The sequence below is a fragment of the Enterobacter sp. RHBSTW-00593 genome (assembly GCF_013784105.1).
GTDB classification, from domain to species: domain Bacteria; phylum Pseudomonadota; class Gammaproteobacteria; order Enterobacterales; family Enterobacteriaceae; genus Enterobacter; species Enterobacter ludwigii.
Genome location: NZ_CP056393.1, coordinates 2,469,773 through 2,698,540, shown reverse-complemented (window position 1 = coordinate 2,698,540; position 228,768 = coordinate 2,469,773). Strand labels below are relative to the sequence as shown.

General features: G+C 52.0%; 237 protein-coding genes, 2 tRNA genes, 3 pseudogenes and 1 other annotated feature (1 of these 243 running past the window's edge). Of the genes and pseudogenes, 140 read left to right on the top strand and 102 right to left on the bottom strand.

The window, feature by feature from the left end; translation table 11 throughout:
• Positions 1–420, bottom strand: partial view of a nitrate/nitrite two-component system sensor histidine kinase NarX gene (narX, locus tag HV242_RS12800; protein ID WP_050736923.1) — the 5' portion only. It extends 1,377 nt beyond the left edge of the window; only the first 420 of its 1,797 coding nucleotides appear in the window; its start codon is at positions 418–420; its stop codon lies off the left edge, out of view.
• A 309-nt stretch (positions 421–729) separates the two neighbouring features.
• Between narX and HV242_RS12795 the strand changes: the two genes are divergently transcribed.
• The 16 genes from HV242_RS12795 to HV242_RS12720 all read left to right on the top strand — a co-directional run bounded on the left by HV242_RS12795 (position 730) and on the right by HV242_RS12720 (position 20,038).
• Entirely contained in the window at positions 730–2,127 is a 1,398-nt protein-coding gene (locus HV242_RS12795) for a NarK family nitrate/nitrite MFS transporter (RefSeq protein ID WP_050736922.1), read from the top strand.
• A gap of 381 nt (positions 2,128–2,508) precedes the next feature.
• On the top strand, positions 2,509–6,252 hold the full coding sequence (locus HV242_RS12790) for a nitrate reductase subunit alpha (protein WP_020882362.1): 3,744 nt from the start codon (positions 2,509–2,511) through the stop codon (positions 6,250–6,252).
• On the top strand, positions 6,249–7,784 hold the full coding sequence (gene narH, locus HV242_RS12785; protein WP_020882363.1) for a nitrate reductase subunit beta: 1,536 nt from the start codon (positions 6,249–6,251) through the stop codon (positions 7,782–7,784). The genes HV242_RS12790 and narH overlap by 4 nt, the downstream gene beginning before the upstream one ends.
• Complete coding sequence (narJ, locus tag HV242_RS12780; protein WP_040017698.1) at positions 7,781–8,491, top strand: nitrate reductase molybdenum cofactor assembly chaperone; 711 nt, start codon at positions 7,781–7,783, stop codon at positions 8,489–8,491. The genes narH and narJ overlap by 4 nt, the downstream gene beginning before the upstream one ends.
• A complete protein-coding gene (gene narI / locus HV242_RS12775; protein WP_044867770.1) occupies positions 8,491–9,168 on the top strand; it encodes a respiratory nitrate reductase subunit gamma in 678 nt (225 codons plus the stop codon). The genes narJ and narI overlap by 1 nt, the downstream gene beginning before the upstream one ends.
• Before the next feature lie 110 nt (positions 9,169–9,278).
• Positions 9,279–10,286 (top strand): 3-oxoacyl-[acyl-carrier-protein] synthase III C-terminal domain-containing protein, encoded by a 1,008-nt coding sequence (locus HV242_RS12770; protein ID WP_050736921.1) that lies wholly within the window; start codon positions 9,279–9,281, stop codon positions 10,284–10,286.
• Positions 10,283–11,299 (top strand): NAD-dependent epimerase/dehydratase family protein, encoded by a 1,017-nt coding sequence (locus HV242_RS12765; protein WP_050736920.1) that lies wholly within the window; start codon positions 10,283–10,285, stop codon positions 11,297–11,299. Before HV242_RS12770 ends, HV242_RS12765 begins: the two co-directional genes overlap by 4 nt.
• Positions 11,277–12,083: an MBL fold metallo-hydrolase gene (locus tag HV242_RS12760; protein WP_014170466.1), complete on the top strand. Its 807-nt coding sequence runs from the start codon at positions 11,277–11,279 to the stop codon at positions 12,081–12,083. Before HV242_RS12765 ends, HV242_RS12760 begins: the two co-directional genes overlap by 23 nt.
• An 8-nt stretch (positions 12,084–12,091) precedes the next feature.
• On the top strand, positions 12,092–13,366 hold the full coding sequence (locus HV242_RS12755; RefSeq protein ID WP_050736945.1) for a F390 synthetase-related protein: 1,275 nt from the start codon (positions 12,092–12,094) through the stop codon (positions 13,364–13,366).
• Positions 13,363–13,980, top strand: coding sequence for a phosphatase PAP2 family protein (locus HV242_RS12750; RefSeq protein ID WP_050736919.1), 618 nt, complete (start codon positions 13,363–13,365; stop codon positions 13,978–13,980). Before HV242_RS12755 ends, HV242_RS12750 begins: the two co-directional genes overlap by 4 nt.
• On the top strand, positions 13,973–15,100 hold the full coding sequence (locus HV242_RS12745) for a sterol desaturase family protein (RefSeq protein WP_050736918.1): 1,128 nt from the start codon (positions 13,973–13,975) through the stop codon (positions 15,098–15,100). Before HV242_RS12750 ends, HV242_RS12745 begins: the two co-directional genes overlap by 8 nt.
• Positions 15,087–16,199: a fatty acid desaturase family protein gene (locus HV242_RS12740; RefSeq protein ID WP_181616730.1), complete on the top strand. Its 1,113-nt coding sequence runs from the start codon at positions 15,087–15,089 to the stop codon at positions 16,197–16,199. The genes HV242_RS12745 and HV242_RS12740 overlap by 14 nt, the downstream gene beginning before the upstream one ends.
• Positions 16,190–17,164 (top strand): NAD-dependent epimerase/dehydratase family protein, encoded by a 975-nt coding sequence (locus tag HV242_RS12735; RefSeq protein ID WP_050736916.1) that lies wholly within the window; start codon positions 16,190–16,192, stop codon positions 17,162–17,164. The genes HV242_RS12740 and HV242_RS12735 overlap by 10 nt, the downstream gene beginning before the upstream one ends.
• Complete coding sequence (locus HV242_RS12730; RefSeq protein ID WP_050736915.1) at positions 17,158–18,282, top strand: glycosyltransferase; 1,125 nt, start codon at positions 17,158–17,160, stop codon at positions 18,280–18,282. The genes HV242_RS12735 and HV242_RS12730 overlap by 7 nt, the downstream gene beginning before the upstream one ends.
• Positions 18,279–18,839 carry a hypothetical protein gene (locus HV242_RS12725; RefSeq protein WP_104440056.1) on the top strand — a complete coding sequence of 187 codons (561 nt, stop codon included), beginning with the start codon at positions 18,279–18,281 and terminating at the stop codon, positions 18,837–18,839. Before HV242_RS12730 ends, HV242_RS12725 begins: the two co-directional genes overlap by 4 nt.
• Positions 18,840–18,847: 8 nt before the next feature.
• A complete protein-coding gene (locus HV242_RS12720; RefSeq protein ID WP_050736944.1) occupies positions 18,848–20,038 on the top strand; it encodes a glycosyltransferase in 1,191 nt (396 codons plus the stop codon).
• A 17-nt stretch (positions 20,039–20,055) separates the two neighbouring features.
• Here HV242_RS12720 and HV242_RS12715 read toward each other — a convergent pair whose 3' ends face one another.
• Entirely contained in the window at positions 20,056–20,952 is an 897-nt protein-coding gene (locus tag HV242_RS12715; protein ID WP_063858465.1) for a DMT family transporter, read from the bottom strand.
• A 107-nt stretch (positions 20,953–21,059) separates the two neighbouring features.
• On the opposite strand from HV242_RS12715, the gene HV242_RS12710 reads away from it, so the two are divergent.
• A complete protein-coding gene (locus tag HV242_RS12710; protein ID WP_014170457.1) occupies positions 21,060–21,503 on the top strand; it encodes an Lrp/AsnC family transcriptional regulator in 444 nt (147 codons plus the stop codon).
• 61 nt (positions 21,504–21,564) lie between these two features.
• Here the strand turns inward: HV242_RS12710 and HV242_RS12705 are convergent.
• The 4 genes from HV242_RS12705 to HV242_RS12690 all read right to left on the bottom strand — a co-directional run bounded on the left by HV242_RS12705 (position 21,565) and on the right by HV242_RS12690 (position 23,276).
• Positions 21,565–21,649, bottom strand: a tRNA-Tyr gene (locus HV242_RS12705).
• Positions 21,650–21,684: 35 nt separating this feature from the next.
• Positions 21,685–21,769, bottom strand: a tRNA-Tyr gene (locus HV242_RS12700).
• Positions 21,770–21,926: 157 nt separating this feature from the next.
• Entirely contained in the window at positions 21,927–22,769 is an 843-nt protein-coding gene (purU, locus tag HV242_RS12695) for a formyltetrahydrofolate deformylase (protein WP_014170456.1), read from the bottom strand.
• Between the two features lie 48 nt (positions 22,770–22,817).
• Complete coding sequence (locus HV242_RS12690) at positions 22,818–23,276, bottom strand: YchJ family protein (protein WP_025203926.1); 459 nt, start codon at positions 23,274–23,276, stop codon at positions 22,818–22,820.
• A 114-nt stretch (positions 23,277–23,390) separates the two neighbouring features.
• Between HV242_RS12690 and rssA the strand changes: the two genes are divergently transcribed.
• From rssA to galU, 3 genes are all read left to right on the top strand, one after another.
• Positions 23,391–24,293, top strand: coding sequence for a patatin-like phospholipase RssA (gene rssA, locus HV242_RS12685; RefSeq protein WP_032669742.1), 903 nt, complete (start codon positions 23,391–23,393; stop codon positions 24,291–24,293).
• A gap of 91 nt (positions 24,294–24,384) precedes the next feature.
• Complete coding sequence (gene rssB, locus HV242_RS12680) at positions 24,385–25,398, top strand: two-component system response regulator RssB (protein WP_014170453.1); 1,014 nt, start codon at positions 24,385–24,387, stop codon at positions 25,396–25,398.
• Positions 25,399–25,598: 200 nt separating this feature from the next.
• Positions 25,599–26,507: a UTP--glucose-1-phosphate uridylyltransferase GalU gene (gene galU, locus HV242_RS12675; protein WP_014170452.1), complete on the top strand. Its 909-nt coding sequence runs from the start codon at positions 25,599–25,601 to the stop codon at positions 26,505–26,507.
• A 200-nt stretch (positions 26,508–26,707) separates the two neighbouring features.
• Here the strand turns inward: galU and hns are convergent, their stop codons facing one another.
• Positions 26,708–27,121: a histone-like nucleoid-structuring protein H-NS gene (gene hns, locus HV242_RS12670; protein WP_008502781.1), complete on the bottom strand. Its 414-nt coding sequence runs from the start codon at positions 27,119–27,121 to the stop codon at positions 26,708–26,710.
• Between the two features lie 549 nt (positions 27,122–27,670).
• Here hns and tdk point away from each other — a divergent pair.
• The gene (tdk, locus tag HV242_RS12665; RefSeq protein WP_032669745.1) at positions 27,671–28,285 is read left to right on the top strand and encodes a thymidine kinase; all 615 of its coding nucleotides are present in this window, start codon (positions 27,671–27,673) and stop codon (positions 28,283–28,285) included.
• Positions 28,286–28,350: 65 nt separating this feature from the next.
• Here the strand turns inward: tdk and adhE are convergent, their stop codons facing one another.
• Positions 28,351–31,029 carry a bifunctional acetaldehyde-CoA/alcohol dehydrogenase gene (adhE, locus tag HV242_RS12660; RefSeq protein ID WP_025203929.1) on the bottom strand — a complete coding sequence of 893 codons (2,679 nt, stop codon included), beginning with the start codon at positions 31,027–31,029 and terminating at the stop codon, positions 28,351–28,353.
• Positions 31,030–31,508: 479 nt separating this feature from the next.
• Between adhE and HV242_RS12655 the strand changes: the two genes are divergently transcribed.
• The 7 genes from HV242_RS12655 to HV242_RS12625 all read left to right on the top strand — a co-directional run bounded on the left by HV242_RS12655 (position 31,509) and on the right by HV242_RS12625 (position 39,397).
• Complete coding sequence (locus HV242_RS12655; RefSeq protein WP_014170449.1) at positions 31,509–32,156, top strand: YchE family NAAT transporter; 648 nt, start codon at positions 31,509–31,511, stop codon at positions 32,154–32,156.
• Positions 32,157–32,928: 772 nt separating this feature from the next.
• A complete protein-coding gene (gene oppA / locus HV242_RS12650) occupies positions 32,929–34,560 on the top strand; it encodes an oligopeptide ABC transporter substrate-binding protein OppA (protein WP_020882381.1) in 1,632 nt (543 codons plus the stop codon).
• An 83-nt stretch (positions 34,561–34,643) separates the two neighbouring features.
• Positions 34,644–35,564, top strand: a complete 921-nt coding sequence (gene oppB / locus HV242_RS12645; RefSeq protein WP_014170447.1) for an oligopeptide ABC transporter permease OppB — start codon at positions 34,644–34,646, stop codon at positions 35,562–35,564.
• Between the two features lie 14 nt (positions 35,565–35,578).
• A complete protein-coding gene (oppC, locus tag HV242_RS12640) occupies positions 35,579–36,487 on the top strand; it encodes an oligopeptide ABC transporter permease OppC (protein WP_014170446.1) in 909 nt (302 codons plus the stop codon).
• An 11-nt stretch (positions 36,488–36,498) separates the two neighbouring features.
• Complete coding sequence (gene oppD, locus HV242_RS12635) at positions 36,499–37,512, top strand: ABC transporter ATP-binding protein (RefSeq protein WP_014170445.1); 1,014 nt, start codon at positions 36,499–36,501, stop codon at positions 37,510–37,512.
• Entirely contained in the window at positions 37,509–38,513 is a 1,005-nt protein-coding gene (oppF, locus tag HV242_RS12630) for a murein tripeptide/oligopeptide ABC transporter ATP-binding protein OppF (protein ID WP_014170444.1), read from the top strand. The genes oppD and oppF overlap by 4 nt, the downstream gene beginning before the upstream one ends.
• A 14-nt stretch (positions 38,514–38,527) precedes the next feature.
• Positions 38,528–39,397 (top strand): ion transporter, encoded by an 870-nt coding sequence (locus HV242_RS12625; protein WP_032678336.1) that lies wholly within the window; start codon positions 38,528–38,530, stop codon positions 39,395–39,397.
• Positions 39,398–39,428: 31 nt separating this feature from the next.
• On the opposite strand, the gene HV242_RS12620 is transcribed toward HV242_RS12625, so the two are convergent.
• Positions 39,429–39,758: an HI1450 family dsDNA-mimic protein gene (locus HV242_RS12620; protein WP_006810881.1), complete on the bottom strand. Its 330-nt coding sequence runs from the start codon at positions 39,756–39,758 to the stop codon at positions 39,429–39,431.
• 33 nt (positions 39,759–39,791) lie between these two features.
• The gene (cls, locus tag HV242_RS12615; protein WP_014170441.1) at positions 39,792–41,252 is read right to left on the bottom strand and encodes a cardiolipin synthase; all 1,461 of its coding nucleotides are present in this window, start codon (positions 41,250–41,252) and stop codon (positions 39,792–39,794) included.
• Between the two features lie 144 nt (positions 41,253–41,396).
• Between cls and HV242_RS12610 the strand changes: the two genes are divergently transcribed.
• The 4 genes from HV242_RS12610 (at position 41,397) to leuE (ending at position 42,941) form a co-directional block, all read left to right on the top strand.
• A complete protein-coding gene (locus HV242_RS12610; protein WP_086463573.1) occupies positions 41,397–41,570 on the top strand; it encodes a YciY family protein in 174 nt (57 codons plus the stop codon).
• Positions 41,571–41,686: 116 nt separating this feature from the next.
• On the top strand, positions 41,687–41,815 hold the full coding sequence (locus tag HV242_RS24505) for a KPN_01571 family protein (protein ID WP_014170440.1): 129 nt from the start codon (positions 41,687–41,689) through the stop codon (positions 41,813–41,815).
• 12 nt (positions 41,816–41,827) lie between these two features.
• The gene (locus tag HV242_RS12605; RefSeq protein ID WP_044857496.1) at positions 41,828–42,238 is read left to right on the top strand and encodes an Exc2 family lipoprotein; all 411 of its coding nucleotides are present in this window, start codon (positions 41,828–41,830) and stop codon (positions 42,236–42,238) included.
• Positions 42,239–42,305: 67 nt separating this feature from the next.
• On the top strand, positions 42,306–42,941 hold the full coding sequence (gene leuE / locus HV242_RS12600; protein ID WP_020882385.1) for a leucine efflux protein LeuE: 636 nt from the start codon (positions 42,306–42,308) through the stop codon (positions 42,939–42,941).
• 35 nt (positions 42,942–42,976) lie between these two features.
• On the opposite strand, the gene HV242_RS12595 is transcribed toward leuE, so the two are convergent.
• A complete protein-coding gene (locus HV242_RS12595; RefSeq protein ID WP_014170437.1) occupies positions 42,977–43,273 on the bottom strand; it encodes a YciI family protein in 297 nt (98 codons plus the stop codon).
• 221 nt (positions 43,274–43,494) lie between these two features.
• On the opposite strand from HV242_RS12595, the gene tonB reads away from it, so the two are divergent.
• Positions 43,495–44,217 (top strand): TonB system transport protein TonB, encoded by a 723-nt coding sequence (tonB, locus tag HV242_RS12590; protein WP_025203933.1) that lies wholly within the window; start codon positions 43,495–43,497, stop codon positions 44,215–44,217.
• Positions 44,218–44,254: 37 nt separating this feature from the next.
• Here the strand turns inward: tonB and yciA are convergent, their stop codons facing one another.
• The 4 genes from yciA to HV242_RS12570 all read right to left on the bottom strand — a co-directional run bounded on the left by yciA (position 44,255) and on the right by HV242_RS12570 (position 46,520).
• Positions 44,255–44,650, bottom strand: coding sequence for an acyl-CoA thioester hydrolase YciA (gene yciA, locus HV242_RS12585; protein WP_014170435.1), 396 nt, complete (start codon positions 44,648–44,650; stop codon positions 44,255–44,257).
• A gap of 104 nt (positions 44,651–44,754) precedes the next feature.
• A complete protein-coding gene (locus tag HV242_RS12580; RefSeq protein WP_020882387.1) occupies positions 44,755–45,294 on the bottom strand; it encodes a septation protein A in 540 nt (179 codons plus the stop codon).
• 52 nt (positions 45,295–45,346) lie between these two features.
• Positions 45,347–46,090: a YciC family protein gene (locus HV242_RS12575; RefSeq protein WP_020882388.1), complete on the bottom strand. Its 744-nt coding sequence runs from the start codon at positions 46,088–46,090 to the stop codon at positions 45,347–45,349.
• A 25-nt stretch (positions 46,091–46,115) separates the two neighbouring features.
• Positions 46,116–46,520 carry a YkgJ family cysteine cluster protein gene (locus HV242_RS12570; RefSeq protein WP_032680849.1) on the bottom strand — a complete coding sequence of 135 codons (405 nt, stop codon included), beginning with the start codon at positions 46,518–46,520 and terminating at the stop codon, positions 46,116–46,118.
• A 282-nt stretch (positions 46,521–46,802) separates the two neighbouring features.
• Between HV242_RS12570 and ompW the strand changes: the two genes are divergently transcribed.
• Positions 46,803–47,435 (top strand): outer membrane protein OmpW, encoded by a 633-nt coding sequence (ompW, locus tag HV242_RS12565; protein ID WP_014170432.1) that lies wholly within the window; start codon positions 46,803–46,805, stop codon positions 47,433–47,435.
• 216 nt (positions 47,436–47,651) lie between these two features.
• Here the strand turns inward: ompW and HV242_RS24410 are convergent, their stop codons facing one another.
• Positions 47,652–47,858, bottom strand: a complete 207-nt coding sequence (locus HV242_RS24410) for a hypothetical protein (RefSeq protein ID WP_306461581.1) — start codon at positions 47,856–47,858, stop codon at positions 47,652–47,654.
• 123 nt (positions 47,859–47,981) lie between these two features.
• Between HV242_RS24410 and HV242_RS12555 the strand changes: the two genes are divergently transcribed.
• Positions 47,982–48,320: an energy transducer TonB gene (locus tag HV242_RS12555; RefSeq protein WP_080471939.1), complete on the top strand. Its 339-nt coding sequence runs from the start codon at positions 47,982–47,984 to the stop codon at positions 48,318–48,320.
• A 29-nt stretch (positions 48,321–48,349) separates the two neighbouring features.
• Here the strand turns inward: HV242_RS12555 and uspF are convergent, their stop codons facing one another.
• The 4 genes from uspF to HV242_RS12535 form a co-directional block, all read right to left on the bottom strand.
• Positions 48,350–48,784: a universal stress protein UspF gene (uspF, locus tag HV242_RS12550; protein WP_014170429.1), complete on the bottom strand. Its 435-nt coding sequence runs from the start codon at positions 48,782–48,784 to the stop codon at positions 48,350–48,352.
• Between the two features lie 140 nt (positions 48,785–48,924).
• The gene (gene yedF, locus HV242_RS12545; protein WP_014170428.1) at positions 48,925–49,158 is read right to left on the bottom strand and encodes a sulfurtransferase-like selenium metabolism protein YedF; all 234 of its coding nucleotides are present in this window, start codon (positions 49,156–49,158) and stop codon (positions 48,925–48,927) included.
• Entirely contained in the window at positions 49,155–50,366 is a 1,212-nt protein-coding gene (gene yedE / locus HV242_RS12540; protein WP_032680851.1) for a selenium metabolism membrane protein YedE/FdhT, read from the bottom strand. Before yedE ends, yedF begins: the two co-directional genes overlap by 4 nt.
• 177 nt (positions 50,367–50,543) lie before the next feature.
• Positions 50,544–51,092 (bottom strand): TetR/AcrR family transcriptional regulator, encoded by a 549-nt coding sequence (locus HV242_RS12535; protein WP_032681991.1) that lies wholly within the window; start codon positions 51,090–51,092, stop codon positions 50,544–50,546.
• Positions 51,093–51,332: 240 nt separating this feature from the next.
• Here HV242_RS12535 and HV242_RS12530 point away from each other — a divergent pair, with 240 nt between their 5' ends.
• The 4 genes from HV242_RS12530 (at position 51,333) to HV242_RS12515 (ending at position 54,460) form a co-directional block, all read left to right on the top strand.
• Positions 51,333–52,112, top strand: coding sequence for an SDR family NAD(P)-dependent oxidoreductase (locus HV242_RS12530; protein ID WP_032680852.1), 780 nt, complete (start codon positions 51,333–51,335; stop codon positions 52,110–52,112).
• Positions 52,113–52,210: 98 nt separating this feature from the next.
• A complete protein-coding gene (locus HV242_RS12525) occupies positions 52,211–53,029 on the top strand; it encodes an oxidoreductase (protein WP_032680853.1) in 819 nt (272 codons plus the stop codon).
• A gap of 4 nt (positions 53,030–53,033) precedes the next feature.
• Positions 53,034–53,444 carry a hypothetical protein gene (locus HV242_RS12520; RefSeq protein WP_032680854.1) on the top strand — a complete coding sequence of 137 codons (411 nt, stop codon included), beginning with the start codon at positions 53,034–53,036 and terminating at the stop codon, positions 53,442–53,444.
• Positions 53,441–54,460 carry an NADP-dependent oxidoreductase gene (locus HV242_RS12515; RefSeq protein WP_050736910.1) on the top strand — a complete coding sequence of 340 codons (1,020 nt, stop codon included), beginning with the start codon at positions 53,441–53,443 and terminating at the stop codon, positions 54,458–54,460. Before HV242_RS12520 ends, HV242_RS12515 begins: the two co-directional genes overlap by 4 nt.
• A gap of 87 nt (positions 54,461–54,547) precedes the next feature.
• Here the strand turns inward: HV242_RS12515 and attM are convergent, their stop codons facing one another.
• Positions 54,548–55,339, bottom strand: coding sequence for an AttM family quorum-quenching N-acyl homoserine lactonase (attM, locus tag HV242_RS12510; RefSeq protein WP_050736909.1), 792 nt, complete (start codon positions 55,337–55,339; stop codon positions 54,548–54,550).
• A 161-nt stretch (positions 55,340–55,500) separates the two neighbouring features.
• Between attM and HV242_RS12505 the strand changes: the two genes are divergently transcribed.
• Positions 55,501–56,400, top strand: coding sequence for a LysR family transcriptional regulator (locus HV242_RS12505; protein ID WP_050736908.1), 900 nt, complete (start codon positions 55,501–55,503; stop codon positions 56,398–56,400).
• 161 nt (positions 56,401–56,561) lie between these two features.
• On the opposite strand, the gene HV242_RS12500 is transcribed toward HV242_RS12505, so the two are convergent.
• Positions 56,562–57,464, bottom strand: a complete 903-nt coding sequence (locus HV242_RS12500) for a LysR family transcriptional regulator (RefSeq protein WP_050736907.1) — start codon at positions 57,462–57,464, stop codon at positions 56,562–56,564.
• Positions 57,465–57,562: 98 nt separating this feature from the next.
• Here HV242_RS12500 and HV242_RS12495 point away from each other — a divergent pair, with 98 nt between their 5' ends.
• On the top strand, positions 57,563–58,285 hold the full coding sequence (locus HV242_RS12495) for an SDR family oxidoreductase (RefSeq protein ID WP_032678322.1): 723 nt from the start codon (positions 57,563–57,565) through the stop codon (positions 58,283–58,285).
• Between the two features lie 141 nt (positions 58,286–58,426).
• Here HV242_RS12495 and HV242_RS12490 read toward each other — a convergent pair whose 3' ends face one another.
• From HV242_RS12490 to HV242_RS12480, 3 genes are all read right to left on the bottom strand, one after another.
• A complete protein-coding gene (locus HV242_RS12490; protein ID WP_020882399.1) occupies positions 58,427–59,173 on the bottom strand; it encodes an SDR family oxidoreductase in 747 nt (248 codons plus the stop codon).
• Between the two features lie 102 nt (positions 59,174–59,275).
• A complete protein-coding gene (locus HV242_RS12485) occupies positions 59,276–60,157 on the bottom strand; it encodes a helix-turn-helix domain-containing protein (protein WP_050736906.1) in 882 nt (293 codons plus the stop codon).
• A gap of 18 nt (positions 60,158–60,175) precedes the next feature.
• The gene (locus tag HV242_RS12480) at positions 60,176–60,841 is read right to left on the bottom strand and encodes an NADPH-dependent F420 reductase (protein WP_072126395.1); all 666 of its coding nucleotides are present in this window, start codon (positions 60,839–60,841) and stop codon (positions 60,176–60,178) included.
• A gap of 75 nt (positions 60,842–60,916) precedes the next feature.
• Between HV242_RS12480 and HV242_RS12475 the strand changes: the two genes are divergently transcribed.
• Positions 60,917–61,807 (top strand): LysR family transcriptional regulator, encoded by an 891-nt coding sequence (locus HV242_RS12475; protein ID WP_050736904.1) that lies wholly within the window; start codon positions 60,917–60,919, stop codon positions 61,805–61,807.
• A 46-nt stretch (positions 61,808–61,853) separates the two neighbouring features.
• On the opposite strand, the gene HV242_RS12470 is transcribed toward HV242_RS12475, so the two are convergent.
• Positions 61,854–62,630, bottom strand: coding sequence for a MipA/OmpV family protein (locus HV242_RS12470; protein WP_050736903.1), 777 nt, complete (start codon positions 62,628–62,630; stop codon positions 61,854–61,856).
• 105 nt (positions 62,631–62,735) lie between these two features.
• Between HV242_RS12470 and HV242_RS12465 the strand changes: the two genes are divergently transcribed.
• Positions 62,736–63,422: a response regulator gene (locus HV242_RS12465; RefSeq protein WP_020882404.1), complete on the top strand. Its 687-nt coding sequence runs from the start codon at positions 62,736–62,738 to the stop codon at positions 63,420–63,422.
• Positions 63,419–64,621 carry a sensor histidine kinase gene (locus HV242_RS12460; protein ID WP_020882405.1) on the top strand — a complete coding sequence of 401 codons (1,203 nt, stop codon included), beginning with the start codon at positions 63,419–63,421 and terminating at the stop codon, positions 64,619–64,621. The genes HV242_RS12465 and HV242_RS12460 overlap by 4 nt, the downstream gene beginning before the upstream one ends.
• 247 nt (positions 64,622–64,868) lie before the next feature.
• On the opposite strand, the gene HV242_RS12455 is transcribed toward HV242_RS12460, so the two are convergent.
• Entirely contained in the window at positions 64,869–65,759 is an 891-nt protein-coding gene (locus HV242_RS12455; protein ID WP_050736902.1) for a GNAT family protein, read from the bottom strand.
• A gap of 248 nt (positions 65,760–66,007) precedes the next feature.
• Between HV242_RS12455 and HV242_RS12450 the strand changes: the two genes are divergently transcribed.
• From HV242_RS12450 to HV242_RS12440, 3 genes are all read left to right on the top strand, one after another.
• On the top strand, positions 66,008–66,355 hold the full coding sequence (locus HV242_RS12450) for a MerR family transcriptional regulator (protein ID WP_025203954.1): 348 nt from the start codon (positions 66,008–66,010) through the stop codon (positions 66,353–66,355).
• Between the two features lie 37 nt (positions 66,356–66,392).
• Entirely contained in the window at positions 66,393–67,145 is a 753-nt protein-coding gene (locus tag HV242_RS12445) for an SDR family oxidoreductase (protein WP_050736901.1), read from the top strand.
• A 136-nt stretch (positions 67,146–67,281) separates the two neighbouring features.
• Positions 67,282–68,487 (top strand): NAD(P)/FAD-dependent oxidoreductase, encoded by a 1,206-nt coding sequence (locus tag HV242_RS12440; RefSeq protein ID WP_050736900.1) that lies wholly within the window; start codon positions 67,282–67,284, stop codon positions 68,485–68,487.
• 39 nt (positions 68,488–68,526) lie between these two features.
• Here the strand turns inward: HV242_RS12440 and HV242_RS12435 are convergent, their stop codons facing one another.
• Positions 68,527–69,423, bottom strand: a complete 897-nt coding sequence (locus HV242_RS12435; protein WP_050736899.1) for an AraC family transcriptional regulator — start codon at positions 69,421–69,423, stop codon at positions 68,527–68,529.
• Between the two features lie 174 nt (positions 69,424–69,597).
• Between HV242_RS12435 and HV242_RS12430 the strand changes: the two genes are divergently transcribed.
• A complete protein-coding gene (locus tag HV242_RS12430) occupies positions 69,598–70,539 on the top strand; it encodes an MBL fold metallo-hydrolase (RefSeq protein WP_050736898.1) in 942 nt (313 codons plus the stop codon).
• Positions 70,540–70,645: 106 nt separating this feature from the next.
• On the opposite strand, the gene HV242_RS12425 is transcribed toward HV242_RS12430, so the two are convergent.
• Both HV242_RS12425 and HV242_RS12420 read right to left on the bottom strand, forming a co-directional pair.
• On the bottom strand, positions 70,646–71,413 hold the full coding sequence (locus HV242_RS12425) for an alpha/beta fold hydrolase (RefSeq protein WP_020882412.1): 768 nt from the start codon (positions 71,411–71,413) through the stop codon (positions 70,646–70,648).
• A gap of 75 nt (positions 71,414–71,488) precedes the next feature.
• Entirely contained in the window at positions 71,489–72,310 is an 822-nt protein-coding gene (locus tag HV242_RS12420) for an alpha/beta fold hydrolase (RefSeq protein WP_047356786.1), read from the bottom strand.
• Between the two features lie 140 nt (positions 72,311–72,450).
• Here HV242_RS12420 and HV242_RS12415 point away from each other — a divergent pair, with 140 nt between their 5' ends.
• Positions 72,451–72,930, top strand: coding sequence for a MarR family winged helix-turn-helix transcriptional regulator (locus HV242_RS12415; RefSeq protein WP_025203961.1), 480 nt, complete (start codon positions 72,451–72,453; stop codon positions 72,928–72,930).
• A 181-nt stretch (positions 72,931–73,111) separates the two neighbouring features.
• Here the strand turns inward: HV242_RS12415 and HV242_RS12410 are convergent, their stop codons facing one another.
• From HV242_RS12410 to HV242_RS12390, 5 genes are all read right to left on the bottom strand, one after another.
• A complete protein-coding gene (locus HV242_RS12410) occupies positions 73,112–74,260 on the bottom strand; it encodes an MFS transporter (protein ID WP_044867512.1) in 1,149 nt (382 codons plus the stop codon).
• Between the two features lie 62 nt (positions 74,261–74,322).
• A complete protein-coding gene (gene add, locus HV242_RS12405) occupies positions 74,323–75,306 on the bottom strand; it encodes an adenosine deaminase (RefSeq protein WP_044867514.1) in 984 nt (327 codons plus the stop codon).
• The gene (locus tag HV242_RS12400; protein WP_044867516.1) at positions 75,296–76,261 is read right to left on the bottom strand and encodes a nucleoside hydrolase; all 966 of its coding nucleotides are present in this window, start codon (positions 76,259–76,261) and stop codon (positions 75,296–75,298) included. The genes add and HV242_RS12400 overlap by 11 nt, the downstream gene beginning before the upstream one ends.
• Before the next feature lie 303 nt (positions 76,262–76,564).
• Positions 76,565–76,789: a helix-turn-helix domain-containing protein gene (locus HV242_RS24500; RefSeq protein WP_458309217.1), complete on the bottom strand. Its 225-nt coding sequence runs from the start codon at positions 76,787–76,789 to the stop codon at positions 76,565–76,567.
• Positions 76,790–76,834: 45 nt separating this feature from the next.
• Positions 76,835–77,230: a Crp/Fnr family transcriptional regulator gene (locus tag HV242_RS12390; protein WP_181616728.1), complete on the bottom strand. Its 396-nt coding sequence runs from the start codon at positions 77,228–77,230 to the stop codon at positions 76,835–76,837.
• A gap of 254 nt (positions 77,231–77,484) precedes the next feature.
• On the opposite strand from HV242_RS12390, the gene HV242_RS12385 reads away from it, so the two are divergent.
• Positions 77,485–78,018 carry an HD family hydrolase gene (locus HV242_RS12385; RefSeq protein ID WP_181616727.1) on the top strand — a complete coding sequence of 178 codons (534 nt, stop codon included), beginning with the start codon at positions 77,485–77,487 and terminating at the stop codon, positions 78,016–78,018.
• A gap of 317 nt (positions 78,019–78,335) precedes the next feature.
• Here the strand turns inward: HV242_RS12385 and HV242_RS12380 are convergent, their stop codons facing one another.
• A complete protein-coding gene (locus HV242_RS12380) occupies positions 78,336–78,941 on the bottom strand; it encodes a hypothetical protein (protein WP_050736943.1) in 606 nt (201 codons plus the stop codon).
• 589 nt (positions 78,942–79,530) lie between these two features.
• Here HV242_RS12380 and cspE point away from each other — a divergent pair.
• Positions 79,531–79,743, top strand: a complete 213-nt coding sequence (gene cspE / locus HV242_RS12375; RefSeq protein ID WP_014170400.1) for a transcription antiterminator/RNA stability regulator CspE — start codon at positions 79,531–79,533, stop codon at positions 79,741–79,743.
• 167 nt (positions 79,744–79,910) lie between these two features.
• Here the strand turns inward: cspE and HV242_RS24495 are convergent, their stop codons facing one another.
• From HV242_RS24495 to HV242_RS12360, 3 genes are all read right to left on the bottom strand, one after another.
• Positions 79,911–81,167 carry a mechanosensitive ion channel family protein gene (locus HV242_RS24495; protein ID WP_047356781.1) on the bottom strand — a complete coding sequence of 419 codons (1,257 nt, stop codon included), beginning with the start codon at positions 81,165–81,167 and terminating at the stop codon, positions 79,911–79,913.
• A gap of 314 nt (positions 81,168–81,481) precedes the next feature.
• Entirely contained in the window at positions 81,482–82,351 is an 870-nt protein-coding gene (locus HV242_RS12365; RefSeq protein WP_050736895.1) for an aldo/keto reductase, read from the bottom strand.
• A 143-nt stretch (positions 82,352–82,494) separates the two neighbouring features.
• Positions 82,495–83,259, bottom strand: a complete 765-nt coding sequence (locus HV242_RS12360; RefSeq protein WP_014170397.1) for an SDR family NAD(P)-dependent oxidoreductase — start codon at positions 83,257–83,259, stop codon at positions 82,495–82,497.
• A gap of 266 nt (positions 83,260–83,525) precedes the next feature.
• Here HV242_RS12360 and HV242_RS12355 point away from each other — a divergent pair, with 266 nt between their 5' ends.
• Complete coding sequence (locus HV242_RS12355; protein ID WP_014170396.1) at positions 83,526–84,425, top strand: LysR family transcriptional regulator; 900 nt, start codon at positions 83,526–83,528, stop codon at positions 84,423–84,425.
• 75 nt (positions 84,426–84,500) lie between these two features.
• On the opposite strand, the gene HV242_RS12350 is transcribed toward HV242_RS12355, so the two are convergent.
• From HV242_RS12350 to HV242_RS12315, 8 genes are all read right to left on the bottom strand, one after another.
• Positions 84,501–85,292, bottom strand: a complete 792-nt coding sequence (locus tag HV242_RS12350) for a carboxymuconolactone decarboxylase family protein (protein WP_080990151.1) — start codon at positions 85,290–85,292, stop codon at positions 84,501–84,503.
• Positions 85,292–85,789 carry a (R)-mandelonitrile lyase gene (locus HV242_RS12345; RefSeq protein WP_228175334.1) on the bottom strand — a complete coding sequence of 166 codons (498 nt, stop codon included), beginning with the start codon at positions 85,787–85,789 and terminating at the stop codon, positions 85,292–85,294. The genes HV242_RS12350 and HV242_RS12345 overlap by 1 nt, the downstream gene beginning before the upstream one ends.
• Positions 85,790–85,898: 109 nt before the next feature.
• Complete coding sequence (locus HV242_RS12340) at positions 85,899–86,255, bottom strand: cyclophilin-like fold protein (protein ID WP_050736893.1); 357 nt, start codon at positions 86,253–86,255, stop codon at positions 85,899–85,901.
• Positions 86,256–86,428: 173 nt separating this feature from the next.
• Positions 86,429–87,532, bottom strand: a complete 1,104-nt coding sequence (locus HV242_RS12335) for a flavin monoamine oxidase family protein (protein WP_181616726.1) — start codon at positions 87,530–87,532, stop codon at positions 86,429–86,431.
• Positions 87,529–88,212, bottom strand: a complete 684-nt coding sequence (locus HV242_RS12330; protein WP_220131399.1) for a cupin domain-containing protein — start codon at positions 88,210–88,212, stop codon at positions 87,529–87,531. The genes HV242_RS12335 and HV242_RS12330 overlap by 4 nt, the downstream gene beginning before the upstream one ends.
• Positions 88,213–88,255: 43 nt before the next feature.
• Positions 88,256–88,600, bottom strand: coding sequence for a carboxymuconolactone decarboxylase family protein (locus tag HV242_RS12325; protein WP_014170390.1), 345 nt, complete (start codon positions 88,598–88,600; stop codon positions 88,256–88,258).
• 38 nt (positions 88,601–88,638) lie between these two features.
• Positions 88,639–88,920, bottom strand: coding sequence for a hypothetical protein (locus HV242_RS12320; protein WP_050736891.1), 282 nt, complete (start codon positions 88,918–88,920; stop codon positions 88,639–88,641).
• A gap of 216 nt (positions 88,921–89,136) precedes the next feature.
• Positions 89,137–90,051: a LysR substrate-binding domain-containing protein gene (locus tag HV242_RS12315; protein ID WP_014170388.1), complete on the bottom strand. Its 915-nt coding sequence runs from the start codon at positions 90,049–90,051 to the stop codon at positions 89,137–89,139.
• A gap of 176 nt (positions 90,052–90,227) precedes the next feature.
• Here HV242_RS12315 and HV242_RS12310 point away from each other — a divergent pair, with 176 nt between their 5' ends.
• Both HV242_RS12310 and HV242_RS12305 read left to right on the top strand, forming a co-directional pair.
• Positions 90,228–91,004 carry an SDR family NAD(P)-dependent oxidoreductase gene (locus HV242_RS12310; RefSeq protein ID WP_044858489.1) on the top strand — a complete coding sequence of 259 codons (777 nt, stop codon included), beginning with the start codon at positions 90,228–90,230 and terminating at the stop codon, positions 91,002–91,004.
• A 25-nt stretch (positions 91,005–91,029) separates the two neighbouring features.
• Positions 91,030–92,058 (top strand): zinc-binding dehydrogenase, encoded by a 1,029-nt coding sequence (locus tag HV242_RS12305; protein WP_134178745.1) that lies wholly within the window; start codon positions 91,030–91,032, stop codon positions 92,056–92,058.
• A 43-nt stretch (positions 92,059–92,101) separates the two neighbouring features.
• Here HV242_RS12305 and trpA read toward each other — a convergent pair whose 3' ends face one another.
• The 6 genes from trpA to trpL all read right to left on the bottom strand — a co-directional run bounded on the left by trpA (position 92,102) and on the right by trpL (position 98,775).
• Entirely contained in the window at positions 92,102–92,911 is an 810-nt protein-coding gene (trpA, locus tag HV242_RS12300; protein WP_044858488.1) for a tryptophan synthase subunit alpha, read from the bottom strand.
• Positions 92,911–94,104, bottom strand: a complete 1,194-nt coding sequence (trpB, locus tag HV242_RS12295; RefSeq protein ID WP_020882431.1) for a tryptophan synthase subunit beta — start codon at positions 94,102–94,104, stop codon at positions 92,911–92,913. Before trpB ends, trpA begins: the two co-directional genes overlap by 1 nt.
• Positions 94,105–94,114: 10 nt before the next feature.
• Positions 94,115–95,473 carry a bifunctional indole-3-glycerol-phosphate synthase TrpC/phosphoribosylanthranilate isomerase TrpF gene (trpCF, locus tag HV242_RS12290; protein ID WP_050736890.1) on the bottom strand — a complete coding sequence of 453 codons (1,359 nt, stop codon included), beginning with the start codon at positions 95,471–95,473 and terminating at the stop codon, positions 94,115–94,117.
• Between the two features lie 3 nt (positions 95,474–95,476).
• Entirely contained in the window at positions 95,477–97,072 is a 1,596-nt protein-coding gene (trpD, locus tag HV242_RS12285; RefSeq protein ID WP_014170382.1) for a bifunctional anthranilate synthase glutamate amidotransferase component TrpG/anthranilate phosphoribosyltransferase TrpD, read from the bottom strand.
• Positions 97,072–98,634, bottom strand: a complete 1,563-nt coding sequence (locus HV242_RS12280) for an anthranilate synthase component 1 (RefSeq protein ID WP_032678293.1) — start codon at positions 98,632–98,634, stop codon at positions 97,072–97,074. Before HV242_RS12280 ends, trpD begins: the two co-directional genes overlap by 1 nt.
• Before the next feature lie 25 nt (positions 98,635–98,659).
• Positions 98,660–98,754: a sequence feature (Trp leader region), on the bottom strand.
• On the bottom strand, positions 98,731–98,775 hold the full coding sequence (trpL, locus tag HV242_RS24490; protein ID WP_106993556.1) for a trp operon leader peptide: 45 nt from the start codon (positions 98,773–98,775) through the stop codon (positions 98,731–98,733). Its footprint overlaps the feature before it by 24 nt.
• Before the next feature lie 127 nt (positions 98,776–98,902).
• On the opposite strand from trpL, the gene rnm reads away from it, so the two are divergent.
• The 3 genes from rnm to rluB all read left to right on the top strand — a co-directional run bounded on the left by rnm (position 98,903) and on the right by rluB (position 101,385).
• Positions 98,903–99,796, top strand: coding sequence for an RNase RNM (gene rnm / locus HV242_RS12270; protein ID WP_020882434.1), 894 nt, complete (start codon positions 98,903–98,905; stop codon positions 99,794–99,796).
• Positions 99,793–100,413: an L-threonylcarbamoyladenylate synthase gene (locus tag HV242_RS12265; protein ID WP_003856793.1), complete on the top strand. Its 621-nt coding sequence runs from the start codon at positions 99,793–99,795 to the stop codon at positions 100,411–100,413. Before rnm ends, HV242_RS12265 begins: the two co-directional genes overlap by 4 nt.
• 96 nt (positions 100,414–100,509) lie before the next feature.
• Positions 100,510–101,385, top strand: coding sequence for a 23S rRNA pseudouridine(2605) synthase RluB (gene rluB, locus HV242_RS12260; RefSeq protein WP_008502809.1), 876 nt, complete (start codon positions 100,510–100,512; stop codon positions 101,383–101,385).
• Between the two features lie 35 nt (positions 101,386–101,420).
• On the opposite strand, the gene cobO is transcribed toward rluB, so the two are convergent.
• Both cobO and HV242_RS12250 read right to left on the bottom strand, forming a co-directional pair.
• Positions 101,421–102,011 (bottom strand): cob(I)yrinic acid a,c-diamide adenosyltransferase, encoded by a 591-nt coding sequence (cobO, locus tag HV242_RS12255; protein WP_020882435.1) that lies wholly within the window; start codon positions 102,009–102,011, stop codon positions 101,421–101,423.
• A complete protein-coding gene (locus HV242_RS12250; RefSeq protein WP_020882436.1) occupies positions 102,008–102,769 on the bottom strand; it encodes a YciK family oxidoreductase in 762 nt (253 codons plus the stop codon). The genes cobO and HV242_RS12250 overlap by 4 nt, the downstream gene beginning before the upstream one ends.
• A 250-nt stretch (positions 102,770–103,019) precedes the next feature.
• Between HV242_RS12250 and sohB the strand changes: the two genes are divergently transcribed.
• Positions 103,020–104,066, top strand: a complete 1,047-nt coding sequence (sohB, locus tag HV242_RS12245) for a protease SohB (RefSeq protein WP_020882437.1) — start codon at positions 103,020–103,022, stop codon at positions 104,064–104,066.
• Positions 104,067–104,100: 34 nt separating this feature from the next.
• Here sohB and HV242_RS12240 read toward each other — a convergent pair whose 3' ends face one another.
• Positions 104,101–104,352 (bottom strand): YciN family protein, encoded by a 252-nt coding sequence (locus HV242_RS12240; RefSeq protein ID WP_044867926.1) that lies wholly within the window; start codon positions 104,350–104,352, stop codon positions 104,101–104,103.
• Positions 104,353–104,751: 399 nt separating this feature from the next.
• Here HV242_RS12240 and topA point away from each other — a divergent pair, with 399 nt between their 5' ends.
• The 6 genes from topA (at position 104,752) to acnA (ending at position 112,241) form a co-directional block, all read left to right on the top strand.
• Positions 104,752–107,349, top strand: a complete 2,598-nt coding sequence (gene topA, locus HV242_RS12235; protein ID WP_050736888.1) for a type I DNA topoisomerase — start codon at positions 104,752–104,754, stop codon at positions 107,347–107,349.
• A gap of 187 nt (positions 107,350–107,536) precedes the next feature.
• Positions 107,537–108,511 carry an HTH-type transcriptional regulator CysB gene (cysB, locus tag HV242_RS12230; RefSeq protein ID WP_006175683.1) on the top strand — a complete coding sequence of 325 codons (975 nt, stop codon included), beginning with the start codon at positions 107,537–107,539 and terminating at the stop codon, positions 108,509–108,511.
• Between the two features lie 338 nt (positions 108,512–108,849).
• On the top strand, positions 108,850–108,990 hold the full coding sequence (locus HV242_RS12225) for a YmiA family putative membrane protein (protein WP_214579162.1): 141 nt from the start codon (positions 108,850–108,852) through the stop codon (positions 108,988–108,990).
• 2 nt (positions 108,991–108,992) lie between these two features.
• Positions 108,993–109,163, top strand: a complete 171-nt coding sequence (locus HV242_RS12220) for a hypothetical protein (protein ID WP_032669764.1) — start codon at positions 108,993–108,995, stop codon at positions 109,161–109,163.
• Between the two features lie 140 nt (positions 109,164–109,303).
• Positions 109,304–109,402: a small membrane protein YmiC gene (gene ymiC / locus HV242_RS24260; RefSeq protein ID WP_032669830.1), complete on the top strand. Its 99-nt coding sequence runs from the start codon at positions 109,304–109,306 to the stop codon at positions 109,400–109,402.
• Between the two features lie 163 nt (positions 109,403–109,565).
• Entirely contained in the window at positions 109,566–112,241 is a 2,676-nt protein-coding gene (gene acnA / locus HV242_RS12215) for an aconitate hydratase AcnA (protein ID WP_050736887.1), read from the top strand.
• 44 nt (positions 112,242–112,285) lie between these two features.
• On the opposite strand, the gene ribA is transcribed toward acnA, so the two are convergent.
• Entirely contained in the window at positions 112,286–112,876 is a 591-nt protein-coding gene (ribA, locus tag HV242_RS12210; protein WP_003856813.1) for a GTP cyclohydrolase II, read from the bottom strand.
• A gap of 197 nt (positions 112,877–113,073) precedes the next feature.
• On the opposite strand from ribA, the gene pgpB reads away from it, so the two are divergent.
• The 5 genes from pgpB to yciH all read left to right on the top strand — a co-directional run bounded on the left by pgpB (position 113,074) and on the right by yciH (position 116,723).
• On the top strand, positions 113,074–113,841 hold the full coding sequence (gene pgpB / locus HV242_RS12205; RefSeq protein WP_020882442.1) for a phosphatidylglycerophosphatase B: 768 nt from the start codon (positions 113,074–113,076) through the stop codon (positions 113,839–113,841).
• A 148-nt stretch (positions 113,842–113,989) separates the two neighbouring features.
• Positions 113,990–114,298, top strand: coding sequence for a LapA family protein (locus tag HV242_RS12200; protein WP_013096374.1), 309 nt, complete (start codon positions 113,990–113,992; stop codon positions 114,296–114,298).
• A 6-nt stretch (positions 114,299–114,304) separates the two neighbouring features.
• Entirely contained in the window at positions 114,305–115,474 is a 1,170-nt protein-coding gene (lapB, locus tag HV242_RS12195) for a lipopolysaccharide assembly protein LapB (RefSeq protein WP_014170367.1), read from the top strand.
• Positions 115,475–115,659: 185 nt separating this feature from the next.
• Complete coding sequence (pyrF, locus tag HV242_RS12190; RefSeq protein WP_020882443.1) at positions 115,660–116,397, top strand: orotidine-5'-phosphate decarboxylase; 738 nt, start codon at positions 115,660–115,662, stop codon at positions 116,395–116,397.
• Positions 116,397–116,723: a stress response translation initiation inhibitor YciH gene (gene yciH, locus HV242_RS12185; RefSeq protein WP_014170365.1), complete on the top strand. Its 327-nt coding sequence runs from the start codon at positions 116,397–116,399 to the stop codon at positions 116,721–116,723. Before pyrF ends, yciH begins: the two co-directional genes overlap by 1 nt.
• A gap of 104 nt (positions 116,724–116,827) precedes the next feature.
• Here the strand turns inward: yciH and osmB are convergent, their stop codons facing one another.
• From osmB to HV242_RS12170, 3 genes are all read right to left on the bottom strand, one after another.
• Positions 116,828–117,046: an osmotically-inducible lipoprotein OsmB gene (osmB, locus tag HV242_RS12180; RefSeq protein WP_008501216.1), complete on the bottom strand. Its 219-nt coding sequence runs from the start codon at positions 117,044–117,046 to the stop codon at positions 116,828–116,830.
• Between the two features lie 263 nt (positions 117,047–117,309).
• Positions 117,310–118,062 (bottom strand): DNA-binding transcriptional regulator YciT, encoded by a 753-nt coding sequence (yciT, locus tag HV242_RS12175; RefSeq protein WP_032680886.1) that lies wholly within the window; start codon positions 118,060–118,062, stop codon positions 117,310–117,312.
• A gap of 43 nt (positions 118,063–118,105) precedes the next feature.
• Positions 118,106–118,288 carry a YciZ family protein gene (locus HV242_RS12170; RefSeq protein WP_025204000.1) on the bottom strand — a complete coding sequence of 61 codons (183 nt, stop codon included), beginning with the start codon at positions 118,286–118,288 and terminating at the stop codon, positions 118,106–118,108.
• Positions 118,289–118,480: 192 nt separating this feature from the next.
• Here HV242_RS12170 and HV242_RS12165 point away from each other — a divergent pair, with 192 nt between their 5' ends.
• Positions 118,481–119,347, top strand: a complete 867-nt coding sequence (locus HV242_RS12165) for a crotonase/enoyl-CoA hydratase family protein (protein ID WP_014170362.1) — start codon at positions 118,481–118,483, stop codon at positions 119,345–119,347.
• Here the strand turns inward: HV242_RS12165 and pdeR are convergent.
• The 4 genes from pdeR to fabI all read right to left on the bottom strand — a co-directional run bounded on the left by pdeR (position 119,344) and on the right by fabI (position 125,613).
• Positions 119,344–121,335, bottom strand: a complete 1,992-nt coding sequence (gene pdeR / locus HV242_RS12160) for a cyclic di-GMP phosphodiesterase (RefSeq protein WP_050736886.1) — start codon at positions 121,333–121,335, stop codon at positions 119,344–119,346. The two genes, HV242_RS12165 and pdeR, sit on opposite strands and share 4 nt — an antisense overlap.
• 323 nt (positions 121,336–121,658) lie before the next feature.
• Positions 121,659–123,593, bottom strand: a complete 1,935-nt coding sequence (locus HV242_RS12155; protein ID WP_049022534.1) for an exoribonuclease II — start codon at positions 123,591–123,593, stop codon at positions 121,659–121,661.
• Between the two features lie 88 nt (positions 123,594–123,681).
• Entirely contained in the window at positions 123,682–124,668 is a 987-nt protein-coding gene (locus tag HV242_RS12150) for a CMD domain-containing protein (RefSeq protein ID WP_014170359.1), read from the bottom strand.
• Between the two features lie 156 nt (positions 124,669–124,824).
• A complete protein-coding gene (gene fabI / locus HV242_RS12145) occupies positions 124,825–125,613 on the bottom strand; it encodes an enoyl-ACP reductase FabI (RefSeq protein WP_020882447.1) in 789 nt (262 codons plus the stop codon).
• A gap of 317 nt (positions 125,614–125,930) precedes the next feature.
• Here fabI and HV242_RS12140 point away from each other — a divergent pair, with 317 nt between their 5' ends.
• The 4 genes from HV242_RS12140 (at position 125,931) to HV242_RS12125 (ending at position 129,028) form a co-directional block, all read left to right on the top strand.
• Positions 125,931–126,755, top strand: coding sequence for a helix-turn-helix transcriptional regulator (locus tag HV242_RS12140; RefSeq protein WP_063858661.1), 825 nt, complete (start codon positions 125,931–125,933; stop codon positions 126,753–126,755).
• A gap of 113 nt (positions 126,756–126,868) precedes the next feature.
• On the top strand, positions 126,869–127,021 hold the full coding sequence (locus tag HV242_RS12135; RefSeq protein WP_154816610.1) for a hypothetical protein: 153 nt from the start codon (positions 126,869–126,871) through the stop codon (positions 127,019–127,021).
• Between the two features lie 190 nt (positions 127,022–127,211).
• Complete coding sequence (locus HV242_RS12130; RefSeq protein WP_032678287.1) at positions 127,212–127,496, top strand: hypothetical protein; 285 nt, start codon at positions 127,212–127,214, stop codon at positions 127,494–127,496.
• Between the two features lie 182 nt (positions 127,497–127,678).
• Positions 127,679–129,028, top strand: a complete 1,350-nt coding sequence (locus HV242_RS12125) for a sensor domain-containing diguanylate cyclase (protein WP_050736940.1) — start codon at positions 127,679–127,681, stop codon at positions 129,026–129,028.
• A gap of 52 nt (positions 129,029–129,080) precedes the next feature.
• Here HV242_RS12125 and HV242_RS12120 read toward each other — a convergent pair whose 3' ends face one another.
• Positions 129,081–129,905, bottom strand: coding sequence for a helix-turn-helix domain-containing protein (locus tag HV242_RS12120; protein WP_032680892.1), 825 nt, complete (start codon positions 129,903–129,905; stop codon positions 129,081–129,083).
• A 72-nt stretch (positions 129,906–129,977) separates the two neighbouring features.
• The gene (locus HV242_RS12115) at positions 129,978–130,373 is read right to left on the bottom strand and encodes a RidA family protein (RefSeq protein WP_020882451.1); all 396 of its coding nucleotides are present in this window, start codon (positions 130,371–130,373) and stop codon (positions 129,978–129,980) included.
• Between the two features lie 132 nt (positions 130,374–130,505).
• Here HV242_RS12115 and HV242_RS12110 point away from each other — a divergent pair, with 132 nt between their 5' ends.
• Positions 130,506–131,096, top strand: coding sequence for a TetR/AcrR family transcriptional regulator (locus tag HV242_RS12110; RefSeq protein ID WP_020882452.1), 591 nt, complete (start codon positions 130,506–130,508; stop codon positions 131,094–131,096).
• Positions 131,097–131,243: 147 nt separating this feature from the next.
• Here HV242_RS12110 and sapF read toward each other — a convergent pair whose 3' ends face one another.
• The 6 genes from sapF to pspF form a co-directional block, all read right to left on the bottom strand.
• Positions 131,244–132,050, bottom strand: a complete 807-nt coding sequence (sapF, locus tag HV242_RS12105) for a putrescine export ABC transporter ATP-binding protein SapF (RefSeq protein ID WP_014170351.1) — start codon at positions 132,048–132,050, stop codon at positions 131,244–131,246.
• Position 132,051: 1 nt separating this feature from the next.
• On the bottom strand, positions 132,052–133,044 hold the full coding sequence (gene sapD, locus HV242_RS12100; RefSeq protein WP_014170350.1) for a putrescine export ABC transporter ATP-binding protein SapD: 993 nt from the start codon (positions 133,042–133,044) through the stop codon (positions 132,052–132,054).
• Positions 133,044–133,934: a putrescine export ABC transporter permease SapC gene (gene sapC, locus HV242_RS12095; RefSeq protein WP_014170349.1), complete on the bottom strand. Its 891-nt coding sequence runs from the start codon at positions 133,932–133,934 to the stop codon at positions 133,044–133,046. Before sapC ends, sapD begins: the two co-directional genes overlap by 1 nt.
• Complete coding sequence (gene sapB, locus HV242_RS12090; RefSeq protein WP_014170348.1) at positions 133,921–134,886, bottom strand: putrescine export ABC transporter permease SapB; 966 nt, start codon at positions 134,884–134,886, stop codon at positions 133,921–133,923. Before sapB ends, sapC begins: the two co-directional genes overlap by 14 nt.
• On the bottom strand, positions 134,883–136,523 hold the full coding sequence (gene sapA / locus HV242_RS12085; RefSeq protein WP_020882454.1) for an ABC transporter substrate-binding protein SapA: 1,641 nt from the start codon (positions 136,521–136,523) through the stop codon (positions 134,883–134,885). The genes sapB and sapA overlap by 4 nt, the downstream gene beginning before the upstream one ends.
• Positions 136,524–136,611: 88 nt before the next feature.
• Positions 136,612–137,589, bottom strand: coding sequence for a phage shock protein operon transcriptional activator (pspF, locus tag HV242_RS12080; protein ID WP_050736884.1), 978 nt, complete (start codon positions 137,587–137,589; stop codon positions 136,612–136,614).
• 166 nt (positions 137,590–137,755) lie between these two features.
• Between pspF and pspA the strand changes: the two genes are divergently transcribed.
• The 15 genes from pspA to HV242_RS12005 all read left to right on the top strand — a co-directional run bounded on the left by pspA (position 137,756) and on the right by HV242_RS12005 (position 152,185).
• Positions 137,756–138,424: a phage shock protein PspA gene (gene pspA / locus HV242_RS12075; protein ID WP_014170345.1), complete on the top strand. Its 669-nt coding sequence runs from the start codon at positions 137,756–137,758 to the stop codon at positions 138,422–138,424.
• A 54-nt stretch (positions 138,425–138,478) separates the two neighbouring features.
• Positions 138,479–138,703: an envelope stress response membrane protein PspB gene (gene pspB / locus HV242_RS12070; protein ID WP_025204011.1), complete on the top strand. Its 225-nt coding sequence runs from the start codon at positions 138,479–138,481 to the stop codon at positions 138,701–138,703.
• Positions 138,703–139,062: an envelope stress response membrane protein PspC gene (pspC, locus tag HV242_RS12065; RefSeq protein WP_014170343.1), complete on the top strand. Its 360-nt coding sequence runs from the start codon at positions 138,703–138,705 to the stop codon at positions 139,060–139,062. The genes pspB and pspC overlap by 1 nt, the downstream gene beginning before the upstream one ends.
• A 12-nt stretch (positions 139,063–139,074) precedes the next feature.
• On the top strand, positions 139,075–139,299 hold the full coding sequence (gene pspD / locus HV242_RS12060; RefSeq protein ID WP_014170342.1) for a phage shock protein PspD: 225 nt from the start codon (positions 139,075–139,077) through the stop codon (positions 139,297–139,299).
• A gap of 185 nt (positions 139,300–139,484) precedes the next feature.
• The gene (locus tag HV242_RS12055) at positions 139,485–141,182 is read left to right on the top strand and encodes a sugar phosphorylase (protein ID WP_050736883.1); all 1,698 of its coding nucleotides are present in this window, start codon (positions 139,485–139,487) and stop codon (positions 141,180–141,182) included.
• A gap of 15 nt (positions 141,183–141,197) precedes the next feature.
• Entirely contained in the window at positions 141,198–142,490 is a 1,293-nt protein-coding gene (locus HV242_RS12050) for an ABC transporter substrate-binding protein (RefSeq protein ID WP_032678282.1), read from the top strand.
• A 22-nt stretch (positions 142,491–142,512) separates the two neighbouring features.
• Complete coding sequence (locus HV242_RS12045) at positions 142,513–143,394, top strand: carbohydrate ABC transporter permease (protein WP_050736882.1); 882 nt, start codon at positions 142,513–142,515, stop codon at positions 143,392–143,394.
• Entirely contained in the window at positions 143,381–144,223 is an 843-nt protein-coding gene (locus HV242_RS12040; RefSeq protein WP_020882460.1) for a carbohydrate ABC transporter permease, read from the top strand. The genes HV242_RS12045 and HV242_RS12040 overlap by 14 nt, the downstream gene beginning before the upstream one ends.
• A gap of 28 nt (positions 144,224–144,251) precedes the next feature.
• A complete protein-coding gene (locus HV242_RS12035) occupies positions 144,252–145,304 on the top strand; it encodes a zinc-dependent alcohol dehydrogenase (RefSeq protein WP_032678279.1) in 1,053 nt (350 codons plus the stop codon).
• Positions 145,305–145,320: 16 nt separating this feature from the next.
• Positions 145,321–146,109, top strand: a complete 789-nt coding sequence (locus tag HV242_RS12030; protein WP_020882462.1) for a sugar phosphate isomerase/epimerase family protein — start codon at positions 145,321–145,323, stop codon at positions 146,107–146,109.
• A gap of 11 nt (positions 146,110–146,120) precedes the next feature.
• Positions 146,121–147,179: a Gfo/Idh/MocA family protein gene (locus tag HV242_RS12025; protein ID WP_104440192.1), complete on the top strand. Its 1,059-nt coding sequence runs from the start codon at positions 146,121–146,123 to the stop codon at positions 147,177–147,179.
• Positions 147,173–149,452, top strand: a complete 2,280-nt coding sequence (locus HV242_RS12020; RefSeq protein WP_050736881.1) for a glycoside hydrolase family 65 protein — start codon at positions 147,173–147,175, stop codon at positions 149,450–149,452. The genes HV242_RS12025 and HV242_RS12020 overlap by 7 nt, the downstream gene beginning before the upstream one ends.
• The gene (gene pgmB / locus HV242_RS12015) at positions 149,442–150,119 is read left to right on the top strand and encodes a beta-phosphoglucomutase (RefSeq protein ID WP_050736880.1); all 678 of its coding nucleotides are present in this window, start codon (positions 149,442–149,444) and stop codon (positions 150,117–150,119) included. Before HV242_RS12020 ends, pgmB begins: the two co-directional genes overlap by 11 nt.
• 2 nt (positions 150,120–150,121) lie before the next feature.
• Positions 150,122–151,204, top strand: a complete 1,083-nt coding sequence (locus HV242_RS12010; RefSeq protein ID WP_050736879.1) for an ABC transporter ATP-binding protein — start codon at positions 150,122–150,124, stop codon at positions 151,202–151,204.
• 66 nt (positions 151,205–151,270) lie between these two features.
• Positions 151,271–152,185, top strand: coding sequence for an OmpG family monomeric porin (locus tag HV242_RS12005; RefSeq protein WP_063858663.1), 915 nt, complete (start codon positions 151,271–151,273; stop codon positions 152,183–152,185).
• A gap of 34 nt (positions 152,186–152,219) precedes the next feature.
• On the opposite strand, the gene HV242_RS12000 is transcribed toward HV242_RS12005, so the two are convergent.
• Positions 152,220–153,230, bottom strand: coding sequence for a LacI family DNA-binding transcriptional regulator (locus HV242_RS12000; protein WP_044867528.1), 1,011 nt, complete (start codon positions 153,228–153,230; stop codon positions 152,220–152,222).
• Positions 153,231–153,385: 155 nt separating this feature from the next.
• Between HV242_RS12000 and HV242_RS11995 the strand changes: the two genes are divergently transcribed.
• The 3 genes from HV242_RS11995 (at position 153,386) to tyrR (ending at position 157,487) form a co-directional block, all read left to right on the top strand.
• Complete coding sequence (locus HV242_RS11995; RefSeq protein WP_025204023.1) at positions 153,386–154,783, top strand: YcjX family GTP-binding protein; 1,398 nt, start codon at positions 153,386–153,388, stop codon at positions 154,781–154,783.
• Positions 154,780–155,832, top strand: coding sequence for a YcjF family protein (locus HV242_RS11990; protein WP_020882470.1), 1,053 nt, complete (start codon positions 154,780–154,782; stop codon positions 155,830–155,832). Before HV242_RS11995 ends, HV242_RS11990 begins: the two co-directional genes overlap by 4 nt.
• 113 nt (positions 155,833–155,945) lie before the next feature.
• Positions 155,946–157,487: a transcriptional regulator TyrR gene (gene tyrR / locus HV242_RS11985; RefSeq protein ID WP_063858664.1), complete on the top strand. Its 1,542-nt coding sequence runs from the start codon at positions 155,946–155,948 to the stop codon at positions 157,485–157,487.
• Between the two features lie 35 nt (positions 157,488–157,522).
• On the opposite strand, the gene HV242_RS11980 is transcribed toward tyrR, so the two are convergent.
• Positions 157,523–158,731, bottom strand: coding sequence for an aldose 1-epimerase family protein (locus HV242_RS11980; RefSeq protein ID WP_014170324.1), 1,209 nt, complete (start codon positions 158,729–158,731; stop codon positions 157,523–157,525).
• Positions 158,732–159,063: 332 nt separating this feature from the next.
• The gene (tpx, locus tag HV242_RS11975) at positions 159,064–159,570 is read right to left on the bottom strand and encodes a thiol peroxidase (RefSeq protein WP_020882472.1); all 507 of its coding nucleotides are present in this window, start codon (positions 159,568–159,570) and stop codon (positions 159,064–159,066) included.
• A gap of 107 nt (positions 159,571–159,677) precedes the next feature.
• Here tpx and ycjG point away from each other — a divergent pair, with 107 nt between their 5' ends.
• On the top strand, positions 159,678–160,643 hold the full coding sequence (gene ycjG / locus HV242_RS11970; protein WP_032678269.1) for an L-Ala-D/L-Glu epimerase: 966 nt from the start codon (positions 159,678–159,680) through the stop codon (positions 160,641–160,643).
• On the opposite strand, the gene mpaA is transcribed toward ycjG, so the two are convergent.
• Positions 160,634–161,347 carry a murein tripeptide amidase MpaA gene (mpaA, locus tag HV242_RS11965; RefSeq protein ID WP_050736877.1) on the bottom strand — a complete coding sequence of 238 codons (714 nt, stop codon included), beginning with the start codon at positions 161,345–161,347 and terminating at the stop codon, positions 160,634–160,636. The genes ycjG and mpaA overlap by 10 nt on opposite strands.
• Positions 161,348–161,532: 185 nt before the next feature.
• Between mpaA and HV242_RS11960 the strand changes: the two genes are divergently transcribed.
• Positions 161,533–163,149, top strand: a complete 1,617-nt coding sequence (locus tag HV242_RS11960) for a peptide ABC transporter substrate-binding protein (RefSeq protein WP_014170320.1) — start codon at positions 161,533–161,535, stop codon at positions 163,147–163,149.
• A gap of 169 nt (positions 163,150–163,318) precedes the next feature.
• The gene (locus HV242_RS11955; protein ID WP_237766311.1) at positions 163,319–164,023 is read left to right on the top strand and encodes a hypothetical protein; all 705 of its coding nucleotides are present in this window, start codon (positions 163,319–163,321) and stop codon (positions 164,021–164,023) included.
• Between the two features lie 69 nt (positions 164,024–164,092).
• On the opposite strand, the gene HV242_RS11950 is transcribed toward HV242_RS11955, so the two are convergent.
• The 4 genes from HV242_RS11950 to HV242_RS11935 all read right to left on the bottom strand — a co-directional run bounded on the left by HV242_RS11950 (position 164,093) and on the right by HV242_RS11935 (position 168,543).
• Positions 164,093–164,656 carry a DJ-1/PfpI family protein gene (locus HV242_RS11950; RefSeq protein WP_025204027.1) on the bottom strand — a complete coding sequence of 188 codons (564 nt, stop codon included), beginning with the start codon at positions 164,654–164,656 and terminating at the stop codon, positions 164,093–164,095.
• A 218-nt stretch (positions 164,657–164,874) separates the two neighbouring features.
• Positions 164,875–165,015 carry an Ecr family regulatory small membrane protein gene (locus tag HV242_RS11945; RefSeq protein WP_020882478.1) on the bottom strand — a complete coding sequence of 47 codons (141 nt, stop codon included), beginning with the start codon at positions 165,013–165,015 and terminating at the stop codon, positions 164,875–164,877.
• A 73-nt stretch (positions 165,016–165,088) separates the two neighbouring features.
• A complete protein-coding gene (locus tag HV242_RS11940; RefSeq protein ID WP_063858665.1) occupies positions 165,089–166,321 on the bottom strand; it encodes a sensor domain-containing diguanylate cyclase in 1,233 nt (410 codons plus the stop codon).
• Between the two features lie 92 nt (positions 166,322–166,413).
• Entirely contained in the window at positions 166,414–168,543 is a 2,130-nt protein-coding gene (locus tag HV242_RS11935) for a putative bifunctional diguanylate cyclase/phosphodiesterase (protein WP_050736874.1), read from the bottom strand.
• A 457-nt stretch (positions 168,544–169,000) separates the two neighbouring features.
• On the opposite strand from HV242_RS11935, the gene HV242_RS11930 reads away from it, so the two are divergent.
• The 4 genes from HV242_RS11930 (at position 169,001) to dbpA (ending at position 173,194) form a co-directional block, all read left to right on the top strand.
• Complete coding sequence (locus HV242_RS11930) at positions 169,001–170,152, top strand: methyl-accepting chemotaxis protein (RefSeq protein WP_062777995.1); 1,152 nt, start codon at positions 169,001–169,003, stop codon at positions 170,150–170,152.
• Between the two features lie 200 nt (positions 170,153–170,352).
• Positions 170,353–171,336: a zinc transporter ZntB gene (gene zntB, locus HV242_RS11925; protein WP_014170313.1), complete on the top strand. Its 984-nt coding sequence runs from the start codon at positions 170,353–170,355 to the stop codon at positions 171,334–171,336.
• Between the two features lie 274 nt (positions 171,337–171,610).
• Positions 171,611–171,793 (top strand): proline-rich small protein YnaL, encoded by a 183-nt coding sequence (ynaL, locus tag HV242_RS24485; protein WP_020882481.1) that lies wholly within the window; start codon positions 171,611–171,613, stop codon positions 171,791–171,793.
• 27 nt (positions 171,794–171,820) lie between these two features.
• Positions 171,821–173,194 carry an ATP-dependent RNA helicase DbpA gene (gene dbpA / locus HV242_RS11920; protein ID WP_014170312.1) on the top strand — a complete coding sequence of 458 codons (1,374 nt, stop codon included), beginning with the start codon at positions 171,821–171,823 and terminating at the stop codon, positions 173,192–173,194.
• 50 nt (positions 173,195–173,244) lie between these two features.
• On the opposite strand, the gene ttcA is transcribed toward dbpA, so the two are convergent.
• The 12 genes and pseudogenes from ttcA to HV242_RS11865 all read right to left on the bottom strand — a co-directional run bounded on the left by ttcA (position 173,245) and on the right by HV242_RS11865 (position 183,807).
• Positions 173,245–174,180 (bottom strand): tRNA 2-thiocytidine(32) synthetase TtcA, encoded by a 936-nt coding sequence (gene ttcA, locus HV242_RS11915; RefSeq protein ID WP_181616725.1) that lies wholly within the window; start codon positions 174,178–174,180, stop codon positions 173,245–173,247.
• Positions 174,181–174,229: 49 nt separating this feature from the next.
• On the bottom strand, positions 174,230–175,468 hold the full coding sequence (locus tag HV242_RS11910) for a site-specific integrase (protein ID WP_044859198.1): 1,239 nt from the start codon (positions 175,466–175,468) through the stop codon (positions 174,230–174,232).
• Between the two features lies 1 nt (position 175,469).
• Entirely contained in the window at positions 175,470–175,682 is a 213-nt protein-coding gene (gene xisR, locus HV242_RS11905; RefSeq protein ID WP_014884030.1) for an excisionase family protein, read from the bottom strand.
• Positions 175,683–175,746: 64 nt separating this feature from the next.
• Positions 175,747–175,989 carry a DUF4060 family protein gene (locus HV242_RS11900; RefSeq protein WP_079230944.1) on the bottom strand — a complete coding sequence of 81 codons (243 nt, stop codon included), beginning with the start codon at positions 175,987–175,989 and terminating at the stop codon, positions 175,747–175,749.
• Between the two features lie 38 nt (positions 175,990–176,027).
• Complete coding sequence (locus HV242_RS11895; protein ID WP_079230945.1) at positions 176,028–177,113, bottom strand: RecT family recombinase; 1,086 nt, start codon at positions 177,111–177,113, stop codon at positions 176,028–176,030.
• Between the two features lie 9 nt (positions 177,114–177,122).
• Positions 177,123–180,296 (bottom strand): RecE family exodeoxyribonuclease, encoded by a 3,174-nt coding sequence (locus HV242_RS11890; protein ID WP_181616724.1) that lies wholly within the window; start codon positions 180,294–180,296, stop codon positions 177,123–177,125.
• A gap of 140 nt (positions 180,297–180,436) precedes the next feature.
• Positions 180,437–180,601 (bottom strand): YdaE family protein, encoded by a 165-nt coding sequence (locus tag HV242_RS11885; RefSeq protein WP_176260652.1) that lies wholly within the window; start codon positions 180,599–180,601, stop codon positions 180,437–180,439.
• Positions 180,594–180,713, bottom strand: a pseudogene (locus HV242_RS24480) (hypothetical protein); the annotation flags it as partial. The pseudogene HV242_RS24480 and the gene HV242_RS11885, both read right to left, overlap by 8 nt.
• Before the next feature lie 287 nt (positions 180,714–181,000).
• Positions 181,001–181,198: a hypothetical protein gene (locus HV242_RS11880; RefSeq protein ID WP_181616723.1), complete on the bottom strand. Its 198-nt coding sequence runs from the start codon at positions 181,196–181,198 to the stop codon at positions 181,001–181,003.
• A gap of 581 nt (positions 181,199–181,779) precedes the next feature.
• Positions 181,780–182,286, bottom strand: coding sequence for a hypothetical protein (locus HV242_RS11875; RefSeq protein ID WP_181616722.1), 507 nt, complete (start codon positions 182,284–182,286; stop codon positions 181,780–181,782).
• 23 nt (positions 182,287–182,309) lie between these two features.
• A complete protein-coding gene (locus tag HV242_RS11870) occupies positions 182,310–183,332 on the bottom strand; it encodes a hypothetical protein (protein ID WP_181616721.1) in 1,023 nt (340 codons plus the stop codon).
• 91 nt (positions 183,333–183,423) lie between these two features.
• Positions 183,424–183,807 carry a helix-turn-helix domain-containing protein gene (locus tag HV242_RS11865; protein WP_249417843.1) on the bottom strand — a complete coding sequence of 128 codons (384 nt, stop codon included), beginning with the start codon at positions 183,805–183,807 and terminating at the stop codon, positions 183,424–183,426.
• Positions 183,808–183,909: 102 nt separating this feature from the next.
• On the opposite strand from HV242_RS11865, the gene HV242_RS11860 reads away from it, so the two are divergent.
• The 4 genes from HV242_RS11860 (at position 183,910) to HV242_RS11845 (ending at position 186,388) form a co-directional block, all read left to right on the top strand.
• Positions 183,910–184,137: a transcriptional regulator gene (locus HV242_RS11860; protein ID WP_181616719.1), complete on the top strand. Its 228-nt coding sequence runs from the start codon at positions 183,910–183,912 to the stop codon at positions 184,135–184,137.
• 2 nt (positions 184,138–184,139) lie between these two features.
• A complete protein-coding gene (locus HV242_RS11855) occupies positions 184,140–184,691 on the top strand; it encodes a toxin YdaT family protein (RefSeq protein WP_181616718.1) in 552 nt (183 codons plus the stop codon).
• Between the two features lie 84 nt (positions 184,692–184,775).
• Entirely contained in the window at positions 184,776–185,693 is a 918-nt protein-coding gene (locus tag HV242_RS11850; protein ID WP_181616717.1) for a replication protein, read from the top strand.
• On the top strand, positions 185,690–186,388 hold the full coding sequence (locus tag HV242_RS11845; RefSeq protein ID WP_181616716.1) for a replication protein P: 699 nt from the start codon (positions 185,690–185,692) through the stop codon (positions 186,386–186,388). Before HV242_RS11850 ends, HV242_RS11845 begins: the two co-directional genes overlap by 4 nt.
• 301 nt (positions 186,389–186,689) lie before the next feature.
• On the opposite strand, the gene HV242_RS11840 is transcribed toward HV242_RS11845, so the two are convergent.
• Both HV242_RS11840 and HV242_RS24150 read right to left on the bottom strand, forming a co-directional pair.
• On the bottom strand, positions 186,690–186,962 hold the full coding sequence (locus tag HV242_RS11840) for a hypothetical protein (RefSeq protein ID WP_181616715.1): 273 nt from the start codon (positions 186,960–186,962) through the stop codon (positions 186,690–186,692).
• A gap of 76 nt (positions 186,963–187,038) precedes the next feature.
• Positions 187,039–187,215 (bottom strand): YnfU family zinc-binding protein, encoded by a 177-nt coding sequence (locus tag HV242_RS24150; protein ID WP_216841372.1) that lies wholly within the window; start codon positions 187,213–187,215, stop codon positions 187,039–187,041.
• Between the two features lie 152 nt (positions 187,216–187,367).
• Between HV242_RS24150 and HV242_RS11835 the strand changes: the two genes are divergently transcribed.
• Positions 187,368–187,601: a hypothetical protein gene (locus tag HV242_RS11835; RefSeq protein ID WP_149376460.1), complete on the top strand. Its 234-nt coding sequence runs from the start codon at positions 187,368–187,370 to the stop codon at positions 187,599–187,601.
• An 18-nt stretch (positions 187,602–187,619) separates the two neighbouring features.
• Here HV242_RS11835 and HV242_RS11830 read toward each other — a convergent pair whose 3' ends face one another.
• Both HV242_RS11830 and HV242_RS24145 read right to left on the bottom strand, forming a co-directional pair.
• The gene (locus HV242_RS11830; RefSeq protein WP_181616714.1) at positions 187,620–196,202 is read right to left on the bottom strand and encodes a GH36-type glycosyl hydrolase domain-containing protein; all 8,583 of its coding nucleotides are present in this window, start codon (positions 196,200–196,202) and stop codon (positions 187,620–187,622) included.
• A 138-nt stretch (positions 196,203–196,340) separates the two neighbouring features.
• Complete coding sequence (locus HV242_RS24145; RefSeq protein ID WP_249417859.1) at positions 196,341–196,484, bottom strand: YnfU family zinc-binding protein; 144 nt, start codon at positions 196,482–196,484, stop codon at positions 196,341–196,343.
• A 369-nt stretch (positions 196,485–196,853) separates the two neighbouring features.
• Here HV242_RS24145 and HV242_RS11825 point away from each other — a divergent pair, with 369 nt between their 5' ends.
• The 10 genes and pseudogenes from HV242_RS11825 (at position 196,854) to HV242_RS11780 (ending at position 201,920) form a co-directional block, all read left to right on the top strand.
• Complete coding sequence (locus HV242_RS11825; RefSeq protein ID WP_181616713.1) at positions 196,854–197,078, top strand: DinI family protein; 225 nt, start codon at positions 196,854–196,856, stop codon at positions 197,076–197,078.
• A 388-nt stretch (positions 197,079–197,466) separates the two neighbouring features.
• Positions 197,467–198,069 (top strand): DUF1367 family protein, encoded by a 603-nt coding sequence (locus HV242_RS11820; RefSeq protein WP_044858059.1) that lies wholly within the window; start codon positions 197,467–197,469, stop codon positions 198,067–198,069.
• A gap of 4 nt (positions 198,070–198,073) precedes the next feature.
• On the top strand, positions 198,074–198,274 hold the full coding sequence (locus HV242_RS11815; protein WP_032669790.1) for a hypothetical protein: 201 nt from the start codon (positions 198,074–198,076) through the stop codon (positions 198,272–198,274).
• 2 nt (positions 198,275–198,276) lie between these two features.
• Positions 198,277–198,638 (top strand): annotated as a pseudogene (gene rusA, locus HV242_RS11810) (crossover junction endodeoxyribonuclease RusA).
• Entirely contained in the window at positions 198,635–199,468 is an 834-nt protein-coding gene (locus HV242_RS11805) for an antitermination protein (RefSeq protein WP_181616712.1), read from the top strand. The pseudogene rusA and the gene HV242_RS11805 overlap by 4 nt, the downstream one beginning before the upstream one ends.
• 196 nt (positions 199,469–199,664) lie before the next feature.
• Positions 199,665–199,856, top strand: a complete 192-nt coding sequence (locus HV242_RS11800) for a hypothetical protein (RefSeq protein WP_149376682.1) — start codon at positions 199,665–199,667, stop codon at positions 199,854–199,856.
• Between the two features lie 379 nt (positions 199,857–200,235).
• On the top strand, positions 200,236–200,538 hold the full coding sequence (locus HV242_RS11795; protein WP_086532587.1) for a hypothetical protein: 303 nt from the start codon (positions 200,236–200,238) through the stop codon (positions 200,536–200,538).
• Positions 200,538–201,074 carry a lysozyme gene (locus HV242_RS11790; protein ID WP_086532586.1) on the top strand — a complete coding sequence of 179 codons (537 nt, stop codon included), beginning with the start codon at positions 200,538–200,540 and terminating at the stop codon, positions 201,072–201,074. The genes HV242_RS11795 and HV242_RS11790 overlap by 1 nt, the downstream gene beginning before the upstream one ends.
• The gene (locus tag HV242_RS11785) at positions 201,071–201,586 is read left to right on the top strand and encodes a hypothetical protein (protein ID WP_181616711.1); all 516 of its coding nucleotides are present in this window, start codon (positions 201,071–201,073) and stop codon (positions 201,584–201,586) included. The genes HV242_RS11790 and HV242_RS11785 overlap by 4 nt, the downstream gene beginning before the upstream one ends.
• A 115-nt stretch (positions 201,587–201,701) precedes the next feature.
• Positions 201,702–201,920, top strand: coding sequence for a hypothetical protein (locus HV242_RS11780; RefSeq protein ID WP_181616710.1), 219 nt, complete (start codon positions 201,702–201,704; stop codon positions 201,918–201,920).
• A gap of 99 nt (positions 201,921–202,019) precedes the next feature.
• On the opposite strand, the gene HV242_RS11775 is transcribed toward HV242_RS11780, so the two are convergent.
• A complete protein-coding gene (locus tag HV242_RS11775) occupies positions 202,020–202,481 on the bottom strand; it encodes a hypothetical protein (RefSeq protein ID WP_249417839.1) in 462 nt (153 codons plus the stop codon).
• A 52-nt stretch (positions 202,482–202,533) separates the two neighbouring features.
• Between HV242_RS11775 and HV242_RS11770 the strand changes: the two genes are divergently transcribed.
• From HV242_RS11770 to HV242_RS11705, 14 genes are all read left to right on the top strand, one after another.
• A complete protein-coding gene (locus HV242_RS11770) occupies positions 202,534–203,532 on the top strand; it encodes a terminase small subunit (RefSeq protein ID WP_181616709.1) in 999 nt (332 codons plus the stop codon).
• Positions 203,510–204,817, top strand: a complete 1,308-nt coding sequence (locus HV242_RS11765; RefSeq protein ID WP_181616708.1) for a terminase large subunit domain-containing protein — start codon at positions 203,510–203,512, stop codon at positions 204,815–204,817. Before HV242_RS11770 ends, HV242_RS11765 begins: the two co-directional genes overlap by 23 nt.
• 1 nt (position 204,818) lies before the next feature.
• Positions 204,819–206,207, top strand: coding sequence for a DUF4055 domain-containing protein (locus HV242_RS11760; protein WP_181616707.1), 1,389 nt, complete (start codon positions 204,819–204,821; stop codon positions 206,205–206,207).
• A gap of 1 nt (position 206,208) precedes the next feature.
• Complete coding sequence (locus tag HV242_RS11755; RefSeq protein WP_181616706.1) at positions 206,209–207,306, top strand: phage minor head protein; 1,098 nt, start codon at positions 206,209–206,211, stop codon at positions 207,304–207,306.
• Positions 207,307–207,386: 80 nt separating this feature from the next.
• Positions 207,387–208,157: a hypothetical protein gene (locus tag HV242_RS11750; RefSeq protein ID WP_063154280.1), complete on the top strand. Its 771-nt coding sequence runs from the start codon at positions 207,387–207,389 to the stop codon at positions 208,155–208,157.
• An 11-nt stretch (positions 208,158–208,168) separates the two neighbouring features.
• Entirely contained in the window at positions 208,169–209,122 is a 954-nt protein-coding gene (locus tag HV242_RS11745; protein ID WP_181616705.1) for a major capsid protein, read from the top strand.
• Positions 209,104–209,403, top strand: coding sequence for an Ig-like domain-containing protein (locus HV242_RS24475; RefSeq protein WP_165569258.1), 300 nt, complete (start codon positions 209,104–209,106; stop codon positions 209,401–209,403). Before HV242_RS11745 ends, HV242_RS24475 begins: the two co-directional genes overlap by 19 nt.
• A 36-nt stretch (positions 209,404–209,439) precedes the next feature.
• Positions 209,440–209,922: a DnaT-like ssDNA-binding protein gene (locus HV242_RS11735; RefSeq protein ID WP_020882516.1), complete on the top strand. Its 483-nt coding sequence runs from the start codon at positions 209,440–209,442 to the stop codon at positions 209,920–209,922.
• Position 209,923: 1 nt separating this feature from the next.
• Entirely contained in the window at positions 209,924–210,274 is a 351-nt protein-coding gene (locus tag HV242_RS11730; RefSeq protein ID WP_020882517.1) for a hypothetical protein, read from the top strand.
• Position 210,275: 1 nt separating this feature from the next.
• Entirely contained in the window at positions 210,276–210,860 is a 585-nt protein-coding gene (locus HV242_RS11725; protein WP_181616704.1) for a hypothetical protein, read from the top strand.
• Positions 210,857–211,267: a DUF4128 domain-containing protein gene (locus HV242_RS11720; RefSeq protein WP_181616703.1), complete on the top strand. Its 411-nt coding sequence runs from the start codon at positions 210,857–210,859 to the stop codon at positions 211,265–211,267. Before HV242_RS11725 ends, HV242_RS11720 begins: the two co-directional genes overlap by 4 nt.
• A 69-nt stretch (positions 211,268–211,336) precedes the next feature.
• Positions 211,337–212,008 carry a phage tail protein gene (locus tag HV242_RS11715; protein WP_181616702.1) on the top strand — a complete coding sequence of 224 codons (672 nt, stop codon included), beginning with the start codon at positions 211,337–211,339 and terminating at the stop codon, positions 212,006–212,008.
• A gap of 61 nt (positions 212,009–212,069) precedes the next feature.
• A complete protein-coding gene (locus HV242_RS11710; protein WP_181616701.1) occupies positions 212,070–212,381 on the top strand; it encodes a phage tail assembly chaperone in 312 nt (103 codons plus the stop codon).
• Positions 212,378–212,689, top strand: a complete 312-nt coding sequence (locus HV242_RS11705; protein WP_181616928.1) for a DUF1799 domain-containing protein — start codon at positions 212,378–212,380, stop codon at positions 212,687–212,689. Before HV242_RS11710 ends, HV242_RS11705 begins: the two co-directional genes overlap by 4 nt.
• 45 nt (positions 212,690–212,734) lie before the next feature.
• On the opposite strand, the gene HV242_RS11700 is transcribed toward HV242_RS11705, so the two are convergent.
• The gene (locus HV242_RS11700; RefSeq protein WP_181616700.1) at positions 212,735–213,184 is read right to left on the bottom strand and encodes a hypothetical protein; all 450 of its coding nucleotides are present in this window, start codon (positions 213,182–213,184) and stop codon (positions 212,735–212,737) included.
• Positions 213,185–213,284: 100 nt separating this feature from the next.
• Between HV242_RS11700 and HV242_RS11695 the strand changes: the two genes are divergently transcribed.
• The 9 genes from HV242_RS11695 (at position 213,285) to HV242_RS11655 (ending at position 225,195) form a co-directional block, all read left to right on the top strand.
• Complete coding sequence (locus HV242_RS11695; RefSeq protein ID WP_181616699.1) at positions 213,285–216,209, top strand: phage tail tape measure protein; 2,925 nt, start codon at positions 213,285–213,287, stop codon at positions 216,207–216,209.
• A 76-nt stretch (positions 216,210–216,285) separates the two neighbouring features.
• On the top strand, positions 216,286–216,684 hold the full coding sequence (locus HV242_RS11690) for a hypothetical protein (protein WP_181616698.1): 399 nt from the start codon (positions 216,286–216,288) through the stop codon (positions 216,682–216,684).
• Between the two features lie 95 nt (positions 216,685–216,779).
• Positions 216,780–217,127 carry a phage tail protein gene (locus HV242_RS11685; protein ID WP_181616697.1) on the top strand — a complete coding sequence of 116 codons (348 nt, stop codon included), beginning with the start codon at positions 216,780–216,782 and terminating at the stop codon, positions 217,125–217,127.
• Complete coding sequence (locus HV242_RS11680; protein WP_181616696.1) at positions 217,124–217,879, top strand: phage minor tail protein L; 756 nt, start codon at positions 217,124–217,126, stop codon at positions 217,877–217,879. The genes HV242_RS11685 and HV242_RS11680 overlap by 4 nt, the downstream gene beginning before the upstream one ends.
• A gap of 1 nt (position 217,880) precedes the next feature.
• Positions 217,881–218,591 (top strand): C40 family peptidase, encoded by a 711-nt coding sequence (locus tag HV242_RS11675; RefSeq protein WP_181616695.1) that lies wholly within the window; start codon positions 217,881–217,883, stop codon positions 218,589–218,591.
• Between the two features lie 32 nt (positions 218,592–218,623).
• A complete protein-coding gene (locus tag HV242_RS11670; RefSeq protein ID WP_063137831.1) occupies positions 218,624–219,253 on the top strand; it encodes a tail assembly protein in 630 nt (209 codons plus the stop codon).
• 52 nt (positions 219,254–219,305) lie between these two features.
• Positions 219,306–222,893 (top strand): TipJ family phage tail tip protein, encoded by a 3,588-nt coding sequence (locus tag HV242_RS11665; protein WP_181616694.1) that lies wholly within the window; start codon positions 219,306–219,308, stop codon positions 222,891–222,893.
• Between the two features lie 46 nt (positions 222,894–222,939).
• Positions 222,940–223,860: a DUF6453 family protein gene (locus HV242_RS11660; RefSeq protein WP_249417837.1), complete on the top strand. Its 921-nt coding sequence runs from the start codon at positions 222,940–222,942 to the stop codon at positions 223,858–223,860.
• Positions 223,861–223,920: 60 nt separating this feature from the next.
• Positions 223,921–225,195 (top strand): phage tail fiber protein, encoded by a 1,275-nt coding sequence (locus tag HV242_RS11655; protein WP_181616692.1) that lies wholly within the window; start codon positions 223,921–223,923, stop codon positions 225,193–225,195.
• On the opposite strand, the gene HV242_RS11650 is transcribed toward HV242_RS11655, so the two are convergent.
• On the bottom strand, positions 225,161–225,790 hold the full coding sequence (locus HV242_RS11650; RefSeq protein WP_181616691.1) for a pyocin knob domain-containing S74 family peptidase: 630 nt from the start codon (positions 225,788–225,790) through the stop codon (positions 225,161–225,163). The two genes, HV242_RS11655 and HV242_RS11650, sit on opposite strands and share 35 nt — an antisense overlap.
• 56 nt (positions 225,791–225,846) lie before the next feature.
• The gene (locus HV242_RS24245; protein WP_020882626.1) at positions 225,847–226,638 is read right to left on the bottom strand and encodes a phage tail fiber protein; all 792 of its coding nucleotides are present in this window, start codon (positions 226,636–226,638) and stop codon (positions 225,847–225,849) included.
• A gap of 97 nt (positions 226,639–226,735) precedes the next feature.
• Between HV242_RS24245 and HV242_RS11640 the strand changes: the two genes are divergently transcribed.
• On the top strand, positions 226,736–227,311 hold the full coding sequence (locus HV242_RS11640) for a recombinase family protein (protein WP_032670333.1): 576 nt from the start codon (positions 226,736–226,738) through the stop codon (positions 227,309–227,311).
• On the opposite strand, the gene HV242_RS24470 is transcribed toward HV242_RS11640, so the two are convergent.
• The gene (locus HV242_RS24470; protein WP_350223618.1) at positions 227,308–227,415 is read right to left on the bottom strand and encodes a YnaM/YnfT family protein; all 108 of its coding nucleotides are present in this window, start codon (positions 227,413–227,415) and stop codon (positions 227,308–227,310) included. The two genes, HV242_RS11640 and HV242_RS24470, sit on opposite strands and share 4 nt — an antisense overlap.
• 226 nt (positions 227,416–227,641) lie before the next feature.
• Between HV242_RS24470 and HV242_RS11635 the strand changes: the two genes are divergently transcribed.
• A complete protein-coding gene (locus HV242_RS11635) occupies positions 227,642–228,067 on the top strand; it encodes a site-specific integrase (protein WP_126488152.1) in 426 nt (141 codons plus the stop codon).
• A gap of 86 nt (positions 228,068–228,153) precedes the next feature.
• On the opposite strand, the pseudogene HV242_RS11630 reads toward HV242_RS11635, so the two are convergent.
• A pseudogene (locus HV242_RS11630) lies at positions 228,154–228,334 on the bottom strand (DinI-like family protein).
• Between the last annotated feature and the right edge of the window lie 434 nt (positions 228,335–228,768).

The following is a 228,768-nucleotide window of genomic DNA, read 5'->3' as shown; positions in this document are numbered from 1 at the left end:
AGAGGAGACCAGCGCGTCAATACGCGACACAAAGCCCGCGACGTCCCGTGCTACGGTCTCAGTATTGCGCGCCTGTTTCAGACCAGGCTGAAGCTGGGTGTGCCAGTAGTTTTGCAGGGATTTAAGCTGTGATTCCTGCCCGTCACGGATGGCGGCGCGTTCCAGCTCCGGGCTGAACGCGGTACGCTCCATTTCGTCGATCAAAGGCTGATCGTCTTCCGTCAGCGGTACCGACGCCAGCAGGCGATAACTCTGCATGCGTAGAGAGCCTGCCTCGTTGATGGCATGCGCATTACCCTGTACGCCCTGTACCAGCCAGCCAGAAATCGCCATACCGGTCACACCGAGGGCGGTGGACAGCATAACGATCAGTGCCAACTGGTTAACCAGTGTTAGCGGAGATAAACATCTTTTTAACATAGAGTTGCCGGGCTCCTGACGTGGCCTGCTTGCAGGAATGGCGCTATTCTGGTGCATACCCAGGAGTATACCCATACCAATAAAGGATTACCCCTAAATTGCCAACGGAGTAAGCGGCAGGAGGAGGCAGTATCGGAGACGCTTCAGTGCCGTGAAAAACCACGTCTTTTTTACTGAAATAGCCTACTCACTAAGGATAAGGGCTTTTTTCGCGCTGTAAAACCTCCCACTTTTCCTTTGATTTATATCAACTTACCGCCGCCCTAAAACCCTAATGTTTGCAGCATCATTCGAGAATCAGAGGTGTCTATGAGTCACTCATCCGCTCCCCAAAGGGAAAATGGTGCCGTTATTACTGAATGGCGTCCAGAGGATCCGGCGTTCTGGCAACAGCGCGGCCATCGTATAGCGAGCCGGAATCTGTGGATTTCCGTTCCGTGTTTGCTGTTAGCGTTTTGCGTATGGATGTTGTTTAGTGCAGTGGCAGTCAATCTGCCAAAAGTGGGTTTTACCTTTACGACCGATCAGCTGTTTATGCTGACCGCGTTGCCGTCGCTGTCCGGTGCGCTGCTGCGCGTCCCTTACGCGTTTATGGTGCCGGTGTTTGGCGGTCGTCGCTGGACGGCGTTCAGTACGGGCATCATGATTGTACCTTGCGTGTGGCTGGGTTTTGCGGTGCAGGATACCTCCACGCCTTTCAGCGTGTTCGTGATTATCTCCCTGCTGTGCGGTTTTGCTGGCGCTAACTTCGCCTCCAGTATGGCGAACATCAGCTTCTTCTTCCCGAAAGCGAAGCAGGGCGGTGCGCTGGGTATTAACGGCGGTCTGGGAAACATGGGCGTAAGCGTGATGCAGTTAATTGCACCGCTGGCAATCTCTGTCTCCATTTTTACAGCCTTTGGCGGCGGTGGCGTCGAGCAGGCGGATGGTTCTTCCCTGTACCTGCAGAATGCGGCGTGGATTTGGGTTCCGTTCCTGGTGGTCTTCACCCTGGCGGCATGGTTCTTTATGAACGATCTGTCGGCATCTAAGGCTTCGCTGAGCGAGCAGTTGCCGGTGCTGAAACGCGGCCACCTGTGGGTCATGGCGCTGCTTTATCTGGCAACCTTCGGGTCGTTTATCGGTTTCTCCGCAGGCTTTGCCATGCTGTCCAAAACACAGTTCCCGGAAGTGCAGATCCTGCAGTTTGCCTTCTTTGGTCCGTTCATCGGTGCCCTGGCACGTTCACTGGGCGGGATGGTGTCTGACCGTCTGGGCGGAACACGCGTGACGCTGGTGAACTTTGTGATCATGGCTGTTTTCTGTGCGCTTCTGTTCCTGACGCTGCCAGCCAATGGCCAGGGTGGCAACTTTACCGCCTTCTTCGGCGTGTTTATGGTGCTGTTCCTGACGGCCGGTCTGGGTAGCGCATCGACCTTCCAGATGATATCCGTTATCTTCCGCAAGCTGACGATGGATCGCGTTAAAGCGCAGGGCGGAAGCGAAGAGCAGGCCATGCGTGAAGCCGCGACGGATACGGCTGCTGCACTGGGCTTTATCTCTGCCATCGGCGCAATTGGCGGCTTCTTTATTCCGAAAGCGTTCGGTATCTCTCTGGACCTGACCGGCTCTCCGGCAGGGGCAATGAAAGTCTTCCTCGTTTTCTATATCGCCTGCGTAGTGATTACGTGGCTGGTATATGGCCGTAATACCAAGAAAAATAAGTAAGTGTGATTATCCGTTTGCGCGGCCTTCGGGCCGCGTTTTTTTATCACTACAGTAGTTACAACATACTGATAGCGTTTGAAGAACAATGCCTGCGGGTAACACTGTGATCGCCATCGCTTTACAGGGCGGTCTACCCCTTAATACCTGAGATGTTAAATTTAGCCCTGCTTTTTGTACGATAAATTATAAATATCATTATAAATTAATGGCTTATAAAAATTAAAAATCTACCGCTTTGGTGGTATCCGATCTAATACCCCACCTGAAACTCCCTCTCCGCCTTGATCGTTATCAATTCTCGCCATCTATCAGAGCGTTACCTTCGCTGCAAATCAGCAATGTCGATTTAGAGAGCCACAGGCTCCACACAGGAGATACCCGATGAGCAAATTTTTGGACCGGTTTCGCTACTTCAAACAGAAGGGTGAAACTTTTGCCGATGGGCACGGCCAGGTTCTGGAGACCAACCGGGACTGGGAAGACGGTTACCGTCAGCGCTGGCAGCATGACAAAGTCGTCCGTTCGACCCACGGCGTGAACTGCACTGGCTCATGTAGCTGGAAGATTTTCGTTAAAAACGGCCTGGTGACATGGGAAATGCAGCAGACCGACTATCCGCGTACCCGTCCGGATATGCCAAACCACGAACCTCGTGGCTGCCCGCGTGGTGCAAGCTACTCCTGGTATCTGTACAGCGCCAACCGTCTGAAATACCCTCTGATGCGCAAACGCCTGATGAAAATGTGGCGTGAAGCGAAAGTGCTGCACAGCGATCCGGTTGATGCCTGGGCATCCATTATCGAAGATGCCGACAAAGCAAAAAGCTTTAAGCAGGCGCGCGGTCGCGGTGGCTTTGTTCGTTCTTCCTGGAAAGAGGTCAACGAACTGATTGCTGCCTCTAACGTTTATACCGTCAAAACCTACGGACCGGATCGCGTCGCGGGCTTCTCGCCTATCCCGGCAATGTCGATGGTCTCTTACGCCTCAGGTGCTCGTTATCTGTCGCTTATCGGCGGAACCTGTCTGAGCTTCTACGACTGGTACTGCGACCTGCCGCCAGCCTCTCCGCAGACCTGGGGCGAGCAGACCGACGTGCCGGAATCCGCTGACTGGTACAACTCCAGCTACATTATTGCCTGGGGCTCTAACGTTCCACAGACCCGTACGCCGGATGCCCACTTCTTCACGGAAGTGCGTTACAAAGGCACCAAAACCGTTGCGGTAACCCCGGACTACGCGGAAATTGCCAAGCTGTGCGACCTGTGGCTGGCACCTAAACAGGGTACCGACTCCGCGATGGCGCTGGCGATGGGCCACGTGATGCTGCGTGAGTTCCACCTCGATAAACCCAGCCAGTATTTTACTGACTATGTTCGTCGCTATACCGACATGCCGATGCTGGTCATGCTGGAAGAGCGTGATGGCTACTATGCAGCGGGCCGCACGCTGCGTGCCGCCGACCTGGTGGATGCGCTGGGTCAGGAAAACAATCCTGAGTGGAAAACGGTCGCTTATAACAATAACGGCGAGCTGGTGGCACCCAACGGCTCTATCGGTTTCCGCTGGGGCGAGAAGGGCAAGTGGAACCTCGAGCAGCGTAACGGTACCACCGGTGAAGAGACTGAACTGCGTCTGAGCATGTTGGGTAGCCAGGACGAAATTGCTGATGTGGGCTTCCCGTACTTCGGCGGCGAAGGGTCCGAGCATTTCAACAAAGTTGAGCTGCAGAACATCCTGATGCATAAACTGCCGGTCAAACGTCTGCAGCTGGCGGATGGGTCGACGGCGCTGGTGACCACCGTATATGACCTGACGCTGGCCAACTACGGCCTGGAGCGCGGCCTGAATGATGAAAACTGCGCAACCAGCTACGACGACATCAAAGCGTATACTCCGGCCTGGGCAGAGCAGATTACCGGCGTGCCGCGTGGACACATCACCCGTATCGCCCGTGAATTCGCTGAAAATGCTGACAAGACGCATGGCCGTTCAATGATCATTGTTGGTGCCGGTCTGAACCACTGGTATCACCTTGATATGAACTATCGTGGCCTGATCAACATGCTGATCTTCTGCGGTTGTGTGGGTCAAAGCGGCGGCGGCTGGGCGCACTATGTGGGTCAGGAAAAACTGCGTCCGCAGACGGGCTGGCAGCCACTGGCGTTTGCCCTCGACTGGCAGCGTCCGGCGCGTCATATGAACAGTACGTCTTACTTCTACAACCACTCCAGTCAGTGGCGCTACGAGACGGTAACGGCCCAGGAACTGCTGTCGCCAATGGCGGATAAATCCCGCTACAGCGGCCACCTGATCGACTTCAACGTCCGCGCTGAACGCATGGGCTGGCTGCCGTCTGCACCTCAGTTAGGGACTAACCCGCTGCGCATTGCTGACGAGGCGAAGAAAGCGGGCATGACCCCGGCGGATTACACCGTCAAGGCACTGAAAGAAGGCACCATTCGCTTTGCGGCCGAGCAGCCTGAAAACGGCAAAAACCATCCGCGTAACCTGTTTATCTGGCGCTCTAACCTGCTGGGCTCCTCCGGTAAAGGCCACGAGTACATGCTGAAATATCTGCTGGGTACTGAAAACGGTATTCAGGGGAAAGATCTGGGCAAGCAGGGCGGCGTGAAACCAGAAGAAGTGGAGTGGAAAGACAACGGTCTGGACGGCAAGCTGGATCTGGTGGTGACGCTGGACTTCCGTCTGTCCAGCACCTGCCTGTATTCCGATATCGTGCTGCCAACCGCCACCTGGTATGAAAAAGACGACATGAATACCTCGGATATGCATCCGTTTATTCATCCGCTGTCTGCAGCCGTTGACCCGGCGTGGGAATCCAAAAGCGACTGGGATATCTACAAAGATATCGCGAAGAAATTCTCCGAAGTGTGCGTAGGACATCTGGGCAAAGAGACCGATGTGGTGACCCTGCCGATTCAGCACGACTCTGCAGCCGAACTGGCGCAGCCGCTGGACGTGAAGGACTGGAAAAAAGGCGAGTGTGACCTGATCCCGGGTGTGACAGCGCCGCACATTATTCCCGTTGAACGTGACTACCCGGCAACGTACGAACGCTTTACCTCTATCGGCCCGCTGATGGAAAAAATCGGTAACGGGGGTAAAGGGATTGCGTGGAATACCCAGAGCGAAATGGACCTGCTGCGTAAGCTCAATTACACCAAAGCGGACGGCCCGGCCAAAGGCCAGCCAATGCTGAACACGGCCATTGATGCTGCAGAAATGATCCTGACTCTGGCACCGGAAACCAACGGTCACGTGGCGGTGAAAGCATGGGCGGCACTGAGTGAGTTTACCGGTCGCGATCATACCCATCTGGCGACGAATAAAGAGGAAGAGAAGATCCGCTTCCGCGATATTCAGGCTCAGCCGCGCAAAATTATCTCCAGCCCGACCTGGTCTGGCCTGGAAGATGAACACGTCTCCTACAACGCTGGCTACACCAACGTTCACGAACTGATCCCATGGCGTACCCTGTCCGGTCGTCAGTCCCTGTATCAGGATCACCAGTGGATGCGCGACTTCGGTGAGAGCCTGCTGGTTTATCGTCCGCCAATCGATACCCGCTCCGTGAAAGCGGTAATGGGTACGAAATCGAACGGTAACCCGGAGAAGGCGCTGAACTTCCTGACGCCACACCAGAAGTGGGGCATTCACTCCACCTACAGCGACAACCTGCTGATGCTGACGTTGTCCCGCGGTGGCCCGATTGTGTGGATGAGCGAGACGGACGCCAAAGATCTGGGCATTGAAGATAACGACTGGATCGAAGTGTTCAACAGCAACGGTGCGCTGACGGCGCGTGCGGTTGTCAGCCAGCGTGTCCCGGCCGGGATGACCATGATGTACCACGCGCAGGAACGTATCGTTAACCTGCCGGGTTCTGAAATTACCGAGCAGCGCGGCGGCATTCACAACTCCGTGACCCGTATTACGCCAAAACCGACGCACATGATCGGCGGCTATGCGCAGCTGGCCTACGGCTTTAACTACTACGGCACGGTAGGATCTAACCGCGATGAGTTCGTGGTGGTACGTAAGATGAAGAATATTAACTGGTTAGACGGCGAAGGTAATGACCAGGTACAGGAGAGCGTAAAATGAAAATTCGTTCACAAGTCGGCATGGTGCTGAATCTGGATAAATGCATCGGCTGTCATACCTGCTCAGTCACCTGTAAAAACGTCTGGACCAGCCGCGAAGGGATGGAGTACGCGTGGTTCAATAACGTGGAAAGTAAACCCGGCACCGGCTTCCCGACCGACTGGGAAAACCAGGAGAAATGGAAGGGCGGCTGGATCCGTAAAATCAACGGTAAACTGCAGCCGCGCATGGGTAACCGTGCGATGCTGCTCGGTAAAATCTTCGCCAACCCGCATCTGCCGGGCATCGATGATTACTACGAGCCGTTTGATTACGACTACCAGAACCTGCACAACGCGCCGGAAAGCAAACATCAGCCGATCGCACGTCCACGCTCGCTCATTACCGGACAGCGTATGGATAAGATCACCAGCGGTCCAAACTGGGAAGAGATTCTGGGCGGCGAGTTCGAAAAACGCGCCAAAGACCAGAACTTCGAGAACATGCAGAAGGCGATGTACGGCCAGTTCGAAAACACCTTCATGATGTATCTGCCGCGTCTGTGCGAGCACTGCCTTAACCCGGCGTGCGTGGCGACCTGTCCGAGCGGAGCCATCTATAAGCGTGAAGAAGATGGCATTGTGCTGATCGACCAGGACAAGTGCCGCGGCTGGCGTATGTGTATTACCGGTTGCCCGTACAAAAAAATCTACTTCAACTGGAAGAGCGGCAAGTCTGAGAAGTGCATCTTCTGCTATCCGCGTATTGAAGCCGGTATGCCAACCGTCTGCTCTGAGAGCTGCGTGGGCCGTATTCGTTACCTCGGCGTGCTGCTGTACGACGCGGACGCGATTGAAAATGCAGCCAGCACCGAGAACGAGAAAGATCTCTATCAGCGTCAGCTGGACGTCTTCCTCGATCCTAACGATCCGAAAGTGATTGAGCAGGCGCTGAAAGACGGCATTCCGCAGAGCGTGATTGACGCGGCGCAGCAGTCTCCGGTGTACAAAATGGCGATGGACTGGAAGTTGGCGCTGCCGCTGCATCCGGAATACCGCACCCTGCCGATGGTGTGGTACGTGCCGCCGCTGTCTCCGATCCAGTCTGCTGCGGATGCAGGTGAACTCGGCAGCAACGGCATTCTGCCAGACGTGGAAAGCCTGCGTATCCCGGTTCAGTATCTGGCAAACCTGTTAACCGCAGGGGATACCCAGCCGGTCCTGCTGGCGCTGAAACGTATGCTGGCGATGCGCCACTTCAAACGCGCTGAAACCGTTGACGGTGTTAACGATACCCGTGCACTGGAAGCGGTAGGTCTGACCGAAGCCCAGGCGCAGGAGATGTACCGTTACCTGGCGATTGCCAATTACGAAGACCGTTTCGTGGTGCCGAGCAGCCACCGTGAACTGGCTCGCGAAGCCTTCCCGGAGAAAAATGGCTGTGGCTTTACCTTTGGCGACGGTTGCCACGGTTCAGACACGAAATTCAATCTCTTCAACAGCCGCCGCATCGATGCCCTGGATGTGACGAGCAAAACGGAGCCGCACCAATGATTGAACTTGTCATTGTTTCGCGTCTGCTCGAGTACCCGGATGCTGCGCTTGCGCAGCATCAGCAGGAGCTCTTTGATGCACTCGCGTCATCTGAAAATCTTGAGAAAGAGGATGCCCAGACACTGGCCGTTTTCCTCCGGGACCTGTTAGCGCGCGATTTACTGGATGCGCAGGCGGATTACAGCCAGCTGTTTGACCGCGGACGCGCGACGTCGCTGCTGCTGTTCGAACATGTTCACGGTGAGTCACGTGACCGCGGTCAGGCGATGGTTGACCTGATGGGACAGTACGAGCAACACGGCCTGCAGCTCGACAGCCGCGAGCTGCCGGACCACCTGCCGCTCTATCTTGAGTATCTGGCGCAGTTGCCTAAAGAGGAGGCGCTGGGGGGGCTGCAGGACATCGCGCCGATCCTGGCGTTGCTCGGCGCACGACTTCAGCAGCGCGAGAGCCGTTACGCGGTGCTGTTCGACCTGCTGGTGAAACTCGCCAACGCATCGGTCGACAGTGAAAAAGTTGCGGAGAAGATCGCCGATGAAGCCCGCGATGATACGCCACAGGCGCTGGATGCGGTCTGGGAGGAAGAGCAGGTGAAATTCATGGCTGACCAGAACTGCGGTGAGTCTGAAATCTCTGCTCACCAACGTCGTTTTGCCGGAGCCGTTGCCCCGCAATATTTGAATATCTCTAACGGAGGACAGCAATAATGCACTTCCTGAATATGTTCTTCTTTGACATTTACCCGTATATCGCGGGCACCGTGTTCCTGGTGGGAAGCTGGCTGCGTTATGACTACGGCCAGTACACCTGGCGTGCTGCCTCCAGCCAGATGCTCGATCGCAAAGGGATGAACCTGGCTTCTAACCTGTTCCACATCGGGATCCTGGGGATTTTTGCGGGTCACTTCCTCGGAATGCTGACGCCGCACTGGATGTATGAGTCATTCCTGCCGATTGAGGTGAAGCAGAAAATGGCGATGATTGCCGGCGGTGCCTGCGGCGTCATGACGCTGGTGGGCGGTTTACTGCTGCTCAAACGCCGTCTGTTCAGCCCGCGTGTTCGCGCGACCACCACCGGCGCGGACATTCTGATTTTGTCCCTGCTGATGGTGCAGTGTGCGCTGGGTCTGCTGACCATTCCGTTCTCGGCTCAGCATATGGATGGCAGCGAAATGATGAAGCTGGTCGGCTGGGCGCAGTCTGTGGTGGCTTTCCACGGTGGTGCGTCTGAGCACCTTGACGGTGTGGCGTTTATCTTCCGCGTGCACCTGGTGCTCGGGATGACGCTGTTTGTGCTGTTCCCGTTCTCTCGTCTGGTGCATATCTGGAGTGCACCGGTGGAGTATCTGACGCGCAAATATCAGATTGTTCGCGCCCGTCGCTAATTCACTGAAAACCGACACGGGAGCAGGACGCTCCCGTTAATTTCAGATTGTGTAAAGAAGGGGCTCCTATATTATTAGCGGTTGGATTAGCTAGTGAAGGGAGCACTGGTGTGGGTCAATCAACAGAGCCGGAAATTTCGGCCGCAATAAAAATTATCTCAACAGGCATTGCCTTGCCTGCTGAAAGACTGACATCCAGCGATCTGGATTCATGGTTAGGAAAACCGCCTGGCTACGTTGAAAAACGGTCCGGTATTCTTACCCGCTACCACGCTTCTCACACCGCCAGCCAGGCCGGGTTGGCCGCACAGGCGCTACATAACGCGCTACATGCCGGAACGATATCACCTGATTCCATAGACCTGTTGATTTGTGCATCGGCTATTGCCATACAAGCGCTTCCCTGCAGTGCGGTTCATATTATCAAGGCGGCGGGTATGCCCGCGGGTTTGGCGGGGTTTGATATTAACAGCAGCTGTGTCAGCTTTATTTCCGCTTTAGAAGTTGCCGCAGGTTTATTGAATACAGGCGCATATCGTCGCATCGCCATTGTTTCAGCTGATTTAGCATCGCGCGGCATTGACTGGAGTCACGAAGAGTCTTCGTTGATTTTCGGTGATGGTGCGGCGTGTGCGATCGTGGAGCGTGGTGACGGCAACAGCGGGATTATAACCAGCCTGATCGAGATGTACCCGGATGGCAGCGAACTCTGTGAAATCCGTGCGGGAGGAACGCGTCGCAACCCCAGAGCAGGCATGAGCGACAGTGATTTTATGTTCCATATGCAGGGTAAGGCGCTGTTCCGGTATGCCTCTTCGCTGATTGATGACTACTTCGCGCGGCTGCTGGGAAAATGCGGTCTGCAACTGTCGGATATCGGTACCGTCATTCCGCATCAGGCCAGCCATCTTTCTCTTGAACACATGCGTAAGCGGCTAGGTGTCCCTGAATCCATCTTAATTGATGTTTACCGTCACTACGGCAACCAGGTTGCCGCCTCCATCCCTACGGCGCTGCATGAAGCGGTAACCCATGGTCGTTTCACGCCGGGAAAACCCGCGATGCTTATTGGTACTGCAGCAGGCCTGACGCTGGCTGGCATGGTACTTATGCCATGAAGATCCTGGTGACAGGGGCAACCAGCGGGCTGGGGCGTAACGCTGTCCACTATTTGCTGGAACGTGGCTTTAGCGTAGTGGCGACGGGGCGTAATCAGGTCGAAGGTGCACATTTAAAGCATGTGGGCGCGACGTTTATCCCTCTCGACTTGTCCCTGGCGTCTCTGGACCAATGTGCCAGGCTCATGGAGGGGTGCGATGCCGTGTGGCACTGCGCAGCGAAATCTTCTCCGTGGGGAGGGAGGGACGCTTTCTGGCAGGCTAACGTCATTGCAACAAAAAAACTGGCGATGGCAGCGGGCACCGCGGGCATTCCGCGTTTTGTCCACATTTCTACCCCTGCGGTCTACTTCGATTTTCAACATCACTACGATCTTCCGGAAACCTACCTGGCGAACACATTTTCCAGCCACTATGCCAGCAGCAAACGGGCAGCCGAACGCATCATTGAAGATGCGGTGGCAAACTTCAGCGCGACTACGTTCATCATTTTGCGCCCGCGTGGGCTTTTCGGTCCCCATGATAAGGTGATCGTTCCTCGCCTGCTGCGTCAGCTCCATCAGGGCGGAGGGGTATTGCGCCTGCCCAGGGGAGGAGAAGCGCTTCTGGATTTGACCTTCGTACAAAACGTGGTCTTTGCTATGGAACGTGCAACCTTGGGCCAGCCTCTTTATTCCGGCAGCATTTATAACGTGACCAATCACCAGCCGCAGCGGCTGGTTGATATGCTTGACGCGTTGCTGCGTCAGCAGCTGGGGTTACGCTATCAGATCCGGTCAATTCCCTGGCCGGTGGTGTCACTGGCCGCGCGTGGCATGGAATTAGTCGGAAAGTGCATCAATAAGGAACCTCCCGTCACCCGTTACAGTGCGGGAACGGTTTGTTTCGATATGACGCTGAGCGCTAAAAAAGCCGTAGAGGAGTTGGGCTATACCCCACGTTTCTCCATGGCAGAAGGCATCGCGCTAACGGGAGAATGGCTGAGGACGAATGGCAAAGATTACCGTGTTTGAAACAGGATATTGCACCCATATCGGCTGCATGGCTCTAAAAGGCGCTGGTCTCAGGGTGTGCAAATTTCCCTCTCGAGCCTGGCTCCTGGAAGTCGGTTCACATCGATGGCTATGGGATACCGGCTATTCCTCCTGGTTTGAACACTACACGCGCTCGGGCATTTTTCGCATTTACCGGCAAGTCACGCCGGTCTATTTCGACCCCAAACAGTCCCTGGCTCAACAGCTTTACGCACAAGGCCTGGTCGGGGGCGATATCGATGCGATTATCTTGTCGCACTTCCATGCCGATCACGTCGCAGGGCTGCGTGATTTCCCCGATGTTAGCTGTATTTGTTCTGGTGAGGGCTGGCAGCAGGTGAGAGCGCTGAGAGGATTTGCCGCCCTGCGTCAGGCATTTGTGCCAGGACTTTTCCCCTCCGGGTTTGAGTCGTCATTGCGCTTCATTGAAGGTTTCGAAACCTTGAGGCTGCCCGAGGCGCTTGCTCCGTTTGAGCGGGGTTATGTTTTGCCGGACAGTCAGGGCGAAATTATTTTGATCCCGCTTGCAGGCCATGCAGCCGGACACTTCGGCGCATTCGTCCTGACAGAGGACGGCTGGACACTTTTGGCCGCAGATGCGGCCTGGTCTCCTGACAATTACCGGGAGATGCGCGGTCCTTCACGGCTTGCCAGTCTGGTGATGTCCGATCCCTCTGCTTATTACCAGACGCTCCGGCAACTCAATCAACTCTGGAAAAACGGTAAAGTGGATATTCGTCTGTGTCATGAGGGCGATTTGTGAACCTCATTATGTTGATGTGGCGCTATTTCTGCACCCGCAGACGGCGTTTTACCGAACGTGCAAAACTGGAGAGATGGCAGGAAAAAAAACTGCATCACTTCAGGCGGAACGTGTTATCGAAAAGCCCATGGTTTCAGCGATTTCGCGCGGTGCCGTTCGGACAGTGGCCGCTGATGGACAAGGCGCTGATGATGACGCATTTCGATGAGATGAACACTGAAGGTCTTAAGCGTGACGCGCTGATGGCCTGCGCGCTGAAAAGTGAACAGAGCCGGGACTTCAGTCCGAAAATAGGCCGATTTAGCGTGGGCCTGTCATCAGGTACTTCCGGCAGGCGCGGGTTATTTGTTGTCAGTCCGAAGGAGCAGCAAATTTGGGCGGCAGGTATTCTTGCAAGGGCCTTACCGGACGGTCTTTTTGCCCGGGAACGGGTTGCACTGTTTCTGAGGGCAAATAATAACCTTTACCAGAGTGTGAGCAGCCGCTGGTTGAGCCTGGAATTTTACGATTTACTGGCGCCGTTTCAGCCGCAATTGCGCCATGTAGAACGGTTTTCCCCGACGATCATTGTTGCCCCCGCACAGGTATTACGTGCGCTGGCGCTGGCGGTACTGGACGGAACGCTGCAGCTGAATGTCAAAAAGGTGATTTCTGTCGCCGAAGTTCTGGAGGAACAGGACAGGGCACTTATCCACCAGGTATTTGGTAGCGTGGGTGAAATCTACCAGGCAACAGAGGGTTTTTTAGCTTCAACCTGTTCTTTTGGGACGTTACATCTGAACGAGGAGTTTATTCACGTCGAGCCCCACTGGCTGGATGAGAAGCGCTTTACGCCTGTTATCACCGATTTCACCCGCAGCACGCAGCCCATCGTCCGTTACCGCCTTGATGACATACTGGTTGCCCGCGAGGCGCGGTGCCCGTGTGGAAGTGCGGCGCGCGCGATTGAGCGTATTGAGGGTCGACAGGACGATCAACTCCTTCTCCCGGATAGCACGGGCAAACCGCAGGTTATTTTTGCCGACCCCTGCAGCCGCGTGCTGGCCGTCACGCTCCCACTTACCGCAGACTATCGCCTGGTACAAACAGAAGCAGAGAGACTGTGTCTTACCGCGGATTGTGACGCAGCAATACTTCCTCACTGCCGCGACGCGCTGAATGAGCTGTTTACGTTACAGGGAATAGACACTTCCCGGCTGGTATGGGTGCTGCAGTACCGAAGCGTATCACCGAACTTTGACGCAAAACGACGGCGCATAGTCCGTGAATGGGGAAAAGAATGAGTGAATTTCTGCAACGCCTCAAGCAGATGCTATTGGGGTGGGGGTCGGTCGGGGTCGTTTATTCGCTTTGCGACAGGTTACAGGGTGAAGGTTATCGTTTAACCCCACTACGGGTTGACGCGTTAATTCCCTTTTCGCCTGATGCGGTGTGGCTCTACTTGTCCTTTTTCTTGATTGTCCCGTTGGGATATTTATTAACGCCGTATGACCGAGTGCGGTGGCTTGCCCGGTCCATGCAATTTTCGGCGCTGGGGGCGGGCATCATATATCTGTTATGGCCGACCACCATGGTGTATCCCACGCTGGCAGGAGAGGGTGTTTCTTCCAGAGTATTAGGATGGTTGGTCTCTGTCGATTCCCGTCAAAATTGCTTTCCCTCTTTGCACGCTGCGCTGACGGCACTCGCCGTCTGGGCGATAGCGGCATGGCGTTTACGCTGGATGGCGGTTGCAAGCGTCATTTGGGCGTGTGCTATTGCTTACTCTATCCTTCAGCTGAGAAGGCATCTGTTTATTGATTTAATGGCGGGTGTTTTGCTGGCAGGGGCCAGTGTATGGCTGGCAGGGCATCTGGACGTGCGCAGACAAAAATATAAAGGAATACCCGGTGAGTGAACTCCTGTTTCCCGTTCTTTTTATGCTGTTTTTCGTGTGTGCTGAGGCCTGTATTCTTCAGTTCACACGGCGGCAGAATATTGACTGGCTCGATATCATTTTCAATCTCAATTCCGGGCACATTATGCTGTGGTTTTTCCGGTGCCTGGAGGTGCTTTGCTACGGATTTGTGCTGGAACACTTTAGCCTGAATCTTTTTGAGGGATGGTCTGCCGTCGGGGTATGGCTCTTTACATTGTTAGCATGGGACGTTGGTTTCTACTGGCTTCATCGTCTCCATCACCAGCTTCGGCTACTGTGGGCTGTTCACGTTGTTCACCATCAGGGGGAGAACTATAACCTGTCGCTGGGGGTGCGAAATTCCTGGTACTCGTCATTAACGTCAATCCCTTTCTTTTTGGTGTTAGCGCTGGCTGGCGTACCGCTGAGTGTCTTTCTGGCGGTTTCCATCGTGCATTACAGCATTCAGTTTTTTAACCATAACGCATTAACGCCAACGCTGGGGTGGCTGGAAAAGGTATTTGTTACCCCGACACATCATCGCGTTCATCACCTTAATAATAAGCGCTATGCCGATACCAACTACGGTGGCACCTTTATTTTCTGGGATAAATTATTCGGTACGTTCTGCGAGATGCCCTCGCAGGAGAAGTCGACCTATGGGGTAAAAGGCAGGACGCCATCGTTAAACCCGATGCAGGAAAGTAATCTTCCTTTTTTGCAAATGGCAGGTATTTTGAAAACGGTTCGCCTCCGACATCGCCAGTTTGACTGTTCGATATTAATGACAGGTGTCGGGGCTATTCTGTTGTTTGCGCTCGTTCTGGGCTACATCCAGCGCTACGGATACAGCATAGATAACGTGGGTGCTGCGCAGTCCCTGTTGTTTATATTGCTGGCAGCTGGCTCTGTCGCATTGGGTGGGATCAGCGAGGGTCAGCGCTGGGGAGTGATGATGTGGTGTCTGGTCACGCTCTCTTTACCGCTGCTTTTCTTGGGTTATTGGGGCTGGAATCACGTCTATTGGGTTGCAGTTATGGCGGCACTGGCCGCACACGGTATTGCACTCACCTATGGCCTTGGGCGCAGAACAAAAAGGGGGATAAGTGAACCAGTTTAATCCTGACAAGCGGTTGACCTTTCCCGCCGATCCCCCCGGGCTGGTTGCAGCACTTCACAGCGAAACACGCGCGTTGTTAACAGAACGGGGCGATCATCGCTATGCAGATGGCCGAATGCTGGTTAAAACAGTGATGCTGGCTGGTGGCTGTATTGGAAGTTATGCGTTAGCGCTTCATCAGAGTGACCTGCCCCTGTATTTTTCATGGTATTTTGCCGCCATCGTTTTCGCGATGTTGCTGACCGTGAACGTCGTGCATGATGCGTCTCATAATGCCTTTCTGAAAAGTAAAAAAGCTAACGCGTGGGTAAACCGTATTGTCGCTATCCCACTCGGCCTGGATCCCGATTGCTGGCGCGTTCGCCATGTCAGATTTCATCATGGATTCACCAACATAGAATGTTACGATCCGGACACCGCAGAAAATGGTCTTATGCGCCAGACGCCCTGGCAGCGCTGGCGCCCCTTTATGCGGGCGCAGCGCTACTACTGGCCGTTGGTCGCCGCATTAACCTTCCCCTGGTATATCTGGATTGTTGACTGGCTCGACAGAGGGGGATATACACCGGTGACGCCTCATCTGGCGCAGCAGGGTATTATCGGCTGGACGTTTTTTTTGACGGGTAAATCCTTGCACGCAGCGTTCAGCCTCGTGTTACCCATGTGGTTGTTGGCCGACAGATTTAGCGCCGGTTCAATTTTGCTGACCTATATGCTCTGTCAGATGATCTCTTCTCTGATATTCGTCATGCTCGTCATCGGGACGCACTGGGCAAAGGGCAGCGCTCAGCTCCCCTCTGACGGGGGCAAAATGGCTCAAGGCAGGCTTTCCCATACCTTTGCAACGACCTTTGACTGGTCGACACGGCCCGCGTTCATGGGTTATTGGCTGGGCGGCCTCAATCTTCATCTGACTCACCATCTTTTCCCGCACTGGAGTCATCGCCATTATCCTCAGTTGAGCCGAATCATCGAGGATGTCGCCGCGCGAGAAGGGCTGGATTATCGACGACTTACCCTCGCCGATTTAATGTCTCTCCAGCAGCGTTTTCTCAGGCGCATGGGTGAACGCCCTGAGCGACACGGAGAATGGCCGTGAAGATTATGGTAACCGGAGCATCGGGTTTCATTGGCGGGGCTTTTATCCGGCGTTTTGCCGATACTGACGGCGTTTCGCTGTGCGGCGTCGGGCGCCGTGAACATGTCGAGTTGCCCGCATCAGTTGAGTATTTCGCACTTGGGTTAGACCAGCTTCAAACGCTTGATGTCGTACCCGATGTGGTTATTCACGCGGCAGGAAGGACTTCGCCCTGGGGTAGTGAGCACGATTATTACCGGGATAACGTTGAGACGACCCGGCATGTTATCGATTTTTGCCGTCATCGTGGCTTTCCACGACTCATATTTATTTCAAGCGCGGCGGTTTACTACCGTTTTGCGCACCAGCCTGGACTGCGTGAATGTGATGCTATCGGCCCCGAATTTAGCAGCCAATATGGGCGCACAAAACGTCAGGCAGAGTGCCTTGTTGAGACGTATCAGGGTGAGAAAACCATTTTTCGCCCTTGTGCCGTATTTGGTGAGGGCGATCGCTTGCTCTTACCGCCTCTGTTGGCTGCGGCTAAAAAAGGAAAGCTGCCCTCTATCCTTAGCCGCGGTGTAAAAGTGCAGGCCGACATTATGCACGTCGATGTGCTAGGGGATTACCTGATGCGTGCCGTGAAACGCAGTCATCTCCGCCCGTGCTATAACATCTCCGCCAGTCAATCTGTCGAAATCCATCGGCTGTTATGTGACGTCTTGCAGCAGTTGGGTTTGCCTCAACCGCATAAAACTGTGCGCCTGGGAACTGCGATGTGTTTTGCTGGCATACTTGAGAGGCTGTGGCGCTGGCTGCCGTTGCCGGGAGAGCCCCCGATTACCCGTTTTGGCGTTGCCGTCTTTGGCTACACTAACACCCTGAATGTTACGCGTATGCTGGATGACTTTGGTCCACCATCAATGGATTTTGACGTCAGCCTGCGTACATTTTTACAACAACTCAAGGAAGAGCGCCTGTGTTAATTATCGCAATAGCATGGCTGGCCATTCTGCTTTTCAAAGTCTGTATCACGCTGAAAATACTTACAGCCACAAGGGATAACATCTCTCACTCTTTCAGCGACATTACGGTCATGCAACCCATACTCAGCGGTGATCCTGCGTTAGAGACGGTGTTGGCCGCGAGTCTTCAAAATTTGCCTGGCGCAACGTTTCTTTGGCTGACTGACGTGGACGACGCGGAGGCCGCAAGGGTAACGCAGCGGTTGCAGGCGCGTTACCCTCAGAGCGCTATTCATATCTGCGCATACCCTGAAGCGCCGGAAGGGATAAATCCAAAGTTATATAAGCTTGAGCAAGGAAGAAAGCAGGTTAAGACCCTGACGGTCCTGATTTTAGATGACGATGCGGTACTGACGGCGACATCGCTGAACACGATGCTTGCCGCGCTTGATGATCATTCGCTTGTCACCGCGCTGCCCTGGTATGTGGCTACCGACAACTTACCGTCGCGACTGCTGGCACAATTTGTTAATGATAACTCAGCGCTGACGTATCTGCCGTTGCTGCCTTTTGTCAGACCGTTAACGCTAAATGGCATGTGCTACCTGTTACCTTTACGTGTGCTGAAAAACGTGGGGGGATTTTCGCCCATCCTTCGACATCTGACCGATGATCTCGCACTGGCAACGCTTCTTACTCAGCAAGGGGTAAACATCGTACAGTCTGTCGCGCCTGTGAGCGTACAAACCAGCGTACCTGACGTCAGACGGTATTTTCGTCAGATGCACCGCTGGTTTTTGTTCGCCACATTGTTGATGCGTGAGAAGCCTGCTGGTACGAATCTGGCAATCTTTCTTCTTCAGGGTTTACATCCGTTACTGCTTTGGGCGATGGTGGTGCTCGCATTCAGTGGGGGGATAAATTGCGTGTTACTGGCGGTGGTCCTTCTCGTTCGCCACGTTGCCTTGCGCCGTATACAGCGTTTAGTGTCAGAGACTATTTCCGCAAGGCCGGTGATGTCGGTGTTATCAGAGCTGTTGCAGCCTGTGCATTTAATTCATGCCTTGTTCAACCGGAATATTCACTGGCGTTCGCGTCGCTATCGCGTTTTCAGTAATGACCGCTTCAGCTCATTGTGACCGGCATGCGACTTAACATCGCTTTTATCACGGGAAGAAGCCGTCCCGGCAACCTTGCGCTCAGCCCGGTGCAGAGTTTGTTCCTCCAGTCTTTGCTGACGGAGGGGGCCATGCCTGTCACTGAAAATTTCCCCTGGATACCTCAAACCCAGCCATGGTGTGATACGGGTTTATTGCGTGCAAGTTGCAGCAATGCGCGGGACTACCTCACTTCTCGCAGGGCAGCGTTTGCCGAGCGCTATCGAAACATTGCGATCGCGTTGCTGGAATCGGCGGATCACACGCTGTTACTTTCCGGAAGCTGTGGATTGGAACTCTTTAATAATCTTCACCTGCCATCCTCAGTCCTGTCTCGCGTGAGTATTTTCGCTTACGGCCCGGTGGCTCGTCAGCGTCCTGACTGCCATCATCTTTTGGTTCAGGGGCAGCAAGACTGGATTTCTCGCCTTTGGTTTCACCAGGCGGACGAGCGCATACCCTGCGGTCATATGGACTATCTCTCGCAGCCGGAGCTGGTCTGTTTATGTCAGCGATTTATAAATCAAATACGGAAATAGAGTCTGATATGCAACGCTTGTTTGATCTGATTCCTGACAACGTCACGCGAATTGATTTGTTGGCCCCGCCATTTTCCGGACATTTGCATCCCGTGCTGGCAATGGGGAGGGCGCTTTCAGCGCATTATCAGGTCCGGATTATCAGTACTCGCGGTGCCAGCGCGCGGATTGCGGCGTCCGGACTGCAAGGACTCATTCTTGACGGCGATTTCGATACACCGTTAGTGTCGATCGCCAATCCAAAATATGCCGTAAAGACGCATCCTGTGAGGCTTTATCGTCAGTTTCGTTCAGTCGTGGGCCTGCTTAAGGGTTTTGCTGACGAACTTGAGAGGGCGTGGCATCGGGAAGGCGTGCCGGATTTGGCCATTGCCGACTTTACACTTCCCGTCGTGGGGCCTGTCTGTACCCGGATGAAGGTTCTCTGGTGGAGTAGCTTGCCGTCGCCCTGCGTTCTTGAAGCGCCGGACGGCCCACCCGCTTATTGTGGTGGGCTGATGCCGGCCATCACCGCGTGGGAACGGATAAACCACCTGATCCACAGGAAAAAAGTCAGGTTGTTCAAGAGTCTTGTTTTTTGGTTTTTTCGCGGTGTGATTCGTCAGACGGGCATAACCCGGCTTTATCGGCCTGACGGCAGTGAAACGGCATATTCACCCTTGCGCATTCTCGCTCTGGGCGAAAAAGAGATGGAATTTGAGCGGACCTGGCCTGAATCGGTAGCCTTTATTGGACCTGCGCTGTACACACCGCCTGCAGATGGAGAGAAACCGACCTTCATTGAAGGAAAGCGGCATGTCCTGATTACGCTGGGTACACATCTGGACTGGCATAAAGATGACGTAGCGAAAGCGGCAACAGCTCTGGCGAAAACGATGCCAGACTGGGTGTTCCATTTCACGGATGGCAGCCTGGAAAGTGCGGAATGTGAGCGGGCAGGGAATTTCTTACGTATGCATTGGGTTGATTATGATGCCTGGTTATCTCGTTACGATGTCGTGATACACCACGGCGGGGCGGGGATTATGTGGCACTGTATTAAAAAAGGGATCCCGGCCCTGGTGTACCCGGTTGACTACGATCAGTTCGATCATGCCGCTCGGGTCGAGTTTTTCAGAAAAGGTATCTGGCTGCGCGGCGGACTCAGGCAACTTGAACAGGCTCGCGAACAACTCCTCACGTTAATCCGCAAGGATTAGCCTGTTCGCCTCAGACGCTAATGTGCTGATTTGATCCCAACCCCGCACTCGCGGGGTTTTTTCTCGCCCCAGCCCAGGTTATTACCTGCCGCCGCAAACAGTATCAATGCACCACCTGCCAGTTGCGTGATATTCAGCGAGTGTCCGAACACTACGTTATCGACAATTATGGCCACCACGGGATAGATAAAAGACAGAGAACCGGTAACGGGCGTCGGGAGCTTCTGGATCGCGCTATACAGCAACTGATACATGATCCCGGTGTGGACGACACCTAACGTCAGTAAAATCGGCCATGGGAAATCAGCTGATAATGCCGGCTGGTGGGCGAAGGGCAACAGCATGACCACGCCGGTCAGTACCTGAATAAAGGCGATATGCTGGGGCGCAACTGATTTCAGTCTGCGGGCGATTATGGCTGTCAGTGCGTAGAAGAAAGCGGCTCCCATCGCCAGACCGATTCCTGCGAGCCAGCCTTCGCCCTGTGCGCCATTCAGCTCACTGGAGAGCAGGATGACCACGCCGCCAAAGGCGAGAACGAGCCAACCCCATTTCACCAGGCTCACGCGTTCTCCTAAAAACATCCCCATCAACACCAGCATAAACGGCTGAGTGTTATAGACCACGGTAGAAAGGCCGATTGAAATACGTTCATAAGCCGCGAACAGCAGCAACCAGTTCACCACTAACGCAACACCGCCCAGAATTGCCAGCAGTAGCGTGACACGGGTGAGCGGACTAAATGGTTTTCGACTTATTCGGATGAAAATAAAAAGGGCCATCGCCCCGATCAGGCATCGCCAGAAAACCACTTCCGTCACCGGCAGGCCGGAAAGCAGAACAAACGCGCCAATCGAGCCGGAAATTAACATCGCCAGGCTCATCTGCCAGACGCCTTTTTGTACATCACCCATTATTCACCTCCTGATTAATGACGATATTGTCGAATACCGCTGTCGGGAATAACATGGCTGATATAAGGTGAAATACAGTGATGGCTTTTTTAAATTAGGTAAAAACGATGGAAAACCTTCTCGATGATATCGATCGTCAAATCCTGGCCTGTCTGGTTGAGGATGCGCGCATGTCGCTAAAGGTACTCAGCGGACGTATTGGACTGACATCTCCCAGTACAGCAGAGCGTCTGAAAAGACTGGAAGAGCGTGGGGTGATTGAAGGGTATGGTGCGCGCGTCAATCTGACGGCGTTGGGGTATACGTTGCAGGCGCTGGTGCGGGTTCGTCCTTTACCGGGGTTGCTGCAAAAGGTAGATAAGTACATTCAGGCCATGCCGGAATGTATTGAGAGCGATAAAGTCACCGGTGAAGACTGCTTTGTTATCAGGTTGGTCGTGCGGTCGATTGAGCAACTGGATGCGTTGCTTGATGGTCTGGCGGAACATGCTCAGTGTAATACGTCGATCGTGAAAAGTTCACCGGTGAAGCGCCGGTTGCCACCAATGTGATCGTCTGTTGCTATGCATGACACATCGTTTGAAATACATCACTGGATTGGCTTTGAGATGATGGTGGTGGGGGAAGGATTCGAACCTTCGAAGTCGATGACGGCAGATTTACAGTCTGCTCCCTTTGGCCGCTCGGGAACCCCACCAGGGGTAATTCAAATTTTGAGGTAATGCTGAGAGATGGTGGTGGGGGAAGGATTCGAACCTTCGAAGTCGATGACGGCAGATTTACAGTCTGCTCCCTTTGGCCGCTCGGGAACCCCACCACGGGGTAATGCTATTTACTGGCCTGCTTCCTGCTGGAAGCGGGGCGCATCATATCAAATGAGACGCCCCTGTAAAGCGTTACCACAATAAAAATAAACTGGTTGCCTGAATTTTACGCGTTAAGCTGTAAAGCTAACCAGTTCATTTTCTTGTCGATTAAAGAATAATCGTTCTGTTACCGTAAACGAACACACGTTGCGCCAGCACCTGATAGAGCGCACGACTGAGTACGTTCTTCTCTACGTCACGCCCGGCGCGCATCATATCTTCTGCGGTATAGGTGTGATCCACGTGAATCACGTCCTGCATAATGATTGGGCCTTCGTCCAGATTGTCATTCACGTAGTGCGCGGTGGCACCGATGATTTTCACACCGCGTTCGTACGCCTGGTGATAAGGACGTGCACCGATAAAGGCTGGCAGGAATGAGTGATGGATGTTGATGATCTTGTTCGGGAAACGCGCCACGAAGGATGGGGTCAGCACACGCATGTATTTCGCCAGTACCACGTAATCCGGGTTATGCGCTTCGATAGCATTGGCCATCAGGTTGTCATGTTCTTCACGGGTATGGCCTTCATGGCTGACCAGCTCAAACGGAATATCAAAACGTTCAACCAGCGTGCGCAGCGTCTCGTGGTTACCGATAACGGCAGCGATTTCAACATCGAGGCCACCGTAGTTTGCTTTCATCAACAGATCGCCAAGACAGTGGGCTTCTTTCGTCACAAGAATAACAACGCGACGACGGCCAGCGGGTGTCAATTCACGCACGGAGCCTTCAGGCAGCGCGCTGTCGAGATCGGCAAGCAGGGTGGTGTCGTTGAAAATCCCTTCGAGTTCGGTACGCATAAAGAAGCGTCCGGTACGGTGGTCAACGAACTCGTTGTTCTGCACGATATTCAGTTCATGCTTATAACAAATGTTGGTAATTCGTGCGATCAGCCCTTTTTGATCGGGACAGATGGTGCGCAGAACTTTACGTTGTAGTGATTGCATCGCCGGGAAATCCTGTTTGAGTATTTGCGAAGTCTGGGTTGTCAGGCATTACTGCCCGCAACACTTTTTAAATTTTTTACCTGAACCACAAGGGCAGGGATCGTTACGACCAAACTGTGGGCGCGTTCCGTCAATATAATACCATTGCCCGCTTTCCTTTAAGAACCGGGAACGTTCGATAATGGCACCGGGCTTATTGCGTTCGATAAAGCGGGCAACGAAGCTGACATAACCTTCATCAGCATCACTTCCCGTTGACGATTCATAGACGGTAAGACCGAGCCATTGGGTATTAGCAAACCCGGCTTCAATATCCTGTCTGAAATCGGCAGCGTGGCAGGATGGGTGCCAGGTTTTAATCAGGTAGTCTGCGTCTTTGATCACAAAAGCAGTATACCGTGAACGCATGAGGTGTGACGGGTCTGGTGCAACCTGATCGCCAGACAGATATCGCTGGCAACATAGGCTATACTCCAGAGCGCTACCACAAGGGCAGAGTTGAGACACGATTCTCTTCCTGGAACAAAAAATAAGGGCGTTAAACGCTTCGGGTAGCACCATGTTAACTGAGCAGTTGCGTTGATGCTATGTCAGGAATCCAGGGGACGTAAAACAGGGCTAATGAGAAAGGTTAAAATTGGACTGGCGCTGGGCTCAGGTGCAGCCCGGGGATGGTCGCACATCGGCGTGATAAATGCCTTAAAGCAGATGGGCATTGACGTTGATATTGTTGCAGGGTGTTCAATCGGATCGCTTGTGGGGTCCGCATACGCGTGCGGAAAGCTTCCGGAACTTGAAACCTGGGTACGCTCCTTCAGTTACTGGGACGTATTGCGCCTGATGGATCTCTCGTGGCAGCGCGGTGGGTTGCTGCGGGGTGAACGGGTCTTTAACCAGTTCCGTCAGATTATGCCTCTCGATGACTTCAGTCATTGTCAGTTACCCTTCGGTGCCGTTGCGACGAACCTCAGTACCGGCCGCGAACTCTGGCTTACCGAAGGGGATATCCATCTTGCCGTTCGCGCGTCCTGCAGCATGCCGGGCTTAATGGCCCCTGTTCCGCACAACGGTTACTGGCTTGTCGACGGAGGCGTTGTTAACCCGGTCCCCATTTCCCTGACCCGCGCTATGGGTGCCGATATCGTTATTGCCGTGGATTTACAGCACGACGCTCATCTGATGCAACAAGACCTGATGCCAGTCAATCTTCAGAGTGAAGATGCCGAGGGCGAAAAACTGGCCTGGCATGAGCGTCTGCGCGGACGTCTCGGGCGCATGGCCGCCCGGCGTGCGGTAACTGCACCCACGGCGATTGAAATTATGACGACCTCAATCCAGGTCCTGGAGAACCGCCTCAAGCGCAACCGCATGGCTGGCGACCCGCCGGATATTCTGCTTCAGCCGTATTGTCCGCAAATTTCTACCCTTGATTTCCATCGGGCTGAGGCCGCCATCGCAGCGGGCTCGTTAGCCGTCGAAAAGAAAATAGATGAGTTGCTGCCTTTTGTGCGAACAGCACGTTAAGCACCTTTTTTTGACTACTTCAGCAAAATCTGACAGGCGACAGTGCCGATAGCATGCCACTATGTAGTTACTGTCAGCCAGGGGAGGAACCATGACGAAGCCATTGGCCGGAAAACACATTTTGATTGTTGAAGACGAGCCCGTTTTCCGATCGCTACTGGATTCGTGGTTATCATCACTGGGGGCAAACACTTCACTGGCTGACGATGGCATCGACGCGCTGGAAAAAATGGTCAATATCACGCCTGATCTGATGATTTGTGACCTTGAAATGCCACGGATGAATGGACTGAAGCTGGTCGAACATCTGCGCAATGAAGCCAACCAGATGCCGATACTGGTGATTTCCGCCACAGAGAACATGGCGGATATAGCCAAAGCCTTGCGTCTGGGGGTTCAGGATATTCTGCTTAAACCGGTTAAAGATCTTAACCGGCTTCGTGAAACCGTCTTAGCCTGTCTTTATCCCAATATGTTTAATTCCCGGGTTGAGGAAGAGGAACGCCTTTTCCAGGACTGGGACGCCTTAGTGAGTAATCCCCCTGCGGCGGCGAAACTGTTGCAAGAACTTCAACCGCCGGTACAACAAAATATTTCTCACTGTCGTGTGAATTATCGCCAGCTGGTGGCCGCTGACCAGCCAGGGCTGGTGCTCGATATTGCGCCATTATCGGATTCAGACCTTGCATTTTATTGTCTTGATGTCACCCGGGCAGGGGATAATGGTGTATTAGCCGCGTTATTACTTCGTGCGCTATTTAACGGGTTGCTGCAGGAACAACTCTCCCATCAGGGACAGCGGCTTCCCGAGTTAGGCAGTTTACTCAAACAGGTAAACCAGCTTTTCCGTCAGGCCAATTTACCCGGACAGTTTCCGCTGTTGGTAGGTTATTACCACAGCGGTTTGAAAAATCTTATCCTCGTTTCTGCGGGGCTTAATGCCTCGCTGAATACCGGGGAACATCATATTCAGGTCAGTAACGGTGTACCGCTTGGAACATTGGGTACGGCTTATCTTAATCAAATTAGCCATCGTTGTTCCTCCTGGCAGTGCCAAATTTGGGGTGCCGGGGGACGGCTACGCTTAATGTTGTCCACGGAATAAGCAGTTGGATCTTAATTTTAAGATTGCTTTACCTGTGATTTATGGGGAGTGCTACTATCGCTGCCCGGAATCATGCGTATTTGTCCTAATTGATCGGCAACGCGTTCTTTTCAGACCCGGACTGCGGGATGAGGCTGATATACTTAACGCGTTATTTATTGCATAAAAGTTCAAAACTTGAACAGCTCAGGAGAATTTGAATGGCTGCCCTAAATTCGAAAGTCAGAAAGGCCGTCATCCCGGTAGCGGGATTGGGGACCAGGATGTTACCAGCAACTAAGGCGATTCCTAAAGAGATGCTGCCTCTGGTTGATAAGCCATTAATTCAGTATGTCGTTAACGAATGTATCGCGGCCGGCATTACTGAAATTGTGCTGGTTACACATTCATCAAAAAACTCTATCGAAAACCATTTCGATACAAGTTTTGAACTCGAAGCCATGCTGGAAAAACGTGTTAAGCGCCAGCTGCTGGAAGAAGTTCAGTCTATTTGCCCGCCACACGTCACCATTATGCAGGTGCGTCAGGGTCTGGCTAAAGGTCTTGGCCACGCAGTCATGTGTGCGCATCCCGTAGTAGGCGATGAGCCTGTTGCGGTGATCCTGCCTGACGTTATTCTGGACGAATATGAATCAGATCTTTCTCAGGACAATCTGGCTGAGATGATCAAACGCTTCGATGAAACAGGCAGCAGCCAGATCATGGTTGAACCTGTGGATGACGTTACCGCATACGGTGTTGTTGACTGCAAAGGCGTTAACCTTGAACCGGGTGAGAGCGTGCCGATGATTGGCGTGGTTGAGAAGCCTAAGGCCGACGTAGCGCCTTCTAATCTGGCGGTTGTAGGTCGTTATGTCCTGAGTGCTGAAATCTGGCCTCTGCTGGCGAAAACGCCTCCAGGAGCGGGTGATGAAATCCAGCTTACCGATGCCATTGATATGCTGATCGAGAAAGAGACCGTTGAAGCTTACCATATGAAAGGTAAGAGCCATGACTGCGGTAATAAGCTCGGTTATATGCAGGCGTTTGTAGAATATGGCATTCGCCACAATACGCTCGGTGAAGAATTTAAAGCCTGGCTCAAAGAGAGCGCGGGTATTAAGAAATAACTCAGGCTTCATTTGATCTGAACCGGTGAGGCTCTGCCCGCCGGTTTTTTTATGCCCATAACACGCCGTCATCACGTCCGATTGTAAGGCAAACTAAATAGCCAAATAACGCTTTATGACAGAGTGTAAGGGGATGTTTGCGGTAAATTGCGGGTAAAAAAAATCCCGCATTACGCGGGATTTTTCTGGAAGCGAGATGATTAATCCTTGATCAGGAAGTCATCCAGCTGTTTACCTTGCTCGTCCATTGCTTTCTTGATAACAGCAGGAGTACGACCCTGGCCGGTCCAGGTTTTAGTTTCGCCGTTCTCGTCAACATAGCTATATTTAGCAGGACGAGCAGCGCGTTTTGCTTTGGTACCGGTTTTAGCTGCAGCCATGCTGTTCAGCAATTCATTTGGATCGATACCATCAGCAATCAGCATTTCACGATATTGCTGCAGTTTACGAGTACGCTCTTCGATTTCAGCAGCAGCAGCGCTTTCTTCTTCGCGACGTTCATTAACTACAACTTCTAATTTTTCCAGCATTTCTTCAAGCGTTTCGAGGGTACATTCTCTTGCCTGCGCTCGAAGAGTACGGATGTTGTTCAGAATTTTAAGTGCTTCGCTCATTGTAGTAATCTCAAACTTATAATGGGGGGTGGTTTGTTGTCCTAATAATAGAGCGATAAATTCAGTTGTGCAATAGCTGGGAATGTAAGGAATTCAAAAAATAGTGAATATTGCCGCTATTATTAATTACGCTAACTTAAATTTCATAACCCGCCAGTCTCGCTTGTTATCACGTAAAGTGGCTTAACGCAGTCGATTGCATCTTTTTTTTGTGACATTTGCCTCAGGAATTATAGTTGCGGCGGATAAATATCAGCCTTTTGTATTAGTTTACACCGGGTATGTTAAGGCAGAAATAGTTAATAAATAGTGAATTTTAATGAACGATGATTCCACTATAAAATGAAGTGTTATGTTTGGCTGACCCTATAACATATTGGCTGGGGTGGATGCGTTTACTTCATGTTTTAACGCATTATTTTTGCAAAATGCCGGCGGTAAACCTCGCGCTGAACCGCATAGTCTGTGCGTCGTATCGCTGATAACCAGACAAAATATGGTACAATGAATCATCGGTAATATTACACATTGATTAGGGTTTTACGGCCAATGGCACAACTTTATTTCTACTATTCGGCAATGAATGCCGGGAAATCGACAGCGCTACTGCAATCCTCATACAATTACCAGGAACGTGGGATGCGTACCGTTGTTTATACGGCTGAAATTGACGACCGCTTTGGTGCAGGGAAGGTGAGTTCCAGAATAGGCCTCTCATCGCCTGCAAGGCTGTTTAACCCGCAAACTGACCTGCTGGAGGATATCCGGGCAGCGCATGCTTCACAGCCCATCCATTGTGTTCTGGTTGATGAAAGCCAGTTTCTGACGCGTGAGCAAGTTCATGCGCTTTCAGAGGTTGTCGATGAGCTTGATATTCCCGTTCTGTGCTATGGGTTGCGCACTGACTTTCGTGGTGAGCTATTTGCCGGCAGCCAGTATTTACTTGCGTGGTCGGATAAACTCGTTGAACTTAAAACCATCTGTTTTTGCGGCCGTAAAGCCAGCATGGTGCTTCGCCTCGACCAGGCCGGAAAACCCTATGCTGATGGCGAGCAGGTAGTGATAGGTGGCAATGAACGCTACGTATCAGTGTGCCGTAAGCATTATAAGGAAGCGTTGATTGTCGGCTCACTGACGGCGCTTCAGCCTGACAACCGCAAATAATCCTTCACAGTAAAATGCAGACATAAAAAAACCCGCCAGAGGCGGGTTTTTTATCAGGCTGTCAGTTACGCGTTTTTCTTCGCTTTCTTGTCAGCTTTAATGACAGGTGCGTCTACTTTCACAGCAACAGTGTCATTTTCTTTGAACTCGCGGCCGTAGAAGGTATCCAGCAGGATCTGTTTCAGCTCAGAGATCAGCGGGTAGCGCGGGTTGGCGCCGGTACACTGGTCATCGAATGCATCTTCAGACAGCTTATCAACATGCGCGAGGAAGTCAGCTTCCTGAACGCCCGCTTCACGGATAGATTTAGGAATACCCAGCTCAGCTTTAAGGCTTTCCAGCCATGCCAGCAGTTTCTCAATCTTCGCCGCAGTACGGTCGCCCGGTGCGCTCAGACCCAGGTGGTCTGCGATTTCAGCGTAACGACGACGTGCCTGTGGACGGTCGTACTGGCTGAAAGCAGTCTGCTTGGTTGGGTTGTCGTTCGCGTTATAACGGATAACGTTGCTGATCAACAGGGCGTTCGCCAGACCGTGAGGAATGTGGAACTGTGAACCCAGTTTGTGTGCCATTGAGTGGCAAACACCCAGGAAGGCGTTAGCAAACGCGATACCGGCGATGGTTGCTGCACTGTGAACACGTTCACGGGCAACCGGGTTTTTAGACCCTTCATTATAAGACGCTGGCAGGTTTTCTTTCAGCAGTTTCAGAGCCTGCAGAGCCTGACCGTCAGAGAACTCAGAAGCCAGGACGGAAACGTAAGCTTCCAGGGCGTGAGTCACTGCATCCAGACCACCGAACGCACAGAGTGATTTCGGCATTTCCATGACCAGGTTGGCATCAACGATAGCCATGTCTGGCGTCAGCGCGTAGTCAGCCAGTGGGTATTTCTGACCGGTTGCATCGTCGGTTACAACGGCAAACGGCGTGACTTCTGAACCTGTACCGGAAGTGGTAGTAACGGCGATCATTTTCGCTTTTACGCCCATTTTCGGGAACTTGTAGATACGTTTACGGATGTCCATAAAGCGCAGCGCCAGTTCTTCGAAGTGTGTTTCTGGGTGCTCGTACATAACCCACATGATTTTCGCGGCGTCCATTGGGGAACCACCACCCAGTGCGATGATCACATCGGGTTTGAAGGAGTTCGCCAGTTCAGCACCTTTACGTACTACGGTCAGGGTTGGGTCAGCTTCAACTTCAAAGAACACTTCAGTTTCAACGCCAGCCGCTTTCAGAACAGAAGTGATCTGGTCTGCGTAGCCGTTGTTGAACAGGAAACGGTCAGTCACGATGAGCGCACGTTTGTGGCCATCAGTAATCACTTCATCCAGCGCGATTGGCAGAGAGCCACGGCGGAAGTAGATAGATTTCGGAAGTTTGTGCCACAACATGTTTTCAGCTCGCTTAGCAACGGTTTTCTTGTTGATCAGGTGTTTTGGACCAACGTTTTCAGAGATGGAGTTACCACCCCAGGAACCACAACCCAGAGTCAGGGAAGGTGCGAGTTTGAAGTTGTACAGGTCACCGATACCACCCTGAGAAGCCGGGGTGTTAATCAGGATGCGCGCAGTTTTCATCATCTGACCGAAGTGAGCAACGCGCTCTGGCTGGTTATCCTGGTCGGTGTACAGGCAAGAGGTATGACCGATACCCCCCATTGCAACCAGTTTCTCCGCTTTTACTACCGCGTCTTCGAAATCTTTCGCACGGTACATAGCAAGCGTAGGCGAGAGTTTTTCGTGAGCGAACGGTTCGCTTTCGTCGACAACTTTAACTTCGCCGATCAGAATCTTGGTGGTTGCCGGAACGGTAAAGCCGGCGAGTTCAGCGATTTTATAGGCTGGCTGACCAACGATGGCGGCGTTCAGCGCGCCGTTTTTCAGAATGATATCCTGAACGGCTTTCAGCTCTTTGCCCTGCAGCATGTAGCCGCCGTGGCTGGCGAAACGTTCGCGAACAGCATCATAGACGGAATCTACAACAACAACGGACTGTTCAGACGCACAGATAACACCGTTGTCGAAGGTTTTAGACATCAGTACAGATGCAACAGCACGTTTAATATCGGCCGTTTCGTCGATAACAACAGGCGTGTTACCCGCACCAACACCGATAGCCGGTTTACCGGAGCTGTATGCTGCTTTAACCATGCCAGGACCACCGGTTGCCAGGATCAGGTTAATGTCCGGGTGGTGCATCAGGGCGTTAGACAGTTCAACAGACGGTTGGTCGATCCAGCCGATCAGATCTTTTGGCGCACCCGCAGCGATAGCAGCCTGCAGCACGATGTCCGCTGCTTTGTTGGTGGCATCTTTAGCACGTGGGTGAGGGGAGAAGATGATTGCGTTACGGGTCTTCAGACTGATCAGCGATTTGAAGATGGCAGTAGACGTTGGGTTAGTCGTTGGAACGATACCGCAAATAATACCGATAGGTTCAGCAATGGTGATGGTACCGAAGGTATGATCTTCAGCCAGGACGCCGCAAGTCTTCTCATCTTTATAGGCGTTATAGATATACTCTGAAGCAAAGTGGTTTTTGATCACTTTATCTTCAACGATACCCATGCCGGATTCAGCAACGGCCATTTTAGCGAGAGGGATTCGAGCATCTGCAGCAGCCAGAGCGGCCGCGCGGAAGATTTTATCAACCTGTTCTTGGGTGAAATTGGCGTATTCACGCTGGGCTTTTTTCACGCGCTCGACGAGTGCGTTCAGTTCAGCGATATTAGTAACAGCCATAATGCTCTCCTGATAATGTTTAAACTCTTTTAGTAAACCAGCGCTCGATACGTCTGACAGTATAGACAGAGCCACTACGACTTGCGTTAGATAAAGTAAAACAAAGAGTTACTTTATGCTCTGGCGCGCTAACTTACTAAAAGAGCCTTACCTTAACATCATCCCTTTGTGACAGGTGACCTTCCTGGGGGGCGTAATCAAGATTACTCACTTCTGAGTACGAAAATCATGATCTGCGTCAATTTTTCCCCAAGCTGATACCTTTCAGCAGGGTTATTTATTGTAGATATTTCCAGTGTTAAATAATTAAGTAACTATTGGAATCGACGCTATCACGGATTCTACATCTGTTTAACATCCTGAAAGGATAACGTTTAGGCACAGATTTCTGGTGAAGTATGCTCATAAAAAGCGTATCTTCAGCGCGATTTTTCATGACAAAGTGTCAGTCCCGGGCATGTGCATAGGCGGAGCAAAACGTGATCCAAACGCTCTTTGATTTTCCAACGTATTTTAAATTTTTTATTGGTCTGTTTGCCCTGGTCAACCCGGTAGGGATCATCCCTGTCTTCATTAGTATGACCAGTTACCAGACGGCGGCGGCCAGGAACAAAACCAACCTCACCGCTAACCTGTCAGTGGCCATTATCTTGCTCACCTCGCTTTTCCTGGGTGATGCCATTCTCCAGCTGTTCGGCATTTCAATTGATTCTTTCCGCATCGCGGGTGGCATCCTGGTGGTGACCATTGCCATGTCGATGATCAGCGGTAAGCTGGGTGAGGATAAGCAGAACAAACAGGAGAAATCAGAAACCGCCATTCGCGAAAGTATCGGCGTGGTCCCGCTTGCGTTGCCTTTAATGGCAGGGCCTGGTGCGATCAGTTCCACCATTGTCTGGGGGACACGTTACCATAGCCTGATGCACCTGATTGGCTTTTCTGTCGCCATCGCTATCTTCGCACTGTGTTGTTGGGGTGTTTTCCGCATGGCACCCTGGCTGGTGCGCTGGCTGGGGCAAACGGGCATCAACGTTATTACGCGTATCATGGGGTTGTTGTTGATGGCGTTAGGCATCGAATTTATTGTCACCGGTATTAAAAGCATTTTCCCCGGCTTACTGCATTAATATTTCAAATGAAAGAACGGGGCCTGAGGCTCCGTTTTTTTACGTGATTATCAGCAAATCATATAACTAAAGTTGAAATGCTCACATATCATAATAAATTCTACTAATAATCCGCTTTTCTTATATTTCAATAAGTTATCAATTTTCCGCGTGCCTCTCTGCGCATAAAACCTTCAATCGATCTGTTATTTTACTCACATGATACTCTGGGGCTTGCTGAGTCATAACCGAAATGATATTAGTAATTTCAACGTTCCCCTAGAGGAATGTGCTAAATAATAATCAGTTGTTAAATTTTTGTACAAAACCACTCGATGATAGCGCAGCGACGCGCTTGTAGAGAATGTTTTCTCTATCATATTGAATACCAATGTTTTTATGCGGTATTTGATGTCAGGCAGGGCTGCCCCCCGAGATACGGCACTCACCGTAAAAGAGAATTGCTTAACAAATTTGCAAAATGTATTGGCGCGCGTTTACGCCATTTGATACTTTCCGGCCTAATATTTTGCAGCATAAAACAAGCAGATGAGAATTATTTTCATATAGTCCTCTTCTCAGATATCCAGCACAGGCCTCAGACAGGGGAGACCTGTGAAGAATCGACGCAAGACGGCCATACGAGCGGTCAGTAATAAAAAAGTCGGTGATAGCAAGAAGTAAAAAGAAGAACCTGACAGCAGCAAAAAAAACTCCTGCGCTGTACAGGCCCCAACAGGGGATTACACAGCTGGCGAAGGCCAGTAATTATAATGAGTGGAGTACCAACACAATGTCCATCATCACAAAAAAAAATCTGGTAGCGGCGGGGATTTTAACTGCGCTAATCGCGGGCAACGCTGCAATGGCTGCGGACGTTCCTGCAGGCGTTCAACTGGCTGAGAAACAGACGCTGGTTCGTAACAACGGTGCGGAAGTGCAGTCTCTTGACCCGCACAAAATTGAAGGTGTTCCGGAGTCTAACGTCAACCGCGACCTGTTCGAAGGCTTGCTGGTGACCGACGTAGACGGCCACCCGGCACCGGGTGTGGCGGAAAAATGGGAAAATAAAGATTTCAAAGTCTGGACCTTCCATCTGCGTAAAGATGCGAAATGGTCCGACGGTACGCCGGTTACCGCCGAAGATTTCGTGTATAGCTGGCAGCGTCTGGCGAATCCAACCACCGCCTCTCCGTATGCGAGCTACCTGCAATATGGCCACATCGCCAATATTGATGACATCATCGCCGGTAAAAAACCGGTCACCGACCTGGGTGTGAAAGCGATTGATGCCAATACCTTTGAAGTGACGTTGAGCGAGCCTGTTCCGTACTTCTACAAATTACTGGTTCACCCGTCCGTTTCCCCGGTACCAAAATCCGCGGTGGAGAAATTTGGTGAAAAATGGACCCAGCCTGCCAATATCGTGACCAACGGTGCTTATAAACTGAAAGACTGGGTGGTCAACGAACGTATGGTTCTGGAGCGTAACCCGCAGTACTGGGATAACGCGAAAACCGTCATTAATCAGGTAACCTACCTGCCAATCTCTTCTGAAGTTACTGACGTTAACCGTTACCGCAGCGGCGAAATCGACATGACCTATAACAACATGCCGATTGAACTGTTCCAGAAGCTGAAAAAAGAGATCCCGAAAGAAGTGCATGTTGATCCGTATCTCTGCACTTACTACTACGAAATCAACAACCAGAAAGCACCATTCACTGATGTGCGCGTGCGTACAGCGCTGAAGCTGGCACTGGATCGCGATATTATCGTGAACAAAGTGAAAAACCAGGGCGATTTGCCGGCATACAGCTATACCCCTCCTTATACCGACGGTATGAAACTGGTTGAGCCTGAGTGGTTCAAGTGGTCACAGGAAAAACGTAACGAAGAAGCGAAAAAACTGCTGGCTGAAGCCGGTTATACTGCTGACAAGCCGCTGACGTTTAACCTGCTGTACAACACGTCTGACCTGCATAAAAAACTGGCTATCGCCGTCGCGTCTATCTGGAAGAAAAACCTGGGCGTGAACGTGAAGCTGGAAAACCAGGAGTGGAAAACCTTCCTGGATACCCGCCATCAGGGGACGTTCGACGTGGCTCGTGCCGGCTGGTGTGCGGACTATAACGAACCAACATCCTTCCTGAACACCATGCTGAGTGACAGTTCGAATAACACCGCGCACTATAAGAGCCCGGCATTCGATAAGATCATTACTGATACGCTGAAAGTCACAGACGATGCGCAGCGCGCTGATCTGTACGCGAAATCAGAAGAGCAGCTCGATAAAGACTCTGCAATTGTACCGGTCTATTACTACGTTAACGCCCGCTTGGTGAAACCGTGGGTAGGGGGTTATACCGGTAAAGACCCGTTGGATAATATTTCCGTTAAGAATCTTTATATTATCAAGCATTAATGGCAATACGTGGGGCAGGCCTGGCTTGCCCCACTGTGTCTACTTTGTAACATTCATCAGGCACACGCCAGAAGGTACGGGCAATGTTGAAATTTATCCTGCGTCGCTGCTTAGAAGCGATACCAACGTTATTTATTCTAATTACGATTTCCTTCTTTATGATGCGTCTCGCGCCGGGAAGTCCATTTACCGGTGAACGTACGCTGCCACCGGAAGTGATGGCCAATATCGAAGCGAAGTATCACTTAAACGATCCTATCTCCACGCAGTACTTCAACTATCTGAAGCAACTGGCGCACGGTGATTTTGGGCCGTCATTCAAATACAAAGACTATTCCGTTAACGACCTGGTGGCGTCCAGCTTCCCTGTCTCGGCGAAACTGGGTGCTGCGGCATTCATCCTTGCCGTCGTTCTCGGCGTCACCGCGGGCGTTATTGCCGCGCTCAAACAAAATACCAAATGGGATTATACCGTAATGGGGGTGGCGATGACCGGGGTGGTTATACCCAGCTTCGTTGTCGCGCCATTACTGGTGATGATATTTGCCATTACGCTGAAATGGCTGCCCGGAGGCGGCTGGAACGGTGGGGCGCTGAAGTTCATGATTTTGCCAATGGTGGCACTTTCCCTGGCCTATATCGCCAGTATCGCGCGTATCACCCGCGGTTCCATGATTGAAGTCCTGCACTCGAACTTCATCCGCACCGCACGTGCGAAAGGGCTGCCGATGCGCCGGATCATATTCCGCCATGCACTCAAGCCTGCGCTCCTGCCCGTGCTCTCCTACCTGGGACCGGCATTCGTTGGGATCATCACCGGCTCAATGGTTATCGAAACCATCTACGGTCTGCCGGGCATTGGTCAGCTGTTCGTTAATGGCGCGCTGAACCGCGACTATTCACTGGTACTGAGCCTGACAATCCTTGTCGGCGCACTGACCATTTTGTTTAACGCTATCGTCGATGTGCTATATGCCGTTATCGACCCGAAAATCCGTTACTGATACTGGAGCACGCCATGATGTTGAGTAAGAAAAACAGCGAGGCGCTGGAAAACTTCAGTGAAAAACTGGAAGTAGAAGGTCGTAGCCTCTGGCAAGACGCCCGTCGTCGCTTTATGCATAACCGCGCCGCGGTCGCCAGCCTGGTTGTTCTGGTGCTCATCGCGCTGTTTGTCACCCTGGCGCCGATTCTGTCGCAATTTACCTATTTCGACACCGACTGGGGCATGATGTCCAGCGCACCCGATATGACGTCCGGGCACTATTTTGGTACGGATTCCTCAGGGCGCGACCTGCTGGTGCGTGTCGCTATCGGTGGCCGCATTTCGCTGATGGTCGGTATTGCTGCCGCCCTGGTGGCGGTGATCGTGGGTACGCTTTACGGCTCACTCTCAGGCTACCTTGGCGGTAAAGTGGACTCCGTCATGATGCGTATGCTGGAAATCTTAAACTCCTTCCCGTTCATGTTCTTCGTTATCCTGCTGGTGACCTTCTTTGGCCAGAATATCCTGTTGATCTTCGTGGCAATCGGGATGGTGTCCTGGCTGGATATGGCGCGAATCGTTCGTGGTCAGACGCTGAGTCTTAAGCGTAAAGAGTTTATCGAAGCGGCGCAGGTGGGCGGTGTCTCCACCGGTAATATTGTGGTTCGCCATATCGTTCCTAACGTGCTCGGCGTGGTGGTGGTATATGCCTCGCTGCTGGTACCAAGCATGATCCTGTTTGAATCTTTCCTGAGCTTCCTGGGTCTGGGTACACAAGAGCCACTAAGCAGCTGGGGCGCGCTTCTGAGTGATGGTGCAAACTCAATGGAAGTCTCACCGTGGTTGCTTCTGTACCCGGCGGGCTTCCTGGTCGTCACCCTGTTTTGTTTCAACTTTATCGGCGATGGCCTGCGTGATGCCCTCGACCCGAAAGACCGTTAAGGAGCGCCGTCATGACGATTATTGAAACGGCCACTGCGCCACAGGCGCAACAGCAGGGTAACCTTCTGCTGGACGTAAAAGACCTCCGCGTGACCTTTAAAACGCCGGATGGCGATGTGACCGCCGTGAACGATCTCAACTTCAACCTGCGTGCGGGTGAAACGCTGGGGATCGTGGGCGAGTCGGGTTCCGGTAAATCCCAAACTGCCTTTGCGTTGATGGGGCTGCTGGCGTCTAACGGTGTCATTGGCGGTTCCGCCAAATTCAACGGGCGTGAGATCCTCAACCTGCCGGAATACGAGCTGAACAAGCTGCGCGCTGAGCAGATTTCGATGATATTCCAGGACCCGATGACCTCGCTGAACCCGTATATGCGTGTCGGCGAGCAGCTGATGGAAGTACTGATGCTGCACAAAGGCCTGGGCAAAGCGGAAGCCTTTGAGGAGTCCGTCAAAATGCTCGACGCGGTGAAAATGCCGGAAGCGCGCAAGCGCATGCGCATGTTCCCGCATGAGTTCTCCGGCGGTATGCGTCAGCGTGTCATGATTGCGATGGCGCTGATGTGCCGGCCAAAACTGCTGATTGCCGATGAACCGACCACCGCGCTTGATGTGACCGTCCAGGCACAGATCATGACGTTGCTGAATGAGCTTAAGCGTGAGTTCAACACCGCGATTATCATGATCACTCACGATCTGGGCGTAGTGGCCGGTATCTGCGACAAGGTACTGGTGATGTATGCCGGTCGCACCATGGAATATGGTAAGGCGCGCGACGTGTTCTACCAGCCTGCACACCCTTACTCCATTGGTCTGCTGAATGCGGTGCCGCGCCTCGATGCAGAAGGGGAATCCTTGCTGACCATCCCTGGCAACCCGCCAAACCTGCTGCGTCTGCCGAAAGGCTGTCCGTTCCAGCCACGCTGCCCGCACGCGATGGAAATCTGCAATACCGCGCCGCCGCTGGAAGAGTTTGCACCAGGCCGACTGCGCGCCTGCTTTAAGCCGCAGGAGGATCTGGTATGAACGCATTAGATGAAAAAAGAAATGTCCTGCTCGAAATTGCTGACCTTAAGGTGCATTTCGACATTAAAGACGGAAAACAGTGGTTCTGGCAGCCGCCGAAAACCCTGAAAGCGGTCGATGGCGTAACGCTTCGTCTGTATGAAGGGGAAACTCTGGGTGTGGTGGGTGAGTCCGGTTGCGGTAAATCCACGTTTGCGCGTGCCATCATAGGCCTCGTGAAAGCCACCGACGGCAAAGTTGCCTGGCTGGGTAAAGATCTGCTGGGCATGAAGCCAGACGAGTGGCGCGATGTGCGTAGCGACATCCAGATGATTTTCCAGGATCCGCTGGCCTCATTGAACCCGCGTATGACCATCGGGGAGATCATTGCTGAGCCACTGCGGACCTATCATCCGAAGATGCCGCGTCAGGAAGTACGCGACCGTGTGAAGGCAATGATGATGAAAGTGGGCTTGTTGCCTAACCTCGTCAATCGTTACCCGCACGAATTCTCCGGTGGTCAGTGCCAGCGTATCGGTATCGCCCGCGCCTTGATCCTTGAGCCGAAGCTGATTATCTGTGACGAGCCCGTCTCGGCGCTGGACGTCTCTATTCAGGCGCAGGTGGTTAACCTGCTGCAGAAACTGCAGCGTGAAATGGGACTGTCGCTGATCTTCATTGCGCATGACCTCGCGGTGGTGAAACACATTTCTGACCGCGTACTGGTGATGTATCTGGGTCATGCGGTGGAATTAGGGACTTACGATGAGGTGTACCATAACCCACTGCACCCATATACCCGGGCACTGATGTCTGCGGTACCGATTCCCGATCCGGATCTGGAAAAAAATAAAACCATCCAGCTTCTGGAAGGTGAATTACCGTCCCCGATTAACCCGCCGTCCGGTTGTGTATTCCGTACGCGATGCCCGATGGCCGGGCCGGAATGTGCAAAAACACGTCCGGTTCTGGAGGGCAGTTTCCGACATGCGGTTTCCTGCCTGAAAGTAGACCCGTTATAATCGCAAGGGCTGACATGATGTCAGCCCTTATTATTTGCGAGGTTAATGTGTCGCGATTATTCACCTCCGTCCGTCGGCGGCTCTATCATCTTTTATTCGATCCTGAAACGGTAACCGGGCGGCGTTTTGAAGCCCTCTGCGCCCTGTTTGCGCTGCTCAGCGTGGTGATCATTTTTATCGAATCGGGCGTCGGAACGCAGTATCACCTGACGCTGGAAGAATGGCATCTTTTTGTCTGGCTGGAGCTGGTCATTACGCTGGTCTTTACCGCTGAATATTTCCTGCGGGTATTCTGTTGGCCTGACCCGGCCAAATATGTCTTCAGCTTCTGGGGATTTATTGATTTAGCCACGATCCTGCCGCTCTATGTCATGTGGCTATGGCCAGAAATCAGTCTGAGCTATGTTTTTGCCTGGCGAGCGATGCGCGTTATTCGGGTGTTACGCATTCTTAAACTGCTGCGGTTTATGCCGTCATTGCGGATATTTTGGAGTGCCATCGTCAGCGCGCGGCATCAGCTGATCCTGTTTTATTCATTTATTGCCATCGTCATGGTGATATTCGGCGCGCTGATGTATTTGATAGAAGGGCCGAAGAATGGCTTCTCAACGCTGAATGCTTCTGTTTATTGGGCGATTGTGACCGTCACAACCGTTGGCTATGGTGATATAGCCCCTCACACTCCGCTGGGACGTATTGTCGCCTCGGTACTGATTCTGATTGGTTATTCGGTGATTGCGGTCCCGACAGGGCTCATTACTACGCACATGAGCAGCGCCTTTCAGAACCGTAAGGCGCAACGAAAATGCCCGAAATGTCACCAGGGTGAACATGAACACAGCGCGCGGTTTTGTAATCAGTGCGGAAGTGAGTTACCGGATTAAATAAAAAAGGCTGCAATCGCAGCCTTTTTTATTATTCGCGCCAGAGAATATGACACAGCTTGTGGTCTTTCTCGCGACACAGCAGGACGCGGGCGAAGATGTCGTTAATTTCACCGCCATCTTCATCGGCCAGGCCAATCACCACTTCGGCAAAGAAGTCAGGATTAAGGTCGAAATCCACATGTTCAGCCCAGTCTTCAGAAGGGTCGAACAACTCGGCGCCCCCGCGCTCTTCAAACTGGAGATTAAAGAGGATCACGTCTGCGGGATCGAGGTTATCAACCGCCAGTTCGAGAAAAATGTCATAGGCCTGTTCGAGCGTTTCGTCTTCGGTCAGGCGATTGTTCAGATCCATTTCCATGATGACTACCTGTTTAACATCGTTGGGCACGTTTTACAGCAACGGACTAAAGAAGTAAAACAGTCGTTCGGTAATTCTCTGCCACAGCGGGCGTTTAACCCACAGTCTGGCATCCAGCAGTCGCGAGCGGGAGATATAATCATCCTGGACCGCGGCCAGATCGCCGCCAAAGCCGGCATCATCGATCACCAGTGTGATTTCAAAGTTCAGCCACAGACTGCGCATATCCAGGTTAACCGTACCCACCAGACTTAACTCGCCGTCGACAAGCACGCTCTTGGTGTGGAGTAATCCGCCTTCAAACTGGTAGATTTTCACCCCCGCAGCCAGCAGTTCACTGAAGAATGCCCGGCTGGCCCAGCCCACCAGAAGCGAGTCATTTTTGCGTGGCAAGATGATACTCACATCGACACCGCGCTGTGCCGCGGTACAGATGGCGTGCAGCAGGTCATCGCTGGGAACAAAGTAGGGGGTGGTCATGATCAAATATTCACGCGCTGCGTAAGTGGCTGTCAGCAACGCCTGATGGATCAGGTCCTCCGGGAAGCCCGGTCCGGAAGCGATAGTATGGATGGTGTGCCCGCTGGCCTCTTCAAACGGCATGATATTGCCATCCGGTGGCGGCGGCAGGATACGTTTCCCGGTTTCTATCTCCCAGTCGCAGGAATAAACGATACCCATCGAGGTGGCAATGGGCCCCTCCATTCTCGCCATCAGGTCTACCCACTGCCCGACACCCGAGTCCTGCTTGAAGAACCGCGGGTCAACCATGTTCATGCTGCCGGTATAGGCAATATAGTTGTCGATCATGATCATTTTACGGTGCTGGCGAAGGTCCATCCGGCGCAGAAACACACGCAAGAGATTGACCTTCAGCGCCTCAACCACTTCAATACCGGCATTACGCATCATGCCCGCCCAGGGGCTACGGAAGAAGGCGACGCTGCCAGCGGAGTCCAGCAACAGGCGGCAATGAATGCCCCGACGCGCAGCGGCCATCAGCGATTCAGCAACCTGATCGGCCATGCCGCCAGGCTGCCAGATATAGAACACCATCTCGATATTATGGCGAGCCAGTTGAATATCGCGGATGAGGGCCTGCATGACGTCATCCGAGGAGGTCAGCAACTGGAGCTGGTTGCCCTTAACGCCGCCAATACCCTGACGGAGTTCGCACAGTTTAAACAGCGAGGAGGCAACACTGCTGTTCTCCTCGGCAAAGATATGTTTGCAGGCTTTGAGATCGTTGAGCCATTTGGCGGTTGAAGGCCACATGGCGCGGGCACGCTCGGCACGGCGTTTACCCAGATGAAGCTCACCGAAAGAGAGATAGGCAATAATTCCCACCAGCGGCAGGATGTAGATTATCAGCAGCCAGGCCATGGCAGAGGGTACGGCTCTGCGCTTCATCAGGATGCGCAAAGTCACACCCGCGATTAACAGCCAGTATCCCAGAATGACCAGCCAACTCACCACGGTGTAGAAGGTTGTCATAGGTAAAAAAATCCTTTTGAAAGCGTATTGTTATGAGTGTACGCATCAGGAATCATCTGGCAAATAAAAACGCCAGTTAAAAGCGCTGGTTTGCTGCGGAGTTGGGTTTATAATGGGGATTCTGTTAGAGAAAGAGTTGTAAACATGAAGCGCAGTAGAACAGAAGTAGGGCGCTGGCGCATGTTGCGACAGGTGAGTCGTCGCAAGGCTCGTTGGCTGGAAGCACAATCCCGCCGCAATATGCGTATACACGCCATCAGAAAATGTGGAATGACCAGACACCGTAACGCGTTGCTGTTCGCTACACAGGTTATCTGAGAACCATCAGGGCACCGTTAAGGTGCCCACTGATTTTCAGGCTATCATTTTTCGCAGTCTCTCCCCCGATTCATTCCGCGATATACTCCGCCCTCTTAATCTTATGCATTTCAAAGATGAATCCTTATCTCTGGGTATTTATTGTGCTGCTTGCGCTGGATGCGATCAGGGAAAACGCAGGATTATCGTCATTATCCGCGTTGATTAATTTACTGCTCAGCGGGATATCGCACTGGATAAACTAAAAAGGAAAAGAGATGAACGGAAAAGTGGTTGCTGCCCTTCTTGGGATTGCCGTGTTGAGCGGTTGTGCCAGCAGTAAAACGTCACCGGAAAGGCATGCTTATTATTTCGTGTCGCATAAAACCAATTTTACTGGCGGCAATTTTACATCAAGTGTATCGCAAAATTATCGTCTGAATGTCCCTCAGTTCCGTGAGCTGTATGAGCAGGGGAAAACCGATCGCGCTGCAGGACGCACACTGTCTGAGGCAAACCAGTACGCCCAAAGCATTCGCGATCAACTGAAGAAACAGGCGAAAACGGAGCATGCTTTCGACGGTAATACCGCGGATAAATGGACGTCTCAAATGGAAGAGAAGGACGCCGTTTTATTTGGTAACGAACTGGCTGCGACTTATCTTGATGGCTATAACGGCGTACAATAGCGTCTGATTTTGGGGATATCGTTTTTGCAGCGGTATTCCCGTCGTTTTTTAGCAAAAGGAGGGAGAGGTGTTTGCGGAGTTTGGTGTACTTAATTTCTGGACCTATGTTGTAGGGGCATTTTTTATCGTGCTGGTGCCTGGACCGAACACATTGTTTGTACTGAAAACCGGTATTGGGCACGGTGTTAAAAAAGGGTATCTCGCCGCCACTGGCGTATTTATCGGCGATGCAGTGCTGATGTTTCTGGCTTGGGCGGGCGTCGCAGCATTAATCCAGACGACCCCGGTTCTGTTTAATATTGTGCGCTACCTTGGCGCTTTCTATCTCCTGTGGCTCGGCGGCAAAATGCTCTGGTCAGTCATCACCCGTCAGAAGAATACCCATGAGAGCGGAACCGAGCCTGCGAGCATGATCATGAAACGCTCGCTGGTGCTGAGCCTGACGAATCCGAAGGCTATTTTGTTCTATGTCTCGTTCTTTGTGCAGTTCATCGATGTGAATGCGAAAAACACGGGCACGTCTTTCCTGATCCTCGCGACCACGCTGGAGCTGATTAGCTTTATGTATATGAGCTTCCTGATCTTCTCTGGTGCGTTTGTCACGCGTTATCTGAAAACCAAAAAGAAACTGGCAAAGCTGGGGAACGGGCTGATTGGGCTGCTGTTTGTCGGATTTGCGGCGCGCTTAGCGTCACTGCACTGAAGAGATGAGTGGCTCCTTTCGGAGCCACTTTTGTATCAAAACACTTTCTTGTACGGGCGAACCGTCACCTTCGCATAGACACCTGCGGCAACGTACGGGTCTGCATCAGCCCAGGCCTGAGCTGCTTCCAGGGATTCAAACTCGGCGATCACCGTGGAGCCCGCGAAACCGGCAGCGCCAGGGTCATTGCTGTCTACCGCAGGCATTGGACCCGCGGTCAGTAATCGACCTTCATCCTGGAGCAGTTGTAAACGCGCCAGATGGGCAGGGCGAACGGACTGGCGTTTTTCGAGGGAATCAGCGACATCTTCAGAGTAAATCACGTAAAGCACGGTGAAGCTCCTTAACCATTAAAAGTGTCAGTAACGTTATGTGAAAGGGCAACTGACTGCAATGTAAAGATAAAAACAATGTTAAAACCCTGATCTGAATGCGCCTTTTTTGGCCTCTCTTGCGCTTAAATTGCGCCAGGACAAAGTGTCTTATTGAATATGATTGCTATTTGCATTTAAAATCAGTGTTCGGTTTTTTAACGTTGATGATTATGACTTCGATGACCCTTGATTTACCTCGCCGCTTTCCCTGGCCGACGCTGCTTTCTGTCGTTATTCACGGTGCTGTTGTGGCGGGTTTGCTTTATACCTCGGTTCATCAGGTTGTTGAAATGCCAGCGCCCGCACAGCCTATTTCTGTGACGATGGTCTCGCCAGCGGATCTCGAACCGCCGCAGGTTGCGCCTCCGCCGCCACAGCCCGTCGCCGAACCGGAACCCGAACCTGAACCTGTGCCGGAACCGCCAAAAGAAGCTCCGGTGGTGATCCACAAACCCGAGCCGAAGCCGAAACCTAAGCCGAAGCCAAAACCGGTGAAGAAGGTAGAAGAACGTCCAAAACGCGAAACGCGTCCGGTTGAACCCCGCGCCACGCAGACGGTAGAAAACGCAGCACCTTCGCGTCCGGTGATGAATAACACCACGACGACAGCCAAACCGACAGTCACCGCACCTGCGGGACCGCGTGCGGTCAGCCGTAATCAGCCGCAGTATCCGGCTCGTGCTCAGGCATTACGTATTGAGGGCCGTGTACGGGTGAAATTCGATGTTACGCCGGAAGGGCGTGTTGAGAACGTGGAAATACTGTCCGCGCAGCCGTCTAATATGTTCGAGAGAGAAGTGAAAACGGCGATGCGCAGATGGCGTTATGAAGCCGGTAAACCGGGCAACGGACTGATCGTGAATATTGTATTCCGCCTGAATGGCGGGGCACAGATGGAATAAAAAAAGCCTCCGCAAGGAGGCTTTTTTTACCGGGCAATCAGGCCTGAGGAAGCGGTCGGGGTTTACCTTCGTTGTCCACGGCCACATAAATAAACAGCGCTTCTGTCGCTTTATAACGCTGTCCAATGGGTTCGGACGAGACCTTTTTCACCCACACTTCGATGTTAATGGAGATGGAGGTATTGCCACGTTTTACGCAACGCGCGTAGCAGCAAACCACATCACCCACTGCAACCGGGCGCAGGAAGGTCATGCCATCCACTCTCACCGTCACTACCCGGCCATGTGCAATCTCTTTTGCCAGAATAGCGCCGCCCATATCCATTTGCGACATCAGCCAGCCGCCAAAAATATCGCCATTGGCATTGGTGTCAGCGGGCATTGCCAGTGTGCGTAAAACCAGTTCGCCCTGAGGGGCGTTATTTGTTGTCATTGTTTTAACTCGTAACTGAAGACTTCAGGCGGGATGCTACTATGATTTCAGGCTGGAGAGAATAGACCAGAACGCCTGCTGCACACGTTCTGGTCGGTGAACGATCAGTGCTGGTCGTCCTGTGGCATGTGGCGATAGATATAAACGCCACTTAACAGCGTGAAGATGAGCGTCAGAGCCGTCAGGCCAAAGACCTTGAAGTTGACCCAGATATTCTGCGGCAGCCAGAAAGCAATATAGATATTGGCAAGACCACAGAGAATAAAGAAGATCGCCCAGGCGATATTCAGTCGGGACCACACTTCCTGAGGCAGCGTCAGCTCTTTGCCCAGCATGCGCTGGATCAGCGGCTTCTTCATCACCCACTGGCTAATCAGTAACGCACCCGCAAACAGAGCGTAAATCACCGTGACTTTCCATTTGATGAATTCATCGTTGTGGAAGAACAGAGTGAGTCCACCAAACACCGCGACCAGGACGAAGGTCACCAGCGCCATTTTTTCAACTTTACGGTAGCGAACCCAGCTATAGATCAGCACAACCGCTGTGGCCACGATCAGTGCAGTCGTGGCGGCATAAATGTCATACAGCTTGTAGAAAGCGAAAAAGACCACGAGCGGTAAAAAATCAAGAAACTGCTTCATTCTGTGATTCCATCTTCTGTGTAGGGCCGGGCTGACGTTTCCGGCCACAGGATTACTGACGAATTAACATATACAGGCGGAACAGATAGACCAGCAGTACCGCTGAAATGAGGTTGCTCAGCGTATTTGCCACCACCGCGCCAACATTTGGCGTGAGTACCGCAAAATTCGGGGCAAACAGCAGCAGGAGCGTTTTCGCTAACAGCCAGCCGATAACAGCCGGTGCCACCAGGCGTATATTTGCCCAGGCGAGCCGGATGCTGCTGCGCATCGCGGTAAAGATCCCCAGTTTATCCTGCACGACCATTACCGGCGCGAAAGAGAGCACGATAGCCAGTAATACACCCGGCACGACGACCAGCATAATCCCCATTTGCACCAGCATGGTGGTTAAAAAGATGAGGATAAACAGCTTCGGTAATACCGGCGCGCTGGCACCAATCGCCCGCAGGGCGCTGACGCGCTGACCGGCGGAAACCAGCTGAATCATCAGCAGAACGCCACCTGCCAGAATCGCATTGCCGATAAGACCAGAGAATGTCGAAGCAGCGGAAGCCCGCAGCAGGATTTGTTGCTGCTCCGGCGTCATGTTTTGTACCAGTTCAAACAACCCCACGCTATCTGCAAGGTTGTCGCCCTGGCTCAGGCTGGCAATCTGTTCGTCACTTGGCGAGAACGCATGGCCAAGCACCACTGTAATGAAGGCGCATAGCAACGCGATCAATAAAAAGGTTAAGAACTGATTGCGGAAAAAGTTTCCCGTGTCACGGTAGACAGACTTCGCCGTGATAGACATGCACTCTCCTTGAGTATTGCAGGTGTTAATTAGCCGGCAATTGTACACCGGATAACACTGTCGTGGCAGCATCAAGGCTTGTATGGAAAAGCATATCTTTGTAAAGCGGCGGTAATCCAAAGCGCGCACGGGCACGATTACAGGCTTCATTGACCTGCCCATCCTCACCTGACATGGAAAATTCCCGGCACGGGCTGGGGCGGTGCTCGTAGATAGAGCACCGGGTGGACACCCCAGGTTCACCTTGAAGCGCAGCGCATCGGCACGGTTTTTGGTTGGTGCCGCTCATGCAGCGCAGAAAAGGCGTTAACGGTTCAGTGAGATGAACCGGAACGGTACCGCCGCCATCGCTGGCTTCGGCCCAGTAGAAAGAGACTCGAAAATACGCACAACAGGCTCCGCACGTCATGCACGGGTTAACATCACTCATGGCACACCTGCAAAAGAAGAACGCATCAAATCAACTTGTGAGAGCGCTAAATTATCCAGCCGCGAGAGGAAGAGCAAGAGGGTGAAAAGAGAAAATTTTGTAACGCCGAAATGCCAGAAATTGATCTGACGACAACTTATTGCTTTACGGTGTGTCACCAAAAATTAACCCAGATCAATGAATGTTAACTTACTGGTTTTAATGTGATCTGTAGCAGATCACTTATTACTCATTTGTGAGTATATTCTCCTCCGCGACTAAAACCACAACGATGGAGCGGATATGAAAAAATTAGCGGTGGCAGCCCTTGTATTAAGCAGTCTCTCTGGCGGCGCGTATGCGCATGAAGCAGGTGAATTCTTTATTCGTGCCGGTTCGGCAACGGTGCGTCCAACAGAAGGCTCTGATAGCGTTCTGGGTATGGGCGGTTTTAACGTCAGCAACAATACCCAGCTCGGTTTGACCTTTACGTATATGGCGACGGAGAACATTGGTGTTGAGCTTCTGGCAGCAACGCCATTCCGTCATCGCGTCGGTTTAGGGCCAACCGGGGATATCGCGACGGTGCACCATTTACCGCCAACACTGATGGCGCAGTGGTACTTTGGTGATGCTAACAGTAAGGTGCGTCCGTATATTGGCGCAGGGGTGAACTACACCACCTTCTTCGACGAGAAATTTAACGATACCGGTAAAGAAGCCGGGCTTACCGATCTCAGCCTGAAAGACTCGTGGGGTGTTGCGGGGCAGGTGGGGCTGGATTATCTGATTAACCGTGACTGGTTAATTAACGCCTCGGTCTGGTACATGGACATTGATACCGACGTTCGCTTTAAAGCGGGCGGTGAACAGCAAAGTATCAGCACTCGCCTCGATCCGTGGGTGTTTATGTTCTCCGCGGGTTATCGTTTCTGATTTATCCCCTGAGACTGGCCTGGTTATGGCCAGTCTTGCTTCGGGGGGCGATTAAGGTTGCCCCTCCATATTCCAGCGTGCTGTACTCATCTCATCAAATACATGCTGAACCGTAAACGGCGGAAATACTGCCCGTTTAGCCCCGTCAGCCAACGCCTGACCATAACCTATTCACACCATTCCTAAGTCGAGGTGCAGGTTGCACCGCTTACCGCTTCATGCGTGAGGATCGGTCAGTGCGGCGTCCAGTGATTGCTCAATGGCGCAGGCCTGTAGCCCGTGGATATTGTTATCCGAGACTTTACCGGAATGCTTATAAGTACAGGCATCGGGGGCACGTTGTTTGTGACAGCGTTTAGGGGGAAGGGGAACACATCCGGCAAGCACAGCAGTAATACACACTGACGGAAGAATTTGATTCACGAGAAAGTCCATTTATGAAAGTTATTCCGCAAGCAGGCTATCGGGGTTGGGAGGAGATTAATGCCAGATGCCGCAATATACTGTTCTCGAAAAGCGAGATGTTAAATTTTACAGGACATAATATTGAAAAGAATAATTATTGCGACTGCGGTTACGCTCATTTCTGGCTGCCATCAACAGCCCATGCAACCTGAACCGGCGCAGAAACCGTGCAATGGAATAACGAATAAGCCTTTCCCTGCCATGCCCGTAAAGGCACAGGCGCTGGGCATTGAGGGTAACGTTGTTGTCTCTTTTTCTGTGGGCGACGATGGTCATCCACACGATATACGTATTGTCTCTGCACAGCCTGAAGGGGTGTTTGAACGCGAAACGGTGCGTGCCGTGCAAATATGGTGTTTATCACCGAATAAAAGCCGTCAAACAGAAACGGTCACTTTCACAGTAAATAAGCCCCGATAGTCCGGGGCTTATCTTTCCTCGCAGGCACGCTAACGCACCACCAGCACCGGGCATTTTGCGTGGCGCACGACGACCGCAGCGTTAGAGCCTAACAGATAGGTCGAAATATCAGGTCGATGAGACGCAATAATTATCAGGTCTGCATTGATACTCTCAGCCAGTTTCAGGATCTGATCTTTAGGCGTGCCAGAAATGGCGTGGGTCTGAATGCGGTCGGCCGGTAAATTGAACTGCGTAACGATCTCATTCAATTTCGCCAGCGCCTCCTGCTGCATTTCTTCCAGTTTTGGCATCTCAACGGAATAGGCCAGACCAAGAGAGGAATAGTAGGGGAAAGAAGGAACGACAGTCAGAAAATGCACTTTGCCGTTACTGATTGCTGCGTTCGCCTGAACATAGGGAATCACCTGTTCGGTCAGGCGACGCTCTGAAATATCGACAGGAACGAGAATTGACGCAAACATGCCACACCTCCTGTTTGTTTTTTATCCACTTTAAGTGTAGTTCCGAGGGAGAACAGGGGACTGTATTTACCGCCAAAGTGGGACGTAAGGCGGATTTTTGGGGCAGGAGACGCCCCGGTTAAGGAGCGTCTGTGGCGGGATTATTTCTGTATCAAATAACGAATGGTTGGCCCATCCTGTTGAATGTCCAGCACGGTGTAACCGTGGTTTTTAGCATCCAGAGGAATATTGTTGATAGACTGCGGGCAGTCGCTCACCACCTCCAGAATTTCCCCTTTCCTGAGCTGAGGCAGGGCTTCCAGCGTAGCGACAGCGGGATAAGGGCAGGGTTCTCCCACCATATCCAGACGATAGTCAGGCACGATCTCTTTCATGCGGCATTCTCCTGCGTTTCATTTTTGACAGCGGCACGGCGGAAGAATCGTTTCTCCTGCGCAATCACCAGTAAAAAAGCGGCCAGCAGCAGGGCGTACGTCACCAACAGGCCACCGAGTGGGCCGAACGTGCTGAGCAGGTTGACCTTATCCCAGTTCGTCGCGAGGACAGGAGAAAGGGAATCCCAGTAGTACGCGAGGAGAGTTGACCCGAGCACGTTCCCCAGACCAACCCACCAGTAATGCACCTGACCTTCAACGGCGCGGTACATCCAGCCGGTTTCACAACCGCCAGCCAGCACAATCCCGAAGCCAAACAGCAGGCCGCCAATCACCGCATTCGGGCCAGCCCACATGATTTTCGGTTCAACACCTAACTGAACATAGCTGAAGATGCCGATAGCACTCACCGCCATTCCGGCAATAATCGCTTTTGCCATCATTGTTCGCCCGGTGATCCACATATCGCGAAACGCTGAAGTAAAGCAGATCTGCGCGCGTTCAATAAGCAAACCAAAGCCCACGCCAAACAGCATTGCCAGACCCAGTTTAGGTTGATTGAGCGCTGTACACAGTGCCCATGCCACCATGGCGAAAAAGACCAGCATCCCCAGGCGGAAACGACGGTGTGCCTGAGCCGGTTTTTGCGTCAGCGGCGATGCGGCGCTGACCTTGACCATCCTGACGGGAATACGGAATAGCGGCAAAAGGGTAAATTTTGCGCCAAAGTAAGAACCGATGGCGGTAGCGACGGCAAAGAACCAGGCATGTAGCGAAAACTGTGGGATACCGGTAAAGAAGGCGGCAAGGTTACAGCCCATCGCCAGGCGCGCACCGAAACCGGCAATCATGCCGCCGATGACCGCCTGTACGATACGGATCCGACTTTTTGGCATTCTCAGCTTAACGTTGTTTGCCCACAGCGCGGCGGCAAAACAGCCGCCGAACATGCCGATGATCATCATCCCGTCGATGCGGGTCAGCGGAGTGCCTTCCAGATGAATGAGCTTAAAGTAACCCCACTCTTCAGCATGCACGCCCGCAAGCTGCAGCAGCTGTCCACCCCAACGGGTAAACTCGCCGGTTACAGCCCAGAACGTACCGGTAATGCCGAAGTAGTAAGTAGACAGGATCCCCGCTGCGATAACCGCGGGTACAGGTGACCAGAACTTAACCAGGTAAGTCTGTTTGAAGTATTGCCATGACATGAGTAAGCCTCTGAACTCAGAAGGTATATTTGGATTTAACGGGCTGGAATATATAACTTTTTTTCTTTCTCCAAAACCTCTCCAAAACTTTTCTCAAAAATACCTACCTTTTTTATGACCTCCGTCATCAAATCTTCCTGATATCTCCTGGCAATCACTCACCCGGCTGCAAAATATTCACTCTTTTCGCGGCTCCTCACGCAGAATACGCGAGCGGCAGACATCCAGAATTTCGTCAGCGAGCGCAGAATTATCCGGGCAGGCACGGGACAACACCAGAGCCCCGACAAGATGTGCAAAGGTGTCTATCAGGTCAGCACGTGAGACATTTTCGTCACTTAACATTGCCAGCTGACGTTCAACCCCGGCTGCAAATGTCTCTTTGATGGACTCGGACTGACGGGCGGTGTCGGTGCCCAGGGCTGACATCACACAACCCCTGGCCATATCATCGCGATGCTGTCGGGAGAGGTAATATTCAATGAATTTTTCTCGGTCCACACCCGCCAGGTTTTCCGCGGCGTGTACAAAACCACAGTTCATGGCTTCTGACATCAGGTCAGCCTTTGAACCAAAGTGCTTATAAAACCCGCCGTGGGTTAAACCCGCCGCAGACATCAGCTCCGCCACGCCCACGCCGTCATAGCCGCGCTCACGAAAAAGTTCTGATGCCGTTTCAACAATGCGCATCCGGTTTTCCCGAACCTGCTCTTTTGACACTTTCATGCTTTCCCGCCCCCATACAAAACAAGGCTCAATTATACATTGATGATGATCATAATCAAACCAGTTGACTTTATAGATTATGATCATCATCATTAAATCCATGTTCCCGACGGCGCTTCGCAGAGGTATGCGCGCTCCGTCAGTCTGACTGAGATCAGCAAAGAGAGCCGGACATATCCCCGGATTTACCTGCATCGAACAGTGCAGATTCTGTTCAACATTTAATAAAGAAGATCACATATGACGAAAACTTCAGTTCTCATTACAGGTGCATCGACGGGTATTGGTGCTGTTTATGCGCAAAGATTTGCGAGCCGTGGACATGACCTGGTTCTGGTTGCCCGCGATAAAACAAAATTAGACGCGCTCGCCGAGCGTCTGCGACAGGAGAAGGGCGTTTCTGTTGATGTTCTGCCAGCCGACCTCACTCAGGCAGCGGATTTAGCGACGGTGGAAGCTCGTCTTCGTGAAGACGAAAAAATAGGGGTGCTGATTAACAACGCGGGCATGGCACAGTCGGGCAATTTTGCCGGCCAGACGCCTGAGGCAATTGAGCGTCTTATCGCCCTGAACGTCACTGCGCTGACGAGGCTTGCTCGTGCCGCGGCGCCACGGTTTGTCAAAACCGGAGAAGGCGCAATCGTCAATATCAGCTCCGTCGTTGGGCTCGCCCCGGAATTTGCCATGACGGTTTACGGTGCAACCAAAGCCTTTGTGCTTTTCCTGTCGCAGGGATTGCATCTTGAGCTGTCCTCCGCGGGCGTTTACGTCCAGGTGGTACTTCCGGCTGGCACTTACACCGAAATCTGGGAACGTGCAGGTATTGATATCAGTAAGGCGCCCGAGATGATGGAAGTGGGTCAGTTAGTTGACGCAGCCCTGGCCGGCTTTGATCGTCGCGAACTCGTCACCATCCCTCCTTTACAAAATGCTGCCCACTGGGATGACCTGGAGACGGCGCGTCAGGCTCTGCTGGCGGATATCAATCAGGCTAAAGCGGCAGAACGGTACACAGTGTAGCCACGGGGATTCGGCATAACCCTATGCCGCGTTGTTTCCCTGCAGCGTGTTGTTGCGCTGCAGGGTGAGCAGGACTCCATCAAGAGAGCGTAGTGAGAATGACAAAAAAACGTGTAGCACTGGTGACCGGAGCTTCTTCGGGGATCGGTGAGGCGTCGGCTAAAAAACTGCTGGCCGCGGGGTATACGGTCTATGGCACCAGCCGGCGCGCTGTGCAGGCAGGCACACATCCCTTTGCGTTATTAACGCTTGATGTGACGGACGATGCGTCCGTGAGCGCCGCCATTGAGGCGTTACTGCACCTGGAAGGGCGGATAGATTTGCTGGTGAATAATGCGGGCTTTGGGGTTGCTCCTGCGGCCGCGGAAGAAAGTTCGATTGATCAGGCCAGGCGTATTTTCGACACCAACTTTCTTGGCCTGGTCAGAATGACGCGGGCAGTGATCCCGCACATGCGCCGTCAGGGCAGTGGGCGCATCATCAACATTGGTTCGATATTAGGGATTGTCCCGCTACCTTACGTGGCACTGTATGCAGCCAGTAAGCATGCGGTTGAAGGGTATACGGGCGCGCTGGACCATGAACTGCGCACACAGGGTATCAGGGTTTCCGTGATCGAGCCGGCCTATACAAAGACACAGTTCGACGTAAACAATATAGAACCTGACGCGAAGCTAGAAGAATATGAACCGCTCCGGGCTAAGCTGAACAACGTCGTCAGCAAGGCAATGGACGAGGCGGAACGTCCGGAAGTGGTGGCTGATGTGGTGGTAAAGGCTGCCCAGGCTTTACGGCCTAAGGTGCGTTATACGGCGGGCACGCTGGCGGGGAAACTGAATTTCATTCGCCGCTTTGCGCCTGCTTCACTTCTGGACAAGGTGGTACGCAACAGTCTTCAGCTCGACGCGAAAGAATAAGAATATGAAATTTTCTCAACTGGCTATTCTGACTGCCGGGTTGTTTTTCATCCTGGCGGCGATATGGATGTTCTGCCCGCAACTGCTGTTAACGCAGTGGGGAATCACGCCAACACCGGGAACTGATGTGCTCGGCCATCGCTCTGCCGCCCTGTACGCGGGCCTGGGGGTGATGTGTTTATTCGCCAGGCACGCAGAGCCCTCGCTGGCCCGCTATGCCCTGGCAGCAGGGATCGGTACGTTATGTTTGATTTTAGCCGTGTCCGGCGTTGTTGAGTGGTATGCAGGACACGTTAATGGGCAGATCGTTATTGCAGTATTTATCGAGCTATTCCTGGGTATCGCTTTTTTACTCAGCAACAGCGTTGGTAAGAAACACGCCACCGGCAAACCCGGCAGAGTAAAAGACAAATGAATAAGAAGACGATGAAAGCATTTACGTTCAAACGCTATGGTAAATCCCCTGAACTGGGATTCGACGACGTCGATTTTCCCTCCCCTGGTGATGATGAAATTCTGGTCAAAGTGTATGCAGTAGGTCTGAACCCGATCGATAACATGATCCCGACCGGCATGTTCAAACGTGTTCTGCATTTCAGTCTCCCCGCGACGTTGGGCAGTGACGTGTCCGGCGTTGTCGTTGCCACAGGACGTCGCGTGACGCGTTTCAAAGCAGGCGATGAGGTGTTTGCCAGTATTTTTGACAGGGGAACGGGTTCGCTTGCTGAATTTGTGCGGGTGCCAGAAAACCTTGCAGCGTTAAAACCCGCCACTCTGGATTTCGTACAGGCAGCGTCGCTTCCGATGGTCGGTCTCACCTCCTGGCAAGCGCTGACGGAACGCGCGAAGCTGCGAGCGGGGCAGAAAGTATTTATCCCGGCCGGCTCCGGTGGAATTGGCAGTTTTGCTATCCAACTGGCAAAACACCTTGGCGCAACGGTAGGGACGACAACCAGCACCGCCAACATTGACTGGGTGAGCCGCCTTGGTGCAGATGAGGTGGTTGACTATAAAAAGCAGGAATTCGAAAAAGTGCTGAGCGGCTACGATATTGTCCTCGGGACTATCAGAGGTGACGCGATTGAGAAATCCACCCAAATCCTTAAACCGGGAGGGAAGATAGTTTCCCTGATCGGGCCGTTAGATACGGCTTTCGCACGGGAAAGACACCTCAATGTTTTCCTGCGTTTTGTATTAGGACTGTTGAGCCGCAAAATCATGCGACTGTCAAAAAAACGAGGATTAACCTATTCGTTTCTCTTTGTCCGCCCTGATGGCAGCCAGCTTAGCCAAATCGCTGAACTCATGGACGCTCAACGCATCAAGCCCGTTATCGACAACGTTTTCCCCTTTGCCGAAACTGGCGACGCCTTCACCTATCTGGCTCGCGGGCATGCAAAGGGGAAAGTGGTGGTTAAAATTCATGAGTGATAGCAACGAAGGCTTGCCTTTGCGCTAAGCATAAATGACCAGAGTTATCGCCTCAGGGAAGAGGTATAGTCACTATCACCGTTCGTATCAGTTATAGCCTTCCGTCTTCATCGCATAATGCGGCCAGATATCAGGATCGTGCCCGGGAATAATTTCCGCATTATGCATCTGGGTAACCACTCTTAGTTTTGCCACCGATCGTGCCACCTCACTGGCCGATGTCATCAAGCCAGGCAGGGCTTTATCCTGAAAATGGTCAAGCGTATAGGCAGCATCTATCGCCAGGGTGAACGATTTTCCACTCGGCAGGGAGACGACAAAAGATTGATGACCCGGGGAGTGGCCTGGCGTGTAAATGATTTTCAGAACGCCGTCGCGATACAGATCAAAACCGTCATCGGCATCTCCTGCCAGAAACTGCCATATGAGACCTTCGCGATGAAAATCTTTCCGACAGTAGGCCCCGGCGGTAAACCAGTCCGGTGAAAAGGCATAGTCGTACTCAGCACGTTGCACAAGATGAGTGGCTTCAGGAAAGCGGCCAATCGCGCCGGTATGGTCAGAGTGGAGGTGGGAGAGTAAAACATAACGCACCGATTCTGGCCTTATTCCGAGCTTCGCCAGTTGTCTTCTACAGCCCTGGTTTGTATCCATGATGGGTTGATACTGGTCAACAGTCGGTCCCCAGTAGGCGCGGGGATCCTTCAGCCCTTCCACCGCAAGACCACCGTCAATAACAACATTCCCCTGCGGATGCGTCAGTAAAAACCAGGGGACAGGTATAATGTAGTCGGAGCCTTCACCCTGATTCATCCTGATATCGTGATATTTACAACGCTGATAGCCCGACTGGAACATATAAAGCCTGATATCTGACATGCTTCTTTTCCCGTAAAAAATGAAATGTTCTGTACGCCATAGCTACACCAGCCGTGGACGCACAGATTTTCATTAACAGAAGGGCCTGGCAGTAGAGGGGCGGGACCACTTTCATTTATCGGTTTTACCAATATAATCGGTGAATGGATTTACTTACGGCAATGCGTATTTTCATTCGGGTGGTTGAGCGCGGAAGCATGTCTGCCGCTGCGCGCGATCTCGGCATCGGACAGCCGGCGGTCAGTGAAAGGATAGAGCGTCTGGAAGCTCATCTTAATACCCGCCTGCTGCGACGTCACACGCGCCGAATGTCTCTCACGAATAGCGGGACGCTGTTCTATGAACGGAGCAAAAGCGCCGTTGCAGCGGCTGACCATGCGCTGGCAATCGTGGATAATGGTGAAGCAATTAGTGGAACCCTGCGCATTGCCGCACCCTATGGTGCCGGGGAAGAGTTACTTATGCCCGCCCTGCTTAAACTGCAATTGGCCTATCCGGGCATAAACATAGATCTGGTGCTCAGTGACAGAGTGACGGACCCGGTCACCGAAGGTGTGGATATCTCGCTACGTCTTGGTGAGGCGGGGGAAGGATATTATGTTGTCCGCCCGTTGGGGAAAATTGAGCGGTTGCTGGTGGCCTCTCCCGAATATTTGCAGCGTTATGATATGCCCCGTACACCGGGTGAGCTCGCCCGACATGCGTTTGCTCGTGTTTCGGGCCTGTTTATGAATAACCATGTGACGCTGATCGCGCCTGACAACGCGTTACTCACCGTCCCTGTGAGAATAACATTCACTTCCAGCCACTGGCGGCCGTTACGTACTGTGCTTCTGGCAGGAAAGGCAATCGGGGTAGTGCAGTCTCCGGTTTGCCGACAGGAGATTGCCGACGGGCATCTCGTACCTGTGTTACCCGACTACCTTGTTCCTTCATTCCCTGCATATCTACTTTATCCCCCGGCTAATATCATCTCCGCTGAAACACGAGCATGTGTCGCTTTCCTTGAAAACGAACTTCGCACAAGCCTTACGCGCTCGGTAACAAAAGGGCAGCCATAGTTCTCAAACTCGAATATGAGGCTGTTAAATAAACGGTTGAACAAAATTTCTTGCCTGCCTGAGGTACACCCCGGTTAATGGCTTGCCCAGTCGAGCATGCGTCATTCGCTGCTACGGCGCGGCAACTCTCCGGCAGCTAAATATTCTGCGCGGGTTTGAAACTACTGCAGTGACGTCTTCCCCCACTGCCTGACGTGTTCAATCAGAGCCCGCAGCTTGGGGGCCATATTTCGACGTTGCGGGAAGTACAGATAAAACCCAGGAAAAGGCGGAAGAAAATCATCCAGTAATGAAACAAACTGTCCTTTTTCAATAAATGGCCTGAATGTTTCATAGGTTGCAAAGGTAATTCCTCCGCCCGCAAGCGCGAGCCTGAGCATGAGACGGAGATCGTTGGTGGTGATATGCGGTTCAACCGCCACGTCGAAAGGTATTCCCGCTTCCTCAAATTCCCAGCGATAGGGCGCGACGTCTGGCGATGGGCGCCAGCCGATACAGCGATGGCGGATAAGCTCTCGCGGATGGCGAGGTGCGCTGTGGGCGGCCAGATAAGTTGGTGATGCCACCACCACTTCCCGTTGCTGTCCCGTCAGAGGGACAGCAATCATGTCTTTTTCGATCACGTCACCGAGCCTTACGCCGGCATCATAGCCCGCTGCCACGATATCAAATTCGTCATCCGACACGACGATATCGATGGTGACGGCAGGGTTAGCGGCTGCAAAGGACGCGAGCAGAGGGCCTGAAAGAAATTCTTCTGCAATTGAGGTGACAGCAATTTTCAGATGCCCTCGCGGCCCGTTGTCAGAGAGAACGTCTTCGCACGCCGCGTCAATCGTTGATAGCGGTACGGACAACGATTTTCGCAGCCGCTCTCCCGCTTCAGTCAGGTTTACCGAACGCGTGGTGCGCATGACAAGCAGGGTCCCGAACGTATCCTCCAGGCGTCTGATCCCCTGGCTGACCGCCGATCGCGTCACGCCAAGACGTTCGGCGGCAGCGCTGAAGCTATGTTCCTCTGCGACAGCCAGAAACAGAGGTAAAAGATTAAGGTCAATTTTCATTGTTTAGGATTGCTAACCAGTGTGTACACCAGAGGCAGGATACACGAAACAATAACCGCGTTCTATTATCCCTCTGAACTCAACTGAAGGAGTAAGTCATGGATAAAGTCATCTTGATCACCGGTGCATCCAGCGGTATCGGAGAGGGTATTGCACGAGAGCTTGGCAATGCAGGCGCGAAGTTATTACTTGGGGCACGCAGGAAAGATCGTATTGAAGCTATCGCTGCAGAAATCCGCAGTACAGGCGGGCATGTTGAAGCCTGCGAGCTGGATGTCACAAATCGCCAGTCGATGTCTGATTTCGTGCAGGCGGCACTGACTAGGTGGGGGCGTATTGACGTTCTGATCAACAACGCGGGAATAATGCCCCTTTCTCCGCTGGCAGCGGGTAAATATGATGAATGGGAACGTACCATTGATGTGAATATCAAGGGCGTGCTATGGGGGATTGGCGCCGTGCTTCCCACCATGGAAGCGCAGGGCTCCGGTCAGATAATCAATATTGGCTCTATCGGCGCGCTCTCTGTGGTGCCGACAGCCGCCGTCTATTGCGCCACAAAGTTCGCCGTTCGGGCGATTTCAGATGGCTTGCGGCAGGAAAGCGCCAGCATCCGTGTCACCTGCGTCAACCCCGGTGTGGTGGAAAGCGAACTTGCCTCGACCATTACTCATCCGGAAACGCAGGCGGCAATGGAGGTATACCGTTCCATTGCACTCCAGCCGGCTGATATTGCCCGCGCTGTTCGGCAAGTGATTGAAGCGCCTGAAAATGTTGATACAACAGAAATCACGATTCGACCTACCGCGTCTGCGAACTGAACTGGCTAACGCATATGCACCACGAAAGCTGCCTGTAAGGCAGCTTTTTTTGTCGCGTCACAGAGTGCAGGGTGAAAATTGTATGTGTATTGAAAAGGTCATAACGCGGGCCAGACAACCGGTTTGGCCCGCATGACAAACTTACCACTGCTGCTCTGTGGGCATGATGAACAATTCTGCCACGTCGACATGATCCGGCGCGCGCAGCACATATAGGATGGAGTCAGCAATATCCTCTGACTTCAGGAACGTCATGTGTTCCTTCAGGTTTTCCATCTGTGCACGGTAGTTTTCGTCAGTAATGTGCTCGAATAATTCACTTTCAACCGCGCCTGGCTGAAGTGAGGTTACGCGAATATTGTATTGAGACGAAAGCTCCATGCGTAATACATCTGAAAATGCGGCTACCGCATGTTTCGTCGCGCAATATACCCCGAGTCCAGCGAACGTTTTTCTGCCCGCAATCGAGGAAGTATTGATGATATGCCCTGACTTTTGCGCTTGCATCACAGGGAGTACCGCGGCAACCGTGTTCATTAAGCCCTTAATATTGACATCAACCATACGATGCCACTCCTCCAGTTTGAGACTGGCGATGTCTGAAATGGGCATGAGTCCGGCATTGTTGAAGGCGATATCAATGTGGCCATAGGCGTCGTGCAGTTTCTTCACGCCATCGAAGACTGACGCCTGGTCAGTCACATCCATTTCCAGCGCAATGGCTTCTCCGCCGAAGGCCTTGATTTCTGACACCAGCGCCTGGAGACGATCCCGGCGGCGGGCCGCGAGTCCCACTTTGACCCCTTCTCTGGCCAATTTAATGGCGGTGGCTGCGCCGATACCGCTTGATGCACCGGTCACGATGGCTGATTTACCGTTGAGTTCCATGATTAATCCTCTTATGCGTTTGTTTCAGCGCTTCAGCAAAGAACATCTGAAGTTCGGGTCAATCATGTCTGCAAAAGGCACTCTCTTCGCGCGGTGGTTTGCTCACACTGTCGGTGTTTTGCTACGCATATTTTCGTGGCGATATTGGGAGGGCGAAATACCGGTGTGCTTGCGGAATATGGCAGCAAAATGGCTGGGGCTGTTGTAGCCCACGGTCAGGGCAATGCTGATCATCGAATCCTCTGTCTCGGACAACAGGCGGCGCGCCGCTTCCATTCGCAAGCGGATAAAATAATGGGAAGGCGAAAGCCCGGTAGACTGTTTAAAGACCCGGCTGAAATGGAATTCGCTAAGCTCGGCAAGGCCAGCCAGACGTGCTAAGTCAAAGGGGTGAGCCAGCTCTTCATGCATCGCCTTAAATACCCGGTGTAATTTATATGCCTGCAACCCGCCGTGGTGTCGCTTTGCCGATGTCCGGTAAGCACGGGAGAGATGTACGGCAAGGGCTTGAGCGATACCCTGGATGTAAGGTCCACTGGGTGGGTGCTGAAAATAAAGCTCTGCGCGCATAAATTCCAGCAGGGCTGACAGTGTTTCATCGCGTTCGCCTGACACTTCCCGCAGCTCAATATCCTGCATCATGGACACACCAATATAGACGTGCATAACGATGAAAGGGCTGTCTGGCTCGGCTTGCCATCTCATCTCTGTCGGAGAGGTGTCGGTCGTGAGAAAAAAATCACCTGCGGTAACGTGGTTTTCTGACCACTCTCCGCCCAGAGGCCGTTCTTCCACGACGGCCCGTCCAGAGAGTATCCAGACAATAAAGGGCTCTGGCACAGCCGGGATAATAACGTTGTCCTGCCTCTGCCGGCGCGCCAGAATTTGAATGAAGACATCCCGGGAAGATTGTGCCCGATGTTCCTTGAGCAATTCGCCCGGAATGTACGCTTCGAATGATTCAGCGGAAGTACGTTGAGCCATATTCGTCAATAACGTCTCTTAAGCCAGTTTCACAAGGTTTAGCGCGGGAAGGGGACCTCCCGGGAATTGTTGCAGATATCCCCCAATCTCAAGACTCCCTAAGTCTATACTGGCGAAGCCCATTCGGGTGGCTAATTCCTCAACGTCTGCTTTTGCATCAGCGTGGTCGCCGGAGATAAAGACCACGCGGCGCCCGCCAGATTGGGACGGGTCTTGCGCAAGAACGTTTGCCAGAAGCGTGTTGAAGGCTTTGACGACCCGGGCTCCCGCTGCCCACTCTGAAACGCGCTGGGATGAGTTTTTACCCCCCAGATCTGCAAGGGTGTAGCCCGGCAAAAGTACCGGGTTAGTCGCGTCAATCAGAATACGACCCTCCCAGTTCACCCCACTTAATGCGGCCTCGGTTCTGTTCCAGTTGGTACTTATAAAAACGATTTCGGCTTCGGCAGCCTGTTGTACCGTTCCGGCGCGAGCTTTGTCGGCCAATGCCTCAATCACTTCAGCCAGGCTGTCCGGGCCACGACTGTTACTGAGGATGACATTCACGCCTGCGTTGACCAGCTGGTGGGCAAAGGCTTGTCCGATGGCGCCTGCACCAATAATGCCGACAGTATTTGTTTTCATAGTTTGTTTCCTTAAATGAACAGATGCGTTGATGTGTTTGGCTACATTGCTTAAGAACATGAAAGGAGAATAGTGCTCACCGATCTATCTGTGTAGCCTATATAATTAGATGGTATACATCTAAAGGGGCGATACATGCTGGATGGTATGTCGATTGATCAACTGCGTACTTTCATTGCTGCGGTTGATGAAGGCAGTTTCTCGGCCGCAGGTCGCAAACTTCGCCGGGCGCAGTCCGTCGTTAGCGCTACGCTGGCAAATCTGGAATCTCAGGTAGGCTTTCCTTTATTTGAGCGAACGGGACGTTACCCGAAACTGACGGAGGCGGGGGCAGCCTTACTGGAGGCCGCACGCCATACGCTTGCGGGAATGGACGCGTTTAAGGCTAAGGCGCGTATCCTGGCAGAAGGCCTGGAACCCGAACTCGCCGTGTCTGTGGATGTGATGTTTCCGATAGAGGTCCTGACCGCAGTCGTGAAGGAGTTTCATCTGGCCTTTCCCGGCACACCGTTGCGTCTTTATGTTGAGGCGCTGGGGGCGGTACTTCAGCCGTTGCTGGCCGGCAACTGTCGGGTCGCGATTATCGGCTCGCTACCGGATGTTCCGACCGGGTGTGCCTCTGAGTTCCTGCTCAGTGTACCTGCCGTGCCAGTGGTCTCACCCGATCATCCTTTGGCTAAAATGGCTGGCCCAATTCTTCGGCCGGTTATGGAGAACGCTGTGCAGCTTGTATTGGCTGACCGCTCATCACTCACGGCGGGTCGCAACTTTGGTGTGATGTCGGCTAAGAGGTGGCGTTTGGGTGACATGGGGGCAAAACATGCATTCTTGCGTGCGGGCCTCGGTTGGGGTTATATGCCTTTGCCTATGGTTGAGGACGATCTTGCTAATGGCAAACTGGTTATCCTGAACCTGGAGATGCAGCCCGATGTTGGCCCTGGTTTTTCCATGCATGCGGTACATATGACGCAATATCCTCCAGGGCCAGCCGGACGCTGGTTTATTAATAAGCTTAAAACGCACTAAACCAGGTTATCTGGCGGTCAGAGCACCAGATAACCGATATCCTGCATCAGAATGTATAAAATGCCCCGACGGTAAAGAGAAGATATTCATCCTTTTGCACAATGGGGCTGCTGCTTACACGGTCTGCAAGCGTGATATACCCTAAATCCGCATAGCCGGACCAGTTATCATTAAATGTGTGTTGCCAGTTAATATCGTAATTCACACTGTTTAATCCGCTACCCGCGTTGAAAGGCCTATATCCGGAATGGGTACTCTGATTCTTATTCACCCCAAACCAGGTATTATTATACCGTGCGTCGCCGTATTTTCTTTCGGTACTGATTACCAGAGTATCTGTGTCGTTAGCAAAAAGAACGACATTAAGTTTAATTTTATATTGCATTCCCTGGCTTTCAGTCAGCGGTGCCGTAATATTTCCCTCAAAGCCTATCCAGGGTGCCATCCACCATCCTGCCGTGGTGGTGGTATTCATTACGGTATTAATCTTACCCATACCTTTAAGTTTATCAGAGCCTTCCTGAAGCCAGGCGTTTCCGCTATCCGTGCGGCCAAGGGAATACCCCAGAGCTTGCCCCAGGTAAACGCCATTACTGAACTGATGGGAATAGACGATACCTTTGTCAGTATTGACGGACCAGTCATCGTAAGTCCATCCGAAATACGGCAGCGTATTGACATCATATTTATTCGAGCTGGTATATTCAGGCGCATATTGTGAACCCACGCCAATCGTGACATAAGATGCTTTTTTATCTGATGATGCCTGTGAAGCGAACGATGCTGCGATGAGTGTTACTAAGGCGATTTTTATTTCCTTCATAAAACTTCCTGAATGAATTATGCTTATATCTATGAATTGCGGAGTATGCGGGCGGTCAATCAATATTCCTGCAAGATTTAATCAAGATTCCATCAAGGTGCGAATGTGAAACGTGTTTTAATTATTGAAGACGATTTGGATGCCGCGAATGTGCTTGAGGCTTACCTTAAGCGCGATCAGTTTCAGACCTCTTCGGCCAGCAGCGGTAACCGGGGGCTCGAACTGGCATTCAGCTGGAAGCCCGACATTATTTTACTGGATGTGATGTTACCCGGCATGAGCGGGAACGATGTTCTGCTGGCCCTGCGCCGGCGCAGTGATATTCCCGTGATTATGATCACCGCCATCCGCGACGGCAGCGACAAAATCAGTGCCCTGCGATTTGGCGCGGATGACTATGTGGTGAAGCCCTATAACCCGGGTGAGGTGGTCGCCAGAGTTCATGCTGTACTCCGTCGTTATTCCGGCGAGCGCAGTAGCACGCTTATTGAGTACCGGGGACTGCAGGCAGATACAGAGTCCATGACGGTAAGCGTTGAGAGCGAGAACGGGCAACGGACAGCGCTGGATTTAACGCCGACGGAACTGTTGCTGCTGATGACATTTCTTAAGTCACCGAATAAGGCTTTCACCCGTCAGGCGCTTCTTGAAGCGTGTCTCCCAGAAAGTGAAGCCCTGGAGCGCGTTGTGGACACGCATATCTATAACTTGCGAAAAAAACTCGAGTCAGCGGGGCAGACTGATTTGCTGATAAACGTAAGAGGGATCGGTTACCGATTTGCAAATGCATGAAAAAGTTTACGTTATCTCCACGAGGCGAACCGAGTACGCTGTGGAACTGGATATGCAAGCGGCTGATATCCCTGGCAGTCGGAAGTATTATTCTTATTGCCTTTTTTATGTGGGTGCGATTTTTTGTTGAAAACAAATGGCACGCCTACCGGATGCCAGAGGCCGTCAGGGCTGAACTCTCAGTTCTGAGCAAGCACCCTGAACAGAACATCAACCGCTATCATGAAATTATCGACACCTGGTATGGGCTGTCCTACTCAGATCCGACGATGGGGATTAAGGACTGGGTGATTCTTGGCATCCTGGTTCTGATATTCATACCGATTATTTTTATGCTTACGCTGAAAACAGCGCGACCCATTTCCCATCATATTAGCCGGCTTGCCGGTGCGGCACGGTCTGTTGCTGAAGGCGGGTTTGGGACCCGCGTGCCCGTGCCGGACAATCTGCCGCTTGAATTGCGAAGCCTCAGCGAGAACTTTAACGGGATGTCGATGCAGCTGGAACGCTACGAGAAAGATTTGAAAAAATCGCATGTGATCATGGCACATGAATTGCGCTCGCCGCTGACGGCTGCCATCGGTCGCCTGCAGGGCATTATGGACGGCGTATTTGAACCCAGTCAGGCCCAGTTGAACATGATTATGCAGCAGATGAATGATTTAAACAGACTGGTTGACGATCTGCATCTGTTAAAACTGGCTGATGCCAACCAGCTGAATTTGAGCCTGGTATCAACCAGCCTGGACCAGATAATCCGTGAGAAAGTGGCATGGACGATGCCTTCAGCCCAAAGGGTGGGCGTGAACATTATCTACCATGAGGGGGAATCTGTGACCTGTCGGGTTGATCCGTACCGGATAGGTCAGGTCTTTTTGATCCTGATGGACAATGCTTTGCGTTACGCTGCGGAAGGGGGCATCCTGGATATTCGTTATCATGTCAGCGATAAAAAGGTATCCGTTATTTTCCGCGACAACGGCCCGGCAGTCCCGGACGCACTGCTTGAAACCATATTTTCACCGTTTGTGCGTGAGGAGCAGTCCCGTTCACGACATACCGGTGGGTCCGGGCTTGGGCTCTCTATTGCCCGAGCGATATGCGAGGCGCATCGCGGTACTATCTTTGCTGAACGGAATGCCAGCGGAGGGCTATCGTTCACGATGACGATACCGCTAAGCGAAAAGGAACAGCATTGACGGTTCCTTAACAAAGGGTGAACTGAATCTTGTAAAAATTGAGTTTAAATACATGGTAAACGGGGGTTTACCATGTCACCTGAATTACTTCTCTCTCTGCTTTCTGCCGTTCGTAAAATGGTACGATGTGGATGTTTTTTACTGTACATCGCACCGGTGATTGTCATATTTCAGATTATCATTATTATTTTATTGGATGCGCCGAAAGGAGATAAATAATTGTTGAGGGCAGGGCGGCGAATACAGTTCAAAGAACCAGTGATTTACCTGTGGGCTGGGTTTCGGCCCAAAGCAGTTTATAGTCCCATTTTTTATCATACAATCCGATTGAAAATTGCATTGCCTTATTTTCATTGCGACACACTTCTCGTGCATCAACAATATTTTTCCACATGAGCAGACTTCCTGGGCTGAATGCGGTGATCGACGGGTCAATCCCTCCATTAGGAACATCAAAATACAGGCTTTTTTCACTACGGGCACACAGTACGAGATCTATCGCAACGGGGGCACCTTCAAAGAAAAGTACATTGCCGGTGACCATATGTGGCAGGGCGGTTAACAGTTCAGTGATGTTTTTCCTGTTATAGCATCTGACGCTGTCAGCAAAACGCAGCCTGAAAAGATGCACGTAAATATCAGCAATATCCGCCGGTGACATCTCTCTGAGTGGTATGCATTCTCCGCCCGCAGCCAGCATTTTTTTTAGCTCTCCGTTTCTTTTTTTCACCGTTTTACCTGAGAAAGACGTTTTAATCAGGCAAACCTTACGTTTTTCACGAAAAGCATAGGTGGCATTTATTATATTCCCACGCAGCGATGAAGACAGCCGGTTTGTTTTTACTGGCAGAACGATTTTTTGATCGGCAGCCATGGGGATAATAATTTCATCATAAGATACCGGGTAATCGCGCCAGACATTCAGGCCGAAGGTATTTTTATCACTGGTAAAGTACGCTGCGGTGACCTCGCCATCGCGTCGATAATGCCAGAATGCGAAATCTTTTTCCTTCTTCTGCATAAAGAAATTGATAATGTCGGGGTGAGTATTAACACTGCCGCCATACTTATAATAAGCCGCCTGGTAATGCGTGAAGTTTGAACGTTCCCATCCAAAAAGCGAATGTCTGAAGCCCATTATTGTTTCTCCTTACAATCTCATCAGAGGGCGCTGTCAGCGCCGGGCAGTTCTGTCTGAACAGGCTGATTATCCCGACCGCTAATCAATAAACGGTCAAGGCAAAATCAAGATTGCTGCAATCTTCGTTGGCGGAGTTAATTTTGCCTGTCTCATGAAATATCTGCTTACATTCCAGCTAGCGCTATGCTCTTTACATTGACACTAGTGTCAATGTTGTAGAGTGCATCTATGACGAGGAGAAAGGTATGCGACCATCTGAACTGGCGGCGCTCACTGGCGTCAGCACCCGAGTGCTAAGACATTATGAAGCTAAAGGACTGATTGTTTCTCAGCGGTTGGACAACGGTTATCGGAATTACGACGCAAAAGACGTCGAGAAAGTGAGATGGATAACCTCGCTTTTAAAATGTGGGTTCAGTACTCGACAGATTGCAGAGCTGGAAAAGTTTTCTCAGGTAAGCGACATGGATGATGCGCGTTTTATCCAGTGTCTGGCGCAGCACAGAGAAAAACTTCGGGCACTGGACACGCTTATCGAATTACTTAATGAACGCAGAAATACACTTGCCACGCGTATTCACGCCTACGAGTGATCGCTCTGTCTGAGCAGTAATAACAGGAAATATCATCATGAAACAGTTAGACAATAAAGTCGCGTTAATTACCGGAGGCAGTAGCGGTATCGGGCTGGCCACGGCCAAACGGTTTAGTGAAGAAGGTGCAAAGGTGATTATCACTGGCAGGAATGCAGAAACCCTGCAGCAGGCGATGAATGAGCTCGGTGACGATAATGCACTGTCAATAAAACATGATATCGGTGACATACGAAGCCATGAAAACCTGTTTCGCATTATTAACGAAAAGTACGGCAAGCTGGATGTGATGTTTGCAAATGCCGGCGTTATTGTGCTTTCCGATTTCCCGGCCTCCACCGAAGATGATTTTAATACGCAGTTTGATATCAACGTAAAAGGGACGTTTTTCGCCGTGCAACAGGCCCTCCCGTTAATGTCCGACGGTGGCTCGATAATATTAACGTCCTCCATTGCGCATTATAAAGGGTTCGATGGACACAATATCTATGCCGCCTCAAAAGCCGCGCTGCGATCTTTTGCCCGCAGCTGGACGACCGACCTTAAAGGCCGTGGGATCCGCGTGAATTGTCTGAGCCCAGGACCCGTCGCCACACCGATTATCAGTAAAATGGGCGTTTCCCTGAGCGAACGCGAGGTTTTTGACGCCAGCATCGCAAGTCGTATTCCGTTAGGTCGATTAGGCAAGCCTGACGAGGTTGCCGCGGCAGCGCTGTTTCTTGCATCGGATGAAAGCAGTTTTATTTCGGGTATCGACCTGTCTGTCGATGGTGGGATGGGGCAAATTTAGCGATGCGCGCAGCGCTGTTAAAAAAACATCAAATTTGATTAAAGCACATCAATTTTGCTAGAGCAGGCAGGTTTGACTTTCACTACTCTTGGTGCGGTAACGACATTTTCATCATCCGCTGTTAACAGGTATCGCTATGAAAAAACGTATTATTATTGCCGGTTCGGGTTTTGCAGGTATGTGGGCCGCCATTTCAGCAGCAAGGCTGGTACATATGGAAAAGGCAAATGATCGGATTGAGATTTTTTTGGTTTCTCCGGAACCTGCATTAACCATTCGCCCAAGATTGTATGAAGCCGTACTTGAAAATATGGCACCCTCTATTCTGCATGTTCTTGAGGCTGCGGGTGTGCACTATATTGCCGGTTATGTCACCGATATTGATGCAGAAAATAAAACTATCTCGGTAAAAAAAGAGAGTGGCGAAACCTCGGTTAATTTTGACAGTTTTGTACTGGCCACCGGAAGCCAGGCATTTCACCCAGAACTGCCGGGGATCACGGAATACAGTTTTGACGTGAACTCATTGAATGCTGCTCATGAACTGGAGCAACACCTCATGTCGTTAGCTTCAGAGTCTGATTCTGCCGCACGAAATACTGTTGTTGTCGCCGGTGGGGGCCTGACCGGGCTTGAGACCGCCACTGAAATGCCGGAACGCCTCAGAGACCTCTTGGGTTCGGAGCGCCATTTGCAGGTTATTATTGTGGACAGTTCGAACAAAATTGGTCAGGCGATGGGCGAGGATGCCTGTGAGATCATCAATCAGGCGCTGGCCAGTAATGGCGTGACTGTACGAACGGGCCTCAGAGTGCGCGCAATCAACGCTGAGGGGGTGATGCTTTCGGACGATGAATTTATCCCCAGCAAAACGGTGATATGGACGGCGGGAATGCGGGCCAGCGCGTTAGCCGGGCTCATCCCGGGCGACCATGATAATCTGGGTCGTGTTATAGGGGATGCGTATCTGCGGGCACCTGGCGCCAGGGGTATCTTCGTTACCGGCGATACCGTAAAAGTCCCGACGGATGATGAAGGTAATTATAACGTCATGTCCTGCCAGCATGCGATGAGCCTGGGGCGCGTCGCCGGTCATAACGCGGCAGCAGAAATACTGGGATTACCGCTGCATCCTTACAGCCAGCCAAAATATGTTACCTGTCTTGATCTGGGCAAATGGGGGGCGGTCTACACGGAAGGCTGGGATCATCAGGTTATGTACCAGGGCATGGAAGCGAAAAAAATAAAGCAGGAAATTAATACTCAGTGGATTTATCCGCCAGAACCCGACAGAGAGAAAATGTTTTCTGTTGCTAACCCTGATTACATTATTGTTCCGTAACAGGCCATCTCTGTTGATGCTGCCTGGCGGCAGGCAGCATCAACGCGTGTTCTTTTTTTCACGCCATTGACCGGGGGTCAAGCCTGTTATTTTTCGGAAGGCCTGGGTAAATGCATTTTGCGAGCCATAGCCGCTTTCAATGGCAATTTCTGTAATCAGTTTATCGGTGTGTTGTAACTCGTGGAAAGCGCGTTCCATTACGCGCTGCTTAAGCCACCCGTACGGGGTTAAGCCGGTACTGTTTTTAAAGGCACGGCAGAAATGAGCGGAGGAAACTCCCAGCTCAAGAGCCAGTGATTTAATCGTGACATCCCCTATGGGGCTGTTATCCAGTTTTTCCAGCGCCATTTTTAATGCGCGCGAAGACAATACTCCTTGCGACTGACCTGCGGCTTTCAGCGTGTTGGAGTGGTTTTTTATTAACTGTAATATTAATGACAGTGTTAAGTGCTCGCAGAGCAGTTGGTTAATTTTGTTATTGTCCGAAATGATTTCCGCAACGGCCAGCGTAATTTTTGATGCCGTCTCATCAAAATGCGCGGTGCGTAAGAGTAACTCAGCAGTGGGTATCTCCATTTGATTCAGAAGATCGGCGAAAATATTATCAGGAATATATAAATGCATAACATCTACAAGACCAGCAATATCCCAGCGAGATGTACTTCCCTGAGGAATTGTCGTGATGGCGCCTTTCCGGATCGTGTTTTTAACGATTTTATTTTCTGTTTTTCGCTCAACACGCTGCATATGTCCAACGTGAGCAATAATCACATGTTGATCGAGTGGCGGGATAGTTTCATGCAATGGCCCATGCGGCCAGTGATAACAGCGAATTTGCAGCGCATCTCCACTGTCTATGCCTAATTCAGGTCGGTTCTTTAATACCTGCGCCATTTTATGAACGGCATCGTCAAGAGGAATGTCATGATTTTTCATGAGTATACCTGTTAATAACAGTGGGCATCATAAGAGTATAGCGATGTTTTAACCCTGTTTCATTGTGTTCTGTCTGCATGTTTATTTTTGATGATGGGAAATAACAGAGGGGAAAAAGTCATTTCTACGGCGTGTATACCCTTAAATCGATTAATTATGTTGTCTGGAGGAAATATGGCGATATCTAAGAATGATGCAGCGTCGTTAGCACCTGTTAATGGTACCTCGCATGTGGAAGCCGTTTATGAAAAGGTGCCATCACGTTATGCACTACAGGTCGGTAAGATTGATGTTCTGGTGATCAGTGACGGCGTGTTGTCATTACCTGGACCCATGTTGGGTCATAATGCGGAGGCCTCCGAACGTACCCACTGGTTTGAAGATAAGTTTCTGCCTGCCGATTTTCTCGACTGGGCATTAAATGTGGTTCTCGTGCGTAGCGGTGACCGGACGATCCTGGTTGATGCAGGGATGGGGAAGGCTTTCCCTGATTTACCCCGTGCCGGGCGAACGGTTGACCGCCTGGCGTCAGCGGGGATAGATCTTGCCAGCGTCACGGATGTGATTATCACGCATCTGCATATGGATCACGTTGGTGGGCTGCTTATTGAGGGTGTGAAAGCGCGCATGCGGTCAGATCTTCGCATTCATGTCGCTGCTGCTGAGGTGGAATTTTGGCGTGACCCCGATTTTTCACAGGTTTCCATGCCGCCTGGTTTCCCGGAAGCGCTGCGCCAAACCGCTACCCAATTTTTGCAAGCGTACCAGACTCAACTGCATACATTCGAAGAGGAATACGAGGTTGCACCCGGCGTGCGTGTCGTTCGTACAGGCGGGCATACTCCCGGACACAGCGTGGTAAGGCTGGCCTCTAAGGGGGAACGACTCACCTTTGCCGGCGATGCTATTTTCCAGGTTGGGTTTGAACATCCTGACTGGTTCAATGGTTTCGACCATTATCCCGAAGAAGCGGCACAGATTCGCATTCGTCTGCTGCAGGAACTGGCAGATAACAGGGAGTCATTGATCGCTACTCATCTCTCATTCCCGTCTGTCTGCCATGTTGCTGTCGACGGCGATACGTTCCGTTGCATTCCGGGTCCCTGGGATTATTAAGAATACCGCTGACGTCATTTTCACGGATACCGGCAGGAACATAAGAGGCATTACTTATACGGCCATCCCTCAGACGAGGGATGGCGTTCAGGAGGGAGAGCGATGTTTACTTCGCCGCTTCCTCAATAAGTGTGGCGACATCCTGCGGATGAGAAACCATTACGACATGGGATGCGCCCTTGATCACCACGGTGTGTTTTGATCCCGCGCGTTCAGCCATGAACCGCAAACCCTGGGCGGGGATATTCTTGTCGCCGTCACCGTAAATAAAGTAAGAGGGCAGTTTTTTCCAGGCAGGTGCCCCTGACTTTTCAGTTAAAGCCGCTTCGGTAATCGGTCTTTGCCCTGCGGCCATCAGCGCTGCCTCTTTAGCTGAAACGTCATGTGCGAATTGCTGGTGGAACTTCGCCTGGTCGATGGAGAGATCGACGCTACCATCAGCCAGCTTCACCGGTGCGGCGAGCGCCTGGCCAAGCGTGCCGCCAGGGAATTTTCCGGCCAGGTCGGCCGCCGCTTCACCGGCATCCGGAGCAAATGCGGCGACATACACCAGCGATTTCACATTGTTTGTATCACGGGCCGCGTTCGTAATGACCTGGCCACCATAGGAATGGCCAACAAGGACGACCGGCCCCTTAATATTGTTCACCACGGAAGAGACGTAAGCCGCATCAGTCGAAACACTGCGCAGTGGATTCGCCGCAGCGACGACGTTATACCCGTCCTTTTGCAGGATTTGGGTAACGCCATTCCAGCTAGAAGAGTCGGCAAAGGCACCATGAACCAGGACAACAGTCGGCTTAGCGGTTTCTGCGATAGCGCTGGCAGACAGCAAAACGGTGGCAACGGCAAGGGAGGCAGCAAATTTGGACATGATCGTTCCTCTTTTCAATTCAGTTTAAAGGCTATGCATATGATGGTTGCGGCCTGTCTGGAACAGGCCACCTTGTTAGCTGCGAATAAAGGCCAGTACGTCAGCGTTAAAGCGATCGGCTTCTGTCTCCGCCAGTCCATGTGAACCGCCGGCATATATCGTCAGCGTCGCATTCGCGACGATCTCAGCGGCGCGGTGTGCGGATGCCTTAATGGGGACAATCTGGTCGTCGTCGCCATGAATAATCAGGGTAGGGCGATCAATTTGTTGCAGGTCGTGTGTGTAATCGACTTCAGAGAACTCATGGATGCAGTCATATTGCCCCTTAATACCGCCCTGCAGGCCGATTCTGCGGAAGTTTTCCCGCAACCCGTCATTGGTGGGGACATGGTCACGGTTGAAGCCATAGAACGGAACCGTCAGGTCGAAGAAAAACTGTGAGCGGTTTTTGGCCGTGCCTTCGCGGATGGCATCAAACACCTCCATCGGGGTGCCGTCAGGATTGGCATCCGTCCGGAGCATCAGAGGAGGGACAGCGCCGACCAGAACGACTTTAGCCACACGTGAGGTACCATGACGACCGATATAATGTGCAACTTCGCCGCCCCCTGTTGAGTGACCCACTAAAATCAGATCCTTCAGATCCAGCGCCTCAATCAGCTCAGCGAGATCGTCCGCATACTGATCCATATTGTTACCGTGGAAAGTCTGGTCCGAACGCCCGTGGCTGCGACGGTCGTGTGCGATGACCCGGAAACCCTTCTGGCTGAAAAACAGCATCTGCTGATCCCAGGCATCAGACGATAACGGCCATCCATGAGCGAAGAGGATAGGCTGACCTGAACCCCAGTCTTTGTAGAAAATGCCTGTTCCGTCTGTGGTGGTGAAAGTTGTCATTTCGTTCTCCTGTCATGTGTTGTGCTATTAGTTTGTGTGCGACTTGTTTGTGTGCAAATGAATATGGCAGCCCTTTTTGCCTTTGTCAATCGCTTGCAATTAAATCGTATGCAAATTATTTTAGGGGGACTGGAGGACATATGACTAAACACACTACTTCCGAGGATTCCCTGCCCGATGTGCACGGTATGCTCTGTTTCTCTCTTTACTCAGCGGGACATGCTTTTACCCAGCTCTATCGTCCCATGCTCGATAAGCTTGGCCTGACCTATCCCCAGTATCTGGTGATGGTCACCTTGTGGAATCAGGATGGGCGAACAGTGAAGGAACTGAGTGGAATTCTTTTTCTTGAGTCCAGTACGCTGACCCCTTTACTGAAACGGCTGGAGACTGCGGGGTTGATCACCCGGACACGCAATCCGAAGGATGAGCGCGAAGTGCTTATCCACCTAACGGAGAAGGGTGAGGCGCTGAAAAGCGAGACCAGCACTATCACGCGCTGTATCGTGGATACCCTTGGGATGGATGCCGACATCATTGCTGACATCAAAGCATCAGTTGATAAGATCCGTGACAAGATCCACCGTGCGCAGAAACCGGACGCCGATGACCTATCCTGATTGAGGCGGATTCGGGTTCCTGATAAGTGTACGTCTGGTGACTGACAAGACAGGTACCGGGGAGTTACTTTGCTTTAACTGCCGGGGTGGGCGGGTGCAATGTCCGCTGCGCCCCGAAGCGACTCTACAACAGCGTTCATGCACTGCTGTAAAGAATATTGACTTACCCATTGTTGTTTATTCACTGGCGGTTCAGTTTTGGCAATAACACAAAAAGCAAAAATGACAGTAAGAACATGGCGGTGACTGACATGGCAAGAGGGGTGAGCCCACCCGTAATAAAATGTCCAGTTATGAGTGACCCCAGCGCAGTCGTTATGAAGGTGAGGAAAATCATAAGCGCAGATCCTCTGGCATCATTACTGCCTGCAGAAACGATACCCCTGTAGAAGGCGACGGGGCCCCTTAACCCCAGCGCAAAACCCATTGGCGTAAAGAGTATGGTCATAACAAAAGCCCGGCTTCCGTTCAGGAAACCATATCCCGATAGCGCGAAGGCGCTGAGCAATGCCATAAGCGTGCCGGCAAGAATTACTTTTTCATGGCTAAAACGTTCAGCCAACCCCGGAGAAATGTTGGCGGCGATGATGTAACCTCCTACGTTCAACATTTGCATAAGGATGAAGTCATTCAGGTTCCCGCCCATGGAAAGGATAATGACGCTTGGTGCTCCGAATACGAACGTTATCAGACCGCCAACGGCCAAAGCCTGGCTCAATGCATAGCGAAGATAAACAGCATTTTTCAATAATTGTACGTACGTTCCAGGCGTGTGCTGGCCTGGGTTTCGTTCTGATCCCTTTGCAAACCTTATCATTACAGCTAAAGCCATCGTCAGTACGCCCAGAGAGATAAACGTGATTCTCCAGTTAAAGAACTGCAGGATAAGTGTACCTACTACAGGGGCTATCGCTGGAACTAATGCCTGTATGCTCCCTAACAATCCAATTGCCCGGGCTGCCTTCCGATGAGGAAACAAACCTCTAATAAATCCAGGGATGAAAACTGATGCTGCAGCAGAAGCCATCCCTTGTATAAATCGTAATATTAAAAGAAGTGTTATTTCTGGAGCATACGCGCAACCAAAAGAAGTTAGTGAAAATAAAAGTAGCGCAAAGAAGAGCATCCTGATTTTGCTGAAGCGATCGGCCAGGTTACCAAATAGTAATAAACCACAGGCATTACCTGCTACATATATGGAGAGTATCCTTTGTGATATCTCCGATGAGATATTAAAGACTGTAGCAAAAAGTGGAATAGCAGGCAAAACCATATCGGTGCCGGCGGCGGTAGACATCGCACAGAGTATTAGATACAAAAATGTGGTCATGTTATTTCATATTCGATGTAATGAGCGCTCATGCCTGTTGTTTAAATGTATGTCTGGGATTATCACCCCGTAAGATTGGCTTTGAGTTGTTTCTTCAGCGGTAGCGAGGCAAAACATGCGTCAATAGCATTGATATTGCAAACCAGAAATTCTTCTGTGTCCCATCCAAAAACATGATGTAATAGTTGATATTCTTTATCCAGTGAGGTGTTGGCAACGGTTCTGGCATCAGTATTAATGCTTAATGAAATGCCTTCACGAAAAAGCGCATTAACAGGGTGCTCTTCAATGGAAGGATAAATATTACAGACAATGTTACAACCCGGGCAAATCTCCAGATGGATATGCTCTTCAAGCAACCGATCTAGTGTCGCTCTGTCAGCAATGCTTCTGACGCCATGTCCGATGCGAGAAACTTTCAGTTTATTAAGCGTTTCATTTACGCTGACGAAATCCTTAGCCTCTCCTGCATGTGCGATACAGTTGCCTCCATGCTGGCGTACATAATTAAACGCCTCAACATGGTTATCCAGCGGGTAGCGGGCTTCATCAGCTGCAAGGTCAAGCGCGACAACCCCATAATGCAGGTATTTTGTCACCAGTCTTGCCGTCTCAAGGCTCTGTTCTGCCGTAAAATGACGCAGTGTACATAATATTAAATTGGCTTTGATATCAAAAATATGGCTATTTATCTGCATGGCATCCAGGACGGTTTCAATGACCTCTTCAGCCGTAAGATATTGATTAAGATGTAAGAGTGGCGCAAAGCGTAACTCAGCATAAATTACCCCATCAGCATGGAGTTGATCAAACATGTCTTCGACGGCCTGACGTAATGCAGTGTGGGTTTGTAATAAGCTCAGCTGCGGAGAAATTCTTCTTAAAAAATCTCCCAGGTCAGTACATTGACTCGGTGCGATAAAATTCGACTGAAATACTTTAAGATTCAGTGCAGGCATCAGCATTTTTGCGCAATGATAGCTAATACAAGTATCCAAATGAATGTGAAGCTCAATTTTCGGAATCCTTCGGGAATTAAAATGCATCTAAAGTTCCTCTATACATCATTGCGGAGTCTGCGAGTAACGAGAATAATTTCTCTTTGAACATACCACTTTTTATTTTAAGTATAATTCTGGCATTAGGTGCTTTCCCTGTAAGGTTTGTCGCATCGATAACATAATGTCCATACGATGACTCACATTTGTACTCCACCCAGGAATAACGGGAAAACGCCTCCTCAACAATATCAGGAAAAAGCGCTACTGCCATGGTGGTGGGGTCTGGCAAATCAAAACCCTTGCGTACCGTTCGGCCTGCATTAAACTCCATCAAGGATTTGTTGCATCTTACGGCGAACTGACCCAAGGGGCTCAGTTGATTGAGGTATGCTATATCATCTTCATTAATGAAAGCTTCTCCCATGCCTATTTCCCACCCAACGACTGTCATAGGGAGCCCTGATTGCATCACTATATTTGCGGCTTCCGCATCAACAAAAAAATTGAACTCAGCCAGAGGCGTGATATTTCCCGAAGTAAGGCCGGCACCGCCCATGATATAAACATGTTTAATTTTTTTCGCAAGCGTTGGTTCCTTCAGTACTGCCATTGCCAGATTAGTCAGAGGTCCCAGGGTAACGATCTCAAGTTCACCTTTGAATTTTTCTGCATAAAGAAGAATCGCATCTACCGCATGAAGTGATTCCGACTTTAGGGTGGTGGGGGGATTTTCCATATTACCCATACCATCTTTGCCATGAATATGGTGAGAAGTGAAGTGGGTTTTAAAAAGCGGCTTTGTCATTCCGGAAAATACAGGAGGAGCATATGTTCCGGCTTTTTCAATACTCACTAATGCGTTTTGAACACACTGTTCGATCTCACAGTTACCAACGACTACTGTGATTGCTTCAACCCTAACGGTACGCTCTCTGAGTGCCATCACAATAGCGACTGCGTCATCAGAAGCGGTATCAGTATCAATAAGTAATTTTCTCATAGTATTTCTCTCAGTAAGGAAGCTTGTCACGAGATAAGATGACGAACAATGCATCCAAAAAAAAGGACATCTATCTCTTTTTAGTGGACATGCCAGTCGGTCTCGCTTCAATAACGATTAGTATTCTGAGCGCTAACTTCGCTAAGATATTTGTGAAAAATCGCGCGCCATAGTTTTTATATATGGTTAGTGCTTTTATAAAATAAAAAACTTGTGATTAAAAAAGGCTTCATATAAATGAACCATCTTCCGATGGCGTTGAAAGCGGCTGTGGTAGAATGTGGTGCGAAGGTTATTTGCAGATTACTCTGGCTTTAATAATTCACTGTCTTTCACTATAATCGTTTTATTCTTGAGTTCTATGATTTGATTTTCTTGTAACTCTGCTAAAACTCGATTGAGATGTCTCACCGAAATGGAAAGAAATGATGCGACCAATTCTCTTCGCTCAAGCCTGATAACGGAACCATGTTTATTATATTCATTCATGAGGTAATTTGACACTCTCTGTAATGAACTTAAACACATAGTGGTTTTTAATTGAGAAGAGATGAATAATTTATTTGCAAGTTGTTAGCAAAGAAAACGAAGAAAAACTGGCTCATTTAATCCAATAGTATTTATATAGTTAAGTGAAAAATAAACTATCGTTGACGTCTTAAGGATCTTTACTGTACTCAGATTTCTGCTGGCGCTATCATGTTGGAAAATTTCAATGGCACCAATCACAGAGAGAGGTTCTTCTATACAAAAAGTAATATCTTTACCATCTTTAGATAAATGCTCTATTTGTACCTTACCTTTAATTAAACAGTAAACTCCCGATGGGGAATCTCCTTGGTGGAGTAAAATCTCTCCCTTATTAAAAATCAGTAATTTAGCTCTGCTGAGTATGTCATCTGGTAAAATGAATTTAAGTTTAGAGTTCAGAATGTCAGAATGTGATAAATCTATTTGTAATGATTTCATAAAGGTGACTCAACGCTTTGTTTGTGAATTATTATAGATTGCGCATGAAATAATCTCAAGTCATATGCCTGGCATCCCCAGGTTAACCTGTCAGCGATGATATTTCTGGCGCATCTATACCATTTTCTCAAATCGTCATCAACTCTTATAATAAAACTCCTTTCGAAAAAAGGACATGCGTCCTTTTTTTTCGATAAAGCGTTTTTTATACTCCAGGTAAATGGTCTGAGAGTTATTTTATTTGGGGCGGGTTTATGCATTCAGCAACCACTATCGTTACTTTTAGCGGCAAGAAAATTGATTTTCTTAATCTCAGTATAAATGATATAGATATAATTGATATCGCTAAGGGCTTGTCAAATGGATGCCGTTTTGGTGGGCAATGCGAAAGTTTCTATTCAGTGGCTCAGCATTCCGTTCTGGTAAGTTATTTAACGCCAGTGCATTTGGCTCTGGAAGGGCTTCTTCATGATGCCACCGAGGCTTACATAAAAGATTTCCCTTCTCCTTTAAAAAAATGTATGCCGCAGTATATAAACCTTGAGAAAGAAATTGAGTCATTGATCAGAGTGAAATTTAATATTTCCTCCTGTAAAGCCTCAGAAGTTAAGCATGCTGATCGGATCATGCTCGCTACTGAAGCGAGGGATCTGGGTATGGAAAAGGTATTAGACTATCCTTCCCTGCGAGATATATCACCATCGGTTATAATTAAAGTCGTTCCGATGCTACCGAAAGCTGCATTTAGTGCATTTCTTGAGAGATTCGCCGAATTAATAGAGCGTTAAGATGTTAGTCTGCGAATTCACATATAATCACGTGAATTTTTGCTGCGAGGGAGATTGACTTCACCATTAAAAATCTGAAGAAGAGATTTTTGATGTTGTTTTTTTATCTTCATCTGTTCAACGACTATTGATTCTTTTTCACTTTATAAGGGCATTACCTGAACACGGAGCACGCGGATGGCGTTAAGAGAGATGCAACGTATTATATTGGGCGCTACAACGTTTGCTTTTGAGAATAGAAGTCCGCTCTCCCTGTGGCGTTCAACTCATCGTCACAGGAAGATTGGCGTGTTTATCGTGCTCTCTAAATACCAGAATCATTTCTGGCGGGGGAGCGACCGGAAAGAGCAGTAGTACCCTACAGATGCTATAAGGCAGAGCATATACCCGAATGACTCGCTGCCTTCCTCCACGACATTTTTGACTACCCTGACGTAGCTTTGATCAAGTATCGCGTACCATAACCCGTGCATTCCAAACAGTCGGGAGAAGACCAGGACTGCCAACAGACCACTGAGCATCACGCCGTACCACGGGGTACGGGTATAGTCTGCCAGTTGCGTAAGGGTAAGACGATAATGGATAACGGGATAAAGCAAAGCACAAACGGCGGAAAGCAGTGCAAACCATACCCAGCTTCCGTGAGCCAGAAGATCGAAAAATGCATCCAGTTCTCGAATCAGCATGGAGAGGAAAAAGCCGCCAATCAGGATGTTGCAATAGCGCATGAATGCCCATTTCTTCGCCAGCAGGAAGTGTATAAATACAATGCCCCCTAAAACTGATTCCTGCACAATTTCGGTCAGCGATATCTCCGGTATATCCAGGTTAAATAAATAGATATCCGCCCACAGGCAAAGCACGGGCACAGTGCAGGCTGCTGACGCGAAAAGAAAGAAGAAAAAGCTTTTGAGCACAAACATTAACACCACCACTTTCATTCAAAATACCTATGATAAGTGGCTTCGAGCGTAAATCTATTTCACTTTGTGCGCTATAGGCATGAATTTTAAGCATTTTGAGCTACTTAGCGCGGGCGCATTAGCTTTCCACCTCAGACTTCAGCCTTGCATCAGAAATCCAGATGGAAAGTCGGCTTAGCGATGTAATCCCATGCCACACGAGTTCAGCCTCTGGTTGAGCAGTCACGCGCATACGATGACCCATCGTCAGACGGGTATCCACACTCAAAAGGGGCGGTATGCTTTAGCTAAACAGGGCGTGAATACGCTGTTCCAGCGCCTTAATTTTCATAGCCATTCAGCCGTCCGGGTGTTTAAGTGGTTATAATAAAAAATAAAAACTTTGCTTAAAAATTTTTTCTGTGCCTAAATAGCGTCATCGGTTTGGAATACAGACCTTATTAAAGCAGTTTAGTAAAGCAGTCCTCAGTTCAGGTGTTATCAATAGATACTCTTCTTCGTGAGCCTCCTCCTAAGTGCCAAATAAGTTACTCTCTAAATACAGGCCATCATCGCCGCGCTTAGTGGCTCAAAAAATAAGGAATTATCTATGTCTAATAAAATGACTGGTTTAGTAAAATGGTTTAACTCTGATAAAGGTTTTGGCTTTATCACTCCTGACGACGGCAGCAAAGATGTATTCGTACATTTCTCTGCTATTCAGAGCGACAGCTACAAATCTCTTGATGAAGGCCAGAAAGTGTCCTTCACCATTGAAAATGGCGCTAAAGGCCCAGCAGCGGGTAACGTTTCTCCGCTGTAAGTCGCGCACATTGTCGGTGAGCCTTACGATAGCGATGAAGACGCGAGTCTGAGCAGTTAAGCTTCACCGATAATAAAAAAAACCCGCCGAGTGCGGGTTTTTTTATGGCTTCAGGATGATGATAGGCTGTCTATTATTCCGTTTTACCGGCCTGTTTTCAAAAAAGCTTAACCTTCACCCGGAGGTGGGGTGCGGTCCCGAAGGCTGTGTTCCTGAGATAAACGCCAGAAATCATGTCCTGCCGGATACTGATATAAGCGGAGCGAGAATTGACCGGCGACAGCCGTGATGTATTCAAATATCGCTGACTGAGTATTTTCATACTCCATCCACAGTACGGAAGAGGTAAAGCAATAAATTTCCAGGGGAATACCCGACGGCGTAGGCTTCAGCGTTCTCACCACAATATACATATCTTTGATAATATCAGGCCGATCGGCGAGCCAGGCCATCAGGTAGTGCCGAAAGAGCGTTAAATTTGTCAGGCCATTATCCATAAACCAACTGTCCGGTATGCCCATGGGATCACGCCCGTCGATGAGTTTTGCCAGCGGTTCATTCGTGCCGCGCAGGGCCAGCATCGGGGCCAGCGTTTCCTGCGTGAGAAATGTAACGGAGTGCTGATCGATCGTGGTGCTGCGCATAATCCGGCGTGCGCCTGACGAAAACATGGCCTGCCAGTTGGTATACGTTTCGGTCAGAAAGTTTTTGGTCGGGATACGCGAAATCGTGTTATCCCAGTTACGGATAGTAATGGTGTGCAGCGCAATGTCGGTCACTTCGCCACTCAGGTTTTTATCGGGCATTTCAATCCAGTCCCCCAACTGCAGGACGTCATTTGACGAAAGCTGGATATTGGCAACGAGCGAAAGCAGGGTATGCTGAAAGACTAACATCAGCACGGCCGCCACGGCCCCGAGGCTGGAAATAATAATCGCGGGGGATTTATTCGACATGACGGCAAGGATCATGATCGCGGCAATGACGTGAATAAATATTTTCCCTATCTGGATATAGCCTTTGATAGAGTGATTTTTACGCTTCGTCTTGCGTAAATATGAGCTGTTGACAATATCCAACATCTCATTGAAGAAAACCGACAGAAAAATAAAGAATAGAATCCCACAAATGGTATTTATTGCCGTCACCAGCGATGCAGGCATATTGGGCATAAACTGCAGGACGTAATAAACGATAATAACCGGAATGAAATTCGACAGCTTTTCGGCTATGCGACGATCTTTTTCCAGCGGGACATCCTGTTTATGGCTGGCAAAGAAGACCTTACGGACGATTTTTATGAGCAGGAATTTGCACATCAGGTGCGCAAAGAAACCTGAGATGACCAACAGAATAAGATTAAATCCAATGGCCAGAGCCGGATTGCTTTCTATAAATGTTAATAAATAATCCAAGTACACCATCGCTTATCGCCTGAATAAGTATGCCAGTTTGTATTAACCTTATTCAAAAGATAAATACAAAGATTTAACCAAATCATATAATGGCATATCCGGTACAGACAAGTCCACGACCTGAATCCTAAGTCGCACAGACCTATTTTGTTTCGGTCGGTAACTTTATTTCCAGAACCGTTCCAGGCAATAAAAGCAGACGATGTCCACCTTCAGCATTTGGATCGCTAAAACATATATCCTCTCCCTGTTCGGTACCGAAGCAGGGAGAGGGGCGTTACATTCTCTGCAGAAGTGGAAGAGGGTGGCACGCCGCGTCGCGCTTAGTCGTGGATTTTTACACCCAGACACCCGCGAACAAACTCAGGGTTAAAGTGTTTAACCGCATCGCCAACATAGCCTAAGTCGAGCGAACTGATTTGTGCCATTTCGACATCGCTCAGGGAGAAGTCCCAGATAGCCAGGTTCTCTTCAATCCGGTTCTGGTGCGTGGATTTAGGAATGACGGTAACGCCACGTTGCACATTCCAGCGCAGAATGATCTGAGCGATGGTTTTTTGATGCGCTTCGGCAATCCCCTTGAGCATTTCATTTTCGTACGGTTTGTGCCTTCCGCCGCCAAGTGGTGCCCAGGCTTCTGACTGAACGTTGTAATATTTCATGGTCTCAAGCGCGTCAGATTGCGCAAAGTAAGGGTGTAATTCCACCTGATTTACCATGGGCTTAATTCTGACCGTTTCACAGAAATTGGTGAGCACGTGGGCGTAGAAATTAGACACGCCAATCGCTTTTAGCTTTCCGGCATCATACGCATCTTCCAAAGCCCGCCACGCGCTGAAATAATCGCGCATTGCCTGATGCAATAAGTAGAGATCGAAATAGTCTAATCCCGATTTTTTTAACGATGCCTCAATACCGGCTTTGGCGGTCTCGTAGCTTGCCATGTCCTGCACCCACAGCTTAGAGGTAATAAATAACTCCTCGCGGGTACACAGACCTTCAGCGATGGCTTCACGAACGGCATCGCCCACGGCGTCTTCATTGCCGTACACTGCTGCGGTATCAATGAGGCGATAGCCTGTACGAATGGCGCTCAGCACTGACTGTTTACATTCTTCTTTATCGGTGACCTGAAAAACACCAAAACCCGCCATCGGCATTCTGAGGTTGTTGCTTAATACTGTATATTCCACTGAAGAGTCCCTCCACCCTGTTTAGACACCATTCAAAAGTATAAACAGAACCACGACGAACCCGTGGTAATCGTCTTTATTCTTTCAAATCGCTGAATACGCTGGTCTACACCCTGTCGGGAATAAACCAGAATGACATCTGATTACTGAACCGTATAACCGCCATCAATTGCCAGAGCCTGTCCGGTGACGAAACTGGCATCGGAACTGCACAACCATAAGACGGCGCGCGCGATCTCTTCGGGCTCGCCCAGGCGACCAATTGGCTGCAGTTTCATGAGCTCGGCCATTGCGTCAGGCTCGCTGTTCAGCATATTTTCGACCATTGGCGTGCGGATAATGCCGGGACAAACGGCGTTGATTTGTATTCCACGTGCGGCATATTCCAGCGCTGCGCTTTTGGTCAGCCCGAGAACGCCGTGCTTTGTCGCATGATAAACGCCGCGCCCGGCAATGCCGACCAGCCCGCCCAGAGACGAACAGTTAACGATAGCGCCACTTTTCTGACGGCGCATTTGTTGCAGCTCATATTTCATGCAGTTCCAGATACCCCGCAGGTTAATCGCGTTGACGCGATCAAACTCTTCGCCGCTGGCATCTGCGGTTTCTGCAATGGGGCTCTGAATACCGGCGTTGTTATAGGCGGCGTCGAGCTGACCAAACGCCTGTACTGCGTTCTCAATCATGCGTCTGACCTGCTCTTCGTCAGTCACGTCGCAGACGACGGGTTTCACGGTATACCCTTCAGCCAGTAGCGCATCCGCTTCGCGAGATAACGCATCCTCGCGAATATCCGCCATCACCACCGTTGCGCCAGATTCGCAAAATGCCCTGACGGTCGCGAGCCCCATACCGGAAGCCGCGCCGGTGACCAGCGCCACCTTGCCACTAAAATCATACTTAACCATTTGATACCTCTTACCGTGGAATCACGTGCAATGCAGACGTCTCACGTTGTGTAAAAGTATTCTGCGGGAAATGTGATGTTGTTAAAACTGACTAAATCAAAATGCAGTAATGAGGAATTTTCATAAATTAGATAGACTGCTTCTCGTACAGCGCAGGCGGCCGTCATTTATAATGAACGCCATACCGCCAGAACGCTTTTCGTCTGAAGAGACAGTGTATTGGGATGAATCAGCCACCCATTTTTTCCGGATATCAGAGGCCCAGATTGGCACGAGAAAATCTTAATGACTTAATGGCTTTTATTGCCGTTGCGCGCGAAAAAAGCTTCACCAAAGCTGCGGCCCAATTAGGCGTGTCGCAGTCAGCCCTGAGCCATACTATGCGTACCCTCGAATCTCGTCTGGGGATGAAACTGCTGACTCGCACCACGCGCAGTATTGCGTTAACCGATATTGGTCAGTCCATGCTGGATGACCTGGGGCCTTATATCGATGGTATTCAGGGTCGTTTGCAGTCCCTGAAAGATCTCAACAGCAAACCTGCGGGTACGGTGCGCATATCAACGTCAGATTATGCTATCGGGTCTGTTATCTGGCCGAAGCTGGAACCGCTGCTTAAAGAATATCCTGACATTAGTCTGGAGCTGATTGATGACTATGCCTTGACGGATATTGTTTCCGGGCGGTTTGATGCAGGAACCCGTCTGGGGGAACAGATCTCCAACGGCATGATTTCCGTGCGTATTGGCCCGGATGTCCGTTTTGCCGTGGTCGGCTCACCTGATTATTTTTCCCGCAATCCTCAGCCGCAGCACCCTAACGATCTGATTGATTACAACTGCATCAACCTGCGGTTTCCTACGCATGGCAATTTATACGTCTGGGAATTTGAAAAAGAGGGTAAAAGCCTGAACGTGAAAGTCACTGGTCAGCTGGTCTTTAGCCGGATCTATCAGTGCCTTCAGGCTGCAGTGGAAGGGTACGGCCTGGCGCATGTTCCGCGTGATATCGCAGAAAAGCATATCGCCCGTGGGGAGCTTATTAGCGTGCTCGACGACTGGTGCCCCTACTGGGATGGCTATTATATTTACTATCCCGAGAACCGAAATCTATCGAAAGCATTCCAGCTGGTGGTCGACGCGCTACGCCATTACAAACATCCCTGAAGAGAGACGTTTGTCAGCAACGCAAAGCCAGGCCCCTCATCCGGTGCCTGGCGTTTACAGTTGCGTGGCTAAATGTCAGGCATTATCCCTGCCGGCAAACACCTCTTTAAAGACCGGCATCGCCGAGAAAACATTGGGCCAGCCCGCCACAAAGGCCAGTTGCGTCAGGACTTCGGACGCCTGGGTCCGGGTTAAACCATTGTCCATGGCGCGGTTGAGATGGTAAGGAACCTGGGCCACCTGGCCGGCAGTGACCAACGCGCTGACCGTGATCAGACTTCTGTCCCGTGGCGCCAGTCCGGGCCTGAGCCACAGGTTCTGGAATAGCGCGTCGGTCGTGTATTTCACTACGCCCGGCGAGACCTTGCCAAAGTTTGATTCAACCAGCGTGGCACGCTTGTTTTCCGACTCTTCATCCAGCGGCAGGAAATCCACCTTTCCGCCTGGCAAGGAAGCGGTATCGATATGGCGTTGAGCAAACAGCTGACGCGCGATCAGCGCCGCAGAGGTGGCGTTCGGCCAGCCGGCGTAAAAAGCCAGGTGGGTGATTGTCTCTGAGATTTCCGCAGGTTTTACGCCGCTGTCCAGCGACACGTTGAGGTAGTGGGGAAGTTCCGCCGTATCATTGCGGCTGATCAGCGCTGCAACCGTCACCAGGCTTCGATCGCGTCGCGACAGTTCCGGGCGATTCCAGAGATCTTTTTCAATAAACTGTTCTGAATAGGCAGCCATTGCTGGCGCGACCTGGGTTACAGCGTCCCGTGAGTCTTCCGGTTTCATTGTCGAACTCCTGTTTTGAGTAGTCTGGGAGACACATCCGTTAATCAATAAGAGTGAAACGATAAGCAGGGCGGTTCTGTTCAGCATTAATGCCCTCCCGCCTGCAGGTACTGCGCATCGCTGACTTTTTCAAGCCAGTTCACGTTTTGCCCCTGCTCATTCGATTCCTGAATGGCCATATGCACCATCGTGGTTTTATCCGTTGCGCCGTGCCAGTGTTTAACCCCTGGCGGGCATTGAATGACATCCCCGGCGTGCACGGTTTTTCGCTCCTGCCCCCACTCCTGCACCCAGCCCGTCCCGGACGTGACCACCAGTGTTTGCCCAAGCGGATGGGTATGCCAGTCGGAACGTGCGCCGGGCACGAAGGTGACATACGCGGCGCCAGCTCTTTGCGGGGCGACAGGTGAGAAAAGGGGGTCAATGTAAGCACGTCCGGTAAAGTGGTCAGCGGGTTCGGCAATCGTCGCGCGACTGCCCGTTTCAGACACGGTCATTTGAGCTGAAGGGGTGGTTTCGCTGTGTGCGGACATACCTGCAAATACCAATAGTGATGCTGCTACAGAGGTGAAACGGATCATCATACTCTCCTGTTGTGAATGAAACGGCAAACCCGGTACCGGGAAAAAGAGAAGGGGATAAATGTGTTGTGATGAGATTTGCCGGCTGTGCCGGAAATACATATTCGGGCGGCTACTTATCCGTCAGTAGCTCAAATCGGGCATTATATTCAGCAGGTGATACGGGCAAGGCATCCGGTTCGTCTAATTGCCCCAGCGTAATTAATCCCGACGCATATCCGTGTGCTTTATAGAAAATCGCCAGATTTCCCCACGGGGCATATAGCGTGATATCACCCTTAGCGGCCGCGGTACCCGCAGGTGCGCCGGCCGTGGACAGGTGGCGAGGAAGATCGCCGATTTTCTCTTCCCCGGCATAATCTTTCAGCTGCAGCGTAAGGGGCAACAGTGCGATAAAGTCACGACTGGTTTGGCTGCTATTCAACGTTGCGGTCAGCGTCTTGTCGTTCAGTATAATTTTTATCTTCATCGGGTTTTCCTGTATGAGTTCGTTGCGCCAGCCGGCAATCGTCTGCAGTCATTGGCAACTATTCTTAACAGAAATAAACCGCGTGTTAATAGGCGTTATCAGAATAGAAAAATGAATAAATTTCATTAATCCGGTCCGGGAAGCAAAATGTTTGTTATCGGCAGATACAGGCCTCAGGGTCTGGCAACGTGGCGTAACCAGTGCCCAACGCCTTCAGCAGCAGCGTCAATTGCGCCGGCCAGATAACCCGAAAATTGCGGTGACCATTCGCTGGCAATCCCGGTTAATTTATCAGCCCATTCTTCCTGCGCCGGAACCTGTTGCGGCTGTGCGTGTCCGACGTCCTGCTGCAGGTCAAATTCTGTCGTCGTAAACGGATCAGCGGCCCAGTCTTTTATCCACTCGGCTTCAGGCTCTGCCGCGTCTTCTCCGAAGAGTCGCACCAGTTGCTCCCGGCACAGTCGCTTGAGTTCGGCCTCGCTCACCGTCCATCGCGATTTTGCCGGTACGCCAATAAAACCAAAGATAGCCGTTTTGCCGGTATCGGGCTCTGACACATCGTGAATTTCAACCATCGGACCCACACGGCTGCTTACGTCGCCGGAGAGATGCTGTGCCTGCAAAAAGTCGGTCTGGTACAGGGCGACATATTTTGCGTGAGGCGCCATCCAGGTCGGCGTTTTACGCCAGTGTGAAAGGACCCGCTCCGGCAATGCCGGCTCGAACGTCATTTTTGCTGCCAGCGCGGGAGGCAGGGCGAGGAAAACGTGTTCACCGGTGAAAAGTGAGCCTTCGCCCGCTTCGGACTGCGTCGCGACCTGCATACCCTCGCCGAGACGGGAAATGGAAACCACCTGATGGTCTGACTTAATCTTCTGCGCCGGGATCTGGCGTGTTAATGCGCTCGTCAGCGCCTGCATTCCACCCTGAAGCCTGAACGACTCCGGTGATGTCACATAGGCAGGATAACGTTGCGCAGGGGACGTCGTCTGGCGTTCATAAAGCATATCCCCTGGTCGCCCCTGAGGGAGAGGCGTTAATCCAAGTTGATGAACCAGGTGTGCGAAGTCAGGCTGAATTTCCGGCCAGAACCAGGTCGCGCCCATGTCCACATGAACCCCATCAGGCGTGTTTGCTAACACCTGACCTGAAAGTACGCGACCGCCGGTTCTTTTCCTCGCTTCCAGTATCAGGTAATCCACTCCCGCTTTTTCAAGCAGTGTGCCCGCATACAGGCCGCTGACACCCGCACCAATGATAATAACGTTGCCTTTCATGGTATCGCTCCGGTCAGTGTGGTCGGGCTGAGATGTCCCGTTTTAAGATAAAAAAGTGCCCCAGAAGCGGCGGCCGCCAGCGCCGGCAAATCGCCTTCAGGAAATCTGAGCCAGCTTCCTTTCAGGTAACGACCTTCCGGTGCGCTGATATCCCCTTCGAGAAGCAGGAGCTCGGCTCCTCCGGCGAGCGGAGCGCAGAAGAGTCGTTCACCCGGTGCGATCCTCTGAAGCTGGGTGGTTTCCGCTACGCTTGCGAACAGGGGACAAATGAGTCTGTGCGGCTGGCCGTGCCAGCGACTCGCCTCGTTGGTATTGATCCTGACCGGTTCCTGTTCTTCGGCGGCGAACTGGCGCAGCTTACCGAAAAGGGTGGTGCCGTCACGACTGGACGGTCGATGCGACGAGCCGTCCGGGCTGCGCAGATACCAGCCAGCCGGATAATCGGTTCCGTTTTCCGTAAAGGTACCGCTCAGCACCAGAATCTCTTCTCCGCCGGGGTGGGTGTGCTCAGGAAACACAGAATCAGGGGCATACCTGACAAGGCTGGTTGCGCGAGCCTGCTCGCGGCCAATGCGATCAAGCATGACGCGCTCCACACCAGGTTGCGGGGAGGGCACCCAGCGGTAGTCATCAGGAGTAATGATGGCTCGCTGTGAAAAATCAGAATTCAGTAACATCATAGTCAGTCATTAAACGGCACCGCAGGCGGTGCCGTATGCAGGTTTATTTTGTTGGCAGGTTGTCAAAAACATCCAGAGCCCGGGCGGTATAGGTTAACGCAGCACCGGCGTTCAGACTGATGGCAACGGAAAGCGCTTCAGCTATCTCTTCACGCGTTGCGCCTTTCTTAACCGCAGCTTCCACATGTACCGCCAGGCAACCATCACAGCGAGTGGTAACGGCAACAGCCAGCGCAATCAGTTCGTGGGTCTTGGGATCAAGGTGCTGATTTTCAGAAGCCCCTTTATCCATCTGCTGTAAGCCTTTCATAAATTCAGGCTGCAGTCTGGCAAATTTCCCGACGGTGGCCAGCAGGCTGGTGCGATATTCATTCCAGTTTAAAAACATTCATAGCTCCGGTACGTGTAGGTTTCAGAAAATGCCCGTTACAGGACGTCGTAAATGCGGATTTCAGGCGCGCTGTTCAGATACGGTTTCAGTGCTTCAACGACGTCCTGGGTGAAAAGCGGACTGCTGAGATACGCCTGTGCATGGGACACGGTTTTAAATCCGTGCAGGACCTGTACGTCCTCGTCACGAACAAGCAGTTCTTTAGAGATGGCACCGTCGATGGTGGTCAGGAACGGGGTTTTGTATTGCTGGTAGACCCCGGCGGCTGCCGCACGGTTTTCATTACTGATATCAAGGCTGATTTGCAGATAAGCCATCGTTCTCTCCTTCGCTCAGGGTTAAGGCAAGGCGGCCGGATAAGGTACCGGTCTGCTTTACCGTTCGTTGAGGGCGATTATGAGAAAGCCGGTTATCTTCAACAAATCAGTTAATCTTGCGTTGCAGAAAAGAAAAACTATGTCGGGCGTCTGATGAGAGAAGCATCATGCCGGTACGCGATGACCTTTGCCGCATGATGCTTAAAAAAGGGGGGGTTATGGATTGTCAGAGACCACGTCATGAAGAAGCCAGTCGTGAAATATTTTTACTTCTTCACGCATGGCGGTGTGCTGCGGGGTCACCAGGTAGTAAGACCATGTTAACGGCCAGCGATGGTCTGGGTGCAATTGAACCAGTTGCCCGGTTTCAATCAGCTGTTTCACCAGCGCGTGACGCACAATCGCCACCCCCCGGCCGCTCAGGGCCGAGAGAATAACGGCGGAGGTGGAGTTAATATGCAGCCTGCTTTCCAGCGCGCCAGGGGCATTGACGGTACGGAGAACGTCGTCCCATGAGGGAAAATTCGCGCCCGGGTGCGGCGTGTCATCGTGGATCAGCTTCTGCGTGGCGAGCCAGTCACCACAGGCAATTTTCTCCGGAGGCACCAGGCGGGGGCTACAGACCAGCACCGCCTCTTCATCCATCAGCCAGGTTTTATTCACACCGGGCCAGTCTCCCTGTCCGCAGCGAATGCCGATATCCGCCTCGCCGTGCGATACGTCCATCAGCTTTTCCGTGACGTTAAGCCGCAGATCGATTGTGTCATGCGTTTCTGAGAAGCGGTTAAGACGCTCCATCAGCCAGTTCATCATCAATACCTGAGAGGCGGTGACGACCACGACAGAACGTGCGCGACGTCCGCGCAGTTTGTTTAACCCGCTTTCCAGCTTGTCCAGGCCCTGCGTAATGTCCTGCAGCGCATCCTGAGCCTCATCCACCAGCGTCAGGCGCTCCTTACCCGACCGCGTACGGCGAAGCAGCGGGTGACCAACCCAGTCTTCGAGCGAACGAACAAGCTGGCCTACTGCGGCAGGCGTCACGCCAAGCTCTTGCGCTGCACCGGTAAAGCTGCCGTGACGGGCGGTCGCTTCAAAAGCATGTAGCCATTTAAGTCTGTTCAGGGAACGCATTGCAGGTACTCCGATTTATTCTTTCTTTCAGTATACCTGAGCGAAGAAGATTTTCTTTCCTGTGTCGCAATTTCTTCTCAGTCGTCAACCCTGGTGCAGGGTGGCATTCTGGATGCACACGATGAGGAGCGAGGCTTTTCATCAATGACAACCAAATGTTTTAAAAGAGGTTAGCGATGAACGCATCTTTTGCCGGTAAAAAGCTGTTAGTGGTCGGTGGTACAAGCGGTATGGGCTTCGAAACGGCGAAGCGGGTTCTGAAAAACGGTGGCAGCGTGGTGCTGGTGGGGAACCGCAAGGACAAAGCGGAGCAGGCTCGTCAGGCGCTGGCGGTCGACGGACCGGTATCCATCATCGTGGCTGACCTGATGAAAGAAGAGGGTATGCAGCACGTGATGAATACCATCAATGCTGAACACAAAGACATCAGCCTGCTGGTCAATGCCGCTGGCGTGTTCTTCCCGAAACCGTTTACTGAACATGAAGCGTCAGATTACGACATGTACATGAGCATCAACCGCGCGACCTTCTTCATCACCCGTGATGTGGTGCGCAATATGGTTGATGCCGGTATTAAAGGCTCCATCGTCAATATCGGCTCTATGTGGGCACAGCAGGCCATCGGGGCCACGCCGTCTTCCGCATATTCCATGGCGAAAGCCGGCCTGCATGCGTGGACCAAAAACCTGGCTATTGAGCTGGGCGGGAAAGGCATTCGCGTCAATGCCGTGTCTCCGGCCGTTGTTCACACGCCAATTTATGAAGGCTTCATCCCGAAAGACGATGTAAAAGAGGTGATGAACAGCTTCGACAGCTTCCATCCGATTGGCCGCGTGGGTACGCCGGGCGATGTGGCTGAAACGGTTGCCTTCCTGCTTTCTGACAAGACAGGCTGGGTCACCGGCGCAATCTGGGACATTGACGGCGGCGTCATGGCTGGCCGTAACGCCTAATACACCGCTCATCACAGGTGATACCGTGAATAAAACTTTTCGTGCTATGCAGGTTTCCTCGCCGGGCGTGCTTGAAATGGTCGTCAGACCGTTGCCCGAGCCGGGGCCCGAGGACGTACTGATTAAAATTGAGGTATGCGGGGTTTGTGGTGCCGATCTTCAGGATGCGGAGAAGGTACCGGAAGCGGGGCAGCCCGGGCGCATTCCGGGCCATGAAATTGTGGGCCACATTACCCGGAAAGGAGATGCAGTTCCCGGGATCTGGCACACCGGTCAGCGCGTGGGCGTCGGGCGTCTTGGGGGATATTGCCAGCATTGCCCGCCTTGCCGTAACGGGCTTTTTCACCTGTGTGAAAATCAGCTAACGCCGGGGCTGAGCTGTGACGGAGGTTACGCCGAGTATGTTGTTATCCGCCATACCGCGCTGATTGCCATTCCTTCAGCGCTCACTTCCGTTCACGCGGCCCCGATCTTGTGCGCCGGTACGGCAACCTTTAACGCGTTGCGTCAATCCGGTGCCAGCGCGGGAGACAGGGTGGCTATTCTCGGTATTGGTGGCTTAGGCCATATGGCGATTCAGTACGCCCGGAGGATGGGGTTTGAGGTTATCGTGATTGCGCGCGGCAGTGAAAAGGCGCATGACGCTTTACAGCTGGGCGCCCATCACTATATCGATGCGCAGATGGAAAACGCGGCGGAACGGCTGAGAGCGGAAGGCGGCGTCGAGATTATTGTGGCCACTGCCCCGGATGCAGACGCGGTTTCAGCGTTATTGCCAGCCCTGGCCCCCAGAGGAAAAGCGATCCTGTTGGGTGCCGGACGCACACCGTTGCAGGTCATGCCGGGTATGATGATTGGCGCGGAACGCACCCTGACAGGTTCATTTGTCAGCACCCCGTCGCAAACCGAACGCGCGCTGCGTTTCAGCCACCTCTTTCAGACGCTGCCAGTCACAGAGCTGATGCCCTTTGAACAGGCAAATGAGGCGCTCGACAGGTTACGGCAGGGAAAGGCGCGCTACCGGATAGTGCTTACGATGAACCCGGATAACTGATCGGCAGAAACACCGTCTGGCGGGGAGCCAGACGGTGGAGAGGTTACGCTTTACGCGTTGCCGCTTTCATTGCGCTCACAAACGTTTTCAGCTCAGCCAGCATTTGCTCTGGCTTGTCCACGTTCTTCTCAATGATTTTAACGATAGCGGAGCCTGAAATTGCACCGGCTGCGTTAGCGTCAATTGCCGCCGTGACCTGATCGGGAGATGAAATCCCAAAGCCCTGCAGCGGAGGAGCCGCGTGGTATTCAGCCAGCTTCTCGACCAGATGATGCAGAGGCAGCGCCGCTTTGTTCTCCGCGCCAGTTACACCCGCACGGGAGAGCAGGTAGGTATACCCGCGACCATAAGAGGCAATCTGGCGCAGCAGTTCATCATCGGCGTTTGGCGGGCAGATGAAGATAGGTGCCACGTTATGGCGCATCGCCGCCTGGCGGAACGGCGCAGATTCTTCAACCGGTACGTCTGCCACCAGCACCGAGTCAACGCCCACGCGCGCGCATTCTGCATAAAAGGTCTCAATACCGCGACTGAAGACCAGGTTGGCATACATCAACAGGCCAATCGGAATGGTCGGGTGCTTCTGGCGGATAGCGGCCAGCATCTCAAAACATTGCCCCGGGGTGACACCGGCCGCGAATGCCCGCAGCGTTGCGTTCTGGATAGTCGGGCCATCGGCCAGAGGATCGGAAAACGGAATACCCAGCTCCAGCGCGTCGGCACCGGCCTCAATCAGGGTGTCGATAATTTTCAGCGACTGCTCAGGACCCGGATCACCCAGCGTCACGAAGGGAACGAACGCGCCTTCCTGGCGAGATTTCAGTGCTGCAAATGCGTTATCGTAGCGTTCCATCAGATTTCCCCTCGTGCTTTCAAAATATCGTGAACGGTGAAGATGTCTTTATCACCGCGACCGGAAAGGTTAACCACCAGCAGTTGCTCTTTTTCCGGGTTCTCTTTCATCATTTTCAGCGCATGCGCCAGGGCGTGAGAGGACTCCAGGGCAGGAATGATCCCTTCGTGGCGACAGAGCGTTTTAAACGCCTCCAGGGCTTCGTCATCGGTAATGGAAACGTAGTCCGCACGACCGGTACTGTTCAGGAAGGCATGCTGAGGCCCAACGGAAGGGAAATCCAGGCCTGCCGAGATAGAGTATGACTCTTCAATCTGGCCGTCATCGGTCTGCATCATCGGCGCTTTCATACCGAAGTAGATCCCGACGCGACCATGTTTCAACGGTGCGCCGTGCTCACCGGTTTCAATCCCGTGGCCTGCAGGTTCAACGCCAATCAGCCCGACGCTGGTTTCGTCGATGAAATCAGCGAACATGCCGATAGCGTTAGAGCCACCGCCAACGCAGGCGATCACCGCATCCGGCAGGCGACCCTCTTTTTCCAGGATCTGCGCTTTGGTCTCTTCGCCAATCATGCGCTGGAATTCACGCACAATCGTCGGGAACGGGTGCGGGCCTGCAGCGGTGCCGAGCATATAGTGCGCGGTTTCATAGCTGCCAGACCAGTCGCGCAGCGCTTCGTTACACGCATCCTTCAGCGTCGCGGAGCCGCTGTGCACCGGGATCACTTCAGCGCCCATCAGACGCATACGGAATACGTTAGGTGACTGGCGCTCAACGTCTTTTGCGCCCATGTAAATGCGGCATTTCAGACCGAGAAGGGCGCTGGCAAGGGCTGATGCCACCCCGTGCTGGCCTGCGCCAGTTTCAGCGATGATTTCGGTTTTACCCATCCGTTTTGCAAGCAGCGCCTGACCCAACACCTGGTTGGTTTTATGCGCACCGCCGTGCAGCAAATCTTCACGCTTAAGATACAGCGTGGTTTTGGTGCCTTCGGTCAGGTTACGGCATTTCGTCAGGGCCGTTGGACGGCCAGCGTAGTTTTTCAGCAGGTCGGTAAACTCAGCCTGAAACGCCGGATCTTTCTGCGCGCTCACGAACGCTTCTTCCAGCTGGCGCAGGGCGGGCATCAGGATTTGCGGGACGTACATCCCGCCGAACTCACCAAAATAGGGGTTTAGTAATGTCGTCATCTTCTCTTCCTTAATATGCACGCAGAGTTTTAAATACCGAGGCCAGCTTACTGGCATCTTTGATGCCCGGTTGCGACTCTACGCCTGAATTGAAATCGAGGCCCGCGCAGCCCGCTTTGGCGGCTTCCACGCAGTTATCCGGGCTAAGTCCACCCGCCAGCAAAACATTGTCCAGCACTTCGCCGTGCAACAGGGACCAGTCAAAACGCTGTCCCGTGCCGCCCTGGCCGTTATCGAGTACGTATTTATCAACATGATTCAGGTTACGCTCAGGCAACCTGTCGCCCACGCTCTGCGCTTTCCAGATTTGCACCTGAGGTGCCAGCGCGCTGCGCAGGGCATCGATATAGGCCTGATCTTCGTTGCCATGAAGCTGCACTGCATGCAGAGATAACGCTTCGGCTTTTGCTACCACGTCGGCGATATCCGCGTTGCGAAAGACCCCCACATAGCTGAGTGGCGCTGCCGTCATCACCTGACGCGCCTGCGCTTCGGTCACCACGCGCGGGGAGGAGGCGACAAAAATCAGCCCGCCGTAAATCGCACCGGCTTCATACGCGGCCAGGGCATCCTCTTCACGGGTTAAGCCGCACACTTTGTTTTCACCCAAGAGTACACGGCGCACCGCGGCATTGAGATCGTCATGTTCCATCATTGCAGAACCAATCAGGAAACCGTTGGCGAAATGGCTCAGTTCGCGGACCTGAGCGTAGCTATTAATACCGGATTCACTGATCACGGTGACGCCAGAGCCCAGACGCGGCGCCAGCTGGCGCGTGCGGTTCAGGTCAATCGACAGGTCACGCAGATCGCGGTTGTTGATGCCGACCACTTTGGCTTTCAGCTCAATGGCGCGTTCCAGCTCCTCTTCGTTGCTCACTTCGGTCAGCACGCCCATGTTCAGACTGTGCGCGACTGCAGCGAGCTGGCGATACTGTTCGTCATCCAGCACTGAGAGCATCAGCAGGCAGGCATCGGCCTGGTAAAAGCGTGCCAGCCAGATCTGATACGGGTCGATAATAAAGTCTTTGCACAGGATCGGTTGTGGCGCGATCCCGCTGACAACGGGCAGGAAATCGAAGCTGCCCTGGAAATACTTCTCATCCGTCAGCACGGAGATAGCTGACGCATGATGTTTGTAGATACCGGCAATTCGCGCCGGATCGAAATCGTCACGGATAACGCCTTTCGACGGAGACGCTTTTTTGCACTCAAGAATAAACGCGGTGCGTGCGCCCTGCAGAGCATCATAGAAACGACGGCTGCTCGGGACAACGTCATTCTGGAAGCTGGCCAGCGGCTGCTGTGCTTTACGTGCTTCCACCCAGATGGCCTTATCGGCAACGATTTTCGCTAAAACGGTCTGCATTCTTTACCCTCTTGCCGCAAGTGCGGTAACGCGATCGTAAGCTGCACCTGAGCGCAGTACGTTCAGAACTTTTTGTGCGTTGGCTTTGAGGTCTTCCTCGCCGTGCAAACGCATCAGCATCGCGACGTTGGCAGCCACGGCGGCCTCGTGGGCGACCTCACCTTTACCTTGTAATAAGCGCGTCAGAATGTCACGGTTTTCTTCAGGCGTGCCGCCCGCCAGCGCTTCCTGATGGTAAGGCGTTAAACCAAAGTCGCTCGCCTCCAGCTGATAGCTCAGGATTTCACCGTCGCGAAGTTCGGCCACCAGCGTTGGCGCATGCAGCGACACTTCATCCATTCCCCCACTGTGAACCACCGCGGCACGTTGATAACCCAACACGCGCAGGGTCTCTGCAATCGGCAGAACCAGCTCCGGGCTGTAGACGCCAATCAGCGCCAGCGGCGGATGGGCCGGGTTGATCAGCGGGCCGAGCACGTTAAACAGCGTGCGGGTTTTAAGCTGCTGGCGAACCGGCATCGCATGGCGGAAACCGGTGTGATATTTCGGCGCAAACAGGAAGCAGACGCCCAGGTCGTCCAGGGCTTCACGCGAACGTTCGGCGTTCATCTCGAGATTGATGCCGAATGCGGCCAGCAGGTCCGACGATCCCGACCGGCTGGAGACGCTGCGGTTACCGTGCTTTGCCACTTTCAAACCACAGGCAGCCGCCACGAAGGCGCTGGCGGTGGAGATATTGATGCTGTTGCTGCCGTCACCACCGGTACCGACGATATCCGCAAACATGTAGTCCGGGCGCGGGAACGGGGCGGCATTTTCCAGCAGCGCCGTTGCCGCACCGGCAATTTCCTGCGGGCTTTCACCGCGAACTTTCATGCTCACCAGCGCGGCCGCCAGTTGTTCAGGCTTCAGTTCACCACGAACCACGGCGGAGAAGAGCTGGTGGCTCTCCTGCTGGCTCAGGGTCTGTGCCTGGTACAATTTTTCCAGAACAGGTTGCAGGGTGTTGGTCTGTTCCAGTTTCTGCAGCGCCCAGTCCAGGGTCTGTTCCAGCAGACGCGCGCCGTGAGAGGTGAGGATTGACTCCGGATGGAACTGCATCCCACAGACACGATCGGTATCGTGACGTACGGCCATCACCATGCCTTCGAACGAGGCGTTAATGGTCAGGCCAGCCGGGATGTTGCTGCCGACCAGCGAGTGGTAGCGCGCCACCGGCAGCGGATTCGGCAGCCCGGCAAACATCGCCTGACCGTCATGTTCAATGCTGGAGGCTTTACCGTGCAGGATTTCACCCGCCTGGCCGACGTATCCGCCATAGGCTTCAACAATCGCCTGATGCCCCAGGCAGATGCCGATAATAGGCAACTTGCCGCGCATACGGGTCAGAAGTTCAGGCATACAGCCCGCTTCACTGGGGGCGCCGGGGCCAGGAGAGAGCATCAGGACCGGGTTTTGCATGGTTGCCAGACGCTCAATCAGGGTTTGCGCCGGCACGTGGTTACGATAGATAACGACGTTGTGACCATTCGCACGCAGCTGATCTGCCAGGTTATAGGTAAAGGAGTCGATATTATCGAGCAGCAGAATGTCAGCCATCAGAAAATCTCCTGTGCATGGTGTGCGGTAGCGATGGCGCGCAATACCGCGCGAGCTTTATTGCGCGTTTCGTCAGCTTCAGACTGCGGAACAGAATCAAGAACCACCCCGGCGCCCGCCTGGACGGTGGCAATGCCGTCTTCAACATAGGCAGAGCGGATAACGATGCAGGTATCAAGGTCACCGTGCGCGGTGAAATAACCCACCGCACCGCCATAGCTGCCACGACGACGCCCTTCGGCGGCGGCGATAAGCTGCATCGCACGGACTTTCGGCGCACCGCTCAGGGTGCCCATATTCATGCAGGCGCGATAGGCGTGCAGCACGTCGAGGTCGTTGCGCAGTTCACCCACCACGCGGGAGACCAGGTGCATTACGAAGGAGTAACGGTCGACTTTCGTTAAGTCAGCCACATAGCGGCTGCCGGGAGTACAAATGCGGGCCAGATCGTTACGCGCCAGGTCAACCAGCATCAGGTGCTCGGAGAGCTCTTTGTGGTCGGTGCGCATTTCCAGTTCGATACGGCTGTCGAGATCGCGATCCAGAGAGCCATCGGCGCGACGCCCGCGCGGACGTGTACCGGCAATCGGGTAGATCTCGATCTGGCGGCTGGTGGCGTCGTATTTCAGGGAGCTTTCCGGTGACGCACCAAACAGGGTGAACTCGTTGTCCTGCATAAAGAACATATACGGGCTTGGGTTGCTCTTTTTCAGCACGTCATAGGCCGCCAGCGGCGACGGGCAGGGCAGTGAGAAACGACGGGACGGGACGACCTGGAAAATTTCCCCGGCGCGAATCGCCTTTTGCATCTGACGCACCACGGCACCGTACTGATCGTCGGTCTGGTTAACCTCACAGGTCATCTTCTCTACATGCTGAACCGGCAGTGCGGGTGGCGCTTCGGTCATTTGCTGTTGCAGCTGAGCAATGCGCTGCTCAAGACGTGTTTTCTCGGTCACGGATGGCGTGAACAGACTCGCCTGAATACGGGTGTATTTTTTCTGATGGTCGATCACCAGCAGGGTCTCGGCCAGGTAGAAGCAGTAGTCAGGGCAGCGGTTGCCCTGTTCGGTTTCCGGCAGGTCTTCGAAACCGGCGACCAGATCGTAAGCAAACAGCCCGCCAAAGAACATCGCTTCGCGTTCATCTTCTGGTACCGAGACCAGGTTTTGCAGCAGGCGGAAGGCATCGAAGACTGACAAAGAACAGAGGCGTGCATCTTCGTCCAGCAGTTGGCTGACCGGCGGGAAATGCAGTATCCGCACTTCCGGGTGACGTTCATTCTCGATGCCCGCTGGCAGGGAGGCGTCCAGCAGTGGCAGCAGCGCGGCACCGTTCTCAGAGAGCGCCTTAATCGTGACAGTGTCACCCAGCGCGGTAATGCGCAAGGCGCTGTCGACCAGCAGCAGGCTCTTAAGATCGTCTTTACTGTCAATATCCGCGGATTCCAGCAGCAACGTTGCCGGACGCGCACCGCAGACCTGATGAAACAGCGCGGTTGGGTTGTGGCGATAGACCGCCTCGCAGGTCAGCAATTCGAGGTGTGGTTTGGCTGTTTGCATTATGTTGTTCTCATTTATTCTGTTCAAAAAAAAGCCCGCTTAGTCGCGGGCTGGGTATCTGTTTGCATTTTGCAGACGTGTGACACTGCCCGATAATCAGGATGTGCGCCACCAACCGTGCAGAGTGAAATGTGCTGTCATTTTCAGATACCTTTCTCGTGTGAACTTGCGTACTAGTTAACTAGTTCGATGACAAGTTGTCAACCCTTGATTTCAGAATTTCGCGCCAAGCCGTTATCATAGGGGTTTCGGATGTCTTTAACCTGCTATGGGAAGTGCTTTGAGCGATACCACCTACGCCGTAATTTATGATTTACACAGCCATACTCAGGCCTCTGATGGCCTGCTGACACCCGAAGCCCTGGTTCATCGCGCCGTTGAAATGCGTGTTGGCACGCTGGCGATAACCGATCACGATACGACAGATGCTATTCCCGCGGCGCGCGCTGAGATTGCCCGCAGCGGACTGGCGCTGAATCTGGTGCCCGGCGTCGAAATTTCGACAGTCTGGGAAAATCACGAAATTCACATTGTTGGCCTCAATATCGATATTGAACATCCGGCAATGCGTGCGTTTTTGCAAGAACAAAAATCGCGCCGCAACGAACGCGCCGAAATGATTGGTGAGCGACTGGAAAAAGCGCATATTCCCGGAGCGCTGGAAGGTGCACAGAAACTGGCAAACGGTGGGGCGGTGACGCGCGGCCATTTTGCCCGTTTTCTGGTTGAGGCGGGCAAAGCCACAACGATGGCGGACGTGTTTAAAAAATATCTGGCACGCGGGAAAACCGGTTACGTTCCGCCACAGTGGTGTACAATAAAACAAGCTATTGATGTCATTCATCATTCTGGCGGTAAGGCCGTGCTCGCCCATCCGGGGCGGTATAATCTTTCTGCTAAGTGGCTGAAAAGACTGCTGGCGCACTTTGCCGAATGTGGCGGTGAGGCGATGGAAGTCGCCCAGTGTCAGCAGGCGCCCAATGAGCGTGCGCAGCTCGCAACCTACGCGCGTCAGTTCGGTCTGCTGGGTTCGCAGGGGTCGGATTTCCATCAGCCCTGTGCGTGGATCGAGCTGGGACGCAAGCTCTGGTTGCCCGCAGGCGTTGAGCCCGTCTGGCAGCTGTGGGAACAGCCGCAGAAAATTGAAGAGAGGGAAGTATGAGTCAGTTTTTCTATATTCATCCGGATAACCCGCAGCCACGCTTAATTAATCAGGCCGTGGAGATCGTTCGCAAAGGCGGCGTGATTGTCTACCCGACCGATTCTGGCTATGCGCTGGGCTGTAAAATTGAAGACAAAGGGGCGATGGAGCGCATTTGCCGCATTCGTCAGCTGCCGGACGGCCATAACTTTACCCTGATGTGCCGCGATCTTTCTGAACTGTCGACCTACGCGTATGTCGATAACGTGGCGTTTCGTCTGATCAAAAATAACACGCCGGGCAACTACACCTTTATTCTTAAAGGAACCAAGGAAGTGCCGCGCCGACTGTTACAGGAAAAGCGTAAAACCATCGGGATGCGCGTACCGTCCAACCCGATTGCGCAGGCGCTGCTGGAAACCCTCGGCGAGCCGATGCTTTCGACCTCTTTAATGTTGCCTGGCAGCGAGTTCACCGAATCCGATCCCGAAGAGATTAAAGACCGTCTGGAAAAGGTGGTCGAGTTGATTATTCATGGCGGCTACCTTGGTCAGCAGCCAACCACCGTTGTTGACTTAACCGAAGATGCGCCAGAAGTGATTCGTGAAGGCGTGGGTGATGTTAAGCCTTTCTTGTAAGGGTGTAAGCAGATATACTACGCGGCCATCAAAGCAGGGCTGAGCCCTCTTTTGACCTGATTCGACGCCTGTGAAGGCGACACCTGAGGAAGCTCAATGAGCGAGAAGTTACAGAAAGTGCTGGCGCGTGCCGGCCACGGTTCACGCCGTGAAATCGAAGCCATTATTGAAGCGGGTCGCGTGAGTGTGGACGGTAAAATCGCCACGCTGGGTGACCGCGTAGAAATCGTACCGGGATTGAAGATCCGCATCGACGGTCATCTTATCTCCGTGAAAGAGTCCGCTGAGCAGATTTGCCGCGTGCTGGCGTATTACAAGCCAGAAGGCGAGCTGTGTACGCGCAACGACCCTGAAGGTCGCCCGACGGTGTTTGACCGTCTGCCTAAACTGCGCGGCGCTCGCTGGATTGCCGTGGGTCGTCTGGACGTGAATACCTGCGGCCTGCTGCTGTTTACCACTGATGGTGAACTGGCAAACCGTCTGATGCACCCTAGCCGTGAAGTGGAACGCGAATACGCCGTGCGTGTCTTCGGCCAGGTTGATGAGAATAAACTGCGCGATCTGTCACGCGGCGTTCAGCTGGAAGACGGTCCTGCGGCATTTAAAACCATCAAATTCACCGGTGGCGAAGGCATTAACCAGTGGTACAACGTTACCCTGACTGAAGGCCGTAACCGCGAAGTGCGTCGTCTTTGGGAAGCGGTAGGTGTGCAGGTGAGCCGTCTGATCCGTGTCCGTTATGGCGACATCCTGCTGCCAAAAGGTCTGCCACGGGGTGGTTATACCGAGCTGGATCTGACACAGACTAACTACCTGCGTGAACTGGTTGGCCTGACGCCAGAAACCACCTCTAAAGTGGCGGTGGAGAAAGATCGTCGTCGTATGAAGGCGAATCAGATCCGTCGTGCGGTGAAACGCCATAGCCAGGTGAGCAGCAACCGCCGCTCTGGCAGCCGTAACAACAACGGTTAACATAAAAGCCCGGTGAAGATCACCGGGCTTTTTTCTTAGTAATCAATACCGATTTGTGCTTTGATTCCCGCGTCAAACGCGTGTTTGACCGGACGCAGTTCGCTGACGGTATCAGCAAGCTCCAGTATTTCCCGATGACAGCCACGCCCCGTGACGATAACCGTCTGGTGCGCCGGGCGTTGTTGTAACGCCTCCAGTACCGCATCCAGCGGGAGATAGTCGTAGGCCACCATATAGGTTATCTCATCCAGCAGAACCATATTCAGGGCGGGGTCTGCCAGCATTCTTTTGGCGTGCTCCCAGACTGCAAGACAAGCTGCAGTATCGGTTTCCCGGTTCTGCGTATCCCATGTAAAACCTGTCGCCATCACCTGAAATTCAACGCCATGCGGTTCAAGCAGATTACGTTCGCCGTTCGGCCATTCGCCTTTGATGAACTGAATGACGCCCACTTTCTGCCCGTGACCGACAGCACGCGTGGCGGTGCCAAATGCCGCGGTAGTTTTACCTTTGCCGTTACCGGTAAAGACGATAATTATCCCGCGCTCGTCCTGTGCGGCCGCAACGCGCGCATCGACCTGTTCCTTCAGACGCTGCTGGCGTTGTTGATGGCGTTCTTCACTCATTGCGAAATCCCTGGTTTACGGCCCGGCTGGGCATCGAAGGTCATCCCCGTTTTACGACGACTGTCGTCGCCCATCAGCCAGAGATAGAGCGGCATAATGTCTGCGGGTGTTTTCAGTTTCTGCGGGTCTTCCGACGGGAAGGCGCTGGCGCGCATTTTGGTGCGCGTTCCACCCGGGTTAATGCAATTTACGCGCAGATGGCGGCTTTGATACTCCTCCGCCAGCACCTGCATCATCCCTTCAGTCGCGAATTTCGAGACGGCATATGCCCCCCAGTTGGCTCGACCTTCGCGGCCTACGCTTGAGGAGGTAAAGACCAGCGAGCCGGACTCGGATTTAAGTAATAAAGGAAGCAATGCCTGCGTCAGGAAAAACGTGCCGTTGACGTTGACCTGCATCACCTGCTGCCAGATATCGGGATCCTGTTCATCCATAGGACGGACTTCTCCCAGCAAACCCGCATTGTGCAGGACACCGTCCAGCCGCGGATAGTGGGCGCTAATACGGTGAGCAAGCTCCTGGCACACCGCTGGCGTGCAGGTGAGTAAATCGAGGGTATACCACGGGGCCGGAATGCCGCCTGCCGCCTCTATTTCCTGCGCGACGCTTTTCAGTTTCTCTTCATTACGACCAATAAGAATAACGCTCGCGCCATAGTCAGCGTAGGTCAGGGCCGCCTCGCGACCAATTCCGTCGCTGGCACCGGTGACCAGAATGATGCGATTTTGCAGCAGATTTTTTTGCGGTTGATAATGCACGGGGACTCCTCTGGCGCGCAGTGACGCAATGACGCCTTCTTTATGACTTTTCGGCTTTATGCCCGAATTAGCATGAGAATTCAATCAGTCTACAGGAGGCATTACTGTAAAATTAACAATTTGCAAATATTTAAACCCCCATGAGGGGATTCCTGAAGCAGGCTCGCAGAGGTAATGTCACGAGCGAGACGCATGGGCAGGGCTGTTGTACACTGCCGTGAAAGAATCGTGGTTAAACAAGGTGGAACGCGTGGAATTACTTTCTCAGTATGGGTTGTTTTTGGCCAAAATCGCAACGGTGGTGATTGCCATTGCGGTGATTGCCGTTCTGATTGTAAACCTGACGCAGCGTAAGCGTCAGCGTGGGGAGTTACGCATTACCCGCCTGAGTGAGCAGTATAAAGAGATGCAGGAAGATATGTCTCTGTCGCTGCTCGATAGCCATCAACAGAAGCAGTGGCTTAAAGCGCAGAAGAAAAAGCATAAACAGGAAGCCAAAGCGGCAAAAGCGAAAGCCAAGCTCAATGCACCGCAGGATGAGGCAAAGCCACGCGTCTATGTGCTCGACTTTAAAGGCAGCATGGATGCGCATGAAGTTTCTTCTTTGCGCGAAGAGGTCACTGCCGTTCTTGCCGTGGCAAAACCGCAGGATCAGGTGGTGGTGCGTCTTGAAAGCCCGGGCGGTGTGGTACACGGTTACGGACTGGCTGCGTCACAGCTGCAGCGCCTGCGTGAAAAACAGATCCCGCTGACCGTTGCGGTGGATAAAGTCGCGGCGAGCGGTGGCTACATGATGGCCTGCGTCGCGGATAAAATTGTGGCGGCACCGTTTTCTATTATTGGTTCAATCGGTGTGGTTGCGCAAATCCCTAACTTTAACCGCTTCCTCAAAAACAAAGAGATCGACATTGAACTGCACACGGCCGGGCAGTACAAACGCACTCTGACGCTGCTGGGGGAAAACACGGAAGAAGGGCGTCAGAAATTCCGTGAAGATCTCAATGAAACGCACCACCTCTTTAAAGACTTTGTGCACCGCATGCGCCCATCGCTCGATATTGAGCAGGTCGCGACGGGGGAGCACTGGTACGGTATCCAGGCCCAGGAGAAAGGACTGGTAGATGAAGTGGGCACCAGCGATGACCTGCTGCTGAACCTGATGGATGGCCGTGAGCTGGTGGGCGTGCGCTTTACGCAGCGCAAGCGTCTGCTCGATCGCTTTACCAACAGTGCGGCAGAAAGTGCCGATCGGCTGTTGCTCCGCTGGCTACAGCGCGGACAAAAACCGTTGCTGTAAACAAAAACGCGAGGCTCAGGCCTCGCGTTTAGCATTAATCAACCAGGTGATATTTCTCTGAAAGCGTATGCGCCAGGTGTTTAAACATGTTGAACACGGCGGTGCTTTTCGGGGTAGGTAGCCCCTGTTCGTCAAGGAAGTATTCGCCGCTGAAAACCAGCACGCCATTACGCTGTTCTACGCCGGTGGCTTCAATGCCCGCCAGAGTATCTTCATGATCACGGATAAGCTTGTTTGCTTCGATAAGCAGAGAGACTCGGTCAATTGGTTGGGTCGTATTGTGCATAATCCACTCCTTAAACAGTGACAATAGTCTACGCCGAGGGCGCTTTGGGGGCAAATTTTCCCTGTAATCTTAGGGGATAAGGCGCAGGAGCCTGGCTGGCGTGATTTGCTTTTGCATGCTAATAAAGTTGCGTAACGGATTTTATCAGGTAGAGTGTGCGCTTTCGTCATTCTGGCAACAGAATTGCTTGACATTCGACCGGTAATTCGTCACGAATCATATGAGGCGTGAGAAAAATACCCGAAAACTCAATCACCTGGGCGTCATTTCTCTGACGTTCGGTAAGACAAAGGGGTTGATATCCCCTGACGCAGTCGCAATATCAATGACGCGTCGTCAGTGGAAGGGAAATCAACGTGCGGCGTATTCCTGGAAGAATTAAATTAGGTAAAGGTGAATATGGGTAAAGCTCTCGTCATCGTTGAGTCCCCGGCAAAAGCCAAAACGATCAATAAGTATCTGGGTAATGACTACGTGGTTAAGTCCAGCGTGGGTCATATCCGCGATTTGCCGACCAGTGGCTCAGCCAGCAAAAAGAGCGCAGACTCTACCTCCACCAAAGGGGCTAAAAAGCCTAAAAAGGATGAACGTAGCGCGCTTGTCAACCGCATGGGTGTTAACCCATGGCACAACTGGGATGCACAATACGAAGTGCTGCCCGGGAAAGAAAAAGTTGTTAATGAGCTGAAACAGCTTGCTGAAAAAGCAGACCACATCTATCTCGCAACCGACCTTGACCGCGAAGGGGAAGCCATTGCGTGGCACCTGCGGGAAGTGATCGGTGGTGATGACAAACGCTACAGCCGTGTAGTGTTTAACGAAATTACGAAGAATGCGATTCGTCAGGCGTTTGAAAAGCCGGGCGAACTGAACATTGACCGTGTAAACGCGCAGCAGGCACGTCGCTTTATGGACCGTGTTGTAGGCTACATGGTGTCTCCACTGCTGTGGAAAAAGATTGCCCGTGGTCTGTCCGCAGGCCGTGTGCAATCCGTTGCCGTGCGTCTCGTTGTTGAGCGTGAACGCGAAATTAAAGCGTTTGTGCCAGAAGAGTTCTGGGAAGTCGACGCGAATGTCACCACGCCGGGCGGGGATGCTCTGCCGCTGCAGGTGAGCCATCAGAACGACAAGCCTTTCCGTCCTGAAAACCGTGACCAGACCATGGCCGCGGTGGCGTTGCTGGAAAAAGCACGCTATCAGGTTCTGGAGCGTGAAGACAAACCGACCAGCAGTAAGCCTGGCGCACCGTTTATTACCTCTACGCTGCAACAGGCCGCAAGCACGCGTCTGGGTTATGGCGTGAAGAAAACCATGATGATGGCCCAGCGCTTGTATGAAGCGGGTTACATCACCTACATGCGTACCGACTCGACTAACCTGAGTCAGGATGCGGTTAACATGGTGCGCGGCTATATCGGTGACAATTTCGGTAAGAAATACCTGCCGGAAAGCGCTAACCAGTACGCCAGCAAAGAGAACTCACAGGAAGCGCACGAAGCCATTCGTCCTTCTGACGTCTCTGTGTTAGCGGAATCCCTGAAGGATATGGAAGCCGACGCCCAGAAGCTGTACCAGCTTATCTGGCGTCAGTTCGTCGCGTGTCAAATGACACCCGCGCAGTACGATTCCACTACGCTTACCGTCAGTGCGGGTGATTTCCGTCTGAAAGCGCGTGGCCGTATCCTGCGTTTCGACGGCTGGACGAAAGTCATGCCTGCACTGCGTAAAGGCGACGAAGACCGAACGCTGCCCGCGGTGAACAAAGGGGATGAACTCTCTCTGGTTGACCTTGTGCCAGCTCAGCACTTTACCAAGCCGCCTGCGCGCTTTAGCGAAGCATCGCTGGTAAAAGAGCTGGAGAAACGCGGTATTGGTCGTCCGTCAACCTATGCGTCAATCATTTCGACCATTCAGGATCGTGGTTATGTGCGTGTTGAAAACCGCCGTTTCTACGCTGAAAAAATGGGTGAGATCGTAACCGACCGTCTGGAAGCCAACTTCCGCGAGTTGATGAACTACGACTTTACCGCACAGATGGAAGACAGCCTTGACCAGGTTGCCAGCCATCAGGCGGAATGGAAGAAAGTGCTCGACAGCTTCTTCAGCGACTTTACCAACCAGCTTGAAAAAGCGGAGAAAGATCCTGAAGAGGGCGGCATGCTGCCTAACCAGATGGTACTGACCAGCATCGATTGCCCAACCTGTGGCCGTAAGATGGGGATCCGTACTGCGACAACAGGCGTCTTCCTCGGTTGCTCTGGCTATGCGTTATCGCCGAAAGAGCGCTGCAAAACCACCATCAACCTGGTACCTGAGAACGAAGTTCTTAACGTGCTGGAAGGTGACGATGCAGAAACCAATGCCCTGCGTGCCAAACGTCGTTGTAAGAAATGTGGCACGGCGATGGACAGCTACCTGATCGATCCGAAACGTAAATTGCACGTCTGCGGGAATAACCCAACGTGTGATGGTTATGAGATCGAAGAGGGTGAGTTCCGCATCAAAGGCTATGACGGCCCTATCGTTGAGTGCGAGAAGTGTGGCTCGGAAATGCACCTGAAAATGGGGCGTTTCGGGAAATACATGGCGTGCACCAACGACGAGTGTAAGAACACCCGTAAGATTCTGCGTAACGGTGAAGTCGCGCCGCCGAAGGAAGATCCGGTTCCGCTGCCAGAATTGCCGTGTGAGAAGTCTGACGCCTATTTCGTGCTGCGTGACGGTGCTGCCGGGGTATTCCTCGCGGCCAACACCTTCCCGAAATCGCGTGAAACCCGCGCGCCGCTGGTGGAAGAGCTGCATCGCTTCCGCGACCGTCTGCCTGAGAAACTGCGTTATCTGGCCGATGCGCCACAGCAGGATCCTGAAGGGAATAAAACGGTGGTACGTTTTAGCCGTAAAACAAAACAGCAGTACGTTGCGGCTGAGAAAGAGGGTAAAGCGACCGGCTGGTCCGCCTTCTTTGTCGACGGAAAATGGGTTGAAGGCAAGAAATAATCTTCCCTTACCGTAACTTACCTGTAAAAGGGCCGGACTTCCGGCCCTTTTTTATTACCTTGTTATTATTTTTTGTTCCGTACTATACAGTCAGGCTATAAATGATATAGTGGTTATAGTTAACCCTTTTCTTATTATCAAATCGTCTTAAGCGATTGACCGCGTGCGCTAAATCGGATGGTCTGGCATGAAATTACAGCAGCTTCGTTATATCGTTGAGGTGGTGAATCACAACCTCAACGTCTCTTCTACCGCTGAGGGGTTATATACCTCGCAACCGGGCATCAGCAAACAGGTTCGTATGCTGGAGGACGAATTAGGTATCCAGATTTTCGCTCGCAGCGGTAAGCACCTCACGCAGGTGACACCCGCCGGGCAGGAAATCATTCGTATTGCCCGGGAAGTCCTCTCCAAAGTTGACGCTATTAAGTCCGTGGCGGGTGAACATACCTGGCCGGATAAAGGCTCGCTTTATATTGCCACAACGCATACTCAGGCGCGTTATGCGCTGCCAGGCGTTATTAAGGGCTTTATAGAACGTTATCCGCGCGTCTCTTTGCATATGCATCAGGGCTCGCCCACGCAAATCGCTGAAGCGGTTTCAAAGGGCAACGCGGACTTTGCCATCGCGACAGAAGCGCTTCACCTGTATGACGATCTGGTTATGCTACCGTGCTACCACTGGAACCGTTCTATCGTAGTGACCCCGGATCATCCGCTGGCGGGGAAAGGGTCGGTGACTATTGAAGAGCTGGCGCAATATCCTTTAGTGACATACACCTTCGGCTTCACCGGACGCTCTGAGCTTGATACGGCCTTTAACCGGGCGGGATTAACGCCGCGCATTGTCTTTACCGCCACGGATGCTGATGTCATTAAAACCTATGTGCGGCTTGGCCTGGGCGTTGGGGTGATTGCCAGCATGGCCGTCGACCCGGTTTCAGACCCGGATTTGGTTCGTCTTGATGCGCACGATATTTTCAGCCACAGCACGACCAAAATTGGTTTCCGTCGCAGCACCTTCCTGCGCAGCTATATGTATGATTTTATTCAACGCTTTGCCCCGCATTTAACGCGTGACGTGGTCGATACGGCGGTTGCATTACGTTCAAATGAAGATATTGAAGAGATGTTTAAAGACATCAAACTTCCGGCAAAATAATCACTCCCGGTATCTTTCCCTCACGGAAAGATACCGAATTAACTCCTTAAAGCTAAATCATAATTATCATCATCTACCTTTTCCCTGCCATATAATGTCATTACCCATTTAATCTGTATGGTTTTAATGTCGTGAATTGGCGACAAAAGTAGAAACTAATTTACGGCTACGCAAATATTTCTTTTCAATTATTTATTTCTGGTCAAAAGATTGAATATTTCCCACCAATTGATGCGTAAATTCACTGGCTTTTCGGCTAAAGTTTCTTTAGGATTTATCTCAACAGATGATTAATTGTACCAATTGTTTGGTCCTAAATGATAAGCGATATCGATTGTATGAGGTTAGCAATGCCTTCAGGAAGTGAAGAACCGCAAAGGGATCCTGCGCTCAAGCGTAAAGCCTGGCTGGCGGTCTTTCTCGTCTCCGCCCTGTTTTGGGTAGTGGTTGCTCTCCTTGCCTGGAAATATTGGGGTTGAATATGGCAGTGACGGTACGTACAGAAACGGTAAAACAGATGTGTCAGCATCGTGACAGTGGTCACAAAGGACGCAAAGCACCTGCGACCGTTGTCCCCGCGTCCTGGAAACTGACGCCACAGCAGCAAGCCTTTATTGATGTGTTCGCAGAAGACGAACCCAAAAAACAATAATTTAGTTAATTGCGTAATGATGCAAATAGTCTGAATAAAGACTCTGCACCTTTGTACTCTTTAATAAATACACATCAGCAATATAGAACTGAGGGCAAACCTCGGAGCCTTTTTAAAAATAATGCCTGGTGTACCCTATGATGAATAACATGATGTCTCACAAATACTGGTCATGGCTCGGCGTTTTTTCTGTGTCGATCCTGTTCTGGTCTCAGCTCATCTGGCTGGCCTTCCTGTAAATCCAAAACCTCGCTGCGGCGGGGTTTTTTGTTTTCGCACTTTACTGGACCATTCCTAAATTTATCAATTCGGGTTGTTATCAAAACGTTACGACATCTTTGTGTTATCTTTAATTACAGCCCTGATGATTGTCAGGACATCTCTGTAATTAAGGAGGAGCTTATGTCGTTAACCCTACGCGAAGCCAGTAAGGACACATTACAGGCAGAAAACAAAACCTGGCATTACTATAGCCTGCCACTGGCTGCCAGAACGCTTGGGGACATTTCGCGTTTACCCAAGTCCTTGAAAGTTTTGCTGGAAAACCTCTTACGCTGGCAGGATGGCGATTCCGTCACCCTCGAGGATATCCAGGCGCTGGCGGGGTGGCTGAAGAGTGCCCATGCCGACAGAGAAATAGCCTATCGCCCGGCGAGGGTCCTGATGCAGGACTTTACCGGTGTTCCTGCCGTGGTTGATTTAGCCGCCATGCGCGAAGCCGTTAAGCGCCTCGGGGGCGATACGGCAAAAGTGAATCCGCTTTCTCCCGTTGACCTCGTGATTGACCACTCCGTGACCGTTGACCACTTTGGTAATGATGACGCTTTTGGTGAAAACGTACGTCTGGAGATGGAACGTAACCACGAGCGCTATGTCTTCCTGAAATGGGGGCAACAGGCGTTCAGCCGCTTTAGCGTGGTTCCGCCTGGAACCGGTATTTGCCATCAGGTTAACCTCGAATATCTGGGCAAAGCCGTCTGGAGTGAATTGCAGGATAAAGAGTGGGTGGCTTATCCGGATACGCTGGTCGGGACGGATTCACATACCACCATGATTAACGGCCTCGGTGTGCTGGGGTGGGGCGTCGGGGGTATTGAAGCGGAAGCGGCTATGCTTGGTCAGCCGGTGTCGATGCTCATTCCTGATGTGGTGGGCTTCAAACTCACCGGTAAGCTGTCGGAAGGCATTACCGCCACCGACCTGGTGTTGACCGTCACCCAGATGCTGCGTAAGCATGGCGTGGTGGGTAAATTTGTTGAATTCTACGGTGACGGGCTGGATTCGCTGCCGCTGGCCGATCGCGCCACGATCGCCAATATGGCGCCGGAATATGGCGCGACCTGTGGCTTCTTCCCCATCGATGACGTCACGCTGGAATATATGCGCCTGAGTGGTCGCAGTGAAGAGCAGGTCGCGCTGGTCGAGGCCTACACTAAAGCGCAGGGGATGTGGCGAAACCCGGTTGATGAGCCAGTATTTACCAGCACGCTTGAGCTGGATATGGGAAGCGTCGAGGCGAGCCTTGCCGGGCCAAAACGCCCGCAGGATCGGGTCGCGTTACCGGACGTACCGAAAGCTTTTGCCGCCAGCAATGAACTGGAAGTTAATGTCGCGAAAAAAGATCACCGTCCAATAGACTATGTCCTGAACGGACATCAGTATCAACTTCCGGATGGCGCGGTGGTTATTGCCGCTATCACCTCCTGCACCAACACCTCGAACCCAAGCGTTTTGATGGCCGCGGGACTGTTGGCCAAAAAAGCCGTTGAGCTTGGCCTGAAACCGCAGCCGTGGGTTAAGGCTTCGTTGGCCCCGGGCTCTAAAGTGGTTTCAGATTACCTGGCGCAGGCAAAACTCACCCCGTACCTTGACGAGCTGGGCTTTAACCTCGTGGGTTACGGATGTACTACCTGTATCGGTAACTCCGGTCCGCTGCCTGAGCCGATTGAAACGGCGATCAAGCAGGGCGATCTTACCGTGGGTGCGGTTCTTTCCGGTAACCGCAACTTTGAAGGGCGTATTCATCCGCTGGTGAAAACCAACTGGCTGGCCTCGCCGCCGCTGGTTGTGGCTTACGCGCTGGCGGGAAACATGAATATCAATCTCACGACAGACCCGATTGGTCACGATCGCAAGAACGAGCCTGTTTACCTGAAAGATATCTGGCCGTCTTCACGCGACATCGCGCGAGCCGTTGAAAAGGTCTCAACCGAAATGTTCCGCAAAGAGTATGCGGAAGTGTTTGAAGGCACGCCGGAATGGAAAACAATTAACGTCGTGGGCTCGGATACCTATGGCTGGCAGGATGATTCGACCTATATTCGTCTGTCACCGTTCTTCGATGACATGCTGGCTGAACCTGCTCCGCTTAAGGATATCCACGGGGCGCGTATTCTGGCGATGCTGGGCGATTCCGTTACCACGGACCACATCTCGCCGGCGGGCAGTATCAAAGCCGACAGTCCGGCAGGCCGCTATCTGCAAAGCCGTGGGGTGGAACGCCGGGACTTCAACTCCTACGGATCGCGTCGTGGTAACCACGAAGTGATGATGCGCGGGACGTTTGCCAACATCCGCATCCGCAACGAAATGGTTCCAGGCGTGGAAGGGGGCATGACGCGTCATTTACCTGGCACGGAAGTGGTTTCGATTTATGATGCCGCCGTCAAATACCAGCAAGAAGGCACGCCGCTGGCGGTGATTGCCGGTAAAGAGTATGGCTCCGGCTCCAGTCGAGACTGGGCAGCGAAAGGTCCGCGCCTGCTTGGGGTTCGCGTGGTCATTGCCGAATCTTTCGAGCGTATTCACCGTTCGAATCTTATCGGGATGGGGATCCTGCCGCTAGAGTTCCCGCAAGGCGTCACCCGCAAAACGCTGGGACTGACCGGGGAAGAGCAGATTGATATTAGTGGTCTGCAAAACCTGCAGCCGGGTAAAGCGGTTCCGGTGACGTTAACGCGAGCAGACGGTAAAACGGAAGTGCTTGAATGCCGGTGTCGCATTGATACGGCAACCGAGCTGACCTACTACCAGAACGACGGCATATTACATTACGTGATTCGTAAAATGCTGGATTGACGCAGTCAGCCCGGCTCGCGATGGCGATGCCGGGCATCTCGCGATCACTCGCTCAGGAGGTGACCCATTTTGGCGGCTTTGGTATCAAGATAGTGGGCATTTTTCGGGTTACGGCCGACAATCAGCGGAACACGTTCGACGATATTGATCCCCGCTTCGGTCAGGATTTCCACCTTTTTCGGGTTATTGGTCAGCAGACGGACCTCATCTACCCCAAGAAGCTTGAACATATCGGCGCACAGGGTAAAGTCGCGCTCATCGGCAGCAAACCCGAGCTGGTGGTTCGCTTCAACCGTATCGTATCCCTGATCCTGCAGCGCGTAGGCGCGGATTTTATTCAGCAGGCCAATATTACGACCTTCCTGACGGTGATAAAGCAGCACCCCACGACCTTCTTCAGCGATATGAGAAAGGGCGGCTTCAAGCTGGAAACCGCAATCACAGCGCAGGCTGAACAAGGCATCGCCAGTCAGACACTCCGAATGTACGCGAGAGAGTACCGGCGTCTGTCCTGAAATGTCACCGAACACCAGCGCGACATGATCCTGTCCGGTTGCCAGTTCTTCAAATCCCACCATCAGGAAATCGCCCCATGGGGTTGGCAGTTTGGCTTCTGCCACACGTTTAAGCTGCATGTGATTCTCCAGAGTAGGCTGACACGTTTCGTGCCTTTCGCCTGTTTGGCTTTCTGTATCTGTTCATTTTGCCACAAGCTCAGCACGTTCGCCTAATGGGCGCCATGCTATATGGACGTTAAACGCACGATCCGACATATCCACCCAACAGATGAATTTCAGTTATGATTGTGGTGCTTAGCGAAAAAGGAGAAGACATGCTTTCAATCGCCAGACGTACGGCAGCAGGTGCGGCCATTCTACTTATTATGCCGCTGGCCGTATGGGTCTCAGGCTGGATGTGGCAGCCGGGGCAGAACGCCACATGGCTGAAAACATTATACTGGATAACGGAGACGGTCACCCAGCCGTGGGGAATTATCACGCATGTGATCCTTTGCGCCTGGTTTCTGTGGTGTTTGCGCTTTCGTCTGCGTGCGGCGCTGATGCTCTTTGCGATACTCGGTGGGGCGATCCTCATCGGACAGGGCGTGAAGTCCTGGGTTAAAGATCATGTCCAGGAGCCGCGTCCTTTTGTCGTCTGGCTGGAAAAAGCGCACCATGTTCCGGTGGATGAGTTCTACAATTTAAAACGTAAAGATCGTGGTGCGCTGGTCAAAGAACAGCTTGCGGAACAGCAGGATATCCCGAAGTTCTTACGTAAACACTGGCAAAAAGAGACCGGGTTTGCTTTTCCTTCCGGCCATACCATGTTTGCCGCCAGCTGGGCGTTACTGGGTGTAGGGCTGCTTTGGCCACGGCGACGTACTGTCACGATCGCGATTTTACTGGTCTGGGCCACAGGGGTGATGGGCAGTCGTTTGCTGCTGGGTATGCACTGGCCGCGGGATTTGGTGGTGGCTACGCTGATCTCATGGCTGCTTGTGACGCTGGCAACATGGCTTGCTGAACGCATCTGCGGTCCGTTAACGCCACCGCCTGTCGAGGAAGAAGAGATCGCCGAAAGGGACCAAAGCGACGCCTGACGGTTGATATTCCGTGTTTTGCCCATAAATCCATGACTGGCGCGTCACTTTTTCCGTTTCGCGCCCGTCACTAAAATGGTAGTTTATAAGGCTGATTGCGGTGAGTTGAACACACTTTATTCGCTTGAACCACATAACGGGAAGTAATGTGAAATATTTACTCATTTTCTTACTGGTATTGGCGATTTTTGTCATTTCAGTCACATTGGGTGCACAAAACGATCAACAGGTGACGTTTAACTATCTGCTGGCGCAGGGCGAGTATCGTGTATCGAGCCTTCTGGCGGTTTTATTCGCCGCGGGCTTTGCGATTGGCTGGCTGGTATGCGGTCTTTTCTGGTTGAAAGTTCGTGTTTCACTTGCGCGCGCTGAACGTAAAATTAAACGACTCGAACATCAAATTGCGCCTGCGTCCGACATTCCGGAAAGCTCTGGTGTGCCGGTCGTCAAGGAATAATCGACTATGCTGGAGTTGTTGTTTCTGCTTTTGCCTGTAGCCGCAGCCTATGGCTGGTATATGGGCCGCAGAAGTGCGCAACAAACAAAACAGGATGAGGCTAACCGACTCTCCCGCGACTACGTTGCTGGGGTGAATTTCCTCCTGAGCAATCAACAGGACAAAGCAGTAGACCTGTTCCTCGATATGCTCAAAGAGGATACGGGCACCGTTGAAGCGCATCTCACCCTGGGAAACCTGTTCCGCTCGCGCGGCGAGGTTGACCGCGCCATTCGTATTCACCAGACCCTTATGGAAAGCGCCTCGTTGACCTACGATCAACGCCTGCTGGCGGTACAACAGCTGGGCCGTGATTACATGGCGGCGGGGCTGTACGACCGTGCAGAAGACATGTTCTCGCAGCTGGTGGATGAAACGGATTTCCGCGTCAGCGCCTTGCAGCAGCTGCTGCAGATTTATCAGGCCACCAGTGACTGGCAGAAAGCCATTGATACGGCCGAGCGTCTGGTGAAGCTGGGCAAAGATAAGCAGCGAGTTGAGATAGCCCACTTCTACTGTGAACTGGCCCTTCAGCAAATGGGCAACGACGACATGGACAAAGCCATGGCGTTGCTTAAAAAGGGTGCCGCCGCTGACCGTAACAGTGCGCGTATCTCCATCATGATGGGGCGCGTCTTTATGGCGAACGGCGACTATGCCAAAGCTGTAGAGAGCCTGTTGCGGGTTATTGACCAGGATAAAGAGCTGGTCAGTGAAACCCTCGACATGCTGCAAACCTGCTATCAACAACTGGATAAGCAGGATGAATGGGTGGCGTTCCTGCGACGTTGCGTGGAAGAGAACACCGGCGCGACTGCCGAACTGATGCTCTCGGACGTGGTTGAGCAGTATGAGGGCAGTGATACCGCGCAGGTCTATATTACGCGTCAGCTGCAACGTCATCCGACCATGCGGGTTTTCCATAAGCTGATGGACTACCACCTCAACGATGCAGAGGAAGGGCGCGCCAAAGAGAGCCTGATGGTACTGCGCGACATGGTAGGCGAGCAGGTACGAAGCAAACCGCGCTATCGTTGCCAGAAGTGTGGGTTTACGGCGTATACGCTGTACTGGCACTGTCCTTCATGCCGGGCATGGTCGACCATCAAGCCAATCCGAGGCCTTGATGGGCAGTAATTTTTAAAAACGATCTATTTTAGTTACAACATACTGATGGGTTTTCAGAACCCATCGAGTCCGTGCGGTTTGCCGGCCACGCAGGAGAGTAAATCGATCCTGTCAATTTGCAGCGCTGGCAGGTAGAATGCTCGCCGTTTATCTGTTCCGCGCCGCTGCGCGCCCATAGACGAAAAGGGCTGGTCATGACGTCTGTTACTTCCTCCGCTTCCCGCGTAATTACTGATTCTCCTGTTGTTGTTGCGCTTGATTACAATAAACGTGACGCGGCACTGGCCTTTGTCGACGGTATAGACCCTCGCGACTGCCGTCTGAAAGTTGGCAAAGAGATGTTCACGCTGTTTGGACCGCAAATCGTACGCGACCTGCAACAGCGCGGTTTTGACGTTTTCCTCGACCTTAAATTCCATGATATCCCGAATACCACCGCGCACGCCGTGGCTGCTGCTGCAGAACTGGGGGTGTGGATGGTCAATGTGCATGCATCGGGTGGGGCAAGAATGATGACCGCAGCCCGTGAAGCGCTCCTGCCGTTCGGCAGCGATGCACCGTTACTGATTGCCGTAACCGTACTGACCAGTATGGATGAGAGTGATTTACGCGATCTCGGCGTGACGTTGTCACCTGCTGAGCATGCAGAGCGTCTCGCGCGCCTGACGCAAAATTGCGGGCTTGATGGTGTCGTTTGTTCCGCGCAGGAAGCCGTGCGTTTCAAATCAGAACTGGGCCAGGCTTTCAAACTTGTTACCCCAGGTATCCGCCCGGCCGGCAGCGAGGCAGGCGATCAGCGTCGTATTATGACGCCTGAACAGGCGCTGGCGGCAGGGGTAGACTATATGGTCATCGGGCGTCCTGTGACGCAGTCTGCTAACCCGTCAGAGACGCTCAAGGCGATCAACGCATCACTGAAAAAGGGGGCATAATGACTGATTCAAACAGTCGTCTGGTCTACTCAACAGAAAGTGGGCGTATAGACGAACCAAAAGCGAAAGCCGAGCGCCCGAAGGGGGACGGTATTGTTCGTATCCAGCGTCAAACCAGTGGACGCAAAGGTAAGGGCGTATGCCTTATCTCCGGCATTGATCTTGACGACGCGGAACTGGTTAAGCTGGCCGCCGATCTGAAAAAGAAATGTGGCTGCGGTGGTGCCGTGAAAGACGGCATTATCGAAATCCAGGGCGATAAACGTGATTTAATTAAATCCCTGCTCGAAGCCAAAGGCATGAAAGTGAAACTGGCGGGCGGCTAAAATAGATGAGCCACGGCATTTGCCGTGGCTCTTTTTTTTACGTGCGTAAGTCAGACCTGAAATGCGTTCTAATATCGCAGTACCGGTGGAGGCTTATTTAATAATTATTTGCCGACCTGGTGACCGATAATACCACCGACAGCAGCGCCACCTAATGTACCCAGCGTACTACCATCTGTTAATACCGCACCGCCCAGAGCACCAGCACCGGCACCAATTGCGGTGTTGCGGTCACGTTTAGACCAGTTAGAGCAAGCGCTCAGGGACATTGCTACAGTGATTGCCAGAACAGCGGCGGCTAATTTTTTGCTGGTTAAGGTCATAATACTTTCTCCTGAATTATCGATTCACGGAAAGAGCTACGCTTTAAGTATAGACGAATTGAATACTTAAAAACTGTTTTCCGTGAAAGCTGGTCGCGCAGGCGTTACGTAATCACGCAGGTGATAGTCACTTCCTGTTATATCGCTAACATTAATTTTACGACTTTAAGGCGGGTTAAACAGGTAAAAACTCTTAAAGGAGGGTTAGGAATCATCTCAGACAGTAGGGACATAGGCGCCCGACATTCGGGCGCTTAAAGGACTCAGGGCGACTTTTTAATAATATTGACGATAAGACCGTCATCTTCCAGTTTAATACGATGCTCATCGCTCAAACGTTCGTCGGTAATTACACGGCTAAAGCGAGAGACTGGCCCCATGGTATAAGGGTGAACGGCGCCAAATTTTGAGCTATCAGTCAGCACAATGGCCTCACACTCTTTTTCCAGCACCGCATTCACCACATCAGAACGCATCATATCGCGGCCGGTGAAGCCCGTTTCTGGCTGCCAGCCATCAATACCAATAAAGGCCTTACTGAAATGGACCTGCTGAACATACTGGCGGGTCAGGGGGCCAACCATGCTTTCGCTTTTTTTCTGGTAAATGCCGCCCAGCAGGATCACCTCGCAGCGGGTCTCTTTGAGCAGATGCGCGATATAGCTACTGACCGTGATGATAGTAACGTCTTTCTGTTCGGCAAGCGTGCGCGCCAGTAAGGCATTGCTACTGCCGTTTTCGATAAACACCGTCTCACCATTGTTGACTAAAGACGCGGCAAACTCCGCCAGCTCACGCTTCAGGGCGTAGTTGTTCATCATGCGCGTCTCAACGTCCTCGCTATCGAGCGGGACCGCATACCCATGCGCACGACGCAGGTAGCTCTGTTTCTCCAGCAGGTTAAGATCCTGGCGGATGGTGACTTCTGAAACGCCGGTGGTTTTAGCGAGATCGACTACGCTGACGCGTCCCTGGTCAATGACCATCTGCAAAATGATTTGTTGTCGGGAATTCATAGCATCCAATTAATAAAGCGAAACAGGTTCGAAAACAGCAGGATCAAACTTCCCACGGCGCTTTTGGCTGTCCGTTCTCAGGCGCGTTTTCAGCACCCTTCTGAGCAAGAAGTTCAGACTTCAGGATCTCCAGATTACGGATCGCCGAGTGATAATCGCCTGCCACCAGGATATCCAGCACGGTATCAATACGTTGTGCTACAGCTTGTGCATCAATAGTAGACATAATCTCACCCCAGGTGCGAAAAGGTAATATTTTCAATGATGCAGAAAATGGGATCAAAAGAGAAGGGAAAAAATGCAATAACTAAATCACATAAATGAAAGTGATAAATTTATTCCCCCACATGCTGCGGGCTTAATGAGTGGATTAGTCTAAAACTGCGCGCAAGGCGCTTTTTCTGTGAGGAATTAGACTATGACAGTTATCAACCAGCCTACCTGCACCCTGTTTACCGATACTGAACGTTTCACACAGTTGTCAGCCTACTACGAGGAAGAGCGGCACACCATCTGGATGATGCTGCGGGCGCAACCTCGTCCTTGTTTTAATCATGCGTTAATTGAGGAGATCATGAACCTCTCCTGGCTGGTTCGCCAGTCCGGATATCTGGTCGATTTTTGGGTAACCGGGTCACTGGTTCCTGAAATGTACAATGCGGGAGGCGATTTACAGTTCTTCGTAGAGTGCATTCAAAATGGACGGCGTGAAGCGTTACGCGCGTATGCACGTGCCTGCGTCGACTGTGTCCACGCAGCGTCGCGGGGGTTTGATACGGGCGCGGTCTCTCTGGCGATGGTTGAAGGCAGCGCGCTAGGCGGTGGGTTTGAGGCTGCGCTGGCACACCATTTTGTTCTCTCTCAGCGCGATGCCCGTCTGGGCTTCCCGGAAATTGCCTTCAACCTGTTCCCGGGCATGGGGGCATATTCGCTGGTCGCACGTCGGGCAGGGATGAAGCTGGCGGAAGAACTCATCTACAAGGGGGAGTCGCATACGGCAGAATGGTACGAACAACATGGATTGGTCGATGTGCTGTTTGAGCCCGGGCAGAGCTACGTCTCCGTCAGAACCTTCATCGACACGCTGCGGCCGAAGCTGAACGGGGTAAGGGCGATGTTGCGCGCCCGAACCCGGGTACTGCAACTGCCGCGCAGTGAACTGATGGATATCACGGAAGACTGGGTTGATGCGGCGTTTTGCCTCGAGCCAAAAGATATCGCTTATATGGAGCGTCTGGTGATGCTGCAAAACCGCCATCATGGGGCATTACGCAAAGCCAGTTAACGTTGTTTTCGCGACTGATATCGCTTTAGCCATCGCTCGAATGCGGCAGCGGGCATTGGCTTAGCGAAGAGAAAGCCCTGCCGTTCGTTGACGCCGTTCTTGGTCAGAAAGGCGTCTTCTTTCGCGCTCTCGACCCCTTCAGCAATGACCTGCAGGTTTAAGGCCTGTGCCACCGCGACGATGGCCCGCACCAGAGACTGGGAGATCGATTGTTTATGAATATCCCTGACGAAGGATTGATCGAGTTTAATGGCGTCGATAGGGAACCGCGCCAGCTGCGACAGAGACGAGTAGCCGGTGCCGAAATCATCAAGATGAATTTGCGCGCCAAGTTTGCTGAACTGCTGGATCACAGAGAGCGCCAGCTCTTCGTTTTCGATAAGGCAGCTTTCCGTGAGTTCAACGTCGATAGGGCAGTATTCAAAATCCAGATCCTTCAGCGCCTGCTTTAAATCGCTGAAAATGGTCTGGTCGGCCAGCTGACGTGCGGAGACGTTGACCGCCACGCGCAGATTAATCCCCTTATCGCGCCATTTAGCCACCTGGCGCACCACATCAAGCATCACCCAGCGGCCCAGCGGGACAATCAATCCCGACTCCTCGGCATAAGAGATAAACTCCAGTGGCGGGATCAAACCGCGTTCCGGCGACTGCCAGCGCACCAGCGCTTCAAGACTTCGGATTTCCCCCCGCCAGGTAATTTTAGGCTGGTAGTGAATCAGAAGTTGATCGTTATCCAGCGCTTTACGCAGGTTGGTATCCAGCCAGAGATATTCAAATACGCGCTGGTTCATCTCAGGTGAGAAGACGCAGAACTTGCCCCGGCCATTCTCTTTCGCCGTGTACATGGCGGTATCGGCATTACGGATGACGCTTTCCCTGTCGTTACCGTGCTGGGGCGCGAGGGCGATACCGAGCGAGCAACCGGTGTAAATTTCTATCAGGCCGATTCTGAACGGCTGGCGCAGACGGGTTAAGATCCGCGACGCCATCGCTTCCAGAGAGCCCTGAGAGGTAACTGTGGCCATGACAATAAACTCATCACCGCCAAGTCGTGCCAGCACCTGACCGTCATCCAGACAGCTCAGAATGGCCAGAGCGACAGCCTGCAATAGCTGGTCGCCAAACATATGCCCGTAGGCATCGTTGACCTTTTTAAAGTTATCCAGGTCGAGATACACCACGCCTACCTGCGTTTCACCGCGGCTGGCGATGGCATCTGAAATCAGTTCGTGGATCGCGTTACGGTTTGGTAAACCGGTAATGGTGTCGGTATTGGCCAGCACGCGCAGACGCTCCTGGGCGCGGCGCTCTTCAGTAATGTCGGTGCCGGAACAGATAAGGAAAATTTCATTTTTGCCGCTGCCGCTATGAACAAACTTGTTTCTGAACAAAAACAGTCGTTGCCCTTTACGCGTTTTGATCCAGCGTTCGACCTCGTAGGAGCTGCCGTTGCGAAAAAAACCGGTGATATTGCGCTTTGAAGCTGCCGCTTCGCTCCGGCTCATAAACAGCTTGAACACGTTCTGGCCAATAACTTCTTGTTCTTTCAGACCGGTATATTCTTCACTCAGCCGGTTAAAACGCTGAATATTGCCGTTATGATCGAGAATAACGATGACGGAGTTGGCTTCAGAGACAACCTGTTCAGCAAAAGAGAGGCCCTGAGCCAGGTCACGAGCCACGGAGGGCGTATCGTTCCACGCTGACGCGGTGCCGGCCCATTCATTTCGGGTTATTTTGCGCCCCACAAGATGAACCGGGACATCTTCGCCGTACAACGAGAGCGTCATGGAGATGCTGGAGGTAATGACGGTTAACTGGCGGATAAGTTCGGCTTGTTCATCATCCAGCGCCACCACCTCAGTCACATCGGCATTTTCGCTGGCGGCAAGGTGCAGAGCATTGCTGTCAGCTGTCATTCGCCACCAGGGGCTATGCGTACCCATGTAACGAAACAGCAAATTCTGCTCCAGATCGTCCATCATGTTTTCTCCCGCAGCTGCTCATTAGCGCACAAATTATTCATTTGCCGTCGACTTTTCCGTTGTGAAACAGCGGCAACCCCAAAATGAACGTCGTGTTTTTTCCCGGTTTTCTTATAAAAAACGCGTCTGGCGAAAAGGGTATTTATTGTATAAAAATTCACGTAACCGAATATAACGGCACTCTTTTACTGTAGATAATTATGGCAATTTTGGGCGGGAAGACGCTGAAAATAGTACGAAAAAATAATGATTTTGCGGCGGGGGTTCAAAAGAAAAATTGTCGGCGCTTCCCGAAGGGAAACGGCCGACAATTTAAGCGGTTATCAGGCGACCGGGCGCGCGATAACGCTGCGGGTTTCCATGCGAACTTCAGCGATGTTTACGTCAATCACGTCTGTGACTTTGTAAACTGTTTCGCCTTTGATTTGCACAGTACCATTTTCCTGGCTGCAGACCAGTTCGTCACGGACGGCATGCAGGAACGGGGCAGGGATAAAGGCGACGGCACCGTTATCCACCAGGCGAACGCGCATACCGCCCCGGCTGATATCAATGATTTCTGCGGCGAAGCGAGTATCTGTACCCGCTTTATCCTGCAGGTAGCGTGCGTACAGCCAGTCTCCCACGTCACGTTCCGCCATACGGTTCAGGCGACGTCGTTCGGCCATCTGCAGGGTGGTGTCATTTTGCGGACGCGCAATGGACTCACCCTTAATGATCGCCTTCAGCAGACGGTGGTTGACCATGTCACCATACTTACGAATAGGTGACGTCCAGGTCGCGTAGGCTTCCAGGCCGAGGCCAAAGTGTGGACCCGGCTCGGTGCTGATTTCAGCAAAGGACTGGAAACGACGGATACGGCTGTCGAGGAAACCGGATGGCTGTGCATCCAGCTCGCGGCGCAGCTTACAGAAGCCCTGCAGCGTCAGCACTTCTTCAGGGTCAACGTGCACATCGTGGTTCTTCAGCAGGGCCGCCAGCGCTTCGGTATTGGCCGGATCAAAACCGGAGTGGACGTTGTAAATACCAAAGCCCAGCTTGTCACGCAGGACGCGAGCGGCACAAATGTTGGCAGAAATCATCGCTTCTTCAACAATGCGGTTCGCAATGCGACGCGGTTCGGCCACGATATTCAGCACTTCACCTTTTTCACCCAGGACAAAGCGATAGTCCGGACGATCCTTAAAGACCAGCGCATGGGTTTTACGCCACTCGCCGCGGTTCAGACAAATGCGGTGCAGCAGGCGGATCTGTGCGGCAATCGCGTCTGATTCCGGTTTCCAGGTGCCGGTATTCTCAAGCCAGTCGGAAACATTGTCGTAGGCCAGCTTGGCTTTCGATTCGATGGTTGCGGCAAAAAATTCAATATCGTCTTCGATCGCGCCATCGGCGGCGATGGTCATGCGGCAGGCAAGGACCGGACGCACTTCATTTGGACGCAGTGAGCAGAGGTCATCTGACAGTTCGCGCGGCAACATGGGGATGTTGAAGCCCGGCAGGTAGTTAGTGAACGATCGGACTTTTGCCATATCGTCCAGCTTGCTGCCTTCAACGATCCAGGCGGTGGGATCGGCAATGGCGACGGTCAAATGCAATTTGCCATCAGCGCTCTCTTCCGCATACAGCGCATCATCCATATCTTCTGTGCTGGCGCTGTCGATAGTGACAAACTCCAGGGCAGTGAGGTCGCGACGCGTCAGGCCTTCGTCCTGCATTTCAGTCGCTACGCCGTCTGGCGCTTCTTTCTCAAGATTATGGCGTGCAAGCGTCACCCACCATGGCACGAAATGGTCGTCGCCAAAGGTGATGAACTGGGTCAGTTCTGCATAAAAGCCACGATCGCCTTTCAGAGGATGACGGCGCATTTCTGCTACGGCCCAGTCACCTTCTTTGAAATCATGCTCAACACCACGGGCGGCGCGGCAAGGAATGGCATCTTTCAGCAGGGGATGATCCGGCACGATAGAAAGACGATCGTCTTTTCGCTGGACCTTGCCCACGAAGCGGGTCAGGAACGGTTCGATCAGTTCTTCCGGCTCGGCGGACTCACGTTCCTTTTCGGTATGAATGACGGCCGTAATGCGGTCGCCATGCATCACTTTCTTCATCTGCGGTGGCGGAATGAAGTAGCTTTTCTGCGCATCAACTTCAAGGAAGCCAAAGCCCTTTTCCGTGGCTTTTACGACCCCTTCTGCACGCGGCGTCTGGGAATGCAGTTGCTGTTTAAGCTGCGCTAGCAGCGGGTTGTCCTGAAACATAATGTTCTATTTTCGTAGCCATTGAGCGGCTGACAGTTTTACGCGATTCTCACTGTCACAGCAAGCGGTCTTTGGGTAATTAGTATGGTTATTCCCCTTTGCCAAACGCGACTTTCAGGCGTTCAAGCCAGCCATCCATCGCGCTCCGGGTGAGCAGTTTTATCGCCCGTACCGCAGGCAGTCCTTGTTCAGTGAGCGGGGTGAACTGTGCGGCACTGAAGCGGTCCGGAGAACGCGTCAACAAGTCGATTGCCGCCGAAAGCGCCGGCGAATCAAGAGAAATATCATCATGGCTGTTTACCAGGATCTCACCCGTCAGGTCGAGCAGGATGGGCTCATGGCTGAGTACCGGCGTCAGCGCTTCAAGGGCGGGTTCGGCCTGCCAGCGGGAAAGCGATTCAAGCTGATGCGCGCTGGCATAACGCAGTTCAACGACAGGTAAAAGCGCCACCCAGGACTCAGGAGCAGCTGGCAGCGTGTGCGGCTGAATATGATGGCCGGGCAGCCAGCGTACAGGATGCCCCAGCAGGGCCTGAAAGACGGCCACCACGCGTGCCTGAAAACCGATAAAGCCGATAATCTGATTAATAAGCACCATGTCGTAGGTTGTCAGGCCCACCTCATCAAGCTGCTGCTGTGCTTTATCATCGATGACATCAGGTGAGCTGGCGAGCTGACGGGCGTACTGGGTGATTTGTGCCAGGCGGCGGTTACTTTCGCGTGAGGAGTCAGGGCCGGGAAGCGGGGCGAGGAGGGCGGCATAGTGGTTACACAACCGTTGGACGCCACAGGCCTGCGCGACCGTTAATGCAGTACTCAATCTGTCGTAGGCGCTGAGCGTATGCAGCCGGTTAACGGAGATTGAGAGCGGAAACAACAGGTGGCATAAGGTTCTGGCAGGGGTGAGCCAGCCAGTACAGGCGGCGACAATCTCGTCAGGTAGGGCTAAATCGAGCAAAAAACGATCGTCGACGTTAGCGGCTTCGGGCACCAGAGGCAGAACATCCGTCTGCGCGTGGTTTGACTGGGTTTCGTGGTACCAGTGGCCTTTGCCGGAAAAACGGCGTTGTTCCATGGGCGTTCCTTGATCTCAAAATGGCGATCAATATCCTGGCGTAAGGCAGATGTGGGGAAAAATATTGTTAGGTGATAACAAATAGCTGAACGGAATAACGACGGGGTCGGGCGGAGGAAGGAAAACTCTCTTCCCGTGAGGGAAGAGAGTCACAGCTTATTTAATTTCCAGCTCGTTCATTGCAGCGATGTTGAAGCCGCCGTCAACGTGAACCACTTCGCCGGAGATACCCGCGGAAAGGTCAGAGCACAGGAACGCTGCAGAGTTACCCACATCTTCAATGGTAACGGTACGACGAATCGGCGTAACCGCTTCGCAGTGCGCCAGCATTTTACGGAAATCTTTGATACCGGAAGCTGCCAGGGTACGGATTGGACCCGCGGAGATAGCGTTCACACGCACACCTTCTGGACCCATCGCGTTCGCCATGTAGCGGACGTTTGCTTCCAGAGACGCTTTAGCCAGACCCATAACGTTGTAGTTAGGGATAGCACGTTCTGCGCCCAGATAGGACAGGGTCAGCAGAGCTGCGCCTGGGTTCAGCATTGCACGGCAAGATTTAGCCATTGCCACGAAGCTGTAGGAGCTGATGTCGTGAGCGATTTTGAAGCCATCACGGGTTACCGCGTTCACGTAGTCGCCGTCCAGCTGATCGCCAGGAGCGAAGCCGATGGAGTGAACGAAACCGTCGAATTTCGGCCATGCTTTTGCCAGTTCAGCAAACATGCCATCGATGCTTTCGTCTTGTGCAACGTCGCATTCCAGAACAAGGCTGGAACCCAGCTGCGCGGCAAACTCTTCTACACGGCCTTTCAGCTTGTCGTTCTGGTAGGTGAACGCCAGCTCAGCGCCTTCGCGATGCATAGCCTGTGCGATGCCGTATGCGATGGACAGTTTGCTGGCAACGCCAGTTACCAGAATGCGCTTACCGGAAAGAAAACCCATAGATTTAATCCTTATATTCATTGCTTATTTTTTGCCTTGTAAATCATAGCATTACAGGCAACATTTCAAAGTCATTCGAAATTAGCTCGAAATTATATCCCACTCAGTGCCCCTTGTGTCACGCTATTTCTCGCTCAAAGCCCGTGACGTATGTCATGGAAGGGGGTGAGCGAACGCGTTATCACGCTGTTTCACAGGCATCCGTCCATTATATCACTGCGCGACCGGTTCGCCTCATCCAACCAGAGGCGGGCGTTTTTGCGCAAAATGATCCGTTCAGTGGATTTAACGTATTACAATCCAGTTAGAGTCAAAACATGAAAGAAATCATTAACAAACACGTTATAGACTGGGTTGAAGATAATATTTTATCTCTGGAGCATATCGATCGGCTGGTCGTAAAAACGGGTTACAGCAGAAGGACGCTCGAAATCTGGTTTAAACACCAATTCCACCAGTCGCTGGGTGAGTATATGCTCAGGAGACGAATGAGCTATGCCGCGTCTTTATTAAGGATGACGTCGCTGCCGGTCACCGAAATCGCTCACATTTTTCAGTATCATAGTGGACAGGGTTTTGCCCGCGCGTTTAAGAAATTAACCGGGAAAACACCGTCTCAATATCGAAGCGATGAAATATGGGACTTCCAGCGTTACCATCCTTCACTGTTATTAGAAGGGCTCCGTAAACCTGACGTGAAGATTTGTCGGCTGGCGAGGACGTTTTCCTATAACGATACCCTGACGGAATATGATCATATTTTTAATCCTGCGATACAGGATGTGACCAAAAGACTGAGAAAACTTTTGCTTGATCATCGTGGGGAGGTAAAAGAAATCCCCATCAGGGGACGGCGTCCAGAAGGCCTGGATAAAAGCCGGGAAAACATGGCTGAAGTCATAATTGATTATCTGTCACCGGATAATACGTCGCACCAAAAACAGGAATATCATTTTTCCGGTAAATATGCCGTTATGCGGTATGACGGTACCTGGAGCGCCTACGGTAAGCTCAGCAAAAAGAACTATTTGTGGGTAATGTCTTATCATCAATTCAGGCTGCGTAATGAAACCCATTTAATGACGCTCCATTCCTGCTCCGAAGATAAGGTCGTATTTGATATTTATATACCCATAGTCTGAGTCTGGCACCGTCTCGTAATTAAAACGAATCAGTCAGTACGGGCTCTCATCTCTGAGCCCTGACGCTATATATTCCTCGCAAAACAGATGTTTTACAAATGGAGTTGTGAACGATGAAAGAAGAATTGTATCGATTCGATGATGATGATATCGACTCAATTGCCTATTCCGTCGCATTTAGCGAATGGCTCGGTATCGATAATCTGCAGGATTGTGCCCTGACAAGAATTTCGGAGGAGGACAGGGGGAATATGAGCGAAAGTTAGAGGAGCCTCGCCATTTCTTTCAATATGCTTCAGGGGAGGAGTATTTTTCACATTTTCTTTTACAGAATAAAACGCATCACTAAGTTTAACATATACGGATATATGGAATGCATGCATGAGGATTGCACAGTTATTAGTTAAGACGTTAATTGTCGGAACGGTTTCTTTTCCTTACGCGACGGTGTCGGCCATGACACCAGCGGAACATAGTCAGTATGACGCTCTGATTATCGAGGCGAGAAAAGGCAATACGGAACCAGCCTTGTCCTGGTTTTCAGGCCACCATCGGCTTGATGAGTCTCAGGTCGCCGACTGGATGCAAATCGCCCTGTGGGCCGGTAAAGATAATGAGGTTATCAACGTCTATTCACAATACAAACATCATACGTTACCGGCGAGGGCCTATTCAGCGCTGGCGATAGCCTATCGCAACAAGCAGGTAAGAGTGATCTCACTGGTGAGTAAAGCGCAGTAGGGAATATCCCGGTTCGGTACGACATCGACCGGGATAATCCACTTCAACAGACTGAGGTCGGTTAACTGAAGCATCTGAAAAGAGGGTGGCAAGCCTGACCGGTTTGCCCCTCGATGTTAAGCAGAGAATGGTGTAAATCGCTCTGCCGTTTCACGTCTTTTATTTATGCGGTATTAATGAACATGAATAACATTACGTTGGCTGAGAAAATGATCGTGCTGTCCGGTGCGCTGCTGTTTGCACTGATGATCGCGGTGAACTCCTTTTTTGTTAATGATAATCCAGGTTTCAGGGTACCCATGACAACCTATTTGATCGTCATGATTGCGCTATTTTTTCTGGATACCATTATCTCTATTTTTATCCAGATGCAGTATGCGTCTGACCGATCTCATTTATCCCTGTTAATCCTGAGCATGGCGTTTCTGAGCGGTCTCATCTATTTCATAGAAACGATTATCGTCATTCAGCTTCCTGAAGACGCAGGGTTAACCCATACGCTAAAAACTAACGATACGGCGGTATTTTATTTTTTCCGCCAGTTAAGTTTTATTTTTTTGCTGGGGCTTGCTGTATGGGTGGAGAAACACACGGCACGACGACGGTTCACATTACGGAATAAGGTCTGGCTGGCGCTAATATCGTTAATCCCCCTGGTTATGTTCCCGGTGCTGGCCCATGCTTTGAGCAGCTACAATCCAACCTGGACATTAACGATAGCCGCGTATCGCCCTGATCAGTATCATCCTGTCTGGGATGTCCGCTACGTTAACGCTCTGATAGTTCTCTGGTCGGCCCTGGCCTGCTACATGACTTACGTGACACGCTTTTCATCTGGCGTCTGGAACAGCATCATCGTGGTGTGCCTTTCTGCGATCACCTATAACTTTTTCCTGCTCTTACTCGATACGTATAACCTGTCGCTCTGGTATATCAGCCGGGCGGTAGAAGTGTTCAGTAAACTATTTGTTATCTGTACCTTACTGTTACATGTCTTCAGCTTGCTGAGATTTTTTGGCGATCGGGTTAACCGCGATCCCCTTACGCAGATCTTCAACCGCAAGTATTTTTTTGAGGCACTTCAGCGGCTCCGCATGCTCAGAACAGAAAAGGGCACCAGCATTATGATGCTGGATATCGATAACTTTAAGACCATTAATGACACCTGGGGACATCCTGTGGGGGACCGCGTCATTCTGGCGGTCGTGGATATTATTAAAGACAGTATTCGTGATAATGACGTCTTTGCCAGACTGGGAGGTGAAGAGTTTGGCCTGCTGTTGCCCGACACGGACAGGAGTATGGCCGTAGTCGTCGCAGAACGTATTCGCAAGAATGTTGAGCAACGCACCGGGCAGGGTAACCTGTACGCGGTGCCCCTGACGGTAACGTTAAGTATTGGCGTGTGCTCAGCCATTCAGGAAAACGTCAACAGTAGCGATATCATTCGTGATGTGGATGAAGCACTGTATGAGGCCAAGCACGGTGGTAAAAACAGAACCGTGTGCAGACAGGCCGCAGGGGCGGTCTGAACCGGCGTTGCGCGCCTCCCGCGGTGTGATTTACGCGCAAGAAAAAACGGGGTTATAACACAGGGATGTAAATATCAAAGTTAACGCGCTCATCGCTGCAGGCGTTAAAACGCATTAAATGAATGCCATCGCGCAACGTCAGGCGGTTCGTCACCATTGCCTTAACAAACGCAATTTTGTTATAGGCGCTATAACATTCCCAGCTGCCTTCAAAGGACATTTTTGCATATTTTCCGGTAAGTAAAAGTGTGTCTTTCTTTGTTGTTTTAGTGCTGTCTAAACAATATGAAATTAAGACTTCTACCAGATAGGAACGGCTTTTACCCAGACGTTCTGGTCGGCGCGGCACTATGGCAAGCTGTTGGATCCGATCGCGATTCTCAAGCAGGAGTTTTTTGATTTTTTTAGTGACATCGTGCACCGCAGTATCAAAAAGATGATCGTGCTCTATAATCTCATGGGTATACGGAAAAATCTCATTGAGTTCACAGAGTGTTATTTCGGGTGTTTTAAGATCGTCTAATAAAAATGAGGGCTGAAGGATATCAAAATCCCACTCTTTTGCATTTCTGTATTCAGAAGGGGTGAGTCCCGACATCTTTTTAAAGGCTCTTGAAAACCCCTGGCTGCTTTGGTAGTGAAATAAATAAGCAATGTCCGTAACGGGAAGCGACGTCATTCTGAGCATGATGGCTGCAAGGCTCAGCCTTCTCCTTAGGATGTACTCACCTAAAGAGAGGTGATATTTCTCTTTAAACCATGTTTCCATGGTTCTTCTGCTATACCCGGTATCTTTAACCAATTGATCAATATGTAAAATAGAAAAATTATTTTCCTCTACCCAGGTGAGAATATATTTACTAATACTTTCTTTCATTCGATATCTACAGCGTGTGGCGTCATGACGTAATTAATAAATTGCCGGTGGGGCTTATGCCAAATACTTGCTTTATTGCGGTGGGATTCTGGCAATGACCTTAATTTCAAAATCAAAGCCCGCAAGCCAGTTTACCCCCACGGCCGTCCAGTTCGGATAAGGGGGGCGGGGGAACGCTAATTTTTTGGCTTCCATGATGGTTGAAAACTGATTTTCTGGATCGGTATGAAACGTCGTCACGTCGATCACATCATCAAACGTACATCCCGCGGCAGAAAGCGTAGCCTGGAGATTATCAAAAGCCAGTTGTACCTGAGCGCCGAAATCCGTTTCAGGTGTGCCGTCGCTGCGGCTTCCAACCTGGCCTGAGACAAATAACAGATCGCCAGAGCGAATGGCAGCAGAATAGCCATGTTCTTCATAGAGGGCATGACGATTAGCGGGAAATACAGGTTCACGTGGGTGCATGGCATTTCCTTTTCGATTGGGGGTATTGTTGAGATCACGCGGTCGTATTAACATACGCGGCGTATGTCAAAATCTAAACCACATACGCCACGTATGTCAAACGGAAAAACACCACGTAACCAAGGACGTCTTATGGCTGCAAAAAGCCGTGCCGAAACGGCCCAGGAAAATCGCGAAAAAATGATTCAGGCAGGGCGCAAAGCTTTTGCCGAGAAAGGCTATGCCGCAGCCTCCATGGATGAACTGACCGCAAGCGTGGGGTTAACACGTGGAGCGCTATACCATAATTTCACTGACAAGAAAGGCTTGCTGGCTGCGGTGGTCGCCCAGATAGACAGCGAAATGGCACGAAAGGCGAAGGCTATTGCCGCCAGCGCCGAGAATGACTGGGAGCGACTACTGGCGGAAGGCGTCGCTTACATCAAAATGGCGCTCGATCCGGAAGTGCAGCGTATTGTACTGCGTGATGGTCCGGCTGTTCTGGGTGACCCGGCCCACTGGCCCAGCCAGAATAGCTGCCTGGAATCTACCCGTCAGACCATAGAAAAAATGATTGAACGCAAGGTCCTGAAAGACATGGATGCAAACGTCGCTGCACAGCTGTTAAATGGCGCTGCGCTCAATGCTGCACTGTTGATAGCCGCCAGTGAGGATCCGCAGAAGACGTTGCCACATGCGATTGAGGTGTTTGTCCTGCTTGCAAGCGGGTTACGCCATCAGTGAAAGGAAAGGGTTAACGCGCGCGAGCTGCTATTTAACCCTTAAAGGAACGGGTGTGCCGGGGGCATTTTTGTCGGATAAGGGGCGTTAAAACGCCGCGAGGATTTCGCGCGTGGTGAGCGTTGTTAATCCGCCCCTTGCACCAACGCGCTAGCGATCTTTTCTCCACGCATCCGCGGTTAATGCTTCACCGAAATGGCCGGCAATCAATCGCTTAGTCAGTTCATGAAGCGGAGAGGCCATAACATCTGCGGTACTGCCACGTTCAACAACCTCACCCTGATGCATGACCATCACCTGGTCGCTGATATGTTTCATCATCCCCAGATGTTGGGTCACGTAGATATACGAGATACCCTGTTTTTCCTGTAATTCGAGCATCAGATTAATTAACTGCGACCGCATCGACATATCCAGCGAGGCGAGCGCTTCGTCGGCGATAATCACTTTCGGGCGCAATATCAGCGCGCGCGCGAGCCCAAGACGCTGTTTCTGGCCGGGGGCGAGCATGTGCGGGTAATAGCTCTCGTGATCGGGCAGCAGCCCAACCATCCGCAGGGTTTCAAAAACGCGTTTGCGTCGCGCTTCTGGCTCGAGATCGGTATTCAGACGCAGCGGAAAATCGAGGATTTGCGAAATACGCTGACGCGGGTTGAGCGATGTCGACGGATCCTGGAAGATCATGCGGATACGCTGGCTACGGAAAGAGTAATCGCCGAATTCCAGCGGATGGTCATCTATCAGCACCTCGCCGCCGGAGGGTTCAACCATGCCTGCCAGCATCTTCGCCAGCGTGGATTTACCGGAACCGTTCTCACCGATGATCGCCAGCGTCTGTTTTTCGCGCAGGGTAAAGCTGAGCGGCTTCACGGCTTCAACGGTCTGACGATGGAACAGTCCGGTACGGTAGCGAAAGGTCTTACTCAGGTTACGGACTTCCAGTAAGGTTTCGACCATTTCACTCTCTCTCCATGTTCAGCGGGAAATGACAGGCATATAGATGATTTTTGGCCCCTGTCAGGCGTGGCGTCTCAATACATTTACGCTGCGCATACGGGCACCGCGGCCCCAGACGACAGCCAATCGGCAAGGACTCCAGCAGCGGGATAGCCCCGGGCAGGGTATTCAGGCGACTCTTGTGCGGCATGGCGCTGCCAAAATCTGGAATGGCGCGGATCAGCGCCTGCGTATACGGATGATGCGGCGCGGTGATGAGGTCTTCACTCGGGGCGGTTTCGACCGTCTGCCCGCAGTACATCACATCAATCTTATCAGCCCATTTGCTGAGCATTTGCAGGTCGTGACTGATTAACAAAATGGTGGTGTTGTTGTTCTGGTTCAGACGCGTCAGCAGGCGGAAAATCTGCGCCTGCGTGGTCGGTTCCATCGCGTTGGTCGGTTCATCCGCAATCAGCAGACGCGGCTGATTGGCCAGCGCGATGGCAATCATCACTTTCTGACACTCACCGTCGGTCAGTTCGTACGGAAAACTGCGCATGGCATCTTTATGATCTTTGATCCCGACGCGGTGCAACAGCTCAATAGCACGACGCTTACGCCAGCCAAACCGTTGCCACCAGCGGCCTTTATAGGTCCACCCGGGAATGTTCTGCATCAGCTGTTTGCCCACGCGCTCGGACGGGTCAAGACAGGATTGCGGCTCCTGGAAAATCATCGATACGTTATGGCCGACCAGCTTGCGACGCTCGCGGGGAGAGAGGCGTTGCAGGTCGATATCATCAAAACGCATACGGTCAGCGGTGACGCGCCAGTTATCCTTCGCCACACCACAGATGGCTTTGGCGATCAGGCTTTTCCCTGAACCGGATTCACCCACCAGCCCGCGAATTTCACCCTCAGCAAGGGTGATACTGATGCGATCGACGGCTTTCACCCAGCCTTCACCGGTTTTGAACTCGATGGTCAGGTTGCGAATATCAAGAAGCGGCATTATTGCACCCCCGCATTAATTGCACGGCGAATACCATCGCCCAGCAGGTTGACAAGCAGCACACTCACCATAATGGCTGCGCCCGGTAACATGACTGTCCACGGCGCAACGTAGATAAGCTCGAGCGCGTCACCGAGCATCGCGCCCCATTCAGGCGACGGCAGCTGCGCGCCGAGATCGAGAAAACCGAGCGCCGCGATGTCCAGAATCGCCATCGACAGGGCGCGGGTGATCTCCGTGACCAGCCCGGCAGCGATGTTCGGCAGTACGGCAAACCAAAGGATGTTTAAGGTTGTTGCACCGTCCAGGCGAGCAGCGACGACATACTCTTTTTCCAGCTCGTCATGCACCATGCTGTATACCGAACGCACGATGCGGGGGAGGATCGCCAGCCAGACCGCGAACATGGCATGCGACAGGTGTGGCCCGACAAACGCCACCACAATGATGGCCAGCAGCAGGGACGGAATAGAGAGCAGGGTGTCGAGAATGTGGTTCAGGGCCGCCGAGCGCAGGCCATGCGTCGACCCGGCAAAGATGCCGAGCGCCAGACCGCAGATGGTGGCAGCAAACGTCACCACAAATGCACCGCCGACCGTCGGCGCCGCACCGCTCAACAGGCGGCTCAATACGTCACGCCCGAGGTCGTCCGTACCGAGGAAGAAAGAGACTTCACCGTAGCGCGACCAGGATGGGGGCAGCAGCTGATAGCCAAGGAACTGCTGATCAATACCATAGGGCGCAAACCAGGAGCCAAAAACGCAGAGCAACACCAGCCCGGCGAAGCCATAAAGGCCAATCATTGCCGTGGTGTCACCATAGAATTTACGCCACACGGTACGCAGCGCACCGGGCGTGCGCTTTTCACTGTATACGTTATCGTAGGGCATACCATTCCTTATGCTTCAACGGGTTGGCCATAGCACCCAAAATATCGGAAATCACGTTAACAATAATCACCAGAGAGCCAATCACCATGACGCCCGCCGAAATGGCGGCGTAGTCCTGCTGGCGGATAGCGTTGATCAACCATCGTCCCAGCCCCGGCCAGCTGAAGACCATTTCGGTAATCATCGCCAGGGTGAGCATGGTGGAAAACTGAAGCCCCAGTCGCGGGATAACAGGCGGCAGGGCGTTATGCAGCACATTACGGCGCAAGATAGTCAGGCGCGATAAGCCGCGCGTGGCGGCCGCTTTGACATAGTTCTGATCAAACACCTCGATGGTGCTCAGGCGCATCAGGCGGATCACTTCGGTTGTCGGTGCCACCGCCAGCGTCAGTACCGGCAGGACCATATGGCGTACGGCGCTGACGATCATCTCATGTCGCCAGGCTGAATCAGACAGCCAGGCGTCAACGATAGCAAACCCGGTCACCGTTTTTACCGTATACAACAGGTCAAAACGGCCAGAAACCGGCAGCCAGCCCAGGTTGAGGGAGAAGAAAAGCGTCAGCAGCAGCGCCAGCCAGAAGATCGGGATCGAGAAGCCGAGCAGGGCGAGGGCGCTGATAAATTTATCCTGCCATTTGTTGCGATAAATCCCTGCCAGCATCCCTACCGGAATACCAACCATTAAGGCAAAACCGAATGCCAGAATGCACAGCTCCATTGTCGCCGGGAAAACCTCTTTCAGCTGCTCGGAGATGAGCTGTCCGTTGATGCTTGAAACACCGAAATCCCAGTGCAGCAGACCGTTAAACCAGAAGAGCCACGCATCCCACAGCGACGACCCCTGAAGCGGGGCGTGCGGGGTGAAATAGCTCAGACTGAAACCAACAAAGGTCAGGAAAAAGAGCGTCACCAACAGCAGCAGAAGGCGGCGCAAGGTAAAAATGATCATGGTTTTTTCACCTCTTGTTCTTTTTCGCGAGACACGCCAGCGAAGGAGGCGTTGCCGAACGGACTCAACACCAGGCCTTTAATATCATAGCGATAGGCCTGCAGGCGCAGGGACGAGGCCAGCGGTAGCACGGGCAGCTCTTCGGCAAGGATCTTCTGCGCTTCATCATAGGCGTCTATGCGTGACGCCAGCTGTTGGGACGCCAGCGCTTTTTGCAGCACGCCGTCAAATTCCCGGTTGCACCAGTGGGCGTAGTTGGTCTGGGAGTTAATCGCCGCACAGCTCAGCAACGGACGGAAGAAGCTGTCCGGGTCATTACTGTCGGTCGCCCAGCCAGTCAGGGTTAAATCATGGTTCATGTCCATCAGGCGCGCCTCCTGGAAACGACCCTCAACCGGCACGATGATCACTTTCACCCCCACCTGCGCCATATCTGCCTGCAACAGCTCGGCGGTCTTCAGCGGGCTTGGGTTCCAGGCCTGAGAGCTGGTCGGTACCCAGAGTTGCAGTGTCAGGTTTTCCGCCCCCAGCGCTTTCAGCTGTTCACGCGCTTTTGCCGGGTTGTATTCCGTAATTTTAGCTTCACTGTCATAGGCCCACGAGGCTCGCGGCAAAATAGAGGCGGCGGTTTCTGCCGTACCGTAATAGATCGACTGCATCAGACGCTGGTTGTTAATGGCCAGCGCCAGCGCGTGGCGTACGGCAGGGTTGTTCAGTGGCGGCTTATCGGTATTAAACGCCAGATAGGCGATGTTCATGCCGGGGCGTAACGTCAGGCGCAAACGCGGATCGTCGCGCAAAATGGTGAGCTGGCTGGCAGCAGGCCACGCCAGCACGTCGCACTCCCCGGTCAGCAGTTTTGATAAACGCCCCGTCCCGCCAGAGCCAAGATCGACCACTACCTGTGGCATCAGCGGCGTGCCGCGCCAGAAATGCGCATGGCGCTGCAGGCGGATATATTGTCCGGAGCGATATTCGGCCAGTTGGAACGGACCGGTACCGACTGGCTGACGGTCGATTAACTCCTGCCGATCGATTTTGCTCAGGTTCGCGGCGTACTCAGCAGACATAACGGACGCATAGTGGGTGGCCAGGTGCCAGAGGAAAGAGGCATCCGGGCGCTTCAGCGAAAACTCCACCGTGCGGTTATCCAGCTTGCGAACGCTTTTAACGGTATCGGCAAACTGCAGGCTGTCGAAGTAGGGGAAGTTGCTGCCGTTAACGTTATGCCACGGGTGATTACGGTTAAAGATACGCTGGAACGTAAAGACCACATCATCTGCGTTCAGTTTGCGCGTTGGGGTAAACCATGGCGTGTGCTGAAATGCGACATCATCGCGCAGGTGGAAACGGTAGGTCGCGCCGTTATCCAGGACTTCCCAGCTTTCGGCAAGCTCTGGCACCAGACGGTAGGTGTAGGGATCCACATCAAGCAGACGGTCATAGAGTTGCGCGGCAAGGGTATCCACAATCAGGCCGCTGCCCGCTTTTTGCGGGTTAAATGTATCAACCTGACCGCTTACGCAATAGACGAAGCCGCTGTCGCGAATATCAGGTTGCGTAGCGGGTTCGGGCGCAGCAAACGCCAGGCTGCTGAACAGACCAAGTGCAAAGAAGGACGATAAAACCAGACGCATAATTTTTAAGGTTTTTAGGTTCGATCTGCAAAGTGTATCGCACTTACGCCTGCTTCGTAAAAATGTCTGCGGGTAAGTGCTGATATTGTCAGCGCATTTGATGCTTTTTGAGCAATGCCCTTAATTGATGGTAGGTCAGACCCAGGAGTTCAGCCGCCCGTTTCTGGTTATATTTCGCCACCTTCAGGCTCTGCTCAAGCAGCTGTTGTTCCTGTTCATGCTGGAACTGCCGCAAATCCAGGGGAAGTGCAGGGGAAGCCCCGGACACGGGCGGGGCGGAAGCTGGCTGCGGGCTACGCTGAAAAGGATCGAGAATAATGTTATCCAGCTCGGTCTCACTGCTGCCGTGGCGATAGACAGAACGCTCCACGACGTTTTTTAACTCACGGATATTTCCCGGCCAGTGGTAAGCGAGGAGTGTCTCCTTTGCATACTCGCTGAACCCCGGGAAAAGTGGCAGGCCGAGTTCGCGACACATCTGAATCGCAAACTGCTCTGCCAGCAGCATGATGTCACTTCTTCGCTCGCGCAGCGGCGGGAGCTGAACGACGTCAAAGGCCAGCCGGTCGAGCAGGTCGGCACGGAATTTTTCCTCTGCCACCATTTGCGGGAGGTTGGCATTGGTGGCGCACACCAGACGCACGTTGACCTGCAGCGGCTGGCTACCGCCGACGCGCTCCAGCTCGCCATACTCAATCACGCGCAGCAGCTTTTCCTGTACCAGCATGGGCGCGGTGGCCAGTTCATCAAGAAACAGCGTGCCGCCGTCGGCGCGTTCAAAACGACCCGGATGGCGTTTTTGGGCACCGGTAAAAGCACCGGCTTCATGACCGAAAAGCTCCGTGTCGAGCAGATTTTCATTCAACGCCGCGCAGTTAAGCGAAATGAAGGGGCCATCCCAGCGTCCGGATAAATAATGTAGACGGTTAGCAATCAGTTCCTTACCCGTGCCGCGCTCACCGATAATAAGCACTGGCTTGTTGAGCGGCGCGAGACGGGAGACCTGTTCGAGGACTTCCAGAAAACTGTTGGCTTCGCCGAGTAAATTGTCTTTGTATCCAGCCATGATGAAATTAACCACTCCTTAGTGATATTCACCAGGTGAGCATAGTGTGCCGATGCCTGGAAATCAACCACATCAAGTAAAATCAACAAGATAAAAACTTGGCACGGTATTTGTATTAGTTATGTAGCAGGGCATCGCCCGATAACAGAACTATGAGGATCACATTATGGGTATTTTTTCTCGTTTCGCCGACATCGTGAACGCCAATATCAACTCACTGCTTGAGAAAGCGGAAGATCCGCAGAAGCTGGTGCGCCTGATGATTCAGGAAATGGAAGATACGCTGGTTGAAGTGCGTTCTACCTCCGCCCGTGCGCTGGCTGAGAAAAAACAGTTAACGCGCCGCATTGAGCAGGCGACCGCTCAGCTTAACGAATGGCAAGAAAAAGCAGAACTTGCGCTGCGTAAAGATAAAGAAGACCTGGCCCGCGCCGCGCTGATTGAAAAACAGAAGCTGGCAGACATGGTCGCGACGCTCGAGCATGAAGTCACACTGGTCGATGATACGCTTTCGCGTATGAAGAAAGAGATTGGTGAGCTTGAGAACAAACTGAACGAAACGCGTGCGCGTCAGCAGGCGCTGGCATTGCGCCACCAGGCGGCAAGTTCATCCCGCGATGTACGTCGCCAGCTGGATAGCGGTAAGCTGGATGAAGCAATGGCACGTTTTGAGTCGTTTGAACGCCGTATCGACCATATGGAAGCGGAAGCGGAAAGTCACAGCATTGGTAAACAGAAGTCACTGGATCAGCAGTTCGCTGACCTGAAAGCGGACGATGAAATCAGCGAGCAACTTGCTGCGCTGAAAGCCAAAATGAAGCAAGACAACCAATAATAATTTGTGCGGCACCTGAGTGTGCCGCCACGCATTGTAAGACAAGGAGTACACATGAGCGCGCTTTTTCTGGCTATTCCCCTGACCATTTTCGTGCTGTTTGTTCTGCCGATTTGGTTATGGCTGCACTACAGCAACCGTTCTTCACGTGGTGAACTTTCCCAGAGTGAACAACAGCGTCTCGTACAGCTGACCGAACAGGCGAATAAAATGCGCGAACGCATTCAGGCGCTGGAAGATATCCTCGATGCAGAACATCCAAACTGGAGGGACCGTTAATGGCCGGACTGAACCTGAACAAAAAATTGTGGCGCATTCCGCAGCAGGGAATGGTACGCGGCGTCTGTGCCGGACTGGCTCATTATCTTGATGTCCCGGTCAAACTGGTTCGCGTGGTAACGGTGCTGTCGATCTTCTTCGGTCTGGCGTTTATCACCCTGGTGGCGTACATCGTACTGTCGTTTGTACTCGACCCGATGCCGGAAGGTGAACTGGCCGCAGAAGGCGCACCGACCAGCAACGATCTTCTCAACGCGGTTGACGATCAACTCGCCGCTGGGGAGAAGCGGTTACGTGAGATGGAGCGCTATGTCACGTCTGACACCTTCACGCTGAGAAGCCGTTTTCGTCAGCTTTAAGAGAGAATATACATGAAGCAAAACTGGCAACAGGCCGGTCAGAAGGTAAAACCCGGCCTGAAAATCGCAGGTAAACTGGTCCTGCTGACGGCATTACGTTTCGGCCCGGCAGGTGTGGCGGGTTGGGCGATAAAATCTGTTGCCCGCAAGCCGGTAAGAATGTTGCTGGCTGTGGCGCTCGAACCTCTGCTGCAAAAAGTGGCAAAACGGCTTTCACGCCGCTACTTTCCCCAATAATTCCTGCGTACGTTAGCCTTTCTCGTTTTCGGGGCAGGCTAGCGATACTTCTTCGCTTTCCCTTTCTTTCTTTGCGGCAGCTCACAATACTGCGTTGAGCTGCTTTGCAATCGCCTTTTTCTGCGTCCCGGTCCGTTGACAGATATTTTTCATGGGAGTAGATTGCGTTCCGTGGGACCGCTACCATGGAAAATAAAATGCAGGCTAAAATTAAAGAAATCATTAATCTTGTTTACGGGGAATCATTTTCCGATACCCATTTTTCGGTGTTGCTGGAAAAGATTGATAACGCGATTTCTGTTATTACAGATAAGCGTAAGGTGGGGTGGGATGAAAAAGATGTTGTCCTGATTACGTATGCCGATCAGTTTTCGGCAGAAGGGGAGAAAGCCCTGCCGGTTTTCACACGGTTTTATAATAAGTGGCTCTCTCACTCCTTTTCACATGTTCATCTTTTACCTTTTTATCCGTGGTCTTCTGACGACGGTTTTTCTGTTATTGATTACCACGACGTCGCACCAGAAACAGGAACGTGGCAGGACATCGCCGAATTAAAACAATCAGCCAGTTTGATGTTTGATTTCGTCTGCAATCACATGTCGGCGCAAAGTCAATGGTTCGCGAATTACCTTAAGCAAATGCCGGGGTATAACGATTTCTTCATTTCTGTTGACCCTGAAACGGATCTGTCGGCCGTCACGCGACCGCGTGCTTTGCCCCTCCTCACGCCGTTTACGCTTCACGATGGCAGCGTACGCCACCTGTGGACCACCTTCAGCAGCGACCAGGTCGATCTCAATTTTGCCTCTCCTCAGGTTCTGATTGCGATGGTAGACGTGCTGCTGCACTACCTGACTGAAGGGGCGCGCTACATTCGTCTGGATGCCGTTGGGTTTATGTGGAAGATACCCGGAACGAGCTGTATCCATCTGGAACAAACCCACCAGCTTATCCAGCTTTTCCGTGCCATTACCGAGGCTGTCGCGCCGGGTACGGTGATAATCACTGAGACCAATGTCCCGCATAAAGACAACGTTGCCTACTTTGGTGATGGCAACAATGAAGCGCAGATGGTGTATCAGTTCTCCTTGCCGCCGCTTGTTCTGCATGCGGTACACCGTCAGGATGTCCGGGCGCTGTGTCAGTGGGCGTCGTCGTTGGCGCTTCCTTCCACGAAAACCACCTGGTTTAACTTTTTGGCCTCGCATGACGGGATTGGCCTCAATCCGTTACGCGGAATTTTACCCGAGTCTGAGATCCTCTCGCTGGTTGAGAAACTTCAGGCCGAGGGGGCGCTGGTCAACTGGAAAAACAATCCGGATGGAACGCGAAGCCCGTATGAAATCAATGTCACTTATCTTGATGCGTTAAGCACAAGGGACTGCGATGACAATCACCGTATTGCCCGGTTTATTCTGGCTCATGCTGTACTCCTGAGTTTCCCCGGTGTGCCTGCCGTCTATATCCAAAGTATTCTTGGCTCGCGTAATGATTATGAGGGCGTGGAGCGCCTGGGATATAATCGTGCGATTAACCGCAAAAAATACCTCGCCGGTGCAATCGACAGTGAACTTGAGAACGAAAATAGCCTGCGGCAGACAGTCTATTATAGATTGCGTGAATTAATCGCCCTGAGGCGTGCAGAAAAAGCATTCCACCCTGACAGTCAGGCTTGTTTTAGTACGGCAGGCGAGCATGTATTAAAAATAATGCGTATTGCGCAAAGTGGCGAAAAAGTTACCGCGGTATTTAATTTTAGCGATCGCGTTCAAACGCTTGAGTCGAATATTCCATCCGGCAGCGAATTGATCGCCGGGAAAGATATTACTGGTACGACTCTGACCCTTAATCCATGGCAGGTGTTGTGGGTTAAAGAAAACTAAAAAAGGACCTTAAACATGAATATGCCCAAAATTGTGCTGATATCAGCACTGGTTTCGTGCGCCTTGTTGTCAGGCTGTAAGGATGACAAACCCTCTGCTGTCACCATTGAGTTTATGCACTCCTCAGTTGAACAGGAGCGTCAGGCGGTAATTACAAAACTGATTGAAAAATTCGAGAAAGAGAACCCGACGATTACGGTGAAACAGGTACCGGTAGAAGAGGATGCCTACAACACCAAAGTGATTACGTTGGCCCGCACCGGTGCGCTGCCTGAGGTCATTGAGGTCAGCCATGACTACGCAAAAGTCATGGATAAAGAGCAGCTGCTGGACCGGGATGCGATCAACGCCGCCATCAAAGCGGTGGGCGAAAACACCTTCTATGACGGAATTTTGCGTGTCGTTCGCACAGAAGACGGCTCAGCCTGGACGGGGGTGCCAATCAGCGCCTGGCTGTCTGGCGTCTGGTATCACAAAGATGTGCTTGCTGCGGCGGGTATTGAGGAGCCGCATAACTGGGAACAGCTGCTGAAAGCCAGCCAACGCCTCAGCGATCCGGCTAAAAAACGCTATGGCATTGCGCTACCCACGGCAGAAAGCGTGATGACCGAGCAGGCGTTTTCTCAGTTTGCGCTTTCCGGTGGCGCGAACGTTTTTGACGCCAACGGGAAAATCAACATCGATACCCCGGAAATGGTGAACGCGCTGGCGTTCTATAAAGCACTGGCCGCGACTACCATGCCGGGCTCGAACGATGTCATGGAGATTAAAGATGCCTTTATGAATGGTTCGGCGCCGATGGCGGTGTATTCCACCTATATCCTGCCGGCGGTCTATAAAGACGGCAACCCAGCCAACCTGGGCTTTGTCGTTCCGACTGAAACGTCTTCAGCGGTCTACGGCATGGTCACATCGCTGACGATCACCTCCGGTCAAACAGAAGATGAAACCCAGGCTGCACAGAAGTTTGTCACCTGGATGGAGCAGGCACAGAACGCGTCTGACTGGGTGATGATGTCCCCGGGTGCCGCGCTGCCGGTGAACAAACTGGTCGTCGGCACGGACTCCTGGAAAGACAACGAGGTCATTAAAGCGTTTGGTCAACTTCCCTATGAGCTTATCGCCCAGTTCCCGAATGTGCAGGTATTTGGCGCCGTGGGCGACAAAAACTTTACCCGCATGGGTGATGTAACGGGGTCCGGCATCATCAGTTCCATGGTGCATAACGTCACAGTAGGTCAACAGGATCTCACTGCAACGTTAAGCAACAGCCAAAAGCGACTGACTGACCTGATTTCACAACGATAGGAGCGCTCTGCGGAAGGAAATTATGAAGACGTTGTTTTCTGGTCGTTCAGATATGCCTTTCGCCATGCTGCTGTTGGCCCCCAGCCTGATTTTGCTGGGGGGCCTGGTGGCCTGGCCGATGATTTCCAATATTGAAATCAGCTTTTTACGTTTGCCGCTTAACCCGCGCATTAGCGCCGTGTTTGTCGGGCTGGATAACTATGTTCGTATCCTCAGCGATGGCGCATTCTGGCACTCCCTGTGGATGACGTTCTGGTACACCGCCCTGGTGGTGATGGGCAGCACGGCGCTGGGGCTGGCCGTTGCCCTCTTTTTTAACCGGGAATTTCGTCTGCGGAAAACGGCACGTTCACTGGTGATTTTGTCCTACGTCACACCATCCATCTCGCTGGTGTTTGCATGGAAATACATGTTCAACAACGGCTACGGCATTGTGAACTATCTGGGTGTCGATCTGTTGCACCTGTATGACCAGGCGCCGCTGTGGTTCGACAACCCGGACAGCAGTTTTGTGCTGGTGGTGCTGTTCGCCATCTGGCGTTACTTCCCCTACGCGTTTATCTCGTTCCTCGCGATATTGCAGACCATCGATAAATCGCTGTACGAAGCCGCGGAAATGGATGGGGCAAATGCCTGGCAGCGTTTTCGTATCGTCACGCTGCCCGCCATTATGCCGGTGCTGGCCACGGTGATTACACTGCGAACCATCTGGATGTTCTATATGTTCGCTGATGTTTATCTCCTGACCACCAAGGTCGATATTTTGGGCGTCTATCTCTACAAGACCGCATTTGCCTTCAATGACCTCGGGAAAGCCGCTGCCATCTCCGTGGTGCTGTTTGTGATCATCTTCGCCGTCATTCTGCTGACCAGAAAAAGGGTAAACCTCAATGGCAACAAATAAACGCGTACTGAGCCGTCTCGGTTTTTATCTGGGGCTGGCGGTGTTTCTGATCATCACGCTGTTCCCGTTCTTTGTGATGTTAATGACCTCGCTTAAGAGCGCGAAAGAGGCGATATCGCTCCATCCGACCATCCTGCCGCAGGCATGGACGCTGCAGCATTACATCGACATCTTTAATCCGCTGATCTTCCCGTTTGTGGACTACTTCAGAAACAGCATGGTGGTCTCGCTGACCTCGTCGGTAATTGCCGTTTTTCTCGGCACGCTGGGGGCTTACGCGTTATCCAAACTGCGTTTTAAAGGACGCACGACGATCAATGCGAGTTTTTACACCGTCTATATGTTCTCGGGGATTTTGCTGGTGGTGCCGCTGTTCAAAATCATCACCGCGCTGGGGATCTATGACACGGAGCTGGCGCTGATTATCACCATGGTGACCCAGACGCTGCCGACAGCCGTCTTTATGCTGCGCAGCTATTTCGACACCATTCCGGATGAAATAGAAGAAGCCGCGATGATGGACGGGCTTAACCGCCTGCAAATTATCTTCCGCATTACCGTTCCGCTGGCGATTTCCGGCCTCGTGTCGGTGTTCGTCTACTGCTTCATGGTGGCATGGAACGACTACCTGTTTGCATCCATTTTCCTGTCCAGCGCCAGCAATTTCACCTTGCCGGTTGGGCTGAACACCCTCTTTAGCACGCCAGATTATATCTGGGGTCGGATGATGGCGGCATCGCTGGTGACAGCGCTTCCGGTGGTCATCATGTACGCACTGTCTGAACGTTTTATCAAAAGTGGTTTGACCGCCGGTGGCGTTAAGGGCTGAGGCGGCCAGTTTTAACTAGGAGTCAGTCATGAAAAAGTTAGTTGCGACAGCGCCTCGTGTAGCGGCGCTGGTGGAATATGAAGATCGTCCTGTTGCCGTCCATGAAGTGAAAATTCGTGCGCGCTTCGGCGCGCCAAAACACGGCACCGAAGTGGTAGATTTCCGTGCGGCAAGTCCCTTCATTGATGAGGAGTTTAACGCGGAGTGGCAGATGTTTACCCCGCGTGAAGAGGGCGCGGCGCGGGGCATTGAGTTTGGTAAGTTCCAGCTGGGCAACATGATCGTTGGCGACATTATCGAATGCGGCGATGACGTGACGGAGTACCAGACGGGCGACCGTGTCTGCTGTTATGGGCCGCTGCAGGAGACGGTCATCGTGAATGCCGTTAATAACTACAAGCTGCGCAAAATGCCGCAAGGGTCTTCCTGGAAAAATGCCGTCTGTTACGACCCAGCGCAGTTCGCCATGAGCGGCGTGCGTGATGCTAACGTGCGGGTAGGGGATTTTGTCGTTGTGGTCGGACTGGGGGCCATTGGGCAGATTGCGATTCAGCTGGCGAAAAAAGCCGGTGCATCCATCGTCATCGGTGTCGACCCTATCGAACATCGCTGCGAAATTGCCCGCCGTCACGGGGCTGATTACTGCCTCAGTCCGTTTGGCACCGATGTCGGTCTGGAGATTAAAAAACTGACCGGAAAGCAGGGCGCTGACGTGATTATCGAAACCAGCGGTTTTGCCGATGCATTGCAGTCTGCGCTGCGCGGGCTCGCCTACGGTGGAACGATCTCCTACGTGGCTTTCGCGAAACCGTTCGCAGAAGGGTTCAATCTGGGGCGCGAAGCCCACTTCAATAACGCGAAAATCGTTTTCTCGCGCGCCTGCAGCGAACCCAACCCGGATTACCCGCGCTGGAGCCGCAAGCGTATTGAAGAGACCTGCTGGGAACTGCTGATGAACGGTTATCTGAACTGCGAAGATCTGATTGACCCGGTTGTCACTTTTACCACCAGCGCTGAGAGCTACATGAAGTATGTCGATCAGCATCCGGAACTGAGCATCAAGATGGGCGTCACTTTTTAAGCTAAGGAGAGCATCAATGAAAATCGCAACGCAAAACCAGGCCTTTTTCCCGACTTCTATTCTGGAGAAATTCCAGTACATCAAAGCGATGGGTTTTGATGGCTATGAAATTGACGGCAAATTGCTGGTGGACAATCTCGATGAAGTGAAAGCCGCAATCACCGCCACGGGCCTGCCGGTGACCACCGCCTGCGGGGGATATGACGGCTGGATTGGTGACTTCATTGAAGAACGTCGTCTGAACGGATTAAAACAGATCGAACGCATCCTGGAAGCACTGGCTGAAGTGGGTGGAAAGGGGATTATTGTGCCCGCCGCCTGGGGAATGTTTACCTTCCGTTTGCCGCCGATGACCTCTCCACGCAGCCTGGCGGGTGACCGCGAAGCGGTGAGTGCTTCGCTGCGTTATCTGGATGAGGTGGCGGCGCGTACCGGGACCACCGTTTACCTTGAGCCGCTCAACCGCTACCAGGATCACATGATCAACACGCTCGCGGATGCGCGTCGCTATATCGAAGAGAACGCGCTCAGGCATGTGCAGATCATCGGCGACTTTTACCACATGAATATCGAAGAAGATTCGCTAACAGAGGCGTTGCATCGCAACCGGGATCTGCTGGGTCATGTGCATATCGCCGATAACCATCGCTATCAGCCTGGCAGCGGGACGCTGGATTTTGCCACGTTGTTCGGGCAGCTTCGTGCGGACAACTATCAGGGCTACGTGGTGTATGAGTGCCGTGTCCGCGCCGACGATCCGGCCCAGGCTTACCAGGATTCACTCACGTATCTGCGTGAATGCTAAGGATGACGAGCGTGATGAGTGCTTCAACACCTTCGCTTCTGCGCGTCGCCATTATTGGCGCCGGGCAGGTCGCGGACAAAGTGCATGCCTCGTATTACGCCACTCGCAGTGATGTTCAAATGGTCGCTGTCATGGACAGCGGCCTTGAACAGGCACAGGCGTTTGCGGTACGTCATGCAATTCCTTCGGTCTGGCAGAATGCATCTGAAATGCTGCAGGCGGTAAAACCTGATGTGGTCAGCGTCTGCTCCCCAAACCGGTTCCATTTTGAACATGTCATGGCGGCACTGGAGGCCGGATGTCATGTGATGTGCGAAAAACCGCCTGCCATGACGCCGCAACAGGCTGACCAGATGCGCAGGGCGGCCCGTAAAGCGGGAAAAGTGCTGGCGTATGATTTTCACCATCGGTTTGCGCTCGACACGCAGCTGCTACGTGACGCTGTCACAAACGGGGCGTTAGGTGAGATCTACTTTACGTCGGCGCAGGCGCTGCGTCGTTGCGGCGTGCCGGGCTGGGGCGTCTTTACGAACAAATCGCTACAGGGTGGCGGACCGCTTATCGATATCGGTATTCATATGCTGGATGCCGCGATGTATGTGCTGGGTTTCCCGGCGGTAAAAAGGGTGACCGCCCACAGCTTCCAGAAGCTGGGGAACCGTAAAAACAGTGGACAGTTTGGCGAGTGGGATCCCGCCCGGTTTACCGTTGAAGATGCTCTGTTTGGCACAATTGAATTCTGCAATGGCGGCGTTCTGCGCCTGGATACCTCGTTTGCGCTGAATATCCGCGAGCAGTCGATCATGAATGTTTCATTCTGTGGCGAAAAGGCGGGGGCCACGCTCTTCCCGGCTCACATTTACCACGATGAGGCGGGCGTTTTACAGACCCTCATGCAGCGTGATGAGGCAGACGACCAGCGTCACCTGCGCAGCATGGAGGCGTTTGTACGCCATGTGCTGGGAGAGCCGGTTATGATCGCAGATGCGGAACAGGGGCTGGTTATCCAGCAACTTGTTGCCGCGCTTTATGAATCGGCGGATACAGGGGAAAGCGTGACGTTATGCTGAATGTGTCTGTTTTAACCGAACCGGGCTTCTCCCCCCACAGTCTGAATAAATACGCCTCCATCATGGCTTGCGGCAATGGCTACATGGGCATTCGCGCGGCACACGAAGAGGATTACACCCAGCAAACCAGAGGCATGTATCTCGCCGGGCTTTACCATCGCGCAGGTCGCAATGAGACCACGGAGTTAATCAATCTGCCGGATATTACCGGTATTGAGGTTGAACTGGATGGTGTGAATTTTACCCTGCTTTCCGGGGCGCTTCTTGAGTGGCAGCGCGAGCTGGCGTTTGCCAATGGTGAACTGCGTCGCAGCGTGCTCTGGCGCTCGCCCGACGGGAAACGCTATCGCCTGGAGAGCCGTCGTTTCGTTTCTCTCGCTCAGCTGCCGTTAGTGGCAATGCAACTCGCCATCACTCCCCTTGATGGGCCCTCGCAGGTGGTGTTGAAAACCGGAATTGATGCGACGCAAACCAACAGCGGCAGGCAGCATCTGGATGAGATTTCAGTCCGGGTATTCGACCAGAACTGTATGCAGGGCGTGTATGAAACGCAGGACCGGGTTTCTGATGTCGTTATATCCGCGTTCTGCCGGCTTTCAGCGGGTAGCGAAAGCTGCTTTACCGCTAAAAATCGTCGCATCAGTGCGCATTACGACCTGAACGTTTCGCAGGGTGATACTGTCACGCTTGAAAAGATCGTCTGGGTCGCCCACCGCAGTGACAAAGCCCTTTCGCAGGCGTCGTTTGCGCGTAACGCACTGGCCGAACTCAAGGTGTGCGCAGCGCGAGGCTACGCATCGTTGCTGGAGAGCTCTGCCTGCGCCTGGGAAGACGTCTGGCGAGATGCGCGGGTGGCGGTAACGTCTGCGGAACCGCAGGATCAGCTCGCGCTGGATTATACCGTCTGGCATCTGACCGCCATGACGCCTGCCGACAATGAGCGCTGCAGTATCGCCGCGAAAGGATTGACCGGCGAAGGGTATAAAGGCCACGTCTTCTGGGATACCGAAATTTTCCTGCTGCCTTTCCATCTCTTTACGCGTCCGCAGGTCGCCCGCAGTCTGCTGCGTTATCGCTGGCTCAACCTGGCCGGGGCTCGTGAAAAAGCGCGTCGCAACGGCTGGCCTGGCACACTTTTCCCTTGGGAGAGTGCCGCGAGCGGTCAGGAGGAAACGCCGGAATATGCGGCAATCAACATCCGCACGGGCACGCGCCAGAAAGTGGCCTCTGCGCTGGCAGAACATCACATTGTGGCGGACATTGCCTGGGCTGTCGTGGCCTACTGGCAAGCGACACATGATGACGCTTTTATGCGTAACGAAGGGCTGACGCTACTGATAGAGACGGCAACGTTCTGGATGGGGCGGGCGACGGAAGTCAATGGTCGCCTGGAAATCCACGATGTGATCGGGCCGGATGAGTACACGGAGCACGTCAATAACAATGCCTACACCAACTATCTGGCCTGGCACAATGTCGCCTGTGCGCGCCAGTTTATGGCGATGTTCAATCATGAAGATGCCGGCTTCATGGAGAATGCCAGCCGGTTTATGTCCCGTTTGTGGTTACCGCAAGCCAACGCAGAAGGGGTCCTTCCTCAGGATGATACCTTCATGGCGAAACCGGCTATCGATCTGAGCCGCTATAAGGCGAAAGCGGGTAAACAGACCATTCTGCTCGATTACTCCCGCGCGGAAGTGAACGAGATGCAGATCCTTAAACAGGCCGACGTGGTGATGCTCAACTACCTGCTGCCGGAACGGTTTACCCCGCAGCAGTGTGCTGCCAACCTGGCGTACTACGAGCCGCGTACCATACACGACTCTTCGCTGAGCAAAGCGATTCATGGAATTGTTGCTGCCCGGTGTGGCGATACGGAAAGGGCCTACGCCTTCTGGCGCGAGGGTGTCGCCATCGATCTGGGCGACGATCCGCACAGCTGCGATGACGGGATTCATGCTGCCGCCACCGGGGCTATCTGGTCCGGCGTTATTCAGGGATTTGCCGGCATCCAGATCGTCGAGGGTGAATTGCATCTTGCCCCGAAGCTGCCTGCCCACTGGCGAAAACTGGCTTTCCCGCTGCGATGGAGAAACGCGCGCATGCACTTCACGTTTGAAAATGATGTTTTAACGATTGAAACCACTGCACCGGTGACCTTAACGCTGTGGGGTAAAACCCTGTGCATAACGGATCGGCAGGTCTGTTCTTTCAGGGATTTTTTTACATCTCTTGGTGGGACCGCTACCACAGGAGCAAATCATGAAGCCTGAGGCCGTTGTCTTCGATCTTGATGGTGTGATCACCGATACCGCGCATCTGCATTTTCTGGCCTGGCGTGCCGTGGCGCAGGAAATTGGCATCTCGCTCGACGTGGCGTTCAACGACGAGCTGAAAGGGATAAGCCGTATGGAATCGCTGCAGCGGATCCTGCGCCATGGCGGAAAAGAGGGTGAGTTTAACGACCAGCAGCGGCAGGCGCTCGCGGATAAAAAGAACGCGCGCTACGTCGGGTCTCTGGCGTCGTTGACGCAGGATTCTCTGCTTCCGGGCATCCGCGAGGTGCTGGCGGAAATTCGTGCGGCGAACGTCAAAATCGGGCTGGCCTCAGTGTCCCTTAACGCCCCCGGTATTTTGCAGGCGCTGGGCATTGAGAGGGCCTTTGATTTCTGCGCCGATGCCTCGCGCATTGCCCGCTCAAAACCGGACCCGGAGATCTTTCTTGCGGCCTGCGCCGGGCTGAACGTGCGCCCCGAGCAGGCTATTGGAATCGAAGATGCTGCAGCCGGCGTTGAGGCAATCAACGCGGCGGGAATGCTCTCGGTCGGGATTGGGCCTGGCCTGAACCATGCGGGATTACAACTTCATTCAACGCAGGAACTGACCTGGAAATGCCTGACGGATTTCTGGGCATGCCGAACGGTAATGATAAGGAATTAAAAATGGCTCAACTGTCTCTGAAACATATTCAGAAAATCTACGATAACCAGGTCCATGTGGTTAAGGATTTTAACCTCGAAATTGAGGACAAGGAGTTTATCGTCTTTGTGGGTCCCTCGGGGTGCGGTAAATCGACGACGCTTCGCATGATTGCCGGGCTGGAAGAGATCTCTGCCGGTGAGCTGGTGATTGACGGTGTCAGCATGAACGATGTGCCCGCCAAGTCCCGCGACATTGCGATGGTTTTCCAGAACTATGCGCTTTATCCGCATATGACGGTTTACGACAACATGGCGTTTGGCCTGAAGATGCAGAAAATTGCCCCTGCGGTCATTGAAGAGCGCGTGAACTGGGCGGCACAAATCCTGGGGTTGCGTGATTACCTCACGCGTAAACCTGGCGCATTGTCGGGTGGGCAACGTCAGCGCGTGGCGTTAGGAAGGGCGATTGTGCGCGAAGCCGGCGTCTTCCTGATGGATGAACCGCTTTCTAACCTCGACGCCAAGCTGCGTGTGCAAATGCGCGCTGAAATCAGCAAGCTGCACCAGAAGCTCAACACCACAATGATTTACGTGACCCACGATCAGACGGAAGCGATGACGATGGCGACCCGGATTGTGATCCTCAAGGATGGCGTTATTCAGCAGGTGGGGGCACCTAAGCAGGTCTACAACGAACCGGCGAATATGTTTGTGGCGGGCTTCATCGGCTCACCGGCAATGAATTTTATCCGGGGCGCGATAGACGATCGCTATTTCGTGACGGAAACGCTGCGTCTGGAGATACCTGAAGACACGCTGGCGGCGGTGAATGCCGCCGGATATCAGCGTAAAGCCGTGGTCTTTGGGATCCGGCCGGAAGATATTCTGACGCTGCAAAACCGTGGGGATGATATTGCGGCAAAAGTCAGCGTGGCCGAACTGACCGGGGCTGAGTTCATGCTCTATGCCACCGTGGGCGGGCATGAGCTGGTCGTTCGTGCAGGAGCGGTAAATGATTATGCGGCGGGGGATAATATCGGCATCCAGTTCGATATGAATAAATGTCATTTCTTCGATGCTGATACTGAAGTGGCTATTAGATAAGAAAGGCGTTCGCCGGAAATGCAAATTTCCGGTTTTTTTTGAGTTAATTATAAAGGGAACATTTAAATGAGTACTCTACTAAGAAGTGCTGCGCTCGTTCTGTGCGCAGGGGTTAGCTGCGCGCACGCAACGGAATCAGCAAAACACTGGGAATTTAATATCGGTGCCATGTATGAAATTGAAAACGTCGAAGGTCAGGGCGATGATAAAGATGGATTATATGAACCCTCTGTGTGGTTTAATGCCACGTGGGATGCCTGGACCCTTTCGCTGGCAATGTATCAGGAAGGACCGGTTAATTACAGCAGCATGACCCGTGGAACCTATTTTGACCGTCCGGAATTTGAATTACGCTATCGCTTTATTGGCACCGATGATTTTACACTCGGGTTGACCGGCGGTTTCCGTAATTACGGTTATCACTTTAAAGATGAACACGGTGCCAAAGACGGTAGCGCAAATATGCAGCGTTACAAAATTCAGCCGGACTGGGATATTAAATTGTCCGACGACTGGCGTTTTGGTGGCTGGTTTGCCATGTATCAGTTTGCGAATGACCTGGAAAAAACCGGTTATGCCGACAGCCGTGTAGAAACGGAAACGGGTTTTACCTGGACCATTAATGAAACCTTCTCTGCAAAAGTGAACTATTATCTTGAGCGCGGTTTCAATATGGACAGTTCACGTAATAACGGCGAATTTTCAACGCAGGAAATTCGCGCATATCTGCCTGTTTCATTAGGCCAGACGACGCTCACGCCATATACCCGTCTGGGGCTGGATCGCTGGTCGAACTGGGACTGGCAGGACGATCCCGATCGTGAAGGACACGATTTCAACCGACTGGGTTTACTGTACGCGTATGACTTCAACAATGGATTATCCATGACGCTGGAATACGCCTACGAATGGGAAAACCATGACGAAGGCGACAGCGACCGTTTCCACTACGCGGGTGTTGGCGTTAACTACGCGTTCTGACAGACCGGATGCCAGGGGCTTTCAGCCCCTGGTTTTAACGAAGAGAGGGCGCTAACGTAAAATGGGTATCGACAAGCACTTTTTGTGGCGCAGGCTGACCGGCGATACGCCTGAAAAGAAGATTGCAGCTCTCTTCACCCAGCTTGCGGGTTGGGATATCAAAACCCCCGGGTGCTGGCGTTAAAATGAGGGAGAGCATCGGGTCACTGTATCCTGCAATCACAACCTGCTCGGGGATCCTCAGATCCAGAGTATCCGCCGCGCGATAAAGGCTGAGTAACTTCATGCTGTCGGTGGCAAATACCGCATCAGGTGGCGTGGCCGAGGAGAGCAATTCTGTGGCCGCGGCAAGCGCGCTTTCATGGGTATATCCGCCATCGATGATCCACGCCGGGTTAATGGCGATGCCGTGCTTTGCAAGGCTTGATTTATAACCGGCAAGACGATCAATCGAAACATGATAATTGAGCGGCGCATGCAGACAGGCAATGTTACGTCGGCCATTTTTAATAAAGGTTTCTGTTAGCGTGGCGCTGTCGTGAAAATTATCCGTGTCGACCGAGTAAATATTCTGAAAATCACCTTCGACTTTCCCGATGACGACCACCGGTACGCCATAAGCATCCAGCGTTGTGAAAAAGGATTCATTTGCCGGTGAGCTCAGCATGATGATCCCTTTAATCATTTTTTGTTTTATTTTACTTTCGCATTTCAGCAGATCGTCTTCACTGCTTTTCGAGGTTTGCAAAATAACGTCAAAACCTTCCTCTTCAGCTTTGGCTGTAATGGCATGCAGAACATCAGAGAAAAAAGGGTTGCCGGCGGTGGTTTTCGTCGAGCGTGTCGAAATAACCATAATGGCGTCGAAGCCAGAAGAGGTCAGGGCGCGGGCGAGTTTATTGGGTTGATAATTTAATTCGTCAATCGCCTTCAACACTTTTTCACGCGCTTCAGGAGAAATATTCGTTTGTTTATTCAGAACGCGGGAGACGGTTGATTTCGAAACGCCGGCAACCCGTGCGATATCATAGATGGTGGGTGACATACACCTTACTCACTCCTGACTAACAGCAATGTCGTTCATCTTACTGGAGAGAAAACGGCAATAGCAATAAATAAGAATTGATAATCAACGATCTGCCCCCATTTATTGTATTCTGAAGCAATGTATTTGAGGCTTCCGGGCAATGAAGGACGGCGATGAAGCGACTTAAGAACGAACTCAATTCACTGGTGAACCGTGGCGTTGACCGTCATCTGCGTCTGGCGGTGACGGGGCTGAGCCGCAGCGGCAAGACGGCGTTTATCACCGCGATGGTGAACCAGCTGCTTAACCTGCACAGTGGGGCGCGGCTGCCGCTGCTGAGCGCCGTGCGGGAAGAGCGCCTGCTGGGGGTTAAACGTGTGCCTCAGCGCGATTTTGGCATTCCCCGCTTTACCTATGATGAAGGGCTGGCACAGCTTTATGGTGAACCGCCCACCTGGCCGACGCCGACGCGCGGGGTGAGTGAAATTCGCCTTGCGCTGCGTTTTCGCTCTAATGAATCCCTGATGCGCCACTTCAAGGATACCTCCACCCTGTATCTGGAAATTGTGGATTACCCCGGTGAGTGGTTGCTCGATTTACCTATGCTGGCACAGGACTATCTCAGCTGGTCACGGCAGATGACGGGGCTGTTGCAGGGCAACCGCGCCGAGTGGTCGACGAAATGGCGAAAACTGTGCGAAGGCCTGGATCCGCTGGCGCCTGCCGATGAAAACCGGCTGGCGGCGATTGCCGAGGCCTGGACGGAGTATCTGCATCAGTGTAAGCAGGAAGGGCTGCATTTCATCCAGCCGGGCCGTTTTGTGCTGCCGGGAGATTTGGCGGGCGCACCTGCGCTGCAGTTTTTCCCGTGGCCGGACGTGGATGGCATCGGGGAGTCAAAACTGGCCCAGGTGGACAAACACACTAACGCCGGAATGCTGCGCGAGCGTTACAATTACTACTGTGAAAAAGTGGTGAAAGGTTTTTATAAAAACCACTTTTTACGTTTTGATCGCCAGATTGTGCTGGTGGATTGCCTGCAACCGCTGAACAGCGGGCCGCAGGCCTTCAACGATATGCGCCTGGCGCTGACACAGTTAATGCAAAGTTTTCACTACGGGCAGCGCACGCTGTTTCGCCGTCTCTTCTCACCCGTTATCGACAAGCTGCTGTTTGCGGCTACAAAAGCCGATCATGTGACGGTCGATCAGCATGCCAATATGGTGTCGCTGCTGCAGCAACTGGTGCAGGACGCCTGGCAGAATGCCGCGTTCGAAGGGATCAGCATGGATTGCCTTGGACTGGCTTCCGTACAGGCGACACAGAGTGGGTTGATTGACCTTAATGGCGAGAAAATACCGGCATTGCGCGGGAATCGTCTCAGCGATGGCGAACCGCTTACTGTCTATCCGGGCGAAGTGCCCGCCCGCCTTCCGGGGCCGGCCTTCTGGCAGAACCAGGGCTTCCAGTTTGAAGCCTTCCGCCCGCAGGCCATGACGGTCGATCAGCCGTTACCGCATATCCGTCTGGATGCGGCGCTGGAGTTTTTGATTGGAGATAAATTGCGATGACGGAACCGTTAAAACCGCGCATTGATTTTACCGGAACGCTTGAGCAAGAGCACCCGGAGGCGTTTAAAACCGCGCAGACGTTTAATGGCCCGCAGGCAGATAATTTTGCCCCGGCGCTGACCGAAGAGCTGCTTGTTGAAGAGGGGCCGGCTGAAGCGGTCGTGGAAGCCGCGCTACGCCCAAAACGCAGCCTGTGGCGAAAGATGGTGACTGCCGGGCTGGCATTGTTTGGCGTCAGCGTGGTTGGGCAAGGCGTCCAGTGGGCGGTCAACGCCTGGCAAACCCAGGACTGGGTCGCGTTGGGCGGCTGCGCTGCCGGTGCTCTGATTGTGGGGGCGGGTGTCGGGTCTGTTGCGACCGAGTGGCGTCGCCTGTGGCGCCTGCGACAGCGCGCCCATGAGCGTGATGAAGCGCGGGATCTGCTCCACAGTCACGGAACCGGCAAAGGCCGCGCGTTTTGTGAAAAGCTGGCCAGTCAGGCGGGTATTGACCAGTCACACCCGGCGCTTCAGCGCTGGTATGCCGCTATCCATGAAACCCAGAACGATCGTGAAGTGGTGACGCTGTATTCCCACATGGTGCAGCCGGTGCTGGATGCCCAGGCGCGGCGCGAAATCAGCCGCTCTGCTGCGGAATCAACCCTGATGATTGCCGTCAGCCCTCTGGCGCTGGTGGATATGGCGTTTATCGCCTGGCGTAACCTGCGTCTGATTAACCGGATTGCTGCTTTATACGGTATTGAGCTGGGGTACTACAGCCGCCTTCGCTTGTTCCGTCTGGTATTGCTCAACATCGCCTTTGCAGGAGCAAGCGAGCTGGTGCGGGAAGTGGGGATGGACTGGATGTCGCAGGATCTGGCGGCGCGTCTCTCTGCCCGTGCCGCGCAGGGTATTGGTGCCGGTTTGTTGACCGCCCGTCTGGGCATCAAAGCGATGGAAGTGTGCCGTCCACTGCCGTGGATTGATGGCGATAAGCCGCGATTGGGGGATTTCCGACGTGAGTTAATCGGTCAGCTCAAAGAGACGCTCAATAAAAAACCGGTTCAGTAGCCGGTTTGGTCATTAATCGTGCTGGCTGTCAATATTTGTTGACAGCCATCTTCCCGATCACCGTGTTCTGACATATCATTTTAATGTTATTGGCTTAAAACGGTGAATTTCCCATGCGTCTTGAAGTCTTCTGTGAAGACCGTCTCGGTCTGACCCGCGAATTACTCGATCTTCTTGTTTTACGTAGCATTGATTTACGTGGCATTGAGATCGATCCTGTCGGGCGAATTTACCTCAATTTTGCCGAAATTGAATTTAATACGTTCAGTAGCCTGATGGCAGAAATACGCCGTATCGCTGGCGTTACGGATGTACGCACCATCCCCTGGATGCCGTCGGAGCGTGAGCATCTGGCATTGAGCGCATTGCTTGAAGCCATGCCAGAGCCTTTCCTCTCCCTGGATTTAAAAAGTAAGGTTGAGCGTGTTAACCATGCCAGCTGCCAGCTGTTCGCGCAGAGTCAGGAAAAACTCAGCAACCACAACGCAGCACAGTTGATTCCCGGCTTTAACTTCCAGCGCTGGCTGGACAGCAACCCGCAGAACACCCACAGCGAGCATGTGGTTATCCACGGACAGAATTTCTTAATGGAGATAACGCCGGTCTATCTGAAAGGCGAGGCCGACGCGCGCGTTCTGATCGGTGCCGTGATCATGCTGCGTTCCACCGTGCGCATGGGCCGTCAGCTGCAAAATATCTCCAGTCAGGATGTGGGGGCATTCAGCCAGATTATTGCCGTCAGCCCGAAAATGCGGCATGTGGTGGACCAGGCGCGCAAACTCGCGAGTCTGACCGCGCCACTGCTGATTACCGGCGATACCGGTACCGGGAAGGACCTGCTGGCGCATGCTGTGCATCTGGCCAGCCCGCGAGCGGCAAAACCGTATCTGGCCCTTAACTGCGCCTCGATTCCGGAAGATGCCGTCGAAAGCGAATTATTTGGTCACGCGCCGGAAGGTAAGAAAGGGTTCTTCGAGCAGGCTAACGGCGGTTCCGTGCTGCTGGACGAGATTGGTGAAATGTCGCCACGCATGCAGGCCAAGCTGCTGCGCTTCCTCAATGATGGCACGTTCCGCCGCGTAGGCGAGGATCACGAAGTTCATGTGGATGTGCGTGTGATTTGTGCGACGCAGAAAAACCTGGTCGAACTGGTGCAAAAAGGGGTATTCCGCGAGGATCTCTACTACCGCCTGAATGTCCTGACCCTGAATATCCCACCGCTGCGCGATTGCCCGCAGGATATCATGCCGCTGACCGAACTCTTTGTGGCGCGCTTTGCCGACGAGCAGGGGGTACCGCGTCCGAAGCTTTCAGCCGATCTCGGCACGGTGCTCATGCGCTACGGCTGGCCGGGCAACATTCGCCAGCTCAAGAACGCCGTTTACCGCGCACTGACGCAGCTGGAAGGTTATGAACTGCGTCCGCAGGATATTCTGTTACCGGATTACGATGCCGGGACGGTGTCAGTAGGTGAAGAGGCGATGGAAGGTTCGCTGGATGACATTACCAGCCGTTTTGAGCGCTCCGTGCTGACGCAACTATACCGTAGCTATCCAAGCACCCGTAAGCTGGCAAAACGCCTTGGCGTTTCACACACGGCGATTGCCAATAAGTTGCGAGAGTATGGTTTGAATCAGAAGAAGGGTGACGAATAACGGTAAAAAGCCTCTGTAAAGAGGCTTTTTTTTACTCATTCTTTTGCGATAGGGGTGCTATTAATGTCGACCTTTGTCTCTCCCTGAATCGATGCAATTCGATTCTCCACGTCTTTCACCTGTTGCGGGTTATGGAGCAGGGTATAGGTCAGATCAAACTGTGTGCTGGCTCCCGGTTGCAATTGCTTAACGCGTTTTTGTTCGCGCTCAATGGTGACCGGGTAAGCGTAGCTGGTACCCGGCTCAATACCGGTGACATAACCTTGCTTCAGGGTGTCGGTGTTTTTCCATAAGGTCAGCACCGGCAACTGGCGGGTATCAAACTGAATGGACGCCCCTTTATCACCGGCTTTATTCACCACGGCCGCGAGGGTTTCGTGGTTGTTATCCGCAAGCGGTTTGAGGTTAAACACCATCTCATCAAAGCCTTTCGTTGGCCCGGCATAGGTCTGCCAGTCGTTGACACCGGCTTTCGCGTAGTCATTGAATGGACTGACGCTCGCGACCGGGGCAAGGAAGCGCGCACCTTCTTCGAGGATCGGGGTACCAAAGTTGCTGTGGTAGATGATTTGATAATCATGCGGGTAATCGGCATGGTTTGTCAGAACATCATGCAAACTGAACTGGTTGGTTCCTGGGACGTAGCGCAGTTCGGTCATGGTCTGCAAATCTGCTTTTTTGAACGTGCTCTCTTTAATCAAACCGCGAATTCGAATTTCATGGGGGGCGGCGTCAGCCACCTCCACTTCAACCTGCGATACAGGCGTATTGCCCGCCTTGCCGTGAAGCGTGTAGATTTGGCCGTCAGCCGTGACCGGATGCCCCGTCCACTCATAGCCACAGCGCACCATCATCTCGTTGAAACCTTCCAGCCAGCCAAGCCCGTTGCGACTTTCCAGATTAATATATGCCGGGTTCACGACCTCTTTTACCGGGGAATCCCAGCCCATTCTGGTGCCGAAGCCTTCCACATGGAGCAGGTTCATGCCGCGAGAGGGGCTTAAGGTAATGGTCAGGCCACTTTTACTGCTGATAACAAGGATTTTGCTGCCTTCCTGTTTCCCACCGTGCAACACTTTTTGTTCAATGCTGAACGCCTGATCTTTTACCTTCAGCTCATCGCTCGTTATTTTCCAGTTTCCTTTCTCCACGCCGCTTTCAGCGCTTGTCAGCACCCAGGTTTTCGCCGCAGCATGACCCGAAATCAAAGCCGCAAGGAGCGTAATAGCCAGTTTAATTTTCATATCCTTCCCTTTTTGCTGAAACGATTATTGGCTTTCGTCAGCAAATCTAATGTTTTGACCTGAAGGGAAATGTGATGTGCTTCACTGGGGAAGAAAATATGAATATTTAAGGTCTAATATGAGAATAAGATCGCAATTAAGTTAACTTCAATACAATTATTTGCACAGTAAATGTGAACGGTGAAGGGTTTAGCTTTAACGATTCAGCTTAAAGGGAATAAAAAACCCCGCCAGTGCGAGGTTTGTCATGTGTCGTCTTCCAGAGCCTGCAAAGAGAAATAAACCCTGTTATTTCATTAGATTGCTAAGCTATATAGAATGCTAAGCATTCATTATGCTTTCAACACGTCCAGCGCGGCAGTGTAATCTGGCTCGGTGGTGATTTCGTTAACCAGTTCGCTGAAGACGACGTTGTCATTTTCATCGATAACCAGTACAGCGCGCGCTGCCAGGCCTTTCAGTGGGCCTTCCGCGATGCTCACGCCGTAGTTTTCCAGGAAATCCGGGCTGCGCAGGGTGGAGAGGGTAATGACGTTGCTCAGACCTTCAGCACCGCAGAAACGGGACTGGGCGAACGGCAGGTCGGCAGAAATACACAGCACAACGGTGTTATCCATTTCCGTCGCCAGCTGGTTGAATTTGCGCACGGATGCAGCACAGACGCCGGTGTCGATGCTTGGGAAAATGTTCAGGACTTTGCGTTTGCCAGCAAACTGAGACAGTGTGACGTCAGACAGATCTTTAGCCACCAGAGTAAAAGCCTGTGCTTTGCTGCCAGCCTGTGGAATGGAACCTGCAACAGTAACCGGGTTGCCCTGGAAATGAACGAGTTGTGACATAGATATCTTCCTGTTTACATATAGTTAACGTCGGGGCTAGTGTATGCCATCAGCGGATAACACGGCAAACCAATTTTTTCGCCTTTCCGGGCCGCAAGGAGTCAGTGATGAGAAGCGTTAAGGTCTATGAAGAAGCTTGGCCATTGCATACCCCGTTTGTGATCTCCCGCGGCAGTCGAAGCGAAGCCAGTGTGGTCGTGGTGGAGATAGAAGAGGATGGCATTAAGGGCGTCGGCGAATGCACGCCGTACCCGCGCTATGGCGAAAGTCTGGCGTCGGTAATGGCACTTATCATGACGCTCGTTCCCGATCTGGAAAAAGGGCTCACCCGCGAGGCGTTACAGCAGCGTATACCCGCCGGCGCGGCGCGTAATGCGATTGACTGCGCACTCTGGAGTCTGGAGGCTGCCAAACAGCAAACCTCGCTGACCACGCTGCTAGGCGTCACGTTGCCGACATCGGTTGTCACGGCGCAAACGGTGGTGATTGGCGAGCCTGAACACATGGCCGCCAGCGCAAAAGCGCTCTTTGATGCGGGGGCGACGCTGTTAAAGGTGAAGCTTGACGATCGTCTGATCAGCGAGCGTATGGTCGCTATCCGCTCGGCAGTCCCGACAGCCACGTTAATTGTGGATGCGAATGAGTCATGGCATCCCGAAGGCCTTGCCGCACGATGTCAGCTGCTGGCCGACCTGGGCGTGGCCATGCTGGAACAGCCTCTGCCGGCACAGGATGATGCGGCGCTGAAGAATTTTATCCACCCGCTGCCCATCTGCGCGGATGAAAGCTGCCATACGCGCGATAGCCTGGTTGAACTGCAAGGCCGTTACGAGATGGTCAATATCAAACTCGACAAGACCGGCGGGCTGACAGAGGCGCTGGCACTGGCAGAACAGGCGCAGGCGCAGGGGTTTTCAATCATGCTGGGATGCATGCTGTGTACATCCCGGGCGATCAACGCGGCGCTGCCGCTGGTAAATCATGTCAGTTTTGCCGATCTTGATGGCCCGACATGGCTGGCGGTTGACGTTTCACCGGCACTCACGTTTACCAGCGGCGTCCTTCATTTTTGAGGCTGCCAGCGCAGAAGCTCCACCATGGCCTTTAAATATTTTTCGCTGGCTTCGTCTGACGATATCGGCGGGAATTCCGCGGTGATGCAAGGTAATCCCAGGTCGGCACACCAGCTGCCGAATGAGCCAGGGGTTTCATAGCCCACGCTGGAGACAAGCGGCAGGGCGAAAGCATTCGCCAGCCATTCACCCAGCTCGGTGTGCCGCGGATCTTCGATGCAGGCCAGCGGATCGTGAAAGGTGACAACCCAGGCCGGGTGGATCTTATGGATTAACTGGCACAGCGCCTGTGTTTCCGACTCCGAGCCCGGCGTGTCGCCGGTCAGTAAGACAACGTCACGCTCTTCGGCGGAGCTATTCCAGCGATAAACCGTTTCACCGGCGCGCCAGTTTGCTGCAGGGAAATTACGGTTTAAATCGATGCCCCGCGCATTGGCGCGTAACCCAAGCTGACACCCATCCGGGTTGACGGCCAGAATCACGTGATGACGTCGTAAGCTGGGGGTCAACGTGCGCAGCGCGCACGAGAGCGTGACGACAGAAGAGTTCTCGTCGCCGTGCGTGCCGGCAATGATTAAGCCGCTGTTGCGATCGGCATCGGGGGCCGGAAACCAAATCAGCGATGCGCCTAAAAATGAACGGCCATACTGCTCTGCACCTGGCGGGAAGGCGCCGCGTTCCGCTCTGGGTCGGGTGATTGCCATAGGAAATCCTGATAAAGAAGTATCTACTGGCAGTGTTGTGCAAAACTCGCGGTTAATCAAATAGTTTCCGTATGGCGGGAAAATTGCCGGATATCAACTTTCCGGAGGAAGGTATTTGCAATTCTCATTGTCGAAACAAATAATTACGCATCTGCTTATTACCTGAATTCATAAAAGGGGATCTTATGAAGCATCCTGTTTCGCGTCTCTGTACTGCACTGTTGCTGTGCGGACTCTCTTCACTTTCGTACGCCGCTGATGTGCCACAGGGCACGGTACTGGCGCAAAAACAGGAGCTGGTCAGACACATTAAAGATGAGCCGGCTTCCCTTGATCCGGCAAAAGCCGTGGGATTACCCGAGATACAGGTCATTCGCGACCTTTTTGAAGGACTGGTTAATCAGAATGAGAAAGGTGAACTGACCCCAGGCGTGGCGACGCGCTGGCAGAGTAATGATAACCGTATCTGGACCTTCTCCTTACGTGATAACGCGAAATGGTCTGACGGTTCGCCAGTTACCGCTCAGGATTTTGTCTACAGCTGGCAGCGTCTGGTTGATCCGAAAACCACGTCTCCGTTTGCCTGGTTTGCGGCGCTGGCGGGTATCCATAACGCACAGGCGATAATTGATGGTAAAGCCGCGCCAGATACGCTGGGCGTGACGGCCGTAGATGCAAAAACCTTACGTGTGCAGCTGGATAAACCGCTGCCGTGGTTTAGCAATCTGACGGCAAACTTTGCCTTCTATCCGGTGCAAAAGGCCAATGTGGAGAGCGGAAAAGAGTGGACGCGTCCGGGGGCTCTGGTCGGAAATGGCGCCTACGTTCTGAAAGATCGCGTGGTGAATGAAAAACTGGTTGTGGTGCCGAATACACACTACTGGGATAACGCCAAAACCGTCCTGCAAAAAGTGACGTTCATACCGATTAACCAGGAATCCTCGGCCACTAAACGCTATCTGGCGGATGATATTGATATCACCGAATCGTTCCCGAAAAACATGTATCAGAAGCTGCTCAAGGACATTCCGGGACAGGTGTATACACCGCCTCAGCTGGGCACCTATTACTATGCGTTTAATACGCAAAAAGGACCCACGGCCGATGCCCGTGTACGTCTCGCCCTGAGCATGACCATCGATCGCCGCATCATGGCGGACAAAGTGTTAGGAACCGGTGAGAAGCCCGCCTGGCATTTCACGCCAGACGTGACGGCAGGGTTTACGCCAGAAACCTCGCCATTTGAGCAGATGTCACAGCAGGAACTTAATGCCCAGGCGAAAACGCTGCTTCAGGCCGCGGGCTATGGCCCTCAGCGCCCGCTGAAGCTGAACCTGTTGTACAACACGTCAGAAAACCATCAGAAAATCGCGATTGCGGTGGCCTCGATGTGGAAGAAAAACCTCGGCGTTGACGTCAAACTGCAAAATCAGGAGTGGAAAACCTACATCGATAGCCGTAATACCGGTAATTTCGATGTGATCCGCGCGTCATGGGTCGGGGATTACAATGAGCCATCGACCTTCCTGTCGTTATTGACCTCAACCCACAGCGGCAATATCTCGCGTTTCAACGATCCGGCGTACGATAAAATTATCCATCAGGCGACGCTCGAAAACACGGCGAAAGCCCGTAACGCAGACTACAACATGGCGGAGAAAATCCTCACGGAAAAAGCGCCAATCGCACCTATTTACCAGTACACCAACGGCCGCCTGATCAAACCATGGGTGAAAGGTTACCCCATTAATAACCCGGAAGACGTGGCTTATAGCCGGACGATGTATATTGAGAAACACTGACGAGCCGGTAACCGACGGGCTTCGTTGTAAACGTTAAATTCAGAGCTGGCGCATTTGCGCCAGTTTTTCTTTATTGAACGAGGGATGTTTGTTCCGTGAGTCAAAGGGGAGGTAAATGATGACGGATGAAAAGAAAGAGAAAGCGTCTTTCCCGGCAGGGTTAGGGATTATGGATAAAATCTGGGAATGGCAATGGATTATCCGCTTCATCTATATTGTCCTTTTCGCCGATCTGGCGCTGTTGGTATACAGCGGGCAAGGAATGTTGACCTGGCCTGTTCAGACACTTAACTGGACCGAACATCTGGGTTTTTTCTGCGTGGCGCTCGCTGCCTTAGGTTTGATTGCCACCACCCTGATGCCTTTTATAGCCAATATCGTCAGGCTATTACTTAATGAGCTCATCTACAGCAGAATCTTCCCGGATTTCTTGCGCGCGCAGAGTGATTATCAGAAGAGGTCGGGTGAAGTTCCTTCAGGCGAAGTACTTGATTTAGCGTTGAAGGAAAACAACCAGTTCCTGCTTAATTATTATGAAAAACATAATGCAAACTGGCGCACGAAATTTCATGAGCGATTTAAAGTCGGGGATTTACTCTTTGGGATCCTGTTTTTCATGATGCTTGATGACCATCCGCAGTGGTTTAGCGACGCGCAGCATTCGCTGGTCATCGATCTGTTCAGCCACGGCGGTGAAAGCGGAATCGTTCTGTTTTATACCGTACTTATTATCATCTTTAGTACGCTGATGAGTCTCTGGTTCGGTAAATGGGACTGGGGGAACATCTACTATCCGCCACTGTATCGTGAAAAAGAGGAAGCCCGCAGAAAAGCGCGTGAGCGGGAAGCGCAGTGGGAGCGGCAGGATCGCTAAATTGCCGGGCGACACATTATTCCCAGCGGATTGCTCCCGCCAGGCGCTGCTGGCGGGAACAGTGCACTGTTATTCTAACAATGCACTGAATTTCGCCAGCCATTGCGGATGCGCAGGCCAGGCGGGGGCAGTGACCAGGTTACCGTCTACGTGCGCCTGATCGATACCGATATTGGCATAGTGCCCGCCGCCGAGGCGGACTTCAGGCGCACAGGCGGGATAGGCGCTACAGGTTCGTCCTTTTAATATGCCGGCAGCAGCGAGCAGTTGCGGTCCGTGGCAAACCGCAGCAATCGGTTTGCGCGCGGCGTCGAAGGCCTGCACCAGTTTCAGCACGTCATCATTTAGCCGGAGATATTCAGGGGCTCGTCCACCCGGGATTAGCAGCGCGTCATAATCCTGCTCTTTTACGGCGGAAAAATCGGCATTGAGGATAAAACGGTGGCCCGGCTTTTCACTGTAGGTCTGGGCACCGTCGAAATCATGGATCGCCGTCATGATGTAGTCGCCACGGGATTTGTCCGGGCAGACGGCGTCCACCTGATGGCCAATCATTTGTAAAGCCTGAAAGGGCACCATTGTTTCATAATCTTCGGCGTAATCGCCGACCAACATCAGGATCTTCTTGCTCATCATTTCTCACCTTTAGGTTTAACGATGTTTAAGATATAGCCTGGCACAGCTAAATTGCCGGAAATAAAAAAAAGCCCGTCAGAGAACGGGCGAAATAAGCAAATGATTTAATGATTCGTTATCAACTTGTTGGAGGATAACGTTGCGTATTTTACGCACCTCTTACCGGTGCTGATACCTGACAAATTCGGTAGGTGAAACAAGGAATTAAACATGCGTCATAGCGCATCGAAGGTGGGGTAGATACTGTTCTCAAGGTATTCCACCAGAAACCAGATCTCACCGCTGAAAATAAACCAGAAGCCAAATATAATAACGAATAAAATAATTATGGTGAGTATTATTTCTGTTTTTCCCATTGCACATCTACCCACCTGTGGTCCATTTATTCTAGAGGGGCATTGTAACGGGGCTTACGGAGATACACCAGTTTCATGCCGCCAGGACTTTATTGCGCCCATCACTTTTGGCGCGATAAAGCGCATCGTCCACACGTTTAAACAGCTCATCCATACTCTCGCCCGGATTATGTCGCGCCACGCCAATGCTGACGGTGAAGCGAGGTAAACCCGGGATCGTGATGCGGGCGACCGCATCGCGCACAGTTTCGGCGATTTGCAGGGCGGTGTCGAGCGGGGTGCGCGGCAGCAGGATGACGAACTCCTCACCGCCCCAGCGGAAGACCAGGTCCTCTTTGCGGCTACAGGCTTCCAGCGTGCGCGAGAGCGAGATCAGTACCTCATCACCTTTCAGGTGGCCGAAGAGGTCGTTGATATTTTTGAAGTGATCGGTATCCACCAGCAGCAGGCTAAATTGCTGCTGCGCGGGAAGATGATGGGTGTTGGCCTGGTCGGTGATGATATAGAACTGACGCCGGTTGAGCAGGCCCGTCATGGAATCACGCAGTGCTGCGTGTTCCAGCTCCTGCTCCAGCCTTTTTTGCTCGGTGATATCGTGGATAATGCACAACATCAATTTGTCGCCGTAAATTTCAATCGGCCCGGCATAGGTCTGAACATGGCGGGTGGAGCCATCGGCCAGACGGTGGATAAAGTTGAGGGGCTTATGGCCGCCCGGCAACGCGGCAATCTCTGTCATCACGGGGATCACATCCCGCCCCAGCGTATTGATTTCCCAGGTATGTTTTCTGCACATTTCATCATGCGCATAACCGTAAAAAGTCAGCGCCGCCAGATTGGCATCCACAATCTGGCCATCCCGGGACGGATCGATAAGCAGCATTGGCGCGCTGTTGGTCAGGAAAAAGCGCGCGTAAAATCCCTGTTTTTTGCGCTGGTAGGTCGCGGAGCGGCTGGCCTTAAGCCCGGAGAGAACCTGCTGCGTCAGCCCTTCAAAAACAATAACATTCCCCTGGGGCACGAAATGGGCAAGCGAGAGACGGCAGCTCAGCGCGGTTTCATGTCCATCGCGGGAGATGGTCCAGATTTCGACGATCTCCTGCTCACTCTTCAGTTCAGGCACATACATCGACAGCACGTGATGCGCATTGGCGGAATAGATACCTTTGCGTAGGTCATCCAGGGTTTTATCGCCCATGATCTGAGCGGCGGCCACATTTGCAAAAATGATCTGTTCTGAAGCAGGTGAAATGAGCCACACGGGGGTTTTAATTAAATTCAGCTCATCAAAACAATTTTGCGACATAGCGTATTCCTGTACATCGGCACAATGTGCCTGAGGATCATGACAGAATTAACGGGAGTGGACTCCTTTGAAACATACTCTACTTAACCCGGTCAGGCATGATTTTTTTGTGAAATATATGCGGGTTCCGCATGAATTTTACCAATGGGTATAATTTGTTTGTCTGAGTTTTTTTGCAGCAGCAGCCAGGGAACCTGTTCGGCAGGTAAAGGACGGGAGAAAAGGAACCCCTGCAGGTAATCACAGCCGAGGTCCGTCAGTACCATCTGTTGTTCTTCCGTCTCGATCCCTTCCGCAACCACATTCATTTCCATGGTCCGGGCGATATTGATAATGGTTTCCACCAGCTTGCGGCTTTTTTCATTTACCAGCATCGAGTGCACAAAGCTCTTGTCGATTTTTAGCTCTTTAGCGGGCAGAACGCTCAACATCAACAGGTTGGAATAGCCGGTGCCAAAATCATCAATCGAGACGGTAATCCCGGCTTGATTGAACGCATTGAGTAATTCAATACTGCGGTCGAGATTTTTCAGTGCGGTACTTTCTGTCACCTCAAGGATAAGCCGGGAGGGCGACAGATTATATTTATGCAACATCGACGAAATGATGTGGAAGATATCCGGCTGTTCGAACTGGACGGGGGAGAGGTTAAAGGACAATGTCCACTGGCTGAAACCTTGTTCTGTCCAGAAATGAAGCTGACGGCATGCCGCTTCAATCGCCCAGTTCCCCACCGGGATGATCAGCCCCGTTTGTTCCAGCGACGGTAAAAACAGATTAGGTAGCAACACCCCTTGCTCAGGGTGCCGCCAGCGCAGAAGGGCTTCAAAACCGTGAATAGTGGTGTCTTTTGCATGCCAGGTCGGCTGATACCACAGTTCAAACTGATCGCGTTCCAGCGCCTGAGTTAACTCCTGCAGGAAGCCGGGGTTGGCCGGAATGGCCGTTGACATCTCGTTCCGGTAGACGGCCCAGCCGTTTCGTCCATCCTCTTTGACGCGATTCAGGGCCGCATCGGCTTTTAGCTTCAGCTCATGCAGCGTCTCGCCATCCTGCGGGTAGAGGCTGACACCCGCGCTGATTGTTGTGCTCAGCGTGTGCCCACAAAGTGAAAACGGGCGGCGCATATCCTCCAGCAATGTCGTGAGCAGCGGGTTGAGTTTATCGTCGTCACACTCGGGAACCAGCAGGATAAAGGCGTCGCCGCCAAGCCTGGCGAGGGTCATCTCGCGGGTAAGGCGGGCGGTAATGCGCTGCGCGAGAGAGATTAACAACTCATCCCCGGTGTTGTGGCCCCAGGTATCGTTGATGCGTTTGAAATGATCGACGTTGAGGAAAATCACGGCGAATGGCTTCTTGCTGAGCAATGCGCTGCGCAGGCAATCCTGCATCCGAATGTCCATCTGGTGGCGATTAGCGAGACCGGTGAGCGCATCAAACCGCGCCTGCAGTTCAAGCTGACGATTAAGCTGGCGTAGGTTGTCGGTCAGTCGGTTCGTCCGCCGGTGCGAGTCGATGAGCGAAATCATTAACATACCGCCGAGCAGGCACAGTGTGGTGACAGAAACCCAGACCGATAACCCCAGCTCGCTGATACCACCGGGCAGGGTATGCGTCATTTCCTGAAAATGGGCGGCATGCATGCCGGTGTAGTGCATCGCGCAGATGGCGACACCCAGCACGCAGGCCGCGAGAATACGATTGATAAACACCCCTTTGCGCATATCCCGCAGGCGAAATGCCAGCCACAGCGCCGCGCCGGAGGCCATAACGGCAATCAACACGGACACGGCAACAATGCGTCGATCCCAGAGAATATGGCTGTCCAGCATCAGTGCGGCCATACCGATAAAGTGCATACAGACCACGCCAGCGCTCAGGAGCACCGTGGCAACGATCAATCGAAAAAGGGAAAGGGTTTTACCCGTTACGGCAATATTGATGGCGACCGTGGATGCAACCACCGCCACGCCCAGTGAGGCGAGGGTTAACCAGAGGTTATAGCTCATTATCATCGGCATTTGCATCGACAGCATGCCGATGAAGTGCATTGACCAGATCCCGATCCCAAGCGTGACGCCTCCGGCGATACGCCAGAACATCGCCGTTTTACGGCTGGAAAGCGGGATTTTTCCGGCGCTGTCCAGGGCCACAAATGAGGCGATAAAGGCCACCAGATACGAGAGGGCTATTAACACAGGGTCCCACGATATATTGAGCATTATGCAATCCCACGCCAAAGAGGGTTACCGATTTCGCCTGCCGGGCACGTCTTTAACTGGCAACGTACATGCGCATTCAAATAATATGAGTTAGGTATCGTGCAAAACGACCGGTCATATTAAAACGTTAAGGCTGGCGGTGAATATAAAATATATTCTTTCCGGCACCTATTAAGCATTGCTAAACAAAGGCGAATAATTGCAGCAAAGCTCCTTAAATATGAGCGCGGCCATATTGTCTCATCGCAGGCGATGGTATCGCTTAAAGTGGCAGGAAACCAGTATCACAGGATGCTGCATATAACATTTTCACTAATACCCTGTTTTTATCTGACTTAAGTTAAATCTCAGGTGGCTAACGGCGAAAGGTGAAACCAGCGTTGTTCGTCAGGACAAACAACAACACGAATGCTATAAATCTTAATGCCGACCTAAATATAAAATCGTGGATATAATCATGCTAAGAAATATTAGTGTCAGAACCTTCATTGCCGGGTTCCTTTTATGTCTTTTCCTGGTTGATGCAGGTGTCGTTGTTCTATTTTCCAGCAAATCCTCTCTCTTTATTTCACTCAATATCATTAATTTCGTTGCGCTATTTTTGCTCTGGGGCTACATGACAAAGTATCTTGTGACGCCGATCAATACTGTGAAAAAAAGTATTGAAGAAGTGACTGCAGGCAATCTTGGCGTGATTATCCCTGAATTTGGCAATAACTGTGCAGGGCGTTTAATCCCCGGGATTAACAGCCTCTCCAGCAACATCGCGACCCTGGTACGCGAGATCAGGGCCTCGTCGCAAACCGCCATGACCTTGTCCGATCAACTCTCCGCGCGTAGCGCGCAGCTTTCGGTGAAAACAGAGCAGCAGTCTGCATCGCTGGTGCAAACGGCTGCCAGCATGGAGCAGATGGCAGCAAGTACCCGAAATAATGCCGATAACACCCGACTGGCCAGCGAGCAGGCAAACAGGGCGACACTGCAGGCGCGTAAAGGTGGCGAGTTGATGGGGCAGGTGGCCACCAATATGCAATCCATTACCGAATGTGCACAGCAAATGACGGAGATTATCTCAATGATCGACGGCATTGCCTTCCAGACGAATATCCTGGCGCTAAACGCGGCCGTTGAGGCGGCCAGAGCCGGTGACCACGGAAAAGGGTTTTCGGTGGTGGCAGAAGAGGTGCGAAACCTGGCCCACCGCAGCGCGGATGCCGCCAAAAACATCAAAACGCTGATTGAAGTGACCAGCAATAACGTTACTCAGGGCGTGACCGTTGTGTCCGAAGCTGAAAAGAATATGCAAGAAATTGTGACCGGCTCCGGCAATGTCAGCCAGTTGATGGATGACATTTTCACCTCGACGTCAGAGCAGGAGAAAGGCATTTCCCAGATTACGCTGGCCTTATCTGAGCTGGAACGGGTCACGCAAAGTAACGTTACGATGGCAGAAGAACTCAACGGATCCTCTGATGTACTGCGTAATCAGGTGAGTGAACTGCAGGCGCGGACGCGTAACTTCCGGCTCGAAAAGGGGTATCAGGCTGAATCCACGCCTTCTCATGCTGGCCCGCTGTCATTCCACTCGCGTCCCGGTCACTCCCTCTGATGCACGAAAAGAGCCTGGTCAACCGGGCTCTTTTATCCGGACTTCTCGCCACTGAATTACCCTCCCGTGCGGTCTGAAAAGGCGCCTGGCGGAATACGGTTATTTCCTGAGCGAATTCAGCGCGATGCGAAACATAGTTGTTGCTTAACCCCTGATGAAAGCTAGACTGACAACGAAAGAGCTGAAAAGGGGGAGGCGCGGTGGAGAGTATAAAAGGATCAGAACTAAACGTTCCTGATGCAGTTTTTGCCTGGGTGCTGGATGGTCGCGGCGGTGCCCGACCGCTGGAAGACAACGATGTCATTGATAATGAGCATCCCTGCTGGCTACACCTTAACTATACCCATCCGGACAGTGCCGACTGGCTGGCCACGACGCCGCTCCTGCCGAACAACGTGCGTGATGCGCTGGCGGGTGAAAGCCTGCGGCCACGCGTGAGCAGAATGGGGGACGGCACGCTCATCACTTTGCGTTGCATTAACGGCAGCACCGATGAACGTCCTGACCAGCTGGTCGCGATGCGTGTTTATATGGACGATGGTCTGATTGTCTCCACCCGTCAGCGTAAAGTTCTGGCGCTGGATGACATTGTGAACGATCTGAAAGAGGGCACCGGGCCGACCGATTGCGGAAGCTGGCTGGTGGACGTCTGCGACGCGCTGACTGACCATGCGAGTGAGTTTATCGAAGAGCTGCACGATAAAATCATCGACCTCGAAGATAACCTGCTCGATCAGCAGATCCCGCCGCGCGGTTTTCTGGCGCTCCTGCGTAAGCAGTTAATAGTCATGCGCCGCTATATGACGCCACAGCGGGACGTATACGCGCGTCTGTCCAGCGAAAGGCTCAACTGGATGAATGACGATCAGCGACGCCGAATGCAGGATATTGCCGACAGGCTGGGCCGCGGACTTGATGAAATCGATTCCTGTATTGCCCGCACGGGCGTCATGGCGGATGAAATCGCGCAGGTGATGCAGGAGTCGCTGGCGAGAAGAACCTATACGATGTCGCTGATGGCAATGGTCTTTCTGCCGAGCACATTCCTGACGGGATTGTTTGGCGTGAACCTGGGCGGAATTCCCGGCGGCGCGGCCCATTATGGCTTTACCGCATTTTGCGTCATGTTAGTTGTTTTGATCGGTGGTGTTGCATGGTGGTTGCATCGTAGTAAATGGCTGTAAATTTACGCTTTTTTCAGCTTTTACGGAGATCAAAACGCTCTTTTAATTGAGCGAAGTCAATAAACAATGACCGCGTAAGGTGCAATATTACTCCCGCAGGTGAATGCAACGTCAAGCGATGGGCGTTGCGCTCCATATTGTCTTACTTCCTTTTTTGAATTACTGCATAGCACAATTGATTCGTACGACGCCGACTTAACTAGTCGGCTTTTTTTTGCCTCCTGTTCCCCAGCGTCTACCCTAAAAGGGACGTCAGTAAAACCTGGAGGGAATGATGAGCATCTTACTCGCTCTGCAACTGCAGTATTCACGTCAGTCCGATCCGATCCCCACCGATCCGACGCCGATGCCCGATCCTGTTCCGCGTCCGCAACCCATGCCTGACCCGCCGCCCGATGAAGAACCGATTAAATTGTCGCATCGAACCCCGAGATCTGCGAGGATACGCGCCATCTGACCGCAAAGATGACCACGAGAGACTATTGTGACCGCTTTTTCAACCCTGAATGTACTGCCCGCCGCCCAACTCGATAACCTCAACGAGTTGGGATACCTCACCATGACGCCTGTTCAGGCGGCCGCATTGCCCGCCATTCTTGAGGGGCGTGATGTACGCGTTCAGGCTAAAACAGGGAGCGGAAAAACGGCGGCTTTCGGTCTGGGTCTGCTACAGCATATTGATGCTGCGCTGTTTCAGACGCAGTCTCTGGTGCTGTGCCCAACCCGCGAACTGGCGGACCAGGTCGCGGGCGAGCTGCGTCGTCTGGCGCGATTCCTGCCTAATACCAAGATTTTAACCCTCTGTGGCGGACAACCGTTTGGCGCACAGCGTGATTCGCTTCAGCATCCACCACACATCATTGTGGCGACGCCTGGCCGACTGCTCGATCACCTGCAAAAAGGTACGGTCTCGCTGGATGCATTACACACGCTGGTCATGGATGAAGCAGACCGGATGCTGGATATGGGCTTCAGCGATGCTATCGATGAAGTGATCCGTTTCGCGCCTGCAGACCGTCAGACGCTGTTATTTTCGGCGACCTGGCCTGAAGCGATCGCCGCAATCAGTGGCCGCGTGCAGAAAAATCCGCTCACCATCGAAATTGACAGTGTTGATGCGCTGCCTGCTATCGAGCAGCAGTTTTATGAAACGTCCCAGCATGGAAAAATCGCGCTCCTGCAGAAGGTGCTCAGTCAGCATCAGCCCGCTTCCTGCGTGGTGTTCTGTAACACCAAAAAAGATTGTCAGGCGGTCTGTGACGCCCTGAACGCCGCAGGGCAGAGCGCGTTATCGTTGCATGGCGATCTGGAACAGCGCGATCGCGATCAGACGCTGGTCCGTTTCGCCAACGGCAGTGCCCGCGTGCTGGTTGCCACCGACGTGGCGGCGCGCGGTCTGGATATTAAATCGCTTGAGCTGGTCGTGAACTACGAGCTGGCATGGGATCCTGAAGTACACGTTCACCGTATCGGCCGTACTGCGCGTGCCGGAAACAGCGGTCTGGCCATCAGCTTCTGCGCACCGGAAGAGGCGCAGCGCGCCAATATTCTGTCTGAAATGCTGCAGATTAAGCTTAACTGGGTGAATGCACCGGGCAATGTCAGTCTCGTTCCGCTGGAAGCAGAAATGGCAACGCTGTGTATTGATGGCGGTAAAAAAGCCAAGATGCGTCCGGGTGATGTGCTCGGTGCGCTGACCGGAGACGTGGGGCTGGATGGGGCGGATATCGGTAAGATTGCGGTACATCCTGCACATGTTTATGTTGCTGTTCGCCAGTCGGTTGCCCATAAGGCCTGGAAACAGCTGCAGAACGGGAAAATCAAGGGTAAAACCTGTCGCGTTCGTCTGCTGAAATAAGGTTTAAACGCGTCTCAGACGGTGGTCTGAGACGCGTTTGCGTTATTTCACTATTTCACTTCTACGACATTCAGGCGCAGTTCTTCAAACTGATTGTCATCTTCTTCTGGCTGCCAGCCAGCAGGTTTCACGGGGATCTCTTCCCGGTCAAACGCCAGATCGCCGCCATTCACCACTTCCGACTCATGGTTGATGCCTTTGAAATCGAAAAGCTCAACGTCCGCGAGGTGAGAAGGCACTACGTTCTGCATCGCGCTGAACATGGTTTCGATACGGCCCGGGTAGCGTTTGTCCCAGTCACGCAGCATGTCACCAATCACCTGACGCTGCAGGTTCGGCTGAGAGCCGCACAGGTTACATGGAATGATCGGGAACCCTTTGGCCTGAGAGAACCGTTCGATATCTTTCTCGCGGCAGTAGGCAAGCGGGCGGATCACAATGTGTTTGCCGTCATCGCTCATCAGTTTTGGCGGCATGCCTTTCATCTTGCCGCCGTAGAACATGTTCAGGAACAGCGTCTGCAGAATATCGTCGCGGTGATGGCCGAGTGCGATTTTGGTTGCACCCAGTTCTGTCGCGGTACGGTACAGGATGCCGCGGCGAAGACGAGAGCAGAGTGAGCAGGTGGTTTTGCCTTCCGGGATCTTCTCTTTCACAATCCCGTAGGTATTTTCTTCTACGATTTTGTACTCAACGCCCAGTTTTTCCAGGTATTCCGGCAGAATGTGTTCCGGGAAACCAGGCTGCTTTTGATCGAGGTTAACCGCCACCAGGGAAAACTTCACCGGCGCGCTTTGCTGAAGATTACGCAGGATCTCCAGCATGGTGTAACTGTCTTTACCACCTGACAGGCAGACCATAATGCGGTCGCCTTCTTCGATCATATTGAAGTCTGCAATGGCTTCACCAATGTTACGGCGCAGACGCTTTTGCAGTTTGTTCAGGTTGTATTGCTCTTTCTTTATATTTGATTGATTTTCTTGCATTTATTACTACCTTCGGAGCCAATAGGGGCATAATAGGGGCAAAAATTTTTCAGCGTGCGAGCTTATCGTTAAGCATCAGCACCTGTTCGCCATTCATTTCTTCAATCCACGCACCGTAGACTTCATAAACCATTTGCGCGTTTTCATGCCCCATCTGGCTGGCTATGAAAGACGGGTTAGCGCCGGCAGATAAAAGCCAGCAGGCAAAAGTATGCCGCGTATGGTACGGATTCCGGCGGCGAATACCAGCACGTTTTACAGCTGCGTTGAATCTCGCACCGATGCTCGATAAAGAGTAGTAGGCTTTCTGTTCTCCTTTGCGCAGCCGGGGTATGAAAACGAATCGCAGGCTTTGATGTTCCACTGCGCCATACTCGCGATGATTAAAGACAATTTCGGTTTTAGGCTGTCGCGCTGTCAGCTTGCGCTGTGCTTTCAAGGCTTCAAGTGCCGGCTCTAATAGGGTGATAACCCGGTTACCTGCTTCGGTTTTTGGTGGGCCGAACATGCCCAACGCATTAAGATTGCGCTGTATATGAGCCGTACCTTTTTCCCAGTCGATATCTTCCCAGGCAAGAGCTGCAAGCTCCCCATGACGGACACCGGTATAAACTGCGAACGTCCACATATTGAGGCTCTGGCCGCGCTCGGATTCCGCAAGCAAACTAAACTCCTGCTTCGTTAAAGGATCCGGTTTTACTTTCCCTTTGTGTAGTTTCTTGATCCCTTCAAAGGGCTTGCCACTGATAAAGCCAGATTTGTATGCAAACCGAAGCAGGGAGCACAGTAGCGATATATAGTTGTTCACGGTACGCACAGTGCGTCCCTGTTTGTTGCTTCTGGGATTTGCCAGGTAAAGTGTCTCACCGTTCAACAGTTCCTTCCTGTATTTCAGAATGTCGCTGTGGCGTATAGTTGAAACAGGCGTATCTCCGTTGATGATGTGCATTAACGTACCGAGTTGTGAGCGAGTCTTACGCATGGTATTCGCGCTAATTTCTGTTTCTTTAATGTTCGTCCACAGTTCACACAGCTCTGAAAAGGTTTGAACTGAAACAGTGGTTACGGTTTTTTTTGCTCTGGACGATGAAGGAAAGCGCTGGTGGTAATCAAATTCTCCAAGGTTGATCTCACTAACGATCACAGCCCGAAGATTCCCGGCTTTTTTGATGTTCGCCGGGGTGTTAATCCAACCTTTGAGAATTTCACGGCAACGCTTTCCCCGGTACATAAACCAGATACAAATCTTATTGTTTCTGATTTCGACACCTGTAGGCAAAGCTGCCATCTTACGCATCCCTTATTAACTGATTAATTCTCGGATAGTTGTACCAGGTTGTGCCACGCAAGGTTTTTTCTCCGGAAGGAGAAACCCGTTTAAAATGGACACCTTCCACCCAACAGCCCTGGCGATACTTCTCAATCTGTCGTTCGGTCAGGCCTGTTTTTTCTGTGAGTCTTGCGCCAACAACCCATTCTTCGTTAAAAATTACCTGCGACATGGTTCACCTCAGGTAACCGGCATGAGTATAGATATGCCGGTCTGTAGACGTTGATATTTCAGTTTCAGTTTGCCTGGCCGGGCAGGGAACGCAGTCGGCGCATGCCGGTCAGTGCTGTGGCCACGTAGCTCGCCTTGCAGTTCACTACTTCGACCCAGACCTTCACGCCTTCTACCTTCACCGTATAAGTCTCTTTCATCTTGCTGCGCCCATAGTCGCCATATCTTTGCTGGTGGGCTGCGAGTGCGATTTCACATGCCTGGCGAGCCAAAGGGGATTGCTTACTGCCTCGATTAATCAGTCGCATTTCTTCTCCTTGAAGGAGGGTTTCCCCTCCCGATCTCGTTAGTCCACGTATTCCGGTTTCATATCCGCCAGGGTGATGCTGAACTGACCATGCAATTCGTCGCCCAGATGGCGTTTCGACGATGCAAGAACGCGCTCAACCTCTGCGAACCGAGCAGCTGCATCTGGATCATCTGAAGGTGGCAAGGAATTGATGGCTGCTTCGACTTTGTTACGAGCATCAACCAGGTAATAACGCTTCACGGCTTTGTTTTTCAGCTCAGTGAACAGGGCAGAACCCAGCGTTGCTTTCACGGTTTCAATATCTGCGCGCAGAGCTTTAGCGCTATCCACGTCCTGAGCCGCCTCGATGCGGTCACGGAAATCATCAGCAAGCGCATCGATGTTTTGAGCTGATTCCTGAGCCGTTTGAGTCGTAGTGACGTTGTCACCTGAAATATCAGCGAGGCTAACGTGCTGCGCCGGTACCGGGTTTACCTCTCGTTCTTCACGGCGATCATCCAGTTCATCCGGGGTATAAACGCCCAGAATCACATCCGGGCAGAACAGTCTCGCCCAACGTTTGACAGCCAGGTACGCCAGCTGCTGGCGAGGGTCGTCAGCCCAAAGTGTAGAGTTTCGGGTACGGGCCTGAGCCAGCAGTAAATCGAGTTCTCTCGGTTTATCCTCGCCTTTTAGCGTTGCGCTGATAATGATGCCGATCCCGGCTTCGTCAGCCAGGGTCCAGCCCGGGACGCGGTACTCGCCTTTGTCGCCTTTACGGATATGGAATTTTCCAACGACCTTTTCCCATGGCCCGTACCATTCATATTCAAAGCGGCTGGCCAGTACGCCACTGCGCGAAATCACAGCATTAACCAGTTGCGCTTCATACCCGAGTACACCGTTAATCAGGTGCGTCTTCTGCGCCACGGCAAAGGGATTCATCTGCCACTGTGCTGCTTGCATCGCTACAGCCATGCAGTCGGCCTGATTGCCCTGCAAGTGTTTAGGAACGGTGGCAGTTCCCTGCGCCATGATCTGCGCGAACGTGCTGATGGCGTTCAGATACTGGGAATCGAACAAAGCCACGTTGGAGTTAATAACGGTGTTCTGGTCAGCAACGGTAACGTTAGTGTTATGCATAAATCCCCCTTAAGCCTGAGCGCGCAGCGCTTCGAGGCGGCGCAGGTCGAAGTCGTTCAGCTCATCGGTGTAATCGGAAGTGATCGGAGCTGGCCATTCGCCCGTGTCGAAACCTGTGGCAATGGCGCGCATCGTTTTGCGGTACTCGAGCATGCCCAGTTCCAGCAGTTCGGTTGACGCCTCAATGATGGCGATCCAGTGGTAGTTCTCGTCTTTGTTGACGAAAATCCAGAAGAACTGGTCCAGCGCTGCGGTCTCGCAATACATTGCCGCGCTGAGGTGATAGTCCCGGTCAATGATTTCCCGATGCAGCCTGGCGCGCAGGCTTTCCTGCTTCACATTCCACATACTTATGGTTTTCAGGTCGGCGCCAATTCGCACGCCGTCAAGTTCAATCTCGAGGTCAGGGCGTACACGCACTTCTAAACCTGTTTCGTCGTCAAAGCCGAAGTAACTCACTTCAACCGCGCGGCTTGGATGTGTCAGCAGCATGCCAGCGGTAGGGTGCGCCAGGAGTGCAGACTGAATTGCCCGCGCTGTGGCCAGTTGCTGGCGGGTAACCAGTATCTTTTCGCCAGGGTTGTCGCGCCAGGCATCCAGCAGCTCGTCTGCGAACACGGCATCGGGCTTAGCTGATTTAACTGCCTGGATCATGTCTGCTTTGGTACCGGACACTTTTAACGGCGTTGGTTTCTGCGCTTCCTGCGCCACTAGGTCTGGATTGATGAATGCTAATTGCTCAAGTAACGCATCACGGCTGCCGCTGGTTTTAACCGGCACGGGCAGGGTGGCGTTGTACTCTTTAATGCATGCCTTCATTGCCGTTGCTGTCTCCTTCTGGCCTTCTTCAATACGCTGGTACTCTGCTGGGAGAACCATATAGCTTTGAGCCGTTTCTTCCAGGCTCGCGCCAAGCGGCACTTGAGCGGGAAGGGAGCCGTTATGTTGTTCAAGCAACGCTTTAATCTCGTCAGCGCTTAACAGCGCCGGCAGGCTGGCGTTGTACTCGTCGATGAACTCGCGCAGAGTTGCGGTGGTGGTGAAAGCACCCTCCGGGATCTCAGGTTCTACGCTGAACTCTTCTTCGAGGTTTTCCGGCTGCAGTGCAAGGGCGTGTACGAGATTTCCCATATCCAGCACTTTGGATGCTGTGCGCGGGATGGTTTTAGCCACATGGCGCGCGTTGAAGTACATCAGACTGACGCGGGCATCTTTTACCTGGGTTGAGCTCATACCGTTTGCTGCGTGATAAACATCATTCGGCAGACCTTCGTAGCGGCCAGGCTCGAAGTAAGCCGGGTATTCGATTACGGGTTCTGACTGCAGCTCTTCTGGCGCTATGGAATCTGTCTGCGTATTAGCTGCATCAGTGCTTTCGCCCGGTGGTATCGAACCAACATCTTCGTCTTTCTCTGGCTTAACCGTTTCCATCTGCACATCGCTGGTGGTCTCCGCTGTGTTTTCCGTTTTTTCGACTTCATTTGAGTTGGTATTGATGACCGATTCGGTATTTCCATCCATCAGGCCATCGATGGAGAACACGCCGCTTCCAAGGCTTGCGACCTTTGGCTGGCTTGGAGTACTTGGTTCTTCCACTGTGGAATGACGAACCGCGCGGGAGTCTTCGTTCCATTCTGGATAGCCTTTAGAGCGCTCACCGCTTTCATAGATGCCGTTTGCCGTGAACCACTCACGCACCTGGCTACGCAGTTCGGTTGTACTTTCTTCTCCAGACCATGAAATAGCGCGGGTAACTCCAAAAATACTGTTGGCGTCGTAGTCGAGGATATCGGTGGTTTTACCAAGAACCTTGAGCGCCTTGGCGTGCCACTCATCTTTTTTGTCAGCGAGTTCTTTGGCGGCCAGGAGTTGCGTACGGTTGATTTGTCCCGGTACTGCATCTGGGTACAGCTGAGCAATCGCGATCTCAATGCTCAAGTTCGCCATGTTCTGGGCAACAGCGCGTTTATAGGATTCTGTAGTTTCTGGCTTTGCTGGTTCTAAAGGTGCAGGAGAACCTACTTCAGAAATGCGATTACCCTCAGCCCATTCGCGCACCAGGGTGCCGCGGTCAATGTAATCAGTCGAAGCCCAGATTCTGGTGAATCGGAGAACCAAAGCGAGTTCGTGACGCTTATCCTGGCTGAACACCTTGCGAATGGCGTCGGTATAGCGCCACAGGTCTTTGGTGTCGTAACCCTTAACCTCTTCGCAGTTTTCTGCCGCCAGCAACAGGTTCTGGACATAGCTGTTGTCAGTGTCCATCTCCAGCACGCTGATAGCTTCGTATTCTTCGCGGGTTAGGTGGTGGCGCAGTTCGTCGGCGGTGAACTGGGCGAGTAGCTGCTTGCGGAAGGGCATACGAACGACTGGATAACGTGTGGTTTCGTCATCATTCTCGTCAATCTGGATACCGTTATCAGGTTCTACATCCTGACCGGTTGTAACGCCGGTGTTGCTGGTGCTTTCTGATTTGAGAAGAGTAAGCTTTCCGCTTCTCCACTCTTCAACTAACTGATTGCGGTCGGCAGCATCTGCTTTAGTCCAGTCGGCCATGAATGCAGCAATTACTTCAGCTTCGTGCGCTTCATCTGGCGGGAAGACTTGCTTAATCGCCTGGACCAGTTTCCACTCAGCGTTCAGGCTGAGTTCGGCAACTTCAGGGATGTCGTTCTTCGCCAGCAGCAGGTTCTGGAAATAGGTATTGCCTTCATCCAGTGACATTTCGCTGGCAGCCAGCTGCTGCTCTTTAGTGATATGTGACTGGTATTTGTCGCTGGTCAGATGGACCGCAAAACGTACCGCTGGTGTGCGGTTTTCAAGCGGGACACTCTCGACGGTAGTTTCGACTTTTACGGTCTTTTCCGGTGCGGCGGTGTCGTCCATTGCTCCAGTAGACTCAGCACCAGCCTTTGGCAACCAGGTGCGTCCATAGTCCTGCAGTTCGTAGCGTTTGCACCAGGTGTAATCCACAGTGCTTTCTTCAGGCAGATCGTTGTAAACAGGGAAATCGGTGCGAACCGGTTTGGTGTAATCGTTACCGCGTCCGGTTTCAATACCAGCATCTTCCAGCTCAACATCGAGCTGGAGGTTTGCACGGGCTTCTGATTTCGCAGTGAACCAAATCACCGCGTCGTCTTTGCCAGATTTCTGCGTAGCCTTAACTACATAGAAAAATTCCATGTGAGATCCTCTTTTTTGGATGTAAGATCCCCGGGCCAGAGATAGCGCCCATTGGGTGAACTTTGGTTTTTTAAGTAGTTTTCCGGTGTAACTTTGGTCGGGAGCACCGGACGTACGGGCCGCCTTGCGCGGCTTTTACGTTAGCTTTCGTGGGCCATTTGGTCGTACGAAGCACAACGTTCAGAGCAGTATTCTTTTTCTTTGCGCGCCAGCTGTGCGCCGTTGCGATAGAGAAGGGTACTTTTGACTACTTCCTCCGGTTTAACCGGCTTGTCGCAGTAACCGCATTTCTTAGAGTTACACATCTGGATTCCCCTTTTGCGCCAGCAGGTAACAGAGCCGACGAAGAATCACTTCGAAGAAATTCAGTTTTACGGCCTGCTGCCGTCCTGGTTTGCGTGCGTAATCAATCATATTGATCTCCTTGTTATACCTGTCTTTTTGCCACTTCAGGCTCGGTGGTATACTGGAGTTCTCACACAACCAGTAAGGGTAATAATTATGTCAGACAACCTATTTAATTCAGGGCGAACGGTTGATTCCGTCGCATACGATCTCGCGCTAGCTCTCGCCTCAAAGGACCCGTCAATCAACACACCGGATGCTTTACTGGAAAAAGTCGAATCTCTCTTGCCAGAATGCGTGGCTATAGTGAGTCTCAGAAAACCTAAATACGCATACGGGATTGATATCGGCACTACGTATTAATCATTACCAAGAGCTGCCCGTGCAGAATCGAGGGCGGCTCTGGCCATTTTCATATAGAGGTAATGATCGTCTTCGCGAAGACTACCCATAGTGTCTTGCACTGCGTTCAATGCAGCATCAGCAGCCTTCATTATCAGATTGTTACTTGTCAGAATCGGTTTGACCTTAATCGCGTTTGACTCTTTATCGCTCACCTTAACCTCTCCTCTTAGTTGCCTTCTCGCCGGCTAGCGGAACGTTTACACCTGATGCGCGTTAATTTCTCCACCTCATCCGACTATTCGTATGCCGTCGGCGGCTACTTCGTGGGCGTCCTGCCTTGGTGGTTCGTAGTGCGTCCTGGTGATAGTTATTAAATCACTGGTTTATATGTATGTCAATTATGAGTTGATGTTGATTGTAAATCGATAGTTTATATGGCTGGGTTTTGTGAGGTTATTGCTGGAATGCAGACAAAAAAATCCCTGCTAAAATGCCGGGATCGGAGTGAAGAGCAGGCATAAAGCATGTACCACAGTCTGTGCTGATCTTTTTGAGGGCACAATGGAGCAGAACGATGAATAACAATGACTAGCAAACTGGGTTGAATGGATTGGTGATCGGCGTGGTGGTGATTAGCCTGGTATCAGCACCAAAACCTATCAACCGGGCGGGCATTATCGACGAACAGGCGAGGTTAGGGAGGCAGAAGTAGGATGGCGTACAGGAAGAGGTGTTTGAGAAGGCGGCGGAGCTGGTGAGTAAAGGGGTATAAAAAACCGGCTCGGTGGCCGGGTCATTTCAGTTTATCAAGAAAGGATTCTCTTTCTTTCTTATTCGAGTCTCTTCTATTAAGAATTGCCTTGAAACTCTGAAGCTCAATCATAATTTTATGAACAAAAATACTCGTATAGAACGAGACGAAGAGTAAGCCCCCTGATACCTTAAGCACCTGGTATAATAACTCTTGATTTCCTGCGCTAACCATCAGGCCTAACACCACAAATAGTGTCGAGAAAACATAGAATGCCAAAAGGAAGACCATTAGTCGCCTTTTGGATTTAACCAGAGGTGAAAGCCTTCGCAGCTCCGAGGGGGTTAACGAAGAGTGATCATTAACTTCGTTTGTTTTAAAGATTGCCTGTATGCAATACGATAAGGGCAACTGCATCAAACCCACTACAGCCCATGGTGCCGCAATAATAACACCTTCAGCAATAAAGCTGAGTGACTTTTTGATTATAAAATAGCCAATAAAAAAGGAAGCAAACACAAGAACAAGGTGGATGGTTTTAGATTTCATTATTATCCTCCTTATTCATCTTTTTACTTTATATTAAGCTCTCCCGCCTCAAGCTTGGAGAACAGCCATTTGTGCATCTTTAAGAATAAATCATTCTCATCGATAATGCCATTATTATATTCGACACTAATATTGCCTGAAAGTTTAATCTCTTTACCAGTAATTTCCCCGCCACCTTGAAGTTTTATGCTGTAATCATCCTCATCTACATGCCTTAGTGATGTAGCGATACTGTCAATAACAGCTTGACCGCCATCGTTAGTTTTTCTGAAATATGTAATTTCAAGACTTACTTGAAGATTTGCATCATCTAAGGAATCCTTCAAATTGATATCGTCCGCCCAGTTATCGCCCAAAAAGGCTTTAAGCAACGAACCGCCCTTACCAGAAGGTCTGTACTTGATCGTTTTAACCGAGCCTGTGGCTTTTGGTTTGTAAAATGCGTCATCTTTTTTTGCTTCAGAAGTTATCGGTAAGCCGCCGATTCTAATGCTTTTAGCAGGTGACTTTTCCATCTTTTGCATGGTTGCTTCTGATGGCTTATCTTGCAGGAGTAAGACAAAGTCATTTATATCAGTAAAGCTGTTTATAAGCCAGTTAAGATGAGACTCAAATTCTCGGGCGCGAAGGGACGTTGACTGAACAATTATCACATGGTTACCTAAAACGCCAAAATATAAAATAGAGTCGACAAACTCTCTTTTTTTATCTTGTGCATTATCCCCATCAATAATAATGTCATTCGAAGTTATTGAGTTTATGTCATAAAATCTAACATTGTCATTTATTTCTAATAGAGATTGACTTTTATCTTTCTCGAAAAGAACTAGCTGACCAAATAGAATTGTCTTATATGTGTTGCTTTTATTTAAGAATCTTATTCCAGAATTATCATCTGCGGGAGAGATTTTTTCTTGGCGAAGCATAACATTTTCAGCGGAACCACCATCTCCTATGATTTCAAGTAAAATACTTTGCAATGAGGATGCCCCGTTTGGGATGACTGCCTTTTTATAATGAACTATTTTCTGTCTGCTGTCTTTCATTACAATTACCCAGTTATATTTAACTTGACCTGAATAGGAACAATGATTATGAAATCTTTGAAGCTACCAACTATGCGCTGACCAGAAAACTTTAATCCTCTTGCGACCGAATCCGACCTTTCATGTACTTTTCATACAGCTCGTCTAATTCTTTAAGACGAATCGCAAATACGCGGAGCATGTTCTGTTGCTCTTCTACTGGCAGCTGGCGGTAAAGCTCCAGCAGACGTTGTTCGTCCGGCTTAAGCCCGTTTTTCTCGCCGACATCCTCACCGAGCAGCCAGGCGACAGAAATTCCAACAGCATCTGCTATGGCCAGTGCTGATTTCTTACTAATCACCCCCTTTTTGAACCAGCCGTTTACGGCCTGAGGGGTGACTCCAGCTATTCGTGCCATGTCTGCTTTGGTAACGCCGCGATCAGTGATCTCAGTAAGGCGTTCTACCAGAACGAGGTTGGGTTCTTCTTTTCTCATAGGGTCATTGTAAATATTTGGTTTACACACGCAATAAACCAGGGGTTTGCAAGGTGCATAAATCTGTGGTTTACTTTCACTGTCAATAAGCAGGAGAAGCACATGTCCGCACTCAATAAAGCAATAAAAGCCGCTGGCTCTGCCAGAAAGCTCAGCCTAGCACTGGGTGTGACGAGTATGTCCGTTAGTCATTGGAAAAATCGTGACCATGGAATCGTCCCACCAAATTACATTTTTTCAATCTTCAACCTGACCGGCGTAACTCCGCACGAGCTGCGCCCAGATCTCTACCCAAACCCCACTGATGGTTTACCTAAAGAGGAGCCTTAATAATGCAGACTGTTTCTTATCAACAGAGTAGCAGAGCTTCTTCTAACCCACTGATATTCGCATGTCATCAAAGCGAATCGGCATATCAGGATATTGATCATCGCGATATTTGCTCAGCGGTCCGAGCTTGGGCGGCAGCAGAAGGGCGCGTAGCTGTTGCGCTTCAAATCCAAGAAGCGGCGGAAGAACTCCAACTTGATGGCGTTGATTTCTCAGGCCAGGCCGATGTCTGGAACGTGAAACTGTTTCGCTGGCTCGACAACAAAGAAGACTCCGCATCGTACCGAAAGAACATCGAACAACTTGTGCCCGCGATCATGTCTGTATTACCGCTTCGATACCGCGACCGCGTCGTAAAAAACGACTCGTTCGCGTATCGCATGGCCAGGTTGGAAAAAGAGGTGAGTGAGGCGAAGCAAGCTTTGATGCTCGATGCACCGAAGAAGGAAAAGCTGAAGGAGTTAGGCGAGGGGATTTTTGAGATGTTCAGAGTCGATCCGGACCTTACAGCGCCGCTACTGGCTATGGTGACAACCATGTTGGGGGCAATGTGAAGACTTCAGATAAGGCGAAAGCCGCGGTGCTCGAACACCAACGGCTTTCAGGTGCAAAAACGGAGTGTAATTGCGGAGCTAAGTATGTCAAACACAGCTGAAATTATCAATTTCCCCCACAGAACCGAACAACCGGGAGGTCGTATGGCCGACCTGTCGAACGGGTATACCAAGGTCGCTAACGAGATCCAACAGCTTAAGCCTCGTCTGAGAATGTCAGGCCGGGAATGGCAATGTTTTGAGGCGGTGATCTGGCTTACCTACGGCTGGAACAAGAAGCAGGACCGCGTTACGAACACGGTGATTGCTGAGCTTACAGGGCTGAGTGATTCCCATGTTTCTGATGCGCTCAAATCGCTCGCTGAACGCAAAATTATCTTCAGTCAGAAGCAGGGCGTAATGAAAACGGTCGGTATAAATACTGACCTTTCCGCCTGGATTTTAGACAAACCGAAAACGGGAAAAGTCTTCCCGAAATCGGGAAAAGTGTTACCGAAAACGGGAAAAACCTTCCCGGAAACGGTAGACACCCAAGACTATAACAAGAACAATATTAAAATATCCTCGTCTCGGAATTCTGACGAATCCCGAAACCAGAAAACTCAAAAGTTTCTCTCACGCCACCCAGAAGCTGCCGCCGGGATATACACCCCGGCGGGTAAATCATGGGGATCCGCTGACGACCTCAAGGCCGCTCGCTGGATTTACGACAGGCTTCTCACCGTCAACGCATCGCTATCCGAACCCAACTGGGCTGAATGGGCAAACACCATCAGGCTGATGCGCGTCCAGGACAAGCGTACTCACTACGAAATCTGTGACCTGTTCCAGTGGGCCAACCGGGACGAGTTCTGGAAAGACAACATCCTGAGCCCTTCGAGTCTGCGCAAGCAGTGGGATCAGCTCACTACCAAGCGGCTGCGTGCAACCGGAACGGCAAAACCTTCCTGGGGCAACATCGACCTGCATAACACTGACTGGATTGACGGGGTGCTGGAATGAAAAACCTTGCCGAGAGTATTCGCGATTTTGACCGGGAACAGGCTCGCCGGGTAGCGCACAACATGCCTGAGCAGTACACCGAACGCGAACAAACGCAGCAGGTGGCTCAGATTATCAACGGGCTGTTCGTACAGCTGGCGGCCGCGTTTCCTGCAAGCCTGGTTAATCGCAGCCAGGAAGACGTGAACGAAATTCGCCGCCAGTGGGTGCTGGCGTTCAAAGAAAACGGGATCACCACTCTGGAGCAGGTTGAAGCCGGTATGCGTGTAGCTCGCAGCCAGGAGCACCCATTCCTGCCGTCACCAGGCCAGTTCATCAAGTGGTGCAGGGAAGGGCGATGTGCCCTGGGGATCACCACCGCTGACGTCATGGCTGAGTACTGGAAGTGGCGCAAGCTGGTGTTCCGGTACCCGAGAAGTGAGCAGTATCCGTGGCCGAAGCCAGTTTATTACCATATATGCCTCGAACTGCGGCGCCGGGGAACTGATGGGCAGTTGAGCCATAAAGAGCTCGAGCGTGAGGCTGGCGAGATTCTGGGTATGTGGGAAAAGCGGGTGCTAGCTGGGAAGCCGATTCCGCCTGTTCGCAGAGCGCTGGCCGCACCAGTAGATTCGAAAGGCCCTACTCCGGCAGAACTGTTAAAAGCAAAGTACGAACGAATTAAGGCAGCTGGGGGAATAATGAAGATGGTTTAGACCGCAAAGACAAACTAATGGTGTTGGTAGCAAAATAACTTACATAAAAGAGGATACTCGTCGTAGCGGGGCACCTCTTGTATCCTGGTACTAAGCCACTAGAAGTAACTCTTCCATTAGATAGAAAAGAATATATTTATCCTAAGAATATGTAGTAATATTTTAATTGATATAATAACTAAGTCGTCAATGTCAACGGATTCAGATAGCTATGAGCGAGGAGACTATTCTAGTAATATTTATTCGCAAGTTTCATGATTAAAAAATAGTTAAACGTAATTTTCAATAAGATCAATGGACACTAATCACATTCGAGAAATTGTCTTCTGGATTCTTGCTCCTCCAGATATTCAAAAGATAAAAGGCGAATTTCATGATGATTATAAAACCATTGGCTTGCGTTACGTCGAACAGTATGGCCAACATCAAAGCAGGCCCCGGACGCTGCCCGAATGATAGCATACTTCCCATTTTTGAAATGAATCAAATGGATACAGAAAAACTGATTTTTCTGACCTGCTAGACGGCTAGCTATTATATCGCCTTCAATAACAACATCTTTTTTAATTTTCATAATCTAGACCTTCATTTGATTGTATAACTAAACGTATTGACATCTCCTTCTCCGCTCGGCTTAGCTTTTAAGATGATTATCCGCCAATGCACCAACACTCAGACGGGCGAAACAACAATTTACATGCAGGACATTCTAGGACTGAATCCTTGCGCAATTTACCCGCTTTCTGAGCAGCCCTGTGGTCACATAGCGGGCAAGCGACAAGTACAGGCCTTTCTTTGAAATGTCTGAGTCCTGTTGTATAAGACATAAATAATACCCTCAAAAGTGTAATATTCATTATACCCCTTAATGCAATTATGTTTTGGCTAAGTTATGTGTAATTATTACACAACGTATGCTTAAGAGAATTAATATGAGTGTTGGATTTATGATAAAATGCCCTTCCAGGAGATATTTGTAATGAAATCAGAAGACACACTTGACTGGTACCCTGCGCAGCTACCTCTTGTAAAAATTATCCTAGGTGAAGCTGTGCTCGCAGTTGGCAAACAGGGAAGGCCAATCAACACTCGAACCTTACTTGAGTATCTTCAAGTTATGCAGGTTAAGCAAAAAAAACGGGATGATAAAGTTGCCATGCAGACCGCGATTGAAGTTCTTAGGGACAATCAACGCATTAACGGCAGGCGTTAATGCGTTTTTTAGAGATTGTCAGTTTTGAAGGATCTCAACCTTATGTCTTTGCCCGTCATTTTTTAAAAATATTCTGTCATCTAGTAGTACGATACCGTCAAGTGTAACCTGATACTCCCCATCGCCACGTGTAATATTAATCTCGTAATGACTTTCGTCATGTTGATATGTCAGAGAAAAAGACTCCCACTCTGCTGGCAACAGGGGATGGACTGTCAAGACATTACCGGAGCGTTTTATACCCATTAATTCTTCTGTAATAAGACGGTAGGCCCAACCCGCGGATCCGGTATACCAACTCCAACCTGCACGTCCAGTATGAGGCGCGACACTGTAGACATCTGCACTCATGACATAAGGTTCTGCTTTGTAAATCCCTACTTCTTGGTCAGTTGACGAGTGGTTTATTGGGTTGATTAATGACCAGAGATACCACGCACGATCTGCATTCCCCATGCGGGCAAATGCCATTACGGCCCAGATAGCACCATGAGTATATTGTCCGCCATTTTCACGTACACCTGGCACATAACCCTGTATGTAGCCGGGATTTGGTCCATGACCATCGAATGGAGGCGAAAGTAGCTTTATCAGCCTGGCTTCGGCATCTACCAGGTGCTTGTCCAGAGCATGCATAGCTTTGCCGGCGCGTTCATCGTCAGTCGCGCCGGATAAAACGGACCAGCTTTGAGCTATAGCATCAATTCGACATTCCTGAGAACCTGTGGATCCCAAAGGTGTTCCATCATCAAAATAACCTCGCCGGAACCATTCGCCGTCCCAAGCTGCAGCGTGCAGATTTTTTTGCAAGCGCACCGCCTCAGTGCGGCATAGTGACGCTATATGCTCATCTTGTCGCCGATCAGCGAGCGTCGCAAAACGCTGTAAAATGTCGAACATGAAGAACCCGAGCCAGACGCTCTCACCTTTTCCTTCGATGCCGACCCGGTTCATCCCATCGTTCCAGTCGCCAGCGCCCATTAGCGGCAGACCATGCTGTCCAAATCGTAGCCCATGTTTAATGGCTTTAACGCAGTGTGACCAAAGCGTCTCTTCGGTGTGGCTGATTAGCGGCGTATCGTAAACGGATTCTTCTCCAGGCTGAAGCTGACGTCCTTCTAGATAAGGAATCATCTGCTCTAGTATCCCGATATCCCCAGAAGCGTCGACGTAGTGACAGACGGCGAGCGGGAGCCAGAGAAAATCATCTGAACATCGCGTGCGTACGCCGTTACCGTGAGGTGGATGCCACCAGTGCTGCACATCGCCTTCAAAAAACTGCCTTGACGCGCACAGTAGTATTTGTTCGCGCAGGCGTTCCGGTGCAGCGTGGGTCAGTGCCAATGTATCCTGGAGTTGATCGCGAAAACCAAATGCGCCACCCGATTGATAATAACCGCTGCGCGCCATGAGGCGACAGGCCATTGTCTGATATAGCAGCCAACCGTTAACTAACTTATCAACTGTATGGTCTGGTGTATTGACCACTATCTTATCCAGCATGCGGTGCCAGTGACGATGTACATTGTTCAACTCCTGTCGAACGATATTTTCATCAAAATAATGATCGAGTATTGTCTGAACCCGGGCGGAGTTTTCCTCGCTGCCAAGTACAAAAATGAAGGTCTTCTGATCACCGTCAATTAAGGTGGTAACAGACTGAACTGCACCGCATGGATCCAAACCAGCGCCGGTATTTCCCGACAAACTGCGTAGCTTCATTGCAGCCGGTTTTTGCAAAGAGCCATTGCGGCCAATAAACTCTCGGCGATCACCTGTCAACGAACAATGAGGATCGTTGACAGCGAAAAATGCAATGCGTCCTTCGCCGTTAGCTCCGTAAAAATTATTTGCTGTAACTCCACTTCCACTCGGCACGACCACCGTATGAGTAAAGATATGTGGAGCAGAACGCGAGCGTGATTCCCCAAGTGTCCACTCTACGTATCCTGTGACCGATAAATTGCGCGTGCGGCCCGAATTGTTACTAAGTGTCAAGATTGCCAACTTAACAGGATCGTGTTCGGCAACCATTATTGTCAACTCGCTATCTATACCACTATCGCGATGCGCGAAGACGCTGTAGCCAAAACCATGTCGGGTTAAGTAATCCCCGCGGCCACGCACTGGTAATGTCGTGGGTGACCATACCGTTCCGTTCTCTTCATCACGTATATAGAAAGCCTCACCGCTACGGTCGCTTACAGGATCGTTTTCCCATGGGGTTAAACGATATTCATGAGCGTTCTCGTACCAACTGTAAGCCTGTCCGGCTTCTGAAATGACGCTACCAAAACAGGAGTTAGCGAGCACATTTGACCAAGGGGCTGGCGTTGGAACATTTTCCTTCAGGATAATCTGATACTCCCGTCCATCCTCAGAAAACCCTCCATACCCGTTGAAGTTGAACAGATGTTCTGTCTGCGGCGTCCAGTCTTCGTGTCGATTGCTTCCCACAGTGACAAAAGGTACAAATGGCCTGTGCGTTTTAATTGACGAGTGGAGCCGCTGATTGAGCTGCTCGTTTAGTCCGCCCGCGCGATCGTCAAGATACATACATGCAACGCTCATCAATAGTTGTTTATCTTCGGAAGACAAATGCTCTCCGTTACGGACAAAAATGCCGCCAGGTTTATCCAGCAGGCTGGCTTCTGAACCGGCATAGATTAAATCCATAATCAGCGTTTGTAGGGCCTGCTGATAGCCACCGGCGCTGTTATTGAGGATAACAAGATCCACTTCAAGCCCTTTTAACCGCCAGTAACGATGAGCCTGAATCAGTGTGGTGATAGAGGTCATACTCTCATCGCTGGTCACGCTATGCAGTACAATCGGTAGATCACCTGAAATTCCCCAGCCCCACAGTCCGGACTGACCGCGGCGGTTACGGCTTATGACTTGAACGTCGGCGCGTAGTTCGTGACAGGGATAGAGCACAGCGCTAGCGAGTCGGTTAAACAGCGTTGCGTCATCTTCGCTGGCATTTATCTGCCTTAGCACTACTAGACTGTGCGACCAGGCAAGCTCAAAAACACGCTCCGCGATTGGGGAATCACGGTATTTTTCCAGTAATGCCTGGCTTTGTTGACGGCTCTCACTGATGCCATAAACGATATCAATCGTTATCGGAATACCAGGCATGAGTCTCACAACTTGTCGTATCGCCAAGACAGGATCCAGCACGGCACCAGAAGTATTACTGAGCGGCCCGTTAGCATAGATAGCTGCGGCATCAGCCGGACTTCTGCCCCTTCCAATAAACTTAGCTCGGTCTGTTTCAAACGAGGCTTCATTATAATCATTGCTATGTACCACCATCATGTGAAACAGAAATGGGCTCGGTTCATCTGGAGAACGCGGTCGTCGATGGCAAAGAATAGCGTCCCGGCTGGGATCAATCTCAGTTTCGATGAACAAATTACTGAATGCTGGATGCGCTAGATCACTGGTTTCTGAAGCAATCACCACTTCCGCATACGTTGTTAGTTCAAGCGATCGCGGTAGACGGCCATGGTGTACTAGGGTGATACGGCGCAGCTCTATATCATCCTCCGGGGAAACCACAACCTGTGTCCTGACGCTAAGGTTTCCTAGGGTACGCCTGAATTCTGCGCCTGCGTCGGTGAAGATTATCTCATCGGTGCTGTTCGCATTTCCGCCCATGGGCTGCCAAGTATTGCTCCATACCTCATTCGTATGCGGATCACGGATATAACAGAACGATCCCCAGTTATCACGGGTTGTATCGCAGCGCCAGCGTGTTACTGAAATCGAATTCCAGCGGCTGTATCCTCCACCACTTGGTGTCAACATCAAGTGGTAATGCCCATTTGAGAGCAACTGTATTTCCGGAGTAGGGCTGTCTACATGACTAAAAACTCTCGGTTCATATCGTACCGGTTTAACCCTTCCTTCATGGGATTCAAAATGACGGCGAGGGCTGTAAAGATCGACTTCATCCGGGACGCGTTCCTGCAAAAGAAGATTCGCCGACATAAAAGTGGGGCTTGCCATAAATCGCTCGATCATGGGGGCATCAAGCAGGATATGCGCTAGCGCCTGAAATCCCATCCCTTGATGGTGCGCCATCCAGGACTGTACAACCGCGTACAGTTGCCCGGTAGCAAGCCGTGATGGCGTGTAGTCCAGCGCTTCATAAAATCCGTATTCGCCATGTGCACCGCTCTGCTCCAGTCTAAGCAAGTTTTCGCAGGCCTTCTGGGGGGAAACGAGCAGAGCCAGTAGTGTTGCATAAGGCGCGACAACCACATCGTCCGCAAGTCCTCGGCGAAGACCGAGTCCAGGTACACCAAATGCCTGATACTGATAATTACGCTGGACATCAAATGCATGATAGCCGGACTCAGAAACGCCCCATGGTACGCCACGTTCCTTGCCCCAGTTAATCTGGCGCGTCACCGCTGATTTACCCATTTCATCAAGCAAACTGCCGCGCCAGTTTGGCATCACAAGATTCGGCATCAGGTATTCAAACATCGAACCGCTCCATGACATCAACGCGGTTTCATTGTCGATATTGGTGAACAACCTTCCCAACGCATACCAGCTTTTCATCGGAAGCTGATTTGTCGCGATAGCGAGAAAACTTGTCAGCCTAATTTCAGAGGGCAGAAGGTCATAGTGGCTTTTATCGGCGGTATTTGTGTCGCAGTTATATCCGACGCTGAGTAGGTTGGTAGCTTCGCTGTAGAGAAAGGCAAAATCCATTCGCGCATGGTCATTTAACCTCTTTTCAAGTTCGCTGATAATATCCAGCCGCAAACGGGCGTGAGTGATAACTGATGCAGGAGGAGATCCTTCCCCGGTGTCGGTACTCTGCGCCAACCAGCTTAGTGTTGGCAGTGTCTCGCTTTTGTATGTAGGAGGTAACCACGCGAGCAGATATGACCATTCGTGGCATATTTCAATCAACTGATGCTCCAGATGCTCGGCCCAGCGCACCACAATATCGCCTTCATGCTGACTTGCAGCGGTGAGATGTTTGCACTGAGTACGCATCTTTTTAAGTTCGCTGTAAATAGCTCCCAGAGGAAGTTCCGCTGAGCTGAAACACTGCTTTTGAAGCTCTTTAAGCGTATCCGGTGCCCCTGGCCCCCAGTGTTTTTCAAGAAGTAATAATGTATCGTTTAACCCTGCAAATATTCTTTCGCCATTCAAAATGGGCTGGTTTTGCATGGCTAATAACCCTTCTCGCAGAGTCAATAAATGTCCGGCCATATTACCGCTATCCACGCTTGATACGTAACGCGGACTGAGCGGTGCAAGCGTTCGAGTGTCATACCAGTTATATAAATGACCACGAAAATGTTCCATATTATCAAGAGAGTCGAGCGTGAGCGTTATACGCTGTAAGACGCTACCGCCCGGCAAATAGCCAAAATCCCAAGCAGTAAGGTTAGCCAGTAGTGATAATCCAATGTTGGTTGGGGATGTACGGTGCGCGATCGTCGGTTGCGGTATTTCCTGATAATTATCAGGGGGGAGCCAATTTTCTTTCGCTGTGGCGAAGGTCTCAAAAAAAGACCATATTTCTCGGCTTGTCTGTCTCAACAGAAGTTTCTGTTTCTGATCTGGCAGAAAGGGCTTACGTGCGGGTTGGCGGCTCAGCCAAGCCATAATAATGGGAGCTATGCACCACCCGACGCTAATGGGCAATGCGATGAACATCATCAGCGGATCAAACACCAATTCTAGTGATGTGAGACTCAGACCGCAGGCAACATTCAGCCACATTGCCCGATAAAAACCTAAAACAGAGATACTGGAATGGTAGTTATCTGGGATATAGCTTACCCATTGGTTGAGGTTACGCTGGCTTACACCAAGTCGCCAAAGCGTAACTCCAATAGCGTATAATGAGTAACCGGCCTCGTGGGGTAGTATCATAATCGTGAGACCGATACGTAAAATGCGCTTCAAGGCTCCAGCTGAGACCAGTTGCAGATGTTGTTTAAGGGGACGGCGGTGCGGTTTATGAACGAGATCCCATGCTATGCTAAGCGCTGCAGGAAGAAACCATATTAGCGTAAGCACGCTAACCCAGTATAAAGGGTTGGGGAGCCAGAGCAGCGCGCTAAATACAAGCAGCATGATCGACGGCGCTACCAGGCTGCGTCGGAGATTATCCAATAATTTCCAGCGAGAAAGAATGGACAATGGATTTTTTTCTCTGCTTCCGTCAGCTTTTCTGACCCGAACCCTTAACCAATTGAGAAGTTGCCAATCTCCGCGGATCCAGCGCGTACGACGTGCGACGTCTGAGAGATAATTAGTTGGATATTGTTCGTAAAGTAGAACGTCGCTCAGCAGTCCAGAGCGGGCGTAACATCCTTCCAGCAGGTCGTGACTGAGTACGAGATTTTCCGGACAGACGTTGGCAGTGGACTGGACAAAAATATCTACATCATAGATACCTTTGCCTACGAACGATCCCTCGCCGAAAAGATCCTGATATATATCCGAAGACATCATCGAATAGGGATTATTACCCGGGACGCTGCTGCGCATGGCGGCGTAGCGCCCCTGACCGTAAAGAGGCATTTCCTCTGCCAAGCCTGGCTGTAAAATTCCGTACCCTTTAACGACTCGTTGGAACGTTGGATCATATTCTGGTTTGTTTAACGGATGCGCCATTGTGGCCACCAGTTTATGAGCGGTATCGCGAGGCAGGAGCGTATCACTGTCAAGAGTGATGACGTAATTAATCCTTCCGGGCAAAGCCTGCGAGGAAAGGTCTGCAACGCTCGAAAACTGAGTTCCCGGTTGGCGTAACCAGCTGTTAAGAAGAGCTAGTTTGCCCCGCTTGCGTTCATATCCCATCCAGACTCTCTGCGAATCGTTCCACTCCGGCTGGCGGTGCAGTAGATAAAATCGAGATCGGCCGCCAGGGTTTCGCCGATTAAGTCTCTGCGTCTCAGCAATCGCTTGTCTTAAAAGGACAGTGTTTTCCTCGGTATCCTCAGTTGATGAATCCGCAAAATCGGTAAGAAGTGCAAAGCAGAGATTTTCATCCTGATTGCCAAGGCTGCAGACTTCGAGGCGAGAGAGAAGTTTGCTGAGGTTTTCATAGCTTGTCAGCATGCAAGGAATTGCAACCATTGTGGCATATTCAACTGGTATCCCACTTGAAAAGTCCATCCGTGGCAAAGGTCTGGGAGTACGGAAGCGTGTCGTTGCTTCGCTAAGCATATCGCTGGCGAGTTGACTAATGGCAACAATAAGGGGGAGGGCTAGGGGGATGAGTAGCCAGAATATACCCTGTACTGCAGTTTCATACAATATGGTAGCCGTAGCGGCCGTGGTCAAAAGACTCAGGCTACCAAGCCATGACAGAAGGGGCGATTTGTTCATACTCTGCCGCAGCCGTTTCAATAGAGACCTTTCAACTGACAACAGTTTTTCGAGTTGTGGCCTTCCACCTCCAAGCAGAAAATAACCGATATGTCGGTGCTCAGGATCTAGACTCGGTTCGCAAGACATTGCCATCACGCGGTTTGCAACTTCCGGTTCACTCAATTTCGCATCTCTGGCAAGTGTTTCAATCACATGGCGATAATGATCTCTGGTGTCGAAGTGCATGTGAGGATATATACCAGTTGGGTCAAGGCGTAGCGTTTGCTCGACTACGCTGATGTTCTCTGCAAAATCAGACCAGTTCGTTTCACTCAGCAGACGTAAACCCGAAATACTGTTACTGACGGAAAGCTGGCTGGCGGCAAGCTGCTGGTTGAAGCGATGAATCAGAACCTCCGTTGTAACACCCTGCTCTGCAAGACGTTGTTCAATCCAATTCAGAGGGAGTACAAGAGCATTGCCATGTCCCTGCAGACGTCGAACCATTTCAGCGACAAAGGCACTGCTCAGCGGAGGGTGAGTACGCGCCATATCGGCAACAATCATAATTAGGTCGGCGGGAGCATTCTCTGCACAATCAAAAATCCGCGTTATCCACATATCTGCAAGATTTCGTTCCTGCTGGGCCTGGGTCACTTCGTTGCTCACACGACGCAGGTTTTCAATCAGCGCTAGACGCAGCATTCCTGGCAAAGCCCATATCTCCCCCAATGTCAGAGGTGTCACCTCTTGATAGGCGGAAATATAACTGGTAAGACTGCTGGTGTCCCAGCGTCCGTCGCCATGCGCTATGGCCTCTGAGGCTAAGTCATAAATTCTGGGACAACTATGTGGGTAAGCTAGTACCGGAAGACCCTTACCAAAACTTTTCGGTAAGTGCTGGCGTACCATGCGAATCTGCTCTTCAATCAGGTAATAGTTGTCCAGCAGCCACTCACCTGCGGGCATGATACTCGTTTTTTTTCCTGCATTGAGTAGATAGCAACATCGCGTAATTATCGTTTCATTGTCAGTTAGTCGTTTAAGAAGGTAGTACGGTAGTATTTCCGGAGACAATTTGTGCGTACGAGCCAGTTTTTTTCCAAAGCGTTCCAACTGAGGGGTAGAAAACAGTTCCGAACGTAAATAGTTTTCTCCTCCCGAATCGTTGACTGGGGCTGATATGTGTGCGCTGCCTTCGGGCAGAAAACGAGATCGCTTAAACCACGCAATAGGTTTCATTTTCATAGGGTTGCTCTTTTGCTACGTTAACGCGTAGGAGCAGATGCGAAATCAGTTCAGAAACGTTCTCTCAGGATGGGCGTAAGGCATCGGGGATTTGACAACTGCTGATATTATATTAAGTGTAGAATATCGGCTGTGAAGCTAGCGCGGAGAGTTAAAAAGTGCTTTACACCCCGGACAAAGCATGGGGCTTTTTAGACGCAGTTTAGAGGAAGGCTGAGCGGATTTTAAGCCGCAAACAGGGCAGGTGACAGTGGTGGTGAATACGCTTCCAAAAAGTTTCATTGCGTAATCGATAACGGACATGATTATTAGCCTCTCAATGAATGTATTTCACTCTATCACATTTGGCTAAAATTAAACCAATTTAAAAGTCACCCAATTTTTAACATAAGTGATTTTTTTTTCTTTTCTAACACATCGCTTTCATGTCCGCTTTAGAAGCGATTGAATTCCAACCTTTTAAAATCCTTTTGTTATTTTGCAACGCAAGATGATTTTTATCTAGGTAGCCGCCTGGATTGAACACTTGATTTTTTCTACATGAAAAATCAGTTGATTCACATTCAGATGTTCTGAGAGCGTTGCAAAATCCGTAACATAAGTTTATAAATATACTGTATATCCATACAGCTACCCATTGCGGAGGGAAAAATGAAAATCGAGTTAACCATTGATCGCATGAAGAAACTTCCTGATGGAGCTATACCTGCGCTTGAATCAGAACTGCTCAAAAGACTCAGCAAACAGTTCGATAATTGTCAGCTAACGATCAAGCGCGCCAGTAATGATGATTTGACTGTTTTCGGAGGCGACAAGAAAGAGGTTGAGCATATCGTGCAGGAGACCTGGGAAAGCGCGGACGAGTGGTTTTATTAATCGCGTGAATTTCACTGGAGCAGTTTTGAAGAGTATCGCTGTTTGCGTTCCCCTGGCTGTTCCCGATTACTGTTTACCGCGTCAATAAGTCGCTCTGGGGGAAATAGTGTGTAGTGCAGATGCCTTTAATGCAGATGATCATTGGTACGACATGGTCAGAAGGGCCGATAAAGCAGTTATCTATAGCTTCCCGGCGGAAGGGAGATATTTGGTTTATCGAGTAAATGGAATAGTTTCATTACGACCGTTACTCGAAGAGGAAGAAATCTTCACTCTCAACGGGTTTATGCAATTTGCAAAACGGCTGGGGTACCGAGTTACACCACCGTCTGATATTATTCTTTCATAGGCCTGAACACCCTATACCTGATGCGCCACGGAGAGAACCATGGCGCTAGAATTACAACTTATCAAACACCATTCAGGAATACTGATCCCGGCTACGCCCGAGACCAGCGATATCCTGCAATCCAAAACCCGGCTCGGCGATGTTCTTGTCGCCGAGTTCAGGCGGGTACGGAATCTGGCATTTCACCGGCGCTTTTTCGCGCTTCTCAATCTTGGCTTTGAATACTGGGAACCAACCGGCGGGGCTATCTCGAGTAACGAGCGGAAGCTGATCACCGGCTACGCCAAGTTCCTCGCTTCTTATGGTGGGAATGAAGGGGCGCTGATCGATGCTGCTGAGCAGTATCTGGAACAGGTTGCTTACCGGCGCGTCACGAATGGCATTAGCCTGTGCAAATCCTTTGATGCTTACCGCTCCTGGGTGATCGTCGAGGCAGGGCACTTTGATGCCATTCAGCTACCTGACGGAACACTTAAAAAGCATCCTCGCAGCATCTCATTCGCCAACATGGACGAGGCCGAGTTCCAGCAGCTCTATAAAGCTGCGCTCGATGTCCTCTGGCGTTGGATCCTGTCCCGTTCATTCCGCAGTCGCGACGAGGCCGAAAACGTCGCAGCTCAGCTTCTTGGCTTTGTGGGGTGAGGGAATGAAATTTACCTGGTTCCATCACACCGATTGCAGTACCGAACAGGCCGACGAACTGGTTAAGCGTTACAAAGCGCGCAGCGTGCGAGTCGAGCGTAGCCTTAACCCGGATTACGTGACCTGGACTGTGAGTGCATTCCTTCCGACCTCAAATACGCCAGCGCGCCCGGATAGCCGCTGGCGAAACCGGATGTGGGGGTGAACGTGAAGACATATCAAATCACTTTCCCTGGCCGCCGAGTAACAACCGGTATTACCGGCACAACCGCGGGCGAACTCACATTAGCGCTGATGGCGTCGCGTACCGTTATGCGGTCGCAAGTGTCATTCGATGCGCCCGGCTGAATATCCGAACGGCTGCACTACTCAAAATCCGAATTGAATGTCACATGCCCGACCGCCGGCGCCGCGATCTGGATAACCTGCAGAAGGCTGCATTCGATGCTTTAACCAAGGCAGGATTCTGGCTGGATGACTGCCAGGTTGTGGATTATCGCGTTGTGAAAATGCCTGTCGTTAAGGGCGGAAAATTGGAACTCACTATTACCGAGCTGGAGACCGCATGAATCTCGGAAATACACTCAAATATCACTTTGCTAAATCGACAATGATTAGCGACTCTCCTCGAGCTACTGCATCAGACTCATTAACCGGGACGGATATCATGGCCGCTATGGGCATGACCCAGGAACGGGCAGCCTTGGGTTATAGCGCCTTTCTCGGGAAGATGGGCATCAGCAACAATGACCGGGAGAGGGCGATCGAACTGCTGGCTCAGTACGCGCTGACCAGGTGCGATCGGGTTGCGGCATTACGGAAGCTCGATGCAGAGATTAAACCACTGGTAATGCATCAGTTGGCCAGCTTCGCGTTCGAGGACTATTCCCGTAGCGCCGCCAGCGTGAAGCAATGCGATGGCTGCAAAGGGGCAGGGTTTATTGACGCTGAGGTTTTCAGCATGAAGTCTCACACGCCGACAAAAGAGAAGAAGTTCGTGAAGATGTCTTTGCACGTGGGTGTCGAGAATATTCGACCTTCTGAGTATGAGGTGCGTAGGCAGGTCATGGAGGTAGCGCGCGTTCTATGCCCTCAGTGTAAGGGTAAGAAGGTTGTAAGTTGCGCCTGTAAAGATTGCCATGGACGCGGGAAAGCCGTTAATCAGGCTCTTACAGAACGGCAGGGCGTTCCGGTTCTGGCCGATTGTAAGCGCTGCAGGGGGCGCGGATATGAGCGAATCTCTTCCACTGAGGCTTACGCCGCGGTGTGCCAGATGACTGATGCAATCAGCCTCGATACCTGGAAGAAGTCAGTTAAGCCATTTTACGATCAGCTAATCACCAAGTTTGATATCGAAGAAGCATGGGCAGATGCGCAGCTGAAGCAGATAACAAAGTAGGGCATTATTTTATCGTGAGCTATTTACTTTTCCCGAATCTGTGGTAATTTTGCTCTAACGATGGGTTATTGCATTCGTTTAAAGCCCTGCGGTTAGCCCCGTGGGGCTTTTTGCTTCATAGCGATTTTAGAATTTCTAAAACCATCACTATTCATTGCCTCTTATACTTTCTATATCGAAAAGGAGGGGGGTAATGATGAGAGAAGGCTATTACTGGATTCAGTACAATGGCAGCAGGCAGATCGCTTACTACGTGCACGAAAAAATCGACGATTTAGAGTCGGGTGAAACTATCTACGGAGCATGGTATGTGACTCGTGGAGATGATCTCGCCAACAATGGAGAGGTCGAAGTGATAAGTGGACGTATTGAAGAGCCAAAGCTGTAACGGACAATTAAGTTAAGTAGCAACCTCGACGCAGTGCGAGGTTTTTAAATTTCTGCGGGATAGTAATCGCTTCGAGTTTAAAAAAGTGCGGAGAACGACATCAATCCTCTCCGCATTAATAATGCCAGTGCATGCCCGCTTATAAGTCTTGTATCCCTAAGAAAATAAGTTTTTAAATTAACGCAAATGATAACATTTAAAAACTATGTGAATAGTTAATTATTTTAAAGAGTTAAATAGCTCTACTTAAGGATTATTTAATTTATTGCACTCCTCATGAGAAGGAAGCTCCAGCAGGTTTCAATCATCCTAAGGCTGCCGTTTGGCGGCCTTTTTTTATTTCTAGCAACAGCACCCGCACTTAGCGAGGTGAGAGACCATGAAAATGAATGATTCAGGGAACATCTTCACGCAGTTCTTCGCATGGGTAGCAGCTCTGGCGTCAGCCATTGGATTTACCACTCAGGATCTGGTGTTCATATTCTTTGGCGCTGCTGGTCTGCTTATATCGCTTGTCTCCTACATTAACGGGCGGGTGGATGCAAACCGCAGGCGTAGAGAGGACGAGAAGCGAACAAAAATGGTCAATGACTACCTTCAAGGCGTTGGTGATAGACCCCTTAACGAGCGTCCTGCTGCTGCAAGCGTGGTCGTTGAGGCATTACAAAAGGAAAGTGAGTGATGGGGAACCGGGCAAAGTTGAGCGCGGCAGTTCTGGGGTTGGTGCTTGCTGGGGCATCCGCACCGAGCATCCTCGATCAGTTCCTGAATGAGAAAGAAGGGAACAGGCTCACTGCATACAAAGATGGCGGAGGTATCTGGACGATTTGCCGCGGCGCCACGATGGTTGATGGTAAATCGGTGGTGCAAGGCATGAAGCTGACACAGGCGAAATGCGACCAGGTAAACGCCATCGAACGGGATAAGGCGCTTGCGTGGGTTGATCGCAATATTAAGGTGCCTCTGACCGAACCGCAGAAAGCGGGTATTGCTTCGTTCTGCCCGTACAACATCGGGCCGGATAAGTGCTTCCCGTCCACGTTCTATAAGCGCATCAATGACGGTGACCGCCACGGGGCATGCGAGGCAATTCGCTGGTGGATTAGAGACGGTGGCCGCGACTGCCGCCTGACTAAAGGCCAGAAGAACGGCTGCTACGGTCAGGTAGAACGGCGAGATCAGGAAAGTGCGTTGGCGTGCTGGGGGATAGACCAGTGAAATTTAATATTTTCACAATCGTGATAGTTGTTATTGCTGGTCTGTCAGTCGCACTCGTTAAAAGTTGCTCAGACGCCAGCGGCCTACAGAGTGATATCAAGGTTCTGCGCAGTGACAATGCTCTGCAGGAGCAGATAATCGCCACCCAAGCATTCAACTTCAATCGGTTCAATCAGGTTGCAGAACATGCCAATAAGCTTAACTCCCTGATCGACACCAGCACCGAAGAAACCGTAATCGAATACCGGGAGATTCTCCGCCGTGAAAAAACCTGTGATCTGCCTGTTCCTGCTGATGTCGCTGGCGGGCTGCTCGAATACGCGCACCGTTTACGTGCCGGCACAATGCACGCCGATACCGACGGACCTGACGCAGCCGATGATAGTACCGCTGCCGCCGGCTCAATAACGTACTGCCAGGCTGTGCTCTGGATTAAGCCGCTGCTGGCCGTGATTGAGAAGGGCAACAATAACCTGGCTGGCATACGGCAGATTGAAAAAGAGCGCCAATAAGCTTTTATAAAAGCGTGGTAGGCGAAAGGTCAAATTCATTAGAAAATAAGAACTAAATCTCTGTTTCGCCGATTCGTAGTCGATAATATTAAGCCTCTATTTTAAAGGAGGTTTTATGCTTCAAGGTTATTACAACTCAACCGATGGTCGAGTATCTGATGAATATCATAAGCGCATTCTCGCCATGAATGCCGCTTTGGAGATTGCAAAAGCATCAGCAGCAGCTTCGACAGCTTTACCACGTGGCGACAAGGTCGAGTGCGACTTGAAAAATGCCGCTAAGGAAATTGCAAACTTGGCTACAGCTATCCAATCCTTTATGGATGCCAAGTAAAGATAATTTGAAGAATATCGGTTACTGGAATCACCAAACCGCTCTAGGGCGGTTTTTTATTGCCATCCCCTGCGCCACGGGCAGGCGATGGCGTAATAATCACTCAGTATCGGTGTTGCTCTTTGGCGAAACTTTATCCATCTGCTTTGCAGATAGCTCTGCTTTCAACTTTGAAAGCAATGACGCTTCGATTGCATTTAACATGGACTCGGTTTGAGCATTGAATCCAGTGAATTTAATCACGCGTTTTGTTACTTTTCCTTTTTCGGCACTGGCATCCAAGCCAAAATCAGCGGCACTAACTTTTGCACCTATTCCGCCCTTTATGGAGTTTCCGTAATATTCTTTGATTTCTACAGTTTCAGAAATCAGGGTCCTTCTGGCGATAGCTAATTCTTGCTCAATCTTTGCATAAGCATGAAGAGACTCAGTGGTTATCTCGTCTCCATCCAAAGCACCATAGGTTGCTTTAATATCCGGATTTTTTAGTGCCGGTTCTTCGAGTCCAAGAACGCTCAACGTCGCCATCCTGACGATGGTAGAAAGCAATGCATCCATCATAATTAACCTCCACAATTTTCCATCAGCATAACAAGTAAATGTAGGAATCAAAATGGCAAAACCGGACTGGGGCGAGCTTCAGCAACGGTTCCTGTCCGAACATGCCGCAACCGGCGTATCACCAAAGGAATGGTGTGAAGCGCAGGGACTGAACTACGCTACCGCACGTCGATATATCAAAAAACCTTCTGCGCAAACTGCGCAAACTGCGCAAAAGCCTGCGCAGAAAAAAATGCGCACTGCGCAGAAAGATAAAAGCGCAAATGAGCTGGTGGATGATGATGGACTTACCGCTCAGCAGCGCTTATTTGTCGCGGAGTACCTGAAGGACAACAACGCCACCGCTGCCGCTGCACGTGCTGGTTATAGTGACCCAAACTATGGTCGCCAGCTCATAACGAATCCTAACGTTGCCCAGGCCATTGCGCAGCAGCAGAAGGCATCTATTGCGCGCACGCTTGGCAGTGCCGATGAAGTCCTCGCGCAGATGTGGCAGCTCGCCACTTTCGATGCAAACCAGCTTTCACAGTATCGTCGCGGCGCGTGTCGTTACTGCTGGGGCTTCGGGCATCACTACCAGTGGCGTGATGCTGTCGAGTTTGAAGAGAAAAGACTCGAGGCTGTTGAGCGTGACAGACGTGAACCTGAAGATTCCGGTGGTTACGGTTACGACCACAACAGAGAGCCTAACCCTGAATGCCCACGTTGCAATGGCGATGGTATTGGTCAGCCTTACTTCCCAGACACACGCAAACTCCCGGCTGCTACTCGGCTAGCCTATTCAGGCGTGAAGGTCGGCAAGAACGGCATTGAAATCACAGCCATCAGCCGTGAGCGTATGTTCGAAGCGGTAATGAAACGGCTTGGCCTGGCTGATAGCGAGTTCGCGCAGAAGCTGCAGCAAATTGAAATCGAGCGCCGCAAACTTGAAGTGGAAAAACTCCGCAAAGATCTGGCCGGCGATGGTGACGACGACGAACCAACTCCAGTGCAGATCAATATCAACGTAGTGGACGCGAGGGCGGACGATGGGGATCAGCCCGACACTTAATATCCCGCAGGCGCGCTTCCTCGCGATGCAGCACAAGTTCAAAGCCTACGTTGCCGGATTCGGTTCCGGTAAGACGTGGGTGGGCTGTGGCGGCATCTGTAAGGGGATGTGGGAGCATCCGAAGATTAACCAGGGCTATTTCGCGCCGACGTACCCACAAATCCGCGACATCTTCTACCCGACGATTGAAGAAGTAGCCTTCGACTGGGGGCTAACCGTCAAAATCAACGAGGGGAATAAAGAGGTTCACTTCTACGAGGGGCGGCGTTATCGCGGGACGACAATCTGCCGTTCGATGGAGAAACCCGGCTCGATAGTCGGCTTCAAAATCGGTAACGCGATGGTGGATGAGCTGGATGTCATGGCGGCGGCCAAAGCGCAGCAGGCCTGGCGAAAAATCATCGCGCGTATGCGTTATAAGGTCGATGGACTGCGTAACGGCATCGATGTCACGACGACGCCGGAAGGGTTCAAGTTCGTCTACCAGCAGTTTGTGAAGGCTGTACGTGAAAAGCCAGAGCTTGCGGCCTTGTATGGACTGATTCAGGCCAGCACATTCGATAACGCGAAGAACCTGCCGCCTGACTACATCCCGTCGCTGCTGAGTTCTTACCCTGACGAACTGATTCAGGCCTATCTGCGCGGGAAGTTCACCAACCTCAACAGCGGGACCATTTACCACACCTTTAACCGCAAGCTGAATAACTGTTCTGATGAGATTCAGGATGGGGATCCGCTATTTATTGGCATGGACTTTAACGTGGGGAAAATGGCCGCGATTGTTCACGTTAAGCGTAATGGCCTGCCGCGCGCGGTCCGTGAGCTGGTGAAGGTCTACGACACGCCAGCGATGATTAAGCGTATCCAGGAAGAGTTCTGGCGCTACGAGGATGGCCGATACGTTAAAAGCCGGGAGATTTACATCTATCCGGATGCCTCTGGCGACTCCCGCAAGTCCCAGAACGCCAGCAAGACCGATATTGCCCAGCTTAATGATGCCGGGTTCAGCGTTATTGTTGATGATGCCAACCCTCCGGTTAAGGACCGCATCAACTCGATGAACGCCATGTTCTGCAACGCCAACGGAGAACGCCGCTATCTGGTTAACGTGCAGAATTGCCCGGTTTACACCGAGAGCCTCGAGCAGCAAATCTGGGCGGCTAATGGCGAACCGGACAAATCAGCAGATAACGATCACCCCAATGATGCTGGCGGGTACTTCATCGTAAAGGATTACCCGATTGTGAAACCAGCATACTCAATCACCATGGACACTACTTTCTGATATGGCAAACGACGATATCACCTGGGTTCGACCAGAACACCGGGCGGCTTCTGCTGCCTGGAGGAAATACAGGGACTTCTGCAAAGGAGCTGAGGCCGTAAAAGCGGCGGGTAATAAGTATCTGCCTTATCTCGACCCAACCGATAAATCCACGCGTAATCGTAAGCGTAATGAGGACTATCTGAGCCGCGCGGTGTTCTATGCGATTGCCGGCAATACGAAGATCGGCATGCTTGGGATGGCTTATCGCAAGGACCCCACGTTTAACGGTCCTGAAAAGCTGAAATACCTGCTGGACAATGCTGACGGGGCCGGCACCAGCATCTATCAGCAGTCGCAGTTGGTGGCCGAGAACGTGCTGGAAGTTGCGCGAGAGGGGCTTTATGTCGATTACGCAGAAGCCTCCGATGAGGCGATCATCCTCCGTTATCCGGCAGAAAACATCATCAACTGGAGAACAAAGCGTATTAACGGACGCGATCAGCTGGTGCTGGTGGTCCTGCGCGAATGTGTAGAAGAGCCGGATGGTTACGCTTACAAGGATGAAATCCAGTACCGCGAGCTGGCGCTGGAAGAAGGGAGGTTCATATGCCGCGTTTGGCGCCGGGCTGGTGGCACCGCGAGCGGAACTTACGCCGTTGACAGTGAGTACCACCCTATGCCGAAAGGAAAGGACTACTGGGACGAAATCCCGTTCACCTTTGTCGGTGCTCAGAATAACGATCCCACTATCGATGATTCTCCGCTGGCTGCGCTGGTGGAGATAAACCACGGACATTACCGAAACAGCGCTGATTATGAGGACAGCGTGTGGTTCTGTGGCCAGGTGCAGCCGTACATGACTGGGCTCGATACCGGCTGGCGCGATCACCTCGAGAAGAAGGGCGTGAAAATTGGTTCCCGATCACCGCTTTTGCTTCCCAAGGAGGGCTCGTTTGGCTATGCCCAGGCGCAGCCGAACATGCTGGCTAAAGAGGCCATGGACAGTAAGCGCGATTACATGGTGCAGTTGGGCGCCCGACTGATTGAGCAGAACGCTACGGCGAAGACGGCGACGCAGGCGAGTGGTGAGCAAACATCTTCCACATCGGTGCTCGGTATCTGCGTTTCGAACGTTTCTGAGGCCTATACGCTGGCGCTGGGATGGTGTGCGAAATACCTCGGTATCAAGGGAGAATCGACGAGCTATACCATCAATCAGGAATTCATAGCGAAAGTTGCCGAGTCGGGCATGGTGACGGCAATCGTCAACGCCTGGCAGTCCGGTGCGCTGCGCGATAGCGATATGATTCGCGCTCTGCAGAAGCTTGACCTTATCGACCCGGCCGACAGCCCGGACGAGGTTATTGATGCACTCCGCAATCAGGCACCAACGATGACGGGAGGCTGAGATGCCAACTGTTAACGAAAGCCTTCGCGATGAATCGATAGCGCATTCTGTATGGTTAAGCCGCTACGCCACTGGCGTGGCAAACCGGATGGTGAAGCTGCTCAATGAGACGGACGCAGAACTGTCGGCACGCCTGCTGGATGCGCTGGACAGATTGCCTCCGGAGAGCTTCACCGTTAATCGTCTGCAGGGTTTACTGGGCAGCGTGCGCGATCTTAACCATCAGGCCGTAGCCACCATGCAGGCAGGGCTCGAGAGTGAGTTGGTGGCGCTGGCAAAGAACGAAGCCAGTTATCAGCTGAGCCTGTTCGATTCCCTTCTGCCATCACAGGTCCTGTCTCACTATCCGCTGCAGGGCATCACCGCCGATATGGTGTATGCCGCGGCGATGGCGCAGCCCTTTCAGGGGCGGTTGCTGAGTGAGTGGACGGATAATCTGGAATCGGACAGGCTGGCGCGGATCGTGAATGCCGTCCGCAGGGGGTATCTTGCCGGCGACACGGTGGAATCTATTGCCCGCAATGTTCGTGGCCACGCCAACAAAGACTACCGCGACGGCGCGCTGCAGATGAGCAGGGCAAACGCCGCAAGCATCGCTAAAACAGCCGTTAATCATCTGGCTGCAACTGCACGCAACAGCATCACCAGCGCCAACAGCGATATCGTGAAAGGTAAACAGTGGCTATCAACACTGGACAATAAAACAAGTCATGACTGCATTGTTCGTGACCTGCTGCGTTACACCCTGGATAACAAACCGGTCGGGCATAAGGTGCCTTACCTACAGGGACCCGGAAAGATTCATTTCTGCTGCCGTTCTACCGAAACCCTGATACTCAAGTCCTGGCGTGAACTCGGCATCGATATCGATGAAATGGACGAGGGTACCCGCGCCAGTATGGACGGGCAGGTCCCGGCGAAAACTACGTATATGGAATGGCTGAGGCGTCAATCGGCGCAACGACAGGATCAGGTCCTGGGTGCCGAGCGAGGTCGTCTGTTCCGTGCCGGAGAAATCGACCTGGCTGATATGTTCACTGACAAAGGCGAGTGGATCAGCCTGGAACGTCTCAAACAGCTTTCTGGCACCGAAACCTGACAACCAATCCTTTCTACACGCCCTGGCATCCGCCGGGGCTTTTTTATGGGCGAGGCCCGACAAAATCCCGAGGGGAAATTATGTTAATTCGAAACATGCTTCTGAAATTTTACGCACCTGAAAGCGGCGGTGAGGGCAGCGGTGGCGGTGGTATCGAAATCACCCCAGAAATCCAGAAGCTGATTGATGAGCGCGTGACTAACGAAGTCACTGGCCTGAAATCCAAAAACTCTGAGCTGCTGGGAACCATTAAGCAGCAAAAAGAAACCCTGTCACGCTTCGATGGTATCGATCCTGATGCTGTACGCGGAATCCTCCAGCGTTTCTCCGACGACGAAGAGGCAAAGCTGATTGCCGCCGGGAAAATCGATGAGGTGCTTGATAAGCGCACCGAACGTCTGCGTGCTGACGTCGATAAGCAGATAAAAGCCGCAAACGAGCGCGCGGACAAAGCCGAAGCGTTCTCCAACAAATTCCGGGATCGAGTTCTGGGCGATGCAATCCGTGCAGCAGCGTCAAAAGCTGGCGCGCTGCCGGAAGCATCCGACGATCTGATTCTGCGTGCCAAAGGCACATTCCAGCTCAACGACGAAGGCGAGGCCGTAGCAGTTGATGCAAATGGCGATGTTCTGTTCGGTAAAGACGGCAAAACTCCACTAAGCCCACTTGAGTGGGCGGAGTCTCTAAAGGAGACGGCTCCGCATCTGTTCCCACGCGCAGAAGGCACCGGCGCGGGCGGACACAAACCAAACGGCGGTGGCAGCCTGAAACGTTCCGAAATGAGCGCCAGCGACAAAGCGGACTACATCCGCAAGCATGGCCAGCAGGCCTTCCTCAAACTTCCGAAATAAGGGATTAACCCATGCCTACCACTGTTAATAGTGACCTGATTATTTATGACGACCTGGCGCAGACCGCTTTCCTCGAGCGCCGCCAGGACAACCTGGCTATTTTCAACGCGTCCTCCAACGGCGCGATCCTGCTGGATAACGAGCTGATTGAAGGCGATTTCCGCAAGCGTGCCTTCTACAAGGTTGGCGGCTCTATCGAATCGCGTGACGTTAACTCCACCGAAAAAGTGACGGGTAAGAAGATTGGTGCCGGTGAAGCCGTATCCGTCAAAGCGCCGTGGAAATACGGTCCATACGAAACTACTGAAGAAGCGTTCAAACGCCGCGGCCGCTCGGTTGACGAGTTTTCCGAAGTAATCGGCACTGATGTGGCTGACGCGACGCTAGAAGGCTACGTGAAATACGGCCTGAAGGCGCTGACGGCAGCTATTGGCGCCAACGCGGATATGGTAGTCACCGCCGATATCGAAACAGACGGTAAGAAGACCCTGACGCGCGGCCTGCGTAAATACGGCGATAAGTTCAACCGTGTGGTGCTCTTCGTTATGCACTCCGCCACTTACTTCGACATCGTGGATGAGGCGATTGCCAACAAAATCTACGAAGAAGCAGGCGTTGTGGTTTACGGCGGGCAGCCGGGCACGCTGGGTAAACCTGTACTGGTTACCGACACTATGGACGCTGATGCGATCCTTGGGCTGGTGGCCGGAGCGGTTACCGTCACCGAATCTCAGGCGCCGGGCTTCCGTTCCTACGATATCAACGATCAGGAAAACCTTGCGGTTGGCTATCGCGCTGAAGGCGTGGTGAATGTCGACCTGCTGGGTTACAGCTGGAATACCTCCAAAGGCGATAACCCAGACCTGACCAAAATCGGCACTGCAGGTAACTGGAAGAAGCACTTCACCAGCAACAAATCTACGGCTGGCGTGCTGATTAAGCTGGGATCCGCGGCGGGGGAGTAACGCTGTCAGCGGATAAAACCTCCGCAACCGCTGACAGCACCGATGCGGTAACTGTTTCTCTGAAGTACACACTGAATGGCTCCGGTGTATCCGGTAAAACCGTCGCATGGACATCCACAGGCGGCACGCTGAGCACGGCCAGTTCTCAGACCGGTTCTGCAGGCGGGGCGACGGTCAAACTCACCTCTGATACGGCCGGAACCTTTACGGTCACCGGTACTGTTGATGGTATTGCTAAATCCAGTGAGGAAATCACCTTCACCGCGCCCGCCGCTGGCTAACCGATGGGGCGTAAGCCCCATTCTACGGATGCTCAGATGATTAATACCGATATCACCGCCGCTGACGTTAACAGTTACGCCAGCGAAGACGATCTGAGATCGTTTGCCGAACTGAGAGCGATTGAGTTGCCTGAAAAGCTCGCGCCGTTATTGACTAAGGCGATGGACTATCTGGAAGGGCTTGATTGGGTAGGTTCCAAAGCCGACCCTCGACAGCCGTTGGCCTGGCCACGTGTGAACGTCATTCTGGATGGACACGATTTCCCGCCTGACCAGGTGCCGCGGCAGCTTATTACCGCACAATGCATGCTGGCTATCGAGGCGATTGAGGGCGATCTGCTTTCAAGCGTTCGTGAAGCCGCTGTGAAAACTGAACGTGTGGAAGGTGCTGTAACCATGACCTATGCGGTCGCAGATGGTGAAGTCTTCACACCGTCCTATCCTGCCGTTATGGCGCTGCTGGGCGACCTCGCTGGTGGTCGTGGTTACGCCATCAATGCATTTGTAGAGAGGGCCTGATATGGCGATTGATTACCAACGTATGCAGGCCAGAACGACCCGCATGCTCAGGCAGTACGGCGCGACGTACAACGTCACCCGTAAAGGTTCGGTAACGGTTATCGGCGGCGTTGAGCATAAAACTGAAGCGGTCCGTTTTACTGCTGTGGGCGTGAAGACCGAATACGCGCCAGGTGAAATTGATGGAACGGTCATCATTAACGGTGACGTGCAGATCGTTTTTACGGCAGAGCAGGAAATGAAAATCGGCGATCTGATCGACGTGGACGGCGTAAGCCACCGTGTAGTTAAACCTAACCCGGTGAAACCTGGCGCTGTGGTGCTCTGCTACAAAGCTCAGTTGAGGGCATAACATGGGCGATAATAAGGCGTTCACGGCTGCCATCACCGCGTTCGTGGACAATGCCAAAACGAATCAGGAAGCAGTCGTACGCGCAGTCGGCATTCGGATCCTTAATCAACTGGTGATGATGTCGCCAGTGGGCAACCCGGAGTTGTGGGAAGTTAACCAAACAGCCGTTTCCTATAATCGCGCTGTGTACGACCACAACGAGGCGCAACGGGCGAACCCCGACAACTTGACCAAAACTGGACGGCTAAAGAAAAAGGCACGGCTGGTGGATGGGATGGATGTCAAAGCGCCATCGGGCTATACGGGAGGCCGTTTTCGCGGTAACTGGCAGGTGTCCTTTGATGCACCAACGACAGACGAGACTGGCCGGATTGATAAGACAGGTGATCTGACAAAGGCGGCTGGGAACTACACGCTGTCACTCTTCAAAGTTGGGATGAAGTCCATTTTTTTCTGCAACAACGTGCCCTATGCCTATCCGCTGGAAATGGGGCATTCCACACAGGCTCCTGGAGGAATGGTCCGCATAACTGCAGCTGATTTTCAGCGATTCTTTGAGGAAGCAGTAATGGAGGTGACTAAATGATTCCCGATATCGCGGCGGCGCTGGTTGCAAAGCTCGGCGAGTGGGCTGATGCTGAAGATATCCCGGTTGCCTGGGAAAACGTGCCTTTCACACCGCCGTCTGATGGGCTCTATCTTGCCGTCCATGATATGCCCGCCACGCCGCGTACGGTAGACCTCGGTCTGCGCTGCCGGACTTATTCTGGCGTATACCAGATTAACGTGGTGGCGCCGGCCGGTTCCGGGCGTACCTCCGCGGTTGCTCTGGCGGGCAGAGTTGCTGAGTTGTTCCCCGAAGGGCTGGGAATCGAAGGCAATGACTTCACCTGCTGGATTAGCAGTCAACCTGGCATATTCCGCGGTGTCCCTACATCTGTGTCCTACACAGTTCCTGTCAGCCTGAATTACAGGGCTGACATTATCAGCTGATTCCCTCTCTGATGCTCCACATCTGACCGGCTTAAGGCCGGTTTTCTTGTTTCTGAAGGAGAAACCATAATGGGCTTTGCTCTGCCTAACGGCGCTCACGTTTATCTGGCGTCGGGCTACGGCCCGGCTATTACGTTCACCGGCGCGACGAATGCCGAGCATGTGGTGATCACTGTCAGTGACCCCGATGAACTTGCGGCTGGCGATATCGTTCATGTGAACTGCAACTGGTCGGGTATTGATAACGTAATCGCGAAAATTGAAGCGATTGCAGACAGCGCTGTAACTCTGCGCAATATCAATACCACTAACAAAAACAAATATGCTGCTGGTGGCGTTTCCGGCTCAATCCGCAAGGTGCTTGAGTGGACCGAACTGCCACAAATCACAGAAGTATCAAAAGCTGGTGGTGATCAGAACACCACGCAGATTCAGTTCCTCAGCGATGACAGACAGCGCAACCTGAACACCTACAAATCAGCAGTTTCCCAGACCTACTCGATCGCTCATGACTCCACGCTTCCGGTATACCCACTGCTGCGTCAACTGGACGAAGACGAAGAGACGGTCGCGGCTTACATGTATGTGCCAAAGGCGAAAGAGAACCGATACTGGGCGGCAACAACGTCTTTCGACGATACGCCGGCAACGCAGGTGAACGAAGTTGAAACGGTTACCGTTGTGCTCAATCTGCAGTCGCCTGCGATGACGTTCTACAAAATCACCGACGCCGCGGCGTGAGCCGGGGATAACAATAATCTGAGCCTCCTGTTTGGAGGCTTTTTTACGCTAAGAGGCAACGATGGCGACTAAATTCACCCTTCAGCCCAAACCAACTTTCAAGGCCAACGTCTCGATCCCGCGCGCTGGCGATGAGGATGGTGTACTGACCTTCACGTTCAATCATAAGCCACTTAAAGAGCTTGCAGATCTGGAAAAACTGGAAGGCAAAACTACAACTGATTTTCTGATGGAAATTATTTCTGGCTGGGCGCTCCCCGATGCATTCAACGCGGAAAATCTGTCGGTGCTGCTGGAAAACTATCCGGCTGCAATGAAGGCTATCCCTGAAACTTACTATCGCGAACTGATGGGGCAGCGCGAAAAAAACTGATAGCGGTTGCCTCTGCATTCTATACGCCTGAACCCACAGCGGCAGACCTGGCACCCTATGGGCTTACGCCGGATGACTACGACGATCAATACATCGACGTCTGGCCAGATGTATGGCCTTCATTCCTGGTGTTTCAGGCTGTCAGTACGCAGTGGCGCACGGGCATGGGAGGCGCATCAGGGCTTGATTATAACGTGCTGCCCTGGGTGATGCGCCTGCACCACGTCAAGGACGAGGCAACCGCGCTTTCGGACATCCGAATCATGGAGAGCGCAGCTTTGTGCGTTATCCATAAACAATCAGAGTAGGGTATTTGTCAATTTAGGAGAACCTATCGCTCGCTCAATCTAGAATCATTTGAGCAAGTCACAATTAGCGTTGTTGTATCGTTGCTTCGCTTCTTCTGACCATTTTTCCTTGAGTGCTTGGTAAGGAAGGGAGGAAGACTTATCCAAAGGGACGGAGTCTTTAATTGACTGCCTTATATCTGAAACAGTACCCGAGAAAATAACTCCAGCGTAGAAGTCATTATCAAAATCTATACCTGAGCGTGAATATAATCCTTCCTTGAGGTGTTTTTTCCCCTCAGGGTCAGAAAGTACTTTCTTCATTGATAAAACATAGCGTTCCGCATGCTTTTTGGTTGCAGGCCCATCAGCTTTATGCGTGTTCTCATAAATTATGGTCAGATATGCCAAACAATCTGCAGATGCCATTGCTTCGCGCATATTTGACTCCAGATTTACTGAAGCTAAAGATACAGAAGGTACAAGTGCACACAAGGCTAGAGTTTTTTTAATCACTTTTACTCCTAATTTTGGGGCTGCTGGGGCTTCAATAATTAGTTAATTCCTTTTCAAATTCAATGCATCATTCGTTTATTAGCTATGCACGGAGATGGTTATGTCCGATATCGCCACGATTTCCCTGCGTGTAAATACCAGTGAGCTGGAACGTGGTAACCAGGCACTGGATCGCTTTCAAGAAACTGCGACCGCCGCGGCCGGTAAAGCGGATGACCTGAACAGTACGTTCCGTACCGGCATCGATAACCAGAAGAAGAACAGCGAAAGCCTTAAGCAGCAGCGCCAGGAACTTCAGAACCTGCTGAATAAAATCAGCCCGGTCAACAAGGCACTGGATGAGCTGGACACAATTCAGGAGAGCCTGGCTAAATTCCGCAGTAAAGGTCTGGTGGGTGACGAAGATTTCACACGCTATAACAGTGTGCTTGAAACGACACGCACAAAACTGGCACAGGTCATGGAAGCTGAGACAGCTGAAGGGCGGGTCCGGATTGAACAGGCTCAGGCGGCGCAACGTGCAGCTGCGGCGAGTAAAACGTTTATAGACTCCCTGGAAGAGCAGGTTTCTGCAATCGGTAAAACCCGCGCAGAGTTGCTTGAACTGAAGGCTGCTCAACTAGGTGTGTCAGAACGCGCCGCGCCTATGATCGCCCGGTTGAAGGAGCAGGAAGAAGCATGGAAGTCTGGGGCTATCAGCGCGGGCCAATATCGCAATGCTATGCGTTATCTCCCGATGCAAATGACCGACATTGTGACTTCACTGGCTTCAGGTATGCCGGTTTATATGGTTGCTATTCAGCAGGGCGGCCAGCTGCGCGATTCGTTTGGCGGTGTAGGCAATGCTCTGAAAGCGATGTTGTCGATGGTGACTCCTGCCCGAGTGGCCATTGGTGGCCTGGCTGGCGCTGTACTGATTGCGGCCAAAGCGGGATCGGACTACTTCACCGCCTACGACGAAATCAACAAGGCCATTATCAGGACTGGCAATATTGCCGGCACGTCAGCGCTTCAGATCATGGCTTCCTCCCAGTCTATAGCTGCCTCTACTGGCGCGACTGTAGGAACCGTTCAGAGTTTGATGACTGAGCTGGTTGGCATGGGATCGCTGACACAGCAGCAACTTGAAAAAGCAGCGGGCTCCACGGCGCTGGCGGTTCAGACCGGTATAGTCTCGGCGCAGGACATCACCAAAGCCTATAAGGACATCGAAAAAGACCCTGTTAAAGCGCTGCAGAGTCTCAACGAACAATATAATTTCCTGACAGTTTCACAACTTAAGCATGTTGACGATCTGGTTAAGCAAAAGGACCAGACCGGGGCCGTTACGCAGGCTATGGACCTGTTTGGCGATACGATGGCAAAACGTGGAGAACAGGCTTACGACTCGCTGACGCCGTTTGGCCGCCTGTGGCTGGATATCAAGGGCTGGGCGTCTGAGGCCATGCAGAGTATCGGTCAGTGGGTAGCTGAACTGGCATCAAACACACTGAAGGAATTCAACGCAATTTATTACAGCGTTGCGATCGTTTTCCAGAAGCTGAACCAGATCATTTCTTCCTCTATCGCTGCCGCGATTAACCTCGTTCCCGACTGGGCGAAAACAGATACTTTGCAGGGATGGCAGGACTACAACGAACAAATGGCCGGCGCTTATGGTGACAGCGTCTCTCAGCTGAAAAAAGACTGGGATGCGGCTGATATCAGTGCAGGTAAATACCTCGATACGACCAGAAAGATAAGTACCGCAACCACCCAGAAGGATCGGGAAGGAGTCGCTGCTTTTGGCAAAAAGACCAAAACCGGAAAGCAGGGCACTTTATCGGCTGGCGATCGCAGCACGGATGCTGCCCAGGCAGAATTACTGGCGCTTCAGGCACAGTTACGCGCGCTGCAGCAGCATAAAGGGCTGAACGACACTATCAGCCAGCAGCGGAAAGATCTGTGGACGACTGAAGCGAAATTTCAGGTGCTGGAGGAGGCATCGCGCTCACGTTCACTGACAAAGCAGGAACAATCACTGCTGGCGAGTAAAGACCAGGTGCTTCAGTTGGCACGGCAGAAAGCCTTGTTAGGTGATCAGATTACCGCACAGGAACAGCTGAACAAGCGAATGGATACCTCGCAGAAATACGTCACTCAGATGGCAGAGAAGCAGGCTGCATTAGTGAACGGTGCCGGGATGAGTGACCGTCAGGCACAACGTGAACTCGCGAAAAGTCAGCTTGCCGCTGGCTGGAAGAATGCTGGAGGTTCGCTTGATGATGAGGGATACCAGAAGCAGCTTAAAGCGGCGAATGATTACTATGATGCAGAGGACAGGTTGCGTGGCGACTGGCTGACCGGCGCGAAAAAGGGCTGGGCTGAATTTGAGGACAGCGCGACCAATGTTTACTCGCAGGTGCAGACGATTACCAGCAATGCGTTCACCGGGATGGCCAGCACTCTTACTGACTTCTTTACTACTGGAAAAGATAACTTCTCTGACTTCCTGACGACCTTTCTTAAAGGGATCGCTCAGATGCTGACACAGCTGGCGCTGGTTAACGGGATGAAGTCTGCCTTTGGTGGAACGGCTATAGGTAATTTCTTCGGAATACAGGCTTGGTCAGGTGGTTACATTCCTGAGTTTGCCAAGGGCGGCGCGGTTGGCTATACCGGAGATGGAGGAAAATATCAGCCTAAAGGTGTTGTTCATGGTGGTGAATTCGTCTTTACCAAGGAGGCCACCAGCGCGCTGGGGGTTGGAAACCTCTATTCACTTATGCGAAGCGCACAGGGTTATGCAAATGGCGGTTATGTTGGCCACGCTCCGATGTATGGGCTTCAGTCATCATCGGCCGGTGGGGTAAGTATTCAAACTTCCGTAGTTGTTCAAACCCAAAATTCTCAGCAGCAGACTTCTGGAAATAACGATGCTGTTTCTCGTGCTTACAAGCAGACCATCGATCAGTCTGTTCGTGCCGGGATTGCTAAACAGCTTCAGCCCGGTGGTTTAATCTGGAATGCAACAAAGTCACGATAACCTGCCACAACGGGTTTTGCCGTTGAAGTAAGCCTGTTAGGATTAGTCCGGACTTTTACTAATGGGAGAAAGGGATATGAAAAAACTCATTTTGGGTGCAGGTTTAATTATTTTGTCAGGATGTGCGGATAACCGCCCAATGCCAACTTTGGATGTAAAAGACGCAACGTGTTCATCTGAGGCTGAGTGTAGTTTTTTATGGTCTAAAGTCCCTCAGCACTTAGAATACGCGACAAAAATGAAAGTAGAGAATGCGAATAACGCATTCATCACAACTTATCCTCCGATTGACACCAGACAGTTAGGGGGGAGAGTTTCAATTGTTAAAAATGGTGATGGTTCATCTACTATAAAACCAGAGTTCATGTGTCATAGACATATGGTTGGTAATGACTGTCAGCGATTTATTATTAACGCTACAAACTATTTCAATAAAACAATAGAAATTGAAAAGAAATTCAGATCAAAAAGTTAATTGAGTATGCAGTGCTAACATGTCTTATTTTTCAGACTGTTGTTACAGCAAATATAACCCGCCAATTGGCGGGTTTTTTTATGCCCGGAGAAAGCATGGCAATCGAAACATTCACCTGGCGAACACAGATACAGGCGGGAATGGAAGGGTCGTTCAGCCTTAAAACGCGCTCTGCAACCTTTGGCGACGGCTATGAGCAGATCGCCGGGGAAGGCATTAACCCTGAAAAACAGTCATGGCCTGTCACACTCACGGGGAAAAAGGCGGACATGCTTCAGGCCCTGAAGTTCTTTCGTTCTCACGTCACCAAATCATTCATCTGGACATCGCCAGTTGGCGAAACTGGGCTCTACCGGATTGAGGCCGATTCAATCAAGTCACAGCCCTTATCCAGCAACGTTCTGACCATTTCCGCAACATTCAAACAGGCGTACGCACCATGATCACAGAAGACTATCAAAGCCTTGAGCCCGGCAATAAAGTCCGGCTTATCGAAGTTGATGGCTCTACGTTCGGCGTGGATGATGTACTGCGATTTCACGCGTACAACCTCCCGCACACGGAAGAAGAAATCGCCGCCGCTGGTGGTGATGAATCAAAGCTGGAGGCGAAAAGCATCTGGTGGCAGGGGGAAGAATATGCCGCCTGGCCGTATCAAATTGAAGGGCTTGAAGCATCCACAGAAGGCAACAGCGCCCAGCCAACGCTGACGGTTGCAGATATCGAAAGCAAGATTACAGCGCTGTGCCTTGCCTATGACGATATGCTACAGGCGAAAGTCACTATCCATGACACCTATTCGCACTATCTCGATGCGAAGAACTTCCCTGCAGGTAACGCAACAGCAGATCCGCAACAGGTCAGAAAACGAGTTTTTTACATTGATAGCAAAGGCAGCGAAATTCCTGGCGAGAGTATCGAATTCGTACTCGATAGCCCGATGTCGTTACAGGGAAAGATGATCCCTACACGTCAACTCCATTCTCTGTGTACCTGGTGTATCCGGAATAAATATCGCACCGGTGACGGCTGCGACTATGCCGGTACCCGCTATTTCGACAAAAACAACACCCCGGTAAGCGATCCGTCGATGGATGAATGCAACGGCACGCTGACGGCGTGCAAACTCCGCTTCGGCGAAAATAACGAACTCTCGTTTGGTGGTTTCCCGGGAACGTCTTTGATCAGGAGCTGATATGCGTCAGAAAACCATTGATGCCATTATGTCGCATGCTGCTGCTGAATACCCTCGCGAGTGTTGCGGTGTGGTGGCGCAGAAAAGCCGAGTTGAACGTTATTTCCCGTGCCGGAATCATGCCGCGATGCCGGAGGACAATTTTGTCCTTTGCCCTGAAGACTATGCAGCTGCTGAGGACTGGGGGACGGTGATCGCCATCGCTCACAGTCACCCTGACGCCACGACACAACCGAGTGAACTGGACAAAGCGCAATGCGACGCAACGCTTTTACCCTGGCATATTGTGAGCTGGCCGGAGGGGGATTTACGGACCATCCAGCCGCGCGGGGAGCTGCCGCTGCTGGAGCGCCCGTTTGTGCTTGGTCACTTCGACTGCTGGGGACTGGTGATGAGCTATTACCAGCAAACGCACGGGATAGAACTTCACGATTACCGGGTCGATTATCCCTGGTGGGAAAACGACTATCCGGACAACTTCTATCAGGATTGCTGGTATGAGTGCGGATTCCGTGAATTCGACGGGCCGCCGAAACCAGGCGATTTGGTGATCATGCAGGTTCAGGCTGATAAGTGGAATCATGCGGGGATTCTGCTGGAAGGCAACATGCTACTGCATCACCTTTATGGGCATCTGAGCCAGCGCGTACCTTATGGCGGTTACTGGCGTGAGCGCACAATGAAAATACTGCGCTTTAAAGACTGTTTCTGATAACCGCCTGTGGCAGTTTTTATGGGGGAAAAATGGCTGCATTACTCAATGTTGAGTCGGTCCGCACAATTCGATTGTACGGCGTGCTAGGCGCCACCTTCGGGCGTGAATATCGTTTATCAGTAGCTTCACCTAAAGAGGCCATCCGCGCCCTGAGCGTTATCGTGCCGGGTTTTGAGCGTTTCCTGAATACCAGTAAGCAACGAGGTTTAACTTATGCGGTATTCAGCGGGAAACGAAACCTCTTAAACGATGAGCTCAGTATGGACAGGAGCACAGAGGAAATCCGCATCGCGCCGGTGATCATCGGCAGTAAGCGAGCCGGGGTGTTTCAGACAATCCTCGGGGTTGCCCTTGTCGCTGTTGCTGCGTTCGTCACGGGAGGGGCCGCGATAGGGATTGGAGGTACCGCTTTCGCTGGTGGCTGGGGCGCTGTGGCGGGGATTGGGGCATCAATGGCAATCGGCGGCGTAGTCCAGATGCTTTCTCCACAGACAACCGGGCTCGCCAGTAAGCAATCTGCGGATAACCAAGCCAGCTACGCCTTTGGTGGAGTAACAAACACGACAGCCCAAGGGAATCCGGTACCACTTCTTTATGGCCGCCGGCGAATCGGTGGCGCGATTATTTCTGCCGGGATTTATGTCGAAGATCAGCAATAAATAAATACCTTCTTTCAGGCCACCTTCGGGTGGCTTTTTTTATGGGCGCAATATGGCAACTGCAATCGCTATAAAAGGCCGCAAGGGCGGCAGCTCAAGTTCCCGAACCCCTACCGAACAGCCTGATGATCTGCAATCTGTAGCGAAGGCTAAAATACTGGTTGCGCTTGGGGAAGGGGAATTTGCGGGGCAGCTAACCGGCAAAGATATCTACCTGGACGGAACGGCTCTGGAGAATGCAGACGGTTCCCAAAACTTCAGCGGGGTAACGTGGGAATTTCGCGCCGGAACTCAGGCGCAAAAATATATTCAGGGCATACCCGGTACCGAAAACGAAATCAGCGTGGGAACTGAGGTATCGAGCGCTACTGCGTGGACGCGCACCTTTACCAATACTCAGCTTTCAGCGGTTCGCCTGCGTCTGAAATGGCCTTCGCTTTTCAAGCAGGAGGACGACGGCGATCTGGTCGGTTACTCGGTTAATTATGCGATTGACCTGCAGACGGACGGCGGCATATGGCAGACGGTACTCAATACCAGCGTGACCGGCAAAACGACGTCAGGTTACGAGCGCAGCCACCGTATTGATTTACCTCAGGCTGGCAGCACCTGGACAATCCGACTCCGTAAGATTACGTCTGATGCCAACAGCGCGAAGATCGGCGACACGATGGTGTTGCAGAGCTTCACCGAGGTAATTGACGCCAAATTACGGTATCCAAACACAGCGCTGCTTTATATCGAATTCGATTCCAGCCAATTTAATGGCTCTATCCCGCAGATCTCCTGCGAGCCCCGCGGCCGCGTTATCCGCGTTCCGGATACTTACGACCCCGAGACCCGCACGTATAGCGGTACGTGGGCTGGGACATTTAAATGGGCCTGGACCGATAACCCTGCATGGATTTTCTATGACCTGGTGGTTAGCGACCGTTTCGGACTTGGGGATCGTCTTACAACGGCCAACATAGATAAATGGACGCTCTACCAGGTTGCACAGTATTGCGATCAAATGGTACCGGACGGCAAAGGCGGAAGTGGTACCGAACCACGCTATACCTGCAACGTGTACATTCAGGAACGCAACGACGCTTATACGGTCCTGCGTGATTTTGCTGCCATCTTCCGTGGGATGACCTACTGGGGCGATGACCAGATTGTGGCGCTGGCGGACATGCCGAGAGATGTTGATTTTACATACACGCATGCGAACGTTATTGATGGGCGCTTTACCTATTCCAGCAGCACCACAAAGAACCGTTACACCAATGCGCTGGTGTCCTGGTCTGATCCTGATAACGCTTATTCTGATGCGATGGAGCCTGTTTTTGAGCAGGCGCTGGTTGCGCGTTATGGGTTTAATCAACTTGAGATAACTGCGATCGGTTGTACCCGTCAGTCGGAAGCGAATCGGAAAGGGCGATGGGGGATCCTCACCAACAACAAAGATCGCGTTGTTACTTTCAACGTAGGGGAAGATGGCAACATTCCACAGCCTGGCTATGTAATCGCTGTAGCGGACCGAAATCTCTCCGGGCGCGACCTGGGCGGCCGTATCTCTGCGGTGAATGGTCGCGTGCTGACGCTGGACAGGGCGCCGGATGCTTCGGCAGCCGACAGGATGGTTGTCAATCTTCCATCGGGTGTTTCACAGTCACGCACCATTCAGTCGATTACGGGCAATAAAGTGACCGTTACGACCGCTTACAGTGAAACGCCTGTGGCTGAGGCCGTATGGGTCATTGAGTCTGATGAGCTCTACGCACAGCAGTATCGCGTTATTACGGTAACTGATAATAACGACGGCACGTTCACAATCGTCGGTGCAAATCACGATCCGGATAAATTCGATCGCATTGATACCGGAGCCATCATTGACCAGCGGCCGGTGAGCGTGATCCCGCCGGGCAACCAGTCGCCGCCTGCGAACATCGTCATCAGCTCGTTTTCTGTGGTGCAGCAAAATATCAGCGTCGAAACGATGCGCGTGAGCTGGGACCAAGCGCAGAACGCTATCGCCTATGAAGCGCAATGGCGCCGCAACGACGGGAACTGGGTTAACGTGCCGCGCAGTTCCACCACATCATTCGACGTCCCGGCGATTTATGCAGGGCGCTACCTGGTGCGCGTGCGCGCAATCAATGCCGCAGAAATTTCATCCGGGTGGGGCTATTCAGAAGAGAAAATGCTGACGGGTAAAGTGGGCAACCCACCGAAGCCGGTTGGCTTCATCGCTTCTGAAAACGTGGTATTCGGTATTGAGCTGAACTGGGGATTCCCGGCGAATACCGACGACACGCTGAAGACGGAAATTCAGTACAGCCTGACCGGTACCGAAGACGATGCGATGCTACTGGCCGATGTGCCTTACCCGCAGCGCAAATATCAGCAGATGGGCCTTAAGGCTGGGCAGATTTTCTGGTACCGCGCGCAGCTGGTGGACCGCAGCGGCAACGAATCAGGGTACACAGAATGGTTGCGAGGACAGGCCAGCATAGATGTTTCCGACATCACAGATGTGATCCTGGAGGAAATTAAAGACTCCGATACGTTCAAAGACCTGATCGAGAACGCGGTGGACAGCAATGAAAAAATTGCTGACATGGCTGACGACATCAAACAGGCCAATGACGAACTGGAGCTGCAGGCGAAGGATATCGCCCAAAACGCCCTGAACATTGGGAAGGTCCAGACCAGCGTTAATGAGCTTTCGAGTACGGTCGGTGAGGTGTCGTCTTCCCTCTCAGAGCTTGAGCAGACCGTCGCCACGGCTGATACCGCGCTTGGCCAGCGAATCGACAGTATCAGCGTGTCTATGGACGGCATGACGGGTGGGGTGAAAAACTCGGCTATCGCAATTATTCAGGGCAACCTGGCTCAGGTGGCCACGCGTAAAACCCTTTCTGCAACGGTCGCCGGTAACAGCGCACAGCTGGACCGCATTGATGAGGTGATTGTCAACGACAGGGAGGCAACGGCGCGCTCTCTGCTGAGTCTGCAGACGGACGTTAACGGCAACAAAGCATCCATCAACAACCTGAATCAGACGTTCTCGGATTACCAGCAGGCTATGGCCACGCAGGTAAACAGCATCACGGCGACCGTTAATGGCCACACTTCTGCGATCACCACCAATGCGCAGGCCATTGCGAACGTCAACGGCGACCTGAAGGCGATGTACAGCATTAAGGTCGGGTTATCCAGCAACGGCCAGTATTACGCGGCGGGGATGGGGATCGGCGTTGAGAATACGCCATCCGGGATGCAGTCGCAGGTTATCTTCCTGGCTGATCGCTTCGCGGTAACGCACCAGGCAGGAGCGACCGTTACGCTTCCGTTCGTGATTCAGAACGGGCAGACCTTTATCCGAAATACCGTGATTGGTGAAGGGACTATCGACAACACCAAAATCGGCAGCTACATCCAGTCCACAACCTGGGACGGCACGGGGAACGTTGGCTGGCACATCAACAAGTCAGGCTACGCGACGTTCAACAACGTGACCGTTCGCGGCTCGATTTACGCCACAAACGGTAATTTTTCTTTCAATGGCTCCGGCAACACAACGGTTATCAATGGTAATGGCGTAACCATCAATATACCGGGTGGTGGCCGGATCGTACTCGGGACATGGTCATAAAATGCCGACAGGATTATTGATAGAACTGAATGATGGGGGAAAGCGTATGGAGATAACGGCGGGCCTGAGATGCCCGTCGTATGGGGCCAGTTTTGATAGTGGCTACCAGAAAGCAAAATACGCGGATATTGCCGGTTATGTTTCCGGGGCGCAGGTGCTGTTTATCCCGCACGCTACGGCTTACCTTGATTCAGGGCTGCTTCATAAGATGAACTCGGTCACCATATCGGGGGGCCGCGTCACGCAGAACTCAACGATGAAAGACAACCGCATCAGCGAACGGGATAGCACTTACACGTTTCCGGGAAGCCTATGGCAGATATTCCCGACAGGTCAGCGAAGTGGGGTGGGCTTACTCATCAGCAACAGTACAGACTTCACCTCGATAACCAATGCCACACAGTCAGGCCAGTGTATCTGGAAAGGAACCGTGAATGTTCCCACAGGGGGCTGGGCGGTGCCGACGATAGCAGGTTATGACAGGTCGAAATATATCGTTTTTGGACGCTGCAACAGCGGCAATACGATTGACTTCGACGGAAATACGGTCAGGTTCTTCAGCCCTCCGTCCACGAATGATGACGCCCCCGCAACCGGCACGATAGACATCGTTATCTTCGCCAGCGGCGTAGCGCCGCAGCCTGGTACCGGCCTCAATATTTTCAATGCTGCCGGTGCCTGTACGTTTTCAACCACAAAACGGCCATTCGTATATCTGAACCAACTCTGGAGCCCTTCGACAAGCGCCGTGAGCATCGGTAGCGGCTATGTTCCGCTGGGGAGATTTGGGCTGATGGTTCATATGGTCAATGGCATGTACGTGTATCGGATGTTCGGGATAAAAATACAGAACGGGAACGCTTCAGTTCAGGGAGGGAAATATCTTGGTCGCGAGCAGTATGCCATTTTCGGTAATAACACGATAACGCCGCTCAGCCTTCCGGTTCTGCCTGATATGTACGTCTGAATTAACTGTATATTCAAATCAACCTCGCTCCGGCGGGGTTTTTTATTGCCTGGAGAAAATATGCTTTATAACACCGGTACCATCGCCATTAACGGAAATACCGCAACCGGCACCGGCACGAACTGGACGGCACCCGCCAGCCAGGTTCGCGCTGGCCAGACAATTATAGTCATGTCTAACCCGGTGCAGATGTTTCAGATTTCATCCGTGAACAGCGCCACGTCAATGACGGTTACGCCAGCTGCTTCCCCGGCGCTGAGCGGTCAGAAGTATGGAATTCTTGTTTCGGACATTATCTCGGTTGATGGGCTGGCACAGGCCATGTCTCAGCTCATTAAAGAGTATGACGAGAACATTGGCGCGTGGGAGACGTTCGCCACCACCTCAGCAAACCAGAGCATCGCCGTTACCATCAACGGTACCGCCGTAACGATCCCCGGCATCGGTAAACTGGCGCAGAAAGGGAGCAACGGTGCGCTTGCTATTGCTGATGGCGGCACCGGGGCAACGAAGGCGGAAGACGCTCGCACAAACCTCGGTTTGGGAGACGCGGCCACAAGAGGTGTAACCAGCGATAAAATCTCGCCTGGTGTTGGTACATCAAATTTGCCAACAGTAGGGGCGCTTGGGCTCGGAAATCCAAGACATATTGATAATTTTTCCGATACAAGCTTTATGTGTTTCGGTAGGTACACAGGCGCAACAATAAACAATCCGGGTGGTGGAGGCGTTGGCCTGCAGCTCCAGTATGATGGCTCACCAACATTTTCCTGGTTCGTCTGGTCGAATGACGGGCAGGCATACATTCAAACTGGTCACACCCCCGGAGGCCAGTACACCTGGAAAAAAGTGTACACCACAGCCAATACCACCACTGCTTCTGATGGAACCCTGAAAGCAGCATCTCCGGTCGCTCGTATTGTTGCGAGTGCTGATGCATGCCTGCGATCAGATATTGCTGAGGATGGTTTTTCATGGTGCGGCTGCGGTACGGCGAACGCTGAGGCGGAAGGAATAACTCTTTCTCGCCTCGATGCGGGGGTTTACGTGCTGACCGGTTCGGCAGGGCTGGCGTCAGAGGGGTGGCAGCTACTGCCGCCAATGGACCCAGGCGGTATGGGGGAGCTGGGCCTGGTTGAGGCAGAGCAAACCGACAAGGGCGAACTGGTAATCCGCCTGTTCAAGCGCAAATACATGTTGAGCGATGAAGGTGAGATCATCAAAACCAAAGGTAAACCGATGGACGTACCGGCGAACAGCTGGATCGATGTTCGCCTGGATATGCCTGAAGATTCCCTATTTAACCAGCAGATGAGGCAGGAGCCTCAGCTTTAGCGTCTCCCTCTAAAGTCCTGACGCGGATTGTCAGGGCTTTTATCGCAGCCAGCACATCGAGCAACAGGGGCGTCTGGTCAAGGTGTAATATGCCGCCAATTTCTTTGACATATTCTGGATCGATTGTCTCAATTTGCTGTGATATCACTCCGCGACGTGGGGTTTGCGTTTCATCATCTTTGAAGGTGAAGTGCTTGAACTCCATCCGTGAAATGTTGGCCAGCGCCTCTTCTGGATCGAGGTCGTCACCAATATTTTTCATAATTCTGTCTGAAACTGCAGACGTCATTATCTCCTTCCATGGGCTCCATGTATCAGTGTTGTAACCCCTGAAAAAAAACCTTCCCGCATCAGTTTTATTGGCATATGGCAAGCATAACTGCGTTAAGGCTACATCAGGAATACGGACATAATTTTGAACATACCCATACCAGCTGGTGATAGGGCCTGAAGTTGATTTCGCCATATCTAACAGCAAACGATATGTACCAGGTTCAGTTAGGGCATTGAAATTTGTCCCATCAGGAGCAACTGCCATATCTGTTTTAAAGGCCCTGGCATCACCAGTTGGCAACCCGAATGCCCCCACCTGCATGACGTTCCCGGCTGCGCCGCCTGCATCCAGCGTGGCGCTACTTCCTAAACCGACCTTTATTCACCTTCATCAGCAGCAAGGATCAGTTCTACGGCTCTGAGTTTCTGGTTGTACAGAGAATCGCCAGGCATTTCGACGCGCACGGATACAAACTGATCGCGGGGAATGTCTACAGGGTCGCCGTCGCTGATACCTTGCCGTTCGTTCCTGGCGAAAGTCGGCGCTTCAGGATGTGCGCGATGATAAGTTTTCACTAGCACCGAACCGTCAGCATTTACCTCATAGTCCAGCCATACCAGCGGTTGTTTATTACGGTCTGATGGGATCTCAAAACCACCATCAACCCCGCCCCAAATAGCCTCAGCATTCAGGCCATGACATCCTTCTATGAGATATTGGCCTGTGTCTATACGGCGTACTGTGCACCCCTCAGATTCATCATTTGTTTCGTAACTTCCATCAAAAAACAACTTAACGATAGGCGAAGCCCGTTTTATGAACCCGCTTGAGTCCACCGTTGTGTTTCTGTCATGCCAGTGAACACACCATGCACCGCCATTGTTAACGGTCATATCCGTAACCAGACCGTAGCGTGATGCCAATCCACCGACAGAGTTTACCTGGACCTGAGCAACCGCGCTGATTCTCCTCATAACGAGCATGGGACCGTACACGTTTACCCAGTTCGTTCCAGGAGCCCCAGCACCGGAAACAAAACCGTTATAGCCAACAATCTGATTCGCATCATTAGCAGGGATCGTTGGTGCCTCTGCACCCAATCCGAAGGCTCCAACCTGCAAAACAGCGCCAGATGTTTTGTCCTCGGTTGTGCTTTGCAAATTCTTCAACGCACTACTTCCTAAACCGACGTTTTATAGATTGCCCTTTAGTGGCCTGGCCGATAACTTCATCTGATTTTTTTGTGAAAATTATTGGGTGAATAGTATGCAAATTGGCTACGTAAGGGTGTCAACAAATGACCAAAACACGGATCTTCAGCGACAAGCACTCGAACGCTCAGGATGTGAGCAGATTTTCGAAGAAAAAATGAGCGGAGCTGTGGCGAACCGACCGGCGCTTAAAAAGCTTCTGCGAATGCTGGGTGAGGGCGACACGCTGGTAGTCTGGAAGCTGGATCGCCTTGGGCGCAGCATGCGTAATCTGGTACTTCTGGTGGACGAGCTCCGGCAGCGCGGTATCCACTTTAAGAGCCTCACGGACAGTATCGATACATCCAGCCCGATGGGCCGCTTCATCTTTCATATCATGTCAGCTCTGGCTGAAATGGAGAGGGAGTTGATAGTGGAGCGCACCCGGGCTGGGTTGGCCGCAGCCCGTGAGAAAGGGCGAATCGGTGGGAGGCGGCCAAAATTGACACCTGAGCAATGGGCTCAGGCTGGCAGGTTAATCGCAAACGGAGTGGATCGGAAGCAGGTGGCGATCATTTACGATGTGGCCGTTTGTACTCTATATAAAAAATTCCCAGTAAATAAAGACGTTACACGAACTTCAACACATTAAAATTCATCCGGGTTATTCGATGTGCTTATGCCAATTTTGATCAGGCTCAATACTATCAAGCCAAGAGCCACAACTACGGTACTTGCGATTATAAACGTTGCCATGTTGAACATTTTTTATGAACTTTTTAATTAGACAATACGGAACTGCAAACGTTCAGAACAAAAAAATCTTAGTATGAGAGCAGGATGTTTGATGTTTCGGACAGCCATATGTAAAAATGAGCTACGATTGCTGGGCACTGTTCGGTAATTCGAATATTGAATGTTACAACCATGAAGATTCTGTTTGTACATAAGATTCATGTAACAAGAGGATCTACTGAAAGGAATGATGAGAGATGTGTGGGGGCTTACCGTAGTTGAATTTATTGCTATCAAGCGGAATCTTGAGAATATTTCTGATACATGGTCAGATCTCTGGGCAATGTTGTATCTGAGTCAGGCTAAGCCCGGACAGCTTCTTGGGGCAAAGTTCGATGATGTGAGCCATGATATTATTGTTCTTTCAGCCACAAAAGGACTGAGGGAAAGATGCATTGCTCTTAAGCCAGGAGTTAAAAGAATTTTCCACTCCCGCAGGGAGAAGTATCCTGAAGATGTGTTTTTGTTTCAGAGCCATTCACATCGTACCAAGACAACTCCAAGCCCGGTAACGTTAGTTGCATTTAATGCGGCACTGAAAAGGGCATCTATTGGAGTGACCGCAAAAACAGTGAGTAGTAAAAGTGCTTATTATTTAACGCCACTAAGATGATGTGCCGTTCAATATCGGGAAAGTACGATGGGTAGTGGTGCATGTCTGCGTAGTTGAAGGTATGCACGAGGCGAACACGGGTTTTGCTAATCATTCACCAGCCACATATTTGCGTCTTCAAACATTTCCTCCAGCATGCGGTTCAGTTTTTCCTGAACACTTTATACTGGCGTCGCTATTTAACGCGTTAGCCTGCATCGGCTTTACTCTCACCTCGGCATCAGGGAAAATCTGATGCACTCGCTTCGTCAATTCGGCCAGGATAATCTCTCAGGCACCCGCCAAACCCTCAACGTTTCGGTTGTCACAAACCAGTTCTACAAACAAACCGATCCAATCAGATCGGTGGGGATTATGCTGGGGAACATGTAGCTTAAAGTGGCACGTCGCGAAACTGGAAGGAGCTACGCAAAAGAAGGGTGTTTGGGGGCAAATTTGGGGGCAGAAATGCTGAAAAGGGGCAAAAAAAGGGCACGAAAAATGTAGTTCTGGGTAGCTTCAGGGGGAAGTTATTATGCTATAACCACTTGAATAAATTGATAAAATAAATGATATCAATAAGTTGGCAAAATCAGCGTAGCTTATTCAGGTTGTATTGCTCTTTCTTATTAATATCTTGATTTTGTTGCATTTAATCTGTACTCAAATTTCAAATGGGGCACCAGTGGGGCAAACGGTTTAGAGGGGCAGCTTCTTTCCGC

Bases quoted from the DNA above. Each gene is read 5' to 3' on its own strand.
- sapB (WP_014170348.1), bottom strand. From the start codon at position 134,886: ATGATCATTTTTACCTTGCGCCGCCTTCTGCTGCTGTTGGTGACGCTC.
- yedF (WP_014170428.1), bottom strand. From the start codon at position 49,158: ATGAAAGAGATCGTGCCTGACTATCGTCTGGATATGGTGGGAGAACCC.
- HV242_RS12570 (WP_032680849.1), bottom strand. From the start codon at position 46,520: ATGAGTGATGTTAACCCGTGCATGACGTGCGGAGCCTGTTGTGCGTAT.
- oppC (WP_014170446.1), top strand. From the start codon at position 35,579: ATGATGTTGAGTAAGAAAAACAGCGAGGCGCTGGAAAACTTCAGTGAA.
- HV242_RS11745 (WP_181616705.1), top strand. From the start codon at position 208,169: ATGCCTACCACTGTTAATAGTGACCTGATTATTTATGACGACCTGGCG.
- HV242_RS12120 (WP_032680892.1), bottom strand. From the start codon at position 129,905: ATGAAAGAAAGTATTAGTAAATATATTCTCACCTGGGTAGAGGAAAAT.
- HV242_RS11860 (WP_181616719.1), top strand. From the start codon at position 183,910: ATGTCCGCACTCAATAAAGCAATAAAAGCCGCTGGCTCTGCCAGAAAG.
- HV242_RS11730 (WP_020882517.1), top strand. From the start codon at position 209,924: ATGGCGATTGATTACCAACGTATGCAGGCCAGAACGACCCGCATGCTC.
- HV242_RS11735 (WP_020882516.1), top strand. From the start codon at position 209,440: ATGATTAATACCGATATCACCGCCGCTGACGTTAACAGTTACGCCAGC.
- HV242_RS12790 (WP_020882362.1), top strand. From the start codon at position 2,509: ATGAGCAAATTTTTGGACCGGTTTCGCTACTTCAAACAGAAGGGTGAA.
- HV242_RS12320 (WP_050736891.1), bottom strand. From the start codon at position 88,920: ATGGCTTATCTGCAAATCAGCCTTGATATCAGTAATGAAAACCGTGCG.
- HV242_RS12220 (WP_032669764.1), top strand. From the start codon at position 108,993: ATGGCAGTGACGGTACGTACAGAAACGGTAAAACAGATGTGTCAGCAT.
- HV242_RS11955 (WP_237766311.1), top strand. From the start codon at position 163,319: ATGGATAAAATCTGGGAATGGCAATGGATTATCCGCTTCATCTATATT.
- sapA (WP_020882454.1), bottom strand. From the start codon at position 136,523: ATGCGTCTGGTTTTATCGTCCTTCTTTGCACTTGGTCTGTTCAGCAGC.
- narJ (WP_040017698.1), top strand. From the start codon at position 7,781: ATGATTGAACTTGTCATTGTTTCGCGTCTGCTCGAGTACCCGGATGCT.
- yciT (WP_032680886.1), bottom strand. From the start codon at position 118,062: ATGAATTCCCGACAACAAATCATTTTGCAGATGGTCATTGACCAGGGA.
- HV242_RS24145 (WP_249417859.1), bottom strand. From the start codon at position 196,484: ATGAAACTTTTTGGAAGCGTATTCACCACCACTGTCACCTGCCCTGTT.
- HV242_RS11710 (WP_181616701.1), top strand. From the start codon at position 212,070: ATGGCGACTAAATTCACCCTTCAGCCCAAACCAACTTTCAAGGCCAAC.
- HV242_RS11890 (WP_181616724.1), bottom strand. From the start codon at position 180,296: ATGGAATTTTTCTATGTAGTTAAGGCTACGCAGAAATCTGGCAAAGAC.
- HV242_RS12485 (WP_050736906.1), bottom strand. From the start codon at position 60,157: ATGGCTCAACGTACTTCCGCTGAATCATTCGAAGCGTACATTCCGGGC.
- ynaL (WP_020882481.1), top strand. From the start codon at position 171,611: ATGAGCATCTTACTCGCTCTGCAACTGCAGTATTCACGTCAGTCCGAT.
- HV242_RS11775 (WP_249417839.1), bottom strand. From the start codon at position 202,481: ATGATGGATGCATTGCTTTCTACCATCGTCAGGATGGCGACGTTGAGC.
- fabI (WP_020882447.1), bottom strand. From the start codon at position 125,613: ATGGGTTTTCTTTCCGGTAAGCGCATTCTGGTAACTGGCGTTGCCAGC.
- HV242_RS12520 (WP_032680854.1), top strand. From the start codon at position 53,034: ATGAAATTTTCTCAACTGGCTATTCTGACTGCCGGGTTGTTTTTCATC.
- HV242_RS12055 (WP_050736883.1), top strand. From the start codon at position 139,485: ATGGAAAATAAAATGCAGGCTAAAATTAAAGAAATCATTAATCTTGTT.
- HV242_RS12480 (WP_072126395.1), bottom strand. From the start codon at position 60,841: ATGTTCTTAAGCAATGTAGCCAAACACATCAACGCATCTGTTCATTTA.
- rnm (WP_020882434.1), top strand. From the start codon at position 98,903: ATGGGAAGTGCTTTGAGCGATACCACCTACGCCGTAATTTATGATTTA.
- HV242_RS11845 (WP_181616716.1), top strand. From the start codon at position 185,690: ATGAAAAACCTTGCCGAGAGTATTCGCGATTTTGACCGGGAACAGGCT.
- HV242_RS12340 (WP_050736893.1), bottom strand. From the start codon at position 86,255: ATGAAGATAAAAATTATACTGAACGACAAGACGCTGACCGCAACGTTG.
- HV242_RS12720 (WP_050736944.1), top strand. From the start codon at position 18,848: ATGCAACGCTTGTTTGATCTGATTCCTGACAACGTCACGCGAATTGAT.
- HV242_RS12450 (WP_025203954.1), top strand. From the start codon at position 66,008: ATGCGACCATCTGAACTGGCGGCGCTCACTGGCGTCAGCACCCGAGTG.
- HV242_RS11850 (WP_181616717.1), top strand. From the start codon at position 184,776: ATGTCAAACACAGCTGAAATTATCAATTTCCCCCACAGAACCGAACAA.
- ycjG (WP_032678269.1), top strand. From the start codon at position 159,678: ATGAGAAGCGTTAAGGTCTATGAAGAAGCTTGGCCATTGCATACCCCG.
- HV242_RS12380 (WP_050736943.1), bottom strand. From the start codon at position 78,941: ATGTTTGTGCTCAAAAGCTTTTTCTTCTTTCTTTTCGCGTCAGCAGCC.
- HV242_RS11650 (WP_181616691.1), bottom strand. From the start codon at position 225,790: ATGCAGGTGGGGGCATTCGGGTTGCCAACTGGTGATGCCAGGGCCTTT.
- HV242_RS12440 (WP_050736900.1), top strand. From the start codon at position 67,282: ATGAAAAAACGTATTATTATTGCCGGTTCGGGTTTTGCAGGTATGTGG.
- HV242_RS11655 (WP_181616692.1), top strand. From the start codon at position 223,921: ATGCTTTATAACACCGGTACCATCGCCATTAACGGAAATACCGCAACC.
- HV242_RS12170 (WP_025204000.1), bottom strand. From the start codon at position 118,288: ATGTCTACTATTGATGCACAAGCTGTAGCACAACGTATTGATACCGTG.
- mpaA (WP_050736877.1), bottom strand. From the start codon at position 161,347: ATGGCAATCACCCGACCCAGAGCGGAACGCGGCGCCTTCCCGCCAGGT.
- HV242_RS11950 (WP_025204027.1), bottom strand. From the start codon at position 164,656: ATGAGCAAGAAGATCCTGATGTTGGTCGGCGATTACGCCGAAGATTAT.
- HV242_RS11940 (WP_063858665.1), bottom strand. From the start codon at position 166,321: ATGTCGCAAAATTGTTTTGATGAGCTGAATTTAATTAAAACCCCCGTG.
- HV242_RS11795 (WP_086532587.1), top strand. From the start codon at position 200,236: ATGAAAATGAATGATTCAGGGAACATCTTCACGCAGTTCTTCGCATGG.
- pgpB (WP_020882442.1), top strand. From the start codon at position 113,074: ATGCTTTCAATCGCCAGACGTACGGCAGCAGGTGCGGCCATTCTACTT.
- oppF (WP_014170444.1), top strand. From the start codon at position 37,509: ATGAACGCATTAGATGAAAAAAGAAATGTCCTGCTCGAAATTGCTGAC.
- HV242_RS11935 (WP_050736874.1), bottom strand. From the start codon at position 168,543: ATGCTCAATATATCGTGGGACCCTGTGTTAATAGCCCTCTCGTATCTG.
- HV242_RS11680 (WP_181616696.1), top strand. From the start codon at position 217,124: ATGATCACAGAAGACTATCAAAGCCTTGAGCCCGGCAATAAAGTCCGG.
- HV242_RS12410 (WP_044867512.1), bottom strand. From the start codon at position 74,260: ATGACCACATTTTTGTATCTAATACTCTGTGCGATGTCTACCGCCGCC.
- HV242_RS12525 (WP_032680853.1), top strand. From the start codon at position 52,211: ATGACAAAAAAACGTGTAGCACTGGTGACCGGAGCTTCTTCGGGGATC.
- sapF (WP_014170351.1), bottom strand. From the start codon at position 132,050: ATGGTCGAAACCTTACTGGAAGTCCGTAACCTGAGTAAGACCTTTCGC.
- HV242_RS12040 (WP_020882460.1), top strand. From the start codon at position 143,381: ATGGCAACAAATAAACGCGTACTGAGCCGTCTCGGTTTTTATCTGGGG.
- HV242_RS12385 (WP_181616727.1), top strand. From the start codon at position 77,485: ATGCATTCAGCAACCACTATCGTTACTTTTAGCGGCAAGAAAATTGAT.
- tyrR (WP_063858664.1), top strand. From the start codon at position 155,946: ATGCGTCTTGAAGTCTTCTGTGAAGACCGTCTCGGTCTGACCCGCGAA.
- yciA (WP_014170435.1), bottom strand. From the start codon at position 44,650: ATGACAACAAATAACGCCCCTCAGGGCGAACTGGTTTTACGCACACTG.
- HV242_RS11995 (WP_025204023.1), top strand. From the start codon at position 153,386: ATGAAGCGACTTAAGAACGAACTCAATTCACTGGTGAACCGTGGCGTT.
- HV242_RS11885 (WP_176260652.1), bottom strand. From the start codon at position 180,601: ATGTGTAACTCTAAGAAATGCGGTTACTGCGACAAGCCGGTTAAACCG.
- HV242_RS11820 (WP_044858059.1), top strand. From the start codon at position 197,467: ATGGCGCTAGAATTACAACTTATCAAACACCATTCAGGAATACTGATC.
- HV242_RS12475 (WP_050736904.1), top strand. From the start codon at position 60,917: ATGCTGGATGGTATGTCGATTGATCAACTGCGTACTTTCATTGCTGCG.
- HV242_RS12315 (WP_014170388.1), bottom strand. From the start codon at position 90,051: ATGCGTTCCCTGAACAGACTTAAATGGCTACATGCTTTTGAAGCGACC.
- HV242_RS24505 (WP_014170440.1), top strand. From the start codon at position 41,687: ATGAATCCTTATCTCTGGGTATTTATTGTGCTGCTTGCGCTGGATGCG.
- pspF (WP_050736884.1), bottom strand. From the start codon at position 137,589: ATGGCTGGATACAAAGACAATTTACTCGGCGAAGCCAACAGTTTTCTG.
- HV242_RS11960 (WP_014170320.1), top strand. From the start codon at position 161,533: ATGAAGCATCCTGTTTCGCGTCTCTGTACTGCACTGTTGCTGTGCGGA.
- cobO (WP_020882435.1), bottom strand. From the start codon at position 102,011: ATGAGTGAAGAACGCCATCAACAACGCCAGCAGCGTCTGAAGGAACAG.
- HV242_RS11980 (WP_014170324.1), bottom strand. From the start codon at position 158,731: ATGAAAATTAAACTGGCTATTACGCTCCTTGCGGCTTTGATTTCGGGT.
- pdeR (WP_050736886.1), bottom strand. From the start codon at position 121,335: ATGATGGACGATCTGGAGCAGAATTTGCTGTTTCGTTACATGGGTACG.
- pspB (WP_025204011.1), top strand. From the start codon at position 138,479: ATGAGCGCGCTTTTTCTGGCTATTCCCCTGACCATTTTCGTGCTGTTT.
- pspC (WP_014170343.1), top strand. From the start codon at position 138,703: ATGGCCGGACTGAACCTGAACAAAAAATTGTGGCGCATTCCGCAGCAG.
- HV242_RS11815 (WP_032669790.1), top strand. From the start codon at position 198,074: ATGAAATTTACCTGGTTCCATCACACCGATTGCAGTACCGAACAGGCC.
- adhE (WP_025203929.1), bottom strand. From the start codon at position 31,029: ATGGCTGTTACTAATATCGCTGAACTGAACGCACTCGTCGAGCGCGTG.
- HV242_RS12430 (WP_050736898.1), top strand. From the start codon at position 69,598: ATGGCGATATCTAAGAATGATGCAGCGTCGTTAGCACCTGTTAATGGT.
- osmB (WP_008501216.1), bottom strand. From the start codon at position 117,046: ATGACCTTAACCAGCAAAAAATTAGCCGCCGCTGTTCTGGCAATCACT.
- HV242_RS11665 (WP_181616694.1), top strand. From the start codon at position 219,306: ATGGCAACTGCAATCGCTATAAAAGGCCGCAAGGGCGGCAGCTCAAGT.
- HV242_RS11770 (WP_181616709.1), top strand. From the start codon at position 202,534: ATGGCAAAACCGGACTGGGGCGAGCTTCAGCAACGGTTCCTGTCCGAA.
- HV242_RS11830 (WP_181616714.1), bottom strand. From the start codon at position 196,202: ATGAAAATGAAACCTATTGCGTGGTTTAAGCGATCTCGTTTTCTGCCC.
- HV242_RS12265 (WP_003856793.1), top strand. From the start codon at position 99,793: ATGAGTCAGTTTTTCTATATTCATCCGGATAACCCGCAGCCACGCTTA.
- oppA (WP_020882381.1), top strand. From the start codon at position 32,929: ATGTCCATCATCACAAAAAAAAATCTGGTAGCGGCGGGGATTTTAACT.
- HV242_RS12280 (WP_032678293.1), bottom strand. From the start codon at position 98,634: ATGCAAACAGCCAAACCACACCTCGAATTGCTGACCTGCGAGGCGGTC.
- trpCF (WP_050736890.1), bottom strand. From the start codon at position 95,473: ATGCAGACCGTTTTAGCGAAAATCGTTGCCGATAAGGCCATCTGGGTG.
- HV242_RS12470 (WP_050736903.1), bottom strand. From the start codon at position 62,630: ATGAAGGAAATAAAAATCGCCTTAGTAACACTCATCGCAGCATCGTTC.
- trpD (WP_014170382.1), bottom strand. From the start codon at position 97,072: ATGGCTGACATTCTGCTGCTCGATAATATCGACTCCTTTACCTATAAC.
- HV242_RS12240 (WP_044867926.1), bottom strand. From the start codon at position 104,352: ATGCACAATACGACCCAACCAATTGACCGAGTCTCTCTGCTTATCGAA.
- HV242_RS11790 (WP_086532586.1), top strand. From the start codon at position 200,538: ATGGGGAACCGGGCAAAGTTGAGCGCGGCAGTTCTGGGGTTGGTGCTT.
- trpA (WP_044858488.1), bottom strand. From the start codon at position 92,911: ATGGAACGCTACGATAACGCATTTGCAGCACTGAAATCTCGCCAGGAA.
- HV242_RS12115 (WP_020882451.1), bottom strand. From the start codon at position 130,373: ATGCACCCACGTGAACCTGTATTTCCCGCTAATCGTCATGCCCTCTAT.
- HV242_RS11685 (WP_181616697.1), top strand. From the start codon at position 216,780: ATGGCAATCGAAACATTCACCTGGCGAACACAGATACAGGCGGGAATG.
- HV242_RS12005 (WP_063858663.1), top strand. From the start codon at position 151,271: ATGAGTACTCTACTAAGAAGTGCTGCGCTCGTTCTGTGCGCAGGGGTT.
- trpB (WP_020882431.1), bottom strand. From the start codon at position 94,104: ATGACGACATTACTAAACCCCTATTTTGGTGAGTTCGGCGGGATGTAC.
- HV242_RS24150 (WP_216841372.1), bottom strand. From the start codon at position 187,215: ATGTCTTATACAACAGGACTCAGACATTTCAAAGAAAGGCCTGTACTT.
- HV242_RS11675 (WP_181616695.1), top strand. From the start codon at position 217,881: ATGCGTCAGAAAACCATTGATGCCATTATGTCGCATGCTGCTGCTGAA.
- HV242_RS12535 (WP_032681991.1), bottom strand. From the start codon at position 51,092: ATGAAAGTGTCAAAAGAGCAGGTTCGGGAAAACCGGATGCGCATTGTT.
- HV242_RS12000 (WP_044867528.1), bottom strand. From the start codon at position 153,230: ATGTCACCCACCATCTATGATATCGCACGGGTTGCCGGCGTTTCGAAA.
- HV242_RS12330 (WP_220131399.1), bottom strand. From the start codon at position 88,212: ATGATGTTACTGAATTCTGATTTTTCACAGCGAGCCATCATTACTCCT.
- HV242_RS12500 (WP_050736907.1), bottom strand. From the start codon at position 57,464: ATGAAAATTGACCTTAATCTTTTACCTCTGTTTCTGGCTGTCGCAGAG.
- HV242_RS12335 (WP_181616726.1), bottom strand. From the start codon at position 87,532: ATGAAAGGCAACGTTATTATCATTGGTGCGGGTGTCAGCGGCCTGTAT.
- HV242_RS12390 (WP_181616728.1), bottom strand. From the start codon at position 77,230: ATGAAATCATTACAAATAGATTTATCACATTCTGACATTCTGAACTCT.
- HV242_RS11855 (WP_181616718.1), top strand. From the start codon at position 184,140: ATGCAGACTGTTTCTTATCAACAGAGTAGCAGAGCTTCTTCTAACCCA.
- yciH (WP_014170365.1), top strand. From the start codon at position 116,397: ATGACTGATTCAAACAGTCGTCTGGTCTACTCAACAGAAAGTGGGCGT.
- lapB (WP_014170367.1), top strand. From the start codon at position 114,305: ATGCTGGAGTTGTTGTTTCTGCTTTTGCCTGTAGCCGCAGCCTATGGC.
- sapC (WP_014170349.1), bottom strand. From the start codon at position 133,934: ATGCCCTACGATAACGTATACAGTGAAAAGCGCACGCCCGGTGCGCTG.
- hns (WP_008502781.1), bottom strand. From the start codon at position 27,121: ATGAGCGAAGCACTTAAAATTCTGAACAACATCCGTACTCTTCGAGCG.
- tdk (WP_032669745.1), top strand. From the start codon at position 27,671: ATGGCACAACTTTATTTCTACTATTCGGCAATGAATGCCGGGAAATCG.
- narI (WP_044867770.1), top strand. From the start codon at position 8,491: ATGCACTTCCTGAATATGTTCTTCTTTGACATTTACCCGTATATCGCG.
- HV242_RS12125 (WP_050736940.1), top strand. From the start codon at position 127,679: ATGAATAACATTACGTTGGCTGAGAAAATGATCGTGCTGTCCGGTGCG.
- purU (WP_014170456.1), bottom strand. From the start codon at position 22,769: ATGCAATCACTACAACGTAAAGTTCTGCGCACCATCTGTCCCGATCAA.
- HV242_RS11840 (WP_181616715.1), bottom strand. From the start codon at position 186,962: ATGAAAATTAAAAAAGATGTTGTTATTGAAGGCGATATAATAGCTAGC.
- HV242_RS11930 (WP_062777995.1), top strand. From the start codon at position 169,001: ATGCTAAGAAATATTAGTGTCAGAACCTTCATTGCCGGGTTCCTTTTA.
- HV242_RS12010 (WP_050736879.1), top strand. From the start codon at position 150,122: ATGGCTCAACTGTCTCTGAAACATATTCAGAAAATCTACGATAACCAG.
- HV242_RS12795 (WP_050736922.1), top strand. From the start codon at position 730: ATGAGTCACTCATCCGCTCCCCAAAGGGAAAATGGTGCCGTTATTACT.
- HV242_RS12530 (WP_032680852.1), top strand. From the start codon at position 51,333: ATGACGAAAACTTCAGTTCTCATTACAGGTGCATCGACGGGTATTGGT.
- HV242_RS12620 (WP_006810881.1), bottom strand. From the start codon at position 39,758: ATGGAAATGGATCTGAACAATCGCCTGACCGAAGACGAAACGCTCGAA.
- pspD (WP_014170342.1), top strand. From the start codon at position 139,075: ATGAAGCAAAACTGGCAACAGGCCGGTCAGAAGGTAAAACCCGGCCTG.
- HV242_RS11760 (WP_181616707.1), top strand. From the start codon at position 204,819: ATGGCAAACGACGATATCACCTGGGTTCGACCAGAACACCGGGCGGCT.
- HV242_RS12050 (WP_032678282.1), top strand. From the start codon at position 141,198: ATGAATATGCCCAAAATTGTGCTGATATCAGCACTGGTTTCGTGCGCC.
- HV242_RS12610 (WP_086463573.1), top strand. From the start codon at position 41,397: ATGAAGCGCAGTAGAACAGAAGTAGGGCGCTGGCGCATGTTGCGACAG.
- HV242_RS11910 (WP_044859198.1), bottom strand. From the start codon at position 175,468: ATGGCAGCTTTGCCTACAGGTGTCGAAATCAGAAACAATAAGATTTGT.
- HV242_RS12350 (WP_080990151.1), bottom strand. From the start codon at position 85,292: ATGCTGAACAGAACCGCCCTGCTTATCGTTTCACTCTTATTGATTAAC.
- HV242_RS12360 (WP_014170397.1), bottom strand. From the start codon at position 83,259: ATGGTTAAGTATGATTTTAGTGGCAAGGTGGCGCTGGTCACCGGCGCG.
- HV242_RS12460 (WP_020882405.1), top strand. From the start codon at position 63,419: ATGAAAAAGTTTACGTTATCTCCACGAGGCGAACCGAGTACGCTGTGG.
- HV242_RS24495 (WP_047356781.1), bottom strand. From the start codon at position 81,167: ATGGTGTACTTGGATTATTTATTAACATTTATAGAAAGCAATCCGGCT.
- HV242_RS11805 (WP_181616712.1), top strand. From the start codon at position 198,635: ATGAATCTCGGAAATACACTCAAATATCACTTTGCTAAATCGACAATG.
- attM (WP_050736909.1), bottom strand. From the start codon at position 55,339: ATGTCAGATATCAGGCTTTATATGTTCCAGTCGGGCTATCAGCGTTGT.
- HV242_RS11875 (WP_181616722.1), bottom strand. From the start codon at position 182,286: ATGAAATCTAAAACCATCCACCTTGTTCTTGTGTTTGCTTCCTTTTTT.
- HV242_RS12110 (WP_020882452.1), top strand. From the start codon at position 130,506: ATGGCTGCAAAAAGCCGTGCCGAAACGGCCCAGGAAAATCGCGAAAAA.
- topA (WP_050736888.1), top strand. From the start codon at position 104,752: ATGGGTAAAGCTCTCGTCATCGTTGAGTCCCCGGCAAAAGCCAAAACG.
- HV242_RS12505 (WP_050736908.1), top strand. From the start codon at position 55,501: ATGCGTATTTTCATTCGGGTGGTTGAGCGCGGAAGCATGTCTGCCGCT.
- cls (WP_014170441.1), bottom strand. From the start codon at position 41,252: ATGACAACCTTCTACACCGTGGTGAGTTGGCTGGTCATTCTGGGATAC.
- ttcA (WP_181616725.1), bottom strand. From the start codon at position 174,180: ATGCAAGAAAATCAATCAAATATAAAGAAAGAGCAATACAACCTGAAC.
- HV242_RS12495 (WP_032678322.1), top strand. From the start codon at position 57,563: ATGGATAAAGTCATCTTGATCACCGGTGCATCCAGCGGTATCGGAGAG.
- HV242_RS12580 (WP_020882387.1), bottom strand. From the start codon at position 45,294: ATGAAGCAGTTTCTTGATTTTTTACCGCTCGTGGTCTTTTTCGCTTTC.
- HV242_RS11990 (WP_020882470.1), top strand. From the start codon at position 154,780: ATGACGGAACCGTTAAAACCGCGCATTGATTTTACCGGAACGCTTGAG.
- HV242_RS11750 (WP_063154280.1), top strand. From the start codon at position 207,387: ATGTTAATTCGAAACATGCTTCTGAAATTTTACGCACCTGAAAGCGGC.
- pgmB (WP_050736880.1), top strand. From the start codon at position 149,442: ATGAAGCCTGAGGCCGTTGTCTTCGATCTTGATGGTGTGATCACCGAT.
- HV242_RS11895 (WP_079230945.1), bottom strand. From the start codon at position 177,113: ATGCATAACACTAACGTTACCGTTGCTGACCAGAACACCGTTATTAAC.
- cspE (WP_014170400.1), top strand. From the start codon at position 79,531: ATGTCTAATAAAATGACTGGTTTAGTAAAATGGTTTAACTCTGATAAA.
- HV242_RS12165 (WP_014170362.1), top strand. From the start codon at position 118,481: ATGACAGTTATCAACCAGCCTACCTGCACCCTGTTTACCGATACTGAA.
- rluB (WP_008502809.1), top strand. From the start codon at position 100,510: ATGAGCGAGAAGTTACAGAAAGTGCTGGCGCGTGCCGGCCACGGTTCA.
- HV242_RS12415 (WP_025203961.1), top strand. From the start codon at position 72,451: ATGACTAAACACACTACTTCCGAGGATTCCCTGCCCGATGTGCACGGT.
- HV242_RS11765 (WP_181616708.1), top strand. From the start codon at position 203,510: ATGGGGATCAGCCCGACACTTAATATCCCGCAGGCGCGCTTCCTCGCG.
- HV242_RS11660 (WP_249417837.1), top strand. From the start codon at position 222,940: ATGGAGATAACGGCGGGCCTGAGATGCCCGTCGTATGGGGCCAGTTTT.
- HV242_RS12400 (WP_044867516.1), bottom strand. From the start codon at position 76,261: ATGAGAAAATTACTTATTGATACTGATACCGCTTCTGATGACGCAGTC.
- oppD (WP_014170445.1), top strand. From the start codon at position 36,499: ATGACGATTATTGAAACGGCCACTGCGCCACAGGCGCAACAGCAGGGT.
- HV242_RS12445 (WP_050736901.1), top strand. From the start codon at position 66,393: ATGAAACAGTTAGACAATAAAGTCGCGTTAATTACCGGAGGCAGTAGC.
- HV242_RS12150 (WP_014170359.1), bottom strand. From the start codon at position 124,668: ATGGAACAACGCCGTTTTTCCGGCAAAGGCCACTGGTACCACGAAACC.
- HV242_RS12345 (WP_228175334.1), bottom strand. From the start codon at position 85,789: ATGATGATCCGTTTCACCTCTGTAGCAGCATCACTATTGGTATTTGCA.
- HV242_RS12135 (WP_154816610.1), top strand. From the start codon at position 126,869: ATGAAAGAAGAATTGTATCGATTCGATGATGATGATATCGACTCAATT.
- tpx (WP_020882472.1), bottom strand. From the start codon at position 159,570: ATGTCACAACTCGTTCATTTCCAGGGCAACCCGGTTACTGTTGCAGGT.
- HV242_RS12310 (WP_044858489.1), top strand. From the start codon at position 90,228: ATGAACGCATCTTTTGCCGGTAAAAAGCTGTTAGTGGTCGGTGGTACA.
- HV242_RS12155 (WP_049022534.1), bottom strand. From the start codon at position 123,593: ATGTTTCAGGACAACCCGCTGCTAGCGCAGCTTAAACAGCAACTGCAT.
- add (WP_044867514.1), bottom strand. From the start codon at position 75,306: ATGCATTTTAATTCCCGAAGGATTCCGAAAATTGAGCTTCACATTCAT.
- oppB (WP_014170447.1), top strand. From the start codon at position 34,644: ATGTTGAAATTTATCCTGCGTCGCTGCTTAGAAGCGATACCAACGTTA.
- HV242_RS11640 (WP_032670333.1), top strand. From the start codon at position 226,736: ATGCAAATTGGCTACGTAAGGGTGTCAACAAATGACCAAAACACGGAT.
- HV242_RS24500 (WP_458309217.1), bottom strand. From the start codon at position 76,789: ATGTGTTTAAGTTCATTACAGAGAGTGTCAAATTACCTCATGAATGAA.
- HV242_RS12225 (WP_214579162.1), top strand. From the start codon at position 108,850: ATGAGGTTAGCAATGCCTTCAGGAAGTGAAGAACCGCAAAGGGATCCT.
- HV242_RS12420 (WP_047356786.1), bottom strand. From the start codon at position 72,310: ATGACAACTTTCACCACCACAGACGGAACAGGCATTTTCTACAAAGAC.
- HV242_RS12030 (WP_020882462.1), top strand. From the start codon at position 145,321: ATGAAAATCGCAACGCAAAACCAGGCCTTTTTCCCGACTTCTATTCTG.
- ompW (WP_014170432.1), top strand. From the start codon at position 46,803: ATGAAAAAATTAGCGGTGGCAGCCCTTGTATTAAGCAGTCTCTCTGGC.
- rssA (WP_032669742.1), top strand. From the start codon at position 23,391: ATGAGAAAGGTTAAAATTGGACTGGCGCTGGGCTCAGGTGCAGCCCGG.
- HV242_RS11720 (WP_181616703.1), top strand. From the start codon at position 210,857: ATGATTCCCGATATCGCGGCGGCGCTGGTTGCAAAGCTCGGCGAGTGG.
- HV242_RS11670 (WP_063137831.1), top strand. From the start codon at position 218,624: ATGGCTGCATTACTCAATGTTGAGTCGGTCCGCACAATTCGATTGTAC.
- HV242_RS12455 (WP_050736902.1), bottom strand. From the start codon at position 65,759: ATGGGCTTCAGACATTCGCTTTTTGGATGGGAACGTTCAAACTTCACG.
- pyrF (WP_020882443.1), top strand. From the start codon at position 115,660: ATGACGTCTGTTACTTCCTCCGCTTCCCGCGTAATTACTGATTCTCCT.
- narH (WP_020882363.1), top strand. From the start codon at position 6,249: ATGAAAATTCGTTCACAAGTCGGCATGGTGCTGAATCTGGATAAATGC.
- HV242_RS12765 (WP_050736920.1), top strand. From the start codon at position 10,283: ATGAAGATCCTGGTGACAGGGGCAACCAGCGGGCTGGGGCGTAACGCT.
- HV242_RS12035 (WP_032678279.1), top strand. From the start codon at position 144,252: ATGAAAAAGTTAGTTGCGACAGCGCCTCGTGTAGCGGCGCTGGTGGAA.
- HV242_RS12130 (WP_032678287.1), top strand. From the start codon at position 127,212: ATGACACCAGCGGAACATAGTCAGTATGACGCTCTGATTATCGAGGCG.
- ribA (WP_003856813.1), bottom strand. From the start codon at position 112,876: ATGCAGCTTAAACGTGTGGCAGAAGCCAAACTGCCAACCCCATGGGGC.
- HV242_RS11780 (WP_181616710.1), top strand. From the start codon at position 201,702: ATGCTTCAAGGTTATTACAACTCAACCGATGGTCGAGTATCTGATGAA.
- HV242_RS12020 (WP_050736881.1), top strand. From the start codon at position 147,173: ATGCTGAATGTGTCTGTTTTAACCGAACCGGGCTTCTCCCCCCACAGT.
- sapD (WP_014170350.1), bottom strand. From the start codon at position 133,044: ATGCCGCTTCTTGATATTCGCAACCTGACCATCGAGTTCAAAACCGGT.
- HV242_RS11870 (WP_181616721.1), bottom strand. From the start codon at position 183,332: ATGAAAGACAGCAGACAGAAAATAGTTCATTATAAAAAGGCAGTCATC.
- HV242_RS11900 (WP_079230944.1), bottom strand. From the start codon at position 175,989: ATGCGACTGATTAATCGAGGCAGTAAGCAATCCCCTTTGGCTCGCCAG.
- HV242_RS12735 (WP_050736916.1), top strand. From the start codon at position 16,190: ATGGCCGTGAAGATTATGGTAACCGGAGCATCGGGTTTCATTGGCGGG.
- HV242_RS11725 (WP_181616704.1), top strand. From the start codon at position 210,276: ATGGGCGATAATAAGGCGTTCACGGCTGCCATCACCGCGTTCGTGGAC.
- HV242_RS12575 (WP_020882388.1), bottom strand. From the start codon at position 46,090: ATGTCTATCACGGCGAAGTCTGTCTACCGTGACACGGGAAACTTTTTC.
- HV242_RS11635 (WP_126488152.1), top strand. From the start codon at position 227,642: ATGATGAGAGATGTGTGGGGGCTTACCGTAGTTGAATTTATTGCTATC.
- HV242_RS11800 (WP_149376682.1), top strand. From the start codon at position 199,665: ATGAGAGAAGGCTATTACTGGATTCAGTACAATGGCAGCAGGCAGATC.
- HV242_RS12760 (WP_014170466.1), top strand. From the start codon at position 11,277: ATGGCAAAGATTACCGTGTTTGAAACAGGATATTGCACCCATATCGGC.
- HV242_RS12625 (WP_032678336.1), top strand. From the start codon at position 38,528: ATGATGTCAGCCCTTATTATTTGCGAGGTTAATGTGTCGCGATTATTC.
- HV242_RS12710 (WP_014170457.1), top strand. From the start codon at position 21,060: ATGGAAAACCTTCTCGATGATATCGATCGTCAAATCCTGGCCTGTCTG.
- HV242_RS12435 (WP_050736899.1), bottom strand. From the start codon at position 69,423: ATGAAAAATCATGACATTCCTCTTGACGATGCCGTTCATAAAATGGCG.
- HV242_RS12425 (WP_020882412.1), bottom strand. From the start codon at position 71,413: ATGTCCAAATTTGCTGCCTCCCTTGCCGTTGCCACCGTTTTGCTGTCT.
- HV242_RS11695 (WP_181616699.1), top strand. From the start codon at position 213,285: ATGTCCGATATCGCCACGATTTCCCTGCGTGTAAATACCAGTGAGCTG.
- acnA (WP_050736887.1), top strand. From the start codon at position 109,566: ATGTCGTTAACCCTACGCGAAGCCAGTAAGGACACATTACAGGCAGAA.
- tonB (WP_025203933.1), top strand. From the start codon at position 43,495: ATGACCCTTGATTTACCTCGCCGCTTTCCCTGGCCGACGCTGCTTTCT.
- HV242_RS12715 (WP_063858465.1), bottom strand. From the start codon at position 20,952: ATGGGTGATGTACAAAAAGGCGTCTGGCAGATGAGCCTGGCGATGTTA.
- galU (WP_014170452.1), top strand. From the start codon at position 25,599: ATGGCTGCCCTAAATTCGAAAGTCAGAAAGGCCGTCATCCCGGTAGCG.
- HV242_RS24470 (WP_350223618.1), bottom strand. From the start codon at position 227,415: ATGGCAACGTTTATAATCGCAAGTACCGTAGTTGTGGCTCTTGGCTTG.
- yedE (WP_032680851.1), bottom strand. From the start codon at position 50,366: ATGTCATGGCAATACTTCAAACAGACTTACCTGGTTAAGTTCTGGTCA.
- uspF (WP_014170429.1), bottom strand. From the start codon at position 48,784: ATGTTTGCGTCAATTCTCGTTCCTGTCGATATTTCAGAGCGTCGCCTG.
- HV242_RS12140 (WP_063858661.1), top strand. From the start codon at position 125,931: ATGAAAGAAATCATTAACAAACACGTTATAGACTGGGTTGAAGATAAT.
- HV242_RS12755 (WP_050736945.1), top strand. From the start codon at position 12,092: ATGTTGATGTGGCGCTATTTCTGCACCCGCAGACGGCGTTTTACCGAA.
- pspA (WP_014170345.1), top strand. From the start codon at position 137,756: ATGGGTATTTTTTCTCGTTTCGCCGACATCGTGAACGCCAATATCAAC.
- cysB (WP_006175683.1), top strand. From the start codon at position 107,537: ATGAAATTACAGCAGCTTCGTTATATCGTTGAGGTGGTGAATCACAAC.
- HV242_RS12750 (WP_050736919.1), top strand. From the start codon at position 13,363: ATGAGTGAATTTCTGCAACGCCTCAAGCAGATGCTATTGGGGTGGGGG.
- HV242_RS11835 (WP_149376460.1), top strand. From the start codon at position 187,368: ATGAAATCAGAAGACACACTTGACTGGTACCCTGCGCAGCTACCTCTT.
- HV242_RS11715 (WP_181616702.1), top strand. From the start codon at position 211,337: ATGGGCTTTGCTCTGCCTAACGGCGCTCACGTTTATCTGGCGTCGGGC.
- HV242_RS12490 (WP_020882399.1), bottom strand. From the start codon at position 59,173: ATGGAACTCAACGGTAAATCAGCCATCGTGACCGGTGCATCAAGCGGT.
- HV242_RS11945 (WP_020882478.1), bottom strand. From the start codon at position 165,015: ATGGGAAAAACAGAAATAATACTCACCATAATTATTTTATTCGTTATT.
- HV242_RS12045 (WP_050736882.1), top strand. From the start codon at position 142,513: ATGAAGACGTTGTTTTCTGGTCGTTCAGATATGCCTTTCGCCATGCTG.
- xisR (WP_014884030.1), bottom strand. From the start codon at position 175,682: ATGTCGCAGGTAATTTTTAACGAAGAATGGGTTGTTGGCGCAAGACTC.
- HV242_RS12605 (WP_044857496.1), top strand. From the start codon at position 41,828: ATGAACGGAAAAGTGGTTGCTGCCCTTCTTGGGATTGCCGTGTTGAGC.
- HV242_RS12515 (WP_050736910.1), top strand. From the start codon at position 53,441: ATGAATAAGAAGACGATGAAAGCATTTACGTTCAAACGCTATGGTAAA.
- HV242_RS11690 (WP_181616698.1), top strand. From the start codon at position 216,286: ATGAAAAAACTCATTTTGGGTGCAGGTTTAATTATTTTGTCAGGATGT.
- HV242_RS11755 (WP_181616706.1), top strand. From the start codon at position 206,209: ATGCCAACTGTTAACGAAAGCCTTCGCGATGAATCGATAGCGCATTCT.
- HV242_RS11825 (WP_181616713.1), top strand. From the start codon at position 196,854: ATGAAAATCGAGTTAACCATTGATCGCATGAAGAAACTTCCTGATGGA.
- ymiC (WP_032669830.1), top strand. From the start codon at position 109,304: ATGAATAACATGATGTCTCACAAATACTGGTCATGGCTCGGCGTTTTT.
- HV242_RS11865 (WP_249417843.1), bottom strand. From the start codon at position 183,807: ATGAGAAAAGAAGAACCCAACCTCGTTCTGGTAGAACGCCTTACTGAG.
- rssB (WP_014170453.1), top strand. From the start codon at position 24,385: ATGACGAAGCCATTGGCCGGAAAACACATTTTGATTGTTGAAGACGAG.
- HV242_RS12325 (WP_014170390.1), bottom strand. From the start codon at position 88,600: ATGTTTTTAAACTGGAATGAATATCGCACCAGCCTGCTGGCCACCGTC.